Annotated in this window: 218 protein-coding genes, 1 other RNA gene, 2 pseudogenes and 1 riboswitch (1 of these 222 running past the window's edge); of the genes and pseudogenes, 186 read left to right on the top strand and 35 right to left on the bottom strand. The window is 39.1% G+C overall.

Annotated elements, in window-relative coordinates; genetic code table 11:
- Positions 1 to 222, bottom strand: the 5' portion of a protein-coding gene (gloA2, locus tag J7W16_RS03035; RefSeq protein WP_210595706.1) for an SMU1112c/YaeR family gloxylase I-like metalloprotein. Its footprint begins 165 nt before the window's first position; 222 of the gene's 387 nt are visible here — the first part of the coding sequence; its start codon is at positions 220 to 222; the stop codon falls past the left edge of the window.
- A 129-nt stretch (positions 223 to 351) separates the two neighbouring features.
- Here gloA2 and J7W16_RS03030 point away from each other — a divergent pair, with 129 nt between their 5' ends.
- The 4 genes from J7W16_RS03030 to J7W16_RS03015 all read left to right on the top strand — a co-directional run bounded on the left by J7W16_RS03030 (position 352) and on the right by J7W16_RS03015 (position 4,019).
- Positions 352 to 531 carry a hypothetical protein gene (locus J7W16_RS03030; protein ID WP_210595705.1) on the top strand — a complete coding sequence of 60 codons (180 nt, stop codon included), beginning with the start codon at positions 352 to 354 and terminating at the stop codon, positions 529 to 531.
- Between the two features lie 6 nt (positions 532 to 537).
- On the top strand, positions 538 to 1,476 hold the full coding sequence (locus J7W16_RS03025) for an ATP-binding protein (RefSeq protein ID WP_346726898.1): 939 nt from the start codon (positions 538 to 540) through the stop codon (positions 1,474 to 1,476).
- Positions 1,477 to 1,571: 95 nt separating this feature from the next.
- Complete coding sequence (locus J7W16_RS03020; protein ID WP_210595703.1) at positions 1,572 to 2,144, top strand: hypothetical protein; 573 nt, start codon at positions 1,572 to 1,574, stop codon at positions 2,142 to 2,144.
- Positions 2,145 to 2,417: 273 nt separating this feature from the next.
- On the top strand, positions 2,418 to 4,019 hold the full coding sequence (locus tag J7W16_RS03015) for a Na+/H+ antiporter NhaC family protein (RefSeq protein WP_210595702.1): 1,602 nt from the start codon (positions 2,418 to 2,420) through the stop codon (positions 4,017 to 4,019).
- A gap of 665 nt (positions 4,020 to 4,684) precedes the next feature.
- Here J7W16_RS03015 and J7W16_RS03010 read toward each other — a convergent pair.
- Positions 4,685 to 6,322, bottom strand: coding sequence for a sensor domain-containing diguanylate cyclase (locus J7W16_RS03010; RefSeq protein ID WP_210595701.1), 1,638 nt, complete (start codon positions 6,320 to 6,322; stop codon positions 4,685 to 4,687).
- A gap of 255 nt (positions 6,323 to 6,577) precedes the next feature.
- On the opposite strand from J7W16_RS03010, the gene J7W16_RS03005 reads away from it, so the two are divergent.
- Positions 6,578 to 7,297: a YebC/PmpR family DNA-binding transcriptional regulator gene (locus J7W16_RS03005; RefSeq protein WP_210595700.1), complete on the top strand. Its 720-nt coding sequence runs from the start codon at positions 6,578 to 6,580 to the stop codon at positions 7,295 to 7,297.
- Between the two features lie 204 nt (positions 7,298 to 7,501).
- Here the strand turns inward: J7W16_RS03005 and J7W16_RS03000 are convergent, their stop codons facing one another.
- A complete protein-coding gene (locus J7W16_RS03000) occupies positions 7,502 to 8,821 on the bottom strand; it encodes a Na+/H+ antiporter family protein (RefSeq protein WP_210595699.1) in 1,320 nt (439 codons plus the stop codon).
- Positions 8,822 to 8,978: 157 nt separating this feature from the next.
- On the opposite strand from J7W16_RS03000, the gene J7W16_RS02995 reads away from it, so the two are divergent.
- Positions 8,979 to 9,797, top strand: coding sequence for a mechanosensitive ion channel family protein (locus J7W16_RS02995; RefSeq protein ID WP_210595698.1), 819 nt, complete (start codon positions 8,979 to 8,981; stop codon positions 9,795 to 9,797).
- A 93-nt stretch (positions 9,798 to 9,890) separates the two neighbouring features.
- On the opposite strand, the gene J7W16_RS02990 is transcribed toward J7W16_RS02995, so the two are convergent.
- The 5 genes from J7W16_RS02990 to J7W16_RS02970 form a co-directional block, all read right to left on the bottom strand.
- Positions 9,891 to 10,544, bottom strand: coding sequence for a class D sortase (locus J7W16_RS02990; RefSeq protein ID WP_419095802.1), 654 nt, complete (start codon positions 10,542 to 10,544; stop codon positions 9,891 to 9,893).
- A 1-nt stretch (position 10,545) separates the two neighbouring features.
- Positions 10,546 to 11,724 carry a processed acidic surface protein gene (locus J7W16_RS02985; RefSeq protein ID WP_210595697.1) on the bottom strand — a complete coding sequence of 393 codons (1,179 nt, stop codon included), beginning with the start codon at positions 11,722 to 11,724 and terminating at the stop codon, positions 10,546 to 10,548.
- Positions 11,725 to 11,845: 121 nt separating this feature from the next.
- Positions 11,846 to 12,508, bottom strand: a complete 663-nt coding sequence (locus J7W16_RS02980) for a deoxynucleoside kinase (protein WP_210595696.1) — start codon at positions 12,506 to 12,508, stop codon at positions 11,846 to 11,848.
- Positions 12,492 to 13,145: a deoxynucleoside kinase gene (locus tag J7W16_RS02975; protein ID WP_210595695.1), complete on the bottom strand. Its 654-nt coding sequence runs from the start codon at positions 13,143 to 13,145 to the stop codon at positions 12,492 to 12,494. Before J7W16_RS02975 ends, J7W16_RS02980 begins: the two co-directional genes overlap by 17 nt.
- A 174-nt stretch (positions 13,146 to 13,319) precedes the next feature.
- Positions 13,320 to 13,595 (bottom strand): thiamine-binding protein, encoded by a 276-nt coding sequence (locus J7W16_RS02970; protein WP_210595694.1) that lies wholly within the window; start codon positions 13,593 to 13,595, stop codon positions 13,320 to 13,322.
- A gap of 249 nt (positions 13,596 to 13,844) precedes the next feature.
- Here J7W16_RS02970 and J7W16_RS02965 point away from each other — a divergent pair, with 249 nt between their 5' ends.
- From J7W16_RS02965 to J7W16_RS02940, 6 genes are all read left to right on the top strand, one after another.
- Positions 13,845 to 14,069, top strand: a complete 225-nt coding sequence (locus J7W16_RS02965) for a hypothetical protein (RefSeq protein ID WP_210595693.1) — start codon at positions 13,845 to 13,847, stop codon at positions 14,067 to 14,069.
- 377 nt (positions 14,070 to 14,446) lie between these two features.
- Positions 14,447 to 19,081, top strand: a complete 4,635-nt coding sequence (locus J7W16_RS02960; protein WP_210595692.1) for a cell wall-binding repeat-containing protein — start codon at positions 14,447 to 14,449, stop codon at positions 19,079 to 19,081.
- Between the two features lie 632 nt (positions 19,082 to 19,713).
- Positions 19,714 to 20,823 carry a glycosyltransferase gene (locus tag J7W16_RS02955; protein ID WP_210595691.1) on the top strand — a complete coding sequence of 370 codons (1,110 nt, stop codon included), beginning with the start codon at positions 19,714 to 19,716 and terminating at the stop codon, positions 20,821 to 20,823.
- 120 nt (positions 20,824 to 20,943) lie between these two features.
- Positions 20,944 to 22,686 (top strand): N-acetylmuramoyl-L-alanine amidase, encoded by a 1,743-nt coding sequence (locus tag J7W16_RS02950; protein WP_210595690.1) that lies wholly within the window; start codon positions 20,944 to 20,946, stop codon positions 22,684 to 22,686.
- Between the two features lie 152 nt (positions 22,687 to 22,838).
- Positions 22,839 to 24,302: a cell wall-binding repeat-containing protein gene (locus J7W16_RS02945; protein ID WP_210595689.1), complete on the top strand. Its 1,464-nt coding sequence runs from the start codon at positions 22,839 to 22,841 to the stop codon at positions 24,300 to 24,302.
- A gap of 159 nt (positions 24,303 to 24,461) precedes the next feature.
- A complete protein-coding gene (locus J7W16_RS02940) occupies positions 24,462 to 26,594 on the top strand; it encodes a S8 family serine peptidase (RefSeq protein ID WP_210595688.1) in 2,133 nt (710 codons plus the stop codon).
- Positions 26,595 to 26,740: 146 nt separating this feature from the next.
- Here J7W16_RS02940 and J7W16_RS02935 read toward each other — a convergent pair whose 3' ends face one another.
- Entirely contained in the window at positions 26,741 to 27,466 is a 726-nt protein-coding gene (locus J7W16_RS02935) for a PIG-L family deacetylase (protein WP_210595687.1), read from the bottom strand.
- A 69-nt stretch (positions 27,467 to 27,535) separates the two neighbouring features.
- Between J7W16_RS02935 and J7W16_RS02930 the strand changes: the two genes are divergently transcribed.
- The 5 genes from J7W16_RS02930 (at position 27,536) to J7W16_RS02910 (ending at position 34,365) form a co-directional block, all read left to right on the top strand.
- Complete coding sequence (locus J7W16_RS02930) at positions 27,536 to 28,612, top strand: heparan-alpha-glucosaminide N-acetyltransferase domain-containing protein (protein ID WP_210595686.1); 1,077 nt, start codon at positions 27,536 to 27,538, stop codon at positions 28,610 to 28,612.
- Between the two features lie 155 nt (positions 28,613 to 28,767).
- Positions 28,768 to 31,011, top strand: coding sequence for a SpoIID/LytB domain-containing protein (locus J7W16_RS02925; protein ID WP_210595685.1), 2,244 nt, complete (start codon positions 28,768 to 28,770; stop codon positions 31,009 to 31,011).
- 138 nt (positions 31,012 to 31,149) lie between these two features.
- On the top strand, positions 31,150 to 32,034 hold the full coding sequence (locus J7W16_RS02920) for a glycosyltransferase family 2 protein (protein ID WP_210595684.1): 885 nt from the start codon (positions 31,150 to 31,152) through the stop codon (positions 32,032 to 32,034).
- Between the two features lie 26 nt (positions 32,035 to 32,060).
- Positions 32,061 to 33,488 carry an oligosaccharide flippase family protein gene (locus tag J7W16_RS02915; RefSeq protein ID WP_210595683.1) on the top strand — a complete coding sequence of 476 codons (1,428 nt, stop codon included), beginning with the start codon at positions 32,061 to 32,063 and terminating at the stop codon, positions 33,486 to 33,488.
- A gap of 85 nt (positions 33,489 to 33,573) precedes the next feature.
- Entirely contained in the window at positions 33,574 to 34,365 is a 792-nt protein-coding gene (locus J7W16_RS02910) for a glycosyltransferase family 2 protein (RefSeq protein ID WP_210595682.1), read from the top strand.
- A gap of 51 nt (positions 34,366 to 34,416) precedes the next feature.
- On the opposite strand, the gene J7W16_RS02905 is transcribed toward J7W16_RS02910, so the two are convergent.
- A complete protein-coding gene (locus tag J7W16_RS02905) occupies positions 34,417 to 34,782 on the bottom strand; it encodes a hypothetical protein (protein ID WP_210595681.1) in 366 nt (121 codons plus the stop codon).
- A gap of 156 nt (positions 34,783 to 34,938) precedes the next feature.
- Here J7W16_RS02905 and J7W16_RS02900 point away from each other — a divergent pair, with 156 nt between their 5' ends.
- The 17 genes from J7W16_RS02900 to opp4A all read left to right on the top strand — a co-directional run bounded on the left by J7W16_RS02900 (position 34,939) and on the right by opp4A (position 53,940).
- Entirely contained in the window at positions 34,939 to 36,309 is a 1,371-nt protein-coding gene (locus tag J7W16_RS02900) for an O-antigen ligase family protein (RefSeq protein WP_210595680.1), read from the top strand.
- Positions 36,310 to 36,321: 12 nt separating this feature from the next.
- On the top strand, positions 36,322 to 37,194 hold the full coding sequence (gene galU, locus J7W16_RS02895; protein WP_210595679.1) for a UTP--glucose-1-phosphate uridylyltransferase GalU: 873 nt from the start codon (positions 36,322 to 36,324) through the stop codon (positions 37,192 to 37,194).
- 155 nt (positions 37,195 to 37,349) lie between these two features.
- Positions 37,350 to 37,883 (top strand): hypothetical protein, encoded by a 534-nt coding sequence (locus tag J7W16_RS02890; protein WP_210595678.1) that lies wholly within the window; start codon positions 37,350 to 37,352, stop codon positions 37,881 to 37,883.
- On the top strand, positions 37,870 to 38,634 hold the full coding sequence (locus J7W16_RS02885) for a glycosyltransferase family 2 protein (RefSeq protein WP_210595677.1): 765 nt from the start codon (positions 37,870 to 37,872) through the stop codon (positions 38,632 to 38,634). The genes J7W16_RS02890 and J7W16_RS02885 overlap by 14 nt, the downstream gene beginning before the upstream one ends.
- Before the next feature lie 210 nt (positions 38,635 to 38,844).
- On the top strand, positions 38,845 to 39,933 hold the full coding sequence (locus J7W16_RS02880) for a glycosyltransferase family 4 protein (protein WP_246879804.1): 1,089 nt from the start codon (positions 38,845 to 38,847) through the stop codon (positions 39,931 to 39,933).
- A 710-nt stretch (positions 39,934 to 40,643) separates the two neighbouring features.
- Entirely contained in the window at positions 40,644 to 41,102 is a 459-nt protein-coding gene (locus J7W16_RS02875) for an Lrp/AsnC family transcriptional regulator (protein WP_210595676.1), read from the top strand.
- Positions 41,103 to 41,137: 35 nt separating this feature from the next.
- Entirely contained in the window at positions 41,138 to 42,139 is a 1,002-nt protein-coding gene (locus J7W16_RS02870; protein ID WP_210595675.1) for an ABC transporter ATP-binding protein, read from the top strand.
- On the top strand, positions 42,136 to 43,146 hold the full coding sequence (locus J7W16_RS02865) for an ABC transporter ATP-binding protein (RefSeq protein WP_210595674.1): 1,011 nt from the start codon (positions 42,136 to 42,138) through the stop codon (positions 43,144 to 43,146). Before J7W16_RS02870 ends, J7W16_RS02865 begins: the two co-directional genes overlap by 4 nt.
- Positions 43,147 to 43,238: 92 nt before the next feature.
- The gene (locus J7W16_RS02860) at positions 43,239 to 45,017 is read left to right on the top strand and encodes a peptide-binding protein (RefSeq protein WP_210595673.1); all 1,779 of its coding nucleotides are present in this window, start codon (positions 43,239 to 43,241) and stop codon (positions 45,015 to 45,017) included.
- Positions 45,018 to 45,095: 78 nt separating this feature from the next.
- Positions 45,096 to 46,061, top strand: coding sequence for an ABC transporter permease (locus tag J7W16_RS02855; RefSeq protein WP_210595672.1), 966 nt, complete (start codon positions 45,096 to 45,098; stop codon positions 46,059 to 46,061).
- Positions 46,062 to 46,072: 11 nt separating this feature from the next.
- Positions 46,073 to 46,960 (top strand): oligopeptide ABC transporter permease, encoded by an 888-nt coding sequence (gene opp4C / locus J7W16_RS02850; protein WP_210595671.1) that lies wholly within the window; start codon positions 46,073 to 46,075, stop codon positions 46,958 to 46,960.
- A 69-nt stretch (positions 46,961 to 47,029) separates the two neighbouring features.
- On the top strand, positions 47,030 to 47,629 hold the full coding sequence (pcp, locus tag J7W16_RS02845; protein ID WP_210595670.1) for a pyroglutamyl-peptidase I: 600 nt from the start codon (positions 47,030 to 47,032) through the stop codon (positions 47,627 to 47,629).
- 626 nt (positions 47,630 to 48,255) lie between these two features.
- Complete coding sequence (locus J7W16_RS02840; protein WP_210595669.1) at positions 48,256 to 49,260, top strand: ABC transporter ATP-binding protein; 1,005 nt, start codon at positions 48,256 to 48,258, stop codon at positions 49,258 to 49,260.
- Positions 49,260 to 50,198: an ABC transporter ATP-binding protein gene (locus J7W16_RS02835; protein ID WP_246879803.1), complete on the top strand. Its 939-nt coding sequence runs from the start codon at positions 49,260 to 49,262 to the stop codon at positions 50,196 to 50,198. Before J7W16_RS02840 ends, J7W16_RS02835 begins: the two co-directional genes overlap by 1 nt.
- Before the next feature lie 2 nt (positions 50,199 to 50,200).
- Positions 50,201 to 51,163, top strand: a complete 963-nt coding sequence (opp4B, locus tag J7W16_RS02830; RefSeq protein ID WP_210595668.1) for an oligopeptide ABC transporter permease — start codon at positions 50,201 to 50,203, stop codon at positions 51,161 to 51,163.
- 19 nt (positions 51,164 to 51,182) lie between these two features.
- On the top strand, positions 51,183 to 52,097 hold the full coding sequence (locus J7W16_RS02825) for an ABC transporter permease (protein ID WP_210595667.1): 915 nt from the start codon (positions 51,183 to 51,185) through the stop codon (positions 52,095 to 52,097).
- 19 nt (positions 52,098 to 52,116) lie between these two features.
- Positions 52,117 to 53,940 (top strand): oligopeptide ABC transporter substrate-binding protein, encoded by a 1,824-nt coding sequence (gene opp4A / locus J7W16_RS02820; RefSeq protein ID WP_210595666.1) that lies wholly within the window; start codon positions 52,117 to 52,119, stop codon positions 53,938 to 53,940.
- Positions 53,941 to 54,286: 346 nt separating this feature from the next.
- Here the strand turns inward: opp4A and J7W16_RS02815 are convergent, their stop codons facing one another.
- Positions 54,287 to 54,919 carry a YigZ family protein gene (locus J7W16_RS02815; protein WP_210595665.1) on the bottom strand — a complete coding sequence of 211 codons (633 nt, stop codon included), beginning with the start codon at positions 54,917 to 54,919 and terminating at the stop codon, positions 54,287 to 54,289.
- Between the two features lie 210 nt (positions 54,920 to 55,129).
- On the opposite strand from J7W16_RS02815, the gene J7W16_RS02810 reads away from it, so the two are divergent.
- The 20 genes from J7W16_RS02810 (at position 55,130) to J7W16_RS02715 (ending at position 72,932) form a co-directional block, all read left to right on the top strand.
- Positions 55,130 to 56,257, top strand: coding sequence for a sensor histidine kinase (locus tag J7W16_RS02810; protein WP_210595664.1), 1,128 nt, complete (start codon positions 55,130 to 55,132; stop codon positions 56,255 to 56,257).
- Positions 56,258 to 56,306: 49 nt separating this feature from the next.
- Complete coding sequence (locus tag J7W16_RS02805; protein ID WP_210595662.1) at positions 56,307 to 57,014, top strand: response regulator transcription factor; 708 nt, start codon at positions 56,307 to 56,309, stop codon at positions 57,012 to 57,014.
- Between the two features lie 671 nt (positions 57,015 to 57,685).
- Complete coding sequence (locus tag J7W16_RS02800) at positions 57,686 to 58,540, top strand: DegV family protein (RefSeq protein ID WP_210595660.1); 855 nt, start codon at positions 57,686 to 57,688, stop codon at positions 58,538 to 58,540.
- 70 nt (positions 58,541 to 58,610) lie between these two features.
- Complete coding sequence (locus J7W16_RS02795) at positions 58,611 to 59,960, top strand: ATP-dependent helicase ComFA (RefSeq protein ID WP_346726891.1); 1,350 nt, start codon at positions 58,611 to 58,613, stop codon at positions 59,958 to 59,960.
- Entirely contained in the window at positions 59,957 to 60,673 is a 717-nt protein-coding gene (locus J7W16_RS02790; RefSeq protein WP_210595656.1) for a ComF family protein, read from the top strand. Before J7W16_RS02795 ends, J7W16_RS02790 begins: the two co-directional genes overlap by 4 nt.
- A gap of 76 nt (positions 60,674 to 60,749) precedes the next feature.
- The gene (locus tag J7W16_RS02785) at positions 60,750 to 61,178 is read left to right on the top strand and encodes a TIGR03826 family flagellar region protein (protein ID WP_210595654.1); all 429 of its coding nucleotides are present in this window, start codon (positions 60,750 to 60,752) and stop codon (positions 61,176 to 61,178) included.
- A gap of 106 nt (positions 61,179 to 61,284) precedes the next feature.
- Complete coding sequence (gene flgM / locus J7W16_RS02780) at positions 61,285 to 61,545, top strand: flagellar biosynthesis anti-sigma factor FlgM (RefSeq protein ID WP_210595653.1); 261 nt, start codon at positions 61,285 to 61,287, stop codon at positions 61,543 to 61,545.
- A 15-nt stretch (positions 61,546 to 61,560) separates the two neighbouring features.
- Positions 61,561 to 62,055 carry a flagellar protein FlgN gene (locus tag J7W16_RS02775; RefSeq protein WP_210595647.1) on the top strand — a complete coding sequence of 165 codons (495 nt, stop codon included), beginning with the start codon at positions 61,561 to 61,563 and terminating at the stop codon, positions 62,053 to 62,055.
- 29 nt (positions 62,056 to 62,084) lie between these two features.
- A complete protein-coding gene (gene flgK / locus J7W16_RS02770; protein ID WP_210595646.1) occupies positions 62,085 to 63,851 on the top strand; it encodes a flagellar hook-associated protein FlgK in 1,767 nt (588 codons plus the stop codon).
- Between the two features lie 17 nt (positions 63,852 to 63,868).
- Positions 63,869 to 65,017, top strand: a complete 1,149-nt coding sequence (gene flgL, locus J7W16_RS02765; RefSeq protein WP_210595645.1) for a flagellar hook-associated protein FlgL — start codon at positions 63,869 to 63,871, stop codon at positions 65,015 to 65,017.
- Positions 65,018 to 65,030: 13 nt separating this feature from the next.
- A complete protein-coding gene (locus J7W16_RS02760) occupies positions 65,031 to 65,612 on the top strand; it encodes a DUF6470 family protein (RefSeq protein ID WP_210595643.1) in 582 nt (193 codons plus the stop codon).
- A 159-nt stretch (positions 65,613 to 65,771) separates the two neighbouring features.
- Positions 65,772 to 66,224, top strand: coding sequence for a flagellar assembly protein FliW (fliW, locus tag J7W16_RS02755; protein ID WP_210595641.1), 453 nt, complete (start codon positions 65,772 to 65,774; stop codon positions 66,222 to 66,224).
- A gap of 1 nt (position 66,225) precedes the next feature.
- Complete coding sequence (gene csrA / locus J7W16_RS02750; protein WP_210595640.1) at positions 66,226 to 66,447, top strand: carbon storage regulator CsrA; 222 nt, start codon at positions 66,226 to 66,228, stop codon at positions 66,445 to 66,447.
- Between the two features lie 269 nt (positions 66,448 to 66,716).
- Positions 66,717 to 67,544, top strand: a complete 828-nt coding sequence (locus tag J7W16_RS02745) for a flagellin N-terminal helical domain-containing protein (protein ID WP_210595639.1) — start codon at positions 66,717 to 66,719, stop codon at positions 67,542 to 67,544.
- Positions 67,545 to 67,674: 130 nt separating this feature from the next.
- Positions 67,675 to 68,904: a flagellin lysine-N-methylase gene (fliB, locus tag J7W16_RS02740; RefSeq protein ID WP_210595637.1), complete on the top strand. Its 1,230-nt coding sequence runs from the start codon at positions 67,675 to 67,677 to the stop codon at positions 68,902 to 68,904.
- A 640-nt stretch (positions 68,905 to 69,544) separates the two neighbouring features.
- Positions 69,545 to 69,886, top strand: coding sequence for a flagellar protein FlaG (gene flaG / locus J7W16_RS02735; protein ID WP_210595636.1), 342 nt, complete (start codon positions 69,545 to 69,547; stop codon positions 69,884 to 69,886).
- Between the two features lie 16 nt (positions 69,887 to 69,902).
- Entirely contained in the window at positions 69,903 to 71,492 is a 1,590-nt protein-coding gene (locus J7W16_RS02730; RefSeq protein ID WP_210595634.1) for a flagellar hook-associated protein 2, read from the top strand.
- A gap of 24 nt (positions 71,493 to 71,516) precedes the next feature.
- The gene (gene fliS, locus J7W16_RS02725) at positions 71,517 to 71,906 is read left to right on the top strand and encodes a flagellar export chaperone FliS (protein WP_210595633.1); all 390 of its coding nucleotides are present in this window, start codon (positions 71,517 to 71,519) and stop codon (positions 71,904 to 71,906) included.
- A complete protein-coding gene (fliT, locus tag J7W16_RS02720; RefSeq protein ID WP_210595631.1) occupies positions 71,896 to 72,261 on the top strand; it encodes a flagellar protein FliT in 366 nt (121 codons plus the stop codon). Before fliS ends, fliT begins: the two co-directional genes overlap by 11 nt.
- 86 nt (positions 72,262 to 72,347) lie before the next feature.
- On the top strand, positions 72,348 to 72,932 hold the full coding sequence (locus J7W16_RS02715; RefSeq protein WP_210595630.1) for a Uma2 family endonuclease: 585 nt from the start codon (positions 72,348 to 72,350) through the stop codon (positions 72,930 to 72,932).
- An 88-nt stretch (positions 72,933 to 73,020) separates the two neighbouring features.
- Here J7W16_RS02715 and J7W16_RS02710 read toward each other — a convergent pair whose 3' ends face one another.
- Positions 73,021 to 74,781 (bottom strand): glycoside hydrolase family 13 protein, encoded by a 1,761-nt coding sequence (locus tag J7W16_RS02710; protein WP_210595628.1) that lies wholly within the window; start codon positions 74,779 to 74,781, stop codon positions 73,021 to 73,023.
- Positions 74,782 to 75,329: 548 nt separating this feature from the next.
- Between J7W16_RS02710 and J7W16_RS02705 the strand changes: the two genes are divergently transcribed.
- From J7W16_RS02705 to hpf, 18 genes and pseudogenes are all read left to right on the top strand, one after another.
- Positions 75,330 to 76,610, top strand: coding sequence for an extracellular solute-binding protein (locus tag J7W16_RS02705; RefSeq protein ID WP_210595626.1), 1,281 nt, complete (start codon positions 75,330 to 75,332; stop codon positions 76,608 to 76,610).
- A gap of 278 nt (positions 76,611 to 76,888) precedes the next feature.
- Positions 76,889 to 78,196, top strand: coding sequence for a sugar ABC transporter permease (locus J7W16_RS02700; protein WP_210595625.1), 1,308 nt, complete (start codon positions 76,889 to 76,891; stop codon positions 78,194 to 78,196).
- Complete coding sequence (locus tag J7W16_RS02695) at positions 78,196 to 79,038, top strand: sugar ABC transporter permease (RefSeq protein WP_210595623.1); 843 nt, start codon at positions 78,196 to 78,198, stop codon at positions 79,036 to 79,038. Before J7W16_RS02700 ends, J7W16_RS02695 begins: the two co-directional genes overlap by 1 nt.
- A gap of 361 nt (positions 79,039 to 79,399) precedes the next feature.
- Positions 79,400 to 80,425 (top strand): annotated as a pseudogene (locus J7W16_RS02690) (LacI family DNA-binding transcriptional regulator).
- 350 nt (positions 80,426 to 80,775) lie between these two features.
- Positions 80,776 to 82,437 carry a glycoside hydrolase family 13 protein gene (locus tag J7W16_RS02685; protein WP_210595621.1) on the top strand — a complete coding sequence of 554 codons (1,662 nt, stop codon included), beginning with the start codon at positions 80,776 to 80,778 and terminating at the stop codon, positions 82,435 to 82,437.
- A gap of 112 nt (positions 82,438 to 82,549) precedes the next feature.
- Positions 82,550 to 84,352 (top strand): methyl-accepting chemotaxis protein, encoded by a 1,803-nt coding sequence (locus tag J7W16_RS02680; RefSeq protein ID WP_210595619.1) that lies wholly within the window; start codon positions 82,550 to 82,552, stop codon positions 84,350 to 84,352.
- A 681-nt stretch (positions 84,353 to 85,033) separates the two neighbouring features.
- On the top strand, positions 85,034 to 85,900 hold the full coding sequence (locus J7W16_RS02675; protein WP_210595914.1) for a carbohydrate ABC transporter permease: 867 nt from the start codon (positions 85,034 to 85,036) through the stop codon (positions 85,898 to 85,900).
- Positions 85,900 to 86,727 (top strand): carbohydrate ABC transporter permease, encoded by an 828-nt coding sequence (locus J7W16_RS02670; RefSeq protein WP_210595617.1) that lies wholly within the window; start codon positions 85,900 to 85,902, stop codon positions 86,725 to 86,727. The genes J7W16_RS02675 and J7W16_RS02670 overlap by 1 nt, the downstream gene beginning before the upstream one ends.
- Positions 86,728 to 86,819: 92 nt before the next feature.
- Positions 86,820 to 88,130 carry an ABC transporter substrate-binding protein gene (locus J7W16_RS02665; RefSeq protein WP_210595615.1) on the top strand — a complete coding sequence of 437 codons (1,311 nt, stop codon included), beginning with the start codon at positions 86,820 to 86,822 and terminating at the stop codon, positions 88,128 to 88,130.
- Between the two features lie 273 nt (positions 88,131 to 88,403).
- The gene (locus J7W16_RS02660; protein WP_246879802.1) at positions 88,404 to 90,188 is read left to right on the top strand and encodes a sensor histidine kinase; all 1,785 of its coding nucleotides are present in this window, start codon (positions 88,404 to 88,406) and stop codon (positions 90,186 to 90,188) included.
- The gene (locus J7W16_RS02655) at positions 90,166 to 90,915 is read left to right on the top strand and encodes a response regulator transcription factor (protein ID WP_210595611.1); all 750 of its coding nucleotides are present in this window, start codon (positions 90,166 to 90,168) and stop codon (positions 90,913 to 90,915) included. Before J7W16_RS02660 ends, J7W16_RS02655 begins: the two co-directional genes overlap by 23 nt.
- Positions 90,916 to 91,043: 128 nt before the next feature.
- Positions 91,044 to 92,033, top strand: a complete 990-nt coding sequence (locus J7W16_RS02650) for a LacI family DNA-binding transcriptional regulator (RefSeq protein ID WP_210595601.1) — start codon at positions 91,044 to 91,046, stop codon at positions 92,031 to 92,033.
- A gap of 122 nt (positions 92,034 to 92,155) precedes the next feature.
- Positions 92,156 to 92,887 (top strand): ThuA domain-containing protein, encoded by a 732-nt coding sequence (locus tag J7W16_RS02645; protein WP_210595594.1) that lies wholly within the window; start codon positions 92,156 to 92,158, stop codon positions 92,885 to 92,887.
- 13 nt (positions 92,888 to 92,900) lie between these two features.
- Positions 92,901 to 93,926: a Gfo/Idh/MocA family protein gene (locus J7W16_RS02640; protein WP_210595592.1), complete on the top strand. Its 1,026-nt coding sequence runs from the start codon at positions 92,901 to 92,903 to the stop codon at positions 93,924 to 93,926.
- A 14-nt stretch (positions 93,927 to 93,940) separates the two neighbouring features.
- The gene (locus J7W16_RS02635) at positions 93,941 to 94,981 is read left to right on the top strand and encodes a Gfo/Idh/MocA family protein (protein ID WP_210595591.1); all 1,041 of its coding nucleotides are present in this window, start codon (positions 93,941 to 93,943) and stop codon (positions 94,979 to 94,981) included.
- 12 nt (positions 94,982 to 94,993) lie between these two features.
- Positions 94,994 to 95,962: a sugar phosphate isomerase/epimerase family protein gene (locus tag J7W16_RS02630; protein WP_210595590.1), complete on the top strand. Its 969-nt coding sequence runs from the start codon at positions 94,994 to 94,996 to the stop codon at positions 95,960 to 95,962.
- 521 nt (positions 95,963 to 96,483) lie between these two features.
- Entirely contained in the window at positions 96,484 to 96,681 is a 198-nt protein-coding gene (gene cspD, locus J7W16_RS02625; RefSeq protein ID WP_210595588.1) for a cold-shock protein CspD, read from the top strand.
- A gap of 498 nt (positions 96,682 to 97,179) precedes the next feature.
- Entirely contained in the window at positions 97,180 to 97,737 is a 558-nt protein-coding gene (hpf, locus tag J7W16_RS02620) for a ribosome hibernation-promoting factor, HPF/YfiA family (RefSeq protein ID WP_210595587.1), read from the top strand.
- 57 nt (positions 97,738 to 97,794) lie between these two features.
- Here the strand turns inward: hpf and J7W16_RS02615 are convergent, their stop codons facing one another.
- Positions 97,795 to 98,448 carry a glycoside hydrolase domain-containing protein gene (locus J7W16_RS02615; RefSeq protein WP_210595586.1) on the bottom strand — a complete coding sequence of 218 codons (654 nt, stop codon included), beginning with the start codon at positions 98,446 to 98,448 and terminating at the stop codon, positions 97,795 to 97,797.
- Between the two features lie 197 nt (positions 98,449 to 98,645).
- Between J7W16_RS02615 and secA the strand changes: the two genes are divergently transcribed.
- On the top strand, positions 98,646 to 101,156 hold the full coding sequence (secA, locus tag J7W16_RS02610) for a preprotein translocase subunit SecA (protein ID WP_210595913.1): 2,511 nt from the start codon (positions 98,646 to 98,648) through the stop codon (positions 101,154 to 101,156).
- Between the two features lie 67 nt (positions 101,157 to 101,223).
- Positions 101,224 to 102,334, top strand: a protein-coding gene (gene prfB / locus J7W16_RS02605; RefSeq protein WP_210595585.1) for a peptide chain release factor 2 whose coding sequence is annotated in 2 segments (ribosomal slippage) — positions 101,224 to 101,295 and positions 101,297 to 102,334 — 1,110 coding nt in all. Because the reading frame shifts where the segments join, the coding sequence is not laid out codon by codon here.
- A gap of 683 nt (positions 102,335 to 103,017) precedes the next feature.
- On the opposite strand, the gene J7W16_RS02600 is transcribed toward prfB, so the two are convergent.
- The gene (locus J7W16_RS02600; protein WP_210595584.1) at positions 103,018 to 103,200 is read right to left on the bottom strand and encodes a hypothetical protein; all 183 of its coding nucleotides are present in this window, start codon (positions 103,198 to 103,200) and stop codon (positions 103,018 to 103,020) included.
- 193 nt (positions 103,201 to 103,393) lie between these two features.
- Here J7W16_RS02600 and J7W16_RS02595 point away from each other — a divergent pair, with 193 nt between their 5' ends.
- From J7W16_RS02595 to hisIE, 27 genes are all read left to right on the top strand, one after another.
- Complete coding sequence (locus J7W16_RS02595; RefSeq protein WP_246879801.1) at positions 103,394 to 104,242, top strand: YitT family protein; 849 nt, start codon at positions 103,394 to 103,396, stop codon at positions 104,240 to 104,242.
- A gap of 219 nt (positions 104,243 to 104,461) precedes the next feature.
- A complete protein-coding gene (locus J7W16_RS02590) occupies positions 104,462 to 104,818 on the top strand; it encodes a c-type cytochrome (RefSeq protein ID WP_210595582.1) in 357 nt (118 codons plus the stop codon).
- Between the two features lie 362 nt (positions 104,819 to 105,180).
- Positions 105,181 to 105,867 carry a cell division ATP-binding protein FtsE gene (ftsE, locus tag J7W16_RS02585; RefSeq protein WP_210595581.1) on the top strand — a complete coding sequence of 229 codons (687 nt, stop codon included), beginning with the start codon at positions 105,181 to 105,183 and terminating at the stop codon, positions 105,865 to 105,867.
- Entirely contained in the window at positions 105,857 to 106,750 is an 894-nt protein-coding gene (gene ftsX, locus J7W16_RS02580; protein WP_210595580.1) for a permease-like cell division protein FtsX, read from the top strand. Before ftsE ends, ftsX begins: the two co-directional genes overlap by 11 nt.
- 22 nt (positions 106,751 to 106,772) lie before the next feature.
- A complete protein-coding gene (locus J7W16_RS02575) occupies positions 106,773 to 108,059 on the top strand; it encodes a murein hydrolase activator EnvC family protein (RefSeq protein ID WP_210595579.1) in 1,287 nt (428 codons plus the stop codon).
- A gap of 221 nt (positions 108,060 to 108,280) precedes the next feature.
- Positions 108,281 to 109,729: a S41 family peptidase gene (locus J7W16_RS02570; RefSeq protein WP_246879800.1), complete on the top strand. Its 1,449-nt coding sequence runs from the start codon at positions 108,281 to 108,283 to the stop codon at positions 109,727 to 109,729.
- A gap of 117 nt (positions 109,730 to 109,846) precedes the next feature.
- On the top strand, positions 109,847 to 111,034 hold the full coding sequence (locus tag J7W16_RS02565; protein WP_210595578.1) for a PDZ domain-containing protein: 1,188 nt from the start codon (positions 109,847 to 109,849) through the stop codon (positions 111,032 to 111,034).
- A gap of 132 nt (positions 111,035 to 111,166) precedes the next feature.
- Complete coding sequence (locus tag J7W16_RS02560; RefSeq protein ID WP_210595576.1) at positions 111,167 to 112,012, top strand: glycerophosphodiester phosphodiesterase; 846 nt, start codon at positions 111,167 to 111,169, stop codon at positions 112,010 to 112,012.
- 152 nt (positions 112,013 to 112,164) lie between these two features.
- The gene (locus J7W16_RS02555; RefSeq protein ID WP_210595575.1) at positions 112,165 to 112,389 is read left to right on the top strand and encodes a DUF2198 family protein; all 225 of its coding nucleotides are present in this window, start codon (positions 112,165 to 112,167) and stop codon (positions 112,387 to 112,389) included.
- Between the two features lie 970 nt (positions 112,390 to 113,359).
- On the top strand, positions 113,360 to 115,339 hold the full coding sequence (gene uvrB / locus J7W16_RS02550) for an excinuclease ABC subunit UvrB (protein WP_210595572.1): 1,980 nt from the start codon (positions 113,360 to 113,362) through the stop codon (positions 115,337 to 115,339).
- Positions 115,340 to 115,343: 4 nt separating this feature from the next.
- Positions 115,344 to 118,217, top strand: coding sequence for an excinuclease ABC subunit UvrA (gene uvrA / locus J7W16_RS02545; RefSeq protein WP_210595570.1), 2,874 nt, complete (start codon positions 115,344 to 115,346; stop codon positions 118,215 to 118,217).
- A gap of 495 nt (positions 118,218 to 118,712) precedes the next feature.
- Positions 118,713 to 119,819 (top strand): DUF4097 family beta strand repeat-containing protein, encoded by a 1,107-nt coding sequence (locus tag J7W16_RS02540; RefSeq protein ID WP_210595552.1) that lies wholly within the window; start codon positions 118,713 to 118,715, stop codon positions 119,817 to 119,819.
- A gap of 10 nt (positions 119,820 to 119,829) precedes the next feature.
- The gene (locus J7W16_RS02535) at positions 119,830 to 120,030 is read left to right on the top strand and encodes a PspC domain-containing protein (protein WP_210595550.1); all 201 of its coding nucleotides are present in this window, start codon (positions 119,830 to 119,832) and stop codon (positions 120,028 to 120,030) included.
- Position 120,031: 1 nt separating this feature from the next.
- The gene (locus J7W16_RS02530) at positions 120,032 to 120,379 is read left to right on the top strand and encodes a phage holin family protein (RefSeq protein ID WP_210595548.1); all 348 of its coding nucleotides are present in this window, start codon (positions 120,032 to 120,034) and stop codon (positions 120,377 to 120,379) included.
- Positions 120,380 to 120,542: 163 nt separating this feature from the next.
- Positions 120,543 to 121,481 carry an HPr(Ser) kinase/phosphatase gene (gene hprK, locus J7W16_RS02525; RefSeq protein ID WP_210595546.1) on the top strand — a complete coding sequence of 313 codons (939 nt, stop codon included), beginning with the start codon at positions 120,543 to 120,545 and terminating at the stop codon, positions 121,479 to 121,481.
- Between the two features lie 21 nt (positions 121,482 to 121,502).
- Positions 121,503 to 122,375 carry a prolipoprotein diacylglyceryl transferase gene (gene lgt / locus J7W16_RS02520; protein WP_210595544.1) on the top strand — a complete coding sequence of 291 codons (873 nt, stop codon included), beginning with the start codon at positions 121,503 to 121,505 and terminating at the stop codon, positions 122,373 to 122,375.
- Between the two features lie 24 nt (positions 122,376 to 122,399).
- Entirely contained in the window at positions 122,400 to 123,350 is a 951-nt protein-coding gene (locus tag J7W16_RS02515) for a nucleoside recognition domain-containing protein (protein ID WP_210595542.1), read from the top strand.
- Positions 123,340 to 123,987, top strand: coding sequence for a pyrophosphatase PpaX (gene ppaX, locus J7W16_RS02510; protein WP_210595540.1), 648 nt, complete (start codon positions 123,340 to 123,342; stop codon positions 123,985 to 123,987). Before J7W16_RS02515 ends, ppaX begins: the two co-directional genes overlap by 11 nt.
- Positions 123,984 to 124,481 (top strand): acyltransferase, encoded by a 498-nt coding sequence (locus J7W16_RS02505; protein WP_210595532.1) that lies wholly within the window; start codon positions 123,984 to 123,986, stop codon positions 124,479 to 124,481. The genes ppaX and J7W16_RS02505 overlap by 4 nt, the downstream gene beginning before the upstream one ends.
- 288 nt (positions 124,482 to 124,769) lie before the next feature.
- Entirely contained in the window at positions 124,770 to 125,945 is a 1,176-nt protein-coding gene (locus J7W16_RS02500; RefSeq protein WP_210595530.1) for an ATP phosphoribosyltransferase regulatory subunit, read from the top strand.
- 1 nt (position 125,946) lies between these two features.
- Complete coding sequence (gene hisG, locus J7W16_RS02495; protein WP_210595528.1) at positions 125,947 to 126,585, top strand: ATP phosphoribosyltransferase; 639 nt, start codon at positions 125,947 to 125,949, stop codon at positions 126,583 to 126,585.
- Positions 126,582 to 127,853, top strand: coding sequence for a histidinol dehydrogenase (gene hisD / locus J7W16_RS02490; protein WP_210595520.1), 1,272 nt, complete (start codon positions 126,582 to 126,584; stop codon positions 127,851 to 127,853). The genes hisG and hisD overlap by 4 nt, the downstream gene beginning before the upstream one ends.
- On the top strand, positions 127,853 to 128,437 hold the full coding sequence (gene hisB, locus J7W16_RS02485; protein WP_210595512.1) for an imidazoleglycerol-phosphate dehydratase HisB: 585 nt from the start codon (positions 127,853 to 127,855) through the stop codon (positions 128,435 to 128,437). Before hisD ends, hisB begins: the two co-directional genes overlap by 1 nt.
- Position 128,438: 1 nt before the next feature.
- The gene (gene hisH, locus J7W16_RS02480) at positions 128,439 to 129,083 is read left to right on the top strand and encodes an imidazole glycerol phosphate synthase subunit HisH (protein ID WP_210595510.1); all 645 of its coding nucleotides are present in this window, start codon (positions 128,439 to 128,441) and stop codon (positions 129,081 to 129,083) included.
- Complete coding sequence (hisA, locus tag J7W16_RS02475) at positions 129,076 to 129,813, top strand: 1-(5-phosphoribosyl)-5-[(5-phosphoribosylamino)methylideneamino]imidazole-4-carboxamide isomerase (protein WP_210595502.1); 738 nt, start codon at positions 129,076 to 129,078, stop codon at positions 129,811 to 129,813. The genes hisH and hisA overlap by 8 nt, the downstream gene beginning before the upstream one ends.
- Positions 129,814 to 130,572, top strand: coding sequence for an imidazole glycerol phosphate synthase subunit HisF (gene hisF, locus J7W16_RS02470; protein WP_210595500.1), 759 nt, complete (start codon positions 129,814 to 129,816; stop codon positions 130,570 to 130,572).
- Entirely contained in the window at positions 130,569 to 131,195 is a 627-nt protein-coding gene (hisIE, locus tag J7W16_RS02465) for a bifunctional phosphoribosyl-AMP cyclohydrolase/phosphoribosyl-ATP diphosphatase HisIE (protein ID WP_210595492.1), read from the top strand. Before hisF ends, hisIE begins: the two co-directional genes overlap by 4 nt.
- Before the next feature lie 453 nt (positions 131,196 to 131,648).
- Here hisIE and hepT read toward each other — a convergent pair whose 3' ends face one another.
- Both hepT and mntA read right to left on the bottom strand, forming a co-directional pair.
- Entirely contained in the window at positions 131,649 to 132,053 is a 405-nt protein-coding gene (gene hepT, locus J7W16_RS02460; RefSeq protein WP_210595490.1) for a type VII toxin-antitoxin system HepT family RNase toxin, read from the bottom strand.
- Positions 132,043 to 132,447: a type VII toxin-antitoxin system MntA family adenylyltransferase antitoxin gene (mntA, locus tag J7W16_RS02455; protein WP_210595489.1), complete on the bottom strand. Its 405-nt coding sequence runs from the start codon at positions 132,445 to 132,447 to the stop codon at positions 132,043 to 132,045. Before mntA ends, hepT begins: the two co-directional genes overlap by 11 nt.
- A gap of 264 nt (positions 132,448 to 132,711) precedes the next feature.
- Between mntA and J7W16_RS02450 the strand changes: the two genes are divergently transcribed.
- The 7 genes from J7W16_RS02450 (at position 132,712) to J7W16_RS02420 (ending at position 138,726) form a co-directional block, all read left to right on the top strand.
- Complete coding sequence (locus J7W16_RS02450; RefSeq protein ID WP_210595487.1) at positions 132,712 to 133,752, top strand: tetratricopeptide repeat protein; 1,041 nt, start codon at positions 132,712 to 132,714, stop codon at positions 133,750 to 133,752.
- Positions 133,753 to 133,846: 94 nt separating this feature from the next.
- A complete protein-coding gene (trxB, locus tag J7W16_RS02445; protein ID WP_210595484.1) occupies positions 133,847 to 134,788 on the top strand; it encodes a thioredoxin-disulfide reductase in 942 nt (313 codons plus the stop codon).
- 337 nt (positions 134,789 to 135,125) lie between these two features.
- Positions 135,126 to 135,590: an NUDIX hydrolase gene (locus J7W16_RS02440; protein ID WP_210595482.1), complete on the top strand. Its 465-nt coding sequence runs from the start codon at positions 135,126 to 135,128 to the stop codon at positions 135,588 to 135,590.
- 21 nt (positions 135,591 to 135,611) lie between these two features.
- Positions 135,612 to 136,508 (top strand): RNase adapter RapZ, encoded by an 897-nt coding sequence (gene rapZ, locus J7W16_RS02435; RefSeq protein WP_210595480.1) that lies wholly within the window; start codon positions 135,612 to 135,614, stop codon positions 136,506 to 136,508.
- A complete protein-coding gene (locus J7W16_RS02430) occupies positions 136,505 to 137,461 on the top strand; it encodes a gluconeogenesis factor YvcK family protein (protein ID WP_210595478.1) in 957 nt (318 codons plus the stop codon). The genes rapZ and J7W16_RS02430 overlap by 4 nt, the downstream gene beginning before the upstream one ends.
- 23 nt (positions 137,462 to 137,484) lie before the next feature.
- Positions 137,485 to 138,441 (top strand): DNA-binding protein WhiA, encoded by a 957-nt coding sequence (gene whiA / locus J7W16_RS02425; RefSeq protein ID WP_210595476.1) that lies wholly within the window; start codon positions 137,485 to 137,487, stop codon positions 138,439 to 138,441.
- Between the two features lie 30 nt (positions 138,442 to 138,471).
- The gene (locus J7W16_RS02420; protein ID WP_210595469.1) at positions 138,472 to 138,726 is read left to right on the top strand and encodes an HPr family phosphocarrier protein; all 255 of its coding nucleotides are present in this window, start codon (positions 138,472 to 138,474) and stop codon (positions 138,724 to 138,726) included.
- Positions 138,727 to 139,520: 794 nt separating this feature from the next.
- Here the strand turns inward: J7W16_RS02420 and clpP are convergent.
- On the bottom strand, positions 139,521 to 140,123 hold the full coding sequence (gene clpP / locus J7W16_RS02415) for an ATP-dependent Clp endopeptidase proteolytic subunit ClpP (RefSeq protein ID WP_210595467.1): 603 nt from the start codon (positions 140,121 to 140,123) through the stop codon (positions 139,521 to 139,523).
- 274 nt (positions 140,124 to 140,397) lie between these two features.
- Between clpP and J7W16_RS02410 the strand changes: the two genes are divergently transcribed.
- The 19 genes from J7W16_RS02410 (at position 140,398) to J7W16_RS02320 (ending at position 158,008) form a co-directional block, all read left to right on the top strand.
- Positions 140,398 to 140,781, top strand: a complete 384-nt coding sequence (locus J7W16_RS02410; protein ID WP_210595466.1) for a GntR family transcriptional regulator — start codon at positions 140,398 to 140,400, stop codon at positions 140,779 to 140,781.
- On the top strand, positions 140,778 to 141,680 hold the full coding sequence (locus tag J7W16_RS02405; protein ID WP_210595465.1) for an ATP-binding cassette domain-containing protein: 903 nt from the start codon (positions 140,778 to 140,780) through the stop codon (positions 141,678 to 141,680). Before J7W16_RS02410 ends, J7W16_RS02405 begins: the two co-directional genes overlap by 4 nt.
- Positions 141,661 to 142,410, top strand: a complete 750-nt coding sequence (locus J7W16_RS02400) for a hypothetical protein (protein ID WP_210595464.1) — start codon at positions 141,661 to 141,663, stop codon at positions 142,408 to 142,410. The genes J7W16_RS02405 and J7W16_RS02400 overlap by 20 nt, the downstream gene beginning before the upstream one ends.
- Entirely contained in the window at positions 142,410 to 143,105 is a 696-nt protein-coding gene (locus J7W16_RS02395) for a hypothetical protein (protein ID WP_210595462.1), read from the top strand. The genes J7W16_RS02400 and J7W16_RS02395 overlap by 1 nt, the downstream gene beginning before the upstream one ends.
- A 117-nt stretch (positions 143,106 to 143,222) precedes the next feature.
- Positions 143,223 to 143,474, top strand: a complete 252-nt coding sequence (locus J7W16_RS02390; protein WP_210595460.1) for a glutaredoxin family protein — start codon at positions 143,223 to 143,225, stop codon at positions 143,472 to 143,474.
- Positions 143,475 to 143,605: 131 nt separating this feature from the next.
- Positions 143,606 to 144,631 carry a sugar-binding transcriptional regulator gene (locus J7W16_RS02385; protein ID WP_210595458.1) on the top strand — a complete coding sequence of 342 codons (1,026 nt, stop codon included), beginning with the start codon at positions 143,606 to 143,608 and terminating at the stop codon, positions 144,629 to 144,631.
- A 60-nt stretch (positions 144,632 to 144,691) separates the two neighbouring features.
- Positions 144,692 to 145,699 carry a type I glyceraldehyde-3-phosphate dehydrogenase gene (gene gap, locus J7W16_RS02380; RefSeq protein ID WP_210595456.1) on the top strand — a complete coding sequence of 336 codons (1,008 nt, stop codon included), beginning with the start codon at positions 144,692 to 144,694 and terminating at the stop codon, positions 145,697 to 145,699.
- Between the two features lie 94 nt (positions 145,700 to 145,793).
- Positions 145,794 to 146,975 carry a phosphoglycerate kinase gene (locus J7W16_RS02375; RefSeq protein ID WP_210595446.1) on the top strand — a complete coding sequence of 394 codons (1,182 nt, stop codon included), beginning with the start codon at positions 145,794 to 145,796 and terminating at the stop codon, positions 146,973 to 146,975.
- A 27-nt stretch (positions 146,976 to 147,002) separates the two neighbouring features.
- Positions 147,003 to 147,758, top strand: a complete 756-nt coding sequence (gene tpiA / locus J7W16_RS02370; RefSeq protein WP_210595444.1) for a triose-phosphate isomerase — start codon at positions 147,003 to 147,005, stop codon at positions 147,756 to 147,758.
- The gene (gene gpmI, locus J7W16_RS02365) at positions 147,755 to 149,287 is read left to right on the top strand and encodes a 2,3-bisphosphoglycerate-independent phosphoglycerate mutase (RefSeq protein ID WP_210595443.1); all 1,533 of its coding nucleotides are present in this window, start codon (positions 147,755 to 147,757) and stop codon (positions 149,285 to 149,287) included. Before tpiA ends, gpmI begins: the two co-directional genes overlap by 4 nt.
- Positions 149,288 to 149,373: 86 nt before the next feature.
- Complete coding sequence (eno, locus tag J7W16_RS02360) at positions 149,374 to 150,666, top strand: phosphopyruvate hydratase (protein ID WP_210595441.1); 1,293 nt, start codon at positions 149,374 to 149,376, stop codon at positions 150,664 to 150,666.
- 223 nt (positions 150,667 to 150,889) lie between these two features.
- Positions 150,890 to 151,573 carry a cyclase family protein gene (locus tag J7W16_RS02355; protein WP_210595439.1) on the top strand — a complete coding sequence of 228 codons (684 nt, stop codon included), beginning with the start codon at positions 150,890 to 150,892 and terminating at the stop codon, positions 151,571 to 151,573.
- Between the two features lie 163 nt (positions 151,574 to 151,736).
- Entirely contained in the window at positions 151,737 to 151,961 is a 225-nt protein-coding gene (secG, locus tag J7W16_RS02350; protein ID WP_419095807.1) for a preprotein translocase subunit SecG, read from the top strand.
- Positions 151,962 to 152,033: 72 nt separating this feature from the next.
- The gene (locus tag J7W16_RS02345; protein ID WP_210595429.1) at positions 152,034 to 152,750 is read left to right on the top strand and encodes an alpha/beta hydrolase; all 717 of its coding nucleotides are present in this window, start codon (positions 152,034 to 152,036) and stop codon (positions 152,748 to 152,750) included.
- Positions 152,731 to 153,477: an alpha/beta hydrolase gene (locus tag J7W16_RS02340; RefSeq protein WP_210595911.1), complete on the top strand. Its 747-nt coding sequence runs from the start codon at positions 152,731 to 152,733 to the stop codon at positions 153,475 to 153,477. The genes J7W16_RS02345 and J7W16_RS02340 overlap by 20 nt, the downstream gene beginning before the upstream one ends.
- Positions 153,478 to 153,499: 22 nt before the next feature.
- Complete coding sequence (gene rnr / locus J7W16_RS02335; protein WP_210595427.1) at positions 153,500 to 155,851, top strand: ribonuclease R; 2,352 nt, start codon at positions 153,500 to 153,502, stop codon at positions 155,849 to 155,851.
- Between the two features lie 252 nt (positions 155,852 to 156,103).
- Complete coding sequence (gene smpB, locus J7W16_RS02330) at positions 156,104 to 156,577, top strand: SsrA-binding protein SmpB (protein ID WP_210595417.1); 474 nt, start codon at positions 156,104 to 156,106, stop codon at positions 156,575 to 156,577.
- Between the two features lie 149 nt (positions 156,578 to 156,726).
- Positions 156,727 to 157,086, top strand: a transfer-messenger RNA (tmRNA) gene (gene ssrA, locus J7W16_RS02325).
- Positions 157,087 to 157,216: 130 nt separating this feature from the next.
- A complete protein-coding gene (locus J7W16_RS02320) occupies positions 157,217 to 158,008 on the top strand; it encodes a DUF2935 domain-containing protein (protein ID WP_210595405.1) in 792 nt (263 codons plus the stop codon).
- Between the two features lie 523 nt (positions 158,009 to 158,531).
- On the opposite strand, the gene J7W16_RS02315 is transcribed toward J7W16_RS02320, so the two are convergent.
- From J7W16_RS02315 to J7W16_RS02305, 3 genes are all read right to left on the bottom strand, one after another.
- On the bottom strand, positions 158,532 to 159,032 hold the full coding sequence (locus tag J7W16_RS02315; protein ID WP_210595403.1) for a GNAT family N-acetyltransferase: 501 nt from the start codon (positions 159,030 to 159,032) through the stop codon (positions 158,532 to 158,534).
- 11 nt (positions 159,033 to 159,043) lie between these two features.
- Positions 159,044 to 160,096 (bottom strand): glutathione S-transferase family protein, encoded by a 1,053-nt coding sequence (locus tag J7W16_RS02310; RefSeq protein WP_210595401.1) that lies wholly within the window; start codon positions 160,094 to 160,096, stop codon positions 159,044 to 159,046.
- Between the two features lie 373 nt (positions 160,097 to 160,469).
- Entirely contained in the window at positions 160,470 to 161,345 is an 876-nt protein-coding gene (locus tag J7W16_RS02305) for a TetR/AcrR family transcriptional regulator (protein WP_210595399.1), read from the bottom strand.
- A gap of 142 nt (positions 161,346 to 161,487) precedes the next feature.
- On the opposite strand from J7W16_RS02305, the gene J7W16_RS02300 reads away from it, so the two are divergent.
- The 9 genes from J7W16_RS02300 to J7W16_RS02260 all read left to right on the top strand — a co-directional run bounded on the left by J7W16_RS02300 (position 161,488) and on the right by J7W16_RS02260 (position 173,545).
- Positions 161,488 to 164,523 (top strand): efflux RND transporter permease subunit, encoded by a 3,036-nt coding sequence (locus tag J7W16_RS02300; protein ID WP_210595397.1) that lies wholly within the window; start codon positions 161,488 to 161,490, stop codon positions 164,521 to 164,523.
- Between the two features lie 162 nt (positions 164,524 to 164,685).
- Positions 164,686 to 165,384, top strand: a complete 699-nt coding sequence (locus tag J7W16_RS02295) for an ABC transporter ATP-binding protein (protein WP_210595395.1) — start codon at positions 164,686 to 164,688, stop codon at positions 165,382 to 165,384.
- Entirely contained in the window at positions 165,374 to 166,621 is a 1,248-nt protein-coding gene (locus tag J7W16_RS02290) for an ABC transporter permease (RefSeq protein ID WP_210595393.1), read from the top strand. Before J7W16_RS02295 ends, J7W16_RS02290 begins: the two co-directional genes overlap by 11 nt.
- A 341-nt stretch (positions 166,622 to 166,962) precedes the next feature.
- Positions 166,963 to 168,270 (top strand): ABC transporter substrate-binding protein, encoded by a 1,308-nt coding sequence (locus J7W16_RS02285; protein ID WP_210595385.1) that lies wholly within the window; start codon positions 166,963 to 166,965, stop codon positions 168,268 to 168,270.
- Positions 168,271 to 168,631: 361 nt separating this feature from the next.
- Complete coding sequence (locus J7W16_RS02280; RefSeq protein WP_210595383.1) at positions 168,632 to 169,579, top strand: carbohydrate ABC transporter permease; 948 nt, start codon at positions 168,632 to 168,634, stop codon at positions 169,577 to 169,579.
- A complete protein-coding gene (locus J7W16_RS02275; protein ID WP_210595372.1) occupies positions 169,576 to 170,418 on the top strand; it encodes a carbohydrate ABC transporter permease in 843 nt (280 codons plus the stop codon). The genes J7W16_RS02280 and J7W16_RS02275 overlap by 4 nt, the downstream gene beginning before the upstream one ends.
- A gap of 93 nt (positions 170,419 to 170,511) precedes the next feature.
- Positions 170,512 to 171,525, top strand: a complete 1,014-nt coding sequence (locus tag J7W16_RS02270; protein ID WP_210595362.1) for a LacI family DNA-binding transcriptional regulator — start codon at positions 170,512 to 170,514, stop codon at positions 171,523 to 171,525.
- A gap of 29 nt (positions 171,526 to 171,554) precedes the next feature.
- On the top strand, positions 171,555 to 172,904 hold the full coding sequence (locus J7W16_RS02265) for a GH1 family beta-glucosidase (protein ID WP_210595360.1): 1,350 nt from the start codon (positions 171,555 to 171,557) through the stop codon (positions 172,902 to 172,904).
- Between the two features lie 35 nt (positions 172,905 to 172,939).
- A complete protein-coding gene (locus J7W16_RS02260) occupies positions 172,940 to 173,545 on the top strand; it encodes a YesL family protein (RefSeq protein WP_210595357.1) in 606 nt (201 codons plus the stop codon).
- 50 nt (positions 173,546 to 173,595) lie between these two features.
- On the opposite strand, the gene hxlB is transcribed toward J7W16_RS02260, so the two are convergent.
- Both hxlB and hxlA read right to left on the bottom strand, forming a co-directional pair.
- Positions 173,596 to 174,153, bottom strand: coding sequence for a 6-phospho-3-hexuloisomerase (gene hxlB / locus J7W16_RS02255; RefSeq protein WP_210595356.1), 558 nt, complete (start codon positions 174,151 to 174,153; stop codon positions 173,596 to 173,598).
- 4 nt (positions 174,154 to 174,157) lie between these two features.
- A complete protein-coding gene (gene hxlA, locus J7W16_RS02250) occupies positions 174,158 to 174,790 on the bottom strand; it encodes a 3-hexulose-6-phosphate synthase (protein ID WP_210595346.1) in 633 nt (210 codons plus the stop codon).
- Between the two features lie 139 nt (positions 174,791 to 174,929).
- Between hxlA and J7W16_RS02245 the strand changes: the two genes are divergently transcribed.
- A complete protein-coding gene (locus tag J7W16_RS02245; protein WP_210595339.1) occupies positions 174,930 to 175,295 on the top strand; it encodes a transcriptional activator HxlR in 366 nt (121 codons plus the stop codon).
- A 461-nt stretch (positions 175,296 to 175,756) separates the two neighbouring features.
- Here the strand turns inward: J7W16_RS02245 and J7W16_RS02240 are convergent, their stop codons facing one another.
- Positions 175,757 to 176,158 (bottom strand): secondary thiamine-phosphate synthase enzyme YjbQ, encoded by a 402-nt coding sequence (locus tag J7W16_RS02240; RefSeq protein WP_210595337.1) that lies wholly within the window; start codon positions 176,156 to 176,158, stop codon positions 175,757 to 175,759.
- Between the two features lie 178 nt (positions 176,159 to 176,336).
- Between J7W16_RS02240 and J7W16_RS02235 the strand changes: the two genes are divergently transcribed.
- Positions 176,337 to 176,762 (top strand): organic hydroperoxide resistance protein, encoded by a 426-nt coding sequence (locus tag J7W16_RS02235; RefSeq protein ID WP_210595328.1) that lies wholly within the window; start codon positions 176,337 to 176,339, stop codon positions 176,760 to 176,762.
- A gap of 654 nt (positions 176,763 to 177,416) precedes the next feature.
- A complete protein-coding gene (locus J7W16_RS02230) occupies positions 177,417 to 178,943 on the top strand; it encodes a methyl-accepting chemotaxis protein (RefSeq protein WP_210595326.1) in 1,527 nt (508 codons plus the stop codon).
- 61 nt (positions 178,944 to 179,004) lie between these two features.
- Here the strand turns inward: J7W16_RS02230 and J7W16_RS02225 are convergent, their stop codons facing one another.
- Together J7W16_RS02225 and J7W16_RS02220 are read right to left on the bottom strand one after the other, a co-directional pair.
- The gene (locus J7W16_RS02225; protein WP_210595324.1) at positions 179,005 to 179,325 is read right to left on the bottom strand and encodes a spore coat protein; all 321 of its coding nucleotides are present in this window, start codon (positions 179,323 to 179,325) and stop codon (positions 179,005 to 179,007) included.
- A 22-nt stretch (positions 179,326 to 179,347) separates the two neighbouring features.
- Positions 179,348 to 179,629, bottom strand: a complete 282-nt coding sequence (locus tag J7W16_RS02220) for a hypothetical protein (protein WP_210595322.1) — start codon at positions 179,627 to 179,629, stop codon at positions 179,348 to 179,350.
- Between the two features lie 204 nt (positions 179,630 to 179,833).
- Between J7W16_RS02220 and J7W16_RS02215 the strand changes: the two genes are divergently transcribed.
- The 20 genes from J7W16_RS02215 to yunB all read left to right on the top strand — a co-directional run bounded on the left by J7W16_RS02215 (position 179,834) and on the right by yunB (position 198,104).
- Positions 179,834 to 180,190, top strand: a complete 357-nt coding sequence (locus tag J7W16_RS02215; protein ID WP_210595316.1) for an arsenate reductase family protein — start codon at positions 179,834 to 179,836, stop codon at positions 180,188 to 180,190.
- A 70-nt stretch (positions 180,191 to 180,260) separates the two neighbouring features.
- Positions 180,261 to 180,647: a glycine cleavage system protein GcvH gene (gene gcvH / locus J7W16_RS02210; RefSeq protein ID WP_210595314.1), complete on the top strand. Its 387-nt coding sequence runs from the start codon at positions 180,261 to 180,263 to the stop codon at positions 180,645 to 180,647.
- A gap of 330 nt (positions 180,648 to 180,977) precedes the next feature.
- On the top strand, positions 180,978 to 181,214 hold the full coding sequence (locus J7W16_RS02205; protein ID WP_210595312.1) for a YusG family protein: 237 nt from the start codon (positions 180,978 to 180,980) through the stop codon (positions 181,212 to 181,214).
- Between the two features lie 110 nt (positions 181,215 to 181,324).
- Positions 181,325 to 182,593, top strand: a complete 1,269-nt coding sequence (locus tag J7W16_RS02200; RefSeq protein ID WP_210595310.1) for an MFS transporter — start codon at positions 181,325 to 181,327, stop codon at positions 182,591 to 182,593.
- Between the two features lie 71 nt (positions 182,594 to 182,664).
- Positions 182,665 to 182,782: riboswitch (SAM riboswitch) on the top strand.
- Positions 182,783 to 182,929: 147 nt separating this feature from the next.
- Entirely contained in the window at positions 182,930 to 183,955 is a 1,026-nt protein-coding gene (locus tag J7W16_RS02195) for a methionine ABC transporter ATP-binding protein (RefSeq protein WP_210595910.1), read from the top strand.
- Complete coding sequence (locus J7W16_RS02190) at positions 183,948 to 184,616, top strand: methionine ABC transporter permease (protein ID WP_210595302.1); 669 nt, start codon at positions 183,948 to 183,950, stop codon at positions 184,614 to 184,616. Before J7W16_RS02195 ends, J7W16_RS02190 begins: the two co-directional genes overlap by 8 nt.
- Positions 184,617 to 184,633: 17 nt before the next feature.
- Positions 184,634 to 185,485: a MetQ/NlpA family ABC transporter substrate-binding protein gene (locus J7W16_RS02185; RefSeq protein WP_210595301.1), complete on the top strand. Its 852-nt coding sequence runs from the start codon at positions 184,634 to 184,636 to the stop codon at positions 185,483 to 185,485.
- 639 nt (positions 185,486 to 186,124) lie between these two features.
- Positions 186,125 to 186,508 carry a carboxymuconolactone decarboxylase family protein gene (locus tag J7W16_RS02180; RefSeq protein WP_210595299.1) on the top strand — a complete coding sequence of 128 codons (384 nt, stop codon included), beginning with the start codon at positions 186,125 to 186,127 and terminating at the stop codon, positions 186,506 to 186,508.
- Positions 186,509 to 186,787: 279 nt separating this feature from the next.
- Positions 186,788 to 187,573: a Fe-S cluster assembly ATPase SufC gene (sufC, locus tag J7W16_RS02175; RefSeq protein ID WP_210595297.1), complete on the top strand. Its 786-nt coding sequence runs from the start codon at positions 186,788 to 186,790 to the stop codon at positions 187,571 to 187,573.
- A 44-nt stretch (positions 187,574 to 187,617) separates the two neighbouring features.
- Entirely contained in the window at positions 187,618 to 188,925 is a 1,308-nt protein-coding gene (sufD, locus tag J7W16_RS02170) for a Fe-S cluster assembly protein SufD (RefSeq protein WP_210595294.1), read from the top strand.
- A complete protein-coding gene (locus J7W16_RS02165; protein ID WP_210595292.1) occupies positions 188,925 to 190,145 on the top strand; it encodes a cysteine desulfurase in 1,221 nt (406 codons plus the stop codon). Before sufD ends, J7W16_RS02165 begins: the two co-directional genes overlap by 1 nt.
- Positions 190,135 to 190,581, top strand: coding sequence for a Fe-S cluster assembly sulfur transfer protein SufU (gene sufU / locus J7W16_RS02160; protein WP_210595290.1), 447 nt, complete (start codon positions 190,135 to 190,137; stop codon positions 190,579 to 190,581). Before J7W16_RS02165 ends, sufU begins: the two co-directional genes overlap by 11 nt.
- Before the next feature lie 25 nt (positions 190,582 to 190,606).
- Entirely contained in the window at positions 190,607 to 192,004 is a 1,398-nt protein-coding gene (gene sufB / locus J7W16_RS02155) for a Fe-S cluster assembly protein SufB (RefSeq protein ID WP_210595289.1), read from the top strand.
- 102 nt (positions 192,005 to 192,106) lie between these two features.
- Positions 192,107 to 192,943: a DUF72 domain-containing protein gene (locus J7W16_RS02150; protein ID WP_210595287.1), complete on the top strand. Its 837-nt coding sequence runs from the start codon at positions 192,107 to 192,109 to the stop codon at positions 192,941 to 192,943.
- Between the two features lie 38 nt (positions 192,944 to 192,981).
- Entirely contained in the window at positions 192,982 to 194,346 is a 1,365-nt protein-coding gene (locus J7W16_RS02145; protein ID WP_210595285.1) for a bifunctional metallophosphatase/5'-nucleotidase, read from the top strand.
- Positions 194,347 to 194,415: 69 nt separating this feature from the next.
- A complete protein-coding gene (locus tag J7W16_RS02140; RefSeq protein ID WP_210595283.1) occupies positions 194,416 to 194,715 on the top strand; it encodes a YunC family protein in 300 nt (99 codons plus the stop codon).
- Positions 194,716 to 194,896: 181 nt separating this feature from the next.
- The gene (locus J7W16_RS02135) at positions 194,897 to 195,997 is read left to right on the top strand and encodes an HD-GYP domain-containing protein (RefSeq protein WP_210595281.1); all 1,101 of its coding nucleotides are present in this window, start codon (positions 194,897 to 194,899) and stop codon (positions 195,995 to 195,997) included.
- A 13-nt stretch (positions 195,998 to 196,010) separates the two neighbouring features.
- Entirely contained in the window at positions 196,011 to 196,805 is a 795-nt protein-coding gene (locus J7W16_RS02130) for a thymidylate synthase (RefSeq protein WP_210595279.1), read from the top strand.
- Positions 196,802 to 197,287 carry a dihydrofolate reductase gene (locus J7W16_RS02125; RefSeq protein ID WP_210595277.1) on the top strand — a complete coding sequence of 162 codons (486 nt, stop codon included), beginning with the start codon at positions 196,802 to 196,804 and terminating at the stop codon, positions 197,285 to 197,287. Before J7W16_RS02130 ends, J7W16_RS02125 begins: the two co-directional genes overlap by 4 nt.
- A 67-nt stretch (positions 197,288 to 197,354) precedes the next feature.
- Entirely contained in the window at positions 197,355 to 198,104 is a 750-nt protein-coding gene (gene yunB, locus J7W16_RS02120; RefSeq protein ID WP_210595276.1) for a sporulation protein YunB, read from the top strand.
- A 151-nt stretch (positions 198,105 to 198,255) separates the two neighbouring features.
- On the opposite strand, the gene J7W16_RS02115 is transcribed toward yunB, so the two are convergent.
- Complete coding sequence (locus J7W16_RS02115) at positions 198,256 to 199,254, bottom strand: M23 family metallopeptidase (RefSeq protein ID WP_210595269.1); 999 nt, start codon at positions 199,252 to 199,254, stop codon at positions 198,256 to 198,258.
- Positions 199,255 to 199,392: 138 nt separating this feature from the next.
- Between J7W16_RS02115 and lipA the strand changes: the two genes are divergently transcribed.
- The gene (gene lipA, locus J7W16_RS02110) at positions 199,393 to 200,331 is read left to right on the top strand and encodes a lipoyl synthase (protein WP_346726897.1); all 939 of its coding nucleotides are present in this window, start codon (positions 199,393 to 199,395) and stop codon (positions 200,329 to 200,331) included.
- A gap of 49 nt (positions 200,332 to 200,380) precedes the next feature.
- Here lipA and J7W16_RS02105 read toward each other — a convergent pair whose 3' ends face one another.
- A complete protein-coding gene (locus J7W16_RS02105; protein WP_210595268.1) occupies positions 200,381 to 200,998 on the bottom strand; it encodes a YhcN/YlaJ family sporulation lipoprotein in 618 nt (205 codons plus the stop codon).
- A 123-nt stretch (positions 200,999 to 201,121) separates the two neighbouring features.
- Between J7W16_RS02105 and J7W16_RS02100 the strand changes: the two genes are divergently transcribed.
- The 4 genes from J7W16_RS02100 (at position 201,122) to J7W16_RS02085 (ending at position 203,540) form a co-directional block, all read left to right on the top strand.
- A complete protein-coding gene (locus J7W16_RS02100) occupies positions 201,122 to 201,421 on the top strand; it encodes a YutD family protein (protein WP_210595267.1) in 300 nt (99 codons plus the stop codon).
- A gap of 138 nt (positions 201,422 to 201,559) precedes the next feature.
- Complete coding sequence (locus tag J7W16_RS02095) at positions 201,560 to 202,003, top strand: DUF86 domain-containing protein (RefSeq protein ID WP_210595266.1); 444 nt, start codon at positions 201,560 to 201,562, stop codon at positions 202,001 to 202,003.
- A gap of 119 nt (positions 202,004 to 202,122) precedes the next feature.
- Positions 202,123 to 202,755, top strand: a complete 633-nt coding sequence (locus tag J7W16_RS02090) for a helix-turn-helix transcriptional regulator (RefSeq protein WP_346726890.1) — start codon at positions 202,123 to 202,125, stop codon at positions 202,753 to 202,755.
- Positions 202,756 to 202,775: 20 nt separating this feature from the next.
- Complete coding sequence (locus J7W16_RS02085) at positions 202,776 to 203,540, top strand: TIGR01457 family HAD-type hydrolase (protein WP_210595265.1); 765 nt, start codon at positions 202,776 to 202,778, stop codon at positions 203,538 to 203,540.
- Between the two features lie 514 nt (positions 203,541 to 204,054).
- On the opposite strand, the gene J7W16_RS02080 is transcribed toward J7W16_RS02085, so the two are convergent.
- The gene (locus tag J7W16_RS02080) at positions 204,055 to 204,552 is read right to left on the bottom strand and encodes a phosphatidylglycerophosphatase A family protein (protein WP_210595264.1); all 498 of its coding nucleotides are present in this window, start codon (positions 204,550 to 204,552) and stop codon (positions 204,055 to 204,057) included.
- 139 nt (positions 204,553 to 204,691) lie between these two features.
- Here J7W16_RS02080 and yutH point away from each other — a divergent pair, with 139 nt between their 5' ends.
- The 5 genes from yutH (at position 204,692) to J7W16_RS02055 (ending at position 209,522) form a co-directional block, all read left to right on the top strand.
- Positions 204,692 to 205,723 (top strand): spore coat putative kinase YutH, encoded by a 1,032-nt coding sequence (gene yutH / locus J7W16_RS02075; RefSeq protein WP_210595263.1) that lies wholly within the window; start codon positions 204,692 to 204,694, stop codon positions 205,721 to 205,723.
- Positions 205,724 to 205,942: 219 nt separating this feature from the next.
- Positions 205,943 to 207,238 carry a homoserine dehydrogenase gene (locus J7W16_RS02070; RefSeq protein WP_210595262.1) on the top strand — a complete coding sequence of 432 codons (1,296 nt, stop codon included), beginning with the start codon at positions 205,943 to 205,945 and terminating at the stop codon, positions 207,236 to 207,238.
- Between the two features lies 1 nt (position 207,239).
- Positions 207,240 to 208,304 carry a threonine synthase gene (gene thrC / locus J7W16_RS02065; protein WP_210595261.1) on the top strand — a complete coding sequence of 355 codons (1,065 nt, stop codon included), beginning with the start codon at positions 207,240 to 207,242 and terminating at the stop codon, positions 208,302 to 208,304.
- Positions 208,301 to 209,233, top strand: a complete 933-nt coding sequence (gene thrB, locus J7W16_RS02060; RefSeq protein WP_210595260.1) for a homoserine kinase — start codon at positions 208,301 to 208,303, stop codon at positions 209,231 to 209,233. Before thrC ends, thrB begins: the two co-directional genes overlap by 4 nt.
- A 58-nt stretch (positions 209,234 to 209,291) precedes the next feature.
- Positions 209,292 to 209,522 carry a transcriptional regulator SplA domain-containing protein gene (locus J7W16_RS02055; protein ID WP_210595259.1) on the top strand — a complete coding sequence of 77 codons (231 nt, stop codon included), beginning with the start codon at positions 209,292 to 209,294 and terminating at the stop codon, positions 209,520 to 209,522.
- A 42-nt stretch (positions 209,523 to 209,564) separates the two neighbouring features.
- On the opposite strand, the gene J7W16_RS02050 is transcribed toward J7W16_RS02055, so the two are convergent.
- On the bottom strand, positions 209,565 to 209,804 hold the full coding sequence (locus J7W16_RS02050) for a NifU family protein (protein WP_210595258.1): 240 nt from the start codon (positions 209,802 to 209,804) through the stop codon (positions 209,565 to 209,567).
- 202 nt (positions 209,805 to 210,006) lie between these two features.
- Here J7W16_RS02050 and J7W16_RS02045 point away from each other — a divergent pair, with 202 nt between their 5' ends.
- The gene (locus tag J7W16_RS02045) at positions 210,007 to 210,315 is read left to right on the top strand and encodes a YuzD family protein (protein WP_210595257.1); all 309 of its coding nucleotides are present in this window, start codon (positions 210,007 to 210,009) and stop codon (positions 210,313 to 210,315) included.
- A 54-nt stretch (positions 210,316 to 210,369) separates the two neighbouring features.
- On the opposite strand, the gene J7W16_RS02040 is transcribed toward J7W16_RS02045, so the two are convergent.
- Together J7W16_RS02040 and J7W16_RS22250 are read right to left on the bottom strand one after the other, a co-directional pair.
- Entirely contained in the window at positions 210,370 to 211,440 is a 1,071-nt protein-coding gene (locus tag J7W16_RS02040) for an NAD(P)/FAD-dependent oxidoreductase (protein ID WP_346726896.1), read from the bottom strand.
- Positions 211,441 to 211,899: 459 nt separating this feature from the next.
- Positions 211,900 to 212,013, bottom strand: a pseudogene (locus J7W16_RS22250) (TetR family transcriptional regulator); the annotation flags it as partial.
- A gap of 164 nt (positions 212,014 to 212,177) precedes the next feature.
- Here J7W16_RS22250 and J7W16_RS02035 point away from each other — a divergent pair.
- Genes J7W16_RS02035 through dapF form a run of 3 tightly spaced genes read left to right on the top strand, consistent with a single transcriptional unit; the run spans position 212,178 to position 213,538 of the window.
- On the top strand, positions 212,178 to 212,414 hold the full coding sequence (locus J7W16_RS02035) for a YuzB family protein (protein ID WP_210595255.1): 237 nt from the start codon (positions 212,178 to 212,180) through the stop codon (positions 212,412 to 212,414).
- 31 nt (positions 212,415 to 212,445) lie between these two features.
- Positions 212,446 to 212,688 carry a hypothetical protein gene (locus J7W16_RS02030; RefSeq protein WP_210595907.1) on the top strand — a complete coding sequence of 81 codons (243 nt, stop codon included), beginning with the start codon at positions 212,446 to 212,448 and terminating at the stop codon, positions 212,686 to 212,688.
- Between the two features lie 16 nt (positions 212,689 to 212,704).
- On the top strand, positions 212,705 to 213,538 hold the full coding sequence (gene dapF, locus J7W16_RS02025; RefSeq protein ID WP_246879832.1) for a diaminopimelate epimerase: 834 nt from the start codon (positions 212,705 to 212,707) through the stop codon (positions 213,536 to 213,538).
- A gap of 168 nt (positions 213,539 to 213,706) precedes the next feature.
- Here the strand turns inward: dapF and mqnE are convergent, their stop codons facing one another.
- Entirely contained in the window at positions 213,707 to 214,801 is a 1,095-nt protein-coding gene (mqnE, locus tag J7W16_RS02020; protein ID WP_210595253.1) for an aminofutalosine synthase MqnE, read from the bottom strand.
- A 339-nt stretch (positions 214,802 to 215,140) separates the two neighbouring features.
- On the opposite strand from mqnE, the gene J7W16_RS02015 reads away from it, so the two are divergent.
- From J7W16_RS02015 to J7W16_RS02000, 4 genes are all read left to right on the top strand, one after another.
- Positions 215,141 to 215,341 carry an aspartyl-phosphate phosphatase Spo0E family protein gene (locus J7W16_RS02015; protein WP_210595252.1) on the top strand — a complete coding sequence of 67 codons (201 nt, stop codon included), beginning with the start codon at positions 215,141 to 215,143 and terminating at the stop codon, positions 215,339 to 215,341.
- A gap of 79 nt (positions 215,342 to 215,420) precedes the next feature.
- Positions 215,421 to 215,774 carry a HesB/IscA family protein gene (locus tag J7W16_RS02010; RefSeq protein WP_210595251.1) on the top strand — a complete coding sequence of 118 codons (354 nt, stop codon included), beginning with the start codon at positions 215,421 to 215,423 and terminating at the stop codon, positions 215,772 to 215,774.
- Between the two features lie 511 nt (positions 215,775 to 216,285).
- Positions 216,286 to 217,260, top strand: a complete 975-nt coding sequence (locus J7W16_RS02005; RefSeq protein WP_210595250.1) for an ABC transporter ATP-binding protein — start codon at positions 216,286 to 216,288, stop codon at positions 217,258 to 217,260.
- Entirely contained in the window at positions 217,247 to 218,020 is a 774-nt protein-coding gene (locus tag J7W16_RS02000) for an ABC transporter permease (RefSeq protein ID WP_210595249.1), read from the top strand. Before J7W16_RS02005 ends, J7W16_RS02000 begins: the two co-directional genes overlap by 14 nt.
- Before the next feature lie 374 nt (positions 218,021 to 218,394).
- Here the strand turns inward: J7W16_RS02000 and J7W16_RS01995 are convergent, their stop codons facing one another.
- Entirely contained in the window at positions 218,395 to 219,387 is a 993-nt protein-coding gene (locus tag J7W16_RS01995; RefSeq protein ID WP_210595248.1) for an NAD(P)/FAD-dependent oxidoreductase, read from the bottom strand.
- Positions 219,388 to 219,729: 342 nt separating this feature from the next.
- Between J7W16_RS01995 and J7W16_RS01990 the strand changes: the two genes are divergently transcribed.
- From J7W16_RS01990 to J7W16_RS01980, 3 genes are all read left to right on the top strand, one after another.
- A complete protein-coding gene (locus J7W16_RS01990) occupies positions 219,730 to 220,941 on the top strand; it encodes an NAD(P)/FAD-dependent oxidoreductase (RefSeq protein ID WP_210595906.1) in 1,212 nt (403 codons plus the stop codon).
- A 156-nt stretch (positions 220,942 to 221,097) separates the two neighbouring features.
- Positions 221,098 to 221,415 (top strand): YuiB family protein, encoded by a 318-nt coding sequence (locus tag J7W16_RS01985; RefSeq protein WP_346726889.1) that lies wholly within the window; start codon positions 221,098 to 221,100, stop codon positions 221,413 to 221,415.
- A gap of 111 nt (positions 221,416 to 221,526) precedes the next feature.
- Positions 221,527 to 222,234 carry a 3D domain-containing protein gene (locus J7W16_RS01980; RefSeq protein ID WP_419095800.1) on the top strand — a complete coding sequence of 236 codons (708 nt, stop codon included), beginning with the start codon at positions 221,527 to 221,529 and terminating at the stop codon, positions 222,232 to 222,234.
- A gap of 44 nt (positions 222,235 to 222,278) precedes the next feature.
- On the opposite strand, the gene J7W16_RS01975 is transcribed toward J7W16_RS01980, so the two are convergent.
- On the bottom strand, positions 222,279 to 222,755 hold the full coding sequence (locus J7W16_RS01975; protein ID WP_210595246.1) for a divergent PAP2 family protein: 477 nt from the start codon (positions 222,753 to 222,755) through the stop codon (positions 222,279 to 222,281).
- Between the two features lie 202 nt (positions 222,756 to 222,957).
- Between J7W16_RS01975 and J7W16_RS01970 the strand changes: the two genes are divergently transcribed.
- The 5 genes from J7W16_RS01970 (at position 222,958) to J7W16_RS01950 (ending at position 228,422) form a co-directional block, all read left to right on the top strand.
- Positions 222,958 to 224,430, top strand: a complete 1,473-nt coding sequence (locus tag J7W16_RS01970) for a leucyl aminopeptidase (RefSeq protein WP_210595245.1) — start codon at positions 222,958 to 222,960, stop codon at positions 224,428 to 224,430.
- Between the two features lie 303 nt (positions 224,431 to 224,733).
- Positions 224,734 to 225,249, top strand: coding sequence for a TRAP transporter small permease (locus J7W16_RS01965; RefSeq protein WP_210595244.1), 516 nt, complete (start codon positions 224,734 to 224,736; stop codon positions 225,247 to 225,249).
- Between the two features lie 31 nt (positions 225,250 to 225,280).
- On the top strand, positions 225,281 to 226,549 hold the full coding sequence (locus J7W16_RS01960; protein WP_210595243.1) for a TRAP transporter large permease: 1,269 nt from the start codon (positions 225,281 to 225,283) through the stop codon (positions 226,547 to 226,549).
- Between the two features lie 43 nt (positions 226,550 to 226,592).
- Positions 226,593 to 227,693: a DctP family TRAP transporter solute-binding subunit gene (locus tag J7W16_RS01955; RefSeq protein WP_210595242.1), complete on the top strand. Its 1,101-nt coding sequence runs from the start codon at positions 226,593 to 226,595 to the stop codon at positions 227,691 to 227,693.
- Between the two features lie 141 nt (positions 227,694 to 227,834).
- On the top strand, positions 227,835 to 228,422 hold the full coding sequence (locus tag J7W16_RS01950) for a hypothetical protein (RefSeq protein WP_210595241.1): 588 nt from the start codon (positions 227,835 to 227,837) through the stop codon (positions 228,420 to 228,422).
- Positions 228,423 to 229,321: 899 nt separating this feature from the next.
- Here J7W16_RS01950 and J7W16_RS01945 read toward each other — a convergent pair.
- Complete coding sequence (locus tag J7W16_RS01945; RefSeq protein ID WP_246879797.1) at positions 229,322 to 229,912, bottom strand: biotin transporter BioY; 591 nt, start codon at positions 229,910 to 229,912, stop codon at positions 229,322 to 229,324.
- A gap of 169 nt (positions 229,913 to 230,081) precedes the next feature.
- Between J7W16_RS01945 and J7W16_RS01940 the strand changes: the two genes are divergently transcribed.
- Complete coding sequence (locus tag J7W16_RS01940) at positions 230,082 to 230,552, top strand: RDD family protein (protein WP_210595240.1); 471 nt, start codon at positions 230,082 to 230,084, stop codon at positions 230,550 to 230,552.
- Positions 230,553 to 230,686: the final 134 nt, after the last annotated feature.

Raw genomic sequence — 230,686 nt, 5'->3', positions numbered from 1 at the left:
TCCTCTTGCTTCAGGGTAGCTTAGACGTCGCGGGCTGTCAGGGAAAGAGAATAGTTCAATTTGGTATTGACCGTTCACAGCCAAATCTAGTTTATACGAATTTCTATCTTCTCGGTATGTCTCATTAATTATCGTTAATCCAAGATTCGTAACATAAAAGCGTTTTGATAGTTCGTAGTTTGAACAGATAATGGCTATATGGTGGACCTTATTTAATTTCATTTAATATTCCTCCCAAGTTTGCTGAAATAGGTCATTGGGATTAAATTTCAACGAATTAAACGGAATTCCCTTTATTTTAAAAAGATAATAGTATAATAGATGGTAACAATAATTGGCAGGTGAGTACAGATGGCAACAGGATATGAACAAGCGGTAGAGGATTTATTATGGTTTTCTACTAAGCTTGTTGGCACGCGAACCCTTTTTGTTAGTCATATTGAAGAAACATTTAAGATTATAAAGGTATTTAATCATAAAGGCTGTGCGATTGAGGAAGGAATGGAATTACCTATCGACGATGCGTTATGAAACCTTATCCCTTCAGGTGGTCGTGAACCACTTATTATAAATGATACAAAAGAAGATCAACGTGCAAGGGTGTTGGAGTCTATTTATTCAGCTAATATCGGTTCGTATCTAGGGGTGCCAGTCTATTTGTCAAATGGTACATTGTTCGGCACCGTATGTGCGATAGATCCAGATCCTTACGCCTTTACAAGTGAAGAAATTGAGGGTATGAAAAGAGTGTCTTCAATACTTTCTGTTATTATCGAAAATGCAACGAGATCGAGCTATGACACTCATGAGGACAAGCTAATGAGGTTAGAGAAATTAGCTCTTCTTGGACAGCTATCAGCAGGGTTAGCACATGAGTTGCGAAACCCGATGCAATCAGTAAGGGGATTTGTACAATTTTTGTTTGAGGAACAAAATCATCATTATAAAGACATTGTCCTAACTGAATTAGATCGAATGAATCAATTGGTTAATGATTTTCTTATGGCTACCCAGCCGACTGCTCCGAAAAAAGAAAAATCCGTGCTGGAGGAGATTGTTGAAGAAACGGTTGAGCTTATTAGAGGCGAAGCACACTTGTATAATGTGGAGGTCCATTTTGTTCCAGAAACGAAGACTACAATAGTCTTTGTTGATCAATCACAGATTAAGCAAGTGCTCATCAATTTACTGAAAAATGCGATGGAGGCTGTCGGGGAAGCATTGGGCAAAATAATAGTCTCAACGAAAAGGATTAATCAAGAAACGGTTGTCATTGAAGTGATTGACAACGGTGTGGGGATTTCAATGACGATTATTGAAAGAATTGGTGAACCTTTTTTCTCAACAAAAGACGAGGGCACAGGACTAGGCTTATCGATTTCCAAAAGGATAATCCAAGAACACCAAGGAATGATCGAGTTTAAAAATACTCAAGCAGGAACAAAGGTAAGTGTTACACTACCAGTTGTCTCGTGATGAGGAGGTTGCTTTTCGGTATTCTTTTAAACGGGAGTTCTCTATAGTATGATGAGATGATACAGCAAGAAGAAAGAGTAAAAGAGGGAATTAAGATGGTCTTTAATTACTGTCCAAGTTGTGGAACGAAAAGAGAGAATCAATCAATGGTTTGTCAGGAATGTCAGTTTGTCTTTCCTGAAACTGAAGAGGTTCAAGAAGAACTTATTGATTCATCAACACGTGAGTGGCGATCCTATTCAAAGGGAATAAGAAGTTCGACGATTTTTTCGATTGTCTCTTATGTCACGAATATACTATTCGTCTTATGTTATGTATGGATGTATTTTGTTTGTAGGGAAATGCTTGAACGTGGAGAATTTGAACTATTACAAATCACATTATCAGTTATTGTTGCAATTCTATTTTACATACCTTCTGCTTTAGTGTATTACCGCCAAGGAGGCTATGCATTTTGGATATCGGCAGGGTTCAATATCTTATTTATTGTCCCTAGTGTTGGTTTATTTCTTCAATTTAAGAGCTTTTATAATGAGGTTGGTTATATGGCAGAGGGGTTTACGACTTTGATTTTCGTTGCAATGGCCCCAGTGGTGTTTGCATCTCTTATGACGATTAGCCACATAATCATTATTTCTATTCGATTTATAAATAAGAAGACACAATGAAAAAGATACTTCGTAAGTATCTTTTTTTTTTGTGTATTTTAAGCTTTTCTATTATATTAAAAAAGTAAAAATAGGTTTTATTCTGTTGGATCAAATAGCAGAAAATGTTTATATAGCACTCTGTACAGTGGGATTATTTAACATTGTTAAACGATTCAAAAGATGATAATATGCTTTAGTGGTATGCTGAAATAAAGTATCGGTAGAGGGAAGCAGACATTGGCTTTAGGGCAACCTACTATCTTGTTGATAAATTAGAGGAGGTTAACTATTTTGGAGGTCACTATTTATTCGTTAATTCCCCCAATTCTAGCACTTCTATTAGTGATTGTTACAAAAAAAGTGTTAGTTTCACTAGGTATTGGATCGATTGTTGGTGCATTAATGGTTAATCAGTTTAACCCGATTGATGCGGCAGCGCAGATTTATGCAATTGTGCTGGGAATTATTTTTGATTTTGAGGTAGAGGAGACAAGCTTTGCCAATGTAACGAACGCGATTATTGATAATCAATTTGCGATTAATACATGGGAATTTTACATTATTATTTTCTTATTTTTATTAGGGATGATGGCTGCTTTAATTACAAGATCAGGTGGTAGCCGAGCATTTGGTGAATGGGCAATGAAGCGTGTCAAAACACGTGTTGGTGCTCAAATGCTTACGGTCTTTTTAGGTATTATTATTTTTATTGATGATTATTTTAATAGTTTGACGGTCGGAAATGTCAGCCGACCAATCACAGATCGTCACGGCATCTCGCGTGCAAAGCTGGCTTATCTTGTTGATTCAACGGCTGCTCCAATGTGTGTGATTGCCCCTGTTTCTAGCTGGGGTGCCTATATTATCGCCATTATCGCCGGTATTCTCACGACTCATTCGATTACAGATTATGGTGCACTTGAAGCATTTATGATTATGGTTCCTATGAATATCTATGCGATTGTTGCAATTGTGCTAGTTCTCGCTGTCGTTTGGTTCAAGCTCGATATTGGAGCGATGAAAACACATGAAGAACGAGCGATGAAGGGTGACTTATTTAACCCAGCACTTGGCCCCATTCCAGGTGCACAAGAGGATATTCAAGCGAGTAGTAGCGGTAGAGTTGGTGATTTAGTTTGGCCGATCATTGCGTTAATCGTTGGAACCGTCTTGTTTATGGTTGTAACTGGCATGCAAGCAATTGAAGGTCAACTATCCCTATTAGCTGTATTTGAGAATACAGATGTGGCGTCTTCTCTAGTATACGGTGGATTATTTGGGTTAGTTGTCGCACTTTTACTTTCGGTATTTAAGCCAAAAGCAAACGAAGGCACATCTTTACCATCAGCACTTATCATTGGTTTTAAGTCAATGCTGCCGGCTGTTTATATTTTAATTTTTGCATGGACGATTATCTCAATCATTGATGCACTAGGAACTGGTGAGTATTTAGCGCTTGTTGTTGAGCGTGCGAATTTTAATCCGATGTTCTTACCTGTTGTGCTATTTGTTATTGCTGGGTTTGCAGCATTTACGACTGGTACTTCATGGGGAACGTTTGGATTGCTTCTCCCAATTGCTGCTCAAATGGCTGTTACGTTGGATGTGACGTTGCTTTTACCGATGATGGCTGCTGTTCTAGCTGGCTCTATTTTCGGTGATCATTGTTCACCGATCTCAGACACGACGATTCTGTCATCGACTGGAGCGGGAAGCCATCATATTGATCATGTTGTCACCCAGCTTCCATATGCATTAATCACAGCAGGGATTTCGATCATTTCTTATCTAGTATTAGGATTCACAGCAAGTGTAATGTTGAGTCTACTCGTTGCGTTCGGACTTGTTGGGCTTGTGATTATTGTCTTAAAGAGAATAGCTATTACAGCATAATTAGAAAAGACTAGGACAAAAGTGTTTGAAACGACGTGAGTTACGAACAAAGATAGATAGTGTGTGGATACACCGCTACTGAAATATACTTCGCTTTCCGCGGGAAGCCGGTGAGCCTCCTCGTGCTTCGCACTGCGGGGTCTCACCTTTGGCTTTTGGATCCCGCAGGAGTCTACGTATATTTCATCCGCTACGTAATTGCTTTGTTCGGAATGTCAGTCAGCCACTTTAGCTATTTCTCAGACTATACAAAACTCCGTTGAGAGAATTAATCTCAACGGAGTTTTTTTATAAATCCACTCTATGTCGTTGACTTCACTAGAGGAAGGGTGTTTCTCTAGTGGCAATTTACTTCTATTCCAACTTTGGTTTAATACCCGTTCATTTAGTCATGTATTTAACAGATTCAGAATCTTTGAGCTGTCTAAATATATCCCTTATTAAGGAGGGGTTAGAAAGTAAGTGAGTTCTCATATATCCTCTGATAAAGCGGACGGGATGGGAGGGCCGACTCCTGCAGGAGGAAAGGGCAGGTTGAAATCCACCGGCAAAGCCGGTTAGTTCAACGCCCGCCTGCGGAAAGCGTGCCCCCCATCCCGGTAGCGGAGTCGAAGCATTGAATCACGGCATTATAGAGATCCTTGAATACACAAAAAATGGAGACTCTATTCAGAGTCTCCGTCCTTACTATGTTTAAAATAGGTTACTTGATTCTTTCCGCTTGCTTTTGACTGATACAGTGCTTTGTCTGCATATCTTAGCACTTGATATGGATCGGAATCATCGGTTGGCCAGAAGGCGATGCCGATGCTGCAACTAATTGTCACTTCTACGCCTTCTATCAGAACGGGTTCGTTAAGCTTTGTATTTATACAATCGCTCACATCGGTAACCTTCTCTAGCTGAGTAGCATCGTCTAATTCTAAAATAATCACAAACTCATCCCCACCTTGGCGAGAGATGAAAGCATCGGTACAGCTTTGAATTCTTGTGGCGACAATCTTCAATAATTCGTCGCCGTGGTGGTGCCCATGATCGTCATTAACACGCTTAAAGCCGTCCAGATCCAAATAGATAAAGGCAAACTGCTTATTTCCTGCTGCTTCTTTTTGCTCACTAACATATTGATCAAGGGCAAAGCGATTTGGAAGACCTGTTAATTTATCGAGTTGAGCGATTTCTTCCATTTTCCCTAACTCAGATTTAGTTTGAGTCAACGTTGTAATTAAATTTCTTAATGAGGTTGATAGAATTTCAATATCTCTGATTCTTCTTATGACAGGAATATCTACCTTTTCACCATTCTTTAGTCTTTCAGAAGCAACTACTAATTGCCTTAGTGGATTAGAGATTATGCCCGCTAAATACCAGCCTAAACAGCCAAAGAATAGACAGGATAGAGAACCAATTAAAATAATAGTATCTCTTAGTTCCTTTACGCTAGAAAAAGCAACATCAACAGGCTGACGAACGAGAACAGTCCAATCCAAGCCAGGGTAATTTAAGAAACCATCGGCTAGATCATAGCCTGTTAAGTAGTCTTTTCCATCAGGCCATTCTTCAACTGACCAGTGATTAGAACCTTTTTGTGCTGCTTTCACTGCTTTAAGATCAAGAGATTGTCCGATCATTTCCTCAGGGCCTAACAGAACGGTATTGTCTTTTTTACTTACGATAAAAACATCAAGATTTTCTTCTTCTTGTTTAATTGGCTGGATTACTGATTTTTGTACTTCATCCGCCCAAGCCCAGCTTAGATGGACCGCGAGAACACCGACGAATTCATTGTCTTTGTTAAAGATAGGGGAGCTGATATCGACAAACTCTAATGGCTCACCAGATGGATTTGGCAGGTACTCTGCTAGTAGGACTGCTTCATGCACGTCACCTATGAATGTCTGTTCTTGTGCTTCAAGAAACACTGGTCTTTCGGAAATATCAGTCCCCAGCAGAATATCGCCAGTTGAAGCCCGAACAATTCCGGCTGCATCGGTGTAGCCAATCCATGAAAAGGAGGGGAAATTCGTTTGTAACTCCTCAAGTAAATGGTCAATTTCTTCAAAATCTGTTCCTTCTTGAAACGTTTTAAATTGACTAAAGACCGTAATTTCACCATATCTTGACCACATAAAATGATCTAATTGGTTTGACATCTGATTTGCTCTTTCGGTAAGGGAGTCACTTATATAACGTTCAACATTTTGACTAGATTCCGAATTAATTGTGAAACCAATGACAAGCGTAAAGACAATCACGAAGATAGAGAAAATCAAAACAAAATAAGTGCGTAGGTTAATAGACATGCGAGTTTACTCCTAATAATAAATTCATCTTCTCATTTTAACAGAAAGATTATTTATTAGTAGGGTAAATAGTCATAGCCTTATACTCTTTCAAACGAAGACAGTATCCTTTTATAACTTTTATTATAAAAAGCGGTTCTCTTAACGTGTGAACAAAAGTCATTGTAGTTAAAACACTCGAAACGAATAAGCTAATTGATGTATAATGGAAAAGAGTGTATGTGGAAGATTTAAAACTGAAAGAGAGTGTTTATTATGGGTCGTAAATGGAATAACATTAAAGAAAAGAAAGCATCGAAGGATGCAAATACGAGTCGTATTTATGCAAAGTTCGGTCGAGAGATCTATGTAGTCGCAAAGCAGGGAGAACCAGATCCAGAGTCTAACCAGGCATTACGTTTTGTGTTAGAGCGTGCAAAGACATATAACGTACCAAAGGCGATTATTGAACGTGCGATTGAAAAGGCTAAGGGTGGTTCAGAAGAAAATTATGATGAGCTTCGATATGAAGGCTTCGGTCCGAATGGTTCAATGATTATCGTTGATGCCCTAACAAATAACGTGAATCGTACTGCTGCCGAGGTCCGTTCAGCATTTGGTAAAAACGGAGGGAATATGGGCGTAAGTGGCTCTGTTGCCTATATGTTTGATGCAACCGCTGTTATCGGGGTTGAAGGAAAGAATGCAGATGAAGTTCTTGAGCTATTAATGGAAGCGGATGTTGACGTAAGGGACATTTTAGAAGAGGAAGATTCTGTGATCGTTTACGCTGATCCTGAGCAATTTCACGCGGTCCAAGAAGCGTTTAAGAGCGTAGGTGTAACAGACTTCACTGTAGCTGAACTAACGATGCTTGCACAAAATGATGTGACTTTACCAGCAGATGCACAAGAACAATTTGAGAAATTGATTGATGCATTAGAGGATCTTGAGGACGTTGGGCAAGTGTATCATAATGTTGATTTAGGTGAATAAAAAAGATGTCCCGGTTAGCTGGGACATCTTTTTTTCACTATAAGAGTATGTTCAAGATTCATCTAAAGACCGAGGCAATGGTTTCGTTCGCTACGCGTCTTGAGATGAGAAGACCACTCATCTCAAGACTTTAAAAAAAGGTAGCGACTACACTCATTGCTTAGAGTATATCCAAAAAGGAAAACCACTCTTTTTGAATATACTCTATAAAACCATTGCGGCAACCCATCCAAAAATAAAGAGAGGAATGTTAAAGTGCAGGAAGGTTGGCACACATGTATCCCAAATATGATTATGCTGGCCATCGGCATTTAAACCAGCAGTTGGACCGAGCGTACTGTCGGATGCCGGGGCACCCGCGTCACCTAACGCACCTGCTGTTCCAATTAGTGCGATGATCGCAAGTGGTGAAAAGCCTGCAGCCATACCTAGTGGCACAAAAAGGGTAGCAATAATCGGGATCGTTGCGAATGATGAACCAATTCCCATTGTAATGAATAATCCGATAACGAGCATTAGCAAAGCGGCAGCTGCTTGGCTTTCGCCAACGATACTAGCTGTTTGCGTAACGAGTAAATCGACATGTCCGGTTTCGCGAATTACCGCAGCAAATCCAGAAGCGGTAAGCATGACAAATGAAATAAATGCCATCATCTTCATTCCCTCTGTCACGACATGGTCTGATTCCTTCCATTTTAAAACGCCGCTTCCGATTAGAACAACTAATCCTGCTAATGCAGCAATAATCATCGATTCAGATATAGTCTGGACAACTAACGTAGCGACAATAGCTAGAATCGCTGCAGTAATCGACCAGGCTGTAAAGGATTGTGTCTGTTCACTTGAACCAATGATTGCTCTATCTTCGTAATGACGATCTTTCCGATACGTAACAAAAACGGCAAACAACAATCCGACGATAAGTCCAATTGTTGGGATCAACATCGCCTGTGGAATTTGAGCAAGCTCAATTGTCATCCCGTTTTCCTCCATATTGTCGGCAACAATTCCGTGGAAAATAGCTCCGAAACCATACGGTAAGAAGATGTAAGGTGCAGTCAAACCAAATGTTAGAATTGTCGCCACAGCTCGGCGATCAACACCTAATTGATTCAATAAATTAAGAATCGGCGGAATTAAAATTGGGATGAAAGCAATATGAATTGGAACTATATTTTGAGAGAAACATGAGATTAATGCGAGTAAGAAGAAAATAAGTGCTTTAGATAGAAGCTTTTTCTTAGAGTCTCCTTTTTTCCCAACGAGACGAATCACTCCATTCACCATCACCTCGGGTAAACCAGTCCTTGCAATAGCCACAGCGAAGGCTCCAAGTAAGGCGTAACTAATCGCTACTGTTGCACTACCACCTAATCCTTCACTAAATATTGAAACAGTCTGGTCAAAACCAAGTCCACCAATTAATCCACCGGCCAAAGCACCAATCGCTAAGGCGATGACAACATGTACGCGAACTAAGCTAAGTATTAACATAATAAGAACGGCAATGATAACCGCATTCATTCTAAATCAACTCCATATCCTTTATTCTGTTAAATCACTAATGGATGAAAGCAACTATATTAACCTAACATTATACTAATATATTGTCAATGTACGGATTTTCCAAAGTGAGCATAGGATAACTAGTAAATGCTTGAAGATAGTTGGGAGTGATTGAATGATTCCAACACTAAACAACGCAGTTATTGATGGGATCTTAATTGGATTAAGTATCTTTCTTACAGCCTATATCCTCAAAAAAATGGTCCATTGGATTTTTCGGAAATTGGATTTAACGAGTGATGATAAAAATCGAACAATCGAAACCTTGCTGAAGTCAGTACTGAACTATCTAGCATTGATTTGTTTTATCATTTATCTGTTGATGCCTTATGTCAACATTGCGGACATGTTAGCTGGTGCAGGTGTTATTGGTATTGTAGTCGGTATTATTTTGCGAAGTGTTGTCAAAGACATTTTTATAGGGTTAATTCGATTATATGAAAAGCAATTTATAGTTGGAGATTTTGTAACGATCAACGGTGTGTATCGGGGAGAAATTGTCAATATTCGTGTAAGGTTCATTACGATTCGTGAATGGTCAGGTAACTTATTTATGATCAATCATAATCGAATTGAAATGATCCATAAGCATAGCCGAGACCAGATGACCATTACTGAAAGAATTACTGTTCATTATCAGGAAAACCCTGAAAAAGTCTCAAGAGTCCTCAAATCAGTTTGCGAGAGAGTGACAATGAAACACAAGCGGTTATTGCAGGTTGATGACGATGGGAATTTAATTCAACCATTTGAGTTATATGGAATTACGGCAGTGAATAATAATTATCATGGGGTCGAATATATGATAACTGCTACTGTAAAGTCAGAGTGGTATTTTGAGGCTGCAAAAGTGATTCGCTATGAAGTGGTGAAAGCAATGTACGAAGCAAAGATAAAATTAGGGGCAGAATTTTTTAGTTCAATTTATTCATAGACTGACTAACGCTGGAAAGTCATTTAATTTTTCATTGAATGATATAGTTCATTAATTTTAAAAGCTAGTAAATCTTCGTTGTTCAAAGATTTACTAGCTAGCCTTTTCTATTAATTCAGCTATTAGTACATAACGTTCTGGTGCGGACCCGACAAAATTAAAAGGATAACAGGTTGAGACTGTCAAAGTAGCTGTAGGCTTTGGAACAATGACTGTTCGGTCATCGGCATCAACAATGCGAACTTTCCTTACTTTGTATGTGTACTCCCCTGTGGCAGTCTTTACAATAAGAAGATCGTTAAGGCCCACTTCACCAAGCCTTCTAAAAACGGTATCACGATGACCTGAGAGAACAGAATTATCATCTATTCCTGGTAATACACTACCTGCATAGTGTCCTACCCCTTTCTCTAGCTCATCTTCATCAGTACCATGGTAAATTGGTAGAGTTGCTTCAAGCCTTGGAATATAAAGTTCACCCATTAAATCACCTTTTTCAGGGATTTCAGGATAAGGAGAGTCAATTTCATTTTTAATTAATTTTGTGTTAACTTGATCGTCAAAGGATCCGGTATCGTCTATTTCAATCTCGTTAGTTACATCATATGTTTTATATATTAGGTAACCCTTGAGAAAGGTATAGAGATTACTAGTTGAGAACCATAGTCCTCCAACGATTAATAACGAACATATGCAAAGAAGAATGAATCGCTTCATCCTTCTTCTGTGATTTCTTTGCTTTCTCAAACTATACACCTGTCATCTTAAATCGACGATATAAGAATAGACCAATTGTAACAATGAATAATCCAGCCAAGGCATTATTTAAATATGGAGTAGCTGTTTTTGGAAGCTTAGCCCCTTTTTCAGTCTTAGTTACTGGTGTAGATTTAGATGAAGTATCTTTTTGTTTTGTAATCACTTCTTCTGTTGTTTTTAGATCCTTTCCTGTTTCCTTAATAATCTCTGAACCGAACATTTCAGCTGTAAAAAGGAAATCTGCAAGAAAGTCACCTTGTTTATTAGTAATCTCGATTAATAGGCTATAGCCATTGATTTCAGTAATGGTTAAAAGGGTCTCTAAGTTGACTTCTTCTTTGTTATTATCCTTAACTAAATAATAAGTAGTGTCAAGTTCAAGGACATCTAGTAATTGGGTGAAGATATCGATAAGTTCTGCTATTTGTTCGGCTGAAAGCTCATCTGCAGCTTCAAATTCTTCAAAGGCAATCATTCGATCAGATAAATTAATTAACTGTTCTAGAAATGCAGGATCTTCATAATCAAGTGATTCCAAGTGTTCTAAAAGACGATTCACTTCTTCCTCTGTTAATCCGATCTCGTCAAATAAGTCGGAGATAAGCTCCAAATCAATCTCTTCTAAGTAATCATCACCATAAAGGTAAAAATCAATTGCCCATTCTAAATCTTCAATATACTCATAGGACTCTAAACTGTCATCGTTTTCCGTAAGTAATTCGTTTAGGTCATCTATAGTTAATTCATATTGATCCAAAAGTTGCTGTAAATTTTCATCAGTGATTGGAGTTAAGTTATAAAAGTACAGGTCCATGTCAAGGTCATCTACAAACAGGTAGACGTCTATAATTGCTTGTCCTTCTTCTAATTCTCCATTTTCAATAAGTAAGTTTGTTGCCTCTTCAAGAGTTAATTCATAGCTAACTAACAAATCAATCAAATTCTCATTCGTTAGAATTGGTCCAAGAAATTCCTTGAGTTCATCAATATCCTCGAAATCAACAAGGGACGAATCATAGAAATCAAGGTGCTCCTCAAGTTCAACCTCAGTTAACCCAAGTTCGGCCAAATATTCTTGTAAATCACTTTCTAGTAGTGCAGCAAAGCTAGAAGATGGAAATACTAGTAAACCTAAGACAAACAAAATAGACATGAAAAAGCCTTTCACATAACATTCCTCCTGGAAAATATTTTAAATTCTAGAATATTATAATCTTTCATTTGGAAAATATCTATAATTTTTTTTGATAAAAAAAAGCCATTGAGGAGTAAGTTCCTCAATGACTTTTTTAAACTAGTGTACTAGTTTTTATTGTTTCTGAAATTCTAGAAATAATCGATTCAACCGCATGCTCGTCCTTCATGAGATCATAATCTTCAATGTTTAAGCGGAGTACAGGGCATGAATTAAATGAAGCAATCCACTTTTCGTAGCGACCATGCATTTCCTGCCAATAGGAAAGAGGGGTTTGCTGCTCCATTTCGCGCCCGCGCTCATGAATGCGATCAATAATGCTTTCAATGCTTCCTTCAATGTAGATAAGAATATCTGGATGAGGGAAATATGGCGTCATGACCATCGCCTCAAAGAGACTAGTATATGTCTCAAAATCAACCTTAGTCATTGTGCCTTTGTCTGCGTGCATCTGTGCAAAGATCCCTGTATCTTCATAGATTGATCGATCTTGAACAAAGCCCCCACCTTGCTCAAACATGCGTTTCTGTTCCTTGAAACGTTCAGCTAAAAAGTAAATCTGTAAATGAAAGCTCCAGCGTTCAAAATCGGCATAGAACTTATCTAAATAAGGGTTATGATCAACATTCTCAAACGATGTCTGAAAACCAAGGGCTTTTGCCAGTGATGTCGTCATCGTTGATTTTCCAACACCCACCGTACCAGCAATCGTAATCACTGCATTTTCTGGAATGTTGTATTTATCGCGTAGGTTCAAATGAACTCGCTCCTTTCGCCAGTTCGTTGTTTATAATCGTAATAATTTCTTCTAGATCCTGAGGACGCTGGACAAAGTCATAAACATCACCGTCAATTTTAATAATCGGTGTTTCTGGGTACAGTTGACTCCATTCGAACATCGCCGTTTCGTAGTCCATTGATAGCTGTTTTAAATAATTAGGATCCATTTTCTGTTCCATCTCACGTCCGCGTAGCTTAATACGATCAAGTAGAGTAGGTAAGCTAGCATTTAAATAGATAATCATATTTGGCTTAGGCATATCAACCGTTAAAATATCATAAATACTCTTATATTTCCCATATTGTGAAGCAGAAAGAGTGCGCTTAGCGAAAATAATATTTTTATAAATATGGTAGTCAGCCACGACAGGTATTTCATTATCGATATAGTTCTTTTTAATATCTTCTAGCTGCTTATATCGATTACAAAGAAAGAACATTTCTGTTTGAAAGCTCCACTCTTCGATGTTTTCATAGAATTTTGTTAAAAAGGGATTTTCATCAACGATTTCCTTTAATAGATGAAACTGGTATTGTGCTGCAACTGCCTTTGCAAGCGACGTCTTGCCAACACCGATCGGACCCTCAATTGCAATAAAGGGGACATGACCCATTAAAAGCCCTCCTTCTATAATAGATAAGCGTTATTGTACCATGCTCACTGCGAGCAAACCATATATTTGTCGATTTTTAGAAAAGTCGATGTATTTCAAATAATGATCGACCATAAAAATAGCCTGCTAGGAGAGTTTTTCTCTTAGCAGGCTATCGGATAATTTTTTCAAAGATTATAATTTATCGTTAATCTCTACACCATCTGGTCTGTAATGAATTTTAATATTAGACATTACTTCTGTTGCTCCTGTTTGAATACTTACTTGCTGAGCATGCTCTATTAACTCAAAAACTTCAGGTAATCTTCCTTCAACAACAGTTTCCATTGGTCCAATATGATACTTTAGACCAGACTCTTTTACAAGATCGACGATTTCAGGAATCATTCCATCGGTGTTCATATCTTTTCCGTTCGGTAACACTTGAATTCCGGCAGTAACAGTTGCCATTTGATCATCATCCTTTCTTGAGTGCGTCTATTTATCAATACCCGTGTGTATAGCTTTTAAACAAAGTGGATAGACTATTATTTTAAATGATCTTGGGGATATGAAATTTTATTCGGTAAATATCCTTACAAACTTTGTCAACTATTAAAATTTTCGTATTATTCTATTAATTACAAAAGGCATTTTTACTATGTATAGTTTCGCGAAACTGATAATAGGCTATATAACGAAAAGGAAAGGGTGTATCTAATGGAAAGAAATCATTCAAAAAAACATTATCTAGCTGAAATTGATTATAAAAACTGCTCCGAAAGATGGAGCTGGGATATTTATATCGTAGCAAATGAAAATCAAGAATACTTAGGGAAGGCACTTGCTCCAGGAAAAGGAGTAGAAATTCCGTGGACGTTACTCGGCCAAAAGGATTATTTAGGAGAGATGATAGAGATATGTGAGGAATTAATGCCAAAGTAATTAAATAACGTTAAAGAAAGTATCGAAAAAGATACTTTCTTTTTTTTTCGTCAAAAAAAGCTAAAGGAGTTCGCAAACTTATGGCGTAACATTTACTGAGCATGGAGCGTAGAAGTTGATGGGCTTGGATGCCTCGCTCAATCTGAATGAAATGCTAATATAAATGGTGTTTTTGTGATTGTCAGGTAATTTAACAAGAAAAATTGAAATATTACTAGTTTTTTACAAGCTACTAAATTATTATTATAAGTATATTTCAAATTATTTCGCTTTTCTAAAATTAAAAAAAGCGAAGAAACTATTAATCTAGATTAACTAGGGGAGGTGAATGTTAACTATAGCTTTTTGGAGTTAAAAAAAGAGAGGGGAAACGTATCGTGCCAAAAAAATTAAAACCAGTATTTAAAGTTTTCTTAGTAGCTGTTATTTTGCTATCAAATTTCAGTTTCCTAGCTACTAGTGGACAAGCACAAGGAATGTCGCTTGATCTTCCTGCTCGTGCTGCGATGTCGACAGTTGGTGAGAAGGTTGAGATTGATAACGACCTACTTGCCAATACGTATAAAAGCACAGACGAAGTTCGTATTGTTGTTGAATTAGAAGAGAACCCGGGTCTTACATATGCAGTGAACGCCGGGGTGAAATATGACGAATTATCAGCTGCAAAACAAGAGGAAATTGAAACAGATGCTTTGGCTGTTCAAGAGCAAGTGAAGTCCTCAATCGAAAGCAATAATGTTGATATGGATTATATTCATAACTTCACTGCAGCATATAACGGTTTCAGTGGTACGGTTCAGTTCGCTGATCTTAAAGTAATTGAAGGATTGAGCGGAGTTAAGGCAGTTCATATTGTAAATGAATATGAGCGTCCAGAAGTATCGACTGAAATGAAATATAGTAAGGGTATGGTCAACGCTCAAAAAACTTGGGATGAGTTTGGCTATAAAGGTGAAGGGATGGTTATCGGTATTATCGATACTGGTATTGATCCAAGTCACCGTGACATGATCCTAAGTGAAGGAACAGACTATAAAATCACTGAAGAGGACGTAGAAGCAAGTGACGCTCCTGGTAAATGGTTTACTGAGAAAGTTCCTTATGGCTACAACTATATTGATAAGAGCTTTGATATCTTAGATCAAGTGTCTTCAGCTTCTCACGGTATGCATGTAGGTGGTACATCTGCTGCGAATGGTGATGAAGAAAATGGCGGTATTAAAGGGGTAGCTCCAGAAGCGCAGCTGCTTGCCCTAAAGGTATTTGGTAACGATCCGATGATTCAAACGACATATGGTGATATTTATGTTAAGGCAATCGACGATGCTATCAAATTAGGGGTTGACGTATTAAATTTAAGTTTAGGTGCAACTGCGGCATTTGTTAATGCAGAGGACCCTGAACAAAAAGCGATCCGTATTGCACAGGAAAGTGGAGTGGTTGCTTCAATTTCTGCAGGTAACTCTGCACATTTCTCTAATGGATATGCTGCTGCAAATCCATATGCTTCAAATCCGGATATCGGGTTAACTGGTTCTCCTTCTTTATCTAATGAATCTGTCTCTGTAGCTTCAAGTGAAAATAGCTACATCGAAATGGAAGCGTTGGAATTTACTGCAAGTAATGGAGATAAAGGATTGATTCCATATCTTTCAGCTGGAAATGTTCATCCAACTGAACTGACTGGTGAGTATGAAATTGTAGATGCAGGCTTAGGTGCTCCGGCTGACTTTGAAGGTAAAGATGTTCAAGGTAAGATTGCTCTTATCCAGCGTGGATCATATGCATTTGTTGATAAGTCATTGGCTGCACAAGCTGCTGGTGCTGTCGGTTCTATTATTTACAATAACGTTGCTGGTTTCATCTCAATGGCATCAAGTAACGAAATTACAATTCCGCACGTCTCTATCGGTAAATCAGAAGGGGATGCGTTAGTTGAGCGTCTTACTAATGGCGAAACAGTAACAATGAAGTTTGAAGAAGGTGCTGCAACGACTACACTCAACCCAGAAGCTGGTTCGATGTCTTCATTTACTTCATGGGGTGTAACTCCGAACTTAGACTTTAAGCCTGAGATTACAGCTCCAGGTGGTAATATTCTTTCTACACTTGAAGATAACTCTTATGGTTTGATGAGTGGTACTTCAATGGCTGCACCGCACGTAGCTGGTGGTTCTGCATTAATCCTTGAACGTATCGATGCTGAATTTGGTGTAAATGGTACAGAACGTGCACTACTTGCGAAGAATATTTTAATGAATACAGCAACACCATTAAAGGATCTTAGTTACGTAAATGATGTGCTTGGATGGAATAACTACTATTCTCCACGTCGTCAAGGGGCTGGACAAATGGATTTACATGCAGCAAGCACAACACCTGCATATGTCGTAAATCCGGAAGATGGTGTGGCGAAGGTTGCACTTAAAGAAGTAACAGATCATGTGACATTTAAGTTAGATGTTACAAACTTCAGTGATGAAACAGTCCAATACGATGTTGAAAAGACATTGCAAACAGATCTAGCTGTCTCTGGAGAGCTCGGTTTTAATCCAAGTGAGCTTGAAGCAGCTCCAATTGTTGATGCAGAAGTGAAACACACCGTGGGTGGTCAAGTTGTTCAATATGTAACAGTAACACCTGGTAGCACAGTTACTGTAGATTTTGAAATTGATTTATCTGCAGCGAAAATGCAAAACATTTTAGAGGGAACAGAAGAATCGCTTAAGGAAAACTTTGAAAATGGGTATTTTGTCGAAGGTTTTGTTACTTTTGTTGATCCAACTGATACAAATCCTTCATTAAGCGTACCATTTGTTGGTTTCAATGGTGATTGGGATCAAGCTCCTGTTGTTGACGCCCCGCACTACGATGAAAACACGTTTTATGGTACTACTGGAATGATTACTAACACGGACTTGCGCTTAGGCTTTAAGCCGGGGCCTGAGGGAACAAACAACTACGCTGGTGCAGAAGAGCGTCTTGCATTCTCACCTTCGTTAAACAGCATTATGCCTTACCTTTCTTTCTTAAGAAATGCGAAAGAAGTACAGTATAATGTTTTGGATAAGGATGGTAAACACTTACGAACGATCACGACTCAAAAAGATGTTAGTAAGAACTTCGACCAAACTAGATCAACCAATCTTGTTGGTGCTGCGGCTTGGGATGGAAAAGTGAAAAATAAGGTAGTTGAAGACGGCATCTATATTTATGAAATTAAAGCAAAAGTTGATTTTTCGGATGCTGAGTGGCAAAAACTTCAGTTTCCAATTCATGTGGATACAGTAGCTCCTGTTGTCGAAGTTGACTACGATGCAGAAAGCGAAGTGTTAACATGGAGTGCAGAGGATGCACAAAGTGGAGTTTCTCACTTTGATATCCTAGTTAATGGGACAAGTATTTTAGGTAAAGATGAGGTTATCCCTTCAAATGAAACAAATAATTATCAAGTAGATTTAACAGATGTACCAACAGGTGCAACTATTACTGTCAAAGCGACAGATTTTGCTCGTAATGATGGAGTTGGTGAAGTTAAAGGAATTGGTGATAATTCTATGCCGCTTCTATTTATCACACATCCATCGACTTTAGGTTACTATAATACGCAAGAAGTACCTGTACAGGGTTATGTAACAAATGCCTCTGAAATTAAGGTAGTTACTGTCGCAGGTGAAGAATTTCCTGTAACGTACGATGCGGATACTAATCGTTACAATTTCAGTGGGACTGTAAACGTTGAAGCAGACGGGGTATATGATATTAAGATTGAAACAGTGGACGTTGCTGGTAACGAAGCACATCTTAACAGACAGATTATAGTGGATTCACAAGAACCTGTTATTGAAGTTTCTGCACCAACTAACACAACTGAAGAAGAAGCAACACTAAGTATTACACTGAAGGATAATTTCGATGAGCTTCGTTTCTCAATCGATGGTTCTGAAGTATTGTATGAAGAGTTCAAATCACCATACGAGATGCGCTCAATCGAACGTGCTGTTGAACAAACGGTTTCTCTAGAATCTGGTGAAAATACATTTGAATTAGTTTTAACAGACGTTGCAGGTAACGAAACAGTTAAGAACGTAACAATTAATAAAGTATCCGGTGTCGATGAAGTGGTTAGTCGTCTTTCTGGAGCTACTCGTTTTGAAACTGCAGTTGAAACTAGTAAAGCTGGCTGGGAAACTGCGAGTACAGTTGTACTTGTTAATTCTAATAGCTATGCAGATGCGTTAGCAGGTTTACCGCTTGCTTACAAAAATGATGCTCCGGTATTGTTAACAAGTACTGGTTCATTAAATGCAGCAACTTCTGCTGAGATTACTAGACTTGGTGCAGAGAAAGTTATTGTTCTCGGTGGTACAGCAGTAGTTAGTGAAGATGTTGTATCTGAATTAGAGGCACTTAATCTTGAAGTAGAACGTATTTCAGGTGCAAATCGTTACGAAACAGCTGAGCAAATCGCTAAGCAGGTTGCACCAAATGGTACAGACAAAGCAGTTGTAGTAAATGGATTTGACTTCCCAGATGCTCTTTCCATTGCACCGTACGCTGCAAAAGCTGGTATGCCAATTTTATTAGCTAACAAAAATGAAATTCAATATTCAACTGTTCGTACGCTTGATCGTCTTGGTGTAGATGAGACGTTTGTGATCGGTGGTACAGCTGTTGTTGGTAATGAAGTAACGGAAATGGTTCCTGGAGCTGTTCGAATTTCGGGGTCAACTCGTTATGAAACAAACCTGGCAGTAATCGAGAAATTTGCTTCTGATGCAGATCAAACCTTTGTTGCAACTGGCAAGAACTTTGCAGATGCTTTAACAGGTTCTGCTTTAGCTGCTAAACACAACACAGGAATCGTCCTTGTTGGTAATGATTTATCTGCTGAAGTAGCTGATTATATTACTGGTAACTCATTCCGTAATGTAACAGTTTTCGGTGGTGAAGGTGCCATAAGTGCAAAAGTGTTAGAAGATCTTAAAACATTATATAGTGGTCTTAACTAATACTATTTTCAAAAAACAGCTTACCTACGGGTGAGCTGTTTTTTATTTTCTTTTTCTCTACCTATAGCAAGAAGATGTCATCTACATATTCTTAGTATAAGTGCTCTGTTATTTGCCAAGAATCCTTAGAAAAGGAGGAAAAGGTGATGAATGAAGAAGGAAACCTTTTTAAAGGCTTATTATGGGGTAGTTTATTAAGTATCCCTTTGTGGGTATCATTGTTTGGCTGGATCAAGGTATTTAGTAAACTACATTAAGGAGGCAATGCTTACTCCGGTTGGTACGTTGTTAGGATAATCACTCACTTGGCTGAACTGGAGGGAGGACAACTATTTGAATCACTCCATTAACTAAATACTACACTCTATTGTCTAACTTCTGTAATGGTCAACACAGATGAATCTAGAACAATATAGAAATAATGATGATGTGCTTTCTGCTTAATAATTAGCGATGGCTATTCTTATTAAGTTTATCTAAGAAATGATGTAAACGTAGTTGAAAAATACTTTAAATAAAATTTTTATTATTAGTATCCGACCTTGCCAAACGAATCTCAAAAGGAGATAATGTAATAGTAGATTAGTTATTCATCTTAATTAATAGTGGTATTTAAGTGAGTGTGATAAATAATGAAAATATGTTTTCTTTCGGGAGCCTCTGTCATACATACAGTTAGATGGGTTAATGCGATGGCAGAAAGAGGTCATGAAGTAACTCTAATATCTCTTCACGCTCCTTCAATGAACAAGTTCCATAAAGATGTTAAAGTGATACATTTGAAATTCTCGTTACCGATTGGATACTATATTGCCTCAAGAAAAGTTAGAAGGATTTTGGAGGAAGTTAATCCAGATATTGTTAATGCTCACTTTGCTAGTGGTTACGGAACTTTATCAAGACTAACTAATTTTAAGCCAACACTGCTTTCTGTATGGGGGAGTGATGTTTTTTCGTTTCCTACAAAGAGTAAGTTAAAACAACGGATCCTTAAAAAGAACCTGTTAGCTGCTACTCTTATCGCTTCGACAAGTGAAGTGATGAAGGAGAAAACGGAGTCTCTTGTCAATCATAGCAAACCAATTGCTTTAACTCCTTTTGGTGTAGATATTGAGCGATTTAAACGAGTGGATACGTTTAAAAACAACGAAGATATTGTTATTGGAACGATAAAGACTTTAGAAGAGATTTATGGTGTCAATTATCTGATAGAAGCGGTTGGGAAATTGGTAGATAGGCTCAATAAAGAGGGACATACACAAACTGCAAAGCGAATTAGGCTTCTCATTGTAGGAGAGGGGAGTCAATATGAAGATTTGCAAACCCTAGCCGTGTCTAATAATATTAGTTCAATTACAACGTTTACTGGAGCTGTGCCTCATGAAGAGGTGCCTAAATACTTAAATAAGATTGATGTTTTTTGTGCACTGAGTTTACAAGAAAGCTTTGGCGTGGCTGTAATTGAGGCCTCTTCTTGTGAGATACCTGTTATAGTTTCAAATGTAGGTGGACTGCCAGAAGTAGTGCTAGATGGAGAAACAGGATTTGTTGTTGAAAGTAAGAATAGCTCTATGGTAGCTGCTCGGTTATATGAATATGTAATGGATCAGTCCTTGCGAGAAGCGATGGGCAAGAAAGGTAGAGAGCTTGTCAAAAGGAAATACAATTGGACAGACAACATTATTGAGATGGAGAATTTATATAAAAGTTTAGTTAATAGAAAAGAGGTCAATTCTTTATGAATTGACCTCTTTTTTCGCTAAAAATAAACATATTTACCTACTATTCATCAAAGCTTTTAATAGATATAATAAAATCACGAATGAAATTTGTAGAATTTTATCATTACAAGGAGGGGGATTATGCAAGTTAGACTGAAAAAACACCTTCCCTTTTTACTTATAGTAGTTACATTGGGACTACTATTTGGGGTAGGACAAGTCTCGGCAAATCAGACAATTGAACGAATTTCTAGTAGTGATCGATTAGGAACAGCGATTGAAATCTCAAAAAAAGGTTGGACAACTAGTCCTACAGTTATCCTGGCCCGGTCAGATCACCCAGCTGATGCTTTGGCTGCAGCAGGATTAGTCGCTACTAAGAATGCACCGATTCTGCTAACAGATAGTGATCAGTTAGATAGTCGAATTATTAATGAAATTAGACGTCTAAAAGCTACACAGGTTTATCTACTTGGCGGAACAATGGCGATAAGTAGTACTGTTGAAGAGAAACTAAAGAATGAGTTCAATGTGAAGAGGATATCAGGAAAAGAACGCTTCACAACAGCTTATGAAATAAACAAAGAGGCTGGACTATTATCAAATGACACGGCGATTATTGTGAATGGGAAAACCGTTGCAGATGCACTTTCTGCTTCAAGTGTTGCAGCGAATAAAGGCTTCCCTATTTATTTGGCTGATCAAAACCGACTACCGGTTGATCTACCTCAATCTGTTAGGAATGTCCTAATATTTGGCGGGACGGCAGCTATCAGTCAGTCATTTGAAAATAGTTTAGTATCTCGGGGCTTAAAGATTACTCGTATTTCAGGTTCTGATCGATATGAGACAAGCATTAAAGTGGCTCAATGGGCAGGACTCTCGGGTGATGCTAATATTCTTGTTCGAGGAACGTCAGTGAAAAATAGTGGAGAGGATTACCCTGACGCTGTTGCAGCATCAGGTCTCGCAAAGCGATTACAAGCTCCTATTATTCTAACGCATCCGACTAATCCATCATCAAAGGTGATTGACTATTTATCAAACTCTAATCAACGAACAACTATTTTAGGAGGAACTGCAGCAGTTAGTGCCTCAATAGTTGATCGGATACAGAATGCAAACCAACCTCAAACGGTTCAATATGGTACTGTAAAGGTAAGTAGTACTTTAAATGTAAGAAATGCACCTGTTTCTGGTGATCGTATAGGTGCACTATCGAATGGAACTAAAGTAGAGATTCACGAAGTAATTGGAGGTTGGGCTAAGATTAAATATGGTTCAGGCTGGGGCTATATTAGTCTGACCTATGTTACAATTTCGCAACCATCTTCTTCTTCTCCAGTAGCTGGTGAAATTATTGCGATTGATGCTGGTCATGGCGGTAAGGATGGTGGGGCAGCTTACGACGGAATTGTCGAGAAAGAACTAGTACTTGATGTTGCTTTAAGAGTAGAAAAGAAACTTGAGGCTCAAGGTGCACGTGTTGTAATGACGCGTAGAGACGATACATTTATTGAACTAGTGAATCGAGCGAAAATTGCTAATGAAGCGAATGCAAGTTCGTTTATTAGTATCCACGCAAATGGTTTTCGTTTAGAATCAGCCAATGGAACGGAGACGTATTGGTCTAAGGATAATAATTCTAAGGAACTTGCAACACTAATTCAAAATCTATTATACCAAGAGCTAGGTACGACTAATAGAGGGGTTAAGTCGAACGATTACTCTGTTTTGAGAAACACGAAAATGCCAGCGGTTCTTGTAGAATTAGGTTTTCTCTCTAACAAAAGTGATTCAGATAAGCTTAAAACGACTAAATATCGAGAAAAAGCGGCAAATGCCATTTATGAAGGTATTGTTGAATATTACAGAAAAAGGTAATTTATTAGATGTTAGAAAGGGTTTGAGCCCTTTCTAGCATCTTTTTTTGGATGAGTATGACACAATGTGTCTAAATTGTAATGTAAATGTAACCTACCAGAGTAATAGGTTTGATAGAATGAACATAGTAAATTAGTAGGGAGTGTTCGTTTGTGTCAAAAAAATTACTATCACTAATTATAGCGTTTACATTGATTCTAACTACATTAGCTTTTCCTATACATAGTTTTGCAAATACGCAAGTAAATACAGTTATGTCAACGGCTAATAGTTTAATAGGCACTCCGTATCGTTGGGGCGGAACATCGCCTTCAGGATTTGATTGCTCTGGATTTATGAGTTATGTATTTAACAAAGCAGGAGTATCTCTTCCTCGAACAACAATTGACCAGTATAAAGCAGGGACTTTTGTTAGTAAAACTGATCTACAACCAGGCGATGCTGTATTCTTCAAGAACACTTACCGTCAAGGTATATCACATGCTGGAATTTACGTAGGAGATAACCACTTTATTCATGCGTCAAGCTCAGGTGTCGTTAAAACATCATTAAATAATCCATATTGGAGTCCTAAATATCACGGTGCAAAAAGATACATTAAACCAGTTGCGGTTAAGCCAGTAGCAAAACCGGTAGAAACGAAACCAGCAGAAACTCAGCCTGTTACTACAAAACCTCAAAGTGCTGAAGAACAAATTATTGATACTCAAATTGAATTAACTACCTTAAAGGGTTCTACAAGAGAAACAACTGCTGTTGAGATCTCTAAAGAAATATACCCAAATGGGTTCGATCCTAAACATCAATATAAAACAGTAATTGTTGCTACAGCGTATGAATTTGCAGATGCATTATCAGCAGCTCCACTAGCGGCTAAATATGATAATGCTCCTATACTGTTAACGGAAGCAAATAAATTAAATAGTAATGTTGCTACTGAGATCAGACGTCTAAAGGCTGAAAAGGTTATAGTGTTAGGAGGAGAACAAGCTGTATCAACACAGGCCCTTCAAGAAGCTGAACAGATTGTTGGAAAAGGAAATGTTTCAAGAATATCTGGTAGCACTCGCTATGAGACGAATGAAAAGATCAACAATCAAGTTGGAGAAGTAGAAGGGTATTTTGTTGTCTCAGGACAAGAGCCAGCAGACGCATTGTCAGCAGCTCCGATTGCTGCACAAAATAATTGGGCGATCGTTCTAACAAACAAAAACAATATTAACTCAGAAACGATTGAGGCACTAGAAGGAAAGAAGATTAGTGTCCTTGGTGGTGAGGCGGCTATTTCTAATCAAGTATATAATCAGTTAGAAGTCGAAGCAGCAACTATTAATCGTCTGTCTGGAAAGAATCGCTATGAAACCTTATCAGCGGTGCTAAATGAATTCGAAACAAACATGGATAAGATATACATGGCAACGGGTAAAAACTTCCCTGATGCATTATCAGCAGCTTCACTTGTTAATGCGACTGATGGAACATTGCTTTTAATTGGTGATTCGGTTGATAACAGTTTAGACCAATATATTACTAGCTCAAATCCTAACAATTTATATATTATTGGTGGAGTCGTATCTAATAAAGCAATTAACTCATTTCTACGTTTAGCTAATTAATATAGAAGAAGCTGTCTCTTTTTCAGAGACAGCTTCTTTTTAAGTTGGGCAGTTCTTCCAGTCCAACCGTTAAAATTCTCTTTGATAGAATTCTATATTGATAGTAAACTAATGTAAGTGTGATATGATTGAGAAACGATAGAATGGAGGGCTTTATCTTTGAAAAAAATAGGTATAATCCTTATTATATTTCTTTCAGTTTTTATCGTTTCTAATGTTGGACTGGCTACAGAAGAAGAGATCGTAATAAAAAAGAAAACGGTTAGTTCCTATCAGTCAACAGAAGTAAATGAAGATTATGACATGTTTGAATTCATCTCGGTAGACGAAGCTGACTACCAGGACCAGCTCGATAAATGGGAGAATGATCCCGAAGTTGAGTATGTTGAAGAAGAGATTTTCTATGAGTATACAAATGTTAATGATACTTATTTTGATTATCAGCTCAAAGATTTTTCATTACTGAATGTTACAGAGGCATGGTCACTCTATCGTCCAGCACATCAATCGATTGTTGCTGTTCTAGACTCGGGCGTTAATATTAACCATCCAGATTTAAAAGAGAAAATCTATAAGCCATTTAATGTCTATGACAGTACGAATATAGTAACTGATTTTGTTGGGCATGGTACACATGTAGCAGGTCTAGTTGGTGCACAAACTAATAATGGAATAGGAATTGCTGCAATTGCAAAGGACGTTCTCATAATGCCTGTCAAAGTTGGAGATAAACGAGGGGCTAGTAATGCGAACATCGTAAAAGGGATTCAGTACGCTGCCCAAAACGGTGCGACGATCATCAATCTCAGCTTAGGTGGCTATGATTACTCAAAAGCAATACATGATGCGGTAAAGGCTGCAACAGAGCAAGGGATATTAATTATCGCCTCTGCTGGAAATGACGGTGTACAGAATAAGATGTATCCTGCTGCGTACCCGGAAGTTCTTTCAGTTGGAGCGGTTAATAGTTCAAATAAGCAGTTGGCTCCTTTTTCAAACTTTGGAGACTGGGTGAATATTAAGGCACCGGGAGTGAATCTATACAGTACTTGTGTGAAGGGGACGATGGAACCTTTTACGGAATGTCAGAGTTCAAACCCATACCTATACTCCTCAGGAACAAGTATGGCTAGCCCTCTTGTGGCTTCAGTTGCTGCGATGCTTAAGAATCAAGCCCCGTCGCTATCTAACAAACAAAATCGGTACCTTTTGGAAGCGAGCGCACAATCAGATATTATTAATGCCCAATTAGCAAATGACCGTCTGCATACAGAAAGTCGCATATCTGGAAAGACTTCATCTGAAACAGCACTTGCTCTGGCGAAATACGGGTGGCAGACTATAGGCGAAACCGAGCTAATAGCTAATGATCCAAAATTGAATCCAACGTTATCTTTAAAACAAGGAAGATACATTGTTTTGGCTAGTAATCAGTCGTTTCCAGATAGCTTGGCAGCGAGTGGATTAGCAGCAAAGCTAGACTCTCCTATTGCCTTAACCCGTTCTAATTCAATTGATGCAGAGTTAATAGAGGCTCTCTCTGAATATCAAGTAACGGATATAATTATTGTTGGAGGAAAAGCGGCGATAACAGAAGAAGTCGAAACTAGCTTGCGTGATTCGGGCTTTGGTGTACATCGTATAAGTGGTTCAAATCGATATGAAACAGCAACAATGATTAACAATTATGTCGCAAGGCAAAATGGTGAGGTTATTATTGCATCAGGACAGAATTATCCAGATGCACTGTCCATCTCTGCGTATGCGGCTAAGTTAGGAATCCCAATCGTATTTGTTGAGAAAGATCGCATTCCGCATGATACGAAGGCATTTTTACAAAAATACCAATTTAACCGTGCTTATGTAATAGGGGGGACTGCAGCTATTTCTGATTCGACTATGAAACAATTACCTAATCCAATTCGTATTTCGGGAACTGATCGATACGAAACGAATATAAAGGTTCATAATTATTTTAAGAATGAGTTAGGTGAAAAGAAAGGATATTTACTTACAACTGGACGTAAATTTCCAGATGCGTTAGCCGGTGGGATGGTTTCCGCAAAAGAATCAATGCCGATTCTTCTAGTAGAACCTAACCGTCTTCCAAGTAAAGTAAAATCATATTTAAAGACTGAAGTGGAAAATAGTTCTACCAAGCTTACGTTTCTTGCTATAGGAGGTAGAGACGCAATTTCAACGGATGTGAAGTGGCAAGTTGACCAAATTATCTATCAAGATTTTTATGATTTTAACACAAGTCAAGCTACAGATAAGGATTCGAGCCTATAGAGGTCTTTAAAAACAGTACCCTTTTTTACTTTTGTTTTGTGAAATCTATTTAGGTTTATTTCGGGTATTAAAAGTCATCATCATTACTATAGGCTCGAAACTATTCAGTAAAAAAAGCCTCCCGATTAAGGAGAGGCTTTTTCCGTTTATTCATTCCAAGTAGAGGTCATCCGTTCGCTAGCTTGCTGAAAATAAGTAGGTACGGATAGGTGGCCAATACTATAAAGATTATTTTCAGGTTCCCACACGCCATAAGCATCCAGCGCTTTTTGGTAGATACCCTTTGTCTCGTTGTCTTTAATGCTATTCGATTTGCTAGAGTCAATATTCCCCTGTTCCTGTATCGGGATATAGAAACGAGCTAGTGTATCCTTTGTAGAATGTTGAAACTGTTTTAGGGCAAGACCTGTAGCAGCATGATCAGGATGAGGGTCAAGTTCTGTAAATGCATGGTGCAGTTGAACGATTGAATCCTTATTGAACTGTTTGATCACGTCAACAACAGCATCGACTTCTAATCCACCGTCAGGCAAATCAAGAATATGTAACTGTTCGTCAGTAAGTCCTAATACATGCATCGATTTCCTAAATTCGTTCACCCGTGCCTCTCCGAATTGATCAACAGATATAGGCGGAGAACCTTCTTGTTCTAATTGCTTGTTTACTAATGTAATAGCGTTACTTGCCCTGCCTTGGGTTAGAAGGACAATTGAAACCTCTCGATTAGATTTGAGGTCATCTAGAATAGCGGGTCCGAAGCTTAAAATATCATCATCTGGGTGTGGGATGTAATAGATTGAATGCTCGTGTTGATTCGTACAACCAGTTAAAATAAATAATAACAGTAGAAAAAAGTAAAATTTCTGTTTCATTTTCAAGTCTCCTTGTTTAATAATAGCTAGAGTGGCTCCAAGATATTTTTAATAGAAAGGAAATACTATATGATACAAAAGCGCATTGAATCAATAGATGTCCTTCGGGGTTTTGTTGTTGTATTATCAGTTTTTGTAAGTGCACTCCCTTATGGAGGTTATCCCCTATTTAGACATGCAGAATGGTATGGATTAACGATCACTGACTTTATATTTCCAGCTTTCTTAACCCTTTTTGGAGTTGGTCTTGCGATTGCTAATTTCAAAGGTGTTAATTGGAAGAAATTAATGAGAAGAACGTTTTTGCTACTCCTTTTCGGGCTGCTATTTAATATGATTGTTTCATGGAGCATAGACATACATAATTTGCGCTTTACAGGTGTTCTGCAACTCTTTGCCATTGCTGGTCTATTTACCATTCTACTCACACGTCTTGTGACAAGGATACCGTATATCTTGTTACTTTCTATTAGTATAAGCACACTATATCTATTTTTCCTAATCGGAACAAGTCAGACATGTGGGGGACTCATTCCACAGGCAGACTGCCTAGCTAGTTTTAAAATTGATCGATTTCTATTTACTGACGTTCATCTATACCGAGCCGGTAGTAGTGGCTTTGATCCTGAAGGCTTCGTTAATATGATTTCTGCTTTAACAAATGTATTAGCCGGATATGCGATCGGATTAATTTTAATAAGAAAAGATATTAACAAAAAGACAATGACTCTCCTCTTGATTGGTGGTCTCTTTATCCTAATCGGCTGTGTCTTCTCTCAATGGATTGATTTTAACAAACGGATTTGGTCTCCGTCTTTTAGTTTAGTAACGACCGGGATGACATTGTTTCTTTTAGGTTGCTTGTATTGGTTAATAGATAAGAAGAACTTTTTAACAAAACAAAATCCTGTGGTCGTATATTTGACCGCATTTGGAAAGAATAGTTTACTTATTTATTTTGGTAAATTAATTTTACTAACTTTTGTTAGTAAAATCACATTGAATGTTATTGGCATGGATTCAACAATAGCTGATGTGCTACATCGGTTTGTCCCTTCAAAGGTAGGTTATGCTTTTCTATTTGTCCTTTTTTGGTCAGTTGTTGCTATTATCATGCATTTGAACAAAAAGTATGTAAAAGTCTAAAATAAGCCATTTTTGTCACTAGGACTTTACTCGTATTTAATCAATTAAGCTAGTCGAATCTAATAAACTAGTGATAGAATACGTAAAGAAGATGTAAAATGCTGTAGAAATGTAGAGTTACATCTAGAAAAGCTTTTAATAGGAGGAGAAACGTATTGCGGAAAAAACTTTTTGTATCTGTACTAGCCCTTTTAAGTATCTGTCTTATTGCGATTACAATTCATATTCCCTACACAGAAGCTGCTACTCCTGTAAGAGAAGTATCTGTTAAACTTAAAAACCATCTCGGAAATCAAAAGGATGTTAAGGTTAGTATTAAAGGAACATATGTCTTAACAGAAGATAACAAGGTAACGCTAACGTCAAATCAATCTTATACAGTAAGGCTCGAAAACAACCAATTGAACCTATATAGAGATAGTTCTAGAATTGCTAGCTCTTCTAGTTCTCTTACTGTTACTCCATCTGTATATGGTACGAGTAATGTGATTGAGATTAACGAACGTCCTTATTTAGGATCCATCACATTTACAAAAGAAGATGGGTATGTTAGACCTGTCAACAAACTCCCGTTAGAAGATTATCTAAAGGGTGTTGTTCCACACGAAATGCCAGCTAGCTGGAACGTCGAGGCGTTGAAGGCACAAGCAGTTGCAGCCAGAACCTATGCATTAGGTCATGGCTCGACAATCATTGATGATACGATTAGGTATCAAGTATATGGTGGTTATTTTTGGGGGAGTACATTATATAGAAACTCTAACACCGCCGTCGAGCAAACTGCCGATCAAGTATTACGGTATAATGGAAAACTAATTTCTGCTGTCTACTCATCAAGTAATGGTGGGCATACAGAGTCCAACTCTAATTATTGGGGCTCTACACAAGTTCCGTATCTAGATGCTAAACCGGATTCATTTGATCCAGTGAACAAATGGGCCTTTAGCTTGGACAAGCAACAAATTGATACAACTGGACTTGATTTAGCGAATCCTGATTCTTGGTGGAATTCGGTCTCTGAGAACCGAGACAACAGAAATGAACTAAATAATATTAAATCTTATATTAATTCAATGAGTGATTTCCGAAATACTAATTTGAAGATTGTTGGGATTCCTACACTATCAATTACTAACAAAAACACAAGTGGGAAGAGTACAAAGGGATCTATCCAGGTAGACTACTTTGTCCGAAATTCGGATGGTTCGTATCGAAGAGAGAATGGAGCAACCCTCTCTAGTGAGGATACAACGACCTTATCTGGGGCAACAAGATATGAAACAAGTGTAGCTGTAGCCAAGGAAGGATGGAATACGAGCTCAAACGTCATTATTGGACGTGGGGATCTACCTGTTGATGCTTTAGCAGGTAGTGTGTTAGCAGATAAATTAAATGCACCACTTTTATTAACGGACTCTGCTAAGATTTCATCTAGTGTATTAACTCAAATCAAGGAATTAAAAGCTTCAACTGTTTACTTACTTGGTGGGACAGCAGCAATTGATCCAAGTGTGCAGAAGACGTTAGAGACAAATGGTTTAACTGTGGAGCGTATTTCTGGATCTACTCGTTACGGGACATCGGTTACCATTGCAGAGAAGGTGAATGCTTCTTCGGAATTAATCATCACAAGTGGTTCAGCAACTTCTCCTGATGCTTTATCCATTGCATCTTATGCGGCAAGTCAACAAATCCCTATTTTGTTAACAGAAGCAAAAAGGTTGAGCAGTGAAGTAAAGGAATATGTTAAGAACAGCGGTGCTTCTACTATTTATGTAATTGGTGGAACAGCAGCAGTTTCTGATAATGTTATAGCAGAGCTAAAAGCATTGGGAATATCCTCAATTAAGCGTATTTCGGGCTCGGATCGATACCGGACAAGCTTGGCTATCGCGGATGAATTTAGTTTTGATAAGAGTAATGTGTTCCTTGCTAGAGGGGATGTCTTTATTGATGCTCTTCCTGGTGCAGTATTAGCTGCTCAAAAAGGAGCTCCAGTAATCTTAACTCAAAAGGATGCATTTCCATCTGCATCACAGGCATGGCTTAAACAATTGGAATCTCGTCCACATATGTATTACCTAGGTGGAGAACAAGCAATAAGTACAGCTGCTAAAAATCAGATACATGCATCTCTTTTAGGAGATATTAAGAAGTATACTCTAAAGCTTGATAATGTTAACATCAGCACTTTACGCTCATTGATTGGTGGTTCGATTTTCAAAAGCTATCATATTGATAGTGTTACTGACCAAAGTGGCCGATTTACAGTTAATGGTAGAGGCTTTGGACACGCCGTTGGAATGAGTCAATACGGTGCTAATGAACGAGCTAAAGCTGGACATCAATATAATCAAATTCTTGAATTCTATTATCCTAAGACAAGTTTAGGAAAATAGCTAATAGTGATAGAAAGGTGTTTTGGAAGGTGAGAAAGCTCCCTTTTAGAACACCTTCTTTTTTTGAGGAAACTAACGTGGAATCAAGCAACAATTATAGTATAATGATTGTTATGACAAATTAAAGGAGTAACGCAAATGAGTACCAATCCCTTTTTCACGGTTATCATGCCAACGTATAACCGCTCGGCAATTATGAAAGAAGCGATAGAAAGTGTTTTGAAGCAAACATTTTCTGATTTTGAAATTATTGTGATTGATGATCATTCTACCGACGACACAGAAAAGGTTATAACAGACCTAAACGACGAAAGAATTATATATAAGAAAAACACACGTCAAAAAGGTGGAGGTGGTGCACGAAATGAAGGTATTTTTTCAGCTAAAGGTTCTTGGATTGCCTTTTTAGATGACGATGATGTTTGGCTTGAAGAGAAGCTAGAGAAGTTTTATGAAAGAATAGCTCAAGCAGATGCTGAAACAGGACTCGTCTATTCGGCGTTTACATATTACGATTTCAAACAGAGGAAAGAATTGAAACTCTATTCACATGGAAAAGAGGGTTGGATTCGAGATTCCTTACTTTATACGAATTGGATCGGGACATATAGTGCTGTGGCGATTGAATCAAAGCTACTAAAGGAGCTTGACGGACTTGATGAATCCTTTTCTTCTTACCAGGATTTAGAACTGTATGTTCGTGTATCCGAAAAGGCAAAAGTGGCTTTTATTAACCAATCATTAACCTTATATAGAGTAGACAATACAGATAACATTTCCAAAAGCTTTGAAAAAAAACTTAATGGTAACTTGAATTTTTATACTAAGTATAAAGAAGATATCCATAAAAATAAAAAAAACCTTCACCGTGTAAAATCACAGTTGTTCTTAAATGCCCTTGGTGCAAAGAACTGGAGCCTTGCCTATAAATCTATACCATGGACGCTCGCAGGAATTGTATTGGATCCAAAGAATATACTGATTGTCTCCAGAACACTAGTGCAACGCTTATTAAAGAAATAGAACTTATTGGTAGAGGAGAACAATTAATGTTATCAAGACACGCAATTGCTTATCTTTTCTCACACGGAATTCCTTCAATTATTGGTTTTATAAGTATTGTTGTTTATACAAATTTGCTTACACCTGAGCAGTACGGGGTATATGCAATAGTGTTTGCAATGGCCGCTGTAGTGAATTCAGTTATGTTTGAATGGTTAAGATTGAGCCTATTACGCTTTTATCCGAAATATGGGCATTCCCCTCAAGTGATTGAAACAGTGAAGCTTTCTTTTATGGCTATCATGGTTGTAACGGCTATTTTTTCATTACTTATTTTTGCTTTTTATGGTGAGCAATTTTCAGCTGTAAGTATAGGATTTATCCTATTACTTTCTTGGTCGCAATCATGGGCAAATATGAATTTATCGCTTGCACGTGCAGAGCTAGCACCTAAGAAATATGGAGTAATTGCCTTTAGTCGAGCTACACTTGGCTTTCTATTCGGGACGATTCTTATCTATTTAGGCTTTGGTGAACAAGGGCTACTTGCCGGCTTAATCATTGGTTTTTGGCTTGCTCTAATCTTACCAACAATTAAAACTTGGGGGCTTTCACTAAACGTAAAAGCTTTTGACAAATCCTTGTTAAAAGAATTCGCAAGCTATGGAACGCCATTAACACTAACGTTGTTGCTTGGAGTAATCATTCATAACTCGGATCGTTTAATCATCGATCATTTGCTCTCAAAAGCAGAAACGGGTATTTACGCAAGTACGTATGATTTAACAGAGCAATCGATTTTTACATTAATGATGATCATTAACTTGGCTGCTTTTCCTATTGCTATGAAAATGATGGAAGAGAAGGGTGAGAAGGCGGCTTATGATCAAGTTAAAAAGAACATCAGTCTACTATTTTTTATTGCTTTGCCCGCTGCAGGGGCTTTTATTGTATTAGGACCTAATATTATTTCTGTTTTATTAGGAGAAGGGTTCCAAAACCAAGGGCTTTTATTAGTTCCATTCATCGTAGTGGGTGCGTTATTAAAAGGCTTTAAACTGTATTGTGTGGATATAATGTTTCATATTCAAAGAAAAACAAAGCTTCAAATTATACCAGTTGTGATCGCTGCAATTGTTAATATTGTTTTAAACTTCATGTTAATTCCTCAGTATGGGATTGAAGGAGCAGCGTTTGCGACAGTCACAGCCTATCTCGTAGCAGTAATATCAGGTTGGCTCATTGTTCACTTTCAAATACACTCTATTCCAATTGCTTATATGGAATTAACCAAAATAGCTATTGCTACAGGTTTCATGTGTTTTGTTCTATCACTACTTCGAGGTTATTCAGGTTGGCAAATGCTAATTATACAAGTGGTTGTTGGATTAGGAGTCTACGTTATAGCGTGTCTATTACTAAATATACTTTCGGTAAGAGATCAAGTGTTAAGAAGGTTAAAAGAAAGATTTTAGACTTTCTTCAAACTCAATGCTAGGGTATTATAGAAGGTAAGGTGCTATAGAATGAATCGAGATGTACAGGTGAGGTTGATTATTAATGATTAGTATTATCATACCTACTTTAGGTTTAAGAAAAGATGAGCTTAATCGGCTGTTTACGAGTCTTGCCGATCAAACATCACAGGAATTTGAAGTTATCGTTGTATCACAAGGAAACCATGACACTGTATCAGAGTTACTTGCACATTATAAGTTTTCATATAAGCATATTGAGTTAAACCGCAAAGGATTGTCCTACGCAAGAAACATTGGGTTGGCTGAAGTCTCCGGTACTATTGTGACTTTTTCTGATGATGATTGTTGGTATGATAGGAATGCCTTTGAAAAAGTAATCGCCTTTTTTAACACTAATACCTCGGGGCTTGTATGTTATCAGATTTTTGACCCTGAACAAAATCTGTATTATAAGAATTATTCAGCAAAAAGTGAGTTAAATGTTAAATTAAGGCATTTGTTTCGAATCTCTTCTATTGAAATATTCGTGAATTTGAACGTTGTTGATAAAGGCAAGATTGCTTTTGATGAGGATTTTGGTTTAGGAGCGAAGTACCCCAGTGGAGAAGAAAATATTTTTCTTAATGACATGAGGCGGGCTGGATTCACAATAAGCTATCAACCGGATATTGTTGTCTATCACTTAAAACCAACTACCGAGTCAAGGTTGAATTACAGGACCTTTTTGAGTAAAGGGCCGTTGTTTAGAAGAATGTTTAATCTTCCTATAGGATTCGTCCTTCTAACAATGCTTTTCATAAAAAAAATAAATCATCTTGAAAAGCCTGTTAAATATTATCTAGATACGATTAAAGAACTTTTCGCATATAAATAAAAAAGATCTCCATTCTTACTACTAAGTTGTAGAAGGAAGGAGATCTTTTTTTTAATTAGAACCATAACGGGGAAACTCAAGCAAATCTAGTTTATAATAGCCATCCTCTTCAATCCAATCAGTATAATAGAGCATCTGTCCCCTAGGATTAAACCGAAATAATTCATCCTTTACAAGAATGTATCGAGTATGAGGAAATTCGGTTAATGTTTGCTGTAAATTGAGAAAATCATCTTCTTGAATGTTGCTGTTCTTTGATATTAAAGTAGAGAACATAGGCCAGTTAAGTTCCTGTATATTATTGCGTATGTAACTGTCTCCTTCTAGTGGAGTTCGAACAACTAATGTTTGATCCCCGCAACCTGTTAAGATAAAACAAATTATAATCAATATAGGTAAGAAAATGCGAACCTTCATAAAATCCCCCAAAATGTATTAGTAACTCAATTATAGTATTTAATTTGAAAAAATGAAATAAGTTTTCTTTACGAGATCGTGACAAGTGTTTTCCAGATAGAATGATTGTGATATGATTATTGAGCATAATAGAGATGAAAAGATGAGGTATCTAAATTGGCAAAATTAACTGACTTTCTTCAAAGCAATCTTGAAAAAATAATACTAGTTTTAATGGCCATTTTTATGTTTTTGGCACCGTTCTCTGTTTCAAGGATCTATCAAACATTGTTACCAGCTCCTACTTCTGTTCTTGTTACCTTTTTATCTGGATTTGGTTTGTTATTTTTGATTGTCTACTTTAAATACGTTAGTAAGCAATCGTCCCTACTAAACCCACTAGACAAAGAACAAAGAGCTTTTGTACTTGCGTTGTATATTCCAGGTCTTATCGCTATACTAGCAGGAGCATATAATTTAACTGTGGTTCTTTCTAGTGAATATGTTGAGTATTTTACGGCTTCACTGCCAACAAGAGTTATTAACATGTTGTTGTTTCTAATATTATTTGTGTGTTTTCTAAAATTCATCTCTTTGCTTTCAAATCAAACGCTTGAATCGATTGCTAAAGCCTATGTGTATGGAATTTTTGTAATTATTTTGTTTGGGATTTGGCAATTCCTACATTTCCTGATTGGATATCCAATGTTTACTCTAGACACACGTTCGTTTGTACATAGTGTTAACAGCGATGTTCTCTTTAATTTCCGTTTGACGTCTTTAACGGATGAACCAAGTTATCTTGTTCCATTTCTTATTGATGGATTATTAATTGCATTTTTCTTTTTTAAGAGTAAGCTGCGTTATTTTATTCAATTCTTCTTGCCAGGGATGTTTGTTCTTATCTTCTCCTTTGCAGTAAGTGGTTATGCTAATCTTGCAATGGTTATAGCCTTTATTGTTCTTATTTTAATTACTGCAAGAATGCCGAACAAAAAGAAAGTGTTCATTTACAGTTGCTATGGTTTAATCCCACTTATTATTATTGGATTATTTAATACAGGATTAGTTATGCAATTCCTAAGTCCAATCTTGGGAAGAGTGGAAACTATTTTTGATATTCAGCATCATAGCAGACTTTATATGCTTGTAATGCCTTTCTTCTGGCTGTTTGATTATTCGATTATCAATAGCATCTTTGGCTTTGGACCAGGTGGATATGAGTTCTTAAACCTAACTAAATTCCTTCATCATCGTGGTTCGGTTGCAGTGACATCAAATAATGTATTTATCGATATCTTGTTTGAACATGGGATATTTGGATTTATTGTTTTTACAACAATGTTTGTCACAATAGGTGTAAAACTATTTCTAAAACGGAACGAGAACAATTACTACCTTTATGCAATTATTTTATGGTTTCACTTAGCGGTTACATCATTATATCGGTCTGATTTTGCGTCGCCACGTTTCTGGGCAGTCATAATCATTATGTTTATCATAATGGAACTAGCCAAACGTCGTTCAGTAAAGACATCAATTAAATAAGGAGTGTTTGTTATGAAGGTGAAAAAAGCTATCATTCCAGCAGCCGGTTTAGGAACAAGATTTTTACCTGCAACGAAGGCACAGCCTAAAGAAATGTTGCCAATTGTAGATAGACCAACAATCCAATATATTATTGAAGAAGCAGTCGCTTCTGGCATTGAAGATATCCTGATCGTATCTGGACGTGGAAAGAGGGCAATTGAAGACCACTTTGACCGTTCACTTGAGCTCGAGGAAACATTACTGGCAAAGGGCAAGATTGAGCAGCTTGCGGAAGTGAAGGCCATTTCCGACATGGCAGATATCCATTATATTCGTCAAAAAGAACCTAAGGGACTAGGACATGCCATCTGGTGTGCACGTAAATTTGTCGGAGACGATCCGTTCGCTGTTATGCTTGGAGATGACATTGTTGTTTCTGAGGAACCATGTTTGAAGCAGTTAATCAATTTATTTGAAGAAAAGCAATCTACAGTAATTGGAGTACAAGAAGTCGAAAGAAGTTTATTATCGAACTATGGTGTGATTAACTATGGGACTAAGGATGGAGATATTTATACTGTTAATGGTCTTGTTGAAAAGCCGCCAATGGACGAGGCTCCATCTAATTTGGCCATTATGGGTAGATATGTGTTAACCCCGGCAATCTTTGATATCCTTAGTAATCAAACGCCAGGTGCAGGGAACGAGATCCAACTAACGGATGCCCTGCAACAGCTAACCTTTTCTCAGGATATGTATGCATATGCATTTAAAGGAAAGCGATATGACATCGGAAATAAGCTTGGCTTTGTCCAAGCAACAGTTGACTTTGCTCTTATGCGTGACGATCTAAAGGATTCTGTTAAAGAGTATTTGATAGAAAAAATGAAGGAACTTCAATAATAAACAAGGTTGATTGAGTATATGTCATTACTCAAAGGCAACAATGAACGGATAAGTGAACAATATTTCTAGAAGTAAGAGGATGTGTTTTTGGAATTTAGTTCCTTTGCACATCCTCATGTTTATGATTGGGTTTAGAGGAGAGAGGGTTTAATATGAAAATTGTAAAAAGGATATTTTGGATGGTATTACTAGTCTTTTTTTTAACAGGTTTCTTTTTTATGGACCAAACTGAAAGTATTAAATATCAAGATGAGCACGATATACCCGAATTAAGTCCAAACCAAAAACAAGAAATTATGACTTATATGGAAGTCGCTAAGTTCAAATTATATAAGCTTGAAAAAGAAGAGAATGAAGAGTCATCTCTTAAGACAAGAGAAGACTATGAAGAATATTTAAGTCGCTATTTCAGTGACCCTTTTTTAAGTGAGTTTGTAAACCATAAAATTCTTGAACAAACAGAAGGAGATGAAGAATACGATCAATTTATTAACCGATACGTGTCACTATCTTCAGATTTAAATCGTCCTATATATACACTGCTTGAACAAGATACAGAAGCAATGGTTTCATGGTACGACAGAGATAACAAGCTACGAGTAAATGTGATCGTAATTAGAGAGGCATCCCAGTGGAAGATCTCGAGTATTGAGTTTAAGGAGGAGTATCAAGATGGACAAAACTAACGAGAATCCTCTAGTTTCCATTATTACCCCTGTGTACAAGGCTGAATTATATATTGAGGGAATGATTGAATCTGTTCAAGCTCAAACGTATGAGAATTGGGAACTCATTATGGTTGATGACAAATCTCCAGATCGTTCAAGTCAAATCATCAAAAAGTATGCTGCAGAGGATAATCGAATCAGATTAATCAGTTTAAATGAAAATTCGGGTGCTGCTATTGCTCGAAACACAGCGATAGAAAATTCAAATGGAAAATACATTGCTTTTTTGGATAGTGATGATCAATGGCTTCCAGCTAAATTAACTAAGCAGATTCATTTTATGGAAACAAATCATATCGATTTCTCTTTTACGGAATACGAAAATATGACTGTAGACGGTGTAAGGACAGGAAAAGTAATTCATATCCCTGAGGTTATTGACTATGAAGGATTGTTAAGGAATACAATTATTGGATGTTTAACAGTAATGATTAATAGGGAAAAGGTCAAAGACATTAAGATGGTTAATATGCGGACAAGACAAGACTTCGTATTATGGTTGTCAATTTTGAAACGTGGCTACAAAGCATATGGCCTTCAAGAAAATTTAGCGCTTTATCGAAAAGGTGCCAACTCCATTTCTTCTAATAAGTTGAAGGCAGCTAAGCAAAATTGGTACGTATACAGAAAAATCGAGAAACTTTCGTTAATTAAGACAGTACGATGTTTTCTCTCCTATGCAATGAGCTCAGCACGTAAGCATATTTAGTACCTTTAATTGGGATTTTGGTGAATGTGGAATGATTAGTTCTTTATTTGGGACATTAAAAATATAGTCCCATACAACTAATATCATTTGTAACTTAATGAAAAAGTTTGTAATTATTCAGCCCGGACAAAATTTCTGTTGAAATCCCTGAAAGATAAGATTACTATGTATTAAGTGGTTTACGTTTTTAAATTGAAAGTAGGTGTAAGTTTGAGTCAGTTGGAGTTATATATTCTTGCCTTTTTTGTTGCTTTTACAGTATCGCTTCTTTCGACACCACTTGTGATTAAGTTTGCAAAAGCAATAGGCGCAGTTGATCAACCTGATTATCGGAAAGTTCATAAGCAAGTAATGCCTAGAATGGGTGGGATTGCTATTATTATAGGGACAATCGCTGGATTCCTAATTGTCCCAGTTGAATCACCATATATTACTTCTATTATTGTAGGAGCAGGAATTATTGTTATTGTTGGTTTATTGGATGATTTGTATACACTTTCTGCAAAATATAAGCTAATCGGCCAGTTATTGGCAGCGGGTATTGTTGTCATGTCTGGTCTTAGAATAGAATTAATCAATTTACCTTTTGATGTCCAGATTCAATTAGGATTTGTGCTAAGTGCAATTTTAACTGTACTATGGATTGTTGCCATAACTAATGCCATTAATTTAATTGATGGATTGGACGGGTTAGCAGCTGGTGTATCAACAATTGCTCTAGCTTCAATCCTAGCGATGGCTATACTTGATGGGCAATACCTAGTTGTTCCAATTGCCATTATTTTAATTGGAAGTATTCTTGGATTTCTACCGTTTAACTTCAATCCTGCAAAGATCTTTATGGGCGATACAGGAGCTCTCTTTTTAGGATACGCAATTGCCGTTATATCTGTTATGGGATTATTCAAAAGTGTTACTGTATTTAGCTTAGTTATACCAATTATAATCCTGGCAATTCCGATTTTCGATACAATCTTTGCGATTGTAAGAAGAATCTTGAATAAGAAAAAGATCTCTGAACCAGATAAGTCACACTTACATCACTGCTTATTAGAGATGGGATTCAGTCACCGCAAGACGGTTTTAATAATATATGTTGTCAATATATTCTTTGGAGTATCTGCTATCGTTTTCTCCAACGCTGCACTTTGGGGATCAGTTATCATTATCGCCGTCTTACTTCTTCTTATCGAGTTGTCAGCAGAATTGATTGGACTCATTGGGAACCGAAGAAAGCCACTAATAAATATGTTTAGACGGTTTGTGCTGAAGCGACCAGTTAGAAAGCATAGTAATTAATATGAAATGTTTGAGGTGATGCCTCAAACATTTTTTTTGTTATTAATAAGTGATTCCCGTAACGATCCAATACGGAATCATTCATTTATAGCCAAAAAATTACCCGAGCTGAGATGGGAAAGTCATACTGTAATTCGTGTTCATAAAAGTCAGAACTTCTAAGTAAATAGTAAAGAAGAAAATTCAGTTGTAAAATTATAACACAATGAATTTTCTGACTTATTACGAAAGTCGAAATAAAATTATACATATTAGTGAATGTTCATACATTGAATGGGTTTGTTGTTTTAATCTTACGTCATATACCCTACAAGTCCTATACTTTGAAAATTAAGGAAATATGAATAGAATGTATAGAGTCACAAGTGATTTTTATTGTATAAATTATATTTAAAAAATGTACGAAAATATTTGATAGATCAACGTAGTATTGTATTCGTAACTTATCGTAATTATATCTGATAATTTCGAAAAAAATAGCGTGTATAAGTTGATTTTCTAACGATAATCAAAAAAATATGAGTTATGTTATAATTTCTCACAAGATATTTATTATTTTAATAATATTGAATATTGCATAAAAAAAAATAATGACTTATAATAACGTTAGTCCAATTTACGAAATCCGCAAAAAAAATTAACGATAATTTCATTTTCGTAATATCTAAGCATTTGTTCTTTGAAATGCGTAAGTGAAAAGAGTGAGATTTATGGGGAAGTTAGATGAAGTAGATGTAGCTATTCTAGGTTACTTGCAAGAGAACGGGAAACGATCTTATACAGAAATAGCCAAAATGCTTAATGTAAGTGAGGGAACTGTTAGAACACGTATTAACAAGATGTTAAAGGATGGAGTATTTGAATTCATTATTCATATGGATCCAAATATGATCGGATTAAATGTTCAAGTGATCATTGGGATATCTACTAAACTAGGACAGCAAGAAACGATCGCAAATTGGTTAAATACTTTCCAGGAAGTACGATTTGTCGGTGCTTTCTCAGGTCGATATGATTTGCTTATCCAAGCTTATTTTAAAAACAATGATGATCTTGTCCACTTTGTAAATAAAGAACTTGCAACAATGGATGGAATTCTATCAGTTGATGTGAATATTGAATTAAAGCAGTATAAAGATTCTTTCTCTTATATAGTAAAAAAAGACTAGCAGCTTGTAAGTCTTTATAGATGAGGTGTGTAAACATGGAAACGAAACAGCCCGTGTTAAAAGTAGAAAATTTAAAAACTTATTTTAACCTTGGTGATGATAAAGTGGCAAAAGCTGTCGACGGGGTTAGCTTTCATATCGATGAGGGTGAAACGTTGGCTCTTGTTGGTGAATCTGGTAGTGGGAAGAGTATCACTTCATTATCAATCATGCAGCTAATTCCTTCACCACCAGGCGAAATTATTGATGGTAGCATCTCTTTATCAGGAAAGAATTTACTAGATCTTTCAGAGAAAGAGATGGTTCATGTTCGTGGTAATGAGATGGGGATGATCTTCCAAGAGCCAATGACATCACTTAATCCCGTTTTTACAATCGGGAACCAAATCGCCGAACCATTAATGAAGCATAAAAAGATGAAAAAGAAAGAAGCACTAAAGGAAGCTATTAATCTATTGAAATTAGTAGGTTTTCCGCGAGCTGAACAAATTGTTAATGAATATCCGCATCAGCTCTCAGGTGGGATGAGACAACGTGTCATGATCGCGATGGCGATGTCCTGTAATCCTAAATTGTTAATTGCTGATGAACCTACGACAGCATTAGATGTGACGATCCAGCAGCAGATTCTAGATTTAATGATAGATGTTAAGAAGAAGTATGGTTCTTCTATTCTATTAATTACACATGACCTTGGTGTTGTCGCTGAAGTCGCTGATCGCGTCGTTGTTATGTATGGTGGTCAGATTGTTGAAGAGGCGAGTGTCTATAATTTGTTCACTGAACCGAAGCATCCGTATACGGTTGGGCTACTCGAAAGTATGCCGAATCTAGAAAGTACTGGTGAACGATTAGGTTCAATCCCGGGGATGGTTCCTCCTGCCCATGACTTTCCGCAAGGCTGTCGCTTTGCACCAAGATGTAAGCATGCAATGGACATCTGTACGAAGGATGTTCCAGAGCTTTTCAACGTAGATGAAGGACATCAAGTTCGATGTGTTCTGTTTGCGGAGGAAGGGGAGAAAGTAGCGAGATGACAAACACAAGAGAAACATTAGTTGAAGTTAGGAATTTGAAGAAATACTTCCCTGTTAAAGGTGGGTTAATCCAACGTACAGTTGGGCATGTCAAGGCAGTGGATGATATCAGCTTTGATATTTATAAAGGTGAAACACTTGGAATTGTTGGTGAATCTGGTTCAGGGAAATCGACAATGGGTCGCCTGCTGATCCGTTTACTTGATCCAACAGAGGGACAAATCACGTTTAATGGTCAGAATATTACGAAGTTGCCGAATCGTAAGTTGAGACCGCTTCGCAAGCAGATGCAAATGGTGTTCCAGGATCCATATGCGTCATTGAATCCAAGAATGACTGTTGGTGAACTAATTGAAGAACCAATGATTGTTCAAAATACAATGAAATCTGCTGAGCGAAAAGCGAAAGTGATTGAGCTTTTAGGGAAGGTTGGCTTGAATGAACAAGCACGCATGAAATACCCGCATGAGTTTTCCGGTGGTCAACGTCAGCGGATCGGTATTGCAAGAGCTCTGTCGACAAGACCTGACTTTATCATCGGTGATGAGCCTGTATCTGCTTTGGATGTGTCGGTTCAATCACAAGTTCTAAACTTGATGGCTGATTTACAAGATGAATACAAGTTAACATATTTGTTCATCGCTCATGATTTAAGTGTTGTGAAGCATATTAGTGACCGGGTCGCTGTTATGTACTTAGGTAGAATTGCTGAAATTGCTCCTAAGGATGCACTCTATAGTGAACCGCTTCATCCGTATACACAAGCATTAATTTCTGCGATTCCATCAACAGATGTAACGAAGAAGCGCGAAAAAATAAGATTAGAGGGTGACTTACCAAGTCCTTCTAATCCTCCGTCTGGCTGTTCTTTCCGAACGCGCTGTCCGAAAGCACATGAAAGATGTGCAATTGAGCGTCCTGAACTAACAGATATGGGTAATGAGCATTTTGTTGCATGTCATTTATATACAAATGAAGATGGAACGAAAAAAGAAATCATTCATTAAAGGAGGTGGTTCTTCAGTAAGTAGGCACTCAAGTAGGTTGCACGAATGGTGTATGGTAAAAAATCTATGTTCAAAAAGTTAAGGGGGATATGATGAAAAAGAAGAGTCTTTTATTCATGTTAATTGCACTATTGTCATTTGGTTTATTATTAGCTGCTTGTGGTGGCGAAACAGAAGATCCAGCAGAAACAGAGACAGAAACAGAAGGTGAAGAAGGCGGGGAAGCAGCAACTGGTGAACCGCAAAAGGGTGGAACAGTTACAGCTGCGATGTTCTCAGCACCTGGGCATCAATTCAATCCGATCTTCTATGCGGATTCATATGAAGCAAATATTTTAGATTTCACACATGAAGCGTTAGTTGGGCTTGATGAGAACCTTGAATTCATTCCTGAACTTGCTTCAGATTGGAAATTTAATGATGATTTCACTGAGTTAACTTATACATTAGAAGAAGGCGTTAAATGGCATGATGGTGAAGAATTTACTGCTGAAGACGTAGTATTCACTTATACTGCAATTGCTGATCCAGCTTATACAGCTGCTGGTGGTGTGCGTGTAGATTATGTTAACCAATTAGTTGGTTATGAAGAGTATGTTGCTGGTGAAGCTGACACATTTGAAGGTGTTAAAGCTGATGGTGACTATTCTGTAACATTCTATTTCAAAGAGCCAAGTATTACTGCATTACAATACACTAGTTTCCCAATTATTCCTCAGCACGTTTTTGCTGATGTTCCAGTAGCTGATATGCCTGCACATGCTGCATCTCGTGACGCTGGTTCAGTCATCGGTACAGGTCCATTCCAATTAACTGATATGCAAGAAGGCGAGCAATATGTTCTTTCTGCACATGCTGATTACTGGAAGGGTGCTCCGTACCTTGATAGCGTAGTATGGCGTGTTGTTGATAACGCGATTATGACTGGTTTACTTCAAAATGAAGAAATCGACATGGTTGGTCTTCCTGGTGGGGTTCCATCTACAGATGCTGCTGATGTCGATGCATTAGAAAATGTTGAATTAGTTCAAGACCAAGATTTCGGTTACCAATATATTGGATTTAAGCTTCACCACTCTGAAGGTGAGCAAGAAGATTGGACTGACAAATCTGGTTGGGTAGTAAATGAAAAGCTTAAAGATGTAGAAGTTCGTCAAGCGATTGCTTATGCTGTCAATCGTCAAGGATTTGTTGATGGTCTTATGGACGGTCAAGGTATGGTAATTAATGCACCATTCCCAGAAGCTTCTTGGGCATTTGATCCAGAGGCAGTCAACCAATATGATTACAGCCCAGAAAAAGCAATCGAATTACTTGATGGTGCTGGATACAAAGATACTGACGGAGATGGCTTCCGTGAAGATCCAAGTGGGAACAAATGGGTTCTTAACTTAGACTATCCATCTGGTAACCAAACACGTGAACGTACTGCACCAATCATTGTTGAAAACTTAGCTGAAGTTGGTATTGAAGTGAACATGCGTAGCCCGCGTGAAGCTGCAGCTCACTTTGAGTTAGTTGAGAAAAATAACACTGACTGGGATATGTATTTAGCTGGTTGGGGACTTTCAACTGGTGATCCAGATCCATCTGGTATCCACCGTTCGACTGCACCATACAACTACTTACGTTGGGATGATGCGAAGAGTGATGAGTTGTTAGATGCAGCTCTTAAAACTCCAGAAGCGTTTGAGTTAGAATACCGTCAAGAGATTTATAATGAGTGGGCTAACTATTTCTCTGAGCAACTTCCAGAGCTTCCGTTATACAGTGCTAACGTTAACGTTGCATTTAACACGAAGTTCCACGGTTGGACAGTTAAGCCACGTATGGTAAATGACGATGCTCACTTATGGTGGGTTGAACAATAATTAATAAAAAGTAGAAGTCATGGGTGCATGGTCTAGACCTGCTATGCACCCCCTTTTACTGAGTAGGGGAGGACAATCATGTATAAGTACATCACACGAAGGGTCTTACAATTCATTCCTATGCTTTTTGTCGTAACGGTTGTTATATTTTTACTAGCGTACGCAGCACCTGGAGACCCATTATCTGGTGAAATGCTTGATCCAAATATTCCACATGAGGTGTTGGAAGAGCGAAGAGAAGCATTGGGATTAAATGACCCGATTTATGTTCAATATTGGAATTGGCTATCTTCTGTTGCAGTAGGTGACTTTGGTCAATCCATGCAATTTACGGGCCGTTCAGTTACTGAACTGATTAGCACACGTATTATGAACACACTACATTTAGCCATCTTTTCACTGGCTGTTACGATTCTTGTTGCTATCCCAATTGGAATCTATTCTGCAAGAAAACCATATTCTGTACTTGACTATAGTGCAACTACTTTTGCTTTTCTCGGTCTTGCAACTCCAAACTTCTTTGCGGCGTTAATTGGAATTTACGTGTTCTCCTTTCAGCTTGGATGGTTTCCTTCCCAAGGGACAGTTTCAACTGTTGGGCTAACAGGTTTTGAGTATTTCGTTGATAAAATTCGTCACTTGATTCTTCCTGGTCTGACCCTCGGACTATCAAGTACGGCCGTTTATATGCGTTATATGAGAACGGAAATGTTAGAAATTATGGGAAGCGATTTTATTCGTACAGCACGTGCAAAGGGTCTTGGCCCGCGTCCGGTATTATACAAGCATACATTACGTAATGCATTAATTCCGATTATTACATTACTAGGATTTGAATTTGGTACTCTTTTAAGTGGTGCAGTTATTACAGAAGCAGTATTTAATTATCCAGGTCTTGGTACATTGTTCCTAGATTCAATTTCGAACAGAGATTACCCAGTGATTATGGCAATTAATCTAATTTTAGCAGTGTCAATTCTTATCGGGAATTTACTTGCTGATATTGGATATGCGATAGTCGATCCTAGAATACGTTACGATTGAGGTGAAGCGCGATGAGTGAAACAGCAGTACAACAACCAGGAAAAGTTGTGAAAAGTGTCAGTCCATTTCAGCTAGCTATGCGGCGCTTCTTTCGTAATAAACTAGCGATTTTAGGAATTATAATTTTAGTTATTTTCGTCCTAATCGCTGCTTTTGCGCCAGTTATTGCAACGCATGATCCAGTTAAGTCAGATCTATTAAATACAATGGCAAAACCAAGTGCTGAGAATTATTTAGGAACAGATAGCTCTGGTCGAGATAATTTCTCTCGTCTCGTTTACGGATCTAGAATCTCATTAACAATTGGTGTATCTGCGATGCTATTTACATTAGTTATTGGAGTATTCTTAGGATCTGTATCGGGATATTATGGAGGGAAAGTTGATAGTTTGATCATGCGTGCGGCCGATTTAATGTTAATCTTCCCGTTCCTGTTAATTGTTTTGACAATTATGGCGATTGCGGAAAAAGTAACGGTTCCATTGTTTGTGACCATTATTGCCTTAACGACCTGGCCGAATATTACTCGGATTTTACGAGGGACTTTCTTGTCCTTACGTGAAAAAGAGTATATACTAGGTGCTCGATCGATCGGCTGTTCTGACTTCCGTATTATTACAAAACACTTTTTGCCGAATGCGGTTGGACCCATTATTGTTAATGCGACCTTAATGATGGCAACGATGATTATTGTTGAATCAGGTTTAAGCTTTATTGGATTCGGAGTTCCGCAACCAACTCCAACCTGGGGAAACATGATTACAGAAGCACGGAGCTTACGAGTGTTAACGCAATTCCCTGAAGCGTGGTTACCACCAGGCCTAGCTATTTTGTTCACGGTACTGGCGATTAACTTTATCGGTGATGGGTTGCGAGATGCCTTTGATACGAAGAAATAAAATAAGAGTAAGAGGTAGAATCTACAGTTCTACCTCTTGTTTTTCTATATATGGGAGGAAAAATTAGATATGCGTATATTAGTAACCGGTTTTGAACCGTTCTTGGGTCATTCGATTAACCCAACAGAACGAATTGTAAATGAATTAAATGGAGAGTTTGTTGACGGGATAGAAGTGATTGGTGCAACAATGCCAGTTGCTTTTTCGAAATCCAGCGTACGATTAATCGAATTATATGAAGAGGTCAAACCAGATGCGGTCATTATGCTCGGGTTGGCAGCGGGGAGAAATCGAATCACACCAGAGCGAGTTGCAATTAACTGTAGTGATGGTGATGTTGATAATGAAGGGGTCACTCTAGAAGACGCTCCTATTAGAGAAGGAGGCCCTGCAGCTTATTTTTCCACACTTCCAATTAGAAAAATGGTAAATGAGCTTAATCAAGCAAGTATTCCTGCTCAAATATCAAATACAGCAGGAACGTATTTATGTAATCAAGTCATGTATACGTTGCTAGATTACTTAGCGGAAAGAGGAAAGGTTTGTCCTGTCGGCTTTGTCCACATTCCGGCGAGCCATGAGCTTGCTGTTACGAATCCGAAATTGCCAAGTATGTCACATAGTGAACTGATTCGAGCGATAAAAGTGATTATAAAATGTCTTAAGTGAAATGTCGAAAAAAGAAACCCTTTGCTTAGTCAAGGGTTTCTTTTTTGATTTTTCCGAAAAAACTGATAATGTTTTCTGTATATACTATTCTTGAAAAGTTTTGAAAAAATTGTAAAATAAGAGTTTGAAGATAAATACTACGATTTTAATAAAGATCGTTGCAAATAAAACGTTAAATTCCTATTAATTCTTACGATGTTATAAATTCTCACAAACTATTAGCTTATTTATTTTGAATACGTATTGCAATCAATTATAGAAAATCATATAATAATATAGTGAAATTTTATAAAATTTTTAGAATATTTAAATGATATTTTAACATTTTATAAGATTATTATGTATTATTAAGTCGAAACAGCTTACTTTGTAAGTGTCGGATTGGGTCGAAGGAGCTTCTATGAAACTAGTTCATGGTAAATAGACTGAATAATCACATGTTTTAAACTAGGGTTCGTTTGTCGGCAAGAAACATCTGAACTATTTGGTGAGAAAAATTGATAAAACCCTTTCATTTGGTCAGACTATTTGATGGTAAACTATAGTGCGGTGAGTCCTTCGTAGATCTAAATTTAAGGGAAGCTAATAGTTATATAAAATTAATATTTATAGTCAGGGTGATAACTTTGAACAATCCATTATTAAATATTGAGAATCTTAAAACATCATTTAGGATAAAAGACGATTACTATGCTGCAGTTGATGATGTAACTCTTTCTGTTAATCCAAATGAAATTCTCGCAATCGTTGGTGAATCAGGATCAGGGAAAAGTGCGTTAGCGTTCTCAATTATGGGTTTGCATAACAAAGAGCGTACGAAGATTGAAGGACAAATAAATTATAAAGGTGAAAATATAGCGAATCTACCACCGAAGCAACTGAATAAGTTACGTGGTGATGAGCTTGGAATGATTTTTCAGGACCCTTTGACAGCCCTTAATCCGTTAATGACGGTTGGCGAACAAATCTCTGAAACCTTGCTCCTACACACAAAGAAAACAGCAGACGAGCGGAAAAAGCGTGTCATTGAATTACTCAATCTAGTAGGAATTCCACGTCCAGATTATACAGCTGGTCAGTACCCTCATGAATTGTCTGGTGGTATGCGTCAACGTGTCGTTATTGCGATCGCAATTGCCAATGAACCTACCTTCTTAATAGCAGACGAGCCGACGACTGCATTAGATGTAACGATCCAATCGCAAATTCTTGATTTATTAAGAGAACTTAAGGAAAAAATGAACACAGGTATTATTTTGATCACCCATGATTTAGGTGTTGTAGCTGAAATGGCAGATCGTGTGGCAGTTATGTATGCTGGACAAATTGTCGAGGTTACAGACGTTAATAGTTTATTTAAGGCTCCAAAGCATCCTTACACTAGATCATTGCTTAATTCGGTTCCTTCTGCAGATCAAAAAGGTGGAAAGCTCCACGTGATTGAAGGGATTGTTCCATCACTACAAAATCTTCCGAGAACGGGCTGCCGATTTAAAGCTCGTATTCCATGGATTAGTGAAGCGGCACATGCCGATCATCCAGAATTACTTGAAGTAGAACCAGGGCATTTTGTTCGTTGTACTTGTTACAAGGACTTTCATTTCCCTGAGCATCAAGGAGGGAATGTATAATGTCATTTCTTGACGTAAAAGATTTAAAAGTCCATTTCCCGATTAAGGGAGGGCTGATTCCGCGAGTTGTTGGCCATATTAAAGCAGTTGATGGTGTAAGCTTCTCAATTGAACAAGGACAAACGTACGGTCTTGTTGGTGAATCAGGTTCAGGAAAAACGACGACAGGTCGAGCGGTTATTGGTTTAAATAAAATTACTTCTGGTCAAGTTTTGTTTGAAGGTCAAGATATTACCGGAATGAAGAAGTCAAACGGAATTGACTACCGCCGTGACATTCAAATGATTTTCCAAGATCCGTATTCTTCACTTAATCCAAAAAAACGTGTCGCAGATATTGTTGCTGAACCGTTACGTAATTTTGAGAACCTTGGACGTGATGAGGAACGAAGAAAAGTACAAGAGTTAATGGAAAAGGTAGGCTTAAGTCCTGAGAGCATTCTCAAATATCCACATGAATTTTCAGGTGGGCAAAGACAACGGATTGGGATTGCCCGTGCGATTGCGTTGAAGCCGAAATTAATTATTGCCGATGAGCCGGTTTCTGCACTCGATGTATCTGTTCAGGCTCAAGTCTTGAACTTCATGCAGGATATTCAAAAGGAATTAAATCTTACCTATTTATTCATCAGTCATGATTTAGGAATTATCAAGCACATGTGTGATCATATTGGGATTATGTATAAAGGCCGTTATGTTGAACAAGGGACAACCGACGATATTTTTAATGATCCACAGCATATTTACACAAAACGTCTTATTTCAGCTATACCCGATATTGATCCAAATAAACGGAGTGAGCAATTTGCATTCCGTGAACAGGTGAAGGCGGAGTATAAGGAAGCCTACGATAGATATTTTGATGAAGAAGGTTTAGCTTATCCCCTGCAACCCGTTTCCAAGACACACCAAGTAGCTTTGCCTGGGAAGGGTGAATAATTATGTGGAAATTTACTTTACGAAGAATTTTAATATTAATTCCTCAAGTCATTTTACTAAGCGTGTTGATTTTCATCATGGCGAAAATGATGCCAGGGGATGCATTAACTGGACTTATTGATCCAAGTATTGATCCAGCAATTATGGAAGAGAGACGTGAAGCACTCGGTTTAAATGATCCATGGCATGTTCAATACTGGGATTGGGTCAAAGGAGCGGTTCAATTTGATTTTGGTCAATCGTTCCGCTACAAGATGGACGTGTCTGAATTAGTCTGGGAAAGACTGATCAACACATTCTGGTTATCACTAGTAACATTAATACTAACGTACCTTATTGCGATTCCATTAGGGATCACAAGTGGTCGCTTTAACGATACATGGGGAGACCGTTTAATTACTGGTTATACGTATGTAGGGTTTGCGGCACCGTTATTTATCTTTGCATTAGTTATGCTTTGGATATTTGGTTTCAAGTTGGGCTGGTTCCCAACTGGAGGTAGTGTGACCCCTGGGTTAACACCAGGAACGTTTGAGTACTTTATGAGTAAATTAAATCACTTATTATTGCCGGCATTGTCGATGGCATTGATTACGACGGTATCGACGGTTCAATATTTAAGAAGTGAAATTATTGATACGAAGCAAAAAGAATTTATTTTAACTGCTAGAGCAAAAGGGGCACCTGAATCACGTGTCTACAACAAGCATATTTTCAGAAACTCACTATTACCAATTGCCGCGTTTTTCGGTTATGAAATTACTGGTTTAATTGGTGGAGCGATTTTCATTGAAAATATTTTCGGTTATCCAGGTATGGGGCAGCTTTTCTTATCATCGATTACACTACGTGACTTTAGTGTCGTAACTGCATTGGCACTATTATTCGGTATTGCCTCAATTTTAGGTGCATTATTATCAGATATAATTTTGAGTCTTGTTGATCCACGGATTCGGATTAAATAGACATTGAGGTGGTGATGAGATGAGTACAAACAACACAAATACGGCAACAGTATCAAAGTCAGAAGATCTTCAAAAAAGTCCATCTGGCTGGAAAATAGTCATGCGTGAAATTGTTAGAGATAAGGTAGCTTTTGTATCATTAATCTTCTTAACGTTAATTGTTCTTTTTGTATATGGAGTCTCGATCCTACTAGATCAAGCTGAGATTGTCTCGGTTGACCTATTTTCAATCCATGAAGCACCATCCAGTGAATTTTGGCTTGGGACTGATTATGGTGGTCGTGATATTTTTGGACAACTAATTATTGGTACTCGTAACTCATTAAGTATTGGTATTTTAGTTACACTATTTAGTGGGATTATTGGAATTGGAATTGGGGTAATTTCAGGATACTTTGGTGGGACTATTGATAATATCTTTATGAGAATTGTAGACTTTTTCATGATCTTACCATTCTTAATGATCGTTATCGTATTCGTTGCAATCGTACCGAAATATGGAATTTTCTCATTTGCGATGATTATGACAGCCTTTCTCTGGATGGGAATCGCAAGGCTTATTCGATCGAAGGCCTTACAGGAGAAGGAACTTGAATATGTGCATGCATCTCGCACACTTGGTTCTTCACATGCGAAGATTATTTTCACGCAAGTCCTGCCAAATTTAAGCTCGATCATTATTGTAACAATGACGTTAAATTTGGCAGCTAATATTGGTTTAGAGTCCGGCCTTTCCTTTTTAGGGTTTGGATTTCCTGAAAGTACACCAAGTTTGGGGACATTAGTTAGTTATGCAACTAATCCGCAAACATTGGAGTTCAGATGGTGGATTTGGGTACCTGCATCAATTCTAATTTTAGTGTTGATGTTAAGTATAAATAATGTCGGTCAAGCGCTTAAGCGTGCGACAGACGCAAGACAAAGAAGAGGATAAAAATAGGGAGGTCAACATGATGGGAAAGTCTAAGTTTACTAAAGCATTACTTGCTCTTATGCTTGTACTATTGCTTACACTTGCTGCTTGTGGCGGTGGAGACGAAGAATCTGCACAGAACAACGATGCGGATTCAACTGATGAAACAACTGAAGATACGTCTAAAGAGGGTCTTTATTCAATTGACGACTTTAGCCAAATCAAGACAAATGAAGGTGAAGCAATGGAAGGTGGTTCATTTACTTATGGACTAGTTTCTGATACGGCTTTTGAAGGGACATTAAACTGGAACTTCTATTCTGGTGGTCCAGATGCAGAAGTACTTGCTTGGTTTGATGAAGCACTTCTAACTTGGGATGCTAACTATGTGTACACTCAAGATGGTGCTGCAACATATGAAGTTGCTGAAGATGGCCGTACATTCACATTTACAATCAAAGATAATGTAAATTGGCATGATGGTCAGCCTGTAACGGCTGAAGATTGGGAGTTTGCTCACTTAGTGATTGGACACCCTGACTATGACGGTCCTCGTTATGGTGCTGATTTCACTAACATCGAAGGTATGGAAGCATACCACGCTGGTGAAGCTGATTCTATTTCTGGTATTAAAGTAATTGACGAAAAAACACTAGAAATTACTTATATTAATTCATCACCATCACTAGTTACGGGTTCAATTTGGACATACCCGCTAGCTAAGCATATTTTTGGTGAAATGGAAGTTGCTGAAATGTCTGCATCTGATGCAGTAAGACAGAACCCAATCGGTTTTGGTCCGTTTAAAGTAGATAGCATTGTTCCTGGTGAGTCTGTTGTTTACACGAAGAACGAAGACTACTGGCGCGGTGAGCCAAACCTAGATGAAGTTGTCTTAAAAGTTATTAACCCGAACGTTGTTGTTCAAGCACTTAAATCAGGTGATGTTGATACTGTTGATTCATTCCCAGTAAACCAATTCCCTGATAATGCTGACATGTCAAACGTTGAATTCCTAGGTATGACTGATCGTGCGTACACTTACATTGGTTTCAAACTTGGTAAGTGGGATGCTGAAGCTGGTGAAGTAATTCCTGATCCAGAAGCAAAAATGGCTGATGTGAACCTACGTAAAGCAATGTGGCATGCAGTTGATAACCAAACAGTTGGTGAGCAGTTCTACCATGGCCTACGTTGGAACGCAACAACATTAATTCCACCATCTCATCCAGAATTCCATGATGCATCAAACGCTGGTGTAGCATATGATCCAGAAGCTGCAAATGCACTTCTTGATGAAGCTGGATATGAAGATGTTGATGGCGATGGAATCCGTGAAGATAAAGACGGAAATCCACTTGTAATTAACTTCGCTTCAATGAGTGGTGACGATATTGCTGAGCCATTATCACAATATTACATCCAAGCTTGGAAAGAAGTCGGCTTGAATGTACAATTATTAGATGGTCGTTTACAAGAATTCAATACGTTCTATGATCGTGTTGAAGCAGATGATCCTGCAATTGATATTTATCAAGGTGCATGGGGTGTAGGTATCGATGTTGATCCGACTGGATTATACGGACGTACAGCTCCTTATAACTACACTCGTTATGCTAGTGAAGAAAACGATCGCTTGTTAGCTGAAGGTGTTTCTGAAGAAGCATTTGACGTTGACTACCGTAAAGACATTTACAACCAATGGCAACAACTTATGGTTGATGAAATTCCTGCATTCCCAACACTTTACCGTGCAGCAGTAGTTCCTGTAAACAATCGTGTACACAACTACTCAATCGGTGATGGTACTAATATGTACCTATATGAGATTGCTGTAACGCAAGAAACTCCAATTGCTGAGTAATCGAATATAAAAAAGAAGCATCCCTCATTTAGAGGTGATGCTTCTTTTTTTGTTAGTTGGTAGAGATTCTATGATGATTCAGTTTTTTTATAGGTAAATGGTCAAGTTTACGATCCTAAAGGTTAGTTGCGGACATTTGTTCCGCTAAATAGTGGGAAAAAGCGATAAATCGTGTAGTAACGGACATTTAATCCTTTATTTAGTGTCCTAGCTGTCATTTTTTTAAGATTTATATGAAATAACGGATCATATGTCCCTAATCCTTTTAAAAAGGAGATTTAATGAGATTTAAGGGATCTAATGTCCGTAAAGAGTTCTTAAACCGTATCAGGAAAAACAACGCTTTTTAAATATCTGTTTCTAAATAAGCCTCATCACCAATTCTTACCTCTGCCTGGCCATTCGTTAAATTAGTCATCCATTCAATAAAGGTGTCGACTTCTCCAACTGGGACATAGGTTTGGACATCAACTTTTTCAACATAGTCGGTTCCTTTCATACGATAGCTCGATTCACGTAGAGCGTGTTCAACTTTTCCGAGCCAATGATAATCAATTTCGGTGTGGACTATGTTCATTAATGAACGTTCGACAACACCAATGGCGTTAAGCCCCTCGCTAACCGAGCCACCGTATGCACGAATCAAGCCACCAGCACCTAATTTAATTCCGCCGAAATACCTTGTTACAACAACGACAGTATCCTTTAGCTGGCGTTTCTTTAATACCTCCAGCATCGGCACACCTGCCGTTCCACTTGGCTCCCCGTCGTCATTCGCTTTTTGGATTTCATCGCGTTCGCCGATTAAGTAGGCGGAACAGTTATGATTCGCATTCCAATGTTCTTTTTTAATTCTTTCAATATAGCTTTGAGCCTCTTCTTCTGTTTGTACTCGGTTAAAGTGTGCGATAAATCGTGATTTCTGAATAATAATTTCATGAGAGCCAGATTCTTTTACGGTTTGATATGAAGCTAACACAGTATTTCCCCTCGCTTTTAGAGATTTTTACAAAAATACGTCATCTAAATGTAATGTTATTCTGGTACAGTATGTATGAAGCTCATCGGACTAGATATAATAGAATTATCCTGCCTATTCATCTGAAAATGATGTAATATAAGGATAACGAAATGTTTAGTATGTGGCAATGCCTTGGAGGCTGCTCCTGAGAAAGAGGTTGATGAGCTTATGAATGAAAAGTCCCTCGATTTGATTTTAGATAAAACATTGGAAACCGTTGATGCAAGTCGTGAACAAATATTTCAAATTGGCGAGCAATCTAGGCAGGAACTATCTGCACTTGAAAGAGAATTAATAGAAGTCAGGATAAAGGTTGGTTCGGTGATCGATCAGTCTGACCGTATGCGACTCCACTCCCGAATGGCACGTACTCGTTTACTAGAGGTAAGTAGAGATTTTGCTAAATATTCGAATGATGAAGTGCGAGCGGCCTATGAGCAGGCAAATGACTTTCAAGTGAAATTGGCTGTTCTTGAACAGGAAGAACTGCAGCTCAGAGAACGTCGTGATCAGATTGAACGACGTTTAGGGAATCTGAAGGATACTGTTGAGAGAGCTGAGCAGCTCGCAAGCCAAATGTCAGTTGTCTATAATTTTTTAGCTAGTGATTTGAAGGTGATTGGTGATGTGATTGAGGATGCCAAGGAAAAGCAGGCATTTGGATTACAGATTATCGAGGCCCAAGAAGCTGAAAGAAAGAAGTTATCTAGAGAAATACATGATGGACCTGCTCAAATGATGGCAAATGTTCTTTTGCGGTCTGATCTAATAGAACGAATTTATCGCGAAAAGGGAATCGAAGAAGCGCTGAATGAAATTCGAGACCTACGAAAAATGGTAAAATCCTCCCTTGCAGAAGTAAGAAGGATCATATATGATTTACGACCAATGGCGTTAGATGATCTTGGATTAATCCCAACTCTCGCAAAATATTTGAAGACCTTTGAAGACCATAATGGTGTCATTGTTGAGTTTACTCATGTTGGACGAGCCCAAAGGCTGCCTCAACAACTAGAGATTGCTTCATTCCGTCTTGTCCAGGAAGCAGTTCAAAATGCCTATAAGCACGGCCAACCTACTGAAATCCAAGTGAAAATTGAAATTAAACCGACTAAGGTTATAATGATAATTAAAGACAATGGCAAAGGCTTCAATCCAAAGGTCAAAAAGGCAGGATCATTTGGCTTAATTGGTATGCGTGAGCGAATCAACATGATTAAAGGAGAAATGAATATCCAATCAAAACCAAATCAAGGGACATTGGTCATCATTGGAATACCATTAAATGAAAAGTAATGCATTAATCTATAAAACTATTATTGTTTAGCAGAGAGGTGAGATCTTAATGATCCAAATCGAAAAGAAAAAAATAAAAATAGTGATCATCGATGACCATCAATTATTCCGTGAAGGAGTTAAACGAATTCTTGCAATGGAAGAAGAATTTGATATTGTTGCTGACGGCAATGACGGATCACAAGCTATGGATCTAGTTGAGACGTATCAGCCTGACGTGATTTTGATGGATATTAATATGCCTCACATGAACGGCGTTGACGCGACAAGAGAGTTAATCGAGCGATTCCCAGATGTAAAAGTATTAATCCTATCCATTCATGATGATGAATCCTATGTTAATCATGTATTGAAAACAGGTGCTTTAGGCTATCTGCTTAAAGAGATGGATGCTGCTGCATTAATTGAAGCAGTGAAAGTCGTTGCTGCTGGAGGAGCTTACATTCATCCGAAGGTAACACGTAATTTAATAAATGACTACCGCCGTCTTGCAGGAGAAGATGAGCAGCACGAGGATTCAATCGGATACAGAGAAGTCGAATATCGTAAGCCATTACATATGTTGACTCGTCGTGAATGTGAAGTCTTGCAGCTAATGACCGACGGACAAAGCAACCGTGCAATTGGTGAATCGCTGTATATCAGTGAGAAAACGGTTAAAAACCACGTTAGTAATATTCTTCAAAAGATGAGTGTGAATGACCGAACGCAGGCGGTTGTTGAAGCGATTAAAAAAGGTTATGTCATTGTTAGATAGCTGATTGGATGATCTCTGGGAGGAGGTCATCTTTTTTTGCTAAGGAGCTATAACAATGAAAGTTAGTTAATGCTAGAGATTAAGGTTGGACTCGTTCTGCCAATTTCAAGGTGAAGGTTATTTTACGGACATTTGTTCCGCTAATTCATCGAAAAAGTGAAAAATGAAGTGGTAACGGACATTTAGTCCTTTATTTAATGCCGAGGCTTCAAAATTTTATACTTTTATATGAAATAACGGATCAAATGTCCGTTAATATGAAGATATGAGGTATTTTAGGCAAATAAGGGACTCAATGTCCGTATGAATTGCACTTGCTATAGGTTTCCCCAATAATTTGATCCTTAGTTGGTGCACCTCTCTGTATGTATACTTCAACCGTGCATTGCTGTTTCGGCTCCCTTTGTTGAGGAGAGGGGGAAAGACATTTGTCTTTCTTGATTGAATCATTAACAAAGGGTGAGAGTGGTGTGATGGAGGTGGGGCAAGAACCTCTAGGCTCGCCTCGGTCAACTTTCTTCGGTTGAGATGAGATGTGGTAGGAGGTACGCTTCTCCTGTTTTAAAACTCGTGTCGAGCTGAAAGGTTCTAGTTGAAAGCAGGGGTATTTAGTTGTAGAGTAGTAATGTATGTTAAAATTTGTATTGGGAATAGAAAAGTGAGGAGCTATTATGGAGAGAACAGTTGCTGTTGTAACAGATAGTACAGCCTATTTGAGTGAAGATGTTCGTCGGGATTTAGGCATTCACATGGTTCCTTTAAATGTCGTGTTTGGGAATGAGTCGTTTCAAGAGGAGACAGATTTAACAACCGAGGAATTTTACGATAAGATTTTGGAGATTGAAGATTTGCCTACTACGTCACAACCGGCGATTGGGCAGTTTGTTGCTTTGTTTGAACAGTTGGTCAAGGATGGCATTAAGCAAGTGATTGCCATTCATTTATCTAGTAAAATTAGTGGGACGTTTCAATCGGCATTAGCCGCTGGAGAGATGGTTGATGGGATTGAACTAATTGGTTTTGATTCTGAAATTAGCTGTGCTCCTCAAGGTTACTTTGTATTAGCTGCTGCTAAAATGGCGAATGAAGGAATGAGTGCAGAAGAAATCTATAGTGAGCTACGAGCATTACAGGAAACGTCGCGTGCTTATTTTATGGTTGATGATCTTAATCATTTGCACAGAGGTGGACGTCTATCAGCTGCTCAACTGATTGTTGGTAATTTATTAAAGATTAAACCGATTCTTCACTTTGAAGAAGGACAAATTGTTCCGTTTGAAAAAGTAAGGACAGAGAAGAAAGCTCTTGCTCGAATTAAGCAACTGTTAGAGGAAGATGTCAACAAAGGTGAACCACTCTCAGTCACGGTCATTCATGCTAATCGACCTGATGGAGCAGAGGATCTTGCTAAATCTATCAGAGATTCATTTAGCAATGTCACCGTTTCAATTAGTTATTTCGGACCAGTTATTGGCACCCACTTAGGTGCGGGTAGTCTTGGTGTTTCATGGAACAAGCAATTATAATCTATCATCCTAGAGCATGACAGACTTTTTCTGTTATGCTCTTTTATTATGGAAAAAAGGATGTGTTCACGTGGAGTTAATTCAACTTTTTATGCTTGGCAAACGATTGCTTCGTACAGAAATTCCCTTTCCTAAGCATGAACTACAGCCACTTATTGAAAATCAAACGCTCATGCTAGAAACAGGTCTTATTAACAAAAACGGCAAGATCTTATGCCGCCGTTGTGGAAATAAAGATAAATCCTTACTCGGGTCTCATCCTTGTGCAAAATGCCAAAGCAGCAAATGTATGTATTGTCGACATTGTCTCACTCTTGGAAAAATAAGCAGTTGTCAAATGCTCTATCGCTGGACAGGGCCCCAACTCCCATTTCCGAAAGTTGAAGCAGCACTCACTTGGGAAGGTGAGCTTTCGTCAGGCCAGCGACATGCTTCAAAGCAAGTGAGGCAGGCAGTGATCAATCAGAAATCAATGCTAGTGTGGGCCGTTTGTGGAGCTGGAAAAACAGAGGTGCTATTTGAAGGACTTGCTGAAGCTTTTCTTCATGGCCATCGAGTGCTTCTTGCAACACCGCGGACAGATGTTGTCAAAGAGCTTTATCCAAGACTCAAGAAAAGCTTTCCCTTGATTAAAATGTCAGCACTCTACGGTGGCAGCAAAGACAGAGCTCCAGATGCCCAGCTTGTCATTGCAACAACCCATCAGGTGATGCGATTTTACAGAGCATTTGATGTCGTGATCGTCGATGAGGTTGATGCCTTTCCTTTTTCGTTTGATCAAAGCTTGCAGTATGCGGTCGAACAAGCCCAAAAACAACTTTCTGCTTTGATTTACTTAAGTGCAACCCCAGATCACACCTTACTTCAATCATCCGACATTGAAACAATTAAAATCCCCAGACGCTTTCACAATCACCCACTCCCTGTTCCCAGGTTCCAATGGACTGGAAATTGGTTCAAGAAAGTAACCAATAACAAATGGCCAAATGGCTTAAACAAATGGCTAGCCGAAAACCTGGCACAAAATAAACCTCTCCTCCTATTCATACCATCAATTAATACCCTTCAGCTAACATCAGCCTTTTTACACAACGAAAGCTTCTCCCATCAAACCGTCCATGCCGAGGATCCGGAGCGGCATGAGAAGATCACACAGTTCCGTAATCAACAAATTCCTCTTCTCTTAACAACAACCATTCTAGAAAGAGGGGTCACATTTACGAATGTTCAAGTGGCTGTACTTGGATCAGAAAATGATGTCTTTACAGAAGCGGCTCTTGTTCAAATTTCCGGTCGCGTTGGCCGACACCCTGATTATCCTCAAGGAGATATATGCTTTTTTCATAATGGAAAAACGAAAGCGATGATGAAGGCGAAACAGCAAATTGAAAACATGAATAAAGAGGCTGGGTTTAAATGAGTCGCTGTTTAGTATGTCATGAGTCTTTTTTTGAAGCACCTAGCTGGAGCAAAATCCTTTTGCTGAAAAATCCTGAACGAATATGTGGTCAATGTGAGGCTAAGCTTTCACCACTTATAAGAACGGATTGCTGTGTTCTTTGTTCACGTTCTTTGATTGATGTTCATGAGGACTATAAGAAAGAGGACCGATGTCTAGATTGTCTACGCTGGGAGTCGCGAGCTGACACAAATGGCTTACTTGAGCGGAATCGGTCTCTGTATGAGTACAATTCGTTTCTAAAAGAGTGGTTAACAACCTTTAAGTTTCGAGGCGATGCCGCGGCAGCGATCTTTTTCAGTGAAAAACTGGCATCAGTCTATAATCAGGAATTTATGGGGTATTTACCTGTTGCGATTCCACTAAGTGAGGAACGGCTGCTGACAAGAGGCTTTAATCAATCCGCTTTAATGATGGAGGGCTGGGCCGTAGACCATCCAATACTCTCTAGAACATCAGGCGAAAAGCAAAGCAAGAAAAATAGAAAGGAACGGCTTCGCCAGGTCAATGTCAATCCGTTTACTTTAAATGCTGACAAGTTAAATCTGATTAAAGCTGAAAAAATTTTATTAATTGACGATATATATACTACAGGTACAACTATCAGGCAAGCGGCAAGAACGTTACGTGAAGCAGGGGTAGAGAAAGTGGCTTCATTAACGGTTGCAAGGTAAATCAATCTACTGTTTAGAACAATGACAGATTGCCTCTTGCTAAGATATATAACAACAAATGAAAGGGTGCAGATATATGCAAGAAGTAGCGAATTGTCCTAAATGTGGAGGGATCTTTGTCAAGGCATTACGTCCGCTGTGTAATAATTGTTATAGAGAGCAGGAGCTGCAGTATGAAACGGTGTCTAAATTCATGCGTAAAAAACAGAATCGAATGGCAACGATTCAAGAAGTTCATGCGAAGACCGAAGTTCCAATTGATGTCCTACACCAATTCATTCGTGAAGGCCGCATTTTAGCAACGAGCTTTCCTAATCTAGGTTACCCATGTGAATCATGTGGGAACACGATTAAAGAAGGACGTTTATGCGGTGGGTGTAAAGGGAATATAACGAGTGGACTTGAAGCGATCCAGAAAGAAAACGATTTTAATGAACTTAAGAAAAAGGAAGAAAATAAATCTAGAGCGTATTCATCTTTAAATGATCGACTCAATAAAAAGTAGTTAACATTTTATAAAAGCGTGCCGATATAAATAGTACTAAGTATCGGTGCGTTTTTTAATGGAGAAAATAACACTAATAGAAAACGTATAGAAAGAGGTGCACAATATGAAAATCAATCCATATCTTTCCGTTCAACAAAATCCGTACAAGAAGCAAGTGGATAAGACTGAGAAGGCATATGATATCAAAGCGAAAAGTGACAAGCTCGAAATCTCAACAGAAGCGTTGAAGATGCAGCAAGTCACGCAGGTCGATCCTGCACGTCAAGCCAAGGTCGATGCCCTAAAGCAAAAGATCGAAGCAGGCGAGTATAAGGTTGACGCTCAAGCAGTTGCAGCAAAGTTTTATGATTATTGGAATGAGTAAAAAGGAGGGATAGACATGTCGCTACAAGCCATTGTTCAATTATTAGAACGAATTGATGAGATTCACCACCAATTACTGACAATCGCTGAAAGTAAAATAGAAAAAATAAAAAGTGGCGACATGCCCTCAATTGAAGCACTTGTTCGTGAGGAAACGAAGCTTGTTCGTAAGCTTGAGACAACTGAGGTTCTTCGTTCAAGAGTTGTTCAGACATTTCTGCAAGAAAAGGGCGAGGCAACAGAAAACGCAACGATCAGCGATATTAAGAACTATGTAACAGAGACAGAACAGCAGCAGCTATCCAAGCTACAAGAAGCGATTATTGCACAGGCGGTTAATTTAAAGACTGTCAATGATTTAAATCAATCATTAATCGAAGAATCGCTGCGTTTTGTTAATCTTTCCCTTGATTTGATGGTGCCACACAAAGAGGACATTAGCTATAGTCCTAGACATCGAGATGACAAGCCGTTTGAACGGGGTCGCTCTTTATTTGATTCAAAAGCTTAAAGGACTAGTAGAAGCGGAGGAAAATGGACATGCAATCAACGTTCCATGGTTTAGAGACAGCAAGACGTGCGATGATGACACAGCAGTCTGCTTTGCATACAACAGGACATAATATCGCGAATGCGAATACAGAAGGCTACTCTCGTCAACGAGTAAACTTCAAAACAACAGAGCCATATCCAGGCGTTGGTTTAAATGCCCCGAAAATGCCAGGACAAATTGGAACAGGTGTTAAGGCAGACTCCATCCAACGTGTTCGTGACCAGTTTTTAGATATTCAGTATCGTAATGAAAATAATAAGCAGGCCTACTGGGATTCAAGGCACGTCTCTCTTGAGAAAATGGAGGATATTTTGAATGAGCCATCAGAGGAAGGCTTGAATAACCAAATCAATCTCTTCTGGACATCACTTCAAGATTTGACAGTTGACCCTGAAGACTCGGGTGCACGCTCGGTTGTCCGTCAACGGGCCGTTGCTGTTGCAGAAACATTTAACTATATGCACGACTCACTAGCAACGATTCAAAATGATTATAAAAATGAGATTAACGTAACAAATGCAGAGGTTAACTCATTATTAAGCCAATTAGACAGCATTAATGCTCAAGTACGAGCAGTTGAACCAAATGGCTATGTCACGAATGACTTGTATGATCAACAGGACTCAATACTTGGGCAACTCTCTCGAATTATCAATATAAAAGCAGATCGCGAGAAAAGTGGTGGAAATGCTAATCCATCTGCTGAGGGTGCAGTTACTGTGACACTAATTGATGATGCAGGACAACCATATATGAACCAGTTAACTGGTCAGCCACTTAAGCTAGTTGATGGTACAGGTGCTGCAGCTTATAAAGAACTTTCGATGGAATTTGCTAATGACCAAACGGCTGTTAATAAATTCGCTTTTGTTGATTCAGAGCCAACTGTTGTTGTTGACGCAAACGGGAACACGACAAATCAAGTTAATGAATATACAATTGATCTTGAAAAAATGCCTAGAGGTGAGATGAAGGCATTAGTTGAGGCACATGGCTATCTAGATGCTAGTAATCAAGTTAAAGGTGTATTCCCTGATATTTTAAAAGAGTTAAATGGCATTGCTGAAGTATTTGCAACTGAAATGAACAATGTCCATAATATCGGATTTACATTACCTAATAGTAACGGTGAAGTAAAAATCGGTGGGGACCTATTCGATTTATCAGCAGTGACGGCCGGTGTAGGAGCAGCAAAGGCAATCAAGCTTGATGCAACAGTTCGAGCAAGTCTTGATAATATCGCTGCAGCTGGCGTAAGTATCGATCAAATTGTTTCAGAAGAAAAAAAGCAAGAATACAAAGACTTACTCGCAGCATCACCAAGGGATTATGCTCAGATTCAAGCATTTCTTAACGAGTCAGATCCCGCTAATCCTGACTATAAGGTGAATTTCATAAATGGCAACTGGGCAGCCTTTTCTGGGGATGGCTCGAATGCCAAGAGACTCGCAGATATCAAGGATACTTCGTTACAATTTAATAACGATACTGGAACAATTAGTAGCTATTATCAAGGGGTTATCGGTGATATGGCGGTTAATACTCAGGAAGCATTAAGAATGACGAATAGTTCAGAAGCGTTAAAGGAAAGCATTGATTTCCGAAGACAATCAGTCAGCAATGTGTCAGTTGATGAAGAAATGACGATGATGATTCAATACCAACACGCGTATAACGCTGCAGCAAGAAATATTACAATGGTTGATGAAATGCTCGATCGTATTATAAACAACATGGGTGTTGTCGGTAGATAAAAGGAGTAGGTGAGATCATGCGTGTAACACAAGCAATGCTTTCAAATAGCACATTAAGCCATATTAGTAATGGATATAGCAAATTAGCAACGACTCAAGATCAGCTAGCTACAGGTAAAAAAATCACTCGTGCTTCACAGGACCCTGTTGTTGCAATGAAGGGAATGCGTTACCGAACGCAGGTACTAGAAGTTGATCAATTCAAGAGAAACTTAGGTGAAGTGTATAACTGGTTAGAAACAGCTGATGAGGCACTTGACCAAGGGACACAGGTACTCCAACGAATCCGTGAGCTTGCGACACAAGCATCAAATGATACGTACAATGAAACAGAACGAGCTAATATCTCTAAAGAGGTTAAGCAGCTTAGAGAACATCTACAATCTTTAGCTAATACGAAAAATAGCAATAAATATATTTTTAATGGTACAAATACAACAACAGCTCCAGTCATTGATATGGAGAAAATGAACTATTCAATTACTGATTTAACGAACGGTTCAATTGCAAACCCTGACTCAGTTGATCTTGTCTATAATGGAAAGACATTTAGACATTCAGAAACAACGGCTGAAGGCGTACAGATTTTTGAGGACATTTCAAATGCTGATAATCAACTAACCGTCTCAGCTGATGGTCAACAGGCTGTGTTCTCTAAACCAAATATGGAAGACCCTACAGCTCCAAGAGTAGAGGAAACCCTTCGTACAAATGATGTCGTTGTTGCAAATCGTGATTCAATTTCAATTAATACTCAAAACGTTGAAATAGAGTTGATGAAGGGTGTGACGGTTCCAGTTAACGTTAATCCAGCGAATGTGTTCAGCAATGCTCTTTTCGGTGACATTATCCGCTTAGAAAAAGCACTTGAAGATGGAAATGTTAAGGGACCTGAATTAACAGGGTATATTGATAATATGTTTGGACATATCAACCAATTTGTATCTGAACGTGCTGAACTTGGAGCAAGAGTCAACCGTATTGAAATGATGGAAAATCGTCTAATGGGACAAGAAGTTACAGCAAAACGAATCATGTCTGATAATGAAGACGCTGATATGGAACAGGTTATTATTGATCTAACAACACAAGAAAGCGTCCACCGTGCGGCACTTGCTTCTGGTGCAAGAATTATTCAGCCAACATTAATGGATTTCCTACGTTAAAGGGTGATTATTGATGCAACTGCCATCAATTCAAATACAGCAAACACACGCTAAAATTAACTTACAATCTAATCGCCAACCGATTCAGATTAATCAGCATCATGCGGATATGCAGATTAGTCAAGAGCATACTGGGTTAATGAAGATTAGCACCTCTGACTCGAAGCTTACGATTGATCAAAGAGAGGCATTTGCTGATGCGAATTTAAAAACACCTTTGCGGTTAAGTAAAGAGTTTTTAAATGATAGCAAAAATACCGTCTATCAATACATCGCGAAAACCGCCCAGCAAACGAATCAGCTGATGAGAATTGAAAATGGCGGAGAAGCGATACCGCAACTCGCTAAACAAAATAGTCAAAAGCCTGAAAAACAACTAACACTAGAATACATGCCAAAAAACATGTCGAGAGTGAAGTTCAACTATCAGCCGAGTGAAGTAAATATTAATGTTCAAAAAAGTGAACCTAATATTCAAGTCACTCCAAGAAGCCCTGATATTCATATTCCGAAATGGCAGGCAGATGTGTATGTAGCACAGAAAAATCAGATTTCGTTTGAGGCTGTAGGGGTCAATGTGAATAAGGGGTTGTAATAAGAGAGAGTTTACTCACAAAAAAAGAGTAGAACGTGCTTTTTTAGTGACCTATTTGCTTCTAACAATGAAAGTCCGTTATGATAGAACTCATAACGGACTTTTTTGTATTGAAAATCAAAATAATTTTAGACAAGATAAGAAGGAAAAGGTGAAATTATGAAAATAGAGACGAAGTATGCTGGAACAATTAATATAGAGGAAAAGGATGTACTTACATTTGAACAGGGCTTGCCGGCTTTTGAGGAAGAAACGTCGTTTATTCTTCATCCATTTGATCAGGACACGCCTTTCTTTGTTTTACAGTCAACGACAAGTGTTGAGATTGCCTTCATTCTTGTTAACCCATTTGACTTTGTAGTGAACTATCAAGTGAAGCTATCTGATTCTACTATTGAAGCACTCGATATAAACAAACAAGAGGATGTTGCAACATATGTCATGTTGACAGTAAAGGAACCGTTTGTTGAGACAACAGCGAATCTACAAGGACCAATTGTCATTAATATTTCAAACCAAAAAGCAAAACAAATCCTTCTCAGTGATAGTGAATACAAAACAAAGCATCTTATTTTCAAAGAGGCAGTTACAATAGGGAAGGAGGAAAAGTAAAATGCTTGTCCTAACCCGAAAATTAAATGAGGCTCTTAAAATTGGTGACGAGATAGAAATTAAAATACTTTCTGTCGACGGTGACCAAGTAAAACTTGGAATAGAGGCCCCGAGAAATATTGACATACATCGGATGGAAGTATATGCAGCGATTCAGGAAGAGAATAACGCAGCCGCAAAAACAGTATCCCTTGATGCCCTAAAGGGATATAAGAAGACCTAGAGATACCTATAATTAGGCAATATCAACAGCACAAAATAACTCTTATTAGATGATATTAAGAGTTATTTTTTTATTGGAAGAAAATAGTTTTAAAAAAAACTAAAAAACTATTATAAAACACTAAACTTCAAGAAACGACAACCGATATATATAATAAGCAGGAAGCAATGAAGATGGCGGCCGACATCATCAAGCTAAATGCTCCAAAATCTAATAGAACATCCAACCACAAGGATGTGGGCGGATCCAATTTCAAGGAGGAAATTATAATGATTATCAACAATAACATGAATGCAATGAACTCTCAACGTCAAATGGGTATTAACCTTAACAATGCGGGTAAATCAATGGAGAAGTTATCTTCTGGTCTTCGTATTAACCGTGCGGGCGATGATGCTGCAGGATTAGCAATCTCTGAAAAAATGCGTGGTCAGATTCGTGGATTAGATATGGCTTCTAAAAACGCACAAGATGGTATCTCAATGATTCAAACAGGTGAGGGTGCGTTAAATGAAGTTCATGCAATTCTTCAACGTCAACGTGAACTTGCTGTGCAATCTGCCAATGATACTAATCTAGATGCAGACCGTACACAATTAAAAGCAGAATTTGATCAACTTTCTGAGGAAATTGGACGTATTAAAGATAATACAACGTTCAACCAAAAGAAATTATTAGATGGTTCTGAAGATGGCAAAGGGAAGATCCATGTTGGTGCAGATGCTGGACAAACAATCGATATTAACTTTACTACGGAAGGTGTTAATTTAACTACACAACAAGGTTTAGTTGCTGCTGCAGACATCTCAACACAAGCCGGAGCTGACACTGCAATTACAACAGTTCAAACTGCACTAGAAACAGTTTCTGCAGGACGTTCGTATCTTGGTTCATTACAAAATCGTTTAGAGCATACTATTAAGAATCTTGATAATGCTTCGGAAAATATCCAAGCTGCAGAGTCTCGTATCAGGGATGTAGACATGGCTAAAGAAATGATGAACTTTACTAAGAATAATATTCTTAATCAAGCTTCACAAGCAATGCTTGCACAAGCTAACCAACAACCACAATCTGTATTACAATTATTACGTTAATATATTTAAAAGAAAAGGAATGGTTTTCATTCCTTTTCTTTTTTTAAAAATCCTTAATATTTATGTATAGGAAATTAACTAGAACTTAGTTTCCTATTTATAAGTATTAATTCAAAAAGGAGTATTAAAAATGACTACTAGATTAGTTGAAGCACTAATTCCTGAATATATAAAATCTTTTTCCTGTATTGGTTCAGCATGTGAAGACACATGCTGTGCAGGTTGGACGGTGAATATTGATAAAGAAACGTATAATAAATATAAAAAAGTAAAACAGCCTACTATGAAGTCTAGATTTAAGGACAATCTCGTTAAGAATCGCTCTAATCCTACTAATACTAATGCTGCAAAAATGAAAATGAATCAAGGAAACTGTTCTTTTTTAAGTAGGGAAGGATTGTGTGATATCTATAATAATTTAGGTGAAGATTACTTAAGCAATACATGTGCTATATATCCAAGAAAAAATAGAATAGTTAATCAAATATTCGAACAAAGTTTAACTGTATCATGTCCTGAAGCTACAAGATTAATTTTATTAAACAAGGATGGGATTAAATTTGAGCAGGGTTTTCAAGAATTGAAAATTAGAAGCCTTGTAAGTCTATTGCCCGAGTTTAAGGGAGAGATTAAAGATTGGAAGGACTATTTTAATGAGTATAGATATATAACTATCTCTATCCTCCAAGATAGGAGATATACTCTTGAAGAGAGACTCCTAATCCTAGGCTTATTTTATAATGAGCTTCAGGAATGTATAAATAAGAATAATCTGAAGGATATACCTAATATTTTAGGTGAATATTTGAAGTGCGTAGAGGATGAAACATTTCTTGGTGCTTTTACGGAAATATCCAAAAGAAAAGATATACACCTTCGATTATGTAAAGAGCTAGTAATATTAGGTTTAAACCAAACAGTTACTTCTAAAAGATACCTAGAATGTTTAAAAGACATGATTGCTGGTTTGAAAATTGAAGATATTAGTTCCGATGAAGATACTCAGAAACTATATGAAAATTCATATGAAAAATATTATTTGCCTTTCATGAAAGAGAATGAATATATAATAGAAAACCTTCTTGTAAATTATGTATTTAAAGATTGTATGCCGATAAATGGTGATTCTCCATTTGATAGTTATTCAATTATGATAATAAACTATGCTCTAATAAAGATACACTTAGTGGGAATGGCGAGTCATCGAAACGAAATCACTATAGAAATGGTTATTAAGCTTGTACAGTCATTATCAAAAACCTTTGAACATGACCCGAAATATTATGATAGTATAATTAATTTGTTGAAAGAAAAAGATATGATGACATTGGCATATTTGTCCATTTTAGTTAACAATTAAAAAAACAACTTAATAGATCTAATAAAAGTACTTTGTTTACCTTTTTCGAATAGTGTATTGAATAAATTTCTAGACGAACATTAAATAAAACTAATGGTACATTGAATTCTTGTACCATTAGTTTATAGAACTTTAAAAAAGGTGTTTTGTTAATATTATTAAAAAGTAATAACATTTTAAGGAATAAATAAAAAAACGCAAAAAATATTCATATAAACTAATTTAATTTGTTATTTTTCTGATCGTGAAATTATATAATATAGAGACGTTGTCGGCTATGACAGGTGTGTATTAATAGTCATACAAACTCGGTTTCAAATTATACATAATAAGCGAATGAGATCTTTTATTGTTAAAATCTTTTAACTTCAAGTCTTCCTCCTCCATTCTCCTCGAATTAATCTATTTAAAGAATTTTACCTTATTAGTATTAACTAATATCTTTCATCAACTTTAAATCCTCTTATTATATACACTTCTTCCGTCTTACCTTTTCCGCTCTTTTAGATGGATATTAGTTTAAGAATTATCTCTTAAATCAAAGAATTTTAAGACTTGTCGTTTACTTTTATGGAATTACTAAATTATATTTTAAAAAAACCGATATAATTAATAATAAAAATTGAAGGGGAGTAATAACATGGAGATTTTAAGAGGTGCTTATAAATTATCTTCAGATGTTTTACTGGAAAAAAAAGAGAGGAAAGGTATTGAGGGAATAGTAAATGAGAGACAATTTAAAGAAACGCAAACATACTCTAAAATAGAACTAGATAAAAAAGTAGATGCCTTCAACCAATTTCTGAAAGTGACAAATACAAACTTGAAATTCAATCTACATGAGGAATTAAATGAATATTATGTCACAATTGTTGATCAGAACACAAACGAAGTCGTTAAAGAGATACCCCCAAAAAAATTATTGGATATGTATGCGGCAATGAAAGAGACACTGGGTTTATTCATAGATAAAAAGATCTAAAAAGGAGAGAGAGTTTATGAGAATAGGTGGAATTGCATCCGGAATTGATACTGAATCAATTATTAAGCAATTAATGCAAGTTGAACGTCAGCCCTTGGATCGTTTTTCACAAAAAAAGCAAACGTTAGAATGGCAAAGAGATTCATATAGAGAGATGAATTTAAAATTGCGTGCTCTTGAAGAGTCGGCTGCGAGTATTCGATTGCGTTCAAATTTAAATACTCGTGAAGCAACTTCATCAAATACAAGTATGTTTACAGCTACAGCTAATTCAAGTGTAGAAAATGGTACTTATAATTTCAGAGTAAACAGTATTGCCACAAAGACAACGAATATTAGTCAAAATAAAATTACAGTGGCAGGTGATCCTCCTCCAACGCAGTTTAGTGCTTCGACCACTCTTGATACACAAGGAGCATCGATTGGTAATGTTAGTGCTTATCATAACAGTGTTTTTTCTATCTCGACATATGATGCTAATGGAGTAGAAAAAAAAGCAGAAATTACTGTTGATACGTCTAAATCCTTGAATGATATGCTTAAACAAATTAATGACTCGGACATAGGGGTACGTGCATATTATGACTCTGCTTTTGATAAGCTAGTTATTGAAAGGAAAGAAACCGGAACTTTTAATAAGCAGGATGGTACAAATACGAATCAAGTAGTTTTTGGTGGGGATACTAGTTTTTTAAATAACGTCCTACATATCCATCAAGGAAATGAAGTAGGCGGAAAAAATGCGGATGTCGAGTTTCAAAATCCTCTTTTTCCAACCGATACTATACAAAAGGAATCTAGATCAAACAGTATTACTATTGGGGGCATTGCATTTAGTGTGAAAGCTACAACAAATGGGGTATTTGAGCAAGTAACAGTGACCTCGAATACTGATGATGCCTTCAATAAAATAAAGGCGTTTGTAGAGAAGTACAATGAAACTATAGCTGAAATTCAAGCGAAAGTAAATGAACCAACCTATCGTGATTTTCCACCTTTAACAGATGAGCAACGTCAAGAAATTTCTGAACGTGAAGCTGAACTTTGGGATGAAAAGGCTAAAAGTGGTTTACTGCGAAGGGATCAAACATTAAGTAGTGCCTTAACAACTATGAGAAATAATATTTATACTCCTGTGCAGACAACTGGGCAGTTTAATCAAATTACTCAAATAGGAATTACAACGACCAATAATTTTCGCGCCGGAGGACGTTTAGAAATAGATGAAACAAAGCTTAAAGCCGCTTTAGCTGAAGATCCTGATTCTGTTCATCAGTTATTTAATAATCTACCAAGTACAGATCTAACAAATAAGGCATTAACTGAGAGTGAGACTGGAATAATCGGAAGGCTTCGAACCTCACTAAAAGGGGTTATGGACAAAGTTGTTGATAAGGCTGGAAATGAGTATCGAACAAGCCAACAATTTACAATAGGTAAAGAATTAACAAACGTAGATAAACAAATTACAGATTTTCAAAGAAGACTCTCTCAAATTGAAGACCGATACTGGGCTCAATTTACACGAATGGAAACGGCTATGAACCAAGCAAATGCTCAGAGCAGTGCACTAATGAATCAACTAGGTATGGGCATGAGCCAATAATGAATAAGGAGATGAACAACTATTATGGCAATCAGTAATCCACAACAAGCATACCAACAAAATAAAGCCGTTACTTCATCACCAGGAGAATTAACTCTAATGCTTTATAACGGATGTTTAAAATTTATTACACTATCATCTAAGGCAATTGAGGACAATAATGTTCAGTTGAAACATGAAAATCTTATCAAAGCCCAAAATATAATAAGAGAATTAATGGTGACTCTTAAAACAGATACAGACCTAGGAAAAAACATGATGGCACTTTACGATTTCATTTTAACGAGATTAACAGAAGCCAATACAGAAAATAGCCTAGTAAAACTAAAAGAAGCTGAAGGCCTCGTTAAAGACTTCCGTGATACATGGAAGGAAGCCTTGCAGATCGATCGTAAGAAGCGTCATGGATCGTAATTGGCTTCAGTTAGTTGATGTTTCTGAACGTTTGCTAGATCAACTTAATCGCTTTCCTAAGGTGGATGGAGATGAGAGGGAAGTGGCTTTTACTACTATTGAAAGTCTTCTAGCAGAAAGAGAACAGTTTATCACATTGATTCAATCCCCGGCTGTAACAGAAGAAGAGAAACAAGTAGGAAACCACTTACTAAAGCTCAATCGTGATATTGAGCAAGGTCTAGCTCGTCTAACTAATCAGTTGAAATTAGATATTGATCGGATGAAGCACAAGAAAAAGATTAATCGTAAATATGATAACCCTTATGATGTAGGAACGAATGAAGGGGCATTTATTGATAAACGTAGTACATGAGCCAAGTCATTTAAGTGACTTGGTTTTTCTTTTTTTATTCTAGGTTACCTCCTATGCTATACTACAAGAAAATAGGAGGCGTTCAAATGGCTAAGCGACAAGAAGACGTTGTGAAGTATACATACGAGGATTACTTAACCTGGCCCGAAGAAGAGTCAATCGAGCTCATGGACGGTGTTCCTATTGCTATGACACCTGCACCATCTAGAGAGCACCAGAGAATTGTTGTTGAGTTGGTCTCTACTTTCCATTCCTATTTAAAAAATCACCCATGTGATGTCTATGTTGCTCCATTTGATGTTAGACTTGGTCATAACCCGAACAGGGACGACGAGACCTATACCGTTGTCCAACCCGACCTTAGCATCATCTGCGACCAAACCAAGTTAGATGATCGTGGCTGCAAGGGTGCTCCTGATCTTATTATTGAAGTTGTCTCACCTTCCACCGCATCCAATGACTATATCCGTAAACATAAGATATATGAGAAATATGGTGTGAAAGAATACTGGCTTGTACACCCGAGCGATCAACTGATTACGGTTTTCTTGCTTGAAGATGATGGTTTTGGAAAACCGACGTATTTTGATAAGGGAGGAACGATTTCTGTTCATACTCTTCCTGGTTTTGAATTTGAAGTAGGGAGTTTATTTATAGATAAAGGCCAGTGAAAAGGAATTCCTTCTTCACTGGCCTTTATAGTATTGAGCGTAACTTATTGCTCCATATAGAGTCCAATTATATATTGGTTACCTCAAGTTAATCATTCAAAGCTAATAAATAAAACCCACCAGCCTCAACATCAATCGTTTCAGCTAAAGTTCGTTCCTCACTTATCCACAAATCAACCACTTTCCTGTTAACAAACGCCGTCGGCAAATCAACAGTCTTCTTGTCCTCACTACTATTTATCAAAACCAAGTACTCGTTTGCCTCATCCTTTTTCCTATATCCAATTACCTCCTCATTCTCAAAGCCTTCAATAAACCCAAAACCATCGTTCATCCGCAATCCTTTATACTCCTTACGCAACGAAATCAGCTTCTGTACAAACGCAAACATATCCTGATCTTGCTTCTCTTCGTCCCATTCCATGCACTTACGACAACCAGGATCCTGTCCACCTGTCATCGCGATTTCATCACCGTAATAGATACAAGGTGTTCCTGCCATTGTGAACTGAACAAGCATTTGCAGCTTGACCTTTTCTTTATTCTCACCACTTAATGTAAGTATTCGTGGGGTGTCGTGACTTCCTAGCAAATTAAACTGAACATTGTTCACGGTTTCTGGGTACATATTTGTGACAGACGTGACGGCTTGGACAAATTCGGTTGCACTGATATTGTCTTTTGCAAAGTATTCGGTAATCGCTGTTGTTAATGGGTAGTTCATAACAGCGTCGAATTGGTCGCCTTGGAGCCATGGCATTGAGTCGTGCCAGATTTCACCTAGGATGTAGGCGTCTGGTTTTGCTTTTTTGACGGTGGCACGGAAGTCTCTCCAGAAAGCATGATCGACTTCGTTGGCGACATCTAGGCGCCAGCCGTCAATATCGAATTCCTCGATCCAGTAACGTGCGACATCTAGGAGATAGGTCTTCACGTCAGGGTGCTCGGTGTTAAGCTTTGGCATTGCTGGTACGTAGGCGAATGTATCGTAATTCGCTGGTTCTTCTGTTTTCAGCGGGAAGCTGTGAATATGGAACCATTCCTTATATTGTGATTGCTCGCCTTTTTCGATCACATCTTGGAATTGTGGAAAATAGAATCCACTATGATTAAAGACAGCATCAAGCATGACGCGAATCCCTCGTTCATGGCATTTGTTGACGAGTTCTTTAAATGTTTCTTTGTCACCGAATTGTGGATCGATCTCCATGTAATCGATCGTATCGTATTTATGATTTGAATATGCTTTGAAGATAGGGGTGAAATACAAGCCTGTAATGCCAAGCTTTTCTAAGTAGTCTAAATGATCGATTACTCCTTGAAAGTCACCGCCAAAGAAATTCTTTGGTGTTGGTTCGGTACTTCCCCATGCTAGCGTTCCTTCTGGATCGATTGAGGAATCCCCATTTGCAAATCGTTCAGGGAAGATTTGATACCAGACCGTTTCATTCACCCACTGTGGTGGTGTGAAAACATCTTTCTTATTTAAGTATGGAAAGCAGAAAAAGAAGCCAGCGTCATTCGGTTCTTTTTCATAAAAGCCCTTTTCTGTGTAGAAGAGTGTTTCATTTCCACTTATCAATTGAAAGCCATAACGAAGCCGGCGATGCTCAGGCGTGACCGCCACAAGCCAGTAATCATGTAGGCCGTCACTTCCATTAAAGGTCATTTCTTTTTTTTGAGAAATCCAGCACTTTTCCTCAAGGTTGTAATCATAAGGATCCCCATAAATCAAATGGGCTTGTTCAACATCATTCCTTTTCGTCTTTACTCTAATATGTAGAGTCTGTTCATCAATTGCATACGCAAATTCATTTTTAGGCCTGTGATACATGGCTTCTTTTAACATTGTGCAACACTCCTTTGAGAATAGTATGCTACAAATAAAGAGGCGAGGACATAAAGTGCCTGACTGAAATTCCGCAGAGAACAATTAATTAGCGAAGTATATTTCAGGAGCGGCCTCCTTACGCTAACCAAAGTTGTTGGGGTTTTCATTTATTTCAAACACTGTCCTAGCCTCTATTTAATTTGGATTTTAAAGCATTAGTAGTTACATTAAGACAAAGATACTAAACCATGAAACACAGTGTCAAGCGTTTGCACAAATTGACGAAATACTAGTTAAAAAGGAAATGAAATAAAAAAACAAACTTTTTTTAAAAAAGGTATTGTCAACAGAGATATGGGCAAGTATAATGAAATTAATCAAGTGCAACCGTTTTCACAGCAAATGAGCGAGCGGGGCATTTTTTTAAAACGATTCATGCAAACGGTTGCCCACTTTTCGCTAAATAGCTCATTTCTAAAATGTGGTATGGAGGTGAAAAAAAGGGAAAACCTAAGCTTAATCACCAGTAATTAGTAAAAAATTATAAATTTTAGGGGGCGTACAGAATGTTTAAAAAGAAAGCGTTATTAACTTTAGTTTTATTCATCACACTTGCTTTGATGCTTGCTGCATGTGGACCGCAGCGTGATGAGGAAGTAGCACCAGAAGAAAATGCAGCAGAACCGGTTGCTGAAGGCGAAGAGCCTGCGAAGCCAGAACAATTAACAATGTGGGTAAATGATGAAGAGTCTCAGATTGATGCGTATGAGGCTATTACTGCAAAATACACAGAAGAAACTGGAATTGAAGTTGAGCTAGTTCCTTTCTCAATGTTAGATCAAACAGAAGCATTATCATTAGATGGTCCATCTGGTAGTGGTCCGGATATTTTCTTCCAACCACATGATCGTTTAGGTGATGTGTACTTACAAGGGTTAGCTGCAGAGCTTGAGCTAACAGAAGAACAGCTACAAGGATATCCAGAAGGTACACTTGATGCGTTCTCGTATGAAGGTGGATTATATGGTGTTCCGGCAGTTATTGAAACTTACGGTCTTTTCTATAATACTGATTTAGTTCCAGAAGCTCCAGAAACAATGGAAGAGTTAATGGAAATCGCAGCTAACTTAACAAATGCTGGTCAAGATGAGTATGGCTTCTTAATGGAAGCAACAAATTTCTACTTCACTTATCCTTTCCTAACTGCTGAAGGTGGTTATGTGTTTGGTACAGACGCTGATGGTGCTCTTCAATCCGATGATATCGGTTTGGCTACGGAGGAAACGGTTAAAGGGGCAGAATTAATTCAATCATGGTTCACTGAAGGATATGTACCAAACGGAATTACTGGTGACGTTATGAACGGATTGTTCCAAGATGGAAAAGTTGGAGCAGTTGTAACAGGTCCTTGGAGTATTCCAGATTATCAAGCAGCTCTTGGTGATAAGCTAGCAGTTGCGACATTACCGACAATGAATGGTGAGCCATTAAATTCATTCTCAGGTGTAAAAGGTTGGTTAGTTTCAGAATATAGTGATGAGAAATTCTGGGCAACAGATTTAGCACTATTTGTTACAAACGCTGAAAGCAGCTTAACGTACTTCGAAACAGCTGGTGAGCTACCTGCTCGTTCTGATGTTGAGCTTGATGATGAATTGCGTAACGGTATTTTAGCACAAGCAGAACATGCTGTTGCAATGCCTAACATCCCTGAAATGTCTCAAGTTTGGGATCCAATGGCTGAAGCTCTTGAGTTCATCTCTCAAGGTGATGATCCTGAAGCTGTTTTAAATGAAGCTGTTGATCAAATCAAAGAACAAATTGAATTATCAAAGGCTGGTCAATAAGACCACTTTCTAGGATGAGGCTGGGACATATCTAAAGTGTCTGACTAAAATTCTAAACAAAATAATCCCTTAGCGGATGAAATACACGTAGGCTCCTGCGGGATGCAAAAGCCAAAGGTGAGACCCCACAGGCGAAGCCGAGGAGGCTCACCGGCTTCCCGCGGAAAGCGAAGTGTATTTCAGGAGCGGTGTCCTTACGTCACCCCCCTTTTGTTCGGATTTTCTTCAAACCTTTTTGTCCCGGTCTTTGTCCAATCTTTAGGCAGGAGGAAGCTGACATGGAAAACAAGCAAGAAACATCCAATCGTGTGCAGCAACAAAAACAACATAATCCAAAGACGGCAACACTCCTTTCCATCATTCCAGGAGCGGGGCAAATCTATAACCGTCGTTATATAAAAGGTTCAATCTTATTTATTCTCTTTGCTGCTTTTATAACTATTTTCTTTAATTTCTTAAATATTGGGTTTTGGGGTTTATTTACGTTGGGGGAAATCCCTCGCTTAGATGACTCGCGTGTACTACTATCTCAAGGCATCATGGCTTTGATTCTAACATCTTTTGCTCTGACATTTTATGTAGCCAATCTATTCGATGCATATAAGGACGCAAAGAGAATACAAGAAGGTTGGCAGAACCCAGACATACGTGAAGGATTCCGTAATGCGTGGGATAAGGGTTTCCCTTATTTACTCGTTGGTCCAGGACTATTCTTGCTTATATTTGTTGTTGTCTTCCCATTGCTATTCATGTTCTTCCTAGCATTTACAGACTACAATTTATATAATGCACCACCGAAAAATCTACTAAATTGGGTTGGCTTTGATAACTTCGCTTCACTAGCAACCGTTCCAATCTGGAGAGATACGTTCTTGACGGTACTAGTTTGGACGTTAGTGTGGACATTCGTTGCAACGACTTTGCAAATTGTTCTAGCGTTATTCTTAGCGATTCTTGTTAACGATCCACGAATCAAGTTCAAGAAACTAATTCGTACAGTATTAATCTTGCCTTGGGCGGTACCAGGTTTTGTAACAATCCTGATTTTCGCTGCCTTATTCAATGACAACTTCGGTGCAATTAACCGTGATATTTTAACACCGTTACTCGGTACAGGATTGCCATGGATGACTGATCCGTTCTATGCAAAAGTAGCATTGATCATGATTCAAGTATGGCTTGGATTCCCATTTGTCTTCGCATTATTCACAGGGATCCTGCAAAGTATTTCTTCTGATTGGTATGAAGCAGCAGATATGGACGGGGCTTCGCGCTGGCAGAAATTCCGCAACATTACATTCCCACATGTTATGTTTGCGACAGCACCACTACTGATTATGCAATACTCGTTTAACTTTAATAACTTCAATATCATTTATCTATTTAATCAAGGTGGACCGGCAGTTCGTGGTCAAAATGCAGGGGGTACCGATATCCTCATTTCTTGGGTATATGGATTAACCTTTGAAACACAGAACTTTAATATGGCCGCGGCGATTTCAATTATTATTGGATTGATGGTAGCAACATTTGCATTCTTCCAATTCCGTCGCACACGTTCCTTTAAAGAGGAGGGGAAAATCTAATGACTCGTAAAACAAAAAGCAACTTAGAAGTAATCGGGATTTATGCCATTCTTGCAGTCATGTTTGTCATTATTGCCTATCCATTACTATGGACGATCGGGCTTTCCCTAAATCCGGGTACTAGTCTGTATGGTGCAAAAATGATTCCTGAGAATTGGTCGTTTGTTCATTATCAATGGCTCTTTACGGATCCGCGAAGTGACTATTTAACATGGTATAAAAACACATTAATCGTTGCAACAGCAACATCATTCTTTTCTGTGTTATTTATTTCATTAACAGCCTATTCATTTTCACGCTACCGTTTCATTGGTAGAACAAATGGTTTATATGCATTCTTACTACTTCAAATGTTCCCAGTATTAATGGCGATGGTTGCTTTGTACATTTTACTAAACACAATCAACCTATTAGACACATTAACTGGATTAATCATTATCTATGTCGGTGCATCGATTCCGATGAATGCATTCTTAGTTAAGGGATATTTTGATACGATTCCACGTGAGTTAGATGAATCAGCGAAAATTGATGGAGCTGGACATTTCCGTATTTTCTTTACGATTATGCTTCCGCTTGCTAAACCAATTCTAGCTGTAGTTGCCCTATTTAATTTCATGACACCATTCATGGATTTCATCCTGCCACGTATTATTTTAAGAAGTCCGGAGAATTTCACATTAGCACTTGGTTTGTTCAACTTTGTTAATGATCAATTCGCTAATAATTTTACCCGATTCGCGGCTGGTGCGATCTTAATTGCCATTCCGATTTCGATTATTTTCTTAGCACTTCAACGTTACCTTGTCACTGGTTTAACAGCTGGTGCAACAAAAGGATAATCTCTAATTGAAGATGCGAAGAGGCTAGGACATAACTAAAGTGTCTAATAGAGATACCGAACAAAGCAATCACGTAGCGGATGAAATATACGTAGACTCCTGCGGGATCAAAAAGCCAAAGGTGAGACCCCACAGTCGAAGACGAGGAGGCTCACCGGCTTCCCGCGGAAAGCGTAGTATATTTCAGGAGCGGTTTACGTCCGCCACCTTTATTGTTCGGATTTTCTATTAGTTAAATCACTTTTGTCCTAGCCTCTTTCTTTTCTTTTAGTATTCTGTGAATTTATGTAAAATTTAGTTTGTTTTAAGCGGTTTCAATCGTTAAAATAGAGTGGAATGGATATGGAGGAGGTGGATACCGATGGCGGTAACGATAAAAGATGTTGCGAAGCGTGCTGATGTAGCACCGTCTACGGTATCTCGTGTTATTGCAAATAGCTCACGAATTAGCGAAAAGACGAAAGAGCGCGTGAGAGAAGCAATGAAGGAATTAGGGTATCATCCTAATTTAAATGCGAGAAGTCTTGCGAATAAAAGTACAAATACATTAGGTATTGTCATGCCGAATACAGCAAAGATTGCCTTTCAGAACCCCTTCTTCCCTGAGGTTATTAGAGGCATAAGCATGAAAGCCTATCAAGAAGGCTATGGCTTATACCTTTCGACAGGTCAGACAGAGGAAGAGATTCTTGAAGAAGTGAAGCATATGGTTTATGGTGGTCGGGTTGATGGTATTTTGCTTCTTTACTCTAGAGTTGATGACCAGGTTATGCCGTTTTTAATTGAGCAAGGCTTTCCATTTGTCTTAATTGGAAGACCGAATGATATTGAAGAAGGACAAGTGACATATGTCAATAATGATAATTTCAAAGCAGCGAAAACGGTAACCGAGTATTTGATCCTGCTTGGTCATGAGCGAATTGGCTTTATCGGTGGAAACCTTGATTATGTTGTCACAATTGACCATATGAAAGGCTATGAACAAGCCTTGACCAACGCCAATATTCCTGTTAGCAAAGATTATATGGTGCATCATGAAGAAGTAAAAGAAGGTGGATAGGATGCGGTAATTGAGCTGATGTCTAATGAACAACCACCGACAGCCCTTGTTGTCGCTGATGATATTATGACGTTTGGTGTCCTGCGGATGCTTGATGATATGGGTGTAAAAGTGCCTGAGGATATCTCGATTGTTAGTTTTAACAATGTGATGATTTCTGAGTTATCTTCACCACCGATGACGACAGTTGATATTCATATTTATGATTTAGGTTTTAGAGCAACGGAGTGTTTAATTAAAAAGATTTACGATCCGACATTAGAGGATCGTAAGGTTATTATTCCTCATCGCCTGATTAAGAGGCAAACATGTAGAAAGTTAATATAATCAAGTTAAAGGCCGCTGAAAAAGGATGGATTGTCCCTATTTCAGTGGCTTTTACGTGTGCTCTGTTCAAGATGGAATTCTCCTTCATTGAGCAAACGAAGGGGAGAAATTCTACAGGATTGCAGTGAATGATTCACTGGTAAAAAGGGGTAAAATAAGGAAGGGTATTGGTCTGATTAGTGATTCTAAATTAATTTTCTTAGATATCCTCTTTTTCTATAATCAACACATATACTTAACTGTTCAAAAGAGAAATAGAAAGGTTAAAAACATTTTATGCAAAGTTAATGCAAGCGATTGCACAAATGGCGAAATTATGCTATTTTTATAAGAGACAAGGAGGATGTTACATGGAGAAGAAGTGGTGGAAAGAAGCGATCGCTTATCAAATATATCCGCGCAGTTTTATGGATTCAAATGGTGACGGGATCGGTGATATTCAGGGGATTATCTCGAAATTAGATTACTTAAAGAACTTAGGGATTGATGTGATTTGGATCTGTCCTATCTATAGCTCGCCAAATGATGATAACGGTTACGATATTAGTGACTACAAAGGAATTATGGAAGATTTCGGAACGATGGCTGATTTTGACCTGCTTTTAGAGGAAGTCCATCAACGTGGAATGAAACTAATTCTTGATCTAGTTATTAATCATACGTCTGATGAGCACCCTTGGTTTATTGAATCAAGAGCGTCTAAGGATAACCCATATCGTGATTACTATATTTGGGATCCAGGTAAGAACGGTAAGGAGCCAAACAACTGGGAATCAATTTTCGGTGGTTCTGCTTGGGAATATGATGAAGAAACAGCGGAGTACTTCATGCATGTCTTTTCTCGTAAACAACCAGATCTGAACTGGGAAAACCCTGCAGTACGAGCAGATCTATATGAAATGATTAATTGGTGGCTAGACAAAGGAATCGATGGTTTCCGTGTTGATGCAATCTCGCATATTAAAAAGGTTCCTGGTTTTCCTGATATGCCTAACCCAGATAAGAAGAAGTATGTACCATCATTTGAAGGTCATATGAATCGTGAAGGAATTCACGTCTTTCTTGAGGAGCTTAAACGTGAGACCTTTGATAAGTATGACATCATGACTGTTGGTGAAGCCAATGGCGTCAAGCTTGAACAGGCAGAGGACTGGGTTGGCGAAAAAGACGGCTGTTTCAATATGATCTTTCAATTTGAGCATTTAGACCTTTGGGGGAAAAGTGCAGAAGGTGGCCTAGATCTTGCCGCATTAAAAGAAACGTTTACGAAATGGCAGGAAGGGCTAGATGGCATGGGCTGGAACGCTTTGTTTTTAGAAAACCATGATCAGCCACGCTCTGTTTCGACATGGGGTAATAGTGAAGAGTACCGAGATGCATCGGCAAAAGCTCTTGCAACGATGTATTTCCTCATGCAAGGAACACCATTTATTTATCAGGGTCAAGAGATCGGGATGACAAATGTTCAATTCGATTCGATCGAGGACTACAATGATGTTGCAATTAAGAACCTTTACCGCAACGAACTTGAGGAAGGCAAGACTCATGAAGAAGTGATGGCAGTCATCTGGAAAAATGGTCGTGATAACTCAAGAACGCCAATGCAGTGGAACACAGAAGCCAATGCTGGCTTCACAACTGGCACCCCTTGGTTAAAGACAAACCCTAACTACACAGACATTAATGTTGAAGAGTCAATGGCAGACCCGGATTCTATCTATCATTACTATAAGAAAATGATCAAATTAAGAAAAGAAAACCCAGTGCTAGTATATGGTAGCTATGAGCTTATTCTAGAAAACCATGAAAAGGTTTACGCATATACGAGAACAGACGGTAATGAAAAAATGCTGATCATTGCTAATTTATTTGCTGAGGAAACAGAAATCACTGTTCCTGCCTTTGTTGAAAATAGTGAGCTACTATTAAACAACTATCAAGTGGACGAAGTGGAATCAGCGAGTGAGTGGACGTTAAAACCTTTTGAAGCAAGAGTGTACAAAGTAAAGTAATACAGCAACTAAATCTATCTCAATAAACCGCAGCTAACTGCAGGAAGAATGGTAGCGGAGTAGCTGTGGTTTATTGTGTATATGTGCATATTGATTGAGAGGGGTTAGAGACATGTGGGGAAGTAAGGGGAAGAAGGAACGAAGGAAATTAGCCATTCCGATGCGAGTTAAAAGGTCAAAAAGCAAAGAGAATACTAATCTAGAGAAGTCATTTAAATGGAAGAAGCTCCTTTTAGGTACGACTTTGAGAAAAATGAGTCTGATGATCAGTTTATTAGTAGTTGTATCGATTATTGCCATTTTCTATTTATTTTCTATTAATAACAAAATTGACACAACGATTAATCAGGCCAATGAGTACATAGCGATTGAAGAGGAGTACCGTCTTGTGATGAATGATTTACAACGTGTGATTTCCATCCAATACGATATGATGGCAACAGGGTATTCAGATCAGAAGAGCAAAAACATTACTCGTATTTTTGAAAACGCCTCCAATTGGGAGGGAGCGAAGAACTTTCTAAATGATGAGGGCTTAGAACCCTACATCGCTCAAATCGAGGAGTCGCGAGAAACATTGCAGCAGCTACATCAAGATTATTTTCTAAGCTATCAGTCAAATTGGGACGAGCTTGTTACTGGGAGTATTTCACCAGTCATAACGCCAATTGAATCACATTTATCAAGAATCGATGAAAATATAACTCTTCATTTAAGAGAAATTACCGAAGCGAATAATTCAGAAGTGACAGAGACACTGAACTTGAGTACGTCAAGAACACTGATGTTGATTATTCTTTTACTAGCAATTCCAGCTGTTTTCATGATTGTCTTTGCCCGTGATTTAAACAAGGGTGTGTCACAGCTAAAGTCACAAATGAAGCAATATGAAAAAGGTGAGTTTTCTGAATCGAGAAAAACAACACGCTTTGATGAAATTGGCGAGTTGCAAACCTCTTTAGAAAAAATGAGGGTGAAAATCGAGGAGAATCTAACTGAAACCAAATTGATTAGTCATGAAATCATCGAAGCCGCTAAGGAAATTGGGAGTGAACGAGAGCAATTAGGTCAGAAGAATGTTGAAATGGAAGAGGTTGTTTTGAGGCAGCAGGAACTCGTTCAAATTCAACAGCAAAATGCGATGTCGATTTCAGCGGTAACAGAGCAATCATCGGCAAGTACGGTTGAGATTCATCACTCGTTAGAGGAATTAAAGAAGGGTATGGAGACAATGAATGCCCATGCCACTAAAGGAACCGATTATATTGATCAAACAGAACAAAACATTGATCATGTATCAACTTTAATGGACTTCTTCCAAAAACAGCTTGAGAGCGTCAAAGAAAATACGAGTGTGATTCAAGGGTTTATGAAGCATATTTTCAGCATTTCAAGTCAAACGAATCTACTTGCGATCAATGCCTCTATTGAAGCGGCTCGTGCGGGAGTGCATGGGAATGGCTTTAAAGTCGTCGCAGAAGAGGTTCAAAAGCTATCACAGCAGACGAACGCCTTCTCTGATGAAATTGCTAAGCAATTAAAGCAAATCACTGAGAATGTCACAAGTTCACTTGATGGCTTTAATGAGCTCTATCAATCAATCCAACAAACGAAGGATCTTTCACAAACAACGTCAAGTCAGTTTAAAGAAGTGTCCTCACAAAGTGAAAAAATGCGTACACAAGTATTTGAGGTGACGAGCACGATGGAAGAGATCTCAAGTGGAACGCTAGAAATTGTTAGCTCAATTAATGTACTAGCAGAGCAAGCCAATGTTAGTGAGGATAGTATATCTTCAATTAAACAAATCTCAGAATCGCAAATCCATGCAACTGAAACACTCCAACGTTCAGTTGAACAGCTTTCAGCACTTGCTGTTAAGCTACAAAACCAAGAGGAGCGTTTTGTTGGTTAGTTAGTGTGTGGAATCAGGTGGTGTGAGAGTGATTTGAGCAAATGGTAATAGCTGTGATGCTTGATGCCTGAGGTGCATGTCAGGGTTTTAACGGACATATGATCCGTTATTTTCGAAAAAAGCTCCTATTTTCATTTTTTGCGGACATATGATCCGTTATTTCATATAAATCTTTGAAAATTGACGGTTATATCACTAAATAACGGATTAAATGTCCGTAACCTCCTGATTTTTTGTTTTTTATGCTGATTAACGGAATAGATGTCCGTAAAGAAAATTTGAGAGGTTAAGAGCAGGGGGATAGCGGGTCCTATTCAGGTTTACTTGCATTGGATGCAAGCCGAATTCTCTGTCTTTCTGCAGTTAAAACATCATTAGATAAAAGAACCAAAAAGTGTGCACTTTTTGGTTTTTTTTATTTATACATGACCGTTTCAGCAGTAGGCTTTAAAGCAATGGAACCACTCCAGTGACCAACAAAAGCGACTGAGTCGATTTTGTTGGTCACGAGAGTGTACCTTTTTAGTCAATTGAGTCGGTGTTTATTGATGTTGAAGCCCTTTATAATAAGTTTATGAAAGCGATTACAAACAGGGTGGTGAACACAACGTGAGTAGACTTGAAACGACAAAAGTAACAACGGTCACAAAGACGAAGCATGAGACACGAACGAAGGCGAAAATGAAGAAGATTTTGTCCTATGCCGGCTTTGTCGGGCCAGCCCTTTTCTTTTTTATTCTCATTCAAATTATTCCGTTTGTTATGGGTGTGTATTATTCCTTTACATCCTGGAATGGGATTAGTTCAACAATTGAATGGGTTGGACTAGATAATTATAAAAAGATTTTCACAGATGATGAGAAATTCTTTGATTCCTTCTTATTTACAACGAAATTTATGTTTGCGGCTGTAGCAATTAGCAATATTATCGGATTTTCCTTTGCATTACTATTAAACTCAGCTCTGAAAACGAGAAATCTTTTGCGAACGGCTTTCTTTATTCCGAATGTGATTGGTGGCTTGTTACTCGGGTTCATCTGGCAGTTTATCTTCGTTAGAGGATTTGCGGCAATAGGTGAGATAACAGGAATTGCCTTCTTCCAGCAAGCATGGCTTGGAGATGCGAATACAGCATTTTGGGGAATTGTTATTGTTTTCGCTTGGCAGATTAGTGGATATATGATGGTCATTTATGTTGCGGCATTACAGGGTGTCGATACATCGTTGCTAGAGGCAGCGAGAATTGATGGAGCCAACGCATTTACGTTGTTAACAAAAATGATTATTCCATTGATATTACCGGCGTTCACGATTTGTTTCTTCTTAACGATTTCGATGGCCTTCAAGATTTTTGATTTGAATCTTTCATTAACTGGAGGTGGGCCGTTTAATTCGACCCAATCTGTTGCCATTAATATTTATCAGGAAGCCTTTACGAACAATAATTACGGGCTAGGCTCAGCTAAGTCGATCTTATTCTTCTTAGTCGTAGCAATCTTTACGACCCTCCAAGTGATGTTTACGAAGAAAAGGGAGGTTGAAGCATAATGAGAAAAAAATATACGAAACGAACCTTTGTTTTAGAGATATTTGCCATCTTGCTAGCTATTCTGTTTCTTGTTCCATTTTACTTTGTCATTGCAAACTCCTTAAAGAGTTTCTCTGAAATCTTAATGGATGCTGCAGCACTGCCGACTGAATGGTTGTTTTCTAACTATGTCAAGGTGTGGGAAATCTTAGAATTTCCGAAGGCATTTTGGAATTCCTTTATTATTACGGCATTAAGTAATATAGGGCTTGTTGTTATTAGCTCAATGGCTGCTTGGAAGATGGTTCGTACACCAGGGAACTTCAGCAAGATTCTTTTTATCTGCTTCGTTGCAGCAATGGTAATTCCGTTCCAGACGGTCATGATTCCACTTGTGAAACTTGGTGGAATGCTAGGGATCATGAACAGCATTCCAGGTATTATCATCATGTATTTTGGTTTTGGTGTTCCGCTTTCTCTCTTCCTTTTTCATGGCTTTGTTAAGACAGTGCCAGTGGAAGTCGAGGAATCAGCTCGGATTGATGGGTGTACACAGTTTGGTGTCTTTTGGAGAATTGTGTTTCCATTATTAAAGCCGATAACTGTAACCGTTGTCATACTGAACACGCTCTGGATTTGGAATGATTATCTCCTGCCACTACTAGTACTTCAGGATGCATCATTACGAACGATTCCACTCGCGACGAGCTCGTTTTTTGCACAATATACGAAGCAGTGGGATATGGGTCTGGCAGCGCTTGTCCTTGGGATTACGCCAATCGTTATTTTCTTCCTATTTCTGCAGAAGCATATTATTAAAGGAATTGCTGCAGGATCGATTAAATAGCACGTACCAAATTTGTTAACCATTTTGTAGCTTTCATGCTACAAAAATAAATATAGTAAGATAAAATTAGGGGATATGAGGAGGCAATTGCAATGAAACGTTTATTCTTTCTTTTCTTAACAATGGTTTTTGCTGTTACGATTGTAGCGGCGTGTTCGTCCGATGATACCGGTGGCACAGAAACGGATGAAGAAGTTGATACTGGTGAAGAGACGACAGATGCTGCATCAGGTGACGAGGAAGTAGTCACATTGAATTTCTTTCAATTTAAAGTCGAAATTGCAGATCAGCTTCAAGAAATGTTAAAAGAATTTGAAGCAGAGCATCCAAATATTAAAGTGAATTTAGAAACAGTTGGTGGTGGAGCAGATTACGGTGCTGCATTAAAAGCGAAATTTGCTTCTGGTGAAAAACCTGATATTTTCAATAATGGTGGTTTTAATGAATTAGGTCTATGGAAAGAGCATTTAGCAGATCTTTCTGAAGAGCCATGGGTTGAAAACCTTTTACCAATTGGTAAAGTACCAATGACAGATGAGGACGGCAAACTATATGGTATGCCTGTAAATCTTGAAGGCTATGGTTTTGTTTATAATAAAGATTTGTTTGAAAAAGCGGGGATTACAGAGCCGCCAACGAATATGAGTGAATTACAAGACGCAGTTAAGAAGCTTGAGGAAAATGGCATTACAGCATTTGCTGCTGGCTATGCTGAATGGTGGGTTATTGGACAGCATTTATTGAACATTCCTTTTGCTCAACAAGAAGATCCGGTTGCGTTCATTGAAGGATTAAGTGCTGGTACTGAATCATTTATTGGCAACAAGCAGTTTGAAGAATTCCAGACTTTAATTGATACGGAAATTAAATATGGTAATCCAAATCCTTTAACTACAGACTACAACACGCAAGTTACGTTATTTGCATCTGGTGAGACAGCAATGCTTCAACAAGGAAACTGGACTGAAAACATGATCTATGAAATCAATCCAGAAATGAATATGGCGTTCCTGCCAATTCCAATTAATGATGCTGAAGGTGCAAACCGTATTCCAGTTGGAGTACCGAATAACTGGGCATTAAACAAAAACTCTGAAAATCTTGAAGAAGCGAAGCTATTACTAGATTGGATGGTTTCATCTGAAACAGGACAGCGTTATATGACAGAGGAATTTGCCTTCATTCCGGCATTTGATAATATCGAACCTACTGGCTTAGGAGCTTTGGGAGAGTCGATTTTAGAGTACTCTGTTGAGGATAAGACAATTCCATGGACATGGTTCAGATGGCCTGATGGAGCAAACCAAGATTTTGCAGCAGCTATTCAAGAATACGTTGCAGGTCAAATTGAATACGAAGAAGTTTTAGAGAAATTCCAAGCAACATGGGATAATTTAAAATAACAGTGAGAAAGGTTGATCAGAAAAGGCCACTGCAAAAGGTATGATTTTTACTTTTGCAGTGGCCTTTAAGCAATGAGCGAAACCGCTGCATTGTCTTAAGCCTTGCTATGGGTGGCTTTCTCATAGCAGGCGTGCAGCGAGTGGAGCCATTGCGGCTTCCTTGAATCTGCAAAAAAGGACTTTTACAGTGGCGATGATCGAAGCTATTTTTGATCAACCTTTTCTATACGGATGAAGCTTGCTGACGTATACTAGATGTATGAGATTGGGGGTATGATCGTGTTTAAAAATAATATTCGAAATAAGCTAATTGTCCTATTATTATTAATTACGATCATCCCATTTGGTACGTCAATTATCGTTACTTATCTTTATACGAAAGAATCGTTAAGGGACCAATCGATTCAGGAAAATGTTAATCTTCTTTATCAGGGGAAGATTAATATGGAAAGCTATTTGCGAGATCTAAATCATTTTACTTTTTCGTTTTATAGCAACCCAGAGTTTATGAACTATCTTAGAAGAGATCAGATTGGGGATTACGTCTCACGAGGGGTTGTTCATAATGTGATGCATTCACTTTTATATAGCGAAGAAAGTGTCTACAGGGCGTCGATGTCAATTGTAAAGCACCAAGAAATGTTAACGGTTTCAAAACGTTCCGCTATATTCTATTCAGAGCTTGTTGACCTAAAGCAAATTCGATCCTATAAAAGAGCGAGTGAAAATCCAGCGAATCTTTATATTGAGCCATTAAATGAATTCAATCGTTTTACCATTCATCGTGCTTTTCGAGATGTGCCATCAGACCGAATTCTTGCCTATGTTTCTTTAGAGGTTCGTCCAAATAAAATAAATGAATTGAGCCGATTTCTCTACCACGGCGAATCCGAGGAATTCTATATATTAAATCAAGATGGTCAATTTATTTATCAATCAGATATTGGGTTTAATGGGCAAGAGGAGCTAGGCTGGAAGGACAGACTACTAGAGTCAGAAGAGGAAAGTGGAACGATTGCCTGGACGGATCAAGCCTTTGATGGGGTTATGGTCTATGATACGGTTTCTGAGGCAGCGGGAAGCTGGATCTTAGTCAAGCGAATACCGAACACGACATTATACGAGAGTGCTTATAGTGTTGTTATGATTAATATCTTTTTTGGCGTTGTTGGCTTAGCTCTAGTCGTTCTCGCTACCTTCTTTGTCTCATTTAGAATCACGTCACCGCTCCGGGTACTTGTTCAAAATATTAAGCAGGTTGAAAAAGGAAATATGAAAGTACAATTTCGTTCATTAGGAAATGATGAGATTGGTCTTTTAGGTGACCGATTTAAGTCGATGATTGAAAAGATAAATCAACTTATTAATAGGGAATACAAGCTTGAGCTGGAAAACAAAACAAATCAGCTAAAGGTGCTTCATTCACAAGTTAATCCCCATTTCTTATATAATACATTGCAGTCGATTGGAACGATGGCGTTAAAAAGCAAGGTGCCAGAAATCTACTCTTCGCTCACTGATCTTTCACAGATTATGAGGTATAGCATGAATATGGAGGAGGATATTGTTCCGTTAGTAAAGGAAGTCAATTATACAAAGGCATATATGCTCCTTCAAAAACAGCGGTTTGGTGATCAGCTTGAATTTGTCATCGATATTGATGAAGCTGCACTTGATATTCATGTACCGAAAATGATCCTGCAACCAATTATTGAAAATTATTTTAAGCATGGGTTTGACTCACGTGATGGAATCGGAAAAGTGAACCTTACCTGTAAAAGAAGTGATCGTTGTTTACTCGTGACCATTCATGATAATGGACCTGGAGTAAGCGTTGAGCGTCTTCAACAAATCGATCAGCATCTGAAGGCTGATCGTCATTTAGGTGATTATGGTTCGAACATTGGACTTAGAAATGTCTATGCTCGCTTAAATCTTTATTATGCAGGCAAAGCCTTGTTTAAGCTGGAAAATCATACGAATGGGGGCTTACTGGTTACGATGGAGCTTCCGCTAGAGATGGAGGGTGAGATACATGAAAGCGATTATCGTGGATGACGAGCAGCATGTTCGCGAAGGTTTATTGCTACTCGCTGAATGGGAAAAGGTCGGGATTGAAACGATCCTTGAGGCAAGTGATGGGAATGAAGCAATGCAACTAATTTCAGAGCATCAACCAGAAATCATATTTACAGATATGCGAATGCCTAGATGTGACGGAGTCGAGCTTTTGAAATGGATTCACAACTCCAACCTTCAGGCGAAGACGATTGTTGTCAGTGGCCATGGCGATTTTCAGTATACGAAAAAGGCGATTACCTATGGAGGCTTCGACTATCTTTTAAAGCCAATTAATCCTGGTGAAATGAATGAAACACTACTTCGTGCTGTAACAGAGTGGAAAAGGGAATATCATACTTCAGATGAGATCCCAGATTCCCTTTTGAACGTTCAGCAAAAGGAAAAGGACACCGTGCATTTGATTGAGGAATATATACGTGCCAACTATCAAAAGGATATCAAGTTACAGGAGATTGCCGAACTGTTTTTCTTAAGCAGGGAGTATATTTCGCGTCGGTTTAAACAGGAATTTAATGAAACCATTACCGACTATTTAACGAATATCCGAATTGAGAAAGCGAAGGAATTACTAGAGCATTCTTCCTTAAGGAATGTCGAGATTGCAGAGGCAGTCGGATACCAAAATGATAAATATTTCATCAAGGTCTTCAAAAAGATGGAAGGGATGACTCCAAAGGAATACCGACTGAAAACAAAAAACTAAATAAATCAAAAGGAAAATTAATCACAAAAGGTATTGAAGATGTTTCTGTTATAGATTAAAATTAAACTGCGTAATAGTATAGAAAGCGTTTTCAACTTTTTGTGATTTTTATAGCAAAGGAGGGCCTGATGGCAACGATAGAAGACGTCGCTAAATTAGCAGGGTTATCGAGATCAACTGTATCAAGAGTGCTCAATAACCATCCATATGTAACAGATGAGAAGAAGCGACTTGTCTATGAGGCAATGAAGCAATTAGAGTACTATCCCAATTCATCAGCTCAACGACTGCGTACACAAAAGACGGATACAATTGCAGTGCTCGTACCAAGACTAACAAATCCTTTCTTTCCATTTTTGATTGAGGGATTAGAAATGATTGCAGTCAAGTACGGATTTCAATTACTTATTTGTCAAACACACCATGATAAAGAGAAGGAGCTCAGCTTCTTAAATTTATTGCTAACAAAGCAGGTTGATGGCTTGATTTTCACAGCAATTGAAAATGATTGGGCAACGATTGATTCCTTCAAAACATATGGTCCGATGATATTGTGTAATGAATATATGTCTGAAGCGACTGTTCCGATTGTCCGTCTAGATCAAGTGAAGGGTAGTTATTTAGGAACACGCCATTTAATTGAAAAAGGACATAAAGAAATTGCCTATTGTGGCGGCACATCGAGCGAACTTGGAATTGATCGTGAGCAAGGATTTAGAAAGGCATTAGCTGAATCAGGACTTGTCGTCAATGAAAAATGGCTATTTAGGGATCTTTACAGTATTGAATGTGGCAAGACCCTTTTGAGAAAGCTTGTTGAGATGGACCATCGTCCTTCTGCGATATTTACAGGTAGCGATGAAGTTGCTGCTGGCATTATAAGAGAAGCAAAAAATCACAAAATACGAATACCTAACGAGCTTGCTGTTATCGGCTTTGATGATCAGCCGATTGCCGAGTTGCTTGAACCTTCGTTAACAACGATACGTCAACCGACACGGGATATGGGCATGAAAACAATGGAACTAATGCTAGCAATGCTAGCGAATCCGAATATGAACGAGGCAAGACAGATTATAGAATTACCGATACAAGTCATTAGTAGAGAATCTGTTTAACCTTTTGTGGGAACGATCCCACATTTTGCGACACAATAATCTGGGATCGATTTCACAGATAGATTTATAAGAATCTGGGATCGATTTCATAAAAAATTTAGAGATAATGAGGAGGAACTAATATGGTACACGTAACAGTTTGGAATGAGAATCGACATGAGAATAAGAATCCGGTTGTAAGAGAGATTTATCCTAAGGGAATTCACGGGGCGATTGCTAGTTTCTTAAAAGAAGAACAAGTTGAAGTGACTACAGCAACACTTGATGATCCAGAGCATGGTTTGACAGATGATGTGTTAAGTAAGACGGATGTGTTAATTTGGTGGGGCCATCTTGCACATGATGAGGTTGCAGATGAAGTGGTAGAAAAGGTTAAGAAGAGAGTTCTAGAAGGAATGGGCTTGATTGTGCTTCATTCAGGACATTTCTCAAAAATCTTCAAAACTTTGATGGGAACGTCTTGTGATTTGAAATGGCGTGAGGCTGATGACAAGGAGCGTCTGTGGGTAGTTGATCCAAGTCATCCGATTGTCGATGGAATTGGCGAGTACATTGAGCTTGAGCGAGAAGAGATGTATGGAGAGCATTTTGACATTCCAGCGCCAGATCAATTGATTTTGATGAGCTGGTTTGAGGGTGGAGAAGTATTCAGAAGTGGTTGTACGTATCAACGTGGCAATGGCAAGATCTTTTATTTCCGTCCAGGTCATGAAACGTATCCAACCTATCATAATAAGGAAATTCAGCATGTAATCAAAAATGCGGTTCAATGGGCAAAGCCAGTTAATCGTTCATATCCAGTCTACGGAAATGCAAAGCCTTTAGAAGAAATTTCACCAAAAAACGAGGCGTAAAGGAGAGAGTATAATGACAAAGTTAAAAATTGGGGTTATCGGTTGTGGAAGTATTGCAAAGTTTCGACATTTACGTGAGTATGCCAATAATGGCCAGGTTGAAATCATCGCTGTGTGTGACATTGTTGAAGATAGAGTGAACGAGTTTGCAAAAGAGTATGAGGCTACTGCTTATACAAGCTACGAGGAGCTTCTTACTAATCAAGACATTGATGCAGTTAGTGTTTGTACACCTAATTATCTACATGCACCTGTTTCCATTGCGGCTCTGAAAGCAGGAAAGCATGTCCTCTGCGAAAAGCCAATGGCAACGTCGCGTGCTGATGGAGAGGCGATGATAGCAGCGGCGAAGGAAGCGAATAAAAAGCTGATGATTGCTCATAATCAACGCTTTGTCCCTTCACACCAAAAGGCTAGACAGCTTATTGAAAATGGGGAGGTTGGTAAAATTTATAGCTTCCGTACGGCTTTCGGTCACGGTGGTCCAGAGGGCTGGAGTGTGGACGGAGCGGATAGCTGGTTCTTTAGAAAGGAAGAAGCATTTATTGGAGCGATGGGTGATCTTGGTGTGCACAAAACAGATCTACTTCGTTACATTCTTGGAGAAGACTTTGTTGAAGTTGGGGCTTTTGTTGAAACAAGTGCAAAGGCCAAGACAGACGTTGATGATACGGCAGTATGTATATTGAAATCAGAAAGTGGCATTATTGGTACACTTGCTGCGAGCTGGTCTTATGTAGCGAAAGAAGATAATTCAACGATTATTTATGGTGAGAAAGCGATCTTGCGTCTCGAGGATGACCCGACTGCTTCTCTAATTATTCAGTATAAGACAGGTGAAGTCGTTAAGTATGAGTTAGGCGGGATTCAATCAAACGAAATTGGTGGCCAAACTAGCTCAAAGGTGATTGATCATTTTGTCTCTTGTATTCTAGAAGATACCGAGCCTGCTATTTCAGGTGAAGAAGGACTGAAGTCATTACAGGTTGTTCTTTCAGCACTTGAATCAAGTGAAACGAAGAAAATTACGAGTCTATAAAAAAGGAGAATAGTATGAAAAGGATCAAGATGGGCATTATTGGTGCAGGTGGAATTGCTCAAGGGCGACATCTCCCTGCATATGTTCAGATGGCAGATCGAGTAGAACTTGAAGGTGTATATGATGTCAATAGTGAAACGGCTGAGAAGGCTGCTGAGACATTTGGGATAAAAAAGATCTATTCAACGTTTCTTGAATTATTAAAGGATGTTGATGCTGTAACGATCTGTACCCCAAACAAGTTTCATGCTGAAATCACGATTGCTGCACTTGAGGCTGGTGTTCATGTCTTTTGCGAAAAACCGATGGCAATGAATGGAGAGGAATGTGCGGCGATGATCTCTGCAGCAAAGCAATCTGACAAAGTGCTGGCAATAGGTTACCATTATCGCTTTATGAAGGAAGCTCAAGCAGCGAAGAAGCTGATTGAACAAAATGAAATCGGAGAACCATTCGTTGCCCGTGCCAGAGCATTAAGAAGAAGGAAGGTACCAGGCTGGGGTGTTTTTACAAATAAAGAATTGCAAGGTGGAGGTAGTTTAATAGATTGGGGCTGCCACTTCTTAGATCTATCACTATGGTTGCTTGGGAACCCGAAGCCGGTTGAAGTAATCGGAAAAACCTATAATCATCTAAGTAAGATGCCAAACCAAGTCAATCAATGGGGCACATTCGACGCAAGTACGTTTGAGGTTGATGATCATGTGACTGCCTACATTAGGTTTGAGAACGGAGCCACATTGTTATTTGAAACATCCTGGGCAGCGAACATCAAAGAGGATGTTGAGGGAGTCAGTATTTCCGGTCATACAGGCGGGATTGACCTGTTTCCGTTTGAGTTTAATCAGGCAAAGCATGGCATGCTCCTCAACAGTCAAGCTGAATGGATTCCAGGTGAGGAAGACCCTGGACTAAATCAGCTAGAAAACTTTATCGACAGCTGTTTAGGAGAAGGGGAATTAGTTGTACTACCTGAGCAAGCGATGCAGGTTTCTACCATCATTGATGCGATCTATAAAAGCAGTGAAACGAATCGAAGCATTACATTAGCATAGAGGAGGCAAATAATGAAACTAGGTGTGTTTACCGTATTATTTTCAGAAAAGAATCTAGATGAGATGCTTGATTATGTGAAAGCGGCTGGAGTTAAGGCTGTGGAGATTGGAACAGGTGGGTACCCAGGAAATGCCCATTGTGACATTGACAGGCTGCTTGAGAGTGAAGATCGACGTAAGGAATATTTGGAGAAGATTAGCTCCCGTGGTCTTGAAATAAGTGCATTTAGCTGTCACGGCAATCCAATCTCCCCAGACGAATCATTTGCTCGTGAATCACATGAAGCGTTAGTGAAAACAATTAAGCTTGCAAGTTTAATGGGAGTTCCTGTCGTAAATTGTTTCTCAGGAACTGCGGGTGATCATGATGGGGCGAAATACCCAAATTGGCCAGTCACTCCTTGGCCAAATGAATATGGTGATGTCTTAAAATGGCAATGGGAAACAAAGCTCATCCCGTATTGGAAGGAATGGGGTCAGTATGCAAAGGATCATGACGTCAAAATTGGCTTGGAGCTCCATGGAGGTTTCTTAGTTCATACGCCGTACACTCTACTAAAGTTACGAGAAGAAACATGTGATGCGATCGGTGCCAACCTTGACCCAAGTCATTTATGGTGGCAAGGGATTGAACCAGTTGCTGCAATTAAGATTTTAGGCAAAGCAAATGCGATTCATCATTTCCATGCAAAGGATACGTATATCGATCAAGACAACGTTAATATGTACGGGTTAATTGATATGCAGCCATATGGTGAAGTTCAAACTAGAGCTTGGACTTTTCGCTCAGTAGGTTGCGGTCACAGTATTCAGGAATGGTCTAATATGATTAGTGCTTTACGCACGTATGGATATGATTATGTGGTTAGTATTGAACATGAGGATCCGATCATGTCAATTGAAGAAGGATTTTCAAGGGCTGTTAAGAACTTGAACAATATATTAATAGAAGAAAAGCCATCGGATATGTGGTGGGTATAAAAAGAAGGTCGCACGCTTCGAGGATGAAGTGTGCGACCTTCTATCTATTAATATATTAGTGCTTGCAACAAAGATAAGGGGATCCCGTTTGGGTGACCTTTGGCTTGCACTGACACCCATTTAGTAGTGATTGAAGACTACAAGAATGAGCGTGTGGGTTAGTTTTAATAAAATATATACAAAAATCAGTGGTCAACTGTTGTCTATAGTATTCTTTTGTTTTTCTAATCCAATTGTATTAGGAATTTATGATTAGCGCAATACCTATTTGGAAATTTATATACATTTTTATGTAAATTTTTGGTTAATAAGTTTGTTGTATTTTGGTGAATAAAAGCGACGTTTTCGTGATATATATATAAATGTCGAAAGCGGTGTCATTTTATTCTGATTTTTCGTCAAAATGCACTGTTTTTCGCGTCGTAGCAGGCTTGTAAAGCGTTTGACAAGGTTTATGAGCGCTGTTATAGTAAATGTGTGGAAATACCACAGTAATATAGTTACGAAGGGAATGTGAAAGCATGCAAGGTAAAGTAAAATGGTTTAACGCAGAAAAAGGTTTTGGATTCATCGAGCGTGAAGATGGAGATGACGTATTCGTACACTTCTCAGCTATCGAGTCTGAAGGATTCAAGTCTTTAGACGAAGGTCAAGAAGTTGAATTTGAAATCGTTGAAGGTGCTCGTGGTCCTCAAGCTGCGAACGTAGTTAAGCTTTAATTCACATTCCTTAAGGAAATGAATGAGCTCTAACCATCCAAGCCCACCCTGGTTCGTCCAGGGTGGACTTTTTATATTCTTGATAAAAAAACCGGGATAAAATGGTTTTTAAATGAAGTTACGAACCGAGCAAAAAACTAGCGGATGAAATATACGTAGACTCCTGCGGGATGTAAAGCCAAAGGTGAGACCCCGCAAGTGCGAAGCGCGAGGAGGCTCACCGGCTTCCCGCGGAAAGCGAAGTATATTTCAGTAGCGGTATCCTTACTCTTACTCCGTCCCCTCTGTTCAAGTTTTAAGTTAGTTCTATCACTTTTGTCCAGGCCTTTTTTGTTGTAATTTATCAGTTTTAAATGAGTTTTTTCCCTAAGATAGAAACATAAAGTTCAAATAATCAAAATAAATAAAAAAATTATTTTTTATTTACAATGTTTAAGAAGGATTTACATTGGGGTAAATAGAATATGTACGGTATAGATAGAAAAGGAGGAGTTCAAGATGAATTACAATATTCGTGGTGAAAACTTAGAGGTGACTCCAGCTTTACGTGAGTATGTAGAGAAGAAAGTAGGAAAGCTCGAGCGTTACTTTGATACGACTCCTATCTCAGATGTGAATGTTCGAATGCAAGTATTGAACTCACAGCATATGATCGAGATCACAATTCCGATGCCGCAGCTTTTGCTTCGTGGTGAGGATAATCACACAGATATGTATGCTGCAATTGACAAGGTTGTAGAGAAACTTGAACGACAAATCCGCAAATATAAAACAAAAGTAAATCGCAAGTTTCGTCAAGAAGGAAGCTTGAAGTATATGTTTAAGAATGAGCTTGAGCCATTAGAGGAAGCAGGTCCACCGATTGAAGAAGACGAGCTTGAAGTGGTTAGAAAGAAACGTTTCAACCTAAAGCCAATGGATGCTGAGGAAGCAATCTTACAAATGGACATGCTTGGCCATAATTTCTTTGTGTTCTCAGATGCAGTTAATGGCTCAACAAGTGTAGTTTATAAGCGTAAAGATGGTAGATATGGTTTGATTGAGCCAGAAGCTTAAAAGTAACGGGAGATGTCCGAAAAGAGCAATAGTCTTTTCGGACATTTTTTTCTTCAATTAAGTTAAGGTTTCAAACAAACGTGATTGCATAAGTACGGTGTCAATTGGACAAGCAGAAGCATCCCGTCCGTATTGCCATGCCCAAACATTCGCATCGCAGGATGGTCTTTTCGGATTAAAGCGTCTTGGAGCACCACGTTTGGTTGTCGCGCCGGGCTCTGGTTCAGCACTCCAGATTACGGTCTGCTGACGAACCCGTTCACTTGCTTCTGTTGCAGCACAATAGGCTTCATTAAAAGGTCCTTCAGTCGGGTCTGCATAAATACCTGGTCGATATGGACTTTCGAAAAATGTATCAACCCAGGCAGTAATCCAATCAGAGTCTACAAGAAAAAATTTTTCGACATTAGCAAAAATAAAACTTCCCTCAGAAATCGACAATTGTCGTGCACGGAAAATTGCATTTCTCGCTGCAACGGCACCTGCTCTCGAACCAGTTGCCTCCGAAAAATTATTGTAGATCGGCATGACTTTCATCCCTTTGTCCTGGATGAATCGAATTTCTTCCCGAGTTAACCCGTCACTAACGTTTGCAATTGTCGTTAAATAGCGACCCCAGAAGTCTGGTTGCCCAAAATTAGTAACAACACATTGATAAAGGTCGTCGGTGACAGCAGCTGCTGAGTCGACTCCCCAATTTAAAATTGCCATTGGCTTCCCCCCTCAGCACTACTGTATGCAAGTAGACAGAGGAGAAAGACATAATATTTCACAAAGACAATAAATGATACACGATTTGTCAAGAGTCCTGATCTTGTAAGACCTGCTATTTATTGATAAAATTAAAAACAGTGGATAAATGCTTCATGCTCGATCAAGTCGAGCTGAAAGAAGAGAGGACGAATACGATGTTAGGTTTATTAAAGAAAGTAATTGGAGACCCGAGCCAGCGTCAACTAAAAAAGAATGAGAAGCTAGTTGAGGAAATAGAAGCGTTAGCCCCAGAGATGAAGAGACTTTCTGATAACGACCTTCGTCAAAAAACAGAAGAATTCAAGCAACGATATAGAAATGGCGAAAGCGTTGATAAGATGCTTGTAGAAGCATTCGCAGTCGTTCGTGAAGCATCTACACGTGTACTACATATGACACCATACCCTGTTCAGTTACTTGGTGCGATTGCCCTTCACCAAGGGAATATAGCCGAGATGAAAACAGGGGAAGGGAAAACGTTAGTTGGAACCCTACCCGTATACCTCAATGCAATCACAGAAAAAGGTGTACATGTTGTAACAGTGAACGAATACCTTGCACGTCGTGACTGCGAAACAATGGGAGCACTGTTTAGCTTTCTTGGATTAACGGTTGGCTTAAATGAATCGAATTTATCAAAAGAAGACAAGCAAAACGCCTATGCTGCTGATGTAACGTATAGCACAAATAACGAGTTAGGTTTTGACTATTTGCGTGACAATATGGTGTTGTACAAAGAACAAATGGTACAACGACCTCTTCATTTTGCTCTTGTCGATGAAGTCGATTCGATCCTAGTTGATGAAGCGAGAACACCGCTTATTATTTCGGGGTCTGTTGAACGCTCAACACAGCTCTACCAACAAGCGAATTCCTTTATTCGAATTCTAAAGAAGGAAGAGGACTATACATTCGATGAAAAGACAAAGAATGTTCAGCTTACAGAAGAAGGGGTTAACAAATCTGAACGTGCATTTGGAATTGAGAATTTATACGATCAAAAGCATGTTCAACTAAATCACCATTTAAATCAATCGCTAAAGGCACATGTTGTTATGCAGCGTGATGCTGATTATGTAATTGAAGATGGCGAAGTAGTGATTGTTGACCAATTTACTGGTCGCCTAATGAAGGGACGTCGTTATAGTGACGGACTTCACCAAGCGATTGAGGCAAAAGAAGGAATGCAGATCCAAAAGGAAAGTATGACACTTGCATCGATTACATTCCAAAACTATTTCCGCCGCTATCAAAAGCTTGCTGGGATGACAGGTACAGCGAAAACAGAGGAAGAGGAATTCCGTAATATTTACGGGATGGATGTTATGGTCATTCCAACGAACAAGCCAATCGCTCGTGATGATCATGCTGATTTAATCTTTAAAACAATGGAAGCTAAGTTTAGAGCGGTTGTTAAAGAGATTGAAGAGCTTCACAAAAAAGGACAGCCAGTGCTTGTTGGTACTGTGAGTGTTGAAACATCTGAGCTGGTTTCTTCATTATTAAATAAGCGGAAAATTCCGCACCATGTCTTAAACGCGAAAAATCATGAACGTGAGGCAGAGATTATTGAAAACGCTGGCCAAAAAGGTGCGGTAACGATCGCAACGAACATGGCTGGTCGTGGTACAGATATTAAGCTTGGTGAAGGTGTGCTAGAACTAGGTGGGCTTCATGTATTAGGTACAGAACGCCATGAAAGTCGTCGGATTGATAATCAGTTACGTGGGCGTGCTGGTCGTCAAGGAGACCCGGGTTCAACTCAGTTCTACTTATCAATGGAAGATGAATTGATGCGTCGCTTCGGATCGGATAATATGCGAGCGATGATGGAACGTCTAGGCATGGAAGAGGACCAACCGATTGAGAGTAAGCTTGTATCCCGTGCGGTTGAGACAGCTCAGAAGCGAGTCGAGGGTAATAACTTCGATGCTCGTAAGCAAATCCTCCAATATGATGATGTCATGCGTGAGCAACGTGAGATTATTTACAAGCAGCGACTTGAGGTTCTTGAGTCCGAAAATCTTCGTGACATTGTTGAGAACATGATCAAGTCAGTTATTGAGCGTACGGTTCGTTTGCACACACCTGAAGCAGAGGTACATGAGGATTGGGATTTAAGTGCAATCGTTAACTACATCAAAGCTAACTTGCTTGTCGAAGAGGATATTACAGAGTCTGAGTTGAAAGGCAAGGACCCTGAAGAAATGATTGAATTAATTACTGCGAAAATTACTGCTGATTATAACAAAAAAGAAGAGCAGTTTACACCAGAGCATATGCGTGAGTTTGAAAAGGTTATTATGCTTCGGACTGTTGACCGCAAATGGATGAATCATATTGATCAAATGGACCAGCTTCGCCAAGGAATCCATCTTCGTGCATATGGACAAATCGATCCATTACGTGAATATCGTTTTGAAGGCTTCGAAATGTTTGAAGCAATGATTGCTTCAATTGAAGAAGAAGTCGCAATGTACATTATGAAGGCACAGGTTCAACAAAACCTAGAACGTCAAAAAGTAGCTGAAGGTAAGGCTGTTCAACAAAGTACAGAAGAAGCGCCTAAAAAGAAAAAGCCAATTCGAAAAGGTGTATCTGTTGGACGTAATGATGAATGTACGTGTGGAAGTGGCAAGAAGCATAAGAATTGTTGTGGAGCATAAGCTCATATATTTAAAGAAAGGTTAGCCTACTGCAACTTTTAGGTAGGCTATGGCACAGGTGAGGCAGATGGAATTAGTAGAGGTAAAGCAAGAACTAGCACAAATAGCAAAACGACTAACTGAATTTAGGGGGTCTCTTTGACCTCGATGAAAAGCAAGAGCGGATCGCAGAGCTAGAAGAAAAGATGACAGACCCTTCCTTTTGGAATAATCAAGAGGCTGCCCAAGTCGTTATTAATGAAAGCAATGTATTAAAGGAATCTGTAAATACTTTCCTTGATCTAGATGCTGAATTTCAAGATTTAGAAGTGTCTTATGATCTTGTCAAAGAGGAAGCGGATGATGAGCTCCAAAAAGAGTTAGAGCAAGGTGTCAAACAACTGTCAAAGGCTGTCAGTGAATTTGAATTGCAGCTCTTACTTAGTGAGCCATATGACAAAAATAATGCCATTCTTGAATTACATCCAGGTGCTGGTGGAACCGAGTCTCAGGACTGGGCATCGATGCTCTTAAGAATGTATACACGTTGGGCCGAGCATCGTGGCTTTAAAGTTGAGACAATGGATTATCTTCCAGGAGATGAAGCTGGAGTGAAAAGTGTCACACTACTCATCAAAGGTCATAACGCCTACGGTTATTTAAAGGCGGAAAAAGGCGTTCACCGCTTAGTGCGGATTTCACCATTCGATTCATCGGGTCGTCGTCATACATCCTTTGTTTCGTGTGAAATAATGCCAGAGCTTGATGATAGTGTCGTGATCGACATTTCTCCAGAGGATCTAAAAATTGATACGTACCGAGCGAGTGGTGCCGGCGGTCAGCATATCAACACAACGGATTCTGCAGTTCGAATCACACACTTACCGACTAATACGGTTGTGACATGCCAAAGTGAACGTTCACAAATTAAGAACCGTGAACAAGCAATGAAAATGATGAAAGCAAAGCTCTACCAACTAAGAATTGAAGAGCAGGAGCAAGAGCTTGCGGAAATTCGCGGCGAGCAAAAGGATATCGGCTGGGGAAGCCAGATTCGATCCTACGTCTTCCACCCATACAGCATGGTAAAAGACCACCGCACTAACTTTGAAATTGGAAATACCAATGGCGTGATGGATGGCGACTTGGACGGATTCATCGACGCCTACCTCCGCCAATCTATGGGCAAATCCTCATAAGAATGAATGGACCTCTCCGTTATATGTGGAGGGGTTTTTGTTTTGCTTGATGGGTGGGATGGACTAGGTGTAGATGCGGGTGCGGCTCATAAAGAAGCAGAATCCGCTCATAAGCATGTGCGATCATCCTCGGTAAGAAGCTGCAATGAGGGGTGAGGAGGTCTGCATCTTTGAAAAGGTTGGGATGTGGCTGGAATTTCAATTAGCTAGATGATTTTATAGGACGAACATAGTGAATAAAAAGCCAGCCAATTGGATGCCGCTCATAAAGTTGAGAAATCGGCTCATAACTAGTCAGATCCGGCTCATAAAAGAGTAAATCACGCTCATAAGGAAGCAGAAGTCGCTCATAAGCATGTGCGATCATCCTCGGTAAGAAGCTGCAATGAGGGGTGAGGAGGTCTGCATCTTTGAAAAGGTTGGGATGTGGCTGGAATTTCAATTAGCTAGATGATTTTATAGGACGAATATAGTGAATAAAAAGCCAGCCAATTGGGTGCCGCTCATAAAGTTGAGAAATCGGCTCATAACTAGTCAGATCCGGCTCATAAAAGAGTAAATCCGGCTCATAAAGAAGCAGAATCCGCTCATAAGCAAGTGCGATCATCCTCGGTAAGAAGCTGCAATGAGGGGTGAGGCGATCTGCATCTTTGAAAAGGTTGGGGATGTGGCTGGAATTTCAATTAGCTAGATGATTTTATAGGACGAATATAGTGAATAAAAAGCCAGCCAATTGGGTGCGGCTCATAAAGTTGAGAAATCGGCTCATAACTAGTCAGATCCGGCTCATAAAAGAGTAAATCCGGCTCATAAAGAAGCAGAATCCGCTCATAAGCAAGTGCGATCACCTGCATTAAATACTTCATTCACCATTGAACAAACAACGACCATTAATAATTAACTCATTTCCACCAATAATAAGCTTTGAGTACTTACTCTTTAGTCCTTTGCCGATGTACAGGAGTCTCGTTTACAAGGAACTTGGGCTAGTGCTATACTACGCAAGGATTATGAGTAGAGTAGGGAGTGTGAGTTTTTATGAAGGTAAGGAGAAGGCAGATGCCGCCAAGTCGTTTAATGCAGGGGATTATCGATTATACATATATTTTGAGTGGTTCAGCGATTGTGGCGATGGCATTTAACTTATTTTTACTACCAAATAAAATAGCCTCTGGGGGAGTCAGTGGGCTTAGTACGATTCTCGCGTACGTTTTTGGCTTTGAACCAGCATTTACACAATGGTCTTTTAATATTCCTCTTTTTATTATTGGCATTATTTTACTTGGCGGATTTAAGTATGGAATCAAGACACTTGTCGGGACGGCATTTTTACCATTGGTTGTGCTGGTAACACGAAATTGGTCTGTCGGATTTGAGGATCCGTTACTTGGGGCATTGTTCGGAGGAATCGGTGTCGGACTAGGTCTTGGACTCGTTTTTAGGGCAAGTGCAAGCACAGGTGGGACCGACCTGGCAGCACAAATCATTCAGAAGTATACCGGTGTTTCTTTAGGTGCAGGTGTATTTATGATGGATGGATTTATTGTTATTACCTCAGGAGTGGTGTTTGGACTTGAACTTGCTCTTTATGCACTAATTAGTTTATTTGTAACAGGTAAAACAATTGATGTCGTCCAAATGGGTGTTGGTTATGCAAAGGTCGCTTATATTATTTCAAACCATCAGGAGGATGTTCAGGAGCGGATCTTGAACGAAATTGACCGCGGCGTTACGAGACTAAGCGGCTATGGTGGATATACAGAGCAGGAACGTGATGTGTTAATGTGTGTTGTTAATCAAAATGAAGTGACAAAGCTAAAACAAGTTGTTCAGAAGGTTGACCCAAAAGCATTTGTAGTAGTAACAAATGCGACAGAGGTTCTTGGTGAAGGATTCAAGAGAGCCTAATTGAATGATTTCTCCCCTTATTGGATAGGATAGTCTTGATAACACTCTCTGTCACAATATTGTAAAGTGTTGTGACACCTCTTGGTGGGCAAAATGTTCATCAACTATTTCTATATTAAGAGAATGTAGATTGGGTGTTAAAAAGCGTAAAACAGGAAAGCTTTCATTATACTGTGCTTGGAGGAAACTCCTTGATAAAAAGTGAGAGGGGGGAGAAAAATGAAAAAGCTATTGATTGCAATGGGGCTTTTAGTTGCTCTAACTGGTTGTGGAGCTGGTGAGGAAGAACCTGAAGTTACGACTCCGGAAGTAGAGGAGGAAACAACGGGTGGAGAAGAAGCTACCGGTGATTTTGATGCTACTGCAGCAGAAGAAGCGTATGAGAAAAGCTGTATTGCCTGTCATGGTCAAAACCTACAGGGTGCCGTTGGTCCAGCTTTAGCGGGAACCGAATTGACCGAGGAAGAAATTTTGACTGTTCTTCATGAAGGACAAGGTACAATGGTTAGCCAAGTACCACAAAATTTAACTGAAGAAGAAGCCGTAAATCTTACGAAGTGGATTAAGTCCCAATAACAGAAAAGGCTTTATGATAAAGCCAAAATATGTTGAGGTTTGTCTCAAAAGGATACATTATACTTTTGAGACAAACCCTTTTATTTATAAAAGAGTAGGTTATTCAAATAAAAAAGGCATCCAAACAGTCAAATTTTCGACTGTTTTTTTAATGTTTTACATAATGTGTCAGATCATGAAATGAAATTGTAACATTATTTAGCCACCATTTATTTTAATAAATGGTATAATAATTTCAGCAAACGACATAACTTGCATAAATTGAATAATTTTCAACAGTATTTTTCGGACAAGCCAGACATTAGCCACCTGACACCTAGAACTATTAAACCAAATGAGGAAACACATAGGGATGTGATAATGTGATTGAAATGAAAGACGTCTGGAAGTCTTATCCTAATAATGTTAAAGCCATTAATGGGATAAATATTACGATTAAAAAAGGTGAATTTGTCTATGTTGTTGGACCAAGTGGTGCGGGAAAATCGACATTTATTAAAATGATGTACCGTGAAGAAAAACCAACAAAAGGCGACATTCTAATAGATAGCGTAAATTTAGCAAAAATGAAAGAGAAGCGAATTCCATATATGAGGCGAAAAATCGGTGTGGTTTTTCAGGACTTTAAACTATTACCATCTCTAACAGTCTTTGAAAATGTTGCATTTGCTCTCGAGGTTATTGAAGAGAACCCAACGGTGATAAAACGCAAAGTAATGGATGTTTTAGATATCGTTATGCTCAAAAACAAAGCAAGGTTCTTACCCACTGAATTATCTGGCGGGGAACAGCAACGTGTGGCAATTGCAAGAGCGATTGTTAATAATCCAGAGGTTCTTATCGCGGACGAGCCAACTGGAAACTTAGATCCTGACACAGCTTGGGGAATTATGGACATTTTAGATGATATCAACCACCGTGGTACAACGATTGTCATGGCAACCCATAATAAAGACATTGTTAATACGATCAAAAAACGTGTTGTTGCTATTGAGGGTGGACGAGTTGTAAGGGATGAATTAAGGGGGAGCTACGGTTATGAAACTTAGAACTGTTGGCCGACATCTCCGAGAAGGATCAAAAAATCTAGTCCGTAATGGTTGGATGACTTTTGCGTCAATCAGTGCGGTTGCGATCATGCTGTTGATCGTTGGAGTGTTTCTTCTTCTAATTATGAATGTAAACAGCATCGCATCAGATATTGAAAATGATGTGGAAATAAAGGTTTTCATTGATCTAACTGCCACAGCAGATGAGCAGGAAGAATTACGGCTAGAGCTTGAGAAGCTTAATAATGTTGAAAGTATTACATTCATTGGTAAAGAAGAAGGACTAGATCAGTTGATTGATAGTATGGATGATGGCGGCATTGTCTTTGAATCAATTCGCGGGGAAGAAAACCCACTGAACGATTCCTTTATTGTCCGAGCTGCGAACCCGCAGTTAACGGAGACTGTTGCTAATCAGATTGAAGATCTACCACATATCGAGAAGATTGATTATGGGAAAGACATGATTGAGCGTCTGTTTGCTGTTACGAACTTAATCCGGACAGTTGGATTAGTTTTAGTGGTCGGTATGATGTTTACGGCGATGTTTTTAATTGCTAATACTATTAAACTTACAATTGTTGCGAGAAAAAGAGAGATTCAAATAATGAAACTTGTCGGTGCGACGAATGGTTTCATACGTTGGCCATTTTTTATTGAAGGTATATTACTTGGGACAATCGGAGCTTTAATCCCTACGGTTATTATAGGGTTTGGCTATTCGTATATAAATGACCGCTTTGTTGGTCAAATTGAAAGACTTTTTGTGTTATTACCTGTTTTCCCTTATATGTGGCAAATTGCCGCTTTACTAATCGCTATTGGAGCTTTTATAGGTGTTTGGGGAAGCATGATGTCAGTTCGGAAGTTTTTAAGAGTGTAATCGAATAAGGGGGAACGACCGTATGAAAAGAAAGATATGGCTAACGGCCATTGCTATTTTAATTACATCGGCTTCGTTTGGTGGGAACTTTACAAATAATGCATTAGCGAATAGTGAACTGCAGGAACAAATATCAGAAGTTGAGGGTGAGCGTGCCGAGAAGCAGGGAGAGGCTGAAAAGACTCAGGCTGAGCTTGAAAAGATCGACGCTGAAAAACAAGAGTTAAATGATGAAATTAAACGAATTGATCATGAAACAGCCCTAACGAATCAACAAGTTCGCGAAAAAAGAGATGAGATTTCAACTGTACAGAAAGAAATTGAAACACTTCAAGAAGAAATTATCATCCTTGAAGAACGTATAGCTAAGAGAGATGAATTACTTAAAGAACGTGCTCGAACGATGTACCAAACTGGTGGGTCGGTTGATTATCTAGAAGTTATTTTAGGTGCAAAAACATTCAGTGATTTTGTTAGTCGTGTAAGTGCTCTTTCTGTAATTGCTCAACAAGATCGTGATATTTTAGACAAGCATATTTCAGATCAAGAACAATTAGCTGAGGCGAAAGCACAGGTTGAGCAGGAGCTCGTTAATTTAGAAAGTCATTTAGCTGAGCTTGAGGAATTAATGGCAACATTAGAGACTCAACGTCAAGAAAAGGGTAAAGTAATGGCAGATCTCCAAGCGAAAGAGGATGATCTTCATGCAGAGTTAGGTGAACTTGAAGACGCTGATGAGATTTTGCGTTCTCAAGAGGCTGCATTAAAAAGTGAACTAGCTGCATATGAAGAGCGTATGAAACGTGAAGCTGAAGCACGTAAGGCTTCAGAATCGGCACAACCATCAACAACCTCTCGTGGATCGAATGAAGTGCATAGTGCTCCTGAAGCAACAGGTTCTGGATTTATTCGTCCAGCAACAGGCCGAATGTCATCGGGCTTTGGTTATCGTAGCTTCGATAATGGAATGCATTATGGTATTGATATCGGGAAAAACGGACGCAGTGGAGATGTTCCAATCGTAGCTGTAGCTGACGGAACAGTTATAAGATCTTATTATTCTTCAAGTTACGGAAATACGGTTTTGATTGCACATGTTGTTGATGGCCGTTCAATCACAACATTGTATGCCCATCTTGAAAGACGTGATGTTTCGACTGGTCAACGTGTATCACAGGGAGAACGTATAGGATTAATGGGTAACACAGGTCAATCATTCGGTGCTCATCTTCACTTTGAAGTACATGAAGGTGGCTGGAATGGTGCTAAATCTAATGCGGTCGATCCATTAAAATATATACCTCGTTAACATTGTTTTGAAACCTTATCGTCTGTTTTGCATTCGATAAGGTTTTTATGATAACACTAGTAAATATTCCTATTTACTATGCTTTGACTTCTATTACTACTTTGACTAGAATATAAAATGTAACATAACTTGTACGATTGATTCATAAGATAAATTGATATGGTAGGCATTGCACGTGGATTGGTGTGGTGCCTTTTACTGTACATGGGGAGTTGGTAAACTTGAATAAGAAACAGTTACTAATGATTATTGCAGTTATTCTTGGGTTAGGTGCGTTTGCTATATATTTTCAATCAGACCAAATGGCTAGTGATACCCCTGACCCTGAAGCTGTCGAGGTTGCTGGAGGAACATTGACAGAAGGTGAGTTCTCAGAGAAATTTGAGAAGGCACTTGCTATTATTGAAGAACAATATGTTGATGATGTAAGTGAGGATGAATTGCTTCAAGGAGCAATTAAAGGAATGCTAGAAACGCTAGAAGATCCTTATTCTGTTTATATGAGTAAAGAAGAAGCTAATCAGTTTACTGAAGCACTTGGTTCTCATTTTGAGGGAATTGGGGCAGAGGTCATGATGACTGATGGTAAGGTGACGATTGTTACTCCAATGCGAGAATCTCCTGCTGAGCAAGCGGGTCTTCAGCCAAATGACAAAATTCTGAAGATTGATGGCGAAACGATAGAGGGACTTTCTTTATCTGAAGCTGTTATGCAAATTAGAGGAGAAAAAGGAACAACGGTTACGTTAACGATTGAACGGGCTGGTTCGAGTGAGTTACTCGATATTCCTGTCGTTCGTGATGCGATTCCAATTGAAACCGTCCATTACGAAATGATTGAGAAGGATTCATTAAACATTGGGTTAATTCAAATCTCATCGTTCTCTGCTGATACTGCTGACCGATTTAAAGAGGCGTTAGAAAGTTTAGAGAGTGATGGAATGGAAGGCTTAGTCATTGATGTTCGTGGTAATCCTGGTGGTTATTTAGATCAGGTTGAGGATATTGGTAAGTTGATTATTCCTGACAAACAGCCAATTGTTCAAATTCAAGATCGTAATGGCGAAAAGATGCGTGTTATTTCTACCCTTGAAGAACGCAAATCATATCCGATTGTAGGGATCACTGATAAGTCTTCTGCGTCTGCATCCGAAATCCTTGCTGGTGCATTAATTGAAGGTGGAAACTATGATGTTGTTGGTGAACAAACTTTTGGAAAGGGAACGGTTCAACAAACATTAGCACTTGGAGATGGAAGTCAATTGAAGCTTTCTGTATACAAGTGGTTGACAGCTGGTGGAAATGATATAAACGGTGAAGGTGTTATGCCAACTGTTGAAGTGAAACAGCCAGACTATTTCTATGCAGCACCTCTTTCAATAGAGGATCCACTCGCTTTAGATACAATGGGTGAACAGGTTCGTAATGCTCAACGTATGTTGAAAGGAATTGGTTTTGACACGGGCCGTGAAGATGGTTATTTTGATGAGCAAACAGTCAAAGCTGTTGAAGAATTCCAAGCAGCTAATGATCTTGGGGTAACTGGTCAAATTGATCAAGAGACAGCAAGTGTCATTCAAGAAGTCGTTGTGGAGAATGTTCGTGATAAAGAAAACGATGCACAGTTCCAGGCAGCACTTGATTTAATTATAAAACAAGCCACGAACTAAGAAAGAATAAAGGAAACGGCTTTCTAATTGTCGAATATAAGGTACATCCACGTAAATAACGTTGGATGTACCTTTTTTGAAAATTAAACTAGGTTTTTGGTTGAAGGAGTACATATTATGGTGATCGATTTGTTACAGAGTATCGGTATCTTTTTCGCTTATTTTTTTGCGAATCCCTTATTGTATATAGGATTCATTTTAATTTATTTTCTATCAATTCAACGGATAAAAGCAGAGCGTGGGTCCTTTCATACACGTGTTTATGGAAAAATAGCAGATTTTACGATTCCTTTTTTGCCTGCTTTATTAATTGGACTCTATCTATCAAGTGTGACTATTCTCCTTGGGCTAGTCATTACGCCTAATTTCATTATTGTTCTTGTATGTGTGTATGTGCTGTTTGCACTTACATTGCAAACACGTCTCGTATCACCTTCTTATGTTTTAGGCGCAATTTTGATTTTGCATAGTTTAGAGCCCTTCCTTGGTACGATTGACTTTCTTAGTCTCGTATTTGAAGCATTATCAACAACATCTGTTACTGTTATTGCGATTTTACTGGCTCTTTTAGTAATAGGGGAAGGAATATTAATCAGGACAAATGGTGCAACCTATACTTCTCCAAGATTAGAGCGGAGTAAGCGAGGAAAGTGGATTGGGCTACATGTATCTAAACGATTATGGATTGTTCCTGTTGTGTTATTTTTGCCAGAGGGAATGGTTCCTAGCTTTGAATACTGGCCGGTTATACAAATTGCTAATGTTGATTTGCAGCCCGTGCTTATCCCATTTTTAATTGGTTTTAAACAGCCAATTCGTTCGACGATTCCGCGTTACCGGATTCAATCAACTGGACTGAAAGTAATTGCGGTCGGTTTAGTTGCTGCTCTTTTAGCTGTTGGAACCTACTTCGCCCCAATGATTGCTTTCGCCCTCGGACTCGGAATCATTGTTGCACGCGAGTTACTCTCGATTAAAGAGAAAAAGTATGATGACAGCCAGCCAGCCTTCTTTACGAAGCAGCCAAAGGGATGTGTCGTTGTTGGAGTCCTGCCTGATAGCCCTGCCGAAAAAATGAATCTCCTCGTTGGGGAAGTCATTATCAAGGTGAATGGGGTGTATGTCCATTCAGAAACAGCTTTCTATGAGGCATTACAAATTAATTCTGCTTTTTGTAAGCTAGAGGTGCTGGATTTCGATGGTGAAGTTCGCTTTGCCCAAACGGCTTTGTATGACGGGAAGCATCATCAAATTGGAGTCTTACTTGTCAAAGATGGCCACGAATTACAAAACTCGATATTCTAATTTGACCTTAAAGGGTTTTCCTTTAAGGTTTTTTGTTTTGTCTGCTTTTAAAATATTTGAAGGATAAAATACATGAATTTGTTTACCTTAAACCTAAGTGACTATTTTGGTGTAGAAGTGGAGTGAATTCATATGACGAAGAAAAATATGATCCTAGGTGTTTGTTTCATTTTAGCGTTGACATTGATTTTTCCTTCTCCTTCATCTGCCATTCCGTTAAATCAGATGCTGAAGATTGCTCACCGCGGGGCATCGGGTCTTGCACCAGAGCACACGATGGTTTCTTTTGACCTTGCCAAAAAAATGGATGCAGATTACATTGAACTTGATCTGCAGACGAGTAAGGAAGGAACGTTAATTGTTATGCATGACTCTACTGTTGAACGAACAACAGATGGAACGGGGTCGGTAAATAATTTAACTCTTAAGCAGATAAAAGAATTAGATGCTGGCTCATGGTTCAATAAGGAATATCCTGAGCATGCACGCGATGAATACATAGGAGCTAAGGTTCCTACTCTTGAAGAGGTTTTTCAGCGTTTTGGCCAGAGTATTAATTATTGCATTGAAATAAAAGAGCCAGAATTAAATCAAGGGGTTGAAAAAAAACTGCTCGATTTGATTCGAACGTATAAGTTGGAGGAGCAAACGATCGTTCAATCTTTTAGCGAAAAAAGCCTAAAAAAATTCCATCAGATGGAGCCGGAAGTTCCACTAATTCAGCTAATTAGTCGACCAAACCTTGGACGAAAAGCAAAGAAACAATTAGAAGCTGTTCAAGCGTATGCCATTGGTGTTGGAGTAAATATGAACAGAATTAATGAGGACTATGTAAAACAGGTGAATGAGCGTGGACTAAGGATTCACCCTTATACAATTAACTCAAAGGAAGATATGAGTAGAATGATGGATTGGGGTGTTACAGGAATCATTACGAACTTTCCAGATCGGTTAAATTCATGGTTAAAAGATAATTAAAAAGTAAGGGCTGAAATTGAGCTTATAAGCCGATTTTCAGTCCTTATTTTAAAATTGTCAGGAAAAGATAATGGTGAAGATGAAGGAAAATGATTATAATCTAATTAAATGGTATGATCTACATATTGGATGGATTGTGTGAAGGAGTTCTCATGTTGGAATTATTACTTGCTTTTGTTATTCCTTTTTTGGCAATGATTATTGTTACAAGAGTTACATTTAGTGTTTTCGGTGGAGTGATCGTAACATGTATGATCGCTATCTTTGTCTTAAACGTTCATATGCAATCATGGTTTCATGTTGTACTGGCCGTTGTTTCACTTGTTTTGGGAGTGTTTGTTGCGAGAAAACAATTAAGGCGTAAGCCGGGGATGTGAGAAAAGTCGGGGAAACTCGGCTTTTTTGTTTTTTTGTGGGTGTTGTGGGGAATGGTTAGTAAGGTGAAGTGAAAAGGTATGGTTTTGAAATTTCATGAATTATAGAGTCGATGGAGATAGCTTGTTTTTTGTAGGCTGATTGTCTTGGTTCCTAGCTTCGGCGCCCCTGTTAAATTAGAGGAGGAAAAGCTAGTCGCTTTTCTTTATTGGATAAGGGATTTAACAGGGGTGTGCGGTGGTAGGAGTTTATGCGGTCCAAGAAGAACTAACGAGCGGCCCGGTCAACGTACGCATGATGGTTTAGAGAGGATATAGAGAGTTAGTGTCCTCTTGATTTGCTCCTCGTGCCGCTTCGAGTTCTACTAGGTGCTCCCCTGTTAAATTAGAGGGTGAAAAGCTAGTCGCTTTTCTTTATTGAAGAACATTTAACAGGAATGTAGGGTGGTAGGAGTTTATGCGGTCCAAGAAGAACTAACGAGCGGCTCGGTCAACGTACGCATGATGGTTTAGAGAGGATATAGAGAGTTAGTGTCCTCTTGATTTGCTCCTCGTGCCGCTTCGAGTTCTACTAGGTTAACAGGGGTGTGCGGTAGTAGGAGTTTATGCGGTCCAAGAAGAACTACGATCGAGTCGGTCAACGTACGCAGGATGGTTGTGTGAGGATAGCGAAAGTATGTTTCCTATTTTAAGCACCTCGCCTTGGTTCCAGCTTCGGTGCCCCTGTTAAATTAGAGGAGGAAAAGCTAGTCGCTTTTCTTTATCGGATAAGGGATTTAACAGGGGTGTGCGGAGATAAGATTATATGCGGTCCAAGAAGAACTACGATCGAGTCGGTCAACGTACGCAGGATGATTGTGTGAGGATAGAGATATTTTGTGTCCTTTAGGTAAGCACCTCGCCTCGATTCTAGTTCTTCTAGTGTGTTATACTATTTCTACTTATTAACAGTTTGTGAGGGAGGTTGTTTTGGTTGGGTGAGTCTTTTGAGCTTGTGTCGCCGTATAAGCCTGAGGGGGATCAGCCTGAGGCGATTCGGAAGATTGTTGAGGGTATTGAGAGGAACGAGAAGCATCAGACGTTGCTTGGGGCGACGGGGACGGGAAAGACGTTTACGATGTCGAATGTGATTCAGGCTGTCAATAAGCCGACGCTTATTATGGCCCATAATAAAACACTTGCTGGGCAGCTTTATAGTGAGTTTAAGGAGTTCTTTCCTAATAATGCAGTAGAGTATTTTGTTAGTTATTATGATTATTATCAACCTGAGGCCTATGTGCCTAGTTCTGATACATTTATAGAAAAAGATGCGAGTATTAATGATGAGATTGATAAGCTACGACATTCAGCGACTAGTGCGTTGTTTGAGCGAAGTGATGTCATTATTATTGCGAGTGTTTCTTGTATATATGGTTTAGGTAACCCGGAAGAATATCGTGATCTTGTTGTCTCATTAAGAATTGGGATGGAGATGGATCGAAATGAGCTTCTTCGTAATCTTGTCGATATTCAATATGATCGAAATGATATTAACTTTACTCGCGGGACGTTTCGTGTTCGTGGTGATGTTGTTGAGATTTTCCCCGCATCAAGGGACGAGCAGTGTATTCGTGTTGAATTTTTTGGTGATGAAATCGATCGGATGACTGAGGTTGATGCATTAACCGGAGAAATTAAAGGTGAACGAAATCATGTCGCTATTTTCCCGGCATCCCACTTCGTTACCCGTGAAGAAAAATTAAAGAAGGCGATTGCGAATATTGAACAGGAGCTAGAGGAACGCTTGGCGGTTATGCATGAGGAAGGTAAACTGCTCGAAGCTCAGCGGCTTGAGCAACGGACACGCTATGATATTGAAATGATGAGTGAGATGGGCTTTTGCTCGGGGATTGAAAATTACTCGCGCCACTTGACTCTGCGTGAAGCTGGTGCCACTCCTTACACGCTAATTGACTTCTTTCCAGAGGATTTTCTGTTAATTGTTGATGAATCTCATGTTACGCTTCCGCAAGTTCGGGGAATGTACAACGGGGATAGAGCGAGAAAAGAGGTTCTTGTTAATCATGGCTTTCGTTTGCCATCTGCCCTAGATAACAGACCGTTGCAATTTCCTGAATTTGAACAGAAGGTAAGTCAAGCAGTGTATGTTTCAGCAACACCTGGACCTTATGAGATGGAGCATACACCTGAAATGATTCAGCAAATCATTCGTCCAACTGGGTTGCTTGATCCGACAATTGATGTTCGACCAATTGAGGGACAGATTGATGACTTAATTGGTGAAATTCATGCAAGGGTCGAGAAAAATGAAAGAGTGCTCGTGACGACATTAACGAAAAAAATGTCGGAGGATTTGACTGATTATCTTAAAGAAATTGGCATTCGTGTTCGTTATTTACATTCGGAGATTAAAACATTAGAACGTATTGAAATTATTCGTCAGCTACGGATGGGGACATTCGATGTATTAATTGGGATTAACTTATTACGAGAGGGTCTTGATATACCAGAGGTCTCGCTTGTTACCATTTTGGATGCAGATAAGGAAGGCTTCTTGCGTTCAGATCGCTCGTTAATTCAGACGATTGGACGAGCTGCCCGTAATTCGAACGGACATGTCATTATGTATGCAGATAAGATTACAAAATCAATGCAGCTAGCACTCGATGAAACGGCAAGACGTCGGACGATTCAGCAGGCACATAATGAGAAGCACGGAATTACACCGATGACGATTCAAAAGAAAATCCCAGAGGTTATTCAAGCAACTCAAGTTGCTGAAGAAACTGATAAGCTTGGTTACTCAACTCCTAAGACGAAGCTTAATAAGAAAGAGAAGCAAGCGATGATTGAACGAATGGAGAAAGAAATGAAGGAAGCGGCACGTGAGCTTAATTTCGAGCGAGCTGCAGAGCTTCGTGATCTTGTTCTTGAATTAAAAGCGGAGGGGTGAAACAATGGCACTTGAAAAAATCGTTGTAAAAGGGGCACGTTCCCACAATTTAAAAAATATTGATGTAACGATTCCAAGGGATAAACTCGTTGTGTTAACAGGGTTGTCAGGCTCGGGGAAATCCTCACTAGCGTTTGATACTATTTATGCTGAGGGACAACGACGCTACGTTGAGTCTCTCTCTGCCTATGCAAGACAATTTCTTGGACAAATGGATAAGCCAGATGTCGATGCAATCGAAGGTTTGTCACCAGCGATCTCAATTGATCAGAAAACAACGAGTCGAAACCCTCGCTCAACCGTCGGTACTGTAACTGAAATTTTTGATTACTTACGATTATTGTATGCAAGAGTGGGCCGACCGGTTTGTCCTAAGCACGGCATTGAAATCTCATCACAGACGATCCAGCAAATGGTCGATCGCCTGCTTGAATACCCAGAGCGTACGAAAATGCAAATCCTTTCACCACTAGTATCTGGTCGCAAAGGGACGCATGTGAAGGTGCTTGAAGATGTCAAAAAGCAAGGCTATGTCCGTGTTCGTGTTGATGGAGAGATGCGTGAGGTAGCGGATGAGATTGAGCTCGAGAAAAATAAGAAGCATAGCATTGAAGTCGTGATCGATCGAATTGTAATCAAAGAGGGCATACATACGCGTTTGGCTGATTCTTTAGAGGCAGCTCTTGCTCTATCGGATGGAAGAGTTCTTGTCGATGTGATTGACGATGAGGAATTACTGTTCAGTCAGCATCACGCTTGTCCTGAATGTGGATTTTCAATTCCTGCACTGGAGCCACGCATGTTTTCATTTAATAGTCCTTTTGGTGCTTGTCCAACATGTGACGGACTAGGATCTAAGCTCGAAGTCGATGTGGACCTTGTCGTACCAGATCGAACCAAGACATTGCGTGAACATGCCATTGCTGCATGGGAGCCAACAAGCTCTCAATACTATCCAAAACTACTTGAGGCTGTTTGTGAACATTATCAAATTAATATGGATATCCCTGTTGAACAAATACCCGAGGCCTTATTTGATAAAATTCTATATGGGAGTGGATCTGAACGGATCTTTTTCCATTATGAAAATGAATTTGGTCAAGTGCGAGAGAACCTAGTATTGTTTGAAGGCGTTATTAGCAATATTTCACGTCGCTACCATGAAACAAGCTCTGATTATGTACGGGAGCAAATGGAAGGCTATATGATGCAAAAGCACTGTCCAACGTGCAAAGGCTACCGGTTGAAGCGTGAGGCTCTTGCTGTCTTTGTCGGTGGACATCATCTTGGACAAATTGCGTCATTATCAGTCAAGGATGCGAAGGTATTCTTTGAGGGGCTTGAACTAACGGAGAAGGAACAAGCGATTGCTCGGTTAATTTTCAAAGAAATTAATGACCGTCTTGGTTTTCTTATTAATGTTGGTCTTGATTATCTCTCTCTAGGACGAGCAGCAGGCACATTATCAGGAGGAGAGGCACAACGGATTCGATTAGCCACTCAAATTGGATCTTCGTTAATGGGGGTTCTCTATATTCTTGATGAGCCTTCAATCGGACTTCACCAACGTGATAATGACAGGCTCATAGAGGCACTTGAACATATGCGTGACCTTGGGAACACATTAATTGTAGTCGAACATGATGAGGACACAATGATGGCAGCAGACTATATCATTGATATTGGTCCTGGAGCTGGTGTGCATGGTGGACAAATTATGGCTGAAGGCACGCCAGAGGAGATTATGAACGATCCTAACTCGTTAACGGGGCAATATTTATCTGGGAAGAAGTTTATTCCTGTTCCAAGTAAGAGAAGAGAATCCATTGGTCGTTCATTTTCTGTAAAAAAAGCGAGTGAAAATAACCTAAAGAATGTATCAGTCACATTCCCACTTGGACAATTTATTGCCGTCACTGGTGTCTCGGGCTCAGGAAAAAGTACGTTGATTAATGGGATTGTATACAAAGCATTGGCACAAAAGCTTCACCGGGCAAAGGACAAACCTGGACAACACGGCGAAATGATCGGTCTTGAAGAAATTGATAAGGTCATAGATATTGATCAATCACCGATTGGTCGAACGCCTCGTTCGAATCCAGCGACGTATACAGGAGTCTTTGATGATATTCGTGATGTGTTTGCAATGACGAATGAAGCGAAAGTTCGAGGCTATAAAAAAGGTCGTTTCAGCTTTAATGTTAAAGGTGGACGTTGTGAGGCGTGCCGTGGTGATGGAATCTTAAAAATCGAGATGCACTTTTTGCCAGATGTTTATGTTCCGTGTGAAGTGTGTGAAGGAAAACGGTATAATCGTGAAACGCTTGATATTAAATATAAAGGCAAAGCGATTTCAGATGTGCTTGCAATGACTGTTGAAGAAAGCTTAGATTTCTTCTCGAATATCCCGAAGATTAGTCGTAAAATCCAGACTCTTGTTGATGTTGGTCTTGGTTATATTCGTTTAGGTCAGCCAGCTACTACATTATCTGGTGGTGAAGCACAGCGAGTAAAGCTTGCCTCACAGCTTCATAAACGAGCAACAGGGAGAACACTCTATATTCTTGATGAACCAACAACAGGACTACATGTCGATGACATTGACCGCCTCCTAACCGTATTACAACGTCTAGTAGATAACGGCGACACGGTCTTAGTCATTGAACACAATTTAGATGTGATCAAGACCGTCGATCATATTATTGACCTTGGCCCAGAAGGTGGAGACAAGGGCGGAAAGCTAGTAGCACAAGGAACACCAGAAGAGGTAGCTGACGTCAAGGGTTCTTACACTGGAAAGTACCTTAAACCAATCCTAGAACGAGACCGCAAACGAATGGAAGAAACCATCCGCGAAAAAGAATTACAAAATAATTAAAAATCAGTGAAACATGAAGAGCGGAACGTCCGTATATACATATAGAGAAAAAGGCGTACCTCCTTTTTCTCTATATAGCAATGAGCGAAACCGCTGCAAAATCTTAAGAGGCTAGGACATAACTCAAGTGTCTAACTGAAATACCGAATAAAGCAATTACGTAGCGGATGAAATATACGTAGACTCCTGCGGGATGCAAAAGCCAAGGGTGAGACCCCGCAGTGCAAACGAGGAGGCTCACCGGCTTCCCGCGGAAAGCGTAGTATATTTCAGGAGCGGTTTACGTCCGCCAACTACCATTGTTCGGATTTTCTATTAGTTAAATCACTTTTGTCCCAGCCTCGGGCAGCGAGAGAAGCCATTGCCACTGGGCTCTGGACTCAACACCAAGTTGAAAAAACTGCTAAAAAACCTTAAGGTCACCTTGGGAAATATCACGGTCCAGTCGTTTTAACATGACTATTCTTTTTCAAAAATTTTAGGAGGGTAAGTTCAATGGAAGAACGTAAAATGATTTTAAAGATGATTGAAGACGGAAAGATCACGGCAGACGAGGGTATTAAGCTTCTTGAAGCAATGGAAAAGAAAGACCCGATCCAAGAAAATCAATCCAAGACTTCTACAGAAGTGTCTACACAGGTTGATTGGGAGGAAGGCGAATCATTTCGAGAACGAGTACGTCATACAACATCATCAACGACAAATCTTTTTACGTCTTTTATTGAGAGTGCTATCCAGAAAATTAAAGACGTTGACTTAGACTTTAATTTTGGAGCGTCTTTTGATGTTGATCATATCTTTCAGCATCGAGAAGTAGCTCCAACTTCAATTGATGTTTCACTTGAAAATGGTTCAATTACATTTAAGCCTTGGGATGAACAGGACATTCGCGTCGAGTGTAAGGCAAAGGTCTATCGTGTAAAGGACCGTGAAGAAGCGAAGCGGCTATTTTTAGAAGAGTGTTCGTTTAAAGTATCAGATCAACGGATGCTTTTCCATACGAAAACAAAATCGATAAAAGTTCAAACGATTGTGTTCGTACCAAGACAAACATTTACTCATATTAAGCTGTATACGTTTAATGGCCAAATTACTGGGGAACAGATAGATGTCGATACTTTTGATGTAAATGCGATGAATGGATCTCTTCACTGTGTAGCGATCAATGCAAAGAAGGTTCTAGCCGAAACCGTGAATGGTGCAATTGAGATGAAGCGATCAACAGTTGACCTGTTAGATGTGAAGACATTGAACGGTGCAATTACGATTGCGGGTCAAATACAAGATATTGATGCAGAAACGGTGAATGGCTCAATAACCTACAAGCTTGATGGCTTGAAAGAATCAGGCTATGCCGACTTGAAAGCAGCAACAGGTAGTATTCATATCTTTCTTCCTAAAACGATTAGGGTTGAAGGCAAGCTGAAGACGAATGTTGGTGGGTTTACTATTGGTTTAGATGACCATGAAATTTTAGAAGAAAAGAAGGAATTTGCTCAGAAGCATTTGTCCTTTATTGGAAATCAAGAGTCTTCACCAAGAATAAAACTCAATGCATTAACAAATACCGGCTCGGTTCTTCTGAAGGATCGAATGGATTGAGGTGTGAACTATGAAGAAATTGTATCGATCACAGTATAATCGTAAATTAGCAGGAATATGTGGAGGCTTGGGATCATATTTTTCTATTGATCCAACGATTGTCCGAATTCTAACTGTTGTCTTATTCTTTGTCTCAACAGGTGTTCCTGTTCTACTTGCTTATATCATTGGTATTTACATTATCCCAAATGAGGAGGATGTGAACTCGTAGTATGAAATGGTTGATAGGTCTAATCATTAATGCAGCAGTGTTAATGGGAATTTCTTATTTGTTTACTGGGATTGAGTTGTCTGGCTTTGGTGCAGCAATCATTGCTAGTCTCTTGCTATCATTAATGAATACGGTTGTTCGACCGATCCTTGTATTTTTCACTTTACCAATTACGGTCTTAACATTAGGACTCTTTCTCTTTGTCATTAGTGGCATTACGTTAATGATTACTGCATTTATTATGGGTGATGCATTCATTATCGATGGCTTTGGCACAGCAGTGCTTGCAGCTGTTATTATTGCCCTTATTCAAACGTTTGTTTTAAAACCACTGAAAAAAAGACGCTAATGTGGCAGCAAAATAGTTATTTGACATCGGGTGTTTCAGTATCAGTCTGGAACATCCTTTTTGTCATTCCAGTAAAGATGGCTAAGTCCAAGTGATCATGCTAGAATGGTAAGGGTACTCACTTAAGACGGTATTTTCAGAAAAATAAAGGTGGGATGTTAAAGTGGTAAAAGTGACAGCAAATGACTTAATCGAAGAGTTTAAACTAGAGATTTTAGCAGGGGAAGAAGGAATTTATCGCCTCATCTCGACGAGTGATATTTCTCGTCCTGGGATTGAAATAGCCGGATACTTTAATTTCTATCCAGCGAAACGATTGCAATTGCTCGGTCGAACGGAATTAACCTTTTTGCAGCATCTCCAGTCACATGAAAAAGAAGAACGTATGCAAAAGCTTTGTACATATGATACACCTGGAATTGTTATAACTCGTGGAATGGACGCACCTCAAGAGTTGCTGGATGCAGCTGAAAAGGTTGGTGTTCCGATCCTCCGTTCACAAATACCTACAACACGTCTAAGTAGTAGCATTACGACATATTTAGAAAGCCAGCTTGCACCAACAACAGCAGTTCATGGTGTACTCGTTGATATTTATGGAATTGGTGTTTTAATCACTGGGAATAGTGGTGTTGGTAAAAGTGAGACAGCACTTGACCTTGTTCGTCGTGGACATCGTCTTGTTGCAGATGATTCTGTTGAGATTCGTCAAGACACTGAGGGGACACTAATTGGGCGTTCGCCAGAGTTGATTCAACATTTACTTGAAATCCGTGGGTTAGGGATTATTAATGTCATGACATTATTTGGAGCGGGAGCGGTTCGACCATTTAAACGAATAGTGCTATGTGTCAATCTTGAGCTTTGGGATCAGAAGAAAGCCTATGACCGCCTTGGCTTAGAGGAAGAGAAAATGAAGATTATTGATAGTGAAATTACTAAATTAACGGTCCCTGTTCGTCCAGGTCGAAACCTTGCCGTTATTATTGAGGTTGCGGCAATGAATTTCCGCTTAAAGCGTCTTGGATTTGACGCAGCTCAGGAATTTTCACAACGTTTATCAACCGTCATTGAAGAAGGGGATCATGACGATCTACAATAGAAAATAGAAGGAGTGAGAGGCTTGGAGGAGAAAATTGAGCCGTTAAATCGAATATTTTTAGAGATAGGTCCACTCACTGTGTATTATTATGGCTTGATTATTGGGGTTGGGGTATTTCTTGGTTATTTAATCGCCTCAAGAGAATCTGTCAGAAGAGGGATGCCAAAGGATACATTTGCCGATTTACTCCTGTATGCGATTCCAATCGCAATCATTTCAGCGAGAATTTACTATGTTATTTTCCGTTGGGATCAATTTGCAGATGACCCTATTCGTGTGTTTTATATTTGGGAGGGTGGAATTGCAATCCACGGGGCGTTAATAGGTTCTGTGATCACCGCATATATATTTGCTAAAAAGAATAACCTTTCATTTTGGCAACTAGCCGATGTTGCAGCTCCGGGAATTTTGCTAGGTCAAGCAATTGGTCGCTGGGGGAACTTCATGAATCAGGAGGTTTACGGTGGGCCTGTATCAAGAGAATTTCTTGAAGGACTGTTTTTACCTGAATTCATCATTAATCAAATGTATATTAATGATGCCCATTATGGCTGGAGTTATTTCCATCCGACCTTTTTGTATGAATCGCTTTGGAGCTTACTAGGGGTTGCTATTTTACTATGGCTTCGTCGGGTTAATCTTCTTCAAGGGGAGATATTCCTTACGTATGTTATTTGGTATTCAATTGGACGTTTCTTCATTGAAGGGATTCGTCTAGATTTCTTATTAATTGGCGGTGTCTTAAAAACCGCACAGGTGATTTCAATCGTTCTAGTTATTGCCGCTGTTGCAATGTTCATTTATCGCCGAATGAAGCCAGATACGCCGAGGTATCATGACCCGGCGTTACCAGTACAAGAAACGAAAAAGACAAAGAAAAAGAAGAAAAAATAACAGAGGGAAATGTGGGGAGAAACGATGGGTGTCTTAAAGCGAGGCTTTCTAGTTGGATTACAAACGACATGGACGCTTGGAAAAGTTATTTTTCCGATTACACTAATTGTCACAATCCTTGGATTTACACCTGTTCTTGATTGGTTAGCCAGGATGCTTGCACCAGTCATGAGCTGGATTGGCTTACCTGGTGAAGCTGCTATTCCGTTAGTTTTAGGAAATGTCATGAATCTATATGCCAGTATCGGAGCCATTGTTACAATGGATTTATCTGTGAAGGAAGTGTTTATTTTAGCGGTAATGCTTTCATTTTCACATAATCTCTTTATTGAGTCGGCTGTTACAACCAAGGTCGGCATTCGCATGTCTGTTGTTCTGTTTGTGCGAGTTGGTTTAGCTATTGTTTCTGCATTACTTATTCATTGGTTATGGAATGGTGGGCAGGAACCAGCACAATATGGATTGATTCCAGCTAGTCAACCTCAAGTAGAAGGATGGCTTCCGATTATATGGCAAGGGATTTCAAGTGCATCACTTGGTATTCTTCAATTAGCGATGATTGTCATTCCGCTCATGATTTTTGTTCAAGTGATGAAAGAGCGTAACTGGCTACAAGTTGTTTCAAGACTAATGGCTCCTTTTACGAGAATGCTTGGTATTAAAGAAAACACATCAACGACGTTAGCGTCAGGCCTGTTATTTGGGATGGCGTACGGAGCAGGTGTCATGATTCAGGCTGCGAAGGAAGACGGTGTCTCGAAAAAGGATTTATATTTAGTGTTTATCTTTCTTGTTGCTTGTCATGCTGTGATTGAGGATACGTTAATATTCATTCCTCTTGGAATTCCTGTTTGGCCGTTACTGCTCGTTCGACTTGTTACAGCCATTGTCTTAACAATCGTCGTCGCTTTTGTTTGGAACCGATTAGAAAAAAAGCAAGCACTTGAAGGAAAGGAAGCAACCTATGAACATTGATACACTACTATTTGATTTAGACGGAACGTTAATTAACACAAACGAATTAATTATCGCTTCGTTTTTGCAGACGCTTGAGCATTATCGTCCGGGGGAGTATACCCGTGAGAAGGTAATTGAATTTATTGGTCCACCGCTTGTTGATAGTTTCAAAACGGTGGATCCCGAGCTTGTTGATGAGATGATTGTTCATTATCGAACATTTAATCATGCAAAGCATGATGAACTTGTGACGGAGTATGAGGGTGTGTTTGAAACAATCGAACAGCTTCATAAGAGTGGATATAAGCTAGCAATCGTGACAACGAAAATTCGCAAAACGGCTTTGATGGGGCTTGCCTTAACAGGGCTAGATCAATTTTTTGATGTTGTCATCGGTCTAGATGATGTTGAGAAAGCTAAGCCCGATCCAGAACCATTAGAAAAGGCATTAAAGCAATTAGGTTCCCAAAAAGAATCTGCAATGATGATTGGAGACAGCCACTTTGATATTCTTGCCGGCAAGAATCTTGGCATACCGACAGCGGTTGTTGGTTGGTCTATAAAAGGACCTGAAAAAGTCCTTACTTTTGAAGCAGATTACATACTAGAAAATATGAGGGACCTGTTAACGATTGTTGGAGTTGAGAAAAAGTGAGTCGGAATACAGAGCGTTATCCTGTCAAAACAGCAAACTCTCTCTGGCATATTTATCAAACCGTCCCATTTTGGAAGGTTGTAAAAAACTTCATTGTTATTCAAATCTCACGCTACATGCCTTTTTTACACGTTAAAAATTGGCTCTACCGAAAGCTACTGCGGATGAATGTGGGTGAGGAGACCGCTGTTGCGTTGATGGTGATGATGGATATTATGTTTCCTGAACGTATTACGATCGGTCGAAACTCAATTATTGGTTATAACACAACGATTCTTGCACATGAATATTTGATTGAGGAATATCGCCTTGGTGATGTGATCATTGGTGATAATGTCATGATTGGAGCGAACACGACGATCCTTCCTGGTGTAACGATCGGGGACGGTGCAGTGATTTCAGCTGGGACACTTGTTCATAAAGATGTTCCGGCTGGAACCTTTGTTGGTGGAAATCCAATGCAAACGATTCGGACAAGCAACAAAGAATATTGATCTAAAGGCCACTAAAAAAGGTAGGATTTCACCTTTTTTAGTGGCCTTTAAGCAATGAGAGTACCTGTTTCATTGTCCTAAGCTTGCTATGAGTAAGCGGCTTATTGCGTACATGCTGCTTCCTTTGTAAACAGTTGACGATCTTTTTCATTTGTCTTTCAAGTTTTCCTATAGTAAACGGTTGACGACATTTGCTGATCGTTGTAAACTTACGATATACTTTATCTTATTAGCATATTAGCGAACTAAAGCGTTTTGATAGAAGATAGCTTAAAAGGAGTGATTGATTTGTCTAAACCATTTATGTTTGAGAAACCGATTGGAATGCGTGATACCCTTCCAACAATGTATGCGACAAAGAAACTGATTCGTGATCAATTGGAAAGTGAAATGACTGGCTGGGGCTATCAAATGATTGAAACACCTACTTTAGAATACTATGAGACTGTTGGTGTTGCCTCAGCGATTCTTGATCAGCAGTTGTTTAAACTTTTAGATCAACAAGGAAATACGCTTGTTCTTCGTCCAGATATGACAGCACCGATTGCAAGGCTGGTTGCCTCAAGCTTAAAGGGAGAAGCCTATCCACTTCGCCTTGCCTATCAGTCAACGGTGTATCGGGCACAGCAACATGAGGGCGGGAAGCCAGCTGAGTTTGAACAGCTAGGTGTAGAACTAATCGGTGATGGTACAGTGAGTGCCGATGGTGAAGTGATTGCGTTAATGATTGCTGCATTAAAGCGAGCGGGTCTTTCACATTTCAAGGTTGCTATTGGTCATATTGGCTATGTGAATGCTCTCTTATTAGAAATAGTCGGTAATGAGGAGCGTGCAGATGTCTTACGTCGTTACCTATATGAGAAAAACTATGTTGGTTTTCGTGAGCATGTCAAAAGCCTGCCCCTGTCATCAATTGATCAGCGCCGCCTTCTCAGTCTGCTTAAGCTGCGTGGGGACAAAGAATCACTTCAGGAAGCAAGCAAGCTAGTTCAAGGTGCAGAAGGACTTCGTGCTGTTGAGGAGCTTGAGGAACTATGGAGTGTACTTGAGAGCTATGGAATTGCTGATTATGTAAAGGTTGACTTCAATCTTGTTTTACATATGAGTTATTACACTGGTGTGGTCTTTGAGGGCTATGGAGGTAATTTAGGTGTTCCTCTCTGCAGTGGTGGCCGTTATGATGAGCTGCTAAGTAAATTTGAAAGACCTGGTCAAGCAACAGGCTTTGGCGTTAGATTGGATCTACTTGTTGAGGCATTAGGACAAACACAGGAAACAAAGCAAACATGCATCCTATTCAGTAAGGAACGTCGTGTGGAAGCCTTTCAACAGGCAGCAACATTAAGAGAAGAAGGTTCAAAAGTCGTGCTTCAGGATATTGCTGGAGTAAAAGATGTCGATAGCATGTCAGAGCAATTTATTGAGGTTCTTTATTATATTGGTGCAAAGAAGGGAGAGGCTTAAGATGACTGAATGGTTAACAGTAGCAATGCCGAAAGGGCGTATTTTCGAAGAAGCGGTTGAATTGCTCAGAAAAGCAGGTTATCAGCTCCCATCAGAATTTGATGATTCCCGCAAACTTATCATAGATGTCCCAGAAGAAAACATGCGTTTCATCCTTGCAAAGCCAATGGATGTTCCGACATATGTCGAACATGGTGTAGCCGATGTTGGTGTAGCGGGGAAAGACGTGATGATTGAAGAAGAGCGGACAGTATATGAAGTGCTCGATTTAAAGATTAGTGCTTGCTATATGGCAGTAGCTGGACTTCCTGGTTATGAGAAGAAGGATATTAATCCAAAGGTTGCCTCAAAATATCCTAACTTAGCTACACAATATTTCAAGGAGCAGGGTGAACAAGTTGAGATTATTAAATTGAATGGCTCGATTGAACTTGCCCCATTAATTGGTCTTGCTGACAGAATTGTCGATATTGTCTCGACTGGACGTACTTTAAAGGAAAATGGCCTAGTTGAGCTTGAAACGATTGTTCCGATTACCTCAAGATTAATTGTCAACCCTGTTAGCTACAGAATGCAGGATGAGCGGATCGATCAAATGGTAGAACGTCTTTCCAAGGTAATCGAGGAGGGAACGGAATGAAGATCGTAGCAGTTGATGGGACTGTTAGTATTAAGCGAGACTTAGATACAGGGACAGATACGCAACGTCAGGCAGTTGAAGAGATTATTGCTCAGGTCCGAGAGCAAGGTGATCAAGCATTGTTTTCGTTGACGAAGAAATTCGATGGAGCTGAACTTCAACAATTACGAGTAACCGAGCAAGAAATGCAGAACGCCTATAAAGAGATTAGTGATGACATTATAAGTGCGATTCGTCAAGCGATCGATAATATTAGAGATTTCCATGAACGTCAAACACGTCAATCATGGATGACGACGAAGGAAGATGGAACGATTCTTGGTCAAAAGATTACCGCACTAGACTCTGTCGGTGTCTATGTGCCAGGCGGGAAAGCGGCTTACCCATCATCGATTATGATGAATGTAATTCCAGCTCAGGTTGCTGGAGTACAGCGTATTGCAATGGTTTCTCCTGGTCAAGCAGATGGTTGTCTGCCTGCAAGTGTGCTTGTTACAGCAAGTGAACTCGGCGTGGAAGAGATTTATAAAATAGGCGGGGCACAAGCAGTTGCTGCCTTAGCTTACGGTACAGAGTCTGTTCCTGCCGTTGATAAGATCACTGGACCTGGGAATATTTATGTTGCATTAGCGAAGCGTGCTGTGTTTGGCAAGGTTGACATTGATATGATCGCTGGACCAAGTGAGATTGTCGTTCTTGCTGATGAACAAGCCAATCCACGCTATATTGCTGCTGATCTTCTGTCACAGGCAGAACATGATGAGCAAGCCTCTGCTGTCCTTGTGACAGCATCACAGACACTTGCTGAAGCAGTAGCAGCTGAGGTTGAAAAGCAACTAAAGACTTTACCTAAAAAAGCGATTGCCGAGGCATCAATACGGGACTATGGTGTCATTTATGTTGCTAAAGATTTAGTTGAAGCAATTGATGTGGTCAATGAGCTTGCTCCGGAACATCTTGAAATTTTAACCGAGGATCCAATGAAGCTAGTCGGAAAAATTCGCCATGCTGGTGCGATTTTCGTTGGACCATATAGCTCAGAGCCTGTTGGTGATTATTTTGCAGGTCCGAATCATGTGTTGCCAACAAACGGTACTGCTCGCTTCTCTAGTCCCTTGAATGTTGATGATTTCACGAAAAAAACGAGCATCATTTCTTATAGTAAAGAAGCAATTGAACAAAATGGTCGGCAAATTTCTGCTCTTGCTCGCTTAGAAGGACTTGAAGCCCATGCCCGAGCAATTGATATCCGTTTGGAGGGAAAGTAATGAGACAAGCAAACATTGAAAGAAACACTGGTGAAACGAAGATTAAGCTTGATTATGCGATTGATGGGGAAGGTAAATCTGAGCTTTCGACAGGTGTTCCTTTCCTAGATCATATGCTCGACCTTTTTACAAAGCATGGTCATTTTAACTTAACTGTTGATGCAGATGGTGATACAGAAGTTGATGATCATCATACAACAGAGGATATTGGAATTTGTCTAGGGATGGCGTTAAAGGATGCATTGGGTGATAAAAAAGGAATTCGTCGCTACGGCAATGGGTTCGTTCCAATGGATGAGACGTTAGCACAAGTTGTTGTCGATTTAAGCAATCGCCCGCATCTTGAATTTCGAGCTGAATTCCCAAGTCAAAAGGTAGGCACGTTTGATACTGAGCTCGTTCATGAATTTATGTGGAAGCTAGCGATCGAGGCACGAATGAATCTACATATTATCGTTCATTACGGTCATAACACACATCACATGATTGAAGCGGTCTTCAAGGCACTTGCACGTGCATTGGATGAAGCGACTAGCATTGATGAGAGAGTAAAAGGTGTACCGTCCACGAAAGGAATGTTGTAAGATGATCGGCATCGTTGATTACGGAATGGGAAATTTGCATAGTGTTAGCAAAGCTCTTGAGCGTTTGCAATTAGACTATGTTCTAACAGATCAAATCGATGAATTGGAAAAAATGGATGGGCTTGTTTTGCCAGGTGTTGGTGCCTTTCCCGATGCAATGAAAACATTAGACCAAATGGGGCTAAGCGATTTTTTACGTCGATGGGCAACGTCAGGAAAGCCGCTATTAGGCATTTGTCTTGGGATGCAGCTGCTCTTTGAAGAAAGCACGGAGCATGGTCAAACAGAAGGATTGAAGCTGTTACCAGGTCGTGTTGAGCGTTTTAGTGGAGTGACTAGTGAAGGTCAGAGCTATAAGGTTCCGCATATGGGCTGGAATCAATTACGCTTTGATCAGCCAGAGCATCCGCTACTGAAAAATGTAGAAGTTGGTCATGTCTATTTTGTTCACTCATATGTCGTGAAGCATGATGATGAAGATGTACTAATCGCCTCGAGTGAATATGACGGGGTTGTACCAGCTGTCGTCGGTCGTGAAAATGTATTAGGAACACAATTTCATCCAGAAAAAAGCAGTGATGTAGGAATGTCGATTCTTCGAAATTTCGGAGAACTTGTGGAAAAAGGAGGAAAAGCAAATGAGTGAGTTCGTTATTTATCCGGCGATTGATATGAGAGACGGGAAATGTGTTCGTCTTGTGCAAGGCGACTACGATCAAGAAACGGTTTATGGTGATTCCCCTTTTGATATGGCAAAGGTTTTCGCAGAAAGCGGGGCAGAATGGATCCATATGGTTGACCTTGATGGCGCCAAGGCGAAACAGCGTGTGAACCATGAGCATGTTATCCGAGTTGCTAAGGAGCTTGACGCAAAGGTTCAAATTGGTGGCGGTATTCGAACAGCAGAAGACGTTGCCTACTACCTCGAACAAGGTGTTGATCGTGTCATTTTAGGGAGTGTTGCAGTCAATAACCCTGAATTCACAAAGGAAATGCTGCAAACATATGGTGGTCATCGGATTGTCATTGGTCTTGATGCAAGAGATGGTTATGTTGCAACAGAGGGCTGGCTTGAGACCTCTTCTGTTAAAGCTGAAACACTTGCTCAGGAACTAGCTCGCTTTGGTGCTGAGGTATTTATTTTTACTGATATTTCTCGTGATGGAATGCTGTCTGGACCGAATACTGAAGCCATTACTGCACTTGCTGAAGCGACTGGCAAACAGGTGATTGCATCAGGTGGTGTTAGTTCACTTGAGGATTTAACTGAGCTTCGTAGTCGAGCTAGTAAGGGTGTAAGTGGGGCGATTGTTGGCAAGGCTCTTTACACAAATCAATTCACACTGAAAGAGGCTCTTGAAGGAGTTGTTAAATAGATGCTAACAAAACGAATTATTCCATGCTTGGATGTCAAGGAAGGCCGTGTTGTTAAAGGAGTGCAGTTTGTTGACTTACGTGATGCTGGTGATCCAGTAGAGCTAGCTGCTTTTTATAATGAGCAAGGAGCGGACGAACTCGTTTTCCTAGATATTTCTGCTTCTCATGAGGGCCGGGAAACGATGGTTGAAGTAATTGAACAAGTTGCTGGAACGCTAGCGATTCCGTTTACAGTTGGTGGCGGAATTAACTCACTTGAAGACATGAAACGTGTCCTTCGTGCTGGTGCTGACAAAGTCTCACTTAATACAGCAGCTGTCAATCGACCAGAGCTTGTTAAAGAGGGAGCCGATTTCTTTGGTTCGCAATGTATTGTTGTTGCAATTGATGCTAAATACGATCAAGAGCTAGGTTCATGGCGAATCTATACACATGGCGGTCGTAAAGCGACGGAGTGGGAAGTCATTGCATGGGCAAAGGAAGTGGTTCGTCTAGGTGCTGGTGAAATTCTTTTGACAAGTATGGATCAAGATGGGGCAAAGAATGGGTTTGACCTTGCGTTAACAAAGGCTGTAAGTGAAGCTGTAACGGTTCCGGTTATTGCTTCTGGTGGTGCAGGGAAACAGGAAGATTTCAAGGATGTCTTTGATGATGCTAAGGCAGATGCTGCACTTGCTGCTTCAATTTTTCATTATAAGGAAACATCGATTGCAGAAGTGAAATCGTATTTAAAAGAAAAGGGAGTGACCGTACGATGACAATAGAAAAGATCGTCTTTGATCAAAATGGACTGGTGCCAGCAATCGTTCAAGATGCAGCGAGTAAGGAAGTATTAACGCTTGCCTATATGAATAAGGAATCGCTTGAAAAATCGTTGGAAACAAGAGAAACATGGTTCTACTCACGTTCGCGTCAAGAGCTGTGGCATAAAGGCGGAACATCTGGTAATACACAGCAAATCATTGATATGCGGTATGATTGTGATGCAGATAGTCTTGTCGTCCTTGTGGTTCCAGCAGGGCCGGCTTGCCATAAGGGAGACTACACTTGCTTCTCTGATTCGTTAATTGATCAATCAGTCAAGACAAACCCTACTCGATTTGCCATTCTCGATGAGCTTGAAGCTTTAATTGCAAAGCGTGAAGCTGATCGTCCAGAAGGAGCATATACAACGTATTTATTTGAAAAAGGCGTTGATAAGATTTTGAAGAAGGTTGGCGAGGAAGCGGGCGAAGTCATTATCGCAGCGAAGAATCGTGACCCCGAGGAGTTGAAATGGGAAGTGGCGGATTTGTTCTATCATGTTCTAGTCCTTCTACGTGAACAAAAATTACCGCTTGATGAAGTGCTTAATGTACTTGAAGAACGTCATAAGTCATAAGTGTGTATAATCCATGACCTTAGCCTGTCGATACGGTCTCGTTAAAAAGAGACTAGCGGCAGGCTTTTTGTATAAATAGATGCCCATGGTCAGATGCTTGAATCTGTTAGAAAGGGAGATGTATACGCTTTGTGGAACTCTTTACGGACATGAGATTCCTTAAATCGCAATAATCACCCTTTTTATTATTTTTAGGGACATATGATCCGTTATTTCATATGAATTTTAAAATAATGACAGTTAGGACAATAAATAAAGGATTAAATGTCCGTTAAGTAACAAAAATGACGATTTAGACAAAAATAACGGAACCGATGTCCGTAAGTAATCTTAGGATTTAAGCTACATCTTTTCAGTGGCCTCAGCAAAAGTGTAATGGAGATCTAGCGGGTCCCTGTATCTACCTCTACCTCTTTAAAAGTAGTAATACCATCTATTGGAGATTAGATTAAATCAATAAAGAAGAATCGTTTTTGTATATTCATTAAAATCAAGTAGATGCTTTTCGAGAATCTTTTCAAGTATCAATAGATTAAGCTCTTGATAATCATGAACGGCGATATTTCTGAATCCGACCATTGCTTTCATTTTGGCAGAAAGTGGTGTTGGGATAATGCCTTCGTTTTCTAAAAGGGTGAATGCATCTCTGCTATTCTGTGGTAAGCCTAGCTTTTTTTCTGCAACAATATGCATAGCGAGATCTATACTTGCCTCAGACGCCCGTTGTAAATTCAAAACAATAGAATCTTGTTTAGTATAGTTTTTTAAGTTCAGAGGCTCACCCTCATATTCCTCATTGACTCGTTTTATACATCTTTCAATAATACTTATTTTATTTAAAATGACATCATTGTTCATAGATTGACCCACTTTCTTCTATATTTCTCAATATAGGTAAACGTTCTTCATTTAATTTAGCGTACATTTTTAGTACTTTTAATTCAAAGTTAGCTTTCTTCAATTCATCCGAACAATGAATCATCTTACCAGTATGTATGACTTGGGCTTGAAAAACGGTACTGGCCTGGTTCAAATCAATTAAATCTACATCAAGATTTAGTTTTGAAGCAAGATCTTGCGAAATAATAAATAATTGATATTGATCTAACTTTAAATTACTTAAGAATGCTACATCAACATCACTTTGATCATTCGCGGTTCCTTTTACTGTTGAGCCAAATAAAATGATTAAGAATGGAGATATATGTTCAACTAAATGATCAACAATTATTTGTTTAATATCATTATTCATAGTTAGAAAACCTCCATCAGTCATTCTTTTTTTATAATAGCGATTACCAAATTTCTAGTTCAGAAAAGCTGTCTAATCTAATTATATCAAATAAATCATATCGGTTATAGTTCGTCAGGCGTTTGTAAGAAGGTTCGTACTACTTAACGTCGCTTATCTTTATTTAAAACCACTCTAGCCGATTTAGTGATTATCGCCCAAAAAGAATGAAAATAGTGTATACTTATAGGAATGAATTAAGGAAGCTGGAGGGAACGGAACAGCATGAATGTAACAGGAAATGAACAGGAAAACCAAAAAGTAGTTCCATTGTTTCGAAGTGGAGACTATTTCTTTCATCGGGGCATTGAAGCCTACCGTAAAAAACATTTGCACCGAGCTATAAAACTGTTTGAACGAGCGGTCAAATTAACTGCGAAAGAACCGGTTTTTCATGTTCAACTAGCTGCAGTCCTTTCGGAAATCGGAGAGTACGAACGATCTAATGAAATTTTACAGCAGGTATTAGTGAATGAAAACGATGAAATTGCTGAGTGTTATTTCTTCATGGCTAATAATTATGCGTATCTTGGTTTTTTTGAGAAGGCTGAACGAATGACGCTGCGTTATCTCGAATTAGGTGATGATGAACGGTTCACAGATGATGCTAAGAACCTACTTGATTTGCTTCGGTTTGAACGAGATGAAGATGAATTTGATGGCTTAGTTGAGGAAGAAGATGAGCTTCTCGCTCAACACGAGCGGGCACATTATTTGCTTAGAGAGGGCAATGTGGAAACGGCAATTCCTTTGTTAAGGACGATTATTAAAGAGCATCCAACCTATTGGGCTGCTCAGAATCATCTTGCCGAGGCTCTTTATCGCTTAGGGACTGATCGCGAAGAAGCGTACATGATTACTTTAGACGTTTTGGAAAAGGATCCTGGTAATTTGATTGCTATTTGTAATTTAGCATTGTTTTATGCAAAAGATGGGCAAACTAAAGAGGCAGAAATAATGGTTGAGTCATTACAGTGTGTATATCCAATGGATGGAGATCACTATGTCAAGGTAGCGGAAACATTATGTGATCTTGGTCAATATCAGCTGGCGTATGAACGCTTAAGGGACTTCAATAAGTACGAATTAGAAATTCGTCCGACGCTATTGTTTTGTTTGGGAGTTGCTGCCTACCATGCAGGGAAAGACAATGCAATTAGTATCATTGAACGTGCTGCATTCCTAGGTTGTGAGCAAGCGGAACTTTATACTCAGCAGGACAATCTATCTACAATCCATTATGAAATGTGGAGCGATGAAACCTGAGCAGGAAATTAGACAGATTTGAACCGTTCGCTTACGATATGAATGATAAATGATAATTGAAGAATATAAGCATCTGTAATAAGGAGTGAATGAAGTGACTGAAGAGAAAATTTATGATGTTGTAATTGCCGGTGCAGGCCCTGCGGGGATGACTGCAGCTGTTTATACTTCTCGAGCTAATTTATCTACGATTATGCTTGAGCGAGGAATGCCTGGTGGCCAAATGGCCAATACAGAGGATGTTGAGAACTATCCAGGGTTTGACCATATTCTTGGACCAGATTTATCGACAAAAATGTTCGAGCATGCTAAGAAGTTTGGTGCTGAATACGGCTATGGTGATGTTAAAGAAATTATTGACGAGGGTGACATTAAGATTATCAAGGCTGGTTCTAAGGAATATAAAGCTCGTGCGGTGATTGTCGCAACCGGAGCTGAGTACAAAAAAATGGGAATTCCCGGAGAAAAAGAATTAGGTGGCCGTGGAGTTTCCTATTGTGCCGTTTGTGATGGAGCCTTTTTTAAACAAAAGGAATTAGTTGTTGTCGGCGGTGGAGATTCAGCTGTTGAAGAAGCTGTGTATTTGACTCGTTTTGCTTCTAAAGTAACAGTCATTCACCGACGTGATGAACTGCGAGCTCAAAAGATTCTTCAGCAACGAGCATTTGATAACGATAAAGTAGAGTTCATCTGGAATCACGTTGTTAATGAGATCAATGGTGAAAATGGTAAGGTGGCAAGTGTAACGATTGAAGATACGACAACAGGTGAGCAGAAGCAATTTAAGACTGATGGTGTCTTCATCTATATTGGAATGCTACCGTTAAATGAGAGTGTTAAGAATCTAGGGATTACAAATGAAGCAGGATATGTTGAAACAAATGAAGAAATGGAAACGAAGGTACCAGGTATATTTGCTGCTGGTGATATTCGTGAGAAGTCTCTTCGCCAGATCGTTACAGCAACAGGAGATGGAAGCCTCGCTGCTCAAAATGTTCAGCATTATCTTGAAAGTCTTGCAGAAAAACAGAAGTAATGAAACGGTTTATGTGTAAATAACTTAATTTCATCTATTTTAAGAGAATCCTACACGAATCGTCACTCGTTCTTAATCCTTCTGTAACAGTTGTGAAATATAAAAAGGGTAAGATATAAATAAGTAATTGACCCCCTTTTTTATATATTTTGCACGGACTTCATGTCCGTGCCCTTTTTTTATACTCATGTCTTTATCGGAAATGAATACCTTTACATATAAGACTCTTTTTCAGATTGTGGAGGATTAAGACTTATATTGAATATTATGTCATTCCGCTTAAGCTAGCGGGAATTTTCAATTAATTGTATAATGTAGTCATAGTGAGGTGGGGTTATTGCAACGAATTACGAATTGTGTGTTACTAAAAAATGACGAGGCGTTACTTTTGCAAAAGCCTAGCAAGCTTTGGTGGGTTGCCCCCGGTGGGAAAATGGAACCTGGTGAAACCATTCTAGAAGCAGCTACACGTGAATTTCGAGAGGAAACAGGCTTAGCTGTAAAGGATATTGAATTACGTGCAGTATCTACTGTGGTAATCACAAGGGATGATCAACCTATAGATGAATGGATGATGTTTACATTTCAAGCAAATGATTTTCAAGGTCAACAGCTTGCAATGTCACCAGAAGGTCATCTTGAATGGAAGCAGCAAAGCGAAGTTTGCAACTTACCAATGGCTGAGGGAGATTCATTTATATTTAAGCACATTTTCCAGAACAAAGGAATATTATATGGCACCTTCTACTACACTGAAGATTTCAAGCTCACTTCGTATAGACTAGATCCAGCTATTACATAATGATTGAAAGAGGGGGATGGGATGAGCATCGAACGTGAAGAGATTGAAATTGTTATAATTACTGGAATGTCAGGAGCCGGTAAAACTGTTGCAGTCCAGAGTTTCGAAGATTTAGGCTATTTTTGCGTCGATAATCTTCCTCCTGCACTAATACCAAAGTTCATTGAATTAATTGAAGGGTCTCAAGGCAAGATGACAAAGGTTGCTCTTGTTATTGATTTACGTGGGAGAAAGTTTTTCGATCATCTCTTCGAAGCGATTGACTCTATTAGCCTCGCTCCGCATTTGAATTTCAAATTGCAAATCATCTATTTAGATGCTAAGGATGCTAAGCTTGTTCAACGCTATAAAGAAACACGTCGTTCTCATCCTTTAACTCCTAATGGCTTGCCACTTGCTGGAATTAAGTTAGAGCGAGAGATGTTAGAAGAGCTAAAAGGTCGGGCCCAACAGATTATTGATACAACTGATTTGAAGCCAATTCAATTGAGAGAACGTATTATTCAACGTTTCTCAACAAATGAAAAGCATCCTTTTTCTGTCAATCTCATGTCCTTTGGATTCAAGTATGGTATTCCGATAGATGCAGATCTTGTTTTTGATGTTAGATTCTTACCTAATCCGCATTATATCGAACATATGAGACCAAAAACGGGGCTTGAGGAAGAAGTGTCCTCCTATGTTCTTAAGTGGACGGAGACACAGCAATTTATTGAAAAGCTAACAGATCTATTAAAGTTTATGCTTCCACAGTACAAGCGCGAAGGAAAGAGTCAGGTTGTTATAGGAATTGGGTGTACAGGCGGTAAACACCGGTCGGTGACATTAGCAGAGTATTTCGGGAAAACATTTGCTGATGATTATGTTCTTCATGTCAGTCATCGAGATATTGAAAAGGCAAAGGGAATGGCTAAGTGAAGAAACAAAATGTGGTTGTAATAGGTGGGGGAACTGGACTATCCGTCCTGCTAAGAGGATTAAAGACATTCCCTGTTTCTATTACTGCCATTGTTACAGTGGCAGATGACGGTGGGAGCTCAGGTCGTCTGCGAAAAGAACTCAATATTCCTCCGCCTGGGGATATTCGGAACGTTCTCATTGCTCTTTCTGAAGTAGAACCGCTTGTAGAAGAACTTTTTCAGCACCGATTTGCTAATGGGAATGGATTATCAGGTCATTCGCTTGGCAATTTACTACTTGCTGGAATGACTTCAATTACAGGGGACTTTGCTCGTGGTATCACGGAAATAAGTAAAGTTCTTAATGTCCGTGGAAATGTATATCCAGCTGCAAATCGGAGTATTGTTTTAAATGCTGAAATGACAGATGGAACTATTGTTACAGGGGAATCCTTAATTCCTTTAGAACAAAAGAAAATCAGCAAAGTCTTTTTAACTCCGAATGATGTGAACCCACTTCCTGAGAGTGTCAGTGCAATTGAAGAAGCAGATTTGATCGTGCTCGGTCCAGGAAGTCTTTATACGAGTGTGATTCCTAATTTATTGGTACCAGGAATCCAACATGCGATCAAGAAATCTAACGCCAGAAAAGTGTATATTTGTAACGTAATGACTCAAAATGGGGAGACCGATGGATTTACTGCTGCTGACCATATTCAAGCCATTGTCGATCATTGCGGGGACGGACTAGTTAATGAAATTCTTGTCCATGGATCACCTGTATCTTCCGAGGTAAGAGAGCTTTACGAGGAAGAAGGAGCTGTTCCGGTTAAGGTCGATGAGGATCGTATAAGGGAAATTGGAATCTCTATTACCCAAGGGCATTTCGTATTGGAGCGGCAACAAAAGCTAAGGCATGATGCCTTGAAAGTATCAGAGGCCCTATTGCGGATGAAGTCTAATAAGAAGTAAAAGAGCTGAAGGGAGTGAGGGCTTTGTCCTTTGCAGCCACAACCAAGAAGGAATTAACACAACTTGAACAAGATGACTGCTGTGCCAAAGCGGAATTAGCTGCACTCATTCGGATGAACGGCTCTCTGTCCTTTAGTCAAATGAAAATAAGTTTGGATGTGACAACGGAAAATGCTGCGATCGCAAGAAGGATCTACACGTTAATTAAGAGAGTATATCCGTCAATGTTTGTTGAGCTACTTGTTCGAAAGAAAATGAGACTCAAGAAAAACAATGTGTATCTTGTTAGAATGCAGCATGAGGCTAAGAATCTATTGGAAGAATTAGGGATCTTGGCGGAGGGCTTTGTTTTTATACGAACTATTTCAAAGGATCTAACCGAAGAGTCTTGCTGCAAACGAGCTTATTTGCGTGGAGCCTTTCTAGCTGGGGGCTCAGTTAATCATCCGGAAACGTCCTCTTATCACTTAGAGATTTTTTCTCTTTATGAAGAGCATAATGACTCCTTATGTGAATTGATGAACGAATATCAATTAAATGCAAAAACATTGGAACGAAAAAAGGGGTTCATTACGTATATGAAAGAGAGCGAAAAAATTACTGAGTTTCTGAATATCATTGGGGCACATCAAGCACTCCTGTATTTTGAAGATGTGCGAATAATGAAGGATATGAGAAATTCGGTTAATCGCCTCGTGAATTGCGAAACAGCCAATTTAAACAAAACGGTGGGAGCTGCTCTTCGTCAAGTGGAGAATATTCGATTTGTTGAACGTGAGTTAGGACTTGCAGAATTACCCCCTAAGTTACGGGAAATTGCTGAACTACGTGTTCTTCACCAAGATGTAACATTAAAGGAGCTCGGTGAGATGGTTGAGAGTGGTAAAGTAAGTAAATCAGGGGTTAACCACCGATTACGAAAAATTGATGAAATCGCGAACAAATTACGAAATGGGGAAGCGTTTGATGCATCAAAATAATACGATCGTTTTGAAGGGAGAGTTGTAGTGATGGCTGAAAAAAAGATTACAGTAAACAGAAAAACCGGATTGCAAGCTAGACCGGCAGCTTTATTTGTACAAGAGGCTAACCGTTTTTCATCTGATGTCTTTATTGTAAAAGATACAAAAAAGGTGAATGCGAAGAGTATCATGGGTCTAATGAGTTTAGCTATTAGTAATGGAACAGAGTTAACGCTCATTACTGAAGGACGAGATGAAGATGAAGCTTTAGAGGTTCTATGTGCATTCATTGAACAAGAATAAGTAAAGAAAACTAAGACACCGCTTACCTTTAACGAAAAAAGGTGGGGGGTGTTTTTTGTTAGTTTGACTTAGACTCTAATTTAAAATTGTGGAAAAGTTAAAAGTTAGATAAAAAAGGTAGGTTAGGTATAGGGACAAGTTGATTTCCGCTTCACCTTGCTACTTTCCCTCGGGAGAACCGTGAGCCATCTCGGAAAAAAAGATACTGATAAAGATCATTTTGAGTTGTTGTTGGAGAAGAAAATAGAGAACAGGAAAAGGTGGCCCATATTTGGATAACCTAGACTGTCTCCTTATTTATTTTATTCTCGTTTTCGTTTTTTAGAGTTATGATTTGTTTGAAGTTAACTATGAAAATTGTAGTGGCACTCTGAACTTGTATGCCGAAAAGATCCGTTATACTTAAATACTCACCCAAAAAGTTTTAATATTCTCTTGATATTCACTGTTAAGAGAAAAAAATTCCATCTCTCCTGTCATCAAAGCGGACGGGATGGGCGGATCGACTCCTGCAGGAAAAAAGGGCAGGTTGAAATCCACCGGCACAGCCGGTTAGTTCAACGCCCTCCTGCGGAAAGCGTGCCCCCCATCCCGGTAGCGTGTGCGAAGCGACATATTATGGCCACTCTCTTTAAATGCCAATAACCTATCGTCTGTCTCACTTTGTCACGCCACTTCTCGCAGGAGTCTCGAATTGTTCGGTGTCACCAACTACAATTAAATTAAGCAAAAACGCCTTTGAGAAATTTCTCAAAGGCGTTCTGTCTAACATGTAAACTAACTTCAATTAGTAATTACTTTGAAGCAGGAATAACCTTGTCAATTAATCCATACTCTTGTGCTCTTGAAGCCACCATGAAATTATCACGATCCGTATCACGCTCAATCACTTCGATCGGTTGACCAGTGCGCTCTGAAAGAATCTTGTTTAAAGTCTCACGCATTTCGATAATACGTTTTGCATGGATTTGGATGTCTGACGCTTGACCTTGTGTTCCGCCAAGTGGTTGGTGAATCATCACTTCACTGTTAGGTAAAGCGAATCGCTTTCCTTTCTCACCAGCTGCAAGTAAGAATGCACCCATTGATGCAGCCATACCGATACAAATTGTCGATACCTTTGGCTTGATGTATTGCATTGTGTCATAAATAGCCATACCAGCTGTGATCGACCCACCTGGACTGTTGATATAAATTGAAATATCCTTCTCTGGATCTTCTGCTTGTAGGAAAAGAAGCTGAGCAACAATGGAGTTTGCTACATTATCATCAATAGCACTTCCAAGCATAATAATACGATCCTTTAACAAACGCGAGTAAATATCGTAAGCACGTTCACCTCGATTTGTTTGTTCGATAACTGTAGGGATTAAATTCATTAGTAAATCCTCCTTCATATTTCTTTCTGATTATGTATACATCATACTTAATAGGTCAAAGAAGGTCAAATAATAACACTTCTTCTTATACTATACTATTCCCTATCTATAGTTTTAAACCCTGCTTTCATGATAACCGATTTTCTAAACAGTTAAACTACCCTAGTATCTCTAGAAAGAGGAAGACTAGGTTTATTTCTATTTATTAGGTGAATTCACTTGAATTTATTTACAATTTATCATATACTGCATTACAACAGTAATGCAGTATGCTAGAAAGGAGTTGAAGTGCTTGATACTTGATCATGATGGAAACAAGCCGATTTATGTTCAAATATCCGATTGGCTTGAATCGGAAATCCTGCGAGGAAATCTCCATGTAGACGAAAAGGTTTATTCACAATATCAGCTTGCAGACATGTTTACGATTAATCCTGCAACGGCAGCGAAGGGCTTAAATTTATTAGTAGACGACGACATTTTATTTAAAAAGCGAGGACTCGGTATGTTTGTTTCTGAACACGCAAAAGAAATCATTTTACAAAAACGGAAAAATGGAGTATTGCAACAGTTAGTAGCTGATTTAGTAAAAGAGGCTAGGCAATTGAATGTAGATGAAACGGAACTACTAGAAATGATTAAAGAGGCGAATCAAAAGGAGGGGGAAGAAGGATGAGTGTCGTTCGTTGTAAGGAGGTCTCAAAGTCCTTTGGAAATATGAAGGCACTACAAGATGTTACGTTTACAATAGAAGAAAATATTATAACGGGTGTGATTGGTAGAAACGGTGCTGGAAAAACAACGTTATTGAAGTTAATTGCTGGTTTTACACACTCAACGAGCGGAGAAATACAAGTGTTCTCTGAAAATCCGTTTAATAGCTTACTTGTCTCAGCAAATACAATTCTCGTAGATGATCAAATGGGTATACCAACAACGCTTGATTTACGGGAGGTTTTACAAGTGGCAAAGAGCTTCTATCCTAACTGGGATCATGAGCTGGCTCTTCGTTTGTTTGATTACTTTTCATTTAACGCCGGTCAACGTCACAACCGTTTGTCAAAAGGAAAGAAAAGTACGTTCAATATGATTATTGGGTTAGCCGCTCGTTGTCCATTGACAATATTTGATGAGCCGACAACAGGGATGGATACGGCCGTACGAGCTGATTTTTATCGAGCTTTGTTAAAGGATTATTTAGCACATCCGCGAACGATTCTGTTATCAAGTCATCATATGGATGAGATTGAAGACATCCTTGAGGACGTTCTTTTAATAAAGGAAGGAACAGTTTGCTTACACACGTCATTATCAACACTCAAAAGTATGGCAATCGGGATGACTGGACCCAAACACCTTGTTGATCAGTGGACAAAGGATAGAGATGTTTATTACTCAAAAACAGTCGGTGTTGATAGCACGTACGTCGTTGTAGAAGATGACTTCTATGAAAGTGAGAAAAATGAGATCAAAGCTTCAGGATTAGAACTGTCGGCTGTTCGATCAAGTGACTTGTGTGTTTATCTGACAAGTAAAACGAAAGGAGGAATTGACGATGTCTTTAAAGAGAATTAGCTTACAAGAGGTTGCAAAAAAACAATATTTGTTTAAGCTGAAATCTTATTTTGGTGTATTTGGAACATTAATGTTGTTACAAGTTATTGCCATGGTTTTTGCATCAAATGGTTCGTCAATGTACGGAACAGGTTCTGATCAAATTTCTATGACAATCCGATATTTCTCTGCCGATATGATGATCGCTTTCACATTGTTATGGGGATTTATCACGTCAGTCCTCATTACGACAAGAGGTTATCGTTACGATGATTTTACGTTTATTGCGAATCGTTTAAGTAGCCATTTAGCCAATATTGCGTTTCTCGTGACAATTAGTGTATTTGGTGGACTGACGTCTATGCTTTCAGGATTTGCTTTGAAATCTATTCTCTATTATTTTAGAGGGTTTGAGTCACTGAAAACCATTTCACTCCTGGATGCACCAGTTGAGGTTTTCGTTGGGATTGGAGCCACGATTTTATATGTATTGCTAGTTTGTGCTGTAGGCTATTTCGTAGGGATGCTTGCTCAGTTTCATAAGATACTTGTTCTTGTTATTCCGGCAGCTGGTTTCGGAAGCTTATATATTGGAGCTGGTCAAAATGAGCTCCCTTTCATTCTTTCCGTACTGAATAAACATCTTTTTACTGAGTCATCCTTTTCTCTTTTTGCAGTTAAAATTATTATCATCTCACTTATTCTATTTTCGCTATCAATCGTAGGGTCAAATCGATTGGGGGTTAGGTAATGTTTCTCTTATTAATCGTCTTGCTTATCACAATGCTTGTTATTTTTCTAAGTGTCTCAAAACCATTCGGAGGGATTGGAATCTTTTTCGGTCAAAATATGCTAAGGCCGCTCGTATTTATATATGTTGTTCTGCTACTAGTTTCTGTTGCTATTTACGCCTACACTCCAACTTCTGAAGTGAGGTTTGAAATGGTTGAAGAAGAGCCAGAACAACAAATTGATTTGTACAATTTGTTAGAAGAAAGTCGGTTTGATGAGTTAGAAGATTACAAGCTTAAGGAATGGAGCATACCAATTGGTGATCGCATTCACTTTACTGTTGATGATGACTATTATGGACCTTCTATTATAGTCAAACGAATACAAAAGCCGGGGCAGCTACGTGGAGCCTTTTATGCAACAGATCACATCATAAACGGTATAGATGTTTCAGAACATATTAAACCAATTGAGATACAACAAACCGGAAATGAGTTGCTATTAGTTCCTCCAAAGGAATATGAGCTTACCTTTGCAGAGGAACAAAAAGAATTCACGATTACTCAATTTACAGAAAAACAGATCGATCATGATCGTATGGGATCCTCTGTTTGGTATGGAGAAACGATTTTATACTTGGAAATACCAGAGGGTGTTGAGGTGTCGTCCCATCCAAATGTTTATATTGATATCGAGGACGAGGAAGAATTTTAATGATAAGGGGTGTTTCCAAAGGTGTGTCAACCTGTTGGGGCCCCTTTTTCGCTCAAACTTGTGAAGGATAGCTACATTTGGTACAACTAAAGTAGAAGCAAAAGAGGAGGATAACAAATGCAAGTGATCACCGTTTACTCAAAGCTTGATTGCCCACTTTGTGATAAGGCCATTGCCAAAATTAGCACTCTACAATCTGAATTTACGTTTAAGATTAAGGTTGTAGATATATATCAGGATGATGAATTACTCGAAAAATATCAGATTATGATCCCTGTTGTCGTAAGTGATGGAGTTGAAATTGACTTTGGTCAAATATCTGAAAATAAAGTTAAAAGCTACCTTCAAGCGAAAATTGGAGAATTTTAACTTGTGAAAAAGAGTGATTCTTGATACTATATAAGAGTAAAAAGGATTACGTCTTTTTTTTGGGAGTATCGGGACACGAAACGTCTATGCGGGACAAAAAGAGTCCACTTACAAGCGAGGGGTTAGACTCGATGAAACGATTATTAGACATGCAAAAAAAGTTATTGCCCGATTTGCTTGATGTCATGATCAAGCGTTACAGAATCCTACGATACATAAAATTAATGCAGCCGATTGGCAGAAGAAGTCTGGCCCAGAACTTGCAAATTTCCGAAAGGGTTTTGCGAGGAGAGGTTACGTTTCTTAAAGAACAGGGACTTGTTCATTTTGCCACGGCAGGGATGAGTGTAACTGCCGAAGGGGAAACGTTATTCTTAACCCTTGAAGATGTGATGAAGGAGCTCCTTGGATTAAGGGAGCTTGAGACAAGTCTTGAAGCCCAACTCGGAGTAAAACAAGTCATTGTTGTTGCTGGAAACAGTGATAAGGATGAATGGGTTAAAAGAGAGATGGGACGGTCTTGTGTAAGTCTTTTAAAATCACGTCTAGGAAATAAAGATGTCGTTGCAGTTATGGGTGGTACAACCGTTGCAGCTGTTGCTGAGATGATGATGCCAGATCCGAAGCTTCGCGATGTGATGTTTGTTCCAGCAAGGGGTGGGCTTGGAGAACAAGTAGAAAACCAGGCGAACACCATAAGTGCTCAGTTAGCGACTCGAGCTGGAGCACAGTACAGGCTTCTACATGTGCCTGAGCAAATCAGTGAGGAAGCTTACACATCTCTTGTATTAGAACCATCAGTACAGGATATCCTAAAGCTGATTAAATCTGCTTCAACAGTTATTCACGGAATTGGTGATGCTAGAACAATGGCACTTCGTCGTGATTCTCAGTTTTCTTTTGTTGATAAGCTTGACCGAGAAGAAGCTGTAGGAGAATCGTTTGGTTTTTATTTTGACCGAAGCGGGAAACCTATTCATAAGCAGCGGACAATTGGTCTTCAGCTAGATGACTTAGAGAATGATGATAAGTATGTAATATCCATTGCTGGCGGAGATTCAAAGGCGGAAGCGATTGCTTCATATATGAAATATCGCCCTAGTGATGTACTGATTACTGATGAAGCAGCTGCTGAATCATTGTTACATTTACCGTAGATAAAAGGGCTAATAACCCTTTTTGATAAATCTAATTAGAAAAACTGGAGGAGATTGAACATGGCAACAAAAATAGGTATTAATGGTTTTGGACGTATTGGACGTAACGTATTCCGTGCTGCACTTAAGAACCCAAATGTAGAGGTAGTAGCTATCAATGACTTAACTGATGCTAATATGCTTGCACATTTACTTAAGTATGATACAGTACACGGTAAATTAGACGCTGAAGTATCTGTAGACGGTAACTCACTAGTTGTTGATGGAAAAGTAATCAACATCTCAGCTGACCGTGACCCTGCAAACCTTGCATGGGGCGATCGTGGTGTTGAAGTCGTTGTTGAATCAACTGGTTTCTTCACAAAGCGTGCAGACGCTGCTAAGCATATCGAAGCTGGTGCTAAGAAAGTAATCATTTCTGCTCCTGCATCTGATGAAGATATTACAATCGTAATGGGTGTTAACGAAGATAAATATGATGCAGCTAACCATGAGGTTATCTCAAATGCATCTTGTACTACAAACTGCCTTGCACCTTTCGCAAAGGTTCTTAACGATAAGTTTGGTCTTAAGCGTGGTATGATGACAACTGTTCACTCATACACAAATGACCAACAAATCCTTGATCTTCCACACAAGGACTACCGTCGTGCTCGTGCAGCTGCTGAAAACATCATTCCAACAACTACAGGTGCTGCTAAAGCCGTTGCTCTAGTACTTCCTGAGCTTAAAGGTAAGTTAAATGGTGGAGCATTACGTGTTCCAACTCCTAACGTATCTTTAGTTGACTTAGTTGCTGAACTTGATAAAGAAGTTACTGCTGAAGAAGTAAATAATGCTCTTAAGGAAGCTGCTGAAGGACATCTTAAAGGAATTCTTCACTACAGCGAAGAGCCATTAGTATCTACTGATTACAATGGTAACCCACATTCTTCTTCAATCGATGCCCTTTCAACAATGGTAATGGAAGGTAACATGGTTAAAGTAATCTCTTGGTATGATAATGAGTCTGGTTACTCTCACCGCGTTGTAGACCTAGTTGAATACATCGCTAACAAAGGACTATAATAGGTAGAAGTTGGTAGAGGAGGCAGAAGGTATATTCTCCTCCTCTTTTCCGCTTGTTAAGATTAATCAATCATACTAGAGGGGGTCTACTAAAATGAACAAACAATCAATCCGTGATCTTGACCTAAAAGGAAAGAAAGTGTTTTGTCGTGTTGACTTTAATGTACCTATGAAGGACGGCGAAGTAACAGATGAAACTCGTATTCGTGCAGCTATCCCAACAATTCAACTTCTTGTTGAGCAAGGTGCTCGAGTTATTTTAGCTTCACATCTTGGTCGTCCAAAAGGTGAAGTGGTTGAGGAGCTACGTTTAACTCCAGTTGCAGCACGTCTAAGTGCACTTCTAGGAAAAGACGTGAAGAAAGTAGACGAAGCACATGGACCAGTAGCAGAAGAAGCGGCTAACGCTCTAACTGATGGTGATGTTCTTTTACTAGAAAATGTTCGCTTTTATGCGGGTGAAGAGAAAAATGATGCGGAACTTGCAAAAGCATTTGCAGCACTTGCTGATGTTTATGTAAATGATGCGTTTGGTGCAGCTCACCGTGCTCATGCATCAACAGAAGGAATTGCACACCACCTATCTTCAGCAGCTGGTCTTTTAATGGAGAAGGAGCTTGAAGTATTAGGTAAAGCATTATCAAATCCTGAGCGTCCTTTTACAGCGATTATTGGTGGAGCAAAGGTTAAGGATAAGATTGGTGTTATCGACAATTTACTTGATAAAGTAGATAACTTGATTATCGGTGGCGGACTTGCTTATACATTTGTTAAAGCATTAGGTCATGAAATTGGCTTGTCGCTTTTAGAAGAAGATAAAATTGAATTAGCAAAATCATTTATGGAAAAAGCGAAGAAGAATGGTGTTAACCTCTATCTTCCGCAAGATGTAACAATTGCTGATGACTTCTCTAATGATGCAAATATCAAAGTTGTGCCAATCGATTCAATTCCATCTGATTGGGAAGCACTTGATATTGGGCCTAAAACACTTGCTACATACAGTGAAGTAGTTAAAAATTCTAAATTAGTTATTTGGAACGGACCTATGGGTGTATTTGAATTAGAAGCTTTTTCAAAAGGGACAAAAGGTGTCGGTCAAGCTTTAGCAGATAGCGATGCTTACTCTGTCATTGGTGGTGGAGATTCTGCTGCTGCGGTTGAAAAGTTTGGAATGGCTGATCAAATGAGTCATATCTCTACAGGTGGCGGTGCGTCGCTAGAGTTCATGGAAGGTAAAGTACTTCCAGGTGTAGACGCGTTAACTGATAAGTAATTCCCATAAATTAAACGAGGTGAAAAGATGCGTAAGCCAATTATTGCCGGTAACTGGAAAATGAACAAAACACTTGGTGAAGCAAAGCAATTTGTTGAAGAAGTGAAGAATAGTGTTCCAGCAAACAGTGAAGTGGATGCTGTTGTTTGTTCACCAGCGTTATTTTTAGAAAGCTTAGTAAGTGCAGCGAAAGGGACTGATCTTAAGATTGGTGCTCAAAACGTTCACTTTGAAGAAAATGGTGCATTCACAGGCGAAATTAGTCCTGAAGCCTTAGCTGATATGAACGTCGATTATGTGATTATTGGTCACTCTGAGCGTCGTGAAATGTTTGCTGAAACAGATGAAACAGTCAATAAAAAAGTTCATGCTTCATTCAAGCATAACTTAGTGCCAATCATGTGCTGCGGAGAAACAGATGCAGAGCGTGAAGCTGGTCAAACGAACGATGTTGTCAAAGTTCAAGTTGAGGCAGGTCTTGCTGGCTTAACTGAAGAACAAGTGAAAAATACAGTCATTGCATATGAGCCAATTTGGGCAATTGGAACAGGTAAATCTTCTTCTGCAACAGATGCAAACGAAGTATGTTCATATATTCGTAAAGTGGTTGCTGAAGCATTTTCGACAGATGCAGCCGAAGCTGTTCGTATTCAATATGGTGGAAGTGTAAAGCCTGCTAACATTAAGGAATATATGGCACAATCTGATATCGATGGTGCACTTGTTGGTGGTGCGAGCTTAGAAACAGCTTCATTCCTGTCTCTATTGGAGGAAGGTAAATGAGTAAGAAGCCAGTCGCTCTGATCATCCTTGATGGATTTGCGATGAGAGATGAAGAAAATGGTAATGCTGTTGCCCAAGCGAAGAAACCAAATTTCGATCGTTATTGGAATCAATACCCACATGCAACCCTTGAGGCACAAGGTGAAGCAGTAGGACTTCCTGAAGGCCAGATGGGTAACTCAGAAGTGGGTCACTTAAATATTGGTGCAGGTCGAGTTGTTTATCAAAGCTTAACACGTGTGAATTTATCGATACGTGAAAAAGACTTCTTTGAAAACAAGACATTTCTTGACGCAATGAAGCATGTTAAGGAGAAAAATAGTGCCTTACATGTTTACGGTCTACTTTCAGATGGCGGGATTCACAGTCATATTGAGCATCTCTTTGCACTTCTTGAGCTTGCGAAAAGAGAGAATGTAGAGAAAGTATACATCCATGGTTTCCTTGATGGACGTGATGTTGGCCAAACATCGGCAGAAGTATATCTTCGTGGTCTACAGAACAAAGTGAAAGACCTTGGTGTTGGTGAAATTGCAACCGTTCATGGTCGTTACTATGCAATGGACCGTGATAAGCGCTGGGACCGTGTTGAGAAATCGTACCGAGCAATGGTATACGGTGAAGGCCCGACTTACACAGATCCACTAGATATCGTTTCAGATAGCTATAAGAGTAATATTTTTGATGAGTTTATTATCCCGTCTGTGATTACAAAGGAAGACGGAACACCAGTTGGAACGGTTAAGGATGATGATGCAGTTATCTTCTTTAACTTCCGTCCAGACCGTGCGATTCAAATGTCTCAGGTTTTCACTAATGAGGACTTTAGAGGATTTGATCGTGGTGTAAACCATCCAGAAAATCTTCACTATGTGTGCTTGACTCACTTTAGTGAATCAGTAAAAGGATTTGTTGCTTTTGAACCAACAAATCTTGATAATACTCTTGGAGAAGTTCTTTCTCAACAAAACTTTTCGCAACTTAGAATTGCGGAAACAGAAAAATATCCACATGTGACGTTTTTCTTTAGTGGCGGACGAGAAGAACCATTTCCAGGTGAGGATCGAATTTTAATTAATTCTCCTAAAGTAGCAACATATGATTTACAGCCTGAAATGAGTGCCTATGAAGTAACGGACGCGTTACTTAAAGATATTGAGGCTGACAATCATGATGCGATTATTTTAAACTTTGCTAATCCAGACATGGTTGGTCATTCAGGTATGCTTGAGCCAACAATTAAGGCGGTTGAAGTTGTAGACGAATGTCTTGGCAAAATCGTTGATGCGATTCTTGCTAAAGGTGGAGCTGCTGTCATTACTGCTGATCACGGTAATGCAGATGAAGTTCTAACTGATGAGGGTAAACCAATGACGGCCCATACAACCAATCGTGTTCCAGTTATTGTGACACAAGAGGGTGTTGCGTTACGTCAAGATGGTAAGTTAGCTGATCTTGCTCCAACCGTACTTGCTCTTCTTGGTGGGAAACAACCAAAAGAGATGACAGGTGAAGCGTTAATTAAGTAAAGCTTTTGTAAAATTAGCATGCTTTAGTAGGAATTAGACAAACTAAATTGAATTCATTCAATAAACTAATTAAGGAGTGACTTATAATGACAATGATTACAGATGTTTACGCACGCGAAGTATTAGACTCTCGTGGTAATCCAACAGTAGAAGTAGAAGTATATCTTGAATCAGGTGCAATGGGACGTGCTTTAGTTCCAAGTGGTGCTTCAACAGGTGAATATGAAGCAGTTGAGCTTCGTGATGGTGGAGACCGTTATATGGGTAAAGGAGTTCTTAAAGCAGTTGACAACGTAAACGAAATCATTGCTCCAGAACTTGTTGGCTTTGATGCACTTGATCAACTTGGTATTGATAACCTAATGATCGAGCTAGACGGTACTGAAAACAAGAGCAAGTTAGGTGCTAACGCAATCCTTGGTGTATCTATGGCTGTAGCACACGCTGCTGCTGACGCTCTAGGTATTCCTTTATATGTTTACCTTGGTGGATTCAGCGCGAAGCAACTTCCAGTACCAATGATGAACATCATCAATGGTGGTGAGCACGCTGATAACAACGTAGATATTCAAGAATTCATGGTTATGCCAGTAGGTGCTGAGAACTTCGCAGAAGCTCTTCGCATGGGCACAGAAATTTTCCACAATCTTAAAGCAGTACTTAAGAGCAAAGGCTATAACACAGCTGTAGGTGATGAGGGTGGTTTCGCTCCAAACCTTTCTTCAAACGAAGAAGCTCTTTCAACAATTATCGAGGCAATCGAAAAAGCTGGTTACAAGCCAGGTGAAGAAGTTCGTCTTGCAATGGACGTTGCATCTTCTGAGCTTTACAACAAAGAAGACGGAAAGTACCACTTAAAAGGTGAAGGTAAAGTTCTTTCTTCTGAAGAAATGGTTACTTTCTACGAAGATCTTGTTGCAAAATACCCAATCATCTCAATTGAAGATGGTTTAGACGAAAACGACTGGGAAGGTCACAAGCTTTTAACTGACCGTCTTGGAAGCAAGATCCAACTTGTTGGAGATGACTTGTTCGTAACAAACACGAAGAAGCTTGCTGAAGGTATTGAAAAAGGAATTGGTAACTCAATCCTAATCAAAGTTAACCAAATCGGTACATTAACAGAAACATTTGAAGCAATCGAAATGGCGAAGCGTGCTGGTTACACAGCAGTTATCTCTCACCGTTCTGGTGAAACAGAAGATGCGACAATCGCTGATATCGCTGTTGCAACAAATGCTGGTCAAATCAAAACAGGTGCTCCTTCACGTACAGACCGTGTAGCGAAGTACAACCAACTTCTTCGTATTGAAGACGAGCTTGCTAACGTAGCAACTTACGGTGGTTTGTCTGCATTCTATAACCTGAAGAATAAGTAATTGAGTAATACAAGGCCGCTGAAAAAGGTTCACCTTTTTCAGTGGCCTCATCAATACCCCAGAGGTGGATTCTACCTTTGGGGTATTTTCTTTGTTGAATGTCTACTTTTCGGACAAACTTACGATTACTTACGTTAGATAATCGAACAAAAATGAAGTTAGAAACCCTAATCTCTGTTATTTTATACTATATACATATTTTCAACGATTAGGGAGGGGCATGATGAGTCAACGAATCATTGATTTATCTCAAGAAATTTATCAGGGCATGCCCGTATTACCACTTCAACAGCAGACCTTAATTTTCCCAAATGTCACACATGAGGTTTCGAAACAGAAGATGGGCTTTGCCTTTGCCAATAATAATCTGATATTTAATGAACACGGGCCAACACATAGTGATGCCATTTATGAATATGATCCAGATGGAGACACAATTGATAAGATGCCACTAGAGTGGTTCTTTGGTCCGGCGATTTGTTTAGACTTATCTCATGTCTCACCAGATTCGCAAATTACAAAAGCACAGCTTAAGGATGCATTGCTTAAATCAGAGCAGGTGATTGAACCAGGGGAAATCGTACTGATTCATACAGGGCATTATGAGAGAACGTTTGGAACAAATGAGTGGTTAACGAAGCATACAGGACTAAGCTATCAAGCCGCTAAATGGCTAGCAGAACAAGAGGTGAAGAATATCGGGATTGATACCCCTTCAATTGATCACCCAGACGATCAAAAATATTCTGGTCATCTTGTCTGTCGTGAGTATCAAATAACAAATACAGAAAATCTCTGTAATTTAGATAAAGTTATTAATCAGCGATTCTTGTATATTGGGCTTCCATTAAAAATACGTGGGGGTACAGGTTCACCGATTCGGGCCGTTGCAGTAGTAATGGACTAGGAGCTACCCTCACTAAGTGAGAGGTAGCTTTCAAAATAGAGAGAAAATTGAAGATTTTAACTCAGATGGACAGGCAATGACTTTTTTTTGTTGAGATTCTTATTTTGTTTGTGGTACATTATAAGTAGTGCATATATGGTACTTGGAGGTGTAGATTTTGCAAATGTTTGCAATGATTTTACTTATTATTGTTTCAATCGCTTTAATTACAAGTGTTGTTCTTCAATCAGGTAAGAGTGCAGGGCTTTCTGGAGCAATCTCAGGTGGTGCTGAACAGTTAATCGGGAAACAAAAAGCTCGTGGAATTGATGCTGTTTTAAATAAGGCGACAATTGTCCTAGCTGTATTGTTCTTTGTCCTTACCGTAACCGTTTCATATTTGTTATAATTAGGAAGCAGTAGGTTTATGCCTACTGCTTTTTGTTATATTACATAGTTGTTAAATGAAAAAGGTGATGAAATGATTGGTTGTCTTTGTTTACATGGCTTCACAGGGGAGCCGTGGGAGGTTGAACCTGTCGCAACCTATTTTCTAAAGCATAAAAAATGGCTGGTCTATACCCCTACCTTACCTGGCCATGGACCTCAGGGGAATCTTAAAGATGTCACCTATGCTGACTGGGTACTTAAGGCAGAACTAGCAGTGAAGGAATTACTAAGACGCTGTGAGAAGGTATATGTAATTGGTTTTTCGATGGGAGGTATGTTGGCCTGTTATATAGCAGCAAAGTATCAGGTCGAAAAGCTTGTCCTGTTAAGTGCCGCGGCCTATTATGTAAATCCGCAGCAGCTTTTGCAGGAATTAAAAGATGTGGTTAGACTTCGCCTTCGTGGGGAATTGGTAAATGATGAACATTATCAGCATTATCGTAAGAAAATCATTGAAACGCCAATGTCTGCTGTATTTCAATTTATGCAAGCGGTCAAGAAAATTAAACCGTTTGTTTCGGGAGTAACTGTCCCGACATTAATTGTACAAGGGGAAAAAGATGGCATAGTCCCACCGAAAAGTGCACTTTTTCTTTATAAGACAATCTGTTCTAAAACGAAGAATATTATCTTCTTGCCACAGTCAAAGCACTTAATTTGTCATGGATTTGAAAAAGAAATACTTATTAACAGAATTGAAGGTTTTCTAGACAGAGAGGAAGATGATGATGAAAGCAGTGGCACCTAAGCCTTTTACATTTAAAGGAGGGAAACGTGCCGTATTGTTATTACATGGATTCACTGGAACGACTGCAGATGTCCGTATGCTCGGTCGATCGCTACAGAAGCACGGCTATTCGTGTCATGCTCCGTTATATAAAGGGCATGGTGTACCGCCAGAAAAATTAGTAGAGGCTGGTCCTGACGATTGGTGGCAGGACGTTCTTGGAGGGTACCATTTCCTAAAAGAGGAAGGTCATGATGAAATTGCTGTTGCAGGGTTATCACTCGGGGGATTGTACAGCCTCAAGCTAGGATATACTATGCCGATAAAGGGTATCATACCAATGTGTGCACCAATGCAACCCAAAACCGAAGAATCCATTTATCAAGGAGTTCTTCACTACGCCGAACAATATAAAAAGCATTTAAAAAAAGGGCCTGAACAAATTGAAGAAGAGATGAATGTGTTCAAAAAGAAATCAGTGAATACATTGTATGCTCTTCGAGAGTTAATGAACGAGATCCATGGTCATTTGGATCATATATATGCTCCAACCTTTGTCGTTCAGTCTCGTAATGATGAAATGATTGATACAAGTAGTGCAACGACGATCTTAGATGAAATCGAGTCAGAGGATAAATCGCTTAAGTGGTATGAAGAATCTGGCCATGTGATAACGTTAGATAAAGAGAAGGAACAGCTTCATGAAGACGTCTTCCAGTTTTTAGAGAGTCTTGATTGGAGCGAGTAGGAAGTGAAAAGGAGTTTTCATGATGAATGAACAACAGATTCAAAAGTTAACCAGTTTTTTTCGTGAAGCAGAAAAGCCACTATCCATGGCTGAAATTGAAGAAGCATTTCATGTCGATGGCAGTGATGAATTTAAAGAACTAGTCAAATCATTAAATGCGATGGAGGATCGTGGGCTTATTGTTCGAACGCGGACAGACCGCTTTGGAGTTCCAGAAAAAATGAACCTTGTTCGTGGACGTGTCCAAGGGCATGCGAAAGGGTTCGCCTTCATTATTCCTGAAGAGGAAGGCATCGACGATGTCTATGTTTCTCACGCTGATATGGCGAGTGCAATGAATGGTGATACGGTTCTTGTCCGCTTAAACCAAAAATCCTCTGGGTCTAGACCTGAGGGACAAATTATTAGAATTCTTGAACGCGGGACAACTGAAATTGTTGGAACGTATTCGGACCAAACCTCATACGGATTTGTAATTGCAGATGATAAAAGAATTGCGAATGATATTTTTATCCCTAAGGAACATAAGAAAGGTGCAATTGATGGGCATAAGGTTGTCGTCAAGATCACCAAGTATCCAGAAGGACGTATGAGTGCTGAGGGTCTTGTTGTGAAAGTGCTAGGGCACAAAAATGATCCTGGTATGGATATTATTTCGATCATTTATAAGCATGGTATCCCCATTGAGTTCCCTGATGAGGTACTAGCACAAGCAAACGGTGTACCTGATCAGATTGACCCTGAAGATATGAAAGGTCGACGAGACCTAAGAGATGAAACAATCGTGACAATTGACGGAGCAGATGCAAAGGATTTAGATGATGCTGTTCATGTGAAACGTTTAGAAAATGGTCACTATGTTTTAGGGGTCCATATTGCTGATGTAACGAATTATGTTACAGAAGGTTCACCAATTGACAAAGAGGCGGCGGATCGAGCTACGAGTGTCTATCTCGTTGACCGAGTAATCCCGATGATTCCACATCGACTTTCAAATGGAATTTGTAGTTTGAATCCAAAGGTTGACCGCTTGACACTCTCATGTGAGATGGAAATTGATCATAACGGGAAAGTCGTCAAGCATGAAATCTTCCCTAGTGTGATTAAAACAACGGAAAGAATGACCTATGCTGACGTAAATAAAATCTTGGTTGATAAAGACGAAGAAACACGAAGTCATTATCAAGCACTTGTACCATTTTTTGAATTAATGGAGGAGCTTGCGGCAGTACTACGTAAAAAGCGTTTTGATCGTGGTGCGATTGACTTTGATTTCAAAGAAGCGAAAGTGCTAGTAGATGAAGAGGGAACTGCGACAGATGTCGTTCTGCGAACACGTTCAGTTGCCGAGAAGTTAATCGAGGAATTTATGTTAGCAGCAAATGAAACCGTTGCGGAGCATTTCCACTGGTTAAAGTTTCCGTTCGTCTACCGTATTCATGAAGACCCAGATGCAGAGAAGCTAACGAAGTTCTTAGAATTTATTACAAACTTTGGTTATGTTGTTCGAGGAAATGCCAATACGGTTCACCCACGTGCACTGCAAATGCTTCTAGAAGAAGTGAAAGGCGAACCGGAGGAAACAGTTATTAGTAAAGTTATGCTTCGTTCTATGAAGCAAGCGAAGTATGATGTGAACAGCCTAGGTCACTTTGGGTTATCAACGGAGTTCTATACTCACTTCACGTCACCAATCCGTCGTTATCCTGATTTACTCGTCCACAGATTGATTCGGGAGTATATAATCAAGGGTAATATTGATGAAGCAACACAAGAGCGGATGCGAGAGATGCTACCTGACTTAACTCGTCACTCATCTGAAATGGAGCGTCGTGCTGTTGAAGCAGAGCGTGACACAGACAGCGTGAAAAAGGCTCAGTATATGGAAGATAAGATTGGTGAGACCTTTACAGGAATGATTAGCAGTGTAACGAACTTTGGTCTATTTGTTGAACTTGAGAATACAATTGAAGGTCTTGTCCATGTCAGCTACTTAACTGATGACTATTATCGCTTTGATGATAAGCATTATGCGATGATTGGTGAACGCACGGGACAAACGTTCAGAATTGGTGATGAGATTGAAATTAAGGTAGCGAACGTCAATGTCGATGAGGCTTCAATTGATTTTGAGGTTGTTGGAATGAAGCCGAGAGAGCGTCGTGAACCGAGAGACAGACCGAAAGTCATTGTTGGTGGAAAACGTGAAGGCCGCGGTCGTGTTGGAGCTGGAGCTCGTGGTGGGAATGGAAAGCCGGCTGAAAAAGCTGGAGAGAAAACAGCATCAGGCCAAGGACAAGGACGTAAGAAAAAGAAATTTTTCGAAAATGCACCTGGTGTTAAGCGTAAAAAAGGGAAAAAGCGTCGGAAATAAGTTTGGGTAAAGTTGAGCCAGTAAATAAACCCTTTAGCAGATTCGATGAAGTTTCAATGGCTCTACACGTTGCACGCTTGCTATGAGAAACCCGCTCATAACAAGCTTAAGAGAAGGCAACGGTTTCGCTCATTGCATAGAGATCACTAAAGAAAGTGAAGAACACACTTTTTTTAGTGACTCTGAAATTGACGCCGATCTTTACGTTTTGATATCATGAACATATGACGTGACGTAAAAGGGTGTTGGCATATGGCAGTAAAGGATAAGGATCGTAATCTTGTTGCACAAAATAAACGAGCTGGGCATGATTATTTTATTGAAGAAACGTTTGAGGCGGGCCTTGTTCTAAAAGGAACAGAAATTAAATCAATGAGGGCTGGTCGAATGAATCTTAAAGACTCATTTGCCCGTATCTCAAATGGTGAAGCGTATTTACACAATGCTCATATTAGTGAATATGAGCAAGGGAATCGCTATAACCATGATCCGGTTCGAGCTCGAAAATTACTTTTACACAAAAAGCAGATTAATCAGCTAATCGGGCAAACTCAACAAAAGGGGTACTCGATTGTTCCTCTTAAAGTATATATTAAAAATGGGTTTGCAAAAGTTTTGATTGGTGTGGCAAAAGGTAAAAAGAGTTTTGATAAACGCGAAACATTAAAGCGTAAGGATGCTAATCGTGAAGTACAGCGTGCATTAAAGGATCGAATGAATGGATAAAAATTACCAGTTGCAACAATGAACAGCTATGCTATAATAGGAAGTCCAGAGCGATAATAAGTTCTGGGCTTCAGCAAGGCTAAAGAAATTAATCAAACGATTAATCAACTCGGTTCATGAATGAAAAGTTTGTGACGAGCTTCTATATTGGGGACGTTCTGGATTCGACAGGGATAGGTCGTGCTTACGTTGCGAGTCGAGGGGGTCGGCCTCGTTAAAACGCCAAAGCCATTAACTGGCAAAGAAAACAATAACTTCGCACTAGCAGCTTAATACTGCTTTGCGGTTCCAACCTCCATCGCCCATGTGGTAGGACCTGGGACTCACTCTAAGTGGGCTACGCCGGTTACCCTCCGTCTGAGGGTGAAGGAAGAGATCAATCAGACTAGCCAAAAGGAAGCCTGTTACTGGGCTGAATTGTTGGCGAAATGCTAATACAGTAACTATGCTCGTAGAAGCGTAAGTGTCGTTATTCTTGGACGAGGGTTCGACTCCCTCCGTCTCCACCAATATACCGTGAACCGCATGACCGCATAGGTCATGCGGTTCTTTTATATATAAAGTTTCTCCCTTAAAAAGGAATAAATGAATGAAATCGTTATATTCTTCTTATGAGGTTAATGAAAAGGGGAGATACGAGTGACAACCTATCAGCAAACAGCAGCATTTGAACATGGGTTTTGGCTACAAATATTAGGTGATCATGTCCGTTTTATCCGTGATGCACTGGCACCAGCAGAAGAGCAGGAGATTGAGGTTGCTAGCTATTTCATTCAAACGTTTGATCAACTTCTAAAAAGAGTTGAGACGGATGACTTAATGTCGCTAAGTAATGAGGCAGAAGTAGAAGTGAACAGACTTCGGGATTTTAAATTACACTTAATTGAAAGACATTTAGTTGGTAAAATTAAGCTTGGATTAGGACCAACATTCATTAATCATATGGTTAATGAACTAGAGGAGTATGTCCGGATTTTGGGCTATTTGAAGAAAGGAGAAATCCCGCCAATTTCACATGAATTACATCACCATCTATTGTGGCTTTTAGATGCTGCAGGGCATGCTGGAGCCATTTCTGATAATATGGATCGAATTGAAAAGAAAATCAAAGAGAAAAGTGATGAATTCACGAAGGACTTTGAGCATTTTTATTTGAAGGCTGTTGAATTAACGGGGTTTTTAAGAACGAATCTGTCTTCATTTCCAGCACTAGAACGATTTAATAAGGATGTCTCATTAGAGATGAAGCTCTTTACGGGTTTTTTAGATGAAATTGAAGAGTTAGAACTAAGCCAGCAAGCGTTGGGTACATTTGCTCCTTTAATGGCAGATCATATGATGAGAGAGGAGTGCTATTATTTAATAAAACTAGCGGAGTCAAGTGAACTCGAGGAACCGAACTGTGATCCGACTAAGCCTAGGCTTGAGTAAGGATCAAACTAAAGAGATGTGAGAGAATAACTATGAATATAGATCCTGTAGGTTACTTACGGACATTGATTCCGTTAAACAATGGAAAAAACGAAAAATCGTGTAATAACGGACATTTGATCCTTTATTGAGTGTAAATATTGTCATTATTCTTAGTTTTATATGAAATAACGGATCATATGTCCCTAATGGTGACAAAAAGGGAAGATTAATTGAATTTAAGGGATCAAATGTCCGCATAGTGTTCTAAAAACTCTATGTACTGAGGCTGGGATATAACTAAAGTGTTTAACTGAAATACCAAACAATCCAATAATGTAGCGGATGAAATATACGTAGACTCCTGCGGGATGTAAAGCCAAAGTTGAGACCCCGCAGGCATAGCCGAGGAGGGCTCAACGGCTTCCCGCGGAAAGCGAAGTATATTTCAGGAGCGGTTTACGTCCGCTAACCACCATTGTCGGATTTTCTATTAGTTAAATCACTTTTGTCGCAGCCTCAATTTGCTGACTTCTTCTTTATCTTAAATCGAAAGCCGAAATGCTTTCACAATAACGCCATCATTAGCTGGTTCAAAATCATAGTCAGGTAATCGCTCGAAACCAAGTCGAGTGTATAGATTGATTGCACTTTTCATGAAGTCAGCTGTATGTAAACCGATCGCGGTGTAGCCTTTTTCCTTCGTTCGTTTAATGCATTCGGTAATCAAGGCAGTAGCCACACCTTTTCCACGAGCGTCTCTAGAGACAGCTAACATCCGTATTTCTGAATAGTCCAGTTCAGCAACTAATCCTTCATAGGCATCCATTTTTGGAGGAAATAAGGCAACACTCCCTAACAGGACACCATCTTCTTCCGCTACAATTAATTCCACGTCAGGTGCAATGTCTGCTTCTGAGGAAATAGCCTTTTTTAAGGCATTCCAGTGTTCTTCTGAAACTGACTGAGCATGTTCACTATAAGAAGTAATTCTCTGGTTTCGAATCTCATCTATTTCACTTCTCTTTGCATCACGGATATTCATTTCTACACCTACTATTCGTTTATTAGAAATTTATTTTTAGACTTACTCAGTAAATGACGATTATGCTCAGAGTGAAAGATACTCACATCTGGTCCTTTTGGAAGGATTTTAGTGTCACCTTTATTTTGGAATATCGTAATAGAAACATGATAATGCAGCTTGATTGCTTCAAGGTCGGTTGTATCTCCAAAGCCTGGTGTTTGATATAAGTCACGAAGATAACCCCAGAGATGCGGGAATTCACGAATGAGATTACGATTTGTGTTAAAGGCAGTAAAGTAAGCAGCATCGAAGCGAATTAATGTTGCATATAGGCGTACATCCGAATCAGTTATGAAATCACCGAATAAGAAACGATTTGTTGTAAGTCGTTGCTCCAATTCGTCTAAGCGTGCAAATAATCTATCATAGGCTTCCTCGTATGCTTCTTGTGAGCGGGCAAAGCCACATTTATAGACACCATTATTAATGTCGTGAAAGATCAGATCATTTAACGAATCAATTTCATCACGTAAGGTTTTAGGATAGAGATCAGGTGCATTTTCTTTGTGGAACGGTGCCCAAACTGTTTCAAAATAATTTGTTAGTTTGAAGTAGTCATTATTAACGGCTTGGTTGTTTTTTAAGTCAACCATAACTGGCACAGTTGGCCGACCCTCATAGCTTGGATCAGCTTTTTTATACACTTCACTTACATATTTTATTCCGAGAACAGGATCAACGCCACCCTCATCTAAAGAAAATTCCCAATCAACATGTGGGAGAGTGGGGCGAATGGGGCTAACCATGCCTAGACTAATCACTTTATCAAGGCCTAGGATGTTTCGCACAATAACGCTACGATGAGCCCAAGGGCAGGCTTGGCACCAAATGAGACGATAACGCCCTGCTTCAATGGGTAATTCATCTGAATGATCTCCAAATGGAACCGTAAATCTGTTTTGTTGTCGATTGAACGAACCGTCTGTTTTGAACTCTTTTGTCATGTTTGGACTTTGAGAGTCAATACTTTCGGAAGTATTTGGTGTGATTTGGCAGCTGTTTTCTTCATTATCCTTAGTCATAGGAGCACCTCTCTTGATTCGGTATTTAATAGTTAATTATCGAAGTAACTAGTTACCGTATTGTAGTCTGAATTTTCTTGTCTAGTCAAGAGATATGGGAGAGAGTGTTGAAAGCTACCCCAAAGAAAACGTTCATAGTGTGAATTGGCCAGGATTATACGCTTCGAATTCGCTACCGGGATGGGGGGCACGCTTTCCGCAGGAGGGCGTTGAACTAACCGGCTGTGCCGGTGGATTTCAACCTGCCCTTTCCATCCTGCAGGAGTCGGCCCACCCATCCCGTCCGCTGAGTTAGAGATGAAATGGAAATCTACTTTCTTTTGTCTACCTCCATAGCTGCTGCCTCACTGAGACAGCTAATTAGAGCCAAATTCTATTCAAAAAGCAAGCTTTCTAATTCAGTAACGGGGTCTGCCAAGGACGGTTCCTCTTTCATGACTAAACAGAGTCCCTTTATCACTAACCATTCAGGACGTTCTTTTCCCGCTTCTTCGGAAATTCGATTTGCACATTCTTGATATTTTCTTTTTTCCTCGCCCTTAAATGTATCAATTGTTTTATAGAGTTTCTTCCAAGCCTCTTCTCTTTGTTTAAAAGGTACGAATGCCCCATCCTCGTCCATCTTAACGGCAAAGGGTGCCATATGCTCCTCTGTTAAGAGTGGGAGACTTTCACCCTTAAGATAGCTCTCACCAAGCTGCTTCATTTGTGTGACGAGATGCTGGGCTAATTGCTCTGGTTTTAACGGTGCCTGCTCGGAAGCGAATAATCTCATGTATGCCGTGTAGATCGATTGAATCATCCAGCAGAGATCCCATTTATATGGTAGGATTTCCACGCCGAAAAGATCGGTAATGCTTTGTGCAAGCCATGTGAAAAAGCGCCCTCTCATTCGATGTTCAAGACCTTTTAATTTATCGCTGCTGCTGGCTCCTTCTCCACGCATATGCATCATCATATAGGATTTATATTCACTAATGCCCTCGAATTGGACTTTGAATTGTTTCACGATCCGTTCCTCAATAGGGAGAGTCGAATCTAAAGAGACGATAAACGCTCGTTCAAATGTGAGCTGCTGATAATGTTCGTAAATAGAAATGATTAAATCCTCTTTTGATTCGAAATAGGAGTAGACCGATCCTTTTGAAATCTGGAGTTGATCAGCGATTTCTTTAATGGATGTCTGTTGATAGCCTTTTGATCCGAAGAGTTCAACGGCCTTTTCAAGGATTGCTTGGCGCTTGTTCATTGCTTCACCTCATATATTATTATTCAAATTAGTTGACTTATTGGTTAATTCACTGTAAAAATGACTTTGAGGTCAAAAATTGACCTGTAGTTCAAAGGCGATTATTTTAACTTTAAAACATAATCGAATTGGAGGAGAAACCATGCTTAGTTGGCTATTACATCGTTCGAAAATATTTATGGTTTTGTTTCTGTTATTAGTCATTGTCGGTGTGTATACGTTCACTGCACTACCGCAAAGGGAGTTACCTGAAACGGCACTTAATATCGGTTCAATTACGACTGTATACCCAGGAGCTTCGGTTGAAACAGTTGAGAGGACGGTCACAAATCCGATCGAGGCTCAATTACAATCGATTGACGGAATTGAAGAATTTACGTCATCGTCTTCTGCAGGCTTTACATCCATTATCGTAACGGTTGCCGAGGAAAAAGACAAAGCAGAAGTGATCTCAAATGTTCGTCAAGCTGTGGCGGAGGTTGCACGTCGTTTTCCTGATGGTGTTCAAACACCTAATGTGAGAGAAATTGAGAATAATACACCACTCGTATCTTATCATCTAACAGCAGATGATTCGGAAACACTAATGCCATTATACCGCGAAATGCAACGCTGGAAAGACGAGGTTGAAGGTCTTCAAGGAGTGGCAAATGTTGTTGTCAAAGGAGTGACTGATGAGCAAATCACACTTGCGATCGAATCAGAGCTTCTAGCGGAAAAGGGTCTTATACTACCGGATATCCTTACAGCAATCGAAGATGAACTCGAGCCAACACCTCTAGGAAAGCAAGAGGTGGATGGAACGATCTTTCAATTGAGAATTGAACAAGAAAGAAAGGTAGAGGCACTTGGTGAAGTTTTAGTAGGTCAAGACAATGACGGAAATCCTGTCTATCTACGAGATGTTGGATCAATTGAAATGGAGTCGAAAAAACAAGAGGATATCGTTACATATGATGGAAAACCATCAATCTCATTTACCGCTTTTGTTATGCAGGGTGAAGATATCCCGGCTGTGGATCAACGAGTAAAAGACAAAATAGAAGAGCTATCATCTTCATTGCCAGTGGAAGTAGAACTGGTTGACTATTATTCACAAGCAAATATGGTGAAGGATATTTTCGAAGGATTGTTTGTTTCACTGGCAATTGCGGTCGTTGCCGTTATTGTTATTACTTCTCTTGGACTGACTATATCTGGTGCAATTGTTGTCGCTTTAGCTGTACCACTGTCTGTCCTGTTTGGGTTAATTCCATTACCTTTTGCTGACGTTGATTTAAATCAAATTTCTATTATTGGTTTAATTATTGCACTTGGAATATTGGTCGATGACTCTATTGTCGTAAATGATAATATTCAAAGAAGATATCAATTAGGTGATCAAGCATTAAATGGAACGATTAACGGAGTGAAAGAAATATGGACATCGATCGTGACGTCTACGCTTGCGATTGTCTTTACTTTCCTTCCACTCGTCTTTTTAAGTGGAGGAAATGGGGCTTTTATCAGAGCACTACCAACTGTATTAATTACAACAATCTTAGCTTCAACGATTGTCGCTCTTCTGTTCGTTCCGATGATGAGGTTTCTGTTTTATAAAAAACAGAAGGGTACAAAGAAGAGTCAAAATGGCTTACTCGGAAAGCCGTTTGATCGTTTAGCAGACTTTTATGCGAATAAGGTGCTTTCTGTTGTTGGAAGACGACCAGGGGTCATCTCGATTATCGGTTTATTGTGTACGACAGCAATCTTTGGGCTAATTGCTTTGACGCCTTTTGAATTCTTTCCATCAGCTGATCGTGAAGAAGTAACAATTGATGTGACATTACCAATCGGTACAACACTTGAGGACACATATGACACACTTGAAGATATGGCAAATCTCATTCAGGAGGATCCAGGTGTCTATGAAACAAGTATTTTTGCAGGAACTGGGCTTCCTCAGCTATTTAATAGTTCACTTGACCAAAGTGGAGATTATACAGGTCAAATTGTTGCAAGAGTTGATCGTGAAAATCAAACTGCTCAAGGACTCATTAGTGAATGGACAGAAACGCTACGCGACCAGTTTCCACAGGCCATTGTTTTTCTAGAGACAATTGAACAAGGCCCTCCAACAGGTGCTCCTGTGACAGTTACAATCAAGGGTCCTGAAATGGTAGAGCTTATCAGTTTACGGGATCGAATTAAGCAACAAATAGAGGGGCTAGGTACAGAGCTCGTTGTCGATAATATTGGGAAACCAGAACCGACAATACTCTACGTTCCGAATCGTGAGCGACTAGCTGATGCGAATGTGACATTAGATCAGGTTAGTCAACGAATTCGTCTTGCCACAGATGGGATACCTTTAGGTTCTTTTGAAGATGGGCTACATCAGTATGATATGAAGGTCTATATTGACAGAATGCAGCAAGAGGATGTGGATCTTGGTCAATTACAGCTAATGAAAAGTGGTGAGCAGGGACCTGAGCCAGTGTCACTAACAGAATTTTTAACTTCAGAGGATAGTGAAACATTACAGCGTATTGCACATATTGATGGCGAAAGAGCAATTGTTTTACGAGCCTTCCCGGGAGAAATTGAAAATCTTGAGGAAGAGGTTACAGAGATTGTAGAAGAAGAACGTCAATCACTTGAAGATGATCGTTACACGATGACGTTAGGTGGGGAAAATGATAATCAGAATAGTTTCTTTGCAGAGATTACCGTCTTATTTACAATTGTTATTTTCCTCGTATATTTACTGATTGCTTTTCAGTTTAATTCGCTGACAATGCCATTTCTTGTTTTAGTTGCTGTTTACTTAGCGATTGCTGGTGCGATTTTGGGACTATTTGTTACACAAACCCCGATTAGCTTTCTAGCGGTAATGGGAATGGTCTCGTTAACTGGTATTGTTGTGCGTAATTCTATTGTCTTGATTGAATTTATCGAGCAACGAAAACAGGAGGGCATTGATCAATTAACCGCTGTTATGGAGGCTGGGCAAGCCCGTATTCGTCCGATTATACTAACGGCTGTTACCTCAATCGTTGCATTAATACCTATTGCTGTTTCTGGAGATGCGTTATTTACTCCGCTTGCCGTAACAATTATTTCTGGAATCTTATTTTCAACGTTATTGACGCTGATTATCGTTCCAGCTCTGTATTTAGTCGTGACAAAAAATAAATAATTAGGTTGATAGGCCGCTATAAAGCAAAATTCTGCTTTTGGTGGCTTTTTTTTATTTAAAAGGTTATTTCGAAAGGATGTTGACTTTTTTTGTAAAAAAGATTACAGTATTAACTGTATTAATTAAACTAGTACGGCAATGACAGTACAAGGGGAGTTCTCTATGATAAAAGTTGATAATATTAGTTTCTCTTATCAAATTGGGAAGGGAAGCAGTGAGCAGGAAATACCCGTTTTGAATAATAATTCCTTTGTTGTTCATGAAGGGGAAATGGTTTCAATTGTTGGTCGGAGTGGCTCAGGAAAATCGACATTGTTGAGTTTACTTGCAGGATTTATTCATGCATCGGAAGGGAGTATTCTTTATGGAAATAAAGATGTGACGCAGCTTTCAGAAAAGGAATGGGCAGCCTTTCGTCTAGATCATATTGGCTTTGTCTTTCAAAACTTCCAATTGATAACGAGTGCAACTGTTTTTGAAAATATTGAAATGCCATTAATTCTTAAGGGTGTAAAAAAGAAGGAGCGAAAAGAGAAAGTGGATGCTTTGCTTACAGAGGTTGGTCTTGAAAATCATCGAAACCACTACCCAAATGAGTTATCGGGTGGACAACAACAACGAGTAGGTATTGCTAGAGCGATCATCACAAATCCTCGCTTTGTTCTAGCAGATGAACCAACGGGGAGCTTGGATACAGCAACGGAACGTGAGGTCTTGGCATTGTTAAAAAAGTTGAACAAAGAGCGTAATATGACTTTTTTAATGATTACACATGATGAAGAGGTGGCGATGATTGCCGACCGGACGTTGGTACTTGAAGATGGAGAATTAATTACAGGGGGGAATCGTCATGCAATTTAAGGATCAACTTGCCTATATTAAGCGAAACATGAAGAAAAATCGATTACGTGTGGCGATGACAATTTTGGCCACAACAATGGGCTGTGCATTTTTGATTGTGCTTGCCTCAGTAGGCTTTGGATTACAAGGATCGATTACAGAGCAAATGACAAAAAATCAAATTATAAATGAAATATCAATTTGGGGTCGAGAGGTCGAAGGCGAAAGTAAAGAGATTGAAGCAAGTGACATCGAGAAGCTAAAGGAATTAGACGGCGTTGAGGCTGTAGTTACGCGTACTCATTCTCCATATATATTAACAGCTACATTAGATGAATATGCTGGCGAGGGTAATGTAGTAGTAACGGATTTTGAGCAAGAGCAAAAAGCAAACTATCAGCTAGACCAAGGTCGTTTTCCTAATAAATCGAACGAAATTATTGTAGGATTTCATACAAAGGAAATGCTACTAAAGCAAAATAGTGAAGAGGCTACTGAATATGAAGGAAGCTTACTTGGCCAAAATATTCAACTAGAGATAAGTGAAGAAGAGGAAGGCTTTGAAGATACATTTGTCATCGTTGGTATAGGTAAAGAACCAGCACAGGATTGGTTGCAGGATTCTACTATTTTTGTGTCAGATATGTACGAACGGAAAAGTGAGATTCTAACTTTTGAAGGTGAAGAAATACAGAGTAGTAATATTAGTATATATGCGACAGATGTTCAGGATGTCGAAGGGTTAACAAATGAGTTGAAGACTCAGGGATACTGGGTTGATTCAATTAGTGAGCGAGTAGATGGAATGAAATTATTTTTTACTGCGTTAAAAGTCGGTCTTGTGATTGTTGGGACGGTTGCGGTTATGATTGCATCAATTGGTATCTTTAATACAATGACGATGGCTGTTACTGAACGGACGCAAGAAATTGGCATTATGAAAGCAATAGGAGCGAATCCAGCTATTATCCGTAGATTATTTCTAATGGAAAGTGCTGCAATTGGCATTATTGGGGTAATCCTTGGTGTTGCTATTTCGTATCTTATTAGCTTTGCTGCAAATGAACTTATCCCATTGATTTTAGCCAAAGTAACAGAAACAGAAGAATTTATGGACATTACGTTTTCGTCGATCCCACTTGAACTATTAGCTACTGCATCTATTATTAGTATCAGTGTAGCAATGCTGTCTGGACTTAGACCAGCGAGAAACGCTACGAAAATCAACGTCTTATCTGCCTTAAGAAGAGAGATGTAGATGGTACTAGAGTGAGCCGAACGTACAATTGTTACGTGTCGGCTTTTTCTAAATCGGACCACTCAATAATGTTATGCTAGTTCGGGTATTTTTACCTAAGATGTGGACAAGCCAAAGAAACCGATTTCTTAATTTTGATAAAAAAAGGAAAAAAGTAGTTGATTTATGGAAATAGTAGATATACAATCATAAATGAAAGCGGTTACTGAGTGATTTTTTTTAGATAGTTTAGAAACCGGTTTCCTAAAACAACTTTTTTGGGGGTGAATCTTACTCAAGCTTTGCAAGGTGTTGCAGTAAGATCATTTTAAGAATGAAAAATTAGAGGGGGAAAAGTAAAAATGAAAAACTTGAAAAATTGGTTATCGATTGGATTCCTATTCATTCTAGCAATCTCTTTAGTTGCATGTAGTAGTTCAGAAGATGAAGGTGATACAAATACAGAAGACGGTAATGCGGGTGGCGAAGAGGAAGTTGAACTAACGTTTTGGGCGTTCGGTGCCACTGGTTATGATGCACTTGTTGAAGAATATCAAAAGCAAAATCCTAATGTGAAAATTAAATTTAGAACTGCTGAAACGGCTGAACACCATGATGCTTTATTTACTGCATTATCTGCAGGAAGTGGAGCTCCTGATATCGCCATGTTGGAAGTTGATCAATTTGACCGCTTTAAAGTAGCTCAAGATCGTTTTGAGAATTTATATGATTATGGAGCTGCAGATGTACAAGATGAGTACTTAGATTGGAAGTGGAATGCTGGAGAAGACGCTTCTGGAGAATTCCTATTTGCTCTTCCAACTGATATTGGTCCAAAAGCATTATATTATCGTACCGATGTTTTTGAAGAAGCTGGATTACCAACAGACCCTGCAGAAGTTGAGGCGTTAATCAACTCACCAGAAGAGTTTAAAAAAGCCGGGTTACAAGTGAAAGAAAATACGGGTAAGCCTTTTGTTGATAGTATGGAAATGGCTTACAGAGCTCTTCTTGACCCAGCAGTAGAAACATATCTAAATCCTGAAGGTGAATTATTAATTGAAGAAGAAGGCAATCAAGTTAAGGTCGCTTATGATTATGCAGTTGAGTTAAATGAAGCAGGATTAGTAGGAAATTATGAAATGTGGACACCTGAGTGGGCAAGTGCTGTAAATGAAGGTGATTTCGCAGCTGAGCTTGGTGCCGGCTGGTTAAAAGGATGGATGGAAGGAAATGCAACGGATGCGGTAGGTAAATTCCGTGTTGCTGCTCTTCCTACTGAATTTGCTGCAAACTGGGGTGGTTCTTACATTGCTGTTCCAGGAGATACTGAACATGCTCAAGAGGCATATGATTTTGTTGAGTGGCTTGTATCACCAGAAAATCAATTGAAATCGTTCCAAAGCCATGGATTATTCCCATCTGCGACAGCAGTCTATGAGATGGAAGAGTTCGCAGCGACTGAGGATGAATTCTTTGGTGGCCAAATCACTTCAGAAGTTTTCGCTAAGGCAGCACAAGATATTGAAGGTGCGGTTTATAAAGGTGAAAAATACTTCCCGGTTCATCAAGAAGTCATAAATGCGTTGCATAATGTTCAAGATGGTGCTGATCCAGAAGAAGAATGGGATGCAGCTGTGAAGAGAGCACAAGATTTAATTAGTCGTTAATATAAGAAACCAAGAAGGTTGTATAAGATCTGATCTAAGAGGTCGGGGCTTAACGAAATTATTAACTGAAATTCCGAATAAATAAATAATTTAGCGGATGAAATATACGTAGACTCCTGCGGGATGTAAAGCCAAAGGTGAGACCCCGCAAGTGCGAAGCGCGAGGAGGCTCACCGGCTTCCCGCGGAAAGCGAAGTATATTTCAGGAGCGGTATTTCAACACTATCGCTTTTTAATTTAGTTTGAGCCTTTGTCAGACCTCGATAGAAATTAGCTCTTACTTTCGGAAGAAGCTCAAAAGGTATAATTTTACCTTTTGAGTCTCTTCTATTAAAGTCTCAATTAGGAACGGGGAGTGAAAATGGTTTCTGCAAATGAAAAAGTAGCTAAGAAGAAAAGGTTTGTATCAGAACAGAAAAAAGATCTTATCTCAGGCTATCTCTATATTGCACCTTTCTTCATTATATTTGCTGTTATTGGACTTTATCCAGCATTGTTTAGCATGTTTCTTGCCTTTCAAAAATGGAATGGATTAAGTCCAATGGTATTTGTAGGATTGGATAACTTTAAAGTTGTTCTACTAGATCCGCTTTTTTGGAAAGCTGTATATAACACCATTATCATCGGGTTAATGGGGACGGCACCACAGCTAGTAGTCGGGATTATATTGGCGTTCTTGTTAAATCTATCGTTTCTTCGTTTCAGAAATTTCTTCAGAGTGGCTATATTTATGCCTTACATTACCTCGATGGTTGCAGTTGCACTTATTTTCAGTGTGCTATTCAGTAATCATGAATCTTCATTAGCTAACTATGTGTTGAGTCTATTTGGACTTGACCCAATTAAGTGGGCGGCGTCTGAATGGGGAACGAAGATAGCAATCTCTATCATGGTTTTTTGGAGATGGGTCGGCTACAATACAATCATCTATTTAGCAGGTCTTCAGAGCATTTCGAATGATCTATATGAAGCCGCAACCATTGATGGTGCGAATAAGATACAACAGCTTCTCTATATTACAATGCCGCTTTTAAAGCCATTCATCGTTCTTACTGTTTTCTTCTCAACAGTTGGGGCATTACAGCTATTTGCTGAGCCAACGGTTTTCTTAGGAGCTTCAGCATTTACTAGAGATGAAGCAATGACAGTTGTTATGTATTTATACCGTGATGCATTTAAATTACAGTCGTTTGGTACTGCTTCCGCGACGGCGATTATCTTATTACTTATTATTGTTGTTTTTTCTGCTATTAATACGTTAGTAACTTCAGGTGGATTGGGCAGAAAGAAGAAAGGAGTCAACCGATGAGTGAGATGGCTGGTACAAAAAAGTTTTCATTAGGCAGAATCTTCGTATATGGCTTTCTTTCATTAGCTTCATTGCTCTCGTTATTTCCGTTCTATTGGATGTTTGTCATGGCGACTCGTCCAAGTGCTGCATATAATTCAATCCCACCGACGATCACACCAGGGAATATGGTTGTTGAAAACTTCGAAAAAGTGTTGGGGACGATTGATTTTTTTCAAGCGATGTGGAATACCATTATCCTTTGTACAGTAGTGACGATCGTTGTATTAATGATTAGTTCACTAGCTGGATTTGCTTTTGCTAAATTCAACTTCCCAGGCAAGAATGCATTCTTTGTCGCTATTTTATTAACAATGGTCATCCCACCACAACTAGGGTTAATACCCCAATACTATTTAATCTCGAAGGCGGGATTACTTGATACGCTACAAGGGGTTATGATTTTGTTCTTCCTAAACCCGCTAGGTATTTTCTTGATGAGACAGTATATTAGTGGATCGGTGCCCGATGAATTAATTGAGGCTTCAAAATTAGATGGATGCTCAAACTTTCGAATTTATCGTAGTATCGTGTTGCCGATTGTTTTGCCAGCCTTTGCAACACTTGGCATTATTGTCTTTACGGCTGTATGGGGCGAATTCCTATGGCAGTTCACAATATTAAGAGACCCAGAAGCCTATACGATTCAGGTTGCTCTTGCTAATCTAAGTAACACATTCAATATTGATTTTGGAATGATTATGTCGGGAGTCTTCTGGGCGACAGTACCGCTTATTATTATCTTCTTATTCTTTAATCGTTTCTTTATCTCGAGTATTACAGACGGGGCTGTAAAGTAAGAAAAGAAGAATTATTTGATTCGTTTCAAAATGATGAGTAATCTAACAGTATATCTATCAAATTTATAAAGAAGGCAAGTAGAAGGGAATACAATGAACTTAACTATAAAAGACATCGCGAAAATGGCAGGTGTATCGCCTGGAACTGTATCCAAGATCATGAACAACTACAACGGAATCAGTGAAAAGACAAAGAAAAAGGTAATGGATGTCATTAATGAAACAGGCTACCAACCAACTTTTTCTGCGAAATCACTGGCTACGAAAAGATCAAACTTAATTGGATTGATTTATGCTGGGAAGGTAAATGTTGATTTCACTCATCCTTTTTTTAACGAGGTTGTCACTTCTTTCAAAAAGGCGATTGGGCTGTTAGGTTATGACATCATTATGTTTTCAAATGAACAGTTTTATAAAGATAACGGAAGCTACTTAGCGAGATGCAGACATTTTCATGTTGATGGATGTTTGATTATTGGTGGTGAAGAAATTGAGGATGCCATTTATGAGCTTGTTGAGGAAGGGGTTCCCTGCATCGGAATTGACTTGGAATTAAATGGCCCCAAAGCTAGCTTTGTCATGACAGACAATGTTAATTTATCAAGAAAAGTTGTTCAGCACCTGTATTTACACAATGTTAGAGAAATTGGCTTTATTGGTGGCAAGGTTGACTCTACTATTGCTGAATTTCGAGAAAAAGGCTTTAGAAATGTAATGAAGCAGCTAGGACTCGCGATTAATGAAGAATGGATCCAACATGGTGACTTCTTCGAAGAAAGTGGCTATAAGGCGATGAAAGTTCTGCTTCAGAAAGAGCCATACCCAAAAGCGGTCTTTGCTGCATCTGATTTAATGGCGTTTGGTGCAATTAGAGCTATTAAAGAGAGTGGTCTTAACGTTCCTCATGATATTCGAATGATTGGAGTCGACGATATTGATGCGTGTCGCTACAGTAATCCTTCATTAACTACAGTGAAGCAGGATAAAGATCGACTTGGTAAATTAGCAGCATATATGTTAAATGATGTAATCAATGGAAAACAACGAATAGAGCCTGTATTTATTGATTCTGAATTAATCATAAGGGAATCTTGTGGCAGCAAATAAAGATACTTAATGTTACGGAGGTTAAAGGAATGACAATTATTCAGTTTCCTAAAGAGATGATCTGGGGGGCGGCTACCGCTTCCTATCAAATAGAAGGTGCAGCGAACGAAGGTGGAAGAGGTGTATCGATTTGGGATACCTTCTCTAAAACTCCTGGTAAGGTCTACAATGGAGATAATGGTGATGTTGCATGTGATAGCTATCATCGATATGAAGAGGATATTGAGATTATGAAGGATCTTGGTATTACAGCGTACCGTTTTTCTGTGGCGTGGCCTCGGATTTTTCCGAATGGAACAGGCGAAGTTAATTCAGAAGGGTTGGCTTATTACCATGCTTTGGTTGACAAGCTGAATGAAGCAGGAATTGAGCCGTTATGTACGCTGTATCACTGGGATCTCCCACAAGCTCTTCAAGATCAAGGTGGTTGGGATAACCGGGCTACGATTGATGCATTTGTTCGCTATGCTGAAACAATGTTCAATGAATTTGATGGAAAGATTACGAAATGGCTGACATTTAATGAGCCATGGTGTGTCTCTTACTTATCGAATTATATTGGAGCACATGCACCGGGGTATACCGATTTACAGTTAGCGACAAATGTGGCCCACCATCTTCATGTTGCACACGGGAAAACGGTTAAGAAGTTCAGAGATTTAGGAACAACTGGTGAGATTGGCTATGCTCCAAATGTTGAGTGGAACGAGCCATTTAGTAATGAACAGGAAGATATTGATGCATGTGCGAGAGCAAATGCCTTCTTCATTGAGTGGTTCTTTGAGCCTGTATTTAAAGGGACATATCCGCAATTTATGGTAGATTGGTTTAAAGAAAAAGGAGTGACCGTTCCTATCCTTGACGGTGATATGGAGATCATTAGCCAACCAATTGATTTTCTAGGAATTAACTATTATACAGGTAGTGTTAGTCGCTATAAGGAGAACGAAGGCTTATTTGACCACGAGCGTGTTGATCAAGGGTATGAAAAGACAGATATCGGCTGGAATGTCTATCCTGAAGGATTTTACAAGGTACTATGCTATATTACTGAGCAGTACGGGCAGGTGCCGATCTATATCACGGAAAATGGTTCGTGCTATAACGATGAACCTGTAGATGGACGTGTTCATGATCAAGGTAGAATTGATTATTTGAAACAGCATTTAACAGCATTGAATCGTGCAATGAACTCAGGTGTGAATATTAAAGGCTATTTAACGTGGTCTTTGCTTGATAACTTTGAGTGGGCGGAAGGATATAATATGCGATTTGGGATTGTTCATGTTAACTACAGAACACTTGAACGTACGAAAAAAGAGAGCTTCTATTGGTATAAGCAAGCGATTCAAAATGGCTGGTTTAATTTAGGCGAATGATTTTATAAACAGACTACAAGTTAGGGGAGAAAAGGATGATAGCAAATAAACTACAAAGAACGTTAGAGGTTTTTACAGCTTTTCTCTTTCTTAACTTGCTCTGGATTTTGTTTTGTTTGCCGATCATTACGATTTATCCTTCAACACTAGCGTTATTTCATGTAGTAAGAGAGTGGAAGACTACTGGCATTGATTATGAAATTGGAAAGCTGTTTATTTCTAGTTTCAAAAAGAATTTCGCTGATTATTTCTGGGTTGGAATTATCTGGCTAGGACTAGGTACCTTATTAATTATAGATTTTTTTGTCTTATTTACGACAACATATATCCAAAATGGCTTCGTAGTAGGATTGTTATTTTTCGGCACTTTCTTCTTTATTGGAATGACGGTATATCTTTTTCCGATTACGGTGAACTTCAGGCTTTCAAAAAAATCAATTGTCAAAAATGCCTTTCTATTTACTATTGGTAAATTAGGTACGACGATCTCTGTCGTTTTACTACTAGCGAGTCTTTTGATTATTTGTTATTTTGTTCCTTATTTATTGTGGATTGTTGGAAGTGTTGCTGCGTTTTTTAGCTACACGATTATCAGTGGTTTAAATCAACAACTTTGGAATAAGACAGAGGAAGAGATATAAAAGGAAAAGGTGACTCAAGGTCGAAGAATGGCCTTGAGTCACTTTTTTTATTATTCTAAATTCGCATGCTTTCCGTACATTGTTTGTGAATCAAGCTGCTTATTTTCCATATAGCTTAAAATAAGCGAATCATAAAAAAGCAGCAATGTTTGTTCGAATAAAGAACCCATTGGTTGAATGGTTATACTGCTGTTTCCAGAATGATCCTTTGGAGAACCAGGCAAGATGATTGTAAGATCAGCTAGCTTGGCGAGCGTTGACTCTGATGACAGTGTAACGACAGCAACATCTCCACCTAAGCTCTTTGCTTTTTCAACAATCGGGATTAAGCTCTTTGTTTCACCAGAACCAGAACCGATAATTAATAAATCACCTTTTTCTAGGTTGGCGGTAACAGTCTCTCCGACAACATATGCGTCGACTCCCATATGCATCATCCGCATCGCAAATGCCTTACCCATTAAGCCAGATCTTCCGGCACCACTAACAAATACCTTGTTAGCTGCTGCAATTCGTTCAACTAGCTTGTGGGCATTCTGGTCTGAAATAGTGGTCACAGCGACTTGTAATTCTTCAAGAATTTTAGCTAGATATTGAGTTGGCTCCATTGGTTTAGCCTTGTGCCATTAATTCTTTCATTTTCGCTGCAGCGGCTTTCTTGTCATCTTGACCAGCAATTCCGCCACCTACAATAATTAAATCTGGCTTCGCTTGAATGGCTTCTGCGATTGTATCTAATTTAATTCCACCAGCGATAGCTGTCTTTGCATTTTTTACGACACTCTTAATTGCTGCTAAATCAGCAAATGAATTTTGTCCAACAGCTTGAAGGTCGTAGCCTGTATGTACACAAATATAATCTGCTCCAAGCTTATCGAGCTCTTCTGCCCGCTTAACTAAATCCTTTACAGCGATCATATCAACAAGGATTTTTTTGTTTTGTTTCTTTGCCTCTTCAATTGCACCTTTAATTGATTCGTCCTCAGCAGCACCGAGAATGGTAATGATGTCTGCACCGGCCTCTGATGCCTTCATTACTTCGTACCCTGCCGCATCCATAATTTTTAAATCAGCTAAGACAGTTAAATTAGGGAAAGCTGACTTAACTTCTTTTACTGCACGTAACCCTTCATTAATAACAACAGGAGTACCGATTTCAACGATATCAATATGCTCCTCAACCTCTTTAATGACTTCGATTGCACCAGGGATATCCACTAGATCTAATGCTAATTGTAATTCCATTAAAATCACTCCTACGTTTTTATTATGTTTCATTAAGAAGTGTATAGTTAAATTTACTCGATGAATAGTACGCACTTAAACTTTACATAGTGCCTAAAAGTATACTGTCAGTTATAATAAGGGCTAGGAGGGGTTAGCTATGTCACGTATGGAAGAACGGATTTTTAATTGCGAAAAGGAACTAACACTCACAGTCATTGGTGGGAAGTGGAAAATGATCATCTTATGGCATTTGGGGAAAGAAGGAACAAAACGTTTTGGGGAACTTAAAACACTCATTCCGGGTATAACTCAGCGAATGCTTGTTAATCAATTGAGGGAATTGGAAGAAGATGCTATCGTTCACAGGGAAGTGTATCCGGTAGTTCCCCCTAAGGTGGAATATTCCCTAACAGAGCAAGGACAGACATTGATGCCGATTCTTGATTCGATGTACAATTGGGGCAAGGATTATATTAAGACACAGGGGATCGAGAAATCAGTCCAGATTCTTGAGGGTACATAAATAACACTCTTGACTAGAGATAGAAAGAGAGTAGCCATAAAAGTCGCTTCGATTCCGCTACCGGGATGGGGGGCGCGCTTTCCGCAGGTGGGCGCTGAACTAACCGGCTAGGCCGGTGGATTTCAACCTGCCCTTTAATCCTGCAGGAGTCGGCCCTCCCATCCCGTCCGCTTAGATGAAAGGAAGGATAGAATTTTTCTGCTCTTCACAGTGAACATCAAGAGAATACTGTATAATTTTGGCTATGAAAAACATAAAAGAGAAAAAATCAAAAGGAGTACAGGGAAAGATGACCCATGCTATGGATTATCTTTTCCTGTACTCCTATTTTTCACCTGCAACTAATCAAAAATTACGATTATCAGTGGCCTCACATTTGCATGAGACCACTAAAAGAGGTTTTGTTTGGAAAATTCAGTCAATCACTTTAGTTATGTCCAAGCCTCTGTTTATTGTAAAGATTAATCAAAGATTGCCTTTAGAACACACGAGCGATTTCGTGGTCCGTCAAACTCGCAGAAATAGACACCTTGCCATGTACCAAGAATGAGTTTGCCATTCGAGACAATTAGTGTCTGAGCATGGCCGACGGTACTTGTTTTCAAATGTGAGGCTGTGTTTCCTTCCATATGTAAATCTTTTGGATGCTCCCAAGGGTACACTTCATCTAAGCGTCGAAGCATGTCTGTTTTTACATCTGGATCAGCGTTTTCGTTGATTGTAATCCCTGCTGTTGTATGAAGTGATGAGACAATGACGATACCGCTGTTCATGCCAATCGATTGAATCCACTTGTTAATATCTGATGTGATTTCAATCATTTGGTCGCGGGCGTTTGTTTTAATTTCTAGTCTTTGTTCCATTTTATTTCCTCCTTTTCTCCATCATACTACTATTAACAAAGGTAGAGCGTTCTTTCAAGGATTTTGGTCCGTTTATGTTTTAGTTTGTGTAATAAGGGAATGATGTAAAACGTAGCGAATAGGATAACATCGAAAGAGATTTACATAAACCTATAACAAATAAAAGGAGATGAATGATATGACAAAACCATTATTTACAGCATCAGTTAGTGCAGTCGGAGGAAGAGAAGGAAAGGTTCAATCATCAGACGGGACAATCAACTTAGATGTTGCCATGCCAGGAACACCAAGAGCAAAGCAAATTCCGGATGCAACGAACCCAGAGCAACTGTTTGCCGCAGGTTACTCGGCTTGCTTTGATGGTGCCCTTAACCTTATGGCGAAAAATGCTGGTGTTGAGTTAGAGTCTGAGGTTACTGCCAATGTCAGCTTACTTAAGGATGAGACAGACGATGGTTTTAAATTGGCTGTTACCCTTGAGGTGAAGGCCTCTGGTGTTGAGAAATCTCAGCTAGAAGAGTTGGCCCATAAGGCTCATGAATTTTGCCCATATTCAAAAGCGACTAGAGGAAATATTGAAGTGACGGTTGAAGTTGTTGAATAGGGAATAAAAAATACCGATAGTTTTGTAGACCACCGTTTGTTCGGTGGTCTTAGCTTGTTGACAAAGATCTTTTGAGAGGAATTAGTAAGCTTTTTTTATTAGTAAGAAGGGCTATAGGCTATAATAAGACGCTTCGACTCCGCTACCGGGATGGGGGCACGCTTTCCGTAGGAGGGCATGGAACTAACCGGCTTCGCCGGTGGATTTCCATTTTGCCCTTATTTCCTACAGGAGTCGGCCCACCATCCCGTCCGCTGCGTTAGAGGTATAATGAATGGGATCGTCCTTCCTTTTCAACACATTCCTTCTAACAGGTGTAGTCCCCTATTATCTAATGAAAGTAGAAAATTACCGATATGATTTTGGCAATCACAGTGTGCATCCAACCATTCAAGAGATTGTAACTAATCTCATATATAGTTGGTTCTAGGTTTTTGTCTACAGTCTCAGACCACCGTTTTTCGGTGGTCTTTTCCATTAGTTAGTAATAAGGGCATAAGTAAATTGTATACAGCTCTATGAAATAAAAAAATATAATTCGACAAAAAATGTGTAGAATATTGTCGAATTATAGATTAAAATTTTAATAACATCAGTAAAACATTTGCAGATAGAAATGGTGTACTAATGAATCAATGTAAAGGGGAGTTCGTTATGTCTCAGAGAAATCAAATCATTTTCTTAATTTCGATCATCGTCGTTGGTATTTCTATATTAGTACACTTGCTTCACCGAGTTTTTGGCTTTTTAGATACCTATCTTCTTTTAAGAGGAATTACAGAGATCACAGCACCATTACAAATGCTCCAAAATCTTTTTTTTATCCTACCTTTGTTATTCTTAGCGATTAGTGCTGTTCTCTATTACCGAGACAAATCTAGTAAGCGATTACCATTATTTTTAACATTAACATTAACATTTGCTAGCATCTCCACGATTGCGGGTGGCGACGGTCTAGTTGAATATCATTTTTCAATCTTTATGGTTATTGCCTTTATCACGTTTTTTAACTCGATCAAACTTGTCTTGATTAGTGCAATCATTTTTGCTGTTCAGCATTTTGGAGGCTACTTTTTCTTTCCGCGTCTCTTATGTGGAACCGATGATTATTATTTTTCCTTGCTAATGATTCATGCTGTGTATTTAATTTTGATGAGTGGTGCAGGTGTACTGCTAATCCATTTTAAAAATCGTAGTACAATCCAGCTTGAGCAACAGAAAGAAGAGCAGCGACAAAAAGCAAATGAGGTTGTCGAGCAGTTAACGAGAACGGCTGAACTAGTTCTTGAATCTGTCCGTCAACTAAAAGAAGGCTCTCAAGAGTCAACTAAAGCTAGTCAAGATATTGCAGGTGCTATTACTGAATTAGCTTCAGGTGCTGAGGTTCAGTTGAAACATGCAGAGCAAAGTGAGAAATTAATATTTACGATGAGTGAAGGTATTAATGAGATTGTTCATCGAACGAAATCAGTAAGTCAATCATCGATTGATACCGTTTCAGGGGCGATTGATGGCCAAGATGTAATTGGAAAGGCGACAGTTCAAATGACTTCCATCTTTCAGGCCTTTAAGGAAATGGCCAATGTCATTGATCAACTCGAAGATCGCTCGATTAAAATTGGTCAAATTGTAACAGCGATTACTGAGATTTCAAATCAGACGAATTTGCTTGCCTTGAATGCGTCGATTGAAGCAGCAAGAGCTGGTGAACACGGGAGAGGTTTTGCTGTTGTGGCAGATGAGGTCCGGAAATTGTCTGCTCAGACGGAAACATCAACGAAAGAAATTAACGCAATTATCCAAGATATCCAAAAAGAAACGTCTAAGGCAGTAGAGCTTGTCTCTTCTAATGAAAAAGAGGTCTTTTCAGGTCGTGAGGCGATTGCTTCTGCTAAAACAATGTTTGATCAAATTGTTTCTGCGACAAAAGGGGTTGAAACACAACTTTCAGAAATGCTTGCAACCGCTCAGGAAGTGGTCAGCCATTCTCAATCAGTTGGCAGCTCCGTTAGTGATATGACAAAAATCACAAAGAAATCTCAAGCGAGTAGTGAAGATATTGCTAGTGCTTCACAGCAACAGCTGGCTTCTGTAGAAGTACTACAGAGTATTTCAAGCTCACTTGCTGATCTCGGAGAAGAGCTCAATCAGCTAACTTCTAGAATGAAGGAGCAGGACTAGGGAGAACCAACTAAAATAGGGTGTACCAAAGGTGAAAAACCCTTGGTGCACCCTTCTTTTTTTATTGCTGATATGGGAATTGTGAGGTATAACCTGAGAATTGTTGATACGTTTGGCTGAGCTTCTGTTGATCAGCAGCCTCTAAAGAGTAAAAGCCTTTACGGAACATGACATTGTATACTTCTCGTTGACAGTTCTGAGTTTCATTAAAGATACTCGAAATGTCGAGATAAAGTTGGTTGTTACTAAGTTCATTTAGCCCAACACTATAACTATTTGTCATATACTTTTCCGTCGTTAATTGGTCATTTAAGAAATCACGTTCAGACATTTGTGGTGTTTTTGGCACTGGCATTTCTGGATTCTGAATTTTTTTGCTCATTTTTAATCCCCCTAAGAAAAATTTATTGGACCGGAATCGATGGCTGTGGGTTTGTTGTGTTTAGATGACTCAAAATCGTTTGATAATGACGTTGGTGCATCATACCGGCATTCTCAAGGGTTTGTTTTATTTCTTGGTCCTGACATTGTTGTGCAAAGAAATGTGCTTTTTTCATTGCAAGAAGATTCCAAGAAAGCATATCTGACAGATAAAGCTGGTCTTTCGTAGTAATAAGTGATGGCGGCTGAGACATGATTGTTTGTTGGCTTTGCTGATTCTGGCTAATGTTTGTCTGCTGTTGCATAGTATACCCTCCTTTGGATGCTACACATAGGTAATGTGCAACGTATCCCTTCATTCGGATACAGTTCTAGTGTGGGGGGAGAAAACGGTTCCTATTCTCAACATAACAAGGAGAAAGTACCTATATATGGGAAGTGCCTAATCATTTGTGATTAGGCACTTATTAAGAGATAATATGAGAAGAAAACGGAAGGAGAAATGAATCATGGCTATTACTTTTTATCAGTATCCTAAATGTGGAACATGTCGGAAAGCGAAAAAATGGTTTGATGAGAAAGGGATCGAGGTAAATGATATACATATTGTCGAAAATCCACCGACAAAGGAACAGCTGAAGGCATTTCTCGACACGAGTGGGCTCGAGCTAAAGAAATTTTTTAATACGAGTGGCCAAAAATATAGAGAACTTGGATTAAAGGATCGTTTGCCTTCTATTTCTGAAGATGAAGCCCTTGCCTTGTTAGCATCAGATGGCATGCTGATCAAGCGCCCTCTTACAACAGACGGTAAGAACGTAACGCTTGGTTTTAAAGAAGACCAATTTGAGCAAAATTGGAAATAATACGTTTTGTTTTGTCCTTATAGTAGGTATAATGAGTCTGAGTAAGTAGATAAAATGGAGGGATTTTCGAATGAGTCAGTTACCAACGGATTTAAAGTATTCAGAAGAACATGAGTGGGTAAAGGTTGAGGGAGATAAGGTTCGTATTGGAATTACATACTTTGCACAATCGGAGTTGGGAGACATCGTTTTTGTTGAGCTTCCTGAGGTTGGAGATGAGATTGAAGCGAACGAGCCTTTCGGAAGTGTTGAATCAGTTAAGACGGTTTCTGAGCTATATGCCCCAATTAGCGGTAAAGTTGTTGAAGTAAATGAAACGTTAGACGATTCGCCAGAGTTTGTTAATGAATCTCCATATGAAAAAGCTTGGATGGTTGTCATCGAACCAACAGATAAGGATCAATTGAATCAATTAATGGACGCTGAAAAATACGGCGAAATGATTAAACAAGATTAACTTTGTAAGAGAGGCTAGGTCGTAACTAAAGTGGCTAACTGAAATACCGAACAAAGCAATCACGTAGCGGATGAAATATACGTAGACTCCTGCGGGATGATAAAGCCAAAGGTGAGACCCCGCAGTGCCGAGGCACGAGGAGGCTCACCGGCTTCCCGCGGAAAGCGAAGTATATTTCAGGAGCGGTTTACAACCGCCGACTACCGTTGTTCGGTTTTAAAGTTAGTTTAGACACTTTTGTTCTGGCCTCTTTTTTTGACTAATTTTCTCATGTTTGTTTCGTCAAGGCAGTGGCATACTAAAATTAACTTCTGTAAGGAGGTTAAAGCGATGGATTTCGTACGTGTCGATGTAACGAGTCAGGTAAAGGGTAGATATGAGGATGGAGCGTTATCCCTTTATATGGGAGATGCTAAGGTTGGTAAAGTAATTGAAACAAATCAAGGTCTTCAGCATGAAATGGCTGAAGGGTTTGAATTTGATCAAGACAAAATCTTTCGTTTTCAACAAGAAGACCCTAATCAAGTTAAATCATATGTAGACAGCTGTGAAGAAGGCTGGTGTTAAAAAAAAAGGAAAGTCCTTTGTCAAAAATAATTGATAAAGGACTTTTCTTTTCATGTAATTTCGCCTATTATTTAGAGTGGCGAAATAAAAGTGAAGGCTAGGTGTGACATATGGGTCGGTTTGTTGGGGATTGGGGTAAACAACTGAAAAGCTACAATCAAAATGTCAGATTGTTTTTATTGTCGTCCGTCCTATCCAATATTGGTATGGGGATTTTCATGGTTATTTATAATTATTATATACGTGAACTTGGTTTCGATGATCAAGTGAATGGGCGAGTAATTGCGATGCAAGCGACAGCAAGTGCAATTGCACTGCTGCCTGCGGGTCTAATGAGTGATAAAGTTGGACGTAAACGAATCATTATTATTGGGGCTATTTTTACTGCAGCAAGCTTATTATTACGTGCGATACTAATAGATGAAAGCAGTCTTTTGACAACGGCGTTTATGACTGGTTTGTTTATGGCCTGTATTCAAGTTTCCTCAATTCCTCTTTTAGCGGAGAATTCTACTGAACGGGAACGTGTTCATTTGTTTAGCTTCAACTTTGCGATCATAATGGTTGCCAATGTTTTAGGGAATGCCCTTGGAGGAACATTATCTGATACATTACACGCATTCTTTAATATGTCGATGCTTGAAAGTGTTAGATTTACATTGCTTATTGGAGCATTCATGTTCTTTATCGCATTAGTTCCAATGTTTTTTATTAAAGAAGAGAAAAGGAAAAAAAAGGTCAAACGAACGGAAAAGCTTTCCTTTAGAAAAGTATTCACAGACTATCGCTCCAGCCTAAAATGGATTGGTTTGTTCGCTGTGGCTAACCTTTTAATTGGGTTTGGTTCAGGGCTTGTTATTCCATATTTGAATTTATACTTCAGTGATCGTTTCGAAATTAGTAACTCACTTGTTGGCATCATTCTTTCACTTGGGCAAGCGATGACAGCAGTTGCTTTTATGATCGGTCCATCTGTCGTCAAACGCTTTGGCGAAGTGAAGGCAGTCGTCATGCTACAAATGGCATCATTACCATTTTTACTCATTACAGCTTATACTGAAACGCTTTGGTTAGCAGTTCTTGGCTTCTTATTCCGACAAGCTTTAATGAATGCAGGTAACCCGATCCAAATGGCGTTAATTATGAGAACGGTCGATGATTCTATGAAAGGATTAGCGAATTCCGTTGGTCAGTCAGTCTTTCAGCTAGGCTGGGCATTAATGGGTCCTGTTTCTACGTCGATTGTTATGGTCTATGGTGCTTATTATGGTTATGCGTATGTGTTTACGATTACTGCTGTCCTGTATTTACTCGGCTCAACTTATTTTTTACTTGTATTTAGAAAGATCGATAAGCAAAAGGAAAAAAGTGCCGCTTAATTTTGTTTGACATCTTTTTTTCTAGTATGCTATTATTCTCTCATGTAAAAAAACCTAACAGTATAATGTAATTCTTATCCAGAGAGGCGGAGGGACTGGCCCGACGATGCCCGGCAACCGGTAAATGATTATAAATCATTTAACAAGGTGCTAAATCCTGCAAAGCAGCATTGCTTTGAGAGATGAGAGAGAGGCATTTTTGAAACCTTTCTGTTCATCATTGGATAGAGAGGTTTTTTCTAATCATTCGGTACCTGTTGACATGGTCTATGCAAGCCTGTTAGATTGATACCGAACTAAAGCTGAGTTCTTTTATTGGGAAAGTGGGTGATGGCAATGATATCTCTAAAAGACATCCGAAAGGTATTTAAAACGAAGGATGGTCTTGTTACGGCTGTTGACCGTGTTGATTTAAAAATCGAAGAGGGCGAGATCTTCGGTGTGATTGGATATAGTGGTGCAGGTAAGAGTACATTAATACGAATGCTTAATTTGCTTGAACGTCCAACAGAAGGTAGCGTGATTGTTGATAATCAAGTGTTATCTTCACTCAAAAGCAAATCATTGCGGAAAGCTCGTCAAGAAATTGGAATGATCTTTCAGCATTTTAATCTTCTTTGGTCACGTACAGTTCGTGAAAATATCTCTTTCCCCTTGGAAATTGCTGGTGTGGCAAATGCAGAAAGAAAGCAAAGGGTTGAGGAATTAATTAAGCTGGTTGGTTTAGAAGGAAGAGGAGATAGCTATCCATCTCAATTAAGTGGTGGTCAAAAGCAACGAGTTGGTATTGCGAGAGCATTAGCGAATAATCCGAAAGTTCTTCTATGTGATGAAGCGACCTCAGCTCTTGATCCGAAAACAACGGATTCGATCCTTGATTTGCTTGTAGACATTAATGAGAAGCTAGGGCTGACAATTATTTTAATCACACATGAAATGCATGTCATTCGTAAAATCTGTCATCAGGTTGCCGTGATGGAAGCAGGAAGAATTGTTGAACAAGGTCCCGTGTTAGAGGTGTTTAGAAATCCTAAACAACAAATGACAAAAGAGTTTGTTAAGCAAATTACAGAACCAGAGGAAACAACAGAAGCATTCTCGCAAATGCTTGCTGAACATCCTAATGGACGCATTCTTCAACTGACCTTTGTCGGTGAAGAGGCTGAGCGCCCATTAATTACTCAATTAATACGAACCTTTGAGATAGAAGTGAATATCGTTCAAGGTAAAATCACCAAAATCCATGAAGGTTCGTATGGAACATTATTCATTGCACTAAATGGAGAAAATGATGAGATCGATAAGGCGATATCCTTCATTAAGAGTAAGAGAGTTGAAGTGGAGGTGATTGCCCATGATTGAGCAATTTCTGTCAGAAGTAAAAGTAGATAAGCTCTGGGAAGCAACTGTTGAGACGATCTATATGACTTCAATCTCGGTTGTTGCTACATTCATTATTGGTATTATTCTTGGCTTGGTTCTCTATTTAACTAGTGAAGGAAGCCTATGGGAGAATAGAGTAGTTAATTTCATCTTCAGTACGATTGTGAATGTATTTAGGTCAATTCCTTTCATTATCTTAATTATTTTACTTATTCCGTTCACAAAAGTGTTAGTAGGAACAATGCTAGGTGCAGATGCCGCTTTGCCAGCATTAATTATTGGTACGGCTCCTTTCTACGCTAGAATGGTTGAGATTGCTCTAAGAGAAATTGATAAAGGTGTGATTGAAGCATCACAGGCCATGGGAGCGAACGATTGGGATATTATTCGTAAAGTATTAATCCCTGAATCCTTACCAGCTCTTATTTCTGGAATTACCGTTACATCGATTGCCTTAATTAGCTACACAGCAATGGCTGGGGCTATCGGTGCGGGGGGATTAGGGCACTTTGCCTATCTAGAAGGGTGGCAAAGAAACAATAGTTTAATTACATTGGTGGCAACAGTAGTTATTCTAATCATTGTATTTATTGTGCAATGGTTGGGTGATTACTTTTCACATAAAACAGATAAAAGATAAGAGTGGGGGAAATGAAAATGAAGAAATTTGTAACAGTATTAGGTACTGCAGCATTAGCATTATCATTAGTAGCGTGTGGAACAGCAGAGGAAGAAACAGAGTCAGGAACAGGATCAGTAGAGGAAGAGGAAACAACGACGATTACAGTTGGAGCCTCAGCAGTACCGCATACAGAAATTCTTGAAGCGGCACAACCGATTCTTGCTGAAGAAGGAATTGATCTTGAAATTGTCACATTCCAAGATTATATTCTACCAAACACAACTTTACGCGATGGAGACATTGATGCGAATTACTTCCAAACACCTGGATACTTAGCTATGCAATTAGACGAAAATGATGATTTTGACTTTGTTAGTATTGGTGAAGTACACTACGAGCCAATCGGTGTCTATTCAAAAGAATATTCAAGTCTAGAAGAGCTTCCTGAAGGTGCGAATATTATTATGAGTGATTCTATTAGTGACCATGGTCGTATTCTTCCTATTTTTGAACGTGCTGGCTTGATTGAATTAGATGTGGCAGAAGGAGAGCTTGCGACAATTGAAAATATTGTTTCAAATCCTAAGAACCTTCAATTCGGTGAAACGTTAGTAGAAGCTAAAATGTTAGCTCCATCTTTTGAGAATGGTGAAGGAGATGCTGTTGTTATTAATCTAAACTACGCACTTGAAGGTGGAGTAGATATTGAGAAATACGGCATTGCATTTGAAGGCGAAGATGTTCTTCAGCCTAACTTAATCGTTGTTCGTTCGGAAGATGCTGAGCGTCCAGAGTTAACTAAATTACTTGAAGTGTTACAATCTGATGAAATTAAACAATTTATTGATGAAACGTATAACGGTGCAGTAATTCCAGTAAATAACTAAACAAACGATCAGAAGCCTGTCGATAAAGTCTCGTAAAAGCGAGAAAGTCGACAGGTTTTTTCATTAGGAGTTACGGGGTGTTCTTCGCCCTTCGCTACCGGGATGGGGGGCACGCTTTCCGCAGGAGGGCATGGAACTAACCGGCTCGCCGGTGGATTTCCATTTTGCCCTTATTTCCTGCAGGAGTCGGCCTACCCATCCCGTCCGCTTTGTATAGTGGAAAAAGGAAATTTGCTTCTCCTCAAATACGATACACATTCTCCAAGTGTCGCCAACAGAAAACAGACGAAATAGCGTAGAAATGAGGCTGGGACATAACTAAAGTGTCTAACTGAAATAACGAACAAAGCAATCAAGTAGCGGATGAAATATACGTAGACTCCTGCGGGAAAAAAAGCCAAAGGTGAGACCCCACAGGCGAAGCGTGATGCGGCTCACCGGCTTCCCGCGGAAAGCGTAGTATATTTCAGGAGCGGTTTATGTCAGCCAACTATTTTTATTCGGATTTGCTATTAGTTAAATCACTTTTGTCCCAGCCTATTTCTCCATTTGGAGAGATGGGCTTTTTCTGCGTGAATAAATTGATTTTTAGTTACAAATACTAGCGTTGTTAATAATTGAACATGAGGAGGTCTTTAAATGGATCAGCAGCAACAGCAATCAAGCCCAATTGAAATGGCTTTACAAGAATACAAAGAAGGAATTGGTACATTTACAAAAAAGATGCCTTCAATAGCGAAAAAGTATAACGCGTTTACTGAGGCATGTTTTGAAGAAGGAAAGCTGACGAAAAAAGAAAAGCAGATGGTTGCTTTAGGAATCAGTATTTTCTCTCAAGATGAATATTGTATCATCTATCATACAAAGGGATGTTTGGATGAAGGATGTTCTGAGGATGAGATTCTTGAAATCGTTGGAGTGACTGCGGCATTTGGTGGCGGTGCTGCGATGAGTCAGGCTGTTACATTAGTTCAAGAGGCAATTTCCGAGCTGAGTCAAAGCCAAGATAATCAGCTTCAATAAATGATCGTATAAAATGAGAAATCATGTGATTTCGCTAGAATCTTATATATATGATATGATAAGAAGGAGTAGTACCTATGCTGGTGCTACTCTATTTTTTGTTCGGGTAATTGAGAATGAATTAATTTGGCTTAGGGCATAGTGTAATTGTAGTTCACTCACCTTGAACTTATACTAGATTTGTTATAAGATTATAATGATAATAAATTGAGAATCAATAAATTATGAAAAAACGTTTTTTACCTAATAAAAAGCGAAATACATTGGAGGTCATGGATTATGTCAGTACCATTTTTGAAGATCGAGAATCTACATGTTGAAATTGAAGGGAAAGAGATTTTAAAAGATTTCAGCCTTGAAATAAACGGCGGAGAAATTCATGCAATTATGGGACCAAACGGAACAGGGAAATCTACACTTGCTTCAGCTATCATGGGACATCCTAAGTATGAAATTACAAGTGGTTCGGTTCTATTAATGGGAGAAGATGTACTTGAAATGGAAGTGGACGAGCGTGCCCAAGCAGGTCTTTTCCTAGCTATGCAATATCCAAGTGAAATCAGTGGGATTACAAACGCAGATTTCTTACGTTCTGCAATCAATGCAAAGCGTGAAGAAGGTGACGAGATCTCACTTATGAAATTCATTCGTAAGTTAGATGAGAAAATGGCTCTACTTGAAATGGACGAATCATTCTCTCAACGTTATTTAAATGAAGGTTTCTCTGGTGGGGAAAAGAAGCGTAATGAAATTCTGCAGCTTCTTATGCTTGAGCCTAAAATTGCGATTCTTGATGAAATTGACTCAGGTTTAGATATTGACGCACTTAAAGTCGTTTCTCAAGGTGTGAATGCAATGCGTAGTTCTGAATTTGGTTGCTTAATCATTACTCACTATCAACGTCTACTTAACTACATTACACCTGATAAGGTACACGTTATGATGCAAGGCCGAATTGTTAAATCCGGTGGTGCTGAACTAGCTACGAAGTTAGAAGCAGAAGGATATGACTGGATTAAAGCAGAGCTTGGCATTGAAGACGAGACTGTAAATCAAGAAGCTTAATATACTAGAATAAGCAGAATTTAAAGCAAAGGGTGGGTAAATGTATGTCTGTTGAGACGAAGATATTGATCGGAAAAGACAAGGTCGAAGCATTTTCTAACGCTCGAAAAGAGCCTGAATGGTTACGTGACCTTCGATTAAAAGGATTGGAATTAACAGCAACGGCTGAACTTCCTAAGCCTGAAAAAACAAAAATTACAAACTGGAACTTCACAAAATCTACTTTTGATCTTGGTGTTAAAGATGTTGTTGAGTCTGTTGATCAACTACCAGAGGGTGTTCAAGCGTTAATCGATCAAGAAACAAAAGAACAAAATTTAATTGTTCAGCAAGATACAACGGCTGTATATAGAAATGTAACAGCAGAGTTAGCTGAAAAAGGAGTTATTTTCACTGACTTGGCTACTGCTGCAACTGATCATGGAGATAAGCTGAAGCCATATTTGTTTGGTGAAGCAGTTAAGCCAGAAGAAAATCTTCTTTTTGCTCAACATGCCTCTTTAGTTAACGGTGGAGTGTTCATCTATGTTCCTAAAAATGTTCAAGTTGAAATTCCATTACAAACTATTTTCTCATTTGAAACAGCTGAAGCAAGCTATAACAACCATGTTGTCGTTGTTGCAGAAGAAAATAGCTCTGTTACGTATGTAGAAAACTATACAACTCAAACAGACAGTGAGATTGTTGTGAATATCATTGCTGAGGTATATGCAAAACAAGGTGCAAAGGTGGCCTTCGGAGCGGTTGATACGCTGTCAAGCAATGCAACAACATATGTTGTTAGACGTGCTCATGTCGAGAAGGACGCTCGAATTGATTGGGCTCTTGGCCAAATGAACGATGGTAATACAATTTCTGAGAACACAACTCATTTAGTTGGAGATGGTTCATGGGCAGATACAAAAACAGTCTCAATTGGTCGTGGTAAGCAAAAGCAAAACTTCACAACTCAAATTTTTCATCATGGAAAACATTCTGAAGGTCACATCCTTAAGCATGGTGTTATGCGTGAAGCTGCAACTGCGATTTTTAACGGGATTACGAAGATCGAACATGGTGCAACTAAATCGAATGGTGTTCAAACAGAACGTATTCTAATGCTTAGCGAAAAAGCACGTGGAGATGCGAACCCGATTCTATTAATTGATGAAGATGATGTAACAGCAGGACATGCTGCATCTGTTGGTCAAGTTGATCCACTTCAAATGTATTACTTAATGAGTCGTGGTATTTCTCGCAAAGAAGCAGAACGTCTTGTTATTCATGGATTCTTAGCTCCAGTTGTAGAGCAATTACCAATTGAATCTGTAAAGGCACGCTTACGTGAGGCAATTGAAGGGAAAGTTAAATAATGAATGCAAAAGAGATAAAGCAGCTATTTCCGATCTTAAATCAACAAGTACACGGAAATCCACTTGTCTATCTAGACAGTGCAGCAACATCTCAAAAGCCTACACAAGTCATTGAAGCAGTTGCAGACTACTATCGCAGATATAATTCTAATGTACACCGTGGTGTTCATACATTAGGAACATTGGCGACAGATGGATATGAAGGTGCACGTGAGAAGGTTCGTGCCTTCATTAATGCAAAGTCTACAGAGGAAGTTATCTTCACACGTGGAACGACGACTGCACTGAATCTCGTTGCATCTAGTTACGCTAGAAATAACGTTACTGCTGGTGACGAAATTGTCATTACACCGATGGAGCATCACAGTAACATTATCCCTTGGCAACAAGTGGCTAAAGTAACGGGGGCTACGTTAAAATATCTTCCGTTACAAACCGATGGAACCATTGCTTTAAAGGATGTAGAAGAAACAATTACAGATAAGACAAAAATAGTATCGGTTATGCACGTTTCAAATGTTCTTGGTGTAATTAACCCAGTTAAAGAAATTGCTGAAATTGCACATCGAAATGGTGCTATAATGGTAGTGGATGGTGCTCAAAGTGCCCCGCATATGAAAGTGGATGTTCAAGATCTTGATTGTGATTTTTTCGCTTTTTCTGGACATAAAATGTGTGGACCAACTGGTATTGGTTCACTATATGGTAAGAAGGAGCTTCTAGAAAAGATGGAACCAATTGAATTTGGTGGCGAGATGATTGATTTCGTTGGCTTACAGGATTCAACCTGGAAAGAGCTTCCTTGGAAGTTTGAGGGCGGAACACCAATTATTGCTGGTGCTATTGGCTTAGGCGCCGCCATAGACTTTCTACAGGAGATTGGTTTAGAAGAAATTGAAAAGCATGATCATGAAATCGCACAATATGCAGCAGAAAGAATGTCGGAAATTGATGGTTTGACAATCTATGGTCCAAAACATCGAACAGGTCTTGTTACATTTAACATTAACGACGTGCATCCACATGATGTTGCAACAGTTCTAGATACTGAAGGCATTGCGGTAAGAGCCGGACATCACTGTGCTCAACCTTTAATGAAATGGCTTGATGTATCAGCAACAGCACGCGCAAGCTTCTATCTCTATAATACGAAGGAAGATGTTGATGCACTTGTAGCAGGATTAGTGAAAACAAAGGAGTACTTTGGCGATGTCTTCTAATCTTGATACTTTATATAGACAAGTAATTATGGATCACTACAAAAATCCTCGTAATCGAGGAGAATTTGATGGTGATGTTGTAACGGTAAATATGAATAACCCAACCTGTGGAGATCGTATTCAACTTCAAATGCAAATTGAAGATGGAAAAGTATCTGACGCCAAGTTTAATGGGGAAGGTTGTTCAATCAGTCTAGCTTCTGCCTCGATGATGACTCAAGCTGTAAAAGGCTTAACAACAGAAGAGGCGGTTGCGATGTCAGAAGTTTTTTCAGCAATTATGCTAGGAAAAGACTATGACGAAGATCGTTTTGATTTAGGGGATATTGAGGCACTCCAAGGTGTGACCAAATTCCCGGCACGGATTAAATGTGCTACCCTTGCCTGGAAAGCAATGGAGAAGGGCATTAAGGATCAAGACGAGGATACAAAATAGTTTCAAAACCTAAGGAGGGTTTCAAATGGCTAAGAAAATGCCTGATATCGGAGAATATAAATATGGTTTCTCTGACCGTGATGTTTCAATTTTCCGTTCAAAACGCGGATTAACGAAAGAAATCGTTGAAGAAATTTCGCGTATGAAAAGCGAACCACAATGGATGTTGGACTTCCGTTTAAAATCGTTAGAAATGTTTTATAAAATGCCAATGCCACAATGGGGTGGTGACTTAGCTGAATTAAACTTTGATGACATTACTTACTATGTAAAGCCATCAGAAAAATCAGAGAAGTCTTGGGATGAGGTTCCTGAAGAAATTAAAAATACGTTTGATAAGCTTGGTATTCCTGAAGCAGAACAAAAGTATTTAGCAGGGGTTTCAGCACAGTATGAATCTGAAGTTGTTTATCACAGTATGAAGGAAGAATTGACTGAACAAGGGATTCTGTTTACAGATACGGATAATGCCCTAAAAGAACACGAAGAGATCTTTAGAGAGCATTTCGGTACAATTATCCCACCTTCTGATAATAAATTCGCAGCATTAAATTCTGCTGTATGGTCTGGTGGATCATTTATTTATGTACCAAAAGGTGTGAAAACTGATACACCATTACAAGCTTATTTCCGTATTAACTCTGAAAACATGGGACAATTCGAGCGTACATTAATTATTGCTGATGAAGATAGCTCTGTTCACTATGTTGAAGGATGTACAGCTCCTGTGTATTCAACGAACTCACTTCATAGTGCTGTTGTTGAAATCATCGTTAAAAAAGATGCGTATTGCCGCTATACAACGATTCAAAACTGGGCTCCAAACATCTATAACCTAGTAACTAAGCGTGCGGTTGCTGATGCTGGTGCGACAATGGAGTGGGTTGATGGTAATATCGGTTCTAAGCTGACTATGAAATATCCTGCTGTTATTATGCGTGGTGAAGGAGCAAAGGGTACCATCCTTTCTATCGCTATTGCAGGTAAAGGGCAGCACCAAGATGCTGGGGCGAAAGTTCACCATTTAGCACCTAACTGTTCATCGACGATTATTTCTAAGTCGATTTCAAAGCATGGTGGTAAAGTAACGTACCGTGGTATTTGTCACTTCGGTCGTAAATCAGAAGGCTCAAAAGCGAAGATTGAGTGCGATACTCTAATCATGGATAATCAGTCGACATCTGATACTATTCCTTACAATGAAATTCTTAATAACAATATTACACTTGAGCACGAAGCGACGGTTTCAAAAGTATCAGAAGAGCAATTGTTCTATCTTATGAGCCGTGGTATTCCTGAGCAAGAAGCGGTAGAAATGATCGTTATGGGCTTTATTGAACCATTTACGAAAGAACTTCCGATGGAATATGCTGTTGAGATGAACCGTCTGATCAGCTTTGAAATGGAAGGCTCTATCGGTTAATATATTTATGATCAAAGAGGGTGATTCACATTCGTTTTCGACATCAGCAATGGTGGAGAGAGTGGATTGTGGATCACTTTTTTTACATAGGGGAGATAGACGATGATTTACATAGGCTTAGCTGGTTGGGGAGATCATGATTCTCTTTATCCTGTAGGCACGCGTTCAAAGCTGGAGGCATATGCAGGCCATTTTCCTATTGTGGAACTAGATTCATCCTTTTATGCTATTCAACCATTGAGGAATATGGAGAAGTGGTCAAAAGAGACTCCGAAAGACTTTCAATTTATTGTTAAGGCTTATCAAGGAATGACTGGGCACCAGAGAGGGTTTGCACCATTTCAGACAAAAGAAGAAATGTTCACGGCTTTTATTGGATCGCTCGAGCCGCTGATTCATGCAAATAAATTAGCAATGGTTCTTTGTCAGTTTCCGCCTTGGTTTGATTGCAAGAAAGAGCATGTCCAATGGGTTCGCTATTTAAGGGAGCAATTCAAAGATATCCCTGTTGCGTTAGAATTTAGACATCAATCCTGGTTTCGTCCGGAATTCAAGCCGAAAACGTTAGCATTCATGCGTAATGAAGGTTGGATTCATAGCATTTGTGATGAGCCTCAAGCAGGACCAGGATCGATTCCGACGATTCTTGAGGTTACATCGCAAGAGAAAACGTTAATACGGTTTCATGGTCGTAATGTACATGGCTGGAATGACCCCGGCAACGGCTCTTGGAGAGATGTGCGTTATTTGTATCGCTATAATAAAGAGGAGTTAGAGCAATGGATGGAGAACCTGTCATTATTGAAATCAGATGATATTTATCTTATCTTTAATAATAATTCTGGTGGGGATGCTGCTGATAATGCTGCCCAGCTCATAGATTTACTTGGGATTGAATATGGGGGGCTTGCTCCTAGACAACTAGATTTGTTTTCTTGATTATTCTGCTCATGACATAAGGTTAAAAGGAGGGTTTTATGACAACTGAGCGGATTACCATTTTTCATACCAATGATATACACAGTGGTTTCGAGCATTGGTCAGAGATTGTTGCCTATGTTAAAAGTCAACGTGATGCATCGACACTTTACCTTGATTTAGGAGATCATGCTGACAGGAGCCATCCAATAACGGAGGCGACATCTGGTAAAGGGAATGTAGAGCTTTTGAATGCAGCTGATGTTGATTATGTAACGATTGGAAATAATGAAGGGATTACGTTTGCAAAGGAGGACCTTTCCTCCCTTTATGACCATGCTTCCTTTCCGGTGTTAGTTGCTAATTTACGTGAACCAAATAACGAGCGACCAAGATGGTGTAAGGACTATGTAATCCATCAGATGCCGAATGGAGCGAAAATAGCGGTTATTGGTTTAACAGCCCCTTTTTATCGTTTTTATGAGCAATTAGGATGGTTAATAAAGGATCCTGTTGAAACACTTGAACGATATCTCCCTACTCTGAGACACAAAGCAGATATCGTTATCCTTATGTCGCATTTAGGTTTACATAAAGATCAAAAACTAGCTGAAGCATTTGAAGGGATAGACGTAATTATTGGAGCACACACTCACCATGTTCTGATCGATGGTCTAATCATCAACGAAACGCTTATTGCTCAAGCTGGGAAGCACGGGGCTTTCTTAGGAAGAATAACGATTGATTTTGACCTGGATCGGCGACAGATCGTAGACAAGAAATCAATATTACTTAATCACTTTGGGAAAACCGATCAACAGACTGATCAGCTTTTAATTAATTTATATGAGCGATCGAAGCTTCTGTTATCTGAAACAATAGCAACTCTACCAAAAGAGCTTGAAGTTAATTGGCAACACACAACGGAAATCGTTCAACTCTTATGTGATGCAGTCACAAGCTGGTGTAATGAAGAAATCGGAATGATTAATGCAGGAGTGCTGTTGAGGTCGATTCCTCAAGGGAGATTAACGAAGGAAGATATACTTACTGTTTGTCCTCATCCTATTAACCCCTGTACAGTACGACTTAAAGGTGATGAGCTTCTCCGGACTCTACAACGAGCACAATCAAAGGAAATAACTGAGTTAGAGTTGAAGGGTTTTGGATTTCGGGGGAAGGTGCTAGGGAAAACAATCTTTACGGGAATCGACTATCAATTAAATGAAAACAATGAAGTGATAGCTGTCTCTATTATGGGTGCCCCATTAGAAGAGGAGCGGATTTACACGCTTGCGACTTTAGATATGTATACATTTGGTTTCTTATTTCCAGACATTACAGCAGCTGAAGAGAAAGTTTATTTCATGCCAGAAATGCTACGTGATGTTTTGGCATGGAAGCTAAATGAAATTTGGACATAAGCCTCTATCACAACTTCGATTGATCATTCATAACGTACTATATAAATATGAGTGAGAGGACGTGGTTGTATGTTAGATATGAGTCCAATTCAAATTGAAGACAAAACATTTATTGCAGTTACATTAAAGCTTCCTAAAACAAATTTCATGGCTGTCATGAATGATAATGGCTATATTATGTGTGGAGCACTTGATGTCGCTCTGCTAAACGAAAAATTAAAAGAACGTAAAATTATTGCAGGGCGCGCTGTTGGTGTTAGGACAATTGACCAATTACTAGAGGCACCTCTTGAATCAGTAACTCTAGAAGCAGAACAACTAGGAATTACAACAGGAATGAAAGGTAAGGACGCTTTATTAAAAATGTAAAACAAAGACCCAAAGGTAGGAAATGTACCTTTGGGTCTTTTCATGAAATAATCGTCTTTAAGTCTCATTAGGTAATTATTTCACCTTTTGGTGTTTATTTTTCGTTTAAATAGAAGACGGTTGGGGGAGAATGTTGTAAAATTGGAGATAGCATATTTTTTTGTCGAAAAGGGAGTTTATAATGAGGTTAGTGTCGATTAAGTCCATTAGTGAGGGCGAAAAGCTCGGTAAGGCGATATATAACGATAATGGTCAAATTCTTCTGCATCGAGGGGCTACTTTAACGAAAAGAGTTCTAGGACGATTAAATGAACTAGGGATTCCAATTGTATATATTCAAGATGAACGGACGAAAGATATAGAGCACTCAGATATGATTAAAGAAGAAACGAAGCAAAAGGCAATTCAGACTATAAAATCTGAGTTCACTTCGATTGCTGATGATATGAGATTAAATAAAACGTTCAGCGGAGAACATCTTAGTAAAGGGTTTAGTCAAGTCGTTCATGCTATTTTAGATGATTTGAAATTGAACAAGCATGTTTTATCTGTCTTATCAGATGTTATTGTTTATGATGACTATGTTTTTACGCACTCATTAAATGTTACGGTTTATACCTTGGGAATTGCGATTGAATTAAACTATAATGAAAAGCAAATGATGGAGATTGGATTAGGGGCAATTTTACATGATGTAGGTAAAATGGTTGTTCCGCTAGATGTTTTGCAAAAGCCTGGTCGATTATCGACAGACGAGTTTAAAGAGGTCCAAGCACATGCTCAGGCAGGATTCGATGTGTTAAGGAAATTACCTAATATTCCTTTGTTAGCTGCACATTGTGCATTCCAACATCATGAACGTCTCGACGGATCAGGTTATCCACAAGGGTTAACAGGAGATTCGATTCACGAGTATGCAAAAATCATTGCGATCGCTGATGTGTTTGATGCGGTGACATCGTCACGTGTATATAGAAAACCAATGTTGCCACACGAAGCATTAGAATTATTGTACAGTGGTGTTGAAAATCAATTTGATAAGTCATTAGTAGAGGCGTTTAGACGAACAATTGCTATGTATCCGGTTGGTTTAACAGTAACTCTAAGTGACGATCGTGTTGGGATTGTTGTCAAACAAAATAAGGAGTTATCGACGCATCCAGTTATACGAGTGATAAAGGAAAACGGTGTTGATGTCGATCCATATGATATTGATCTAATGGATCATTTAAATATCACAATTGTCGAGATCGAGACAATGCTGGCAAAATCAGAGTTGTAAGGGGAAATGTAAGATGAAACAGTATTTAGACTTATGTAAGGCTGTACTAGCTAATGGCAATGAGAAAACCGACCGTACAGGAACTGGGACAATTAGTACATTTGGCTATCAAATGCGGTTTGATCTTAAAGAGGGCTTTCCAGTCATCACAACAAAGAAGCTTCATCTTCGTTCAATTATTCATGAATTGCTTTGGTTTTTAAAAGGCGATACGAATATTAAGTATCTACAAGATAATTCTGTCCGTATTTGGAATGAGTGGGCTGATGAACATGGTGATCTAGGTCCTGTATATGGTAAGCAATGGCGCTCATGGGAAGGAGCGAATGGCAAGACCGTTGATCAAATCAGTGAGATCATCGACCAAATAAAAAATAATCCAGACTCTCGTCGTTTAATTGTAAATGCATGGAATGTTGCAGAAATCGATGATATGGCTCTCGCTCCTTGTCATTGTCTATTCCAATTTTACGTGAATGACGGGAAGCTTTCGTGTCAGTTATACCAGCGTAGTGCAGATATCTTTTTAGGAGTACCATTCAATATTGCTTCCTATGCTTTGTTAACAATGATGATTGCTCAAGTAACAGACTTAGAGCCTGGAGAATTTGTACATACATTAGGAGATGCACATATATATCTGAATCATCTTGACCAGGTTAAGTTGCAACTGACAAGAGATGAGCGTAAATTGCCAACAATGAAGCTAAATCCGGATGTGAAATCGATATTTGATTTTACAATTGATGATTTTGAACTAGTAGGCTACGATCCACATCCACATATTAAAGGAGTGGTATCTGTATGATTTCATTTGTTGTGGCAATGGACCAAAATAGAGCAATTGGAAAAGAGAATCAATTACCTTGGCATTTGCCAGCCGATCTAGCTTTTTTTAAGAGAGTGACAACAGGCCATACGATTGTGATGGGTCGAAAAACCTTTGAATCGATAGGTCGACCATTGCCAAACCGAAGAAACATCATTGTCACAAGAGATGATAGCTACGTGGCAGAGGGTTGTGAAGTCGTCACGACAAAGGCTGAAGTTCTTGAGTTAGCCGAAGAGAATAAAGAAATATTTGTCATCGGTGGAACAGAAATCTTCTCCTTGTTTTGGGAAGAGGTTGATCGTCTTTATGTAACATATATTGATGCGGTCTTTGAGGCCGATACGTATTTTCCTAACATAGAACAAAGTGAATGGATGCTTACATCTGTTGATGCTGGTACGGTGGATGAAAAAAACAAATATCCCCACGAATTTAGGATGTATGATCGGAAAAGCTAGGCTTATTTAATTTTTGGTCAAACTGTCCTCCTTTAGTGCATACAATGGCACAAAGGGGGATATTGGCATGAGAGCACCTAGAAGAATACAAGCACGTCCTCGCAAAGGGCCGTTGCCTTATCGCTATGTATTATTGCTATCATTTATTGTATTTGTGGCTTTAACTGTCCAAGGTTTTTGGATTATTGATAAGGGGATTAGACCAACCTTAATAGATATCGCAACAACAGAAACAAAAGTCATTGCAGCAAAAGCGATTAATGAGGTCGTTGATACGAGCATTGTTGATCAACTGGATCAATCGAAGCTCTTTATCCAAGAAAGAGTTGGAGATACGTTAACGACACAATTTAATACACAAATTTATAATCAGGTTGTATCTGATGCAGGTAATTTGGTACAGAATCGCTTAGACGATATTGAACACGGAACACCCTACATGGAAGATGATGAGGTTGTTGAAACAAATGAAGGTGGAATCGTCTATAAAATTCCACTTGGTCAGGCAACGAACAATGTCTTGTTAGCCCAACTTGGTCCCCAGATTCCAGTTCGTTTCTCTGTCATTGGTGATGCTCAAACGAATCTTTCTTATGAAATTATTGAAACTGGGATAAATAATACAACGATGCTAATTAATTTTAAAATTGTAGTTGATGTAAGAATTGTTATTCCATTTGCAACGAATGAAGATTCGGTAGAGACAGAAATTCCAATCGGGATCATTAATATTCAAGGTGATGTACCTGATGTCTTTTCAGAAGGTGGCATGATTATTCCATCGGATACACCGACAAATAGTGGTAGTGGAGAATAAAAAACAGGCTGGGACATAACAAAAGTGTCTAACTGAAATACCGAACAAAGTGATTACCTAGCGTAGTATATTTCAGGAGCGGTTTACATCCGCCAACTCAGTGTTCGGATTTTCTATTAGTTAAATCACTTTTGTCCCAGCCTGTTTCTACTTATTTTTTCTTACGTGCTTCTCGTTCCCAATTCTTCAATGATGGATATGGGTCAAAGGACCATTCTGTATAACCGTTATCCCGGTACATCCCATAATGAAGATGCGGTGGGAATTTTCCTTGTGTACCTGGCTTTCCATATCCCGAGCTTCCGCAATAGCCAATAACGTCTCCAGGAGAGACAATTGAGCCTTCTTCAATTCCCTTTTCAAATCCACTTAAGTGAGCGTAGTAATGATAAATATTATCGAGGTCACGAATCCCAATCCTCCAACCTCCATAACTATTCCATCCTTTTATCTCAACAACACCATAGGCGGTTGCTTGTATCGGTACATTGTAGTTGGCGAAAATATCTGTACCTTCATGAATTCTTCGGCCACCCCAACCACGACGGTCTCCCCATGTATTGTTGTAGCTGAAGTTATGGCGAAGTGGCATTGGAAATGCATGGTCATCTAAATCTAATGTGTTAAACTTCTGATAGACTTTTGCATGGCCGTACGTAATATTTACTGATTGAACTCGTTGATACTTCTCCCATAACGCAATTCTGAAATCTTCTTCAGTAAATCCAAACGATTCAAGATAATGTGCAAATGTGTACAAAATATCTTCATCATTTGTTCGGTCTGCTAATCCATCACCATCACCATCAAGACCAACGCCTCCAAAAAATTCAATGGAGATGGGGTTCGTGTCTTTTTTATCTGGATTGAGTTGTCCAGCCCATTCGTCTTCTGAATAGTAGATCGCAACTAGGCCTTCTTCTTTTGGGAGGTCCTTTTGTGAACGTCTTAAGCCGCGTTCATACGTATCCACTGCAGCGAAATAGGCCCAAGGGATTGTAGTAACTGATTCCATTTTTTGATAAAGCTCTAGGCGCTTTTCATATTTTTGCTCAGTTGTTAGCTCTTCCTGTTCTGCCGCAAGAGTGGTCATTGGCGTCAAAACAGCTACAATGATTGCAAATAATAGGGTTAACCTTAGGAATAACATATGAAGCTCCTTTCATTTTCGATGCTCTTCTCTCTAAAATATAGTGTGGTGTAAAAAAGGAAAATCATCAGTGTGAATCATTGGAAATTAACCCTCATTACTTGGTCATTTTCGTCAAAACATGGTAAAGTAAAGAGGATGAGACAAAATGCACGTTTGGATGGAGTGAAAGATATGGCAAAGAAGGAAGAACATCTTCGAAAGCCTGACTGGCTTAAAATTAAATTAAATACAAATGAATCATATACAGGCTTAAAGAAAATGATGCGTGAACAAAAGCTTAACACTGTATGTGAAGAAGCACGTTGTCCTAATATTCACGAATGCTGGGCAGTAAGAAAAACGGCAACCTTTATGATTTTAGGAGATATATGTACACGTGCTTGTCGTTTTTGTGCAGTTAAGACAGGCTTACCAAATGAGCTTGATCTTCAAGAGCCAGAACGAGTAGCAGAGTCGGTTGAGCAAATGGGCTTAAAGCATGTTGTTATTACCGCAGTGGCTCGTGATGATCTGAAGGATGGTGGATCTGCCGTTTATGCTGAAACGGTTCGTGCCGTACGTAGACGTAATCCGTTCTGTACAATTGAGGTCTTGCCATCCGATATGTTAGGTAGCTTTGATAACCTAAAAACATTAATGGAAGCTAGACCGAATATTATGAATCATAATATTGAGACCGTTCGCCGTCTGACTCCTAGAGTTCGAGCTCGTGCTACATATGATCGTACTCTTGAGTTTTTGAAGCGGGCAAAGGAGCTACATCCAGATATTCCGACCAAATCCAGCTTAATGATTGGACTTGGAGAAACAAAGGAAGAAATTATCGAAACGATGGATGATCTTCGTGCAGTTGGTGTAGATATCATGACGATCGGACAGTATTTGCAACCATCGAAGAAACATTTGAAGGTTCAAAAATACTATCATCCAGATGAATTTGCTGAATTTAAAGAAATCGCTCTGAGCAAAGGATTTAACCATTGTGAAGCAGGTCCTTTGGTTCGCTCATCCTACCATGCTGACGAGCAGGTTAATGAAGCACAGGTTCGTGCCGAAGCAGCAAAAGTTCAATAACAATCAAAGCCCGCAATGAGGTAACTCATCGCGGGCTTTGAATATGGTCTTAGTTTGTAATCATGTTTTCACGATGCGTCTCAAGTACTTTGTGGTTTGCATCAAGCTCTTCATCATAATGACCTTGTGGTGAAGTTAACATCTCATCAATTGTCTGTTCAATCGTATTGTTCACTTCAGGTGTTGCAGTTGAGAGTTGCTCGAAGCGTTCAATTTCATCAAAGTGATTTGGGTTATCTGTAATATAGACATCATAATAACGGGGCACGATTGATAGTGCACTTCGTTTTACTTGATCGGCAACAAAGTCCCGGTCTTCTGAATCAGTCGTGTAGGCAACTAATGCATATTTATCTGTGACAAGAGCACCAGCTTCATGAACGTCATCATTTGTTAAGACTAGACGAGCAATCCCGTCCGATAATTCTTCGCGGTTGACAATCGGAATGTATTGCTGTTGATTGTTTGGTTCAATTTGCGTCCTTTGGTAACGGGTATAACCATATGAGTTGTAATCATTATCAGCAGCATCTAATTGGTTAAATGGCTGTGCCATGTCACGATTACTGGCTGCTCGCTGTAACATTTCTGGATCATCACCAGCCGTTTGACATCCTGTGATAAGTAATGTAGCTAGGCCAGTCATTAATAAATAATTCTTTTTCATTATCATCTCACCCCTTTATGTTCAGAATGACCTAAACGCTGTAATTTTACGCTAGAAAATGCTGGCTGTTGTGAAAACAGACATATGATATAATAAAAAAAGCAAATAATAGAGGTGAGACAAATGGTCCGGATTCAAGGGCTGCAGTATGAAATTATCGAAGATGTGAAGGATGGCTGGGACGAAGAGGCATTTAAAGCACGCTATAGCGATGTACTAAACAAATACGATTACATTGTCGGAGATTGGGGCTATAATCAGCTACGGCTGCGTGGCTTTTTTGAGGATCGTCATAAAAAATCGACTTTTGATACGAAAATCAGCACCTTACCCGACTATTTGTATGAATATTGTAATTTTGGTTGTGCTTATTTCGTAATTAAGAGAATAAAGGAAAAAACAGAAAAACAGCCTCGTACTTAACGGGGCTGTTTTTCTGTAGAAAAATAAGACCATAGTAAAAGATAGAATAGAAATAAGTTTGTGTATAATGACATCAATGAAATCTGTCCAGATCATGTATACTATAATTACATGAATAGAAAGATGAGGGGGATCATAATGTACTTTGTTGATCGGAAAAAAATAGAAAAGACTTTATCTTATATGGAAACAACGCTTCGTCATTTCCCAAACATTGAACAAGCTGACACATTAACCAATCAATTAGCGATTGAAAGGCTTGCCTCGGTAACAATTGAATCAATTATTGATGTTGGCAATAGCATGATAGATGGATTTATTATGAGAGATCCTGGAGGGTATGAAGACATTATTGATATTTTAGAGGATGAGAAGGTTGTAAATAATGGACATGCACTTGCACTAAAAAGGGTTATTCAGGAGAGAAAGCAGCTTGTTCAACAATTTTATGAAGTTGATCATAAGCGTCTTGTAGAGGTATTTAAGGCAAACCAGGAGGCATTACTACAATTTCCAATCGAGGTGCGTCGGTATCTTGAGACCGAACTTGGCCCAGTATCTGCATTTCTTCCAGAAGATTAATAAGAGTAGCGTTGTCAATAGGGTTAAAACCATACCTTTTGGACAAACCCTTAAAAAGCCCTTTTCTTTGCAATTTCCTGTTGATCGCATACAATAAGGGAAAAGGATGGTGAACACTGTTGAAGAAAGAAATGTCGACTCGCCAATTAATCTTAACGATCCTAAAGCGAACCGAAGCACAGACGGTAGCTAATCTGGCTGTTGATCTTGGAATCACAGAGATGGCTGTTCGCCGTCATATTAAAGAACTTGAAAAAGAAGAACTTATTATCTCAAATCAAATACGTCAAGCGATGGGGCGTCCCACGTATAAATACTCTTTAACTGAAAAGGGGAAAGAATCTTTTCCAAGAAATTATGTTGACCTATCACTCACAATTCTAAAAGATATCGAGCAAATAAGTGGACAAGAATTAGTCAGTCAGGTGTTTTCGAAACGAAAGGATCGTCTTTTTGAAAAGTATAATGACGATATGCAAGGGACTTTTGCAGAACGAGTAGAAGCACTTGCAAAGATCCAAAGCGAGAACGGCTACATGGTTGAATACGAACAAAAGGAAGATGGCTCGTTTGAATTCACTGAATACAATTGTCCGATTGCCCAAGTTGCTAAGGAATACCCGATTGCTTGTCAATGTGAGCATGAGTTGTTTAAACGTTTACTTAAGACAGAGGACATTGAACGACAATCCTGTATGGCTAAGGAAGATTCTAACGCTTGTGTATATAAAATAAAGAAAAAAATAACATAGGAACGATTGGAGCGAGCAAAGTGAAGAGCTATCGTGGCTATTTAATTGATCTAGACGGAACGATGTATCGAGGAAGTGAAAAAATTGAAGAGGCTGTCACGTTTGTCAAGGAGTTGGAGGAAAGAAAGATTCCTTATTTGTTCGTGACAAACAATTCAACTAAACACCCATCAAAAGTAGCTGAGCATCTCCGCGAAATGAATGTACCAGCTAATACAGAACATGTTTTTACGACAAGTATGGCAACAGCGACCTACCTTTCAGAACAACAGAAGCATGCAAAAGTGTATGTTATTGGGGAAGAAGGGTTACATCTTGCTATTAAAGAGGAAGGTCATACAATTGTCGAGGAAGGTGCTGAGTTCGTCGTCATGGGTCTTGATCGGGCTATCTCGTATGAAAAGCTAGCTAAAGCGGCCCTAAATATCCGTGCAGGGGCTACGTTTATTGCAACAAATGGTGATGTGGCACTACCTACTGAAAGAGGCTTGTTACCTGGTGCAGGATCGCTCATATCCGTTTTGTCTGTCACAACAGGAGTGATACCAACCTTTATTGGAAAACCAGAATCCATTATTGTAGAGCAAGCGTTAGAGGTAATGGGCTTAACAAAGGAAGAAACGATTATGGTCGGTGATAATTACCACACAGACATATTAGCTGGGATTCAAGCAGATATGGATACTTTAATGGTTTACACTGGTGTGTCTACAAAAGAAGAAGTTGCTAGCTACGATATTCAACCAACACACGCCATTGACTCGTTAGCAGAATGGAAGTTCTAAGAAACTTCTATAACGAACATTTGTATTAGTGACAATGGTCATGATGAGAGGCTTCGACTTCGCTACCGGGATGGGGGGCACGCTTTCCGCAGGAGGGCATGGAACTAACCGGCTTCGCCGGTGGATTTCCATTTTGCCCTTGTTTCCTGCAGGAGTCGGCCCACCCATCCCGTCCGCTTAGTTAGAGAGCAATGAGAATATGCTTAATTTTTCCTTACAAATACAAACCATAAGTGCCGTTGAATCAAACGAAGAGGACTTTAGAGAAATTCAATGTCAAAATGCCTATGAGGGTTATCTCTCATAGGCATTTTGATTTGTCCTGGACTAAAAGAGTTTAGGACATAACTAAAGTAAAGTGTTTAACGGAAATTCCAACTAATCCAATAACTTAGTGGATGGAATATACAAAAGCCAAAGGTGAGACCCCACAGGCGTAGCCGAGGAGGCTCACCGGCTTCCCGCGGAAAGCGAAGTATATTCCAGGAGCGGTGTCCCAAAGAGAACTATCTTGTTATTCAGTATGTGCTGCACTATGTGCTAGACGACTGGAGGCAGCTGCTGCGATGGCTCCGACAATATCATCTAAAAAGGTGTGGCATTCTCCTGAAGATTTGTCATTTAACTTTTCTAGAATACCTGGCTTTTGCTTATCGATATAACCATAATTCGTAAAACCAATCGAACCATATACATTTACAATCGATAAAGCTATGATTTCATCTACTCCATAGAGTCCTTCATCACGGTCGATAATGCCTTGTAATGGTTCTTCTAACTCTTTTTTCTCTGCCAAAACATCTAATTGAATACCAGTAATAATAGCGTTTTGAACTTCTCGTTTGCGGAGAACGCGGTCAACGTTCTCTAGGCAATCCGATAATTGAAGATTCGGATGATACTTGACTTGAAGAAAATAAACAAGTTCTGCAATGTCTTCTAATGTTACGCCTCGTTCTTCCAGCCAATTTCGAGCTTTTGTCTCAACTTCGTCCATTTTTCTGTGTGTCATACGCTCACCTCTACCTTCTTGAAATCATCTTCAGCTTTATTGTGACAGAAAGGATAATACTAGTCTACTATCCGAAGACACAATTTATTCACCTAGGTCATAGACTAGAAAAAGGAATGCATAAATTGGAGGGGAAATTATGTTTGAGCGGAATCTTTATGATGTTTATGGTCTTTACTGTGAAGAGCGTTTCTCTTTAGGGGGATATGAAGGGTTCCGAACAGGGAATCAATCCTATCTATTGTTACCGAAGGAAGAAAGCATGCTTGATGAACAGGATATGATTACATTCACAGAATACTTACGTTCGGTTGGTGATACGTCAGTTCTAGAGCCAATCAACACAAAATTTAATAAGCGAGTTGCATTGATTGATGGACAGGAAGTGTATGTTTGTGCATTACCTGAACAGAGAGCTGAAACTCACTTCTACTTAAATAGCTTAGAGGAAAAAGGGGCACATTTAGCTACGGTACATTACTATGGAAAACAAATGAAATATGAAAAAGAATACGAATACTTCGGCCAATGGGCCCATTTATGGGAAGCTCGACTTGAACAGTTAGAAGGCTGGTACCAACAAGTGCTTTTTCAAGGTCCACAAACAGATGTTGATCAAGCATTTCTATTTACGTATCCATACTTCATGGGACTGACTGAAAATGCGATCCAGTATGCTGTTGATGCTACATTAGATGACTCTACTCGTGATCAAGAAGTTCCGACGATATGTCATCGACGTTATACTGACAGAACATGGATTCCAATTTCAGAGCAAGGTTCGATCGTGAAGAAACCTACGGAATGGTTATATGATCATCCTTGTCGAGATATAGCGGAGTGGATCCGTGACCAACGTAGAGTGAAGGATGTTTTTCCATGGCAGAACCTCGACTCATTTTTAAGAGGGTATGAACAATATGAACCATTGACAAGTTTTTCATGGAGGTTATTATACGCAAGATTATTATTTCCTTTGCATTATTTTGAAACGATTGAAAATTATTATAAGAGTCAAATTCATGAGGAAAAAGCAGAGAGTCGCTTTGAATTTCTGAAATTGCTAGACGATGAGAAGAAAAATGAACAATTCTTAAAAGAATTTGCAGCGAACTATTTAGTATCTAGGCAAACCGAGGGCGAGCAAATTCCACGAATTAGCTGGCTATAATCAAAAGGAACAGGATTCTTAAATAGAACCTGTTCTTTTTTGTATTAACGTTTAAAATTAGTTGTTTTTAGAAAAGAAGAAAAAATAAGAAAAATTAAAAAAACTCCGGAAAGTCTATTGTAGTTAAACGGAAAGAGGTCTATAATGTCCATTATAGGTAAACGATTGTTCGTTTAAGGAGTACAAAAGAGAGTGGAGAGAAAAAGGGAGTGTAGAACAATGTCAGTGGAGGTTCGCGTCGGATTACTTGGCTTAGGAACAGTAGGATCAGGAGTCATTTCTATTATTGAACGACACCAAGAAGAATTGCGTCATCAAGTCGGCTGTCCTGTAACAGTGCGGAAGGTAGCTGTTCGGAATATTGAGAAGCAAAGACCAGCCGAAGTAGACCGTTCCCTTTTAACCGATCAAATTGAGGATGTTCTGTTCGATCAAGAAATTGATGTTATTATTGAAGTGATGGGTGGCGTCGATTCAACAAAGGAATATCTTCTTCAGGCACTAAAGAGTGGTAAGCATGTTGTTACTGCTAATAAAGATCTTATGGCCGTTCATGGTACAGAGTTATTAAATGTAGCAGCTGAAAATGGCTGTGACCTTTTTTATGAAGCAAGTGTTGCCGGTGGAATTCCTATTTTACGTGGTTTGACTGACGGGTTATCTGCTGATCGAATCACTAAAATGATGGGGATTGTTAACGGAACAACTAATTATATATTAACAAAGATGACACAAGATGGTAGCTCATACGAGGACGTCTTAAAACAAGCTCAGGAGCTTGGCTTTGCAGAAAGCGATCCAACAGCGGATGTTGAAGGCTTAGATGCGGCCAGAAAAATGGCGATTCTAGCTAACCTTGGTTTCTCAATGAATATTAGCTTAAATGATGTTAGTATTAAAGGGATGTCTTCTGTTACAAAAGCAGATCTTGATTATTGCGACCAACTTGGCTATACGATGAAACTAATTGGTTTAGCACAGCGTGATGATGGGCGAGTGGAGATTAGTGTAGAACCAACATTACTTCCTAATAAGCATCCATTAGCGTCTGTGCACAATGAATATAATGCAGTCTACGTTTACGGGGAAGCAGTTGGAGAAACGATGTTCTACGGACCAGGAGCTGGATCCTTACCAACTGCAACAGCGGTTGTTTCAGATTTAGTAACTGTAATGAAGAATATGCGTCTTGGTGTGACGGGTCAAACGATCCAAGCACCTCTTCATCAAAGATCATTGAAAGAAGACAAGGAAATCGACTCAAAATACTTCTTACGTCTTCGAGTTCTTGATAAGGCTGGAACATTCCAAGCGGTAACGAGTCTGTTTGCAAGTCATGAGGTAAGCTTTGAGAAGCTTTTACAAATGCCAGTAGAGGGCAAAGAGGTTGCTGAGGTTATTGTCATTACTCATCATACTAATAAAGAAAACTATCTTAACTTATACAATAAATTATCAGAGCTTGATGTCATTGAATCGATTGAAAGCTGCTACCGAGTAGAGGGAGGAAAATAATATGAGTCGTTGGAATGGATTGCTTCACGAATATAAAGAGTTTTTGCCTGTAAATGAAAAAACACCGATGTTATCACTTCAGGAGGGTAATACACCTCTAGTCCCACTTGAGCACTTATCAAAAGAGTGGGGTGTAGAAATTTACGTTAAGTATGAAGGGGCAAACCCTACTGGATCGTTTAAGGATCGTGGGATGGTTATGGCTGTTGCGAAGGCAAAGGAAGAAGGCAGCAAGGCAATCATTTGTGCCTCGACGGGGAATACTTCAGCAGCAGCCGCCGCTTACGGGGCACGTGCTGGACTTAGATGTATCGTTGTTATCCCAGAAGGAAAGATTGCTCTTGGAAAGCTTGCTCAGGCTGTGATGTACGGTGCTGAAGTTCTTGAAATTCAAGGCAATTTTGATAATGCATTAGATATTGTCCGTGAAATTAGTAAAACAGAACCTATCACTCTTGTAAATTCAGTGAATCCATATCGAATTGAAGGGCAAAAGACTGCTGCATTTGAAGTATGTGATGCATTAGGAAAGGCACCTGATGTTCTAGCCATCCCAGTTGGGAATGCAGGAAATATTACTGCTTACTGGAAAGGATTTAAAGAATATAACGAGAAAAAAGGAACAGGTCTGCCACAAATGCGTGGATTTGAAGCAGAAGGTGCAGCAGCAATCGTTAAAAATGAAATTATCCAAGAACCAGAAACAGTAGCTACAGCGATTCGCATCGGAAATCCAGCGAGCTGGAAGCAGGCTGTTGCAGCTTCTGAAGAATCTAATGGAGCGATTGACTTTGTTACTGATGAAGAAATCTTAGAAGCCTATCAGCTCTTAGCAAGTCGTGAGGGAGTATTTGCTGAACCAGCTTCATGTGCTTCAATTGCAGGCTTGAAGAAGCAAATTGAATCAGGTGAAATTAAAAAAGGCTCAACGGTTGTTTGTGTCCTGACTGGAAACGGGTTGAAGGATCCTAATACAGCGATTGATTCTGTTTCTGTTAAACCGGTTGTATTACCTAATGATCAAGCAGCCTTTCTTTCTCACCTTAAAGGCGGTGTTATGTCATGAGCCAAGACCCGTTCATCATAACGGTTCCTGGTAGTTCTGCAAATTTAGGTCCTGGTTTCGATTCAGTTGGCTTAGCTGTAGATCGTTACTTAACACTAGAGGTCACACCGGCTTCAGAGTGGTCATTTTCATCGGACTCCAGAGAGCTTCAAGGAGTTCCTGAAGGCGAAGATAACCTAATTTGTGAGGTTGCACTGCATGTAGCGAAAGAACTAGGCGAAACACTTAATCCGTGTAACGTCGTCATGACAAGTGATATTCCTTTAGCAAGAGGTCTTGGGAGCAGTGCAGCGGCTATTGTAGCTGGTGTAGAACTCGCGAACCAACTAATTGGTGATAAAATGTCGGTTGACGATAAAGTACGATTCTCAAGTCTCTGGGAGGGTCATCCTGATAATGTGGCAGCCTCGGTTTACGGTGGTCTTGTAATCGGAACACATACAGAAGATGCAACTGATGTTCTTTATGGAGGAATTCCAGAGGTTGACCTAGTGCTACTAGTACCATCTGAGGAATTAAAAACAAAGAAGGCTCGAGGAGTTCTACCTCAAGAGCTTCCTTTCCGAGATGCTGTTCGTGCAAGCAGTGTTGCGAATGTCCTGGTCGCTGCCATTTTGCAAGGCAATTGGAAGATGGCCGGTAAAATGATGAATGAAGACTTATTCCATCATCCATACCGAAAAGAGCTTGTTCCACAGATGGAAAAAGTCATTGAGGTTGTTCAGCAAGAGACAGCTGCTTATGGAGCTGCCTTAAGCGGAGCGGGGCCGACAATGCTGTGCCTTGCCCCTATGAATCGAGGAGAAGAAATCAAGGAACAGCTTCAGCGTTCTTTTCCAAATTTAGAGGTAAGTGTGTTAAAGCCAGCTAGTGCTGGAATTCAAGTGAAAAAGAAGCAACTTCATTCATCGTCTCATTCAGCTGAATAAATGTTTAAGGAGCGGGGATACCATAAGAAATACCTTTTTCTTAAGGAGGAACTGCATAATGCTTAATATTAATGAGTTGTATGAGGGACAACAGGTGTATGTGATTTACAGAAATCCGCATACACCAACTGTTTCAACAATTCAGGAAGCTACGATTGCCAGAGATCCGATGAATCCGCAGCAGCTTTCATTATTGTTATATGATTTCTATCATCCAATAGATGAAGATGATGCGATTTTCGCATCGCAAGCCTCTGCTGAGACGCTGTATGATGAATTTATGATGTAATAAAGAAAAGCCCGACATAATCATGTCGGGCTTTTCAGCGTATTAAAAGACTTGCTCAATTTCCTTTATGCCAGGTACTTCTTCAAGTAATGCACGCTCAATACCAGCCTTCAACGTAATTGTTGAACTCGGGCACGAACCGCAAGCACCAAGTAGTCGTACTTTAACGATACCATCTTCAACGTCTACAAGCTCAACATCCCCACCATCTCTTAGTAAGAATGGACGAAGCTTATCTAATACTTCCTTTACTTGTTCAATTACATCAGTACTTGTTTCCATATTCAACAACTCCTTTCTACTCCTATTATAATAGCCATAGCAAAAAAAATCCATGATCCTGCTTTATTTTTGAGGTAAATGAATGGAAATACCTAAACCAACTCGATAATTGCCTGTAGTTAAAGGGGAAACTTACGATTGTTCTTTTCTAGAGAAATCATTATCATAAGATATGAGACAATGTGATGAGGAGTTGTTAGAGATGATTACAATAACAATGACTGTGTACGGTGCTGAGGAGAAATGTGCTAGCTGCATTCACCTTCCTAGTGCACGTGAAACGATGGAATGGCTTGAAGCTGCAGTAACCAGAAAGTACCCAACTCATCAGTTTAAGATGAGCTATATCGATATTGAAGAGCCTGGCGAAAAAGAAATCGATATTCAATTTTCCGAAGCAATACAAAATGATGAGTATTTTTATCCGCTAGTTGTATTAAACGGTGAAGTAGTGGCAGAGGGTAACCCAAATTTAAAAGAGATCTTTAAAAAAATCAATGAATTGAGTTGAAAAAAGAGCCTTTAAAGAGTGAATAAGCTGCTCTTTAAGGCTCCATTAAATTTATTAAGCACCAGAGTGATACTTATACATCCATAGTACTCCGCTTTTTAGAACCCTTGGAACTCGACCTAGAAGAGTTCGTTCTCCCATAAGTCCAAAGCCATGCTTTTTCCCAAGAGAACCTAATACACCTTTTAATTTAATTTGAGGAAGTTCCTCTGGAAGGGATTCGCCATTCCATTGCTTCTTCAAAATCGTCACGATCTGTTCAGCCTGGCCCTCAGCTAATTGTGCACTCGGAGCATGAGGTAGGCTCGCACAGTCACCAACGACAAATACATCATCATCAGTCGGCAGGAAATGTTGAGGTGCCAAAACGACACGTCCTTGTGGATCCTTTTCAACATCTAAATTCCTTACTACCTCAACTGGCTGAACACCAGCTGTCCATATAATTGCATCTGATTCAATGGCTTCATCATGATTATAGATGAACCCTTTTTCGACTCTTGTGATATTTGATTTATTGATCACATCGACACCATGATCGATAAACCAATTTTGTACATATGTACTTAACTTTAATGGGAACATTGATAAAATAATTTCACCACGATCAAACAGCTTAATTGTGAGATCTGGTCGACTTTCACGTAATTCACTGGCGAGTTCAACACCACTTAATCCCCCACCAACAATTGAGACAATGCCATTTGGTCGAACATTATTAATGGCTTCATATGTTTTTCTTGTCGCATCCATTGTTTGAATGCTATTTGTAAATTCTTCTGCACCAGGTACATTATGGTATTTGTCTTCACAGCCTAAGCCAATGACTAATTTATCATATGAAACTGAGCTTCCATCCTCTAATTCAACTGTTTTTCCTGATAGATCAACAGATTGAATTGTCCCGTATTTAATTGAAATTCTTGCATCCTCAGGAAAAGAAACACGTAAATGATGATCTGCGGCTGTACCAGCAGCTAAAGCATAATATTCTGTTTTAAGACAATGGTAAGGTAGACGATCGATAAGAATGATTTCAACATCTTCAGGTAATTCGTCTGGTAGTAAACGTTGAATAATACGCATCCCGCCATAACCGCCACCAAGTATAACAAGCTTTTTCATAAGTGAATGTCCCCTTTGTTCGGTGATTGCATCAAGTGCTGTCTCGACCAAAGTCATCACGTTTTCGAGTAGTCGGGCTTTAGTAGGTTCAGTCGTAAAGGTTTTCATGCCATGAGAAATCAAACCATGAATGATATGTTTCCAAGTCTCAACTGAAGCACAAGAGGTGAATTCTCCTCTTTCTTTAGCGTGAGTAAGTAATTTCTCCCAATGTGTAAGTAGCAACGTCTGCTTTTTAAGAACATGATTCCACATTTCAATTGTCAGTGCTGGATCTTGGTCATAATCTTTTAGAATAAATTGAAGATAGGCATGTAAGCGAACAGATAATGTTCGCTGCTTAAAGTGTGGTTGCTCTAAAAAAGGTAAAACCGTTTCTAAAAGATCATTTGCGAGCGATTGCATGATTGAATCCTTTGTAGGAAAATAATTAAAAAATGTTCCTTTTGCAACATTAGCTGCACGAGTAATCTCTTGTACAGTGGTTCGAGAAAAACCTTTTTCTTTAAAAAGAGCTAAGGCGGCATCCTCAATACGTTTTTTGGTTCGTTCCTTTTTGGCACGTTCATTCATCTATTTAAGCTCCTCAAAAGTGACCCTGGTCAGTTTTGATTATAGCAGGAAGCGACAAAAAAACAACAATTTTATGAACTTTTTTCTAAATAAATTAAATTGTCATAATTGACTTCTTTTTAAAGCGAGAGTAGCATAAAGAGGAAGATTAATGAGGTGAAATAATGCGTCCAATTATTGAATTTTGCTTAAGTAATTTAGCGAGTGGTTCACAAAAAGCCATGGAAATGCTTGAACGTGATCCTAATTTAGATATTATTGAATATGGCTGTTTAAATCATTGTGGGCAATGTGCATTAGATCCGTTTGCTCTTGTTAATGGAGAATTTGTCTCTGGTGAAACCAATGAGGAATTAGTCGAGAATATTTATCTTCATCTTGAAGAGAATCCAATGTTTTAGGCTCACAACAAAGGAAGTGTTTAACTTGGAAATGATTCCATTTATCAACACATGGCCGTATGAACGGTTATTTGATGATATTTATATACAGACATGCCCCTTTTGTGGAGCGGATAATGTGTTAACAAATATGAAGAAATCCGAATTTAAGCGTGCACAAGAAAGCATAAAGACGATTTTAATTATGCCATGCTGTAACGCTCGTATGACGATTTTAGAAGCAGATCAAGATTATTTTTGGACAGACAAGCCACTACGAAAGGGCGGAAGCTAGCGTGCAATTTACGAAAATGCATGGACTTGGGAATAGTTATATTTACGTTGATGCTTTTAAAGAAAAACTACTTGAAGAAGACCTTGCTTCACTTGCGGTAGAGGTTGCAGATAAAAATAAGGGAATCGGCTCAGATGGACTTATTCTAGTAGCGCCGTCCAAGATCGCCCCTGTAAAAATGCGAATCTTTAATAATGATGGTTCCGAAGCAAAAAACTGTGGGAATGGTCTTAGGTGTGTTGCCAAGTTCGCCTTTGAACATGGGTATGTAAAGGAGAAAACATTTCAAATTGAAACGTTAGCAGGCCTTGTTGAAGCAACCGTTGAGGTGGTTCAGGGTCGAGTTGTAAATGTGACAGTTGATATGGGAGAGCCGATATTGACACGTGAAAACATTCCAATGCTTGGTGGGAAACAAGATCAAGTAATTTCTGAGTGCTTTGAACTTGATGGTGAAGAGTTATTTGTGACTGCTGTCTCAATGGGAAATCCACATGCGATTATGTTTGTTAAGGATATTAGTAAGGCAAATGTTGAAACAATTGGTCCGAAAATGGAAAAGGATGAACGCTTTCCTGATTGGGTAAATGTGGAATTCGTCGAGATTGTTTCAAAAAATGAGATTCATTTTCGTGTTTGGGAAAGAGGATCTGGTATTACGCAGGCTTGTGGAACAGGAGCTTGTGCGGCGGTTGTTGCAGCAATTCTTAATGGACACTGTCATAAGGACGAAGAGGTTATTGTTCATTTATTAGGTGGTGACCTACGAATTACTTGGAAACAAAATGGCCATGTGCTGATGAGTGGTGGAGCGGAAATTATTTGTGAAGGTTTTTTCGAACGGAAATAAGTGATACTCTTTTTGCTAGAATAAAATAGAGCCAAATCAGCTTAATTGATTTGGCTCTATTTAAATGGAATAGGTTCCTTTTTTAGAGACAAGACAAAACACGCATGGTGGATCTAGCCTCCATGCGTGTTTTTTTGTTCGTTATTCTGTGAAGAGATGTTGTCCCTTTTAATACGTTTTAACGATATTGTAGAAAGTATCTCGTTCAATTGGTGTCTTTCCGGCACTTTTAATAAGGTGAATCAATTCATCTCTTGTGATCCCTTGTGATGTTAGGGCACCAGCAGCGTGAGAGATACGTTCTTCAATTAACGTTCCATGAATATCACTAGAGCCAAATGTTAAGGCCATTTGTGTTAACTGTACACCAATATTAATCCAATATGCTTTAATATGGTCAAAATTATCTAGCATCAATCTGCTGATTGCCAATGTACGCATATCATCGTACGCAGTTGTTCTTCTCTTGATTCCGGCATTAACACTTCTAGGCTGCATGGCAAGTGGAATAAAAACCATAAATCCATTTGTTCGGTCTTGTAGCTGACGTAGACGATCCATATGAATCAGGCGTTCTTCTTTTGACTCAATTGAACCATAGAGCATCGTCGCATGTGTACGAAGACCAAGATTATGTGCAATTTCATGTGCTTCTAGCCATTGATCAGTCGATGCTTTATCTGGACTCATTTTTGCACGGTAACGCTCAGTTAGGATTTCAGCACCACCACCAGGTAATGTGTCTAGACCAGCTTTAATGAGTTCTTCCAAGACACCTTTCATTGATAATCCAGAGATTCTAGAGAAAAATTCGATCTCGGCACCAGTGTATGCTTTGACAGAAGCATTCGGATAATGCTTCTTTAGTGTGCGGATCGTATCTAAATAGTAATCAAACGGGACTTCAGTATTATGTCCACCGACAATGTGAAATTCGCGAATGTTTTCATTCCAACGCTTATCAACGTACTCAAGTAATGCTGCACTATCCATTGTGTAGGCACCTTCTTGACCTGGCTTACGTTTGAAGCCACAGAAGCCGCAGTTGGCTTCACATACATTTGTAGGATTGATGTACATATTCTGAATGAAATAGACGTTGTCGCCGTTTTTCTTCATATTTACTTGATTAGCTAATTGAGCAACCCCTAAGAGATCAGGCGTTTCAAATAAGTACATTCCATCTTCCATTGTCAGTCGTTCACCATTGCTAATTTTATCTGCAATGCTCTGTAATTTGCTATCTGTTAGCATGATTCCCATTTTGTTATCCTCCGTTTCTCATTTGGTTATAGAATCAAGAATTTTATAAACAAATGATTACAATGTTAGAATTTATAAGTAGAAAAGAGGAACTAGCCCTCTACATGTAGAACAAGTTAGTACAGAGATATATTTCGTATCGCTGTCTATTATACTATCAGATAGCACTTATTAAAAGAAATAGAAAAGCATCTGTTAAATGTCACGCAATTCTGTTGAATAATGTAAGGAAATTTTTTGAAATTTATTAAGTAGTGTTGCGTTCAATATGTTATTTTTGTAAACTTAAGGGAATAATAAAAGAGCACGTATGAATTTATAAGCGGAGAGGTGATGGGGATGAGCAAAGCTGTTAAAAGACAAGATTATATGGATAAAATAGAAGAGCTCCGTACTAAAATGATTGTTGCAGCAAGAAAATATGGAATGAACCATCCGCTTGTATTACATTATAGTCAAGAACTAGATACAGCACATAATCAAATGATGATGATGACAAAACCTGCATCCCCTTTTCTCCGACAATCAGTAGAGTGCTGAGAATATGGTGAGTAGTCTGCCTTGAGGTTCAAGGATTAGATGAGGTATAATAATCCTAACAGCAATTAGGAGGGATGTTATGATTACATTAACTGAATCCGCAGTAAGTCATATTAAGAGCATGATGGAGGCAGAAGGTGAAGAAGGCCTAATGCTTCGCGTCGGTGTTAAAGGTGGCGGCTGTAGCGGTTTATCGTATGGTATGGGTTTTGATAACGAAAGAAATGAAGATGATACGAAATTAGATATAGATGGATTGGAAATTCTAATCGATGAAGAAAGTGCCCCAATTGTTAAAGGTGTAGTAATTGACTACAAGCAAAATATGATGGGTGGCGGATTCACAATCGATAATCCCAATGCTATCGCAAACTGTGGCTGTGGTTCATCATTCCGAACCGCAACTAAAGCTGGTACCCCGGAAGAATGCTAAAATACACAAATGGCCCCTTACACAGGAGTCATAGAATCTAGACGAAATACCCTTGAGAACTAATTCTCAAGGGTATTTTTTCTTTTGTTTAAGACTAAGACTACAACTAAAGTGGCTGACTGAAATTTTGAACAAAGCATTTATTTAGCGGATGAAATATACGTAGACTCCTGCGGGATGCAAAAGCCAAAGGTGAGACCCCACAGGCGTAGCCGAGGAGGCTCAGCGGCTTCCCGCGGAAAGCGAAGTATATTTCAGGAGCGGTGTCAGCACACTATCTATCTTTGTTATTGTTTTAAGTCGGTACAGACACTTTGTCTGACCTTTTTTGTACATACAATAAAATTTCTTGTGACGTAAGAAGAGAGGACGGGATCGATAGGTCTTGATCCAATCTCCAACTTAAGACTGATTCGAATTCCACCTTAAGGTAGGTAGTAGTTTATCTTTATTGTTTTATAATGGATGTAAAGGTAGTAATATCCAGTTGCAATAAAGAGAGGGTGGTTTGGTGGAGAAGATCATTGAAGTTCGGGGAATTGAAAAATCATACGTTAAAAGAAAAACGAAAGAAATTATTTCAGCTGTAAATAATGTAACCTTTAATGTATATCGTGGAGAAGTCCTTGGTCTATTAGGGCCTAACGGTGCAGGTAAAACATCAACGATTAAGATGATCTGTGGATTATTGAAAGCTGACGCAGGTACGATATCAATTAATGGTTTAGATATTAATACCCAGCGATTAAAAGCACTTCGTCATATAAGTGCAGTGTTAGAAGGTAACCGTAATTTGTATTGGCGATTAACAGTTCGCGAAAATTTAGAATACTTTGCAGGTAATCGTGGGTTCTCTCGTAAGGAAGTGGCACCTCAAGTTGAAAAGTTATTAGAACAGTTCCATTTAAAACATAAGGAAAATGAGCTTGTTAATGGACTGTCTCGGGGGATGCAACAAAAACTAGCAATTGCCGTAACGTTGTTGGCGAATACAGACGTTATTTTATTGGACGAACCGACTTTAGGTTTGGACGTTGAAATTAGTTATGAATTAAGAGAGATCCTTAAAAACATTGTCAAAGATGAAAAGCGAACAATCATCATTAGTTCACACGATATGCCAGTCGTACAGGAATTGTGTGATCGCACGGTCATTATAAATAAGGGCACAGTGATCATTGATGAAAAAGTGGAAAACCTCCTTAACCTTTTTGATACTAAGGCATATGCCATAAAAATAGCTGGTTCATTAAATATGAAGTTAAAGCAACAGATGATTCAGCGCTTTCCTTTAAGCAGCTTTGAGAGTGGAGAGCATCAAACTGTTGTAACGGTGAATTTAGAAAAAAGTGAAGATATATATGGGCTATTTGACATTTTTAGATCAGAAGGTGTTGTTGTTGAAAGTATTGATCGAACCTCTATTGACTTTGAACAAGTGTTTATGCAAATTGTTAAGGGGGAGAAACGATTTGAAATGGCTTAATGTACTTACTGCTAATGTCCGAATGGAATTTATTGAAATGAAGCGTTATTTGCCTAATACTTTAGCCCTACTAATGACATTTTATATTATTTTTATCGCGGCGTTTTTTGGGATTATGTTTATTGGGGATCCCGCTAGTTTTGATTCAAATGTTCAATATTCAATTGTTAGTGTAGTATTTTGGAGTCTAACAATGATGACGATGAATTTTATTGGGTTTTCTGTAGTAACAGAGGCGACCCGAGGAACGTTAGAACAATTGTATATGTCCCCTTTAGGTGTATGGAAGATTTTGCTCGCTCGTATGATCGGTCAATTTTCACTCCAAATGGTTATTATGGTTCTTTTGCTTTTAGCGGCTATGCTGACATCTGGACAATGGTTAAATCTTAATCCGATGACAACCATTCCTATAATTTTAGTAACAATGATTAGTATGATTGGAGTCAGTTTTATGATTGCTGGTTTGGCAATCATCGTTAAGCAAATTGAGTCATTTCTGCAAATATTCCAGTTTGTGTTAATGGGTCTTGTGTTTGTTCCTTTATCGGTTGCCCCGTTTCTAGTCTTTGCTCCATTTGTTAAAGGGGTCAATATGGTTAGGACTGTTATGCTTGATGACTTAAGGTTAACAGAGATTGCTTTAGCTGATTTTGCAATATTATTTAGTAATTCATTTTTGTATCTTGCTGTTGGGTTATTTGTATTTATAAAATGTGAGAAAGTTGCTATGAGGAAAGGACTTTTGGGTCAGTATTAAAAGTTTAATTATTCGGAAGAGGGTAAGTTTTGAGCTTGTCGAAAAATTTTTGATGGATGAAAGTTTCTATTGCCGAAGTAAAACGCTTCGACTCCGCTACCGGGATGGGGGGCACGCTTTCCGCAGGAGGGCGTTGAACTAACCGGCTTTGCCGGTGGATTTCAACCTGCCCTTTCTGTCCTGCAGGAGTCGGCCCACCCATCCCGTCCGCTTTGTTAGAGGAATAATGGGAATTGTTCTTTTCAACCTCTCTAGTTGTGTTTTTTTACATCTCTTAAAATGGGTGAAAGGACAAATACAACCTCTATAGAAGAACCTATTATACATAAAAGACACCTTGGAGAATTAATTTCTCCAAGGTGTCTTCTTAAATATTAAAATAGGCTTGTGCTGTGGCCGGGGAATAGTCTTGCTTTTGGATCGATGAATGCTTTAGCGTTGTTGATTGCTGTAGGTGCTTCACCGAAACCAGTGGCGATTAGTTTGACTTTGCCTTCATATGAGCATACATCACCTGCTGCATAGATACCTGGACGGTTTGTTTCCATTTTCGTATTTACAATAATAGAATTCTTTTCGATCTCAAGTCCCCATTCTTTAATTGGACCAAGTGATGAAACAAAACCGAAATTGACGATAACGGCGTCGACGTCAAGAGTCTTTGTTTGATCGCCTTTAATTTCCTGTAGTGTCACTTGCTCGATTTTATCATCGTTCCCTTTGAGCTCTGTAATTTCAAATGGTGTGAGAATATTTACTTTTGAATTTTTCAAAAGCTCAATGCTGTGTTCGTGAGCACGGAATTTATCTCTGCGATGAACCATTGTCACTTCTTTAGCAATTGGTTCAAGCATTAAAGACCAGTCTACTGCTGAATCACCACCACCACAAACGAGAACGCGTTGTCCAGCAAAGACGCTAAGGTCTTGAACAAAATAATGGAGATTTTTCCCTTCGTAGTGTTCTGCACCGTCTACTTCAAGGCGACGAGGTTGGAAAGCACCTGCACCAGCTGTAATGATAACAGCCTTTGTATAATGTGTTTCTTGATCTGTTTTGATCATATACGTATCGTCATCTTGTTGAATTAATTCACTTACCGTTTGTTCCAAAACAACCGTTGGATTAAATTGGTTTGCTTGCTCTATAAGGTTATCAACTAGCTCTTGAGCCTTAACCTTTGGGAATCCAGCTACATCATAAATATATTTCTCAGGGTACAATGCAGAAAGCTGTCCTCCTAAATGAGGCATGCTTTCAATAATCTTTACTTTAGCTTGTCTCATACCACCATAAAAAGCGGCAAATAATCCAGTAGGACCACCTCCGATTACGGTAATATCATACATATTAGACGAATCTGTCATCCTCTCTCCACCTCCAAAAATCGATCATACCCTTAATTATATGCATAAAAAGGTAAAAAAAGAAAGGTAGACCAAAGATATATCTGGTAATCGTTCTATAGCATATTTCACTTGAAATTGCTTACATTAAGAGTAAGAAAAAAACAATCGGAAAAAAGCTTGATATTTGTCGAAAATTTTAAAAAGTAGTTGAAAAACAACTGGAAAAGACATAGAATAAAAATTATATGTTGTGAACTCTTTGTGAAATTATCTAACGTTCTAATTATTTGTATTTTTTCGTGAAAATATTCACAATGTTTTATTCACAGTAATTTGACAGTCATAAAAATTATAATGAAAATGGAAGTGATTCTCTTGAAAAAGCCAAACATTGTCATTCTTGGCGCTGGCTACGGTGGGATGATTACAGCAACACGCCTAACAAAACAAATTGGTCATGATGCGAATATCACCCTAGTGAACAAACACGATTACCACTATCAAACAACTTGGTTACATGAACCTGCGGCTGGAACATTGTCTCCGGAACGTACACGTATGCCAATTAATAGTGTACTTGATCTAAATAAGATTAAATTTGTGAAAGATGAAGTTCAAGAAATTAAGCGAGAAGAGAAAAAAGTTGTCTTATCTAATGGTGAATTAGAGTATGACTATCTAGTAGTAGGACTTGGTTCAGAAGCAGAGACATTTGGTGTTCCTGGGGTTCACGAACATGCATTCAGTAAATGGACTGTTAACGGAGCACGTGAGGTTAAAGAACATATTGAATATATGTTTGCTAAATATAATAACTCTCCTGAGAAAAAAGATGAACTTTTAACCGTGATTGTTGCGGGTGCTGGTTTCACAGGAATCGAATTCATTGGAGAGCTTTCAGAACGTGTTCCTGAGCTTTGTGCACATTACGATATTCCTCGTGAGAAAGTGAAGTTGTATGTCATTGAAGCAGCACCAACTGCACTACCTGGATTTGATCCTGAGTTAGTCGAATATGCAATGAATCTCCTTGAAAGCCGCGGAGTTGAATTCAAAATCAACTGCCCAATTAAAGAAGTAACTGAAACAGGTGTTTCACTTGCTAATGGTGATGAGATTAAAGCATCAACAATTGTTTGGGCAACCGGTGTAAGAGGAAGCTCAATTATTGAGAAATCTGGATTTGAAGCCATGCGTGGACGTGTGAAGGTTGAGCCAGATCTACGTGCACCAGGACATGAGGACATTTTCATTATTGGTGACTGTGCATTGCTTATTAATGAAGAAATTAATCGTCCATACCCACCTACTGCACAAATTGCTATGCAAATGGCAGAAGTTTGTGCAAGCAACATTAAGTCACTAATGACTGGTGGTTCCTTGAAGACATTTACACCAGACATCAAAGGGACTGTTGCTTCATTAGGTGGTAAGGAAGCAATTGGTGTTGTTGGATCAAGAAAGTTATTTGGAACGTCTGCGAATTTCATGAAAAAGATGATTGATAATCGTTATCTTTTCCTACTTGGCGGACCAGGTCTTGTCCTAAAAAGAGGTAAAAACCCAATGTAATGAGTGACGGCCACTAAAAAAAGAGACAATTCTTTTTTAGTGGCCTTTTATCGTTTCTCTTCTTACATATAAATTGTTCGTTTTTTCTTCAAATAAAACGTATTGACTTGGACCAGTTCCATTCGTAAAATAATGGAGAGCATGGAGGTGCAATCTGTGAATATACCACAGCTTATGATTTCAATTATTCTGTTTCTAGTTCTTTTCTTTGGAATTGGATTTCTATTAAATATGATTTTACGGTCTACTTGGGTTATGGCGTTAGGCTATCCCATTATTGTCATTTTGATTGTTGATAAGGTTGAATTCTTTGATTATTTCACTGATTCAACAAATGCTTTTCCTGCACTTTGGGATAACTTAACATCATTGCAACTTGTTGATATTATTATTTTATTCAGTGGGTTTATTGGTGCGATTATTGCTGGAATTGTCATTAAAATGTTACGTGTTCGTGGATATCAAATGTTTTAAAAAGATCCCTGATGGGGTCTTTTTTTTATATTTTTTCAATTGTTTATCCAATTAATTGTATAAACTACTCTTTCTCTGGGGATGATGAATCCATGAGAGGAGTGAAGAGATTTGAAAACTTTTAACACATGTATGCGAAGAGTAATCATGAGTGGTTTGTTTATTGCCGCGTTCTTCACAACGTTTGGAAACTTTTCTGGGGTTAGTGCAGCTGAACTTCAACGTTGGATGTATGAACAGGTTTCAATAACAGATCAGGACCAGGAGGAGTTACATACAGCCAGAAATAGTGCATATAAGAAATCGTTTTTTAATAAGAGAACCTTACCATTTGTTAAGACCGAAGAAATGTCAATGTCAGAGGAAATTGTGGAATCAACAGACGTCCCTTTAGAAGAAGCGATCGACTGGTCGAAGTATCCGTCTGAGCGGGTTGTGGCGACCGGTTACACAGCTGGGGTTGAATCGACAGGGAAGAACCCTGATCACCCAAGCTATGGAATTACGTATTCTGGTGTCCAAGTGAAAAGAGATTTGTACTCGACGATTGCCGCCGATACGAGTGTTTATCCGATTGGTACTGTATTATTTATTCCAGACTATGGGTATGGTGTTGTGGCAGATACAGGATCAGCAATCAAAGGACACAAGATTGATTTGTATTATGAAACGGTCAAAGATGTATACAGCAAATGGGGAAAAAAAGAGGTTGAAGTGTTTATAGTTAAGAAGGGAACAGGGAAGCTTTCTGAAGAGGAACTAACACGTTTAAATGAAAATGATGCAGTTCAAGTATTCCGAAATCAATTAGATCTTTAACAAAAGGGTGTCCATTTAGGGACACCCTTTTGCACTAAAAAAGATTAGTGAATGACGACATGAAGAACTAATGTAAGCAGGATTCCAAGTAAGGCACCGAAAAAGACTTCAATTGGCTGATGTCCGAGGAGTTCCTTTAATTCCTTTCTCTTTTCATCTTCTTCTTTTTTTGGCCATGTCTTCACTTCTGAAACTAATTTATTAAAATCACCTACTAATTGATTTAAGACTGTTGCATGGTAACCAGCATGGCGTCTCACACCGGTAGCATCAAACATGACAATAATTCCTAAGACAGTGGTAATAGCAAAGACGGGCGAATCTAAACCGAATTCAAGAGCGATTGCTGTTGAAAGAGCAGTCACGGCAGCTGAGTGTGAACTTGGCATACCGCCAGTACTTGTTAGTAATGCCCACTCGAATTTTCTTGTGGCAATAAAAGCTAGCGGGACTTTGACAAATTGGGCGAAGCCAATGGCAAACAATGAAGCCCACAGAGGGAAGTTATGTAGAAGTTCCATTTGATTGTTAACGTCCTTTCCAGTAAAAAATGCTTTAAGATATATACTCATTTTAAGTATGGCTAAGCAAATTTATAGTAAGATTTCTTCATTATAGCATAGAAAATTGACTGAAGATATTCGATCGGTTTTCTATTTCGTGTTTCGAAATAGATAGGATTTAGGTATAATGAGTCCATGATAATGAAAGGAAGTGTATAAAATGATTCAATCTTATTCAAACTATACAACAGAGCAGAAAGATGATGTGTTAGTTATTGGTTTATTTGAAGGTGAAGAATTACATAATGATGTTGTTAGTATGAATTCAGAATTTGCAGCACAGATTAAAAAGATTAAACAAACGAATTCGCTTACAAAGATTCACACACTTGGTGCAATTACTACTGAGGTTGTCTATTTAGTTGGACTTGGGAAGAAGGATCATGCTTCAATTGAACAGCTACGTGAAAAGATAGCTGAATGCGGACAACAGCTAAAGAAGGATCGTGTCCAACATGTTGGGTTTCTTGCATCAAGTTTTGAGAACGATGCCATTTCATTAGATGATGTAGCAGTGATTATTGGTGAATCAATTGCATTAAGTCAATATGAAGTCCTGCATTATAAAGAAAAAACGAATCAGGTAGAAAAGCAATTAGAGTCGATAACGATCTACGGCGAAAGCAAGGATTCTAATCTGCAAGAAGCTGGTGAACTTGGCTACTTATATGGGACAGCAACAAATAGAGCTAGAGCACTTGTCAATCTCCCAGGGAATCTCCTTACACCTACTGACCTAGCGGAAGAAGCGCAAACATTAGCCGAGCAACATCAATTTGAACTAGATATTTTAGAGCGGGAGGATATGGAACGTCTTGGAATGGGTGCTTTACTTGCAGTTGCTGCTGGTAGTGATCAACCACCTAAAATGATTGTCCTTTCCTACAAAGGAGACCCTAGTAGTAAGGAGACAATCGGACTAGTTGGAAAAGGGTTAACGTTTGATTCGGGTGGTATTTCTATTAAGCCTCGTGAGAATATGCATGCGATGAAAATGGATATGGGAGGAGCGGCAGCGGTTATTGGTGCGATGGATATTATCGGTAGTCTAAAGCCAAAAGTGAACGTACTAGCGGTTATACCATCGAGTGAAAACTTATTAAACGGATCTGCCTTAAAACCGGGTGATGTGATACGCTCTCTCAGTGGAAAGACAATTGAGGTTCGCAATACCGATGCTGAGGGTCGTCTAATCTTAGCAGATGGAGTGACCTATGCTAAGCAACTAGGTGCTACCTCGATTATTGATGTTGCAACACTAACAGGTGCTGTGTTAATTGCTTTAGGAGAATGTACGACAGGTGCGATTACGAATAATGAGGATTTCATGGAGGAAGTGCTAGAAGCTTCAGCCGAAACAGGCGAATGGATTTGGAGACTTCCGAGCTATCAACCATATAAAGATATGCTTAAAACAAGTGATGTCGCTGACTTAAATAATGCTCCAGGTCGCAATGCAGGCAGCATAACAGCTGGTCTATTTATAGGTGAGTTTGCTGAGAATACGCCATGGGTTCATTTAGATATTGCTGGAACGGCTTGGCAAACAAAAGCCACTCACTTTGGCCCATTAGGTGGGACAGGTGCTATGGCAAGAACACTGGCTCAAATAGTATTAAATAAAGAAGAATAAAGAAAAAAGACCTTTTCTATAACATGAAATCTAGAGGACAAGTAGTTTCCAATAGATTAAATGTTTGTGGAGAAGGTCTTTTTTGTCCTACTTGGAGTATCTAAGACCATGTGGGCGTTCAGTCGAGAATTATTCTAGATCAGACATTTAAGGAACGCTGAGGCTTATATATGGAATCTAAGCCTTACTGAAGCCTGTTTATCACGTTTGAGTTGGTAAGTTCTTTCCAGTATGATTGTTATTGAAGTGACCGTGCCCAATTGCTTACGAGCTTGTTACTTGAGAAAAGGAGGAAAAAATTCCTTGAAGCTATTAAAAACGTTAGACCGTTGGCTTGTGAAACTAGAAGAAGTAATACTTAGTTATTCAATTATATTAATTGCAATTATGGTAATTGGAAATGTAGCTAGCCGGGAGATTACTGGTGACGGGTGGTCATTTGCAGGTGAAGTTAGCCATTTTGCTGTGACTGTTGCAACGTTCATGGGAATTAGTTATGCAGCCCGTTATGGTAGACATATTAGCATGTCGGCATTCTTTGATTTAGCACCATTCCCGATTCGCAAGGCATTAGCGATATTCATTCCAGCTTTAACTGCTCTTATATTGTTTGTTTTATCTAAATTTGCTTTTGATTATTTTATGTCTCTTGTTGAATCAGGTCGTTTAACAACAGCAATGGAGATTCCAGTTTATACAATTGCCTTCTTTGTCCCAATCGGGCTTGCTCTTGGTGGAATTCAATTCCTACGTAATATGTGGGTGAATATTAAAGAAAAAGAAGTGTATCTAGCCCAAGAAAAGAAGGACTATTCGTAACTAAACAATTAAATACATTGGGGGACAAACGATGATTGCTACGATGTTAATAATAATGATTGTGTTGCTATTACTTGGTTTCCCGATGATGATTCCGATGACTGCAGCCTCGATTGTTGTTGTTTTATTCTTTATTCCTAACGTAGATCCAATGTTCATCGCTCAACAAATGATGCAAGGTATATCTTCATATGTACTTCTTGCAGTACCTTTATTCATTTTTGCTGCTGATATTATGTCAACAGGAAAGACGTCTCAGAGATTACTAGACTTTGTCGGAGCATTCATTGGACATATACGAGGTGGCTATGCAATAACAACTGCTGCTGCCTGTACATTATTCGGATCCATCTCGGGATCAACTCAAGCAACAGTTGTTGCTGTTGGTAAGCCGATGCGACAGAGATTGTTATCTGTTGGGTACAAGGATTCTAGTGCAATTGCACTAATTATCAATTCAAGTGATATTGCGTTATTAATTCCACCAAGTATTGGAATGATTATTTACGCATTAGCAGCACCGCAAGTATCTGTTGGTGATTTATTTATCGCAGGTATAGGGCCAGGATTACTTGTTTTTACCATGTTTGCTGTTTATAGCTATATTCATGCGAGAATTTTTAATATTCCGCTTGCCGAAAAGTACTCGTGGAAGGAACGATTCAATTTCACATCCCGAGCACTACTTCCATTAGGTTTTCCAGCTATTATTATCGGTGGAATTTATATGGGCTATTTTAGTCCAACTGAAGCTGCTGGGGTTTCGGTCTTATATGCTTTAATTCTTGAGCTTCTCATTTTCAAAACGATAAAGCTTCCAGATGTTCCGAAAATTGCTTTGTCAACTGGACTAGTTACTTCAGCTGTTTTTATTCTTGTTGCTGCTGGTCAAGCTTTTTCTTGGATCCTCTCATATGAGAGAATCCCACAAATGTTATCTGAAGCCGTACTTGGGTCAGATCCATCAGCCATTCAGATCTTAGTTATTGTTTCAATTTTCTTCTTTATAGGATGTATGTTTGTTGATCCGATTGTTGTTATTCTAATCTTAACACCAATCTTTTATCCGGTAGCTATGACTGCCGGAATAGATCCAATCCATTTAGGAATTGTGATTGTGTTCCAAGCAGCAGTTGGTTCTGCAACCCCGCCGTTTGGGGTAGATATATTTACCGCCAGTGCGGTCTTTAACAAGTCATATTTGGATGTTATTAAAGGAACACCACCGTATATTGTGATGCTTTTTATCGTATCGGTGTTACTCATATTTTTTGAGGAGATCTCGTTATTCTTATTGTAGATTTTCCTTGAAATAGAAAAACAAATTACCTAGGGGGTATTCGATGATTTTTAACAAAAGAGGATGGAAAACAGTAGCAATGGCTGGTGCACTTTCAGTGGCATTAGCGGCATGTGGTTCTGATGATTCAGAAACAGATACAGGTGATACAGGAACAGATACTGGTGGCGGAGATGAAGCTGCTGTTGAAGAAACGTATAACTGGAAGTTTGTTACTGAAGAAGTAGATGGTCAAGTTCAATATGAATATGCAGAGCAATTTGCTGAAAAATTGAATGAAAAGTCTGATGGTGCAATTAATATCGATGTCTATGAATTTGGTGGACTAGGTAGTGAGGTAGACCAAGTAGAACAACTTCAAGATGGACTTGTTCAGTTCGCAATTGTATCTCCTGGTTTCACTGGTGGGATGGTAGAGGAAGGTCAAGTATTTGCTCTTCAATTCCTTTTCCCAAATGATCAAGAGAAAACACAAGAAATCTTAAACACGAGTGAAGCTCTTAATACTCAATTAGCTGGTATGTATGAAGAACATAATATTAAGCCACTCGCTTTCTTTACAGAAGGTGCAATGCAGTGGACTGGTAGTTCACCATTACGTACACCTGCAGATTTCGAAGGTTTTAAAATGCGCACTCAAGAATCTCCATTAATTCAGGAATCTTATGAAGCTTATGGTGCAACACCAGAGGCAATGAGCTGGTCTGAACTTTATACTTCACTTGATCGTGGCGTTGTTGACGGGCAAGAAAATCCAATTTTCTTTATCCAAGATGCTGCATTCCATGAAGTTCAAAGCGATATGACGATTTCAAATCATAATAACTATGTTGCAATGGCAACAGTTAATCCAACTTTCTATAATGATTTGCCTGAGGATGTTCGTGCAATGATTGATGAGACAGTTGAAGAAATGCAACCAATAGTGTTTGATATGCAGAAAGAAATGAATGAGTCATTACTAGAAGAGATTAAAAATGATACTGAAAATCCAACAGAAGTATATGAATTAACTGAAGAAGAAACAGCTGCATTCCGTGAGCTTGCAGAGCCAGTTCGTGAATACTTCCGTACAGAAGTAGTTGGCGAAGAAGGTAATGCAATGCTCGATCTACTTGAGCAAGAAATTGCTGAGCATGAGTAGTAAGAGATAATCAAACATCTCAAAGGGAGATCCCCTTTGAGATGTTTTTTTATGTAAATTTCATGGGTTTTTTTCAATAAAATTGAAACTTTTTCATTGCTTAGCTCGTCTTATATTATAAGAGAGAAAAGGAGTGAGAAAATGAACAAGCACATTTTCACGTTACTCTTGCTTCTACTAAGCCTGAGTGGCTGTTTTAATCAGGTTCGTGAGCAAGAAGCAATCGCTCAGTATGATTTGTTTTTAGAAAATGTTCATGAATTATTTGGTTATCACACAATTGAGGACGGGTTGTTTTATAATGAATTTTATCACACGAAGGAGTCCATTCGTTCACATCTTTCTGAATTTATGACTGATGAAGGAGTATCCTGGTTTTTGAATGAGTTTTATATGTTGAAAGACGGTCGCTATGTATATGCTGAGAAAGTGCAAAACTACCTTAACGGGGAAGGTAGCAGCAATTTTTACGATGTGATGAAAAATTCAGTTTTTAATCCAGGGTTACGGATGATTGTGGAAGAAGACATTAAGATAAATGATCTTGACGGAGAGATCGAAATGAAGATGGAGGATGCTCCTATACAATTTTATCAACAAGGTAGTACTTATGGAGAGAGTGAGTTTGGGGAGTTAGGTTATCCATCCACTGATTACATTAGTGTAAGAGTGGTGATGGTGAAGGATGATGAAACCTATCGTATTAGTTATCTAGAGGTACAATCATAACAAAATATTAGAGGCTGGGACATAAGTGTTTGAGCTAACAAAAAAACGAAATGAAGGGTATGGTGTAAGGAAGCCGCTCCTGGAATATACTTCGCTTTTCGCAGGAAGTAGGTGACCTTCTCGTTTTTTTAGAAGTAACTGGAAAATCAGGAGGTGAAAAGTAGAATATCATTAAACTTTCAGGCCGCCAAGTCTTGGGAAGCTATTGGCTGTAAAAAATCGCTTCGAACACGCTACCGGGATGGGGGGCACACACCCGCCGGAGGGCGTGGAACTAACCGGCTGTGCCGGTGGATTTCCACCTTGCCCTTTCTATCCTGCAGGAGTCGGCCCACCCATCCGTCCGCTTAGATGAAAGGGGAGCTCGAATTTCTCTGTTCTTAAAAATGAATATCAAGAGAATATTAAAACTAAATGTGCTATTACAATTTGCGTAGTTGATCTCAAACGAAACATGAACCTGAAAAAGAAAAAATAAAGGAGGCTGGGACATAACTAAAGTGTCTAACTGAAATACCGAACAAAGCAATCATGTAGCGGATGAAATATACGTAGACTCCTGCGGGATCAAAAAGCCAAGGGTGAGACCCCGCAGGCGTAGACGAGGAGGCTCACCGGCTTCCCGCGGAAAGCGTAGTATATTTCAGGAGCGGCTTATGTCCGCCAACTACCATTGTTCTGGTTTTCTATTAGTTAAATCACTTTTGTCCCAGCCTCTTCTATTGTTTTACCCCAACAGAATCCAAAGTTACGTATATCGCTGGCCTCAGTGACTCTGCGGTTTCTAAGCTTTTTGCTTTTGCAGCGGAGGAGTATACATATCTTGCATCCGCTATGGATTAATTTCTTTGGAACTTTAGTCAGATAGTTATATCTCAGTCTCTTTAGTGATTCGTAGACTATGCTATCTTCTGATTGGGTGATGATTTGGAAGTTTGGACAATATGATAGATTTTTGTCGCTAAAATAGCAGCGAAAAAGGTTAAGATGATATCTTTTACGAGTGGTGCGGCCATCCAACCCCAAACAACACGGTAGCTGACAGCGTCAGACCCAGCAAGGAATTGAGTAGCGTAATACATATAATGTGTACCAAACACATAGTTTATTAATAGACCAACGAAGCAAGCTATTAAAAATGTATTTAGGTTCTTTTTCTGACGTTTTTCAATAATAAGTCCAGTTACATATGCCAAAATAACAAAGGACAGTAAAAATCCGAAAGTTGGCTGGAGAAATGTCCCGAGTCCCCCTTTAAACTGAGCAAATACCGGAAACCCAACAAGACCTGTGATCAAGTAAATAATCATAGCAAGTGCTCCAAGTCGTTTACCGAGAAGAGCTCCTGCTAAAATTGAGAAAAAGGTTTGGAGCGTAATAGGTACAAGTCCAATAACAAGAAAAGATGTAAAGTTAGCTCCGATTGGCATTAATGCAGCAAACATTGCTACTAGTACGAGCTGCTTTGTTTGAATCGTGGAGTTAGTCAATAGGTTCACCTCATAAATTAGTATTTATTAGTAGAATAGTCGTATTACTAATCATTGTCAACACAAAAACATAGTTTGGTTTACAATAAAGGTACTCCATTTTGTTTTGTTTTTGTCTATGTATCTTTGTTATAATGTAAAAGATTGTTATTTTAGGGAGGCTGATCATATGGTTGAACGTCCAGCTGGTTTTTGGATTCGTGTCGGTGCACGAATACTGGACAGCATTTTTATCACGTTTGTCTTTTTTATTGTCTTTTTAATCATTCCTGTTTCGGGAAGTGAAGTTGAGGTCTTTCCAGAAATGACTCAGCAGGACCTTATTATTAATTCTATTCAAGGAATCGGAGAACTTCTGTATGGGCTGATTGTTCCAGTCCTATGGGCTGGTTATACGGTTGGTAAGCGTATTTGTGGGATCCGGATTGTGAAGGTAGATGGTAGTAACGTTGGCTTTGGAACGATGCTTATTCGTTCAGTAGTTGGAATATTTGTTTACACAATTACTCTCGGAATCGCCTTTATTGTCAGTGTTTTTATGGTTGCGTTTCGAAAAGATAAACGAAGTATACATGACATGCTTGCAAGAACGTATGTTACATACAATAAGCCTGCTGAGGATTCGCCATATCAACAGTAATAGTAGATATGAATGAACTGGGGTAAATGAAAAAGGGCACTAAGAAAGGTATGCTTTTACCTTCTTAGTGCCCTTGGACATTTTTGAGGTTAATTTGATTTGTTCAGCTGAATAAGGATGAATCAACCTCTCAT

Source organism: Halalkalibacter suaedae, from assembly GCF_017939705.1.
GTDB lineage: Bacteria > Bacillota > Bacilli > Bacillales > Bacillaceae_D > Halalkalibacter > Halalkalibacter suaedae.
This window is presented reverse-complemented; position numbering and strand designations above follow the sequence as displayed.

Coding starts and splice junctions, on each gene's coding strand:
- J7W16_RS03030 (WP_210595705.1), top strand. CDS start 352: ATGGCAACAGGATATGAACAAGCGGTAGAGGATTTATTATGGTTTTCT.
- J7W16_RS03020 (WP_210595703.1), top strand. CDS start 1,572: ATGGTCTTTAATTACTGTCCAAGTTGTGGAACGAAAAGAGAGAATCAA.
- J7W16_RS03010 (WP_210595701.1), bottom strand. CDS start 6,322: ATGTCTATTAACCTACGCACTTATTTTGTTTTGATTTTCTCTATCTTC.
- J7W16_RS03005 (WP_210595700.1), top strand. CDS start 6,578: ATGGGTCGTAAATGGAATAACATTAAAGAAAAGAAAGCATCGAAGGAT.
- J7W16_RS03000 (WP_210595699.1), bottom strand. CDS start 8,821: ATGAATGCGGTTATCATTGCCGTTCTTATTATGTTAATACTTAGCTTA.
- J7W16_RS02995 (WP_210595698.1), top strand. CDS start 8,979: ATGATTCCAACACTAAACAACGCAGTTATTGATGGGATCTTAATTGGA.
- J7W16_RS02975 (WP_210595695.1), bottom strand. CDS start 13,145: ATGGGTCATGTCCCCTTTATTGCAATTGAGGGTCCGATCGGTGTTGGC.
- J7W16_RS02970 (WP_210595694.1), bottom strand. CDS start 13,595: ATGGCAACTGTTACTGCCGGAATTCAAGTGTTACCGAACGGAAAAGAT.
- J7W16_RS02965 (WP_210595693.1), top strand. CDS start 13,845: ATGGAAAGAAATCATTCAAAAAAACATTATCTAGCTGAAATTGATTAT.
- J7W16_RS02955 (WP_210595691.1), top strand. CDS start 19,714: ATGAAAATATGTTTTCTTTCGGGAGCCTCTGTCATACATACAGTTAGA.
- J7W16_RS02950 (WP_210595690.1), top strand. CDS start 20,944: ATGCAAGTTAGACTGAAAAAACACCTTCCCTTTTTACTTATAGTAGTT.
- J7W16_RS02935 (WP_210595687.1), bottom strand. CDS start 27,466: ATGAAACAGAAATTTTACTTTTTTCTACTGTTATTATTTATTTTAACT.
- J7W16_RS02930 (WP_210595686.1), top strand. CDS start 27,536: ATGATACAAAAGCGCATTGAATCAATAGATGTCCTTCGGGGTTTTGTT.
- J7W16_RS02920 (WP_210595684.1), top strand. CDS start 31,150: ATGAGTACCAATCCCTTTTTCACGGTTATCATGCCAACGTATAACCGC.
- J7W16_RS02915 (WP_210595683.1), top strand. CDS start 32,061: ATGTTATCAAGACACGCAATTGCTTATCTTTTCTCACACGGAATTCCT.
- J7W16_RS02910 (WP_210595682.1), top strand. CDS start 33,574: ATGATTAGTATTATCATACCTACTTTAGGTTTAAGAAAAGATGAGCTT.
- J7W16_RS02905 (WP_210595681.1), bottom strand. CDS start 34,782: ATGAAGGTTCGCATTTTCTTACCTATATTGATTATAATTTGTTTTATC.
- galU (WP_210595679.1), top strand. CDS start 36,322: ATGAAGGTGAAAAAAGCTATCATTCCAGCAGCCGGTTTAGGAACAAGA.
- J7W16_RS02890 (WP_210595678.1), top strand. CDS start 37,350: ATGAAAATTGTAAAAAGGATATTTTGGATGGTATTACTAGTCTTTTTT.
- J7W16_RS02885 (WP_210595677.1), top strand. CDS start 37,870: ATGGACAAAACTAACGAGAATCCTCTAGTTTCCATTATTACCCCTGTG.
- J7W16_RS02875 (WP_210595676.1), top strand. CDS start 40,644: ATGGGGAAGTTAGATGAAGTAGATGTAGCTATTCTAGGTTACTTGCAA.
- J7W16_RS02870 (WP_210595675.1), top strand. CDS start 41,138: ATGGAAACGAAACAGCCCGTGTTAAAAGTAGAAAATTTAAAAACTTAT.
- J7W16_RS02865 (WP_210595674.1), top strand. CDS start 42,136: ATGACAAACACAAGAGAAACATTAGTTGAAGTTAGGAATTTGAAGAAA.
- J7W16_RS02860 (WP_210595673.1), top strand. CDS start 43,239: ATGAAAAAGAAGAGTCTTTTATTCATGTTAATTGCACTATTGTCATTT.
- J7W16_RS02855 (WP_210595672.1), top strand. CDS start 45,096: ATGTATAAGTACATCACACGAAGGGTCTTACAATTCATTCCTATGCTT.
- opp4C (WP_210595671.1), top strand. CDS start 46,073: ATGAGTGAAACAGCAGTACAACAACCAGGAAAAGTTGTGAAAAGTGTC.
- pcp (WP_210595670.1), top strand. CDS start 47,030: ATGCGTATATTAGTAACCGGTTTTGAACCGTTCTTGGGTCATTCGATT.
- J7W16_RS02835 (WP_246879803.1), top strand. CDS start 49,260: ATGTCATTTCTTGACGTAAAAGATTTAAAAGTCCATTTCCCGATTAAG.
- opp4B (WP_210595668.1), top strand. CDS start 50,201: ATGTGGAAATTTACTTTACGAAGAATTTTAATATTAATTCCTCAAGTC.
- J7W16_RS02825 (WP_210595667.1), top strand. CDS start 51,183: ATGAGTACAAACAACACAAATACGGCAACAGTATCAAAGTCAGAAGAT.
- opp4A (WP_210595666.1), top strand. CDS start 52,117: ATGGGAAAGTCTAAGTTTACTAAAGCATTACTTGCTCTTATGCTTGTA.
- J7W16_RS02810 (WP_210595664.1), top strand. CDS start 55,130: ATGAATGAAAAGTCCCTCGATTTGATTTTAGATAAAACATTGGAAACC.
- J7W16_RS02805 (WP_210595662.1), top strand. CDS start 56,307: ATGATCCAAATCGAAAAGAAAAAAATAAAAATAGTGATCATCGATGAC.
- J7W16_RS02800 (WP_210595660.1), top strand. CDS start 57,686: ATGGAGAGAACAGTTGCTGTTGTAACAGATAGTACAGCCTATTTGAGT.
- J7W16_RS02790 (WP_210595656.1), top strand. CDS start 59,957: ATGAGTCGCTGTTTAGTATGTCATGAGTCTTTTTTTGAAGCACCTAGC.
- J7W16_RS02785 (WP_210595654.1), top strand. CDS start 60,750: ATGCAAGAAGTAGCGAATTGTCCTAAATGTGGAGGGATCTTTGTCAAG.
- flgM (WP_210595653.1), top strand. CDS start 61,285: ATGAAAATCAATCCATATCTTTCCGTTCAACAAAATCCGTACAAGAAG.
- J7W16_RS02775 (WP_210595647.1), top strand. CDS start 61,561: ATGTCGCTACAAGCCATTGTTCAATTATTAGAACGAATTGATGAGATT.
- flgK (WP_210595646.1), top strand. CDS start 62,085: ATGCAATCAACGTTCCATGGTTTAGAGACAGCAAGACGTGCGATGATG.
- flgL (WP_210595645.1), top strand. CDS start 63,869: ATGCGTGTAACACAAGCAATGCTTTCAAATAGCACATTAAGCCATATT.
- J7W16_RS02760 (WP_210595643.1), top strand. CDS start 65,031: ATGCAACTGCCATCAATTCAAATACAGCAAACACACGCTAAAATTAAC.
- fliW (WP_210595641.1), top strand. CDS start 65,772: ATGAAAATAGAGACGAAGTATGCTGGAACAATTAATATAGAGGAAAAG.
- csrA (WP_210595640.1), top strand. CDS start 66,226: ATGCTTGTCCTAACCCGAAAATTAAATGAGGCTCTTAAAATTGGTGAC.
- J7W16_RS02745 (WP_210595639.1), top strand. CDS start 66,717: ATGATTATCAACAATAACATGAATGCAATGAACTCTCAACGTCAAATG.
- fliB (WP_210595637.1), top strand. CDS start 67,675: ATGACTACTAGATTAGTTGAAGCACTAATTCCTGAATATATAAAATCT.
- flaG (WP_210595636.1), top strand. CDS start 69,545: ATGGAGATTTTAAGAGGTGCTTATAAATTATCTTCAGATGTTTTACTG.
- J7W16_RS02730 (WP_210595634.1), top strand. CDS start 69,903: ATGAGAATAGGTGGAATTGCATCCGGAATTGATACTGAATCAATTATT.
- fliS (WP_210595633.1), top strand. CDS start 71,517: ATGGCAATCAGTAATCCACAACAAGCATACCAACAAAATAAAGCCGTT.
- fliT (WP_210595631.1), top strand. CDS start 71,896: ATGGATCGTAATTGGCTTCAGTTAGTTGATGTTTCTGAACGTTTGCTA.
- J7W16_RS02715 (WP_210595630.1), top strand. CDS start 72,348: ATGGCTAAGCGACAAGAAGACGTTGTGAAGTATACATACGAGGATTAC.
- J7W16_RS02710 (WP_210595628.1), bottom strand. CDS start 74,781: ATGTTAAAAGAAGCCATGTATCACAGGCCTAAAAATGAATTTGCGTAT.
- J7W16_RS02705 (WP_210595626.1), top strand. CDS start 75,330: ATGTTTAAAAAGAAAGCGTTATTAACTTTAGTTTTATTCATCACACTT.
- J7W16_RS02700 (WP_210595625.1), top strand. CDS start 76,889: ATGGAAAACAAGCAAGAAACATCCAATCGTGTGCAGCAACAAAAACAA.
- J7W16_RS02695 (WP_210595623.1), top strand. CDS start 78,196: ATGACTCGTAAAACAAAAAGCAACTTAGAAGTAATCGGGATTTATGCC.
- J7W16_RS02685 (WP_210595621.1), top strand. CDS start 80,776: ATGGAGAAGAAGTGGTGGAAAGAAGCGATCGCTTATCAAATATATCCG.
- J7W16_RS02680 (WP_210595619.1), top strand. CDS start 82,550: ATGTGGGGAAGTAAGGGGAAGAAGGAACGAAGGAAATTAGCCATTCCG.
- J7W16_RS02675 (WP_210595914.1), top strand. CDS start 85,034: ATGAAGAAGATTTTGTCCTATGCCGGCTTTGTCGGGCCAGCCCTTTTC.
- J7W16_RS02670 (WP_210595617.1), top strand. CDS start 85,900: ATGAGAAAAAAATATACGAAACGAACCTTTGTTTTAGAGATATTTGCC.
- J7W16_RS02665 (WP_210595615.1), top strand. CDS start 86,820: ATGAAACGTTTATTCTTTCTTTTCTTAACAATGGTTTTTGCTGTTACG.
- J7W16_RS02660 (WP_246879802.1), top strand. CDS start 88,404: ATGATCGTGTTTAAAAATAATATTCGAAATAAGCTAATTGTCCTATTA.
- J7W16_RS02655 (WP_210595611.1), top strand. CDS start 90,166: ATGAAAGCGATTATCGTGGATGACGAGCAGCATGTTCGCGAAGGTTTA.
- J7W16_RS02650 (WP_210595601.1), top strand. CDS start 91,044: ATGGCAACGATAGAAGACGTCGCTAAATTAGCAGGGTTATCGAGATCA.
- J7W16_RS02645 (WP_210595594.1), top strand. CDS start 92,156: ATGGTACACGTAACAGTTTGGAATGAGAATCGACATGAGAATAAGAAT.
- J7W16_RS02640 (WP_210595592.1), top strand. CDS start 92,901: ATGACAAAGTTAAAAATTGGGGTTATCGGTTGTGGAAGTATTGCAAAG.
- J7W16_RS02635 (WP_210595591.1), top strand. CDS start 93,941: ATGAAAAGGATCAAGATGGGCATTATTGGTGCAGGTGGAATTGCTCAA.
- J7W16_RS02630 (WP_210595590.1), top strand. CDS start 94,994: ATGAAACTAGGTGTGTTTACCGTATTATTTTCAGAAAAGAATCTAGAT.
- cspD (WP_210595588.1), top strand. CDS start 96,484: ATGCAAGGTAAAGTAAAATGGTTTAACGCAGAAAAAGGTTTTGGATTC.
- hpf (WP_210595587.1), top strand. CDS start 97,180: ATGAATTACAATATTCGTGGTGAAAACTTAGAGGTGACTCCAGCTTTA.
- J7W16_RS02615 (WP_210595586.1), bottom strand. CDS start 98,448: ATGGCAATTTTAAATTGGGGAGTCGACTCAGCAGCTGCTGTCACCGAC.
- secA (WP_210595913.1), top strand. CDS start 98,646: ATGTTAGGTTTATTAAAGAAAGTAATTGGAGACCCGAGCCAGCGTCAA.
- J7W16_RS02600 (WP_210595584.1), bottom strand. CDS start 103,200: ATGAAGTATTTAATGCAGGTGATCGCACTTGCTTATGAGCGGATTCTG.
- J7W16_RS02595 (WP_246879801.1), top strand. CDS start 103,394: ATGCCGCCAAGTCGTTTAATGCAGGGGATTATCGATTATACATATATT.
- J7W16_RS02590 (WP_210595582.1), top strand. CDS start 104,462: ATGAAAAAGCTATTGATTGCAATGGGGCTTTTAGTTGCTCTAACTGGT.
- ftsX (WP_210595580.1), top strand. CDS start 105,857: ATGAAACTTAGAACTGTTGGCCGACATCTCCGAGAAGGATCAAAAAAT.
- J7W16_RS02575 (WP_210595579.1), top strand. CDS start 106,773: ATGAAAAGAAAGATATGGCTAACGGCCATTGCTATTTTAATTACATCG.
- J7W16_RS02565 (WP_210595578.1), top strand. CDS start 109,847: ATGGTGATCGATTTGTTACAGAGTATCGGTATCTTTTTCGCTTATTTT.
- J7W16_RS02560 (WP_210595576.1), top strand. CDS start 111,167: ATGACGAAGAAAAATATGATCCTAGGTGTTTGTTTCATTTTAGCGTTG.
- J7W16_RS02555 (WP_210595575.1), top strand. CDS start 112,165: ATGTTGGAATTATTACTTGCTTTTGTTATTCCTTTTTTGGCAATGATT.
- uvrA (WP_210595570.1), top strand. CDS start 115,344: ATGGCACTTGAAAAAATCGTTGTAAAAGGGGCACGTTCCCACAATTTA.
- J7W16_RS02540 (WP_210595552.1), top strand. CDS start 118,713: ATGGAAGAACGTAAAATGATTTTAAAGATGATTGAAGACGGAAAGATC.
- J7W16_RS02535 (WP_210595550.1), top strand. CDS start 119,830: ATGAAGAAATTGTATCGATCACAGTATAATCGTAAATTAGCAGGAATA.
- J7W16_RS02530 (WP_210595548.1), top strand. CDS start 120,032: ATGAAATGGTTGATAGGTCTAATCATTAATGCAGCAGTGTTAATGGGA.
- J7W16_RS02515 (WP_210595542.1), top strand. CDS start 122,400: ATGGGTGTCTTAAAGCGAGGCTTTCTAGTTGGATTACAAACGACATGG.
- ppaX (WP_210595540.1), top strand. CDS start 123,340: ATGAACATTGATACACTACTATTTGATTTAGACGGAACGTTAATTAAC.
- hisG (WP_210595528.1), top strand. CDS start 125,947: ATGACTGAATGGTTAACAGTAGCAATGCCGAAAGGGCGTATTTTCGAA.
- hisD (WP_210595520.1), top strand. CDS start 126,582: ATGAAGATCGTAGCAGTTGATGGGACTGTTAGTATTAAGCGAGACTTA.
- hisB (WP_210595512.1), top strand. CDS start 127,853: ATGAGACAAGCAAACATTGAAAGAAACACTGGTGAAACGAAGATTAAG.
- hisH (WP_210595510.1), top strand. CDS start 128,439: ATGATCGGCATCGTTGATTACGGAATGGGAAATTTGCATAGTGTTAGC.
- hisA (WP_210595502.1), top strand. CDS start 129,076: ATGAGTGAGTTCGTTATTTATCCGGCGATTGATATGAGAGACGGGAAA.
- hisF (WP_210595500.1), top strand. CDS start 129,814: ATGCTAACAAAACGAATTATTCCATGCTTGGATGTCAAGGAAGGCCGT.
- hisIE (WP_210595492.1), top strand. CDS start 130,569: ATGACAATAGAAAAGATCGTCTTTGATCAAAATGGACTGGTGCCAGCA.
- hepT (WP_210595490.1), bottom strand. CDS start 132,053: ATGAACAATGATGTCATTTTAAATAAAATAAGTATTATTGAAAGATGT.
- mntA (WP_210595489.1), bottom strand. CDS start 132,447: ATGAATAATGATATTAAACAAATAATTGTTGATCATTTAGTTGAACAT.
- J7W16_RS02450 (WP_210595487.1), top strand. CDS start 132,712: ATGAATGTAACAGGAAATGAACAGGAAAACCAAAAAGTAGTTCCATTG.
- rapZ (WP_210595480.1), top strand. CDS start 135,612: ATGAGCATCGAACGTGAAGAGATTGAAATTGTTATAATTACTGGAATG.
- J7W16_RS02420 (WP_210595469.1), top strand. CDS start 138,472: ATGGCTGAAAAAAAGATTACAGTAAACAGAAAAACCGGATTGCAAGCT.
- clpP (WP_210595467.1), bottom strand. CDS start 140,123: ATGAAGGAGGATTTACTAATGAATTTAATCCCTACAGTTATCGAACAA.
- J7W16_RS02405 (WP_210595465.1), top strand. CDS start 140,778: ATGAGTGTCGTTCGTTGTAAGGAGGTCTCAAAGTCCTTTGGAAATATG.
- J7W16_RS02400 (WP_210595464.1), top strand. CDS start 141,661: ATGTCTTTAAAGAGAATTAGCTTACAAGAGGTTGCAAAAAAACAATAT.
- J7W16_RS02395 (WP_210595462.1), top strand. CDS start 142,410: ATGTTTCTCTTATTAATCGTCTTGCTTATCACAATGCTTGTTATTTTT.
- J7W16_RS02390 (WP_210595460.1), top strand. CDS start 143,223: ATGCAAGTGATCACCGTTTACTCAAAGCTTGATTGCCCACTTTGTGAT.
- J7W16_RS02385 (WP_210595458.1), top strand. CDS start 143,606: ATGAAACGATTATTAGACATGCAAAAAAAGTTATTGCCCGATTTGCTT.
- gap (WP_210595456.1), top strand. CDS start 144,692: ATGGCAACAAAAATAGGTATTAATGGTTTTGGACGTATTGGACGTAAC.
- J7W16_RS02375 (WP_210595446.1), top strand. CDS start 145,794: ATGAACAAACAATCAATCCGTGATCTTGACCTAAAAGGAAAGAAAGTG.
- tpiA (WP_210595444.1), top strand. CDS start 147,003: ATGCGTAAGCCAATTATTGCCGGTAACTGGAAAATGAACAAAACACTT.
- gpmI (WP_210595443.1), top strand. CDS start 147,755: ATGAGTAAGAAGCCAGTCGCTCTGATCATCCTTGATGGATTTGCGATG.
- eno (WP_210595441.1), top strand. CDS start 149,374: ATGACAATGATTACAGATGTTTACGCACGCGAAGTATTAGACTCTCGT.
- J7W16_RS02355 (WP_210595439.1), top strand. CDS start 150,890: ATGAGTCAACGAATCATTGATTTATCTCAAGAAATTTATCAGGGCATG.
- secG (WP_419095807.1), top strand. CDS start 151,737: ATGTTTGCAATGATTTTACTTATTATTGTTTCAATCGCTTTAATTACA.
- J7W16_RS02345 (WP_210595429.1), top strand. CDS start 152,034: ATGATTGGTTGTCTTTGTTTACATGGCTTCACAGGGGAGCCGTGGGAG.
- J7W16_RS02340 (WP_210595911.1), top strand. CDS start 152,731: ATGAAAGCAGTGGCACCTAAGCCTTTTACATTTAAAGGAGGGAAACGT.
- rnr (WP_210595427.1), top strand. CDS start 153,500: ATGAATGAACAACAGATTCAAAAGTTAACCAGTTTTTTTCGTGAAGCA.
- smpB (WP_210595417.1), top strand. CDS start 156,104: ATGGCAGTAAAGGATAAGGATCGTAATCTTGTTGCACAAAATAAACGA.
- J7W16_RS02315 (WP_210595403.1), bottom strand. CDS start 159,032: ATGAATATCCGTGATGCAAAGAGAAGTGAAATAGATGAGATTCGAAAC.
- J7W16_RS02310 (WP_210595401.1), bottom strand. CDS start 160,096: ATGACTAAGGATAATGAAGAAAACAGCTGCCAAATCACACCAAATACT.
- J7W16_RS02305 (WP_210595399.1), bottom strand. CDS start 161,345: ATGAACAAGCGCCAAGCAATCCTTGAAAAGGCCGTTGAACTCTTCGGA.
- J7W16_RS02300 (WP_210595397.1), top strand. CDS start 161,488: ATGCTTAGTTGGCTATTACATCGTTCGAAAATATTTATGGTTTTGTTT.
- J7W16_RS02295 (WP_210595395.1), top strand. CDS start 164,686: ATGATAAAAGTTGATAATATTAGTTTCTCTTATCAAATTGGGAAGGGA.
- J7W16_RS02290 (WP_210595393.1), top strand. CDS start 165,374: ATGCAATTTAAGGATCAACTTGCCTATATTAAGCGAAACATGAAGAAA.
- J7W16_RS02285 (WP_210595385.1), top strand. CDS start 166,963: ATGAAAAACTTGAAAAATTGGTTATCGATTGGATTCCTATTCATTCTA.
- J7W16_RS02280 (WP_210595383.1), top strand. CDS start 168,632: ATGGTTTCTGCAAATGAAAAAGTAGCTAAGAAGAAAAGGTTTGTATCA.
- J7W16_RS02275 (WP_210595372.1), top strand. CDS start 169,576: ATGAGTGAGATGGCTGGTACAAAAAAGTTTTCATTAGGCAGAATCTTC.
- J7W16_RS02270 (WP_210595362.1), top strand. CDS start 170,512: ATGAACTTAACTATAAAAGACATCGCGAAAATGGCAGGTGTATCGCCT.
- J7W16_RS02265 (WP_210595360.1), top strand. CDS start 171,555: ATGACAATTATTCAGTTTCCTAAAGAGATGATCTGGGGGGCGGCTACC.
- J7W16_RS02260 (WP_210595357.1), top strand. CDS start 172,940: ATGATAGCAAATAAACTACAAAGAACGTTAGAGGTTTTTACAGCTTTT.
- hxlB (WP_210595356.1), bottom strand. CDS start 174,153: ATGGAGCCAACTCAATATCTAGCTAAAATTCTTGAAGAATTACAAGTC.
- hxlA (WP_210595346.1), bottom strand. CDS start 174,790: ATGGAATTACAATTAGCATTAGATCTAGTGGATATCCCTGGTGCAATC.
- J7W16_RS02245 (WP_210595339.1), top strand. CDS start 174,930: ATGTCACGTATGGAAGAACGGATTTTTAATTGCGAAAAGGAACTAACA.
- J7W16_RS02240 (WP_210595337.1), bottom strand. CDS start 176,158: ATGGAACAAAGACTAGAAATTAAAACAAACGCCCGCGACCAAATGATT.
- J7W16_RS02235 (WP_210595328.1), top strand. CDS start 176,337: ATGACAAAACCATTATTTACAGCATCAGTTAGTGCAGTCGGAGGAAGA.
- J7W16_RS02230 (WP_210595326.1), top strand. CDS start 177,417: ATGTCTCAGAGAAATCAAATCATTTTCTTAATTTCGATCATCGTCGTT.
- J7W16_RS02225 (WP_210595324.1), bottom strand. CDS start 179,325: ATGAGCAAAAAAATTCAGAATCCAGAAATGCCAGTGCCAAAAACACCA.
- J7W16_RS02220 (WP_210595322.1), bottom strand. CDS start 179,629: ATGCAACAGCAGACAAACATTAGCCAGAATCAGCAAAGCCAACAAACA.
- J7W16_RS02215 (WP_210595316.1), top strand. CDS start 179,834: ATGGCTATTACTTTTTATCAGTATCCTAAATGTGGAACATGTCGGAAA.
- gcvH (WP_210595314.1), top strand. CDS start 180,261: ATGAGTCAGTTACCAACGGATTTAAAGTATTCAGAAGAACATGAGTGG.
- J7W16_RS02205 (WP_210595312.1), top strand. CDS start 180,978: ATGGATTTCGTACGTGTCGATGTAACGAGTCAGGTAAAGGGTAGATAT.
- J7W16_RS02200 (WP_210595310.1), top strand. CDS start 181,325: ATGGGTCGGTTTGTTGGGGATTGGGGTAAACAACTGAAAAGCTACAAT.
- J7W16_RS02195 (WP_210595910.1), top strand. CDS start 182,930: ATGATATCTCTAAAAGACATCCGAAAGGTATTTAAAACGAAGGATGGT.
- J7W16_RS02190 (WP_210595302.1), top strand. CDS start 183,948: ATGATTGAGCAATTTCTGTCAGAAGTAAAAGTAGATAAGCTCTGGGAA.
- J7W16_RS02185 (WP_210595301.1), top strand. CDS start 184,634: ATGAAGAAATTTGTAACAGTATTAGGTACTGCAGCATTAGCATTATCA.
- J7W16_RS02180 (WP_210595299.1), top strand. CDS start 186,125: ATGGATCAGCAGCAACAGCAATCAAGCCCAATTGAAATGGCTTTACAA.
- sufC (WP_210595297.1), top strand. CDS start 186,788: ATGTCAGTACCATTTTTGAAGATCGAGAATCTACATGTTGAAATTGAA.
- sufD (WP_210595294.1), top strand. CDS start 187,618: ATGTCTGTTGAGACGAAGATATTGATCGGAAAAGACAAGGTCGAAGCA.
- J7W16_RS02165 (WP_210595292.1), top strand. CDS start 188,925: ATGAATGCAAAAGAGATAAAGCAGCTATTTCCGATCTTAAATCAACAA.
- sufU (WP_210595290.1), top strand. CDS start 190,135: ATGTCTTCTAATCTTGATACTTTATATAGACAAGTAATTATGGATCAC.
- sufB (WP_210595289.1), top strand. CDS start 190,607: ATGGCTAAGAAAATGCCTGATATCGGAGAATATAAATATGGTTTCTCT.
- J7W16_RS02150 (WP_210595287.1), top strand. CDS start 192,107: ATGATTTACATAGGCTTAGCTGGTTGGGGAGATCATGATTCTCTTTAT.
- J7W16_RS02145 (WP_210595285.1), top strand. CDS start 192,982: ATGACAACTGAGCGGATTACCATTTTTCATACCAATGATATACACAGT.
- J7W16_RS02140 (WP_210595283.1), top strand. CDS start 194,416: ATGTTAGATATGAGTCCAATTCAAATTGAAGACAAAACATTTATTGCA.
- J7W16_RS02135 (WP_210595281.1), top strand. CDS start 194,897: ATGAGGTTAGTGTCGATTAAGTCCATTAGTGAGGGCGAAAAGCTCGGT.
- J7W16_RS02130 (WP_210595279.1), top strand. CDS start 196,011: ATGAAACAGTATTTAGACTTATGTAAGGCTGTACTAGCTAATGGCAAT.
- J7W16_RS02125 (WP_210595277.1), top strand. CDS start 196,802: ATGATTTCATTTGTTGTGGCAATGGACCAAAATAGAGCAATTGGAAAA.
- yunB (WP_210595276.1), top strand. CDS start 197,355: ATGAGAGCACCTAGAAGAATACAAGCACGTCCTCGCAAAGGGCCGTTG.
- J7W16_RS02115 (WP_210595269.1), bottom strand. CDS start 199,254: ATGTTATTCCTAAGGTTAACCCTATTATTTGCAATCATTGTAGCTGTT.
- lipA (WP_346726897.1), top strand. CDS start 199,393: ATGAGACAAAATGCACGTTTGGATGGAGTGAAAGATATGGCAAAGAAG.
- J7W16_RS02105 (WP_210595268.1), bottom strand. CDS start 200,998: ATGAAAAAGAATTATTTATTAATGACTGGCCTAGCTACATTACTTATC.
- J7W16_RS02100 (WP_210595267.1), top strand. CDS start 201,122: ATGGTCCGGATTCAAGGGCTGCAGTATGAAATTATCGAAGATGTGAAG.
- J7W16_RS02095 (WP_210595266.1), top strand. CDS start 201,560: ATGTACTTTGTTGATCGGAAAAAAATAGAAAAGACTTTATCTTATATG.
- J7W16_RS02080 (WP_210595264.1), bottom strand. CDS start 204,552: ATGACACACAGAAAAATGGACGAAGTTGAGACAAAAGCTCGAAATTGG.
- yutH (WP_210595263.1), top strand. CDS start 204,692: ATGTTTGAGCGGAATCTTTATGATGTTTATGGTCTTTACTGTGAAGAG.
- J7W16_RS02070 (WP_210595262.1), top strand. CDS start 205,943: ATGTCAGTGGAGGTTCGCGTCGGATTACTTGGCTTAGGAACAGTAGGA.
- thrC (WP_210595261.1), top strand. CDS start 207,240: ATGAGTCGTTGGAATGGATTGCTTCACGAATATAAAGAGTTTTTGCCT.
- thrB (WP_210595260.1), top strand. CDS start 208,301: ATGAGCCAAGACCCGTTCATCATAACGGTTCCTGGTAGTTCTGCAAAT.
- J7W16_RS02055 (WP_210595259.1), top strand. CDS start 209,292: ATGCTTAATATTAATGAGTTGTATGAGGGACAACAGGTGTATGTGATT.
- J7W16_RS02050 (WP_210595258.1), bottom strand. CDS start 209,804: ATGGAAACAAGTACTGATGTAATTGAACAAGTAAAGGAAGTATTAGAT.
- J7W16_RS02045 (WP_210595257.1), top strand. CDS start 210,007: ATGATTACAATAACAATGACTGTGTACGGTGCTGAGGAGAAATGTGCT.
- J7W16_RS02040 (WP_346726896.1), bottom strand. CDS start 211,440: ATGAAAAAGCTTGTTATACTTGGTGGCGGTTATGGCGGGATGCGTATT.
- J7W16_RS02035 (WP_210595255.1), top strand. CDS start 212,178: ATGCGTCCAATTATTGAATTTTGCTTAAGTAATTTAGCGAGTGGTTCA.
- J7W16_RS02030 (WP_210595907.1), top strand. CDS start 212,446: ATGATTCCATTTATCAACACATGGCCGTATGAACGGTTATTTGATGAT.
- dapF (WP_246879832.1), top strand. CDS start 212,705: ATGCATGGACTTGGGAATAGTTATATTTACGTTGATGCTTTTAAAGAA.
- mqnE (WP_210595253.1), bottom strand. CDS start 214,801: ATGGGAATCATGCTAACAGATAGCAAATTACAGAGCATTGCAGATAAA.
- J7W16_RS02015 (WP_210595252.1), top strand. CDS start 215,141: ATGAGCAAAGCTGTTAAAAGACAAGATTATATGGATAAAATAGAAGAG.
- J7W16_RS02010 (WP_210595251.1), top strand. CDS start 215,421: ATGATTACATTAACTGAATCCGCAGTAAGTCATATTAAGAGCATGATG.
- J7W16_RS01995 (WP_210595248.1), bottom strand. CDS start 219,387: ATGACAGATTCGTCTAATATGTATGATATTACCGTAATCGGAGGTGGT.
- J7W16_RS01990 (WP_210595906.1), top strand. CDS start 219,730: ATGGAAGTGATTCTCTTGAAAAAGCCAAACATTGTCATTCTTGGCGCT.
- J7W16_RS01975 (WP_210595246.1), bottom strand. CDS start 222,755: ATGGAACTTCTACATAACTTCCCTCTGTGGGCTTCATTGTTTGCCATT.
- J7W16_RS01970 (WP_210595245.1), top strand. CDS start 222,958: ATGATTCAATCTTATTCAAACTATACAACAGAGCAGAAAGATGATGTG.
- J7W16_RS01960 (WP_210595243.1), top strand. CDS start 225,281: ATGATTGCTACGATGTTAATAATAATGATTGTGTTGCTATTACTTGGT.
- J7W16_RS01955 (WP_210595242.1), top strand. CDS start 226,593: ATGATTTTTAACAAAAGAGGATGGAAAACAGTAGCAATGGCTGGTGCA.
- J7W16_RS01950 (WP_210595241.1), top strand. CDS start 227,835: ATGAACAAGCACATTTTCACGTTACTCTTGCTTCTACTAAGCCTGAGT.
- J7W16_RS01940 (WP_210595240.1), top strand. CDS start 230,082: ATGGTTGAACGTCCAGCTGGTTTTTGGATTCGTGTCGGTGCACGAATA.